This window comes from Flavobacterium sp. 2 (assembly GCF_049949195.1).
Lineage (GTDB): Bacteria > Bacteroidota > Bacteroidia > Flavobacteriales > Flavobacteriaceae > Flavobacterium.
Window position 1 is genome coordinate 1845486 of sequence record NZ_CP188206.1, and the last position, 230686, is coordinate 2076171.

The 230686-nt window shown below is 33.2% G+C and carries 203 protein-coding genes, 10 tRNA genes and 1 pseudogene (2 of these 214 only partly in view); 89 read left to right on the plus strand and 125 right to left on the minus strand.

Annotation, left to right across the window (positions count from 1 at the left end):
- The 18 genes from rpoC to ACNFIH_RS07920 form a co-directional block, all read right to left on the minus strand.
- Window positions 1-755, minus strand: the 5' end (the start) of a protein-coding gene (rpoC, locus tag ACNFIH_RS07835; protein WP_426486191.1) for a DNA-directed RNA polymerase subunit beta'. 3553 nt of this gene lie to the left of the window's left edge; the window shows 755 of its 4308 coding nt (coding positions 1-755); the start codon lies at window positions 753-755; its stop codon lies beyond the left edge, outside the window.
- Window positions 756-1014: 259 nt separating this feature from the next.
- On the minus strand, window positions 1015-4827 hold the full coding sequence (gene rpoB / locus ACNFIH_RS07840) for a DNA-directed RNA polymerase subunit beta (RefSeq protein ID WP_142450671.1): 3813 nt from the start codon (window positions 4825-4827) through the stop codon (window positions 1015-1017).
- A 266-nt stretch (window positions 4828-5093) separates the two neighbouring features.
- Complete coding sequence (gene rplL / locus ACNFIH_RS07845; protein ID WP_026730429.1) at window positions 5094-5465, minus strand: 50S ribosomal protein L7/L12; 372 nt, start codon at window positions 5463-5465, stop codon at window positions 5094-5096.
- A 93-nt stretch (window positions 5466-5558) separates the two neighbouring features.
- Entirely contained in the window at window positions 5559-6062 is a 504-nt protein-coding gene (rplJ, locus tag ACNFIH_RS07850; protein ID WP_115889624.1) for a 50S ribosomal protein L10, read from the minus strand.
- A 22-nt stretch (window positions 6063-6084) separates the two neighbouring features.
- Complete coding sequence (gene rplA, locus ACNFIH_RS07855; protein WP_012024013.1) at window positions 6085-6774, minus strand: 50S ribosomal protein L1; 690 nt, start codon at window positions 6772-6774, stop codon at window positions 6085-6087.
- 13 nt (window positions 6775-6787) lie between these two features.
- Entirely contained in the window at window positions 6788-7225 is a 438-nt protein-coding gene (gene rplK / locus ACNFIH_RS07860) for a 50S ribosomal protein L11 (RefSeq protein WP_008466923.1), read from the minus strand.
- 67 nt (window positions 7226-7292) lie between these two features.
- Window positions 7293-7844 (minus strand): transcription termination/antitermination protein NusG, encoded by a 552-nt coding sequence (gene nusG / locus ACNFIH_RS07865; RefSeq protein WP_031456759.1) that lies wholly within the window; start codon window positions 7842-7844, stop codon window positions 7293-7295.
- Window positions 7845-7854: 10 nt separating this feature from the next.
- The gene (gene secE / locus ACNFIH_RS07870) at window positions 7855-8052 is read right to left on the minus strand and encodes a preprotein translocase subunit SecE (protein ID WP_008466927.1); all 198 of its coding nucleotides are present in this window, start codon (window positions 8050-8052) and stop codon (window positions 7855-7857) included.
- An 18-nt stretch (window positions 8053-8070) separates the two neighbouring features.
- Window positions 8071-8141, minus strand: a tRNA-Trp gene (locus ACNFIH_RS07875).
- A 59-nt stretch (window positions 8142-8200) separates the two neighbouring features.
- On the minus strand, window positions 8201-9388 hold the full coding sequence (tuf, locus tag ACNFIH_RS07880) for an elongation factor Tu (protein ID WP_026730432.1): 1188 nt from the start codon (window positions 9386-9388) through the stop codon (window positions 8201-8203).
- A 55-nt stretch (window positions 9389-9443) separates the two neighbouring features.
- Window positions 9444-9515, minus strand: a tRNA-Thr gene (locus ACNFIH_RS07885).
- Window positions 9516-9594: 79 nt separating this feature from the next.
- A tRNA-Tyr gene (locus ACNFIH_RS07890) sits at window positions 9595-9675 on the minus strand.
- A gap of 61 nt (window positions 9676-9736) precedes the next feature.
- Window positions 9737-9810 (minus strand) — tRNA-Thr (locus ACNFIH_RS07895).
- A 91-nt stretch (window positions 9811-9901) separates the two neighbouring features.
- On the minus strand, window positions 9902-10204 hold the full coding sequence (gene hpf / locus ACNFIH_RS07900) for a ribosome hibernation-promoting factor, HPF/YfiA family (protein ID WP_035652108.1): 303 nt from the start codon (window positions 10202-10204) through the stop codon (window positions 9902-9904).
- A 35-nt stretch (window positions 10205-10239) separates the two neighbouring features.
- Window positions 10240-11133, minus strand: a complete 894-nt coding sequence (locus ACNFIH_RS07905; RefSeq protein WP_426486192.1) for a tyrosine-type recombinase/integrase — start codon at window positions 11131-11133, stop codon at window positions 10240-10242.
- Window positions 11134-11239: 106 nt separating this feature from the next.
- Window positions 11240-11434 (minus strand): 30S ribosomal protein S21, encoded by a 195-nt coding sequence (gene rpsU / locus ACNFIH_RS07910; RefSeq protein ID WP_026730435.1) that lies wholly within the window; start codon window positions 11432-11434, stop codon window positions 11240-11242.
- Window positions 11435-11518: 84 nt separating this feature from the next.
- Window positions 11519-12661 (minus strand): acyl-CoA dehydrogenase family protein, encoded by a 1143-nt coding sequence (locus tag ACNFIH_RS07915; protein WP_035651989.1) that lies wholly within the window; start codon window positions 12659-12661, stop codon window positions 11519-11521.
- A 13-nt stretch (window positions 12662-12674) separates the two neighbouring features.
- Window positions 12675-13565: a ComEA family DNA-binding protein gene (locus tag ACNFIH_RS07920; RefSeq protein WP_426486193.1), complete on the minus strand. Its 891-nt coding sequence runs from the start codon at window positions 13563-13565 to the stop codon at window positions 12675-12677.
- Between the two features lie 258 nt (window positions 13566-13823).
- Between ACNFIH_RS07920 and ACNFIH_RS07925 the strand changes: the two genes are divergently transcribed.
- On the plus strand, window positions 13824-15335 hold the full coding sequence (locus ACNFIH_RS07925) for an APC family permease (protein WP_426486194.1): 1512 nt from the start codon (window positions 13824-13826) through the stop codon (window positions 15333-15335).
- A gap of 75 nt (window positions 15336-15410) precedes the next feature.
- On the opposite strand, the gene ACNFIH_RS07930 is transcribed toward ACNFIH_RS07925, so the two are convergent.
- The 7 genes from ACNFIH_RS07930 to ACNFIH_RS07960 form a co-directional block, all read right to left on the minus strand.
- The gene (locus ACNFIH_RS07930) at window positions 15411-15638 is read right to left on the minus strand and encodes a PspC domain-containing protein (RefSeq protein ID WP_142450666.1); all 228 of its coding nucleotides are present in this window, start codon (window positions 15636-15638) and stop codon (window positions 15411-15413) included.
- A 42-nt stretch (window positions 15639-15680) separates the two neighbouring features.
- Window positions 15681-16952 (minus strand): DUF2851 family protein, encoded by a 1272-nt coding sequence (locus ACNFIH_RS07935; RefSeq protein WP_426486195.1) that lies wholly within the window; start codon window positions 16950-16952, stop codon window positions 15681-15683.
- 76 nt (window positions 16953-17028) lie between these two features.
- Window positions 17029-17511 carry a 3'-5' exonuclease gene (locus ACNFIH_RS07940; protein ID WP_426486196.1) on the minus strand — a complete coding sequence of 161 codons (483 nt, stop codon included), beginning with the start codon at window positions 17509-17511 and terminating at the stop codon, window positions 17029-17031.
- An 84-nt stretch (window positions 17512-17595) separates the two neighbouring features.
- Complete coding sequence (locus tag ACNFIH_RS07945; protein WP_035651974.1) at window positions 17596-18957, minus strand: pyridoxal-phosphate dependent enzyme; 1362 nt, start codon at window positions 18955-18957, stop codon at window positions 17596-17598.
- 50 nt (window positions 18958-19007) lie between these two features.
- A complete protein-coding gene (locus ACNFIH_RS07950; protein WP_426486197.1) occupies window positions 19008-20975 on the minus strand; it encodes a putative porin in 1968 nt (655 codons plus the stop codon).
- Between the two features lie 180 nt (window positions 20976-21155).
- Complete coding sequence (locus ACNFIH_RS07955; RefSeq protein WP_426486198.1) at window positions 21156-22736, minus strand: RagB/SusD family nutrient uptake outer membrane protein; 1581 nt, start codon at window positions 22734-22736, stop codon at window positions 21156-21158.
- 4 nt (window positions 22737-22740) lie between these two features.
- Window positions 22741-25845: a SusC/RagA family TonB-linked outer membrane protein gene (locus tag ACNFIH_RS07960; RefSeq protein ID WP_426486199.1), complete on the minus strand. Its 3105-nt coding sequence runs from the start codon at window positions 25843-25845 to the stop codon at window positions 22741-22743.
- A gap of 557 nt (window positions 25846-26402) precedes the next feature.
- Here ACNFIH_RS07960 and ACNFIH_RS07965 point away from each other — a divergent pair.
- Entirely contained in the window at window positions 26403-27068 is a 666-nt protein-coding gene (locus tag ACNFIH_RS07965) for a ribonuclease HII (protein WP_426486200.1), read from the plus strand.
- 33 nt (window positions 27069-27101) lie between these two features.
- Here ACNFIH_RS07965 and ACNFIH_RS07970 read toward each other — a convergent pair whose 3' ends face one another.
- The 6 genes from ACNFIH_RS07970 to ACNFIH_RS07995 form a co-directional block, all read right to left on the minus strand.
- On the minus strand, window positions 27102-27953 hold the full coding sequence (locus tag ACNFIH_RS07970; RefSeq protein WP_426486201.1) for a nuclear transport factor 2 family protein: 852 nt from the start codon (window positions 27951-27953) through the stop codon (window positions 27102-27104).
- Between the two features lie 174 nt (window positions 27954-28127).
- The gene (locus ACNFIH_RS07975) at window positions 28128-28865 is read right to left on the minus strand and encodes an SDR family oxidoreductase (RefSeq protein WP_426486202.1); all 738 of its coding nucleotides are present in this window, start codon (window positions 28863-28865) and stop codon (window positions 28128-28130) included.
- Between the two features lie 64 nt (window positions 28866-28929).
- The gene (locus ACNFIH_RS07980; RefSeq protein ID WP_426486203.1) at window positions 28930-29505 is read right to left on the minus strand and encodes a Crp/Fnr family transcriptional regulator; all 576 of its coding nucleotides are present in this window, start codon (window positions 29503-29505) and stop codon (window positions 28930-28932) included.
- Between the two features lie 20 nt (window positions 29506-29525).
- Window positions 29526-30224: a lipoyl(octanoyl) transferase LipB gene (lipB, locus tag ACNFIH_RS07985; protein WP_426486204.1), complete on the minus strand. Its 699-nt coding sequence runs from the start codon at window positions 30222-30224 to the stop codon at window positions 29526-29528.
- Window positions 30225-30229: 5 nt separating this feature from the next.
- Entirely contained in the window at window positions 30230-30982 is a 753-nt protein-coding gene (locus tag ACNFIH_RS07990; RefSeq protein WP_426486205.1) for a hypothetical protein, read from the minus strand.
- Between the two features lie 88 nt (window positions 30983-31070).
- Entirely contained in the window at window positions 31071-31802 is a 732-nt protein-coding gene (locus ACNFIH_RS07995) for a hypothetical protein (RefSeq protein WP_426486206.1), read from the minus strand.
- Between the two features lie 347 nt (window positions 31803-32149).
- Here ACNFIH_RS07995 and lysS point away from each other — a divergent pair, with 347 nt between their 5' ends.
- From lysS to ACNFIH_RS08010, 3 genes are all read left to right on the plus strand, one after another.
- Entirely contained in the window at window positions 32150-33853 is a 1704-nt protein-coding gene (gene lysS, locus ACNFIH_RS08000; RefSeq protein WP_426486207.1) for a lysine--tRNA ligase, read from the plus strand.
- 87 nt (window positions 33854-33940) lie between these two features.
- Window positions 33941-35278, plus strand: a complete 1338-nt coding sequence (locus ACNFIH_RS08005; RefSeq protein ID WP_426486208.1) for an AAA family ATPase — start codon at window positions 33941-33943, stop codon at window positions 35276-35278.
- Complete coding sequence (locus ACNFIH_RS08010; protein WP_426486209.1) at window positions 35275-35784, plus strand: hypothetical protein; 510 nt, start codon at window positions 35275-35277, stop codon at window positions 35782-35784. Before ACNFIH_RS08005 ends, ACNFIH_RS08010 begins: the two co-directional genes overlap by 4 nt.
- Before the next feature lie 39 nt (window positions 35785-35823).
- Here ACNFIH_RS08010 and ACNFIH_RS08015 read toward each other — a convergent pair whose 3' ends face one another.
- A complete protein-coding gene (locus tag ACNFIH_RS08015; protein WP_426486210.1) occupies window positions 35824-36420 on the minus strand; it encodes a hypothetical protein in 597 nt (198 codons plus the stop codon).
- A gap of 67 nt (window positions 36421-36487) precedes the next feature.
- The gene (locus ACNFIH_RS08020) at window positions 36488-37513 is read right to left on the minus strand and encodes a 2-hydroxyacid dehydrogenase (RefSeq protein WP_426486211.1); all 1026 of its coding nucleotides are present in this window, start codon (window positions 37511-37513) and stop codon (window positions 36488-36490) included.
- 192 nt (window positions 37514-37705) lie between these two features.
- On the opposite strand from ACNFIH_RS08020, the gene ACNFIH_RS08025 reads away from it, so the two are divergent.
- Window positions 37706-38146 carry a hypothetical protein gene (locus ACNFIH_RS08025; protein WP_426486212.1) on the plus strand — a complete coding sequence of 147 codons (441 nt, stop codon included), beginning with the start codon at window positions 37706-37708 and terminating at the stop codon, window positions 38144-38146.
- Window positions 38147-38202: 56 nt separating this feature from the next.
- Here the strand turns inward: ACNFIH_RS08025 and ACNFIH_RS08030 are convergent, their stop codons facing one another.
- From ACNFIH_RS08030 to ACNFIH_RS08050, 5 genes are all read right to left on the minus strand, one after another.
- The gene (locus tag ACNFIH_RS08030; RefSeq protein ID WP_426486213.1) at window positions 38203-40671 is read right to left on the minus strand and encodes a zinc-dependent metalloprotease; all 2469 of its coding nucleotides are present in this window, start codon (window positions 40669-40671) and stop codon (window positions 38203-38205) included.
- Between the two features lie 169 nt (window positions 40672-40840).
- A complete protein-coding gene (gene hemL / locus ACNFIH_RS08035) occupies window positions 40841-42127 on the minus strand; it encodes a glutamate-1-semialdehyde 2,1-aminomutase (protein WP_426486214.1) in 1287 nt (428 codons plus the stop codon).
- A 52-nt stretch (window positions 42128-42179) separates the two neighbouring features.
- Window positions 42180-43079: a glucosaminidase domain-containing protein gene (locus tag ACNFIH_RS08040; RefSeq protein ID WP_426486215.1), complete on the minus strand. Its 900-nt coding sequence runs from the start codon at window positions 43077-43079 to the stop codon at window positions 42180-42182.
- On the minus strand, window positions 43072-43980 hold the full coding sequence (locus ACNFIH_RS08045) for a 1-aminocyclopropane-1-carboxylate deaminase/D-cysteine desulfhydrase (RefSeq protein ID WP_426486216.1): 909 nt from the start codon (window positions 43978-43980) through the stop codon (window positions 43072-43074). Before ACNFIH_RS08045 ends, ACNFIH_RS08040 begins: the two co-directional genes overlap by 8 nt.
- On the minus strand, window positions 43977-44312 hold the full coding sequence (locus tag ACNFIH_RS08050; RefSeq protein ID WP_035651925.1) for a hypothetical protein: 336 nt from the start codon (window positions 44310-44312) through the stop codon (window positions 43977-43979). Before ACNFIH_RS08050 ends, ACNFIH_RS08045 begins: the two co-directional genes overlap by 4 nt.
- Window positions 44313-44425: 113 nt before the next feature.
- On the opposite strand from ACNFIH_RS08050, the gene ACNFIH_RS08055 reads away from it, so the two are divergent.
- The 4 genes from ACNFIH_RS08055 (at window position 44426) to ilvA (ending at window position 48940) form a co-directional block, all read left to right on the plus strand.
- Entirely contained in the window at window positions 44426-44611 is a 186-nt protein-coding gene (locus ACNFIH_RS08055; protein ID WP_035651923.1) for a DUF5522 domain-containing protein, read from the plus strand.
- 336 nt (window positions 44612-44947) lie between these two features.
- On the plus strand, window positions 44948-46924 hold the full coding sequence (locus ACNFIH_RS08060) for a urocanate hydratase (RefSeq protein WP_426486217.1): 1977 nt from the start codon (window positions 44948-44950) through the stop codon (window positions 46922-46924).
- Window positions 46925-46968: 44 nt separating this feature from the next.
- Complete coding sequence (locus ACNFIH_RS08065) at window positions 46969-47514, plus strand: DUF4136 domain-containing protein (RefSeq protein WP_035651920.1); 546 nt, start codon at window positions 46969-46971, stop codon at window positions 47512-47514.
- Window positions 47515-47695: 181 nt separating this feature from the next.
- A complete protein-coding gene (gene ilvA, locus ACNFIH_RS08070; RefSeq protein ID WP_426486218.1) occupies window positions 47696-48940 on the plus strand; it encodes a threonine ammonia-lyase IlvA in 1245 nt (414 codons plus the stop codon).
- 79 nt (window positions 48941-49019) lie between these two features.
- Here the strand turns inward: ilvA and ACNFIH_RS08075 are convergent, their stop codons facing one another.
- Window positions 49020-51428, minus strand: a complete 2409-nt coding sequence (locus tag ACNFIH_RS08075) for an RICIN domain-containing protein (protein WP_426486219.1) — start codon at window positions 51426-51428, stop codon at window positions 49020-49022.
- Window positions 51429-51815: 387 nt separating this feature from the next.
- Here ACNFIH_RS08075 and ACNFIH_RS08080 point away from each other — a divergent pair, with 387 nt between their 5' ends.
- The 3 genes from ACNFIH_RS08080 to ACNFIH_RS08090 all read left to right on the plus strand — a co-directional run bounded on the left by ACNFIH_RS08080 (window position 51816) and on the right by ACNFIH_RS08090 (window position 54668).
- Entirely contained in the window at window positions 51816-52226 is a 411-nt protein-coding gene (locus ACNFIH_RS08080) for a group III truncated hemoglobin (protein ID WP_426486220.1), read from the plus strand.
- 103 nt (window positions 52227-52329) lie between these two features.
- Window positions 52330-52773 (plus strand): hypothetical protein, encoded by a 444-nt coding sequence (locus ACNFIH_RS08085; protein WP_426486221.1) that lies wholly within the window; start codon window positions 52330-52332, stop codon window positions 52771-52773.
- Between the two features lie 137 nt (window positions 52774-52910).
- Window positions 52911-54668, plus strand: a complete 1758-nt coding sequence (locus tag ACNFIH_RS08090) for an aromatic amino acid hydroxylase (protein WP_426486222.1) — start codon at window positions 52911-52913, stop codon at window positions 54666-54668.
- 103 nt (window positions 54669-54771) lie between these two features.
- On the opposite strand, the gene ACNFIH_RS08095 is transcribed toward ACNFIH_RS08090, so the two are convergent.
- The 6 genes from ACNFIH_RS08095 to ACNFIH_RS08120 form a co-directional block, all read right to left on the minus strand.
- Window positions 54772-55407, minus strand: a complete 636-nt coding sequence (locus tag ACNFIH_RS08095; protein ID WP_426486223.1) for a DUF4230 domain-containing protein — start codon at window positions 55405-55407, stop codon at window positions 54772-54774.
- 221 nt (window positions 55408-55628) lie between these two features.
- Entirely contained in the window at window positions 55629-57923 is a 2295-nt protein-coding gene (locus ACNFIH_RS08100) for a BamA/TamA family outer membrane protein (RefSeq protein ID WP_426486224.1), read from the minus strand.
- Window positions 57924-57927: 4 nt separating this feature from the next.
- Entirely contained in the window at window positions 57928-63030 is a 5103-nt protein-coding gene (locus ACNFIH_RS08105; protein ID WP_426486225.1) for a translocation/assembly module TamB domain-containing protein, read from the minus strand.
- 268 nt (window positions 63031-63298) lie between these two features.
- Window positions 63299-64258 carry a GSCFA domain-containing protein gene (locus ACNFIH_RS08110; protein WP_426486226.1) on the minus strand — a complete coding sequence of 320 codons (960 nt, stop codon included), beginning with the start codon at window positions 64256-64258 and terminating at the stop codon, window positions 63299-63301.
- Between the two features lie 101 nt (window positions 64259-64359).
- Window positions 64360-65136 carry a hypothetical protein gene (locus tag ACNFIH_RS08115; RefSeq protein ID WP_426486227.1) on the minus strand — a complete coding sequence of 259 codons (777 nt, stop codon included), beginning with the start codon at window positions 65134-65136 and terminating at the stop codon, window positions 64360-64362.
- A 228-nt stretch (window positions 65137-65364) separates the two neighbouring features.
- The gene (locus tag ACNFIH_RS08120) at window positions 65365-65859 is read right to left on the minus strand and encodes a hypothetical protein (protein ID WP_426486228.1); all 495 of its coding nucleotides are present in this window, start codon (window positions 65857-65859) and stop codon (window positions 65365-65367) included.
- A 217-nt stretch (window positions 65860-66076) separates the two neighbouring features.
- On the opposite strand from ACNFIH_RS08120, the gene ACNFIH_RS08125 reads away from it, so the two are divergent.
- Together ACNFIH_RS08125 and ACNFIH_RS08130 are read left to right on the plus strand one after the other, a co-directional pair.
- Window positions 66077-66691, plus strand: a complete 615-nt coding sequence (locus ACNFIH_RS08125) for a M12 family metallopeptidase (protein ID WP_426486229.1) — start codon at window positions 66077-66079, stop codon at window positions 66689-66691.
- Window positions 66692-67117 (plus strand): hypothetical protein, encoded by a 426-nt coding sequence (locus ACNFIH_RS08130; RefSeq protein WP_426486230.1) that lies wholly within the window; start codon window positions 66692-66694, stop codon window positions 67115-67117.
- Window positions 67118-67168: 51 nt separating this feature from the next.
- Here the strand turns inward: ACNFIH_RS08130 and ACNFIH_RS08135 are convergent, their stop codons facing one another.
- Complete coding sequence (locus ACNFIH_RS08135) at window positions 67169-67897, minus strand: hypothetical protein (protein ID WP_426486231.1); 729 nt, start codon at window positions 67895-67897, stop codon at window positions 67169-67171.
- A gap of 369 nt (window positions 67898-68266) precedes the next feature.
- Here ACNFIH_RS08135 and ACNFIH_RS08140 point away from each other — a divergent pair, with 369 nt between their 5' ends.
- On the plus strand, window positions 68267-70012 hold the full coding sequence (locus tag ACNFIH_RS08140; RefSeq protein WP_035651893.1) for an ABC transporter ATP-binding protein: 1746 nt from the start codon (window positions 68267-68269) through the stop codon (window positions 70010-70012).
- 366 nt (window positions 70013-70378) lie between these two features.
- On the opposite strand, the gene alaS is transcribed toward ACNFIH_RS08140, so the two are convergent.
- The gene (gene alaS / locus ACNFIH_RS08145; protein ID WP_426486232.1) at window positions 70379-73018 is read right to left on the minus strand and encodes an alanine--tRNA ligase; all 2640 of its coding nucleotides are present in this window, start codon (window positions 73016-73018) and stop codon (window positions 70379-70381) included.
- 279 nt (window positions 73019-73297) lie between these two features.
- Between alaS and ACNFIH_RS08150 the strand changes: the two genes are divergently transcribed.
- From ACNFIH_RS08150 to ACNFIH_RS08185, 8 genes are all read left to right on the plus strand, one after another.
- Entirely contained in the window at window positions 73298-74275 is a 978-nt protein-coding gene (locus tag ACNFIH_RS08150; RefSeq protein WP_035651887.1) for a M23 family metallopeptidase, read from the plus strand.
- Window positions 74276-74321: 46 nt separating this feature from the next.
- Complete coding sequence (locus tag ACNFIH_RS08155; protein WP_142450626.1) at window positions 74322-74654, plus strand: MerR family transcriptional regulator; 333 nt, start codon at window positions 74322-74324, stop codon at window positions 74652-74654.
- A 34-nt stretch (window positions 74655-74688) separates the two neighbouring features.
- On the plus strand, window positions 74689-75273 hold the full coding sequence (locus ACNFIH_RS08160) for a LemA family protein (protein WP_035651882.1): 585 nt from the start codon (window positions 74689-74691) through the stop codon (window positions 75271-75273).
- A gap of 45 nt (window positions 75274-75318) precedes the next feature.
- The gene (locus ACNFIH_RS08165; protein WP_426486233.1) at window positions 75319-75756 is read left to right on the plus strand and encodes a TPM domain-containing protein; all 438 of its coding nucleotides are present in this window, start codon (window positions 75319-75321) and stop codon (window positions 75754-75756) included.
- A 3-nt stretch (window positions 75757-75759) separates the two neighbouring features.
- Window positions 75760-76575 (plus strand): TPM domain-containing protein, encoded by an 816-nt coding sequence (locus ACNFIH_RS08170; RefSeq protein ID WP_426486234.1) that lies wholly within the window; start codon window positions 75760-75762, stop codon window positions 76573-76575.
- Between the two features lie 78 nt (window positions 76576-76653).
- Window positions 76654-77067 (plus strand): RrF2 family transcriptional regulator, encoded by a 414-nt coding sequence (locus ACNFIH_RS08175; RefSeq protein ID WP_053470541.1) that lies wholly within the window; start codon window positions 76654-76656, stop codon window positions 77065-77067.
- A gap of 250 nt (window positions 77068-77317) precedes the next feature.
- Complete coding sequence (locus ACNFIH_RS08180) at window positions 77318-79864, plus strand: TonB-dependent receptor (RefSeq protein ID WP_426486235.1); 2547 nt, start codon at window positions 77318-77320, stop codon at window positions 79862-79864.
- A gap of 166 nt (window positions 79865-80030) precedes the next feature.
- Complete coding sequence (locus tag ACNFIH_RS08185; protein WP_426486236.1) at window positions 80031-80768, plus strand: DUF2490 domain-containing protein; 738 nt, start codon at window positions 80031-80033, stop codon at window positions 80766-80768.
- Between the two features lie 165 nt (window positions 80769-80933).
- On the opposite strand, the gene ACNFIH_RS08190 is transcribed toward ACNFIH_RS08185, so the two are convergent.
- The 3 genes from ACNFIH_RS08190 to era all read right to left on the minus strand — a co-directional run bounded on the left by ACNFIH_RS08190 (window position 80934) and on the right by era (window position 86331).
- The gene (locus ACNFIH_RS08190) at window positions 80934-83690 is read right to left on the minus strand and encodes an outer membrane beta-barrel protein (RefSeq protein ID WP_426486237.1); all 2757 of its coding nucleotides are present in this window, start codon (window positions 83688-83690) and stop codon (window positions 80934-80936) included.
- Between the two features lie 121 nt (window positions 83691-83811).
- Complete coding sequence (gene der / locus ACNFIH_RS08195) at window positions 83812-85119, minus strand: ribosome biogenesis GTPase Der (RefSeq protein ID WP_035651868.1); 1308 nt, start codon at window positions 85117-85119, stop codon at window positions 83812-83814.
- Window positions 85120-85449: 330 nt separating this feature from the next.
- Window positions 85450-86331, minus strand: a complete 882-nt coding sequence (era, locus tag ACNFIH_RS08200; RefSeq protein ID WP_035652098.1) for a GTPase Era — start codon at window positions 86329-86331, stop codon at window positions 85450-85452.
- 148 nt (window positions 86332-86479) lie between these two features.
- Between era and ACNFIH_RS08205 the strand changes: the two genes are divergently transcribed.
- Window positions 86480-86552 (plus strand) — tRNA-Met (locus ACNFIH_RS08205).
- A 57-nt stretch (window positions 86553-86609) separates the two neighbouring features.
- The gene (locus ACNFIH_RS08210) at window positions 86610-86864 is read left to right on the plus strand and encodes a GIY-YIG nuclease family protein (protein WP_426486238.1); all 255 of its coding nucleotides are present in this window, start codon (window positions 86610-86612) and stop codon (window positions 86862-86864) included.
- Window positions 86865-87121: 257 nt separating this feature from the next.
- Here the strand turns inward: ACNFIH_RS08210 and ACNFIH_RS08215 are convergent.
- From ACNFIH_RS08215 to ACNFIH_RS08285, 15 genes and pseudogenes are all read right to left on the minus strand, one after another.
- A pseudogene (locus ACNFIH_RS08215) lies at window positions 87122-87238 on the minus strand (IS1 family transposase); the annotation flags it as partial.
- Window positions 87237-87683: a hypothetical protein gene (locus ACNFIH_RS08220; protein ID WP_426486239.1), complete on the minus strand. Its 447-nt coding sequence runs from the start codon at window positions 87681-87683 to the stop codon at window positions 87237-87239. The pseudogene ACNFIH_RS08215 and the gene ACNFIH_RS08220, both read right to left, overlap by 2 nt.
- An 18-nt stretch (window positions 87684-87701) precedes the next feature.
- A complete protein-coding gene (locus tag ACNFIH_RS08225; protein WP_426486240.1) occupies window positions 87702-89216 on the minus strand; it encodes an RHS repeat domain-containing protein in 1515 nt (504 codons plus the stop codon).
- Between the two features lie 640 nt (window positions 89217-89856).
- Window positions 89857-90498 carry a hypothetical protein gene (locus tag ACNFIH_RS08230; RefSeq protein WP_426486241.1) on the minus strand — a complete coding sequence of 214 codons (642 nt, stop codon included), beginning with the start codon at window positions 90496-90498 and terminating at the stop codon, window positions 89857-89859.
- 333 nt (window positions 90499-90831) lie between these two features.
- Entirely contained in the window at window positions 90832-91629 is a 798-nt protein-coding gene (locus tag ACNFIH_RS08235) for an SDR family NAD(P)-dependent oxidoreductase (protein ID WP_142450603.1), read from the minus strand.
- 22 nt (window positions 91630-91651) lie between these two features.
- Window positions 91652-92455 (minus strand): helix-turn-helix domain-containing protein, encoded by an 804-nt coding sequence (locus ACNFIH_RS08240; RefSeq protein ID WP_426486242.1) that lies wholly within the window; start codon window positions 92453-92455, stop codon window positions 91652-91654.
- Window positions 92456-92765: 310 nt separating this feature from the next.
- The gene (locus ACNFIH_RS08245) at window positions 92766-93203 is read right to left on the minus strand and encodes a hypothetical protein (protein ID WP_426486243.1); all 438 of its coding nucleotides are present in this window, start codon (window positions 93201-93203) and stop codon (window positions 92766-92768) included.
- A 94-nt stretch (window positions 93204-93297) separates the two neighbouring features.
- Window positions 93298-94146, minus strand: coding sequence for a PQQ-binding-like beta-propeller repeat protein (locus tag ACNFIH_RS08250; protein WP_426486244.1), 849 nt, complete (start codon window positions 94144-94146; stop codon window positions 93298-93300).
- 328 nt (window positions 94147-94474) lie between these two features.
- Window positions 94475-95293 carry a DUF5694 domain-containing protein gene (locus tag ACNFIH_RS08255; protein ID WP_426486245.1) on the minus strand — a complete coding sequence of 273 codons (819 nt, stop codon included), beginning with the start codon at window positions 95291-95293 and terminating at the stop codon, window positions 94475-94477.
- Between the two features lie 275 nt (window positions 95294-95568).
- Complete coding sequence (locus tag ACNFIH_RS08260; RefSeq protein WP_426486246.1) at window positions 95569-96369, minus strand: SDR family NAD(P)-dependent oxidoreductase; 801 nt, start codon at window positions 96367-96369, stop codon at window positions 95569-95571.
- Between the two features lie 111 nt (window positions 96370-96480).
- Entirely contained in the window at window positions 96481-98493 is a 2013-nt protein-coding gene (locus ACNFIH_RS08265) for a M13 family metallopeptidase (RefSeq protein ID WP_426486247.1), read from the minus strand.
- A gap of 209 nt (window positions 98494-98702) precedes the next feature.
- Entirely contained in the window at window positions 98703-99350 is a 648-nt protein-coding gene (locus ACNFIH_RS08270; protein WP_426486248.1) for a hypothetical protein, read from the minus strand.
- A 47-nt stretch (window positions 99351-99397) separates the two neighbouring features.
- Entirely contained in the window at window positions 99398-99787 is a 390-nt protein-coding gene (locus tag ACNFIH_RS08275) for a hypothetical protein (RefSeq protein WP_426486249.1), read from the minus strand.
- 38 nt (window positions 99788-99825) lie between these two features.
- On the minus strand, window positions 99826-100284 hold the full coding sequence (locus tag ACNFIH_RS08280; RefSeq protein ID WP_426486250.1) for an SRPBCC domain-containing protein: 459 nt from the start codon (window positions 100282-100284) through the stop codon (window positions 99826-99828).
- A gap of 88 nt (window positions 100285-100372) precedes the next feature.
- On the minus strand, window positions 100373-100864 hold the full coding sequence (locus tag ACNFIH_RS08285) for a hypothetical protein (RefSeq protein WP_426486251.1): 492 nt from the start codon (window positions 100862-100864) through the stop codon (window positions 100373-100375).
- 461 nt (window positions 100865-101325) lie between these two features.
- Here ACNFIH_RS08285 and ACNFIH_RS08290 point away from each other — a divergent pair.
- Window positions 101326-101397, plus strand: a tRNA-Glu gene (locus tag ACNFIH_RS08290).
- A gap of 405 nt (window positions 101398-101802) precedes the next feature.
- The gene (locus tag ACNFIH_RS08295) at window positions 101803-102897 is read left to right on the plus strand and encodes an exopolyphosphatase (RefSeq protein ID WP_426486252.1); all 1095 of its coding nucleotides are present in this window, start codon (window positions 101803-101805) and stop codon (window positions 102895-102897) included.
- 113 nt (window positions 102898-103010) lie between these two features.
- On the opposite strand, the gene ACNFIH_RS08300 is transcribed toward ACNFIH_RS08295, so the two are convergent.
- Window positions 103011-104273 (minus strand): MutS-related protein, encoded by a 1263-nt coding sequence (locus ACNFIH_RS08300; protein ID WP_426486253.1) that lies wholly within the window; start codon window positions 104271-104273, stop codon window positions 103011-103013.
- Window positions 104274-104611: 338 nt separating this feature from the next.
- Between ACNFIH_RS08300 and ACNFIH_RS08305 the strand changes: the two genes are divergently transcribed.
- Window positions 104612-105163 (plus strand): DUF4494 domain-containing protein, encoded by a 552-nt coding sequence (locus tag ACNFIH_RS08305; RefSeq protein ID WP_426486254.1) that lies wholly within the window; start codon window positions 104612-104614, stop codon window positions 105161-105163.
- A 78-nt stretch (window positions 105164-105241) separates the two neighbouring features.
- On the opposite strand, the gene ACNFIH_RS08310 is transcribed toward ACNFIH_RS08305, so the two are convergent.
- Entirely contained in the window at window positions 105242-105661 is a 420-nt protein-coding gene (locus ACNFIH_RS08310; protein ID WP_426486255.1) for a hypothetical protein, read from the minus strand.
- A 230-nt stretch (window positions 105662-105891) separates the two neighbouring features.
- Between ACNFIH_RS08310 and ACNFIH_RS08315 the strand changes: the two genes are divergently transcribed.
- From ACNFIH_RS08315 to ACNFIH_RS08325, 3 genes are all read left to right on the plus strand, one after another.
- Window positions 105892-107418 carry an ArnT family glycosyltransferase gene (locus ACNFIH_RS08315; RefSeq protein WP_426486256.1) on the plus strand — a complete coding sequence of 509 codons (1527 nt, stop codon included), beginning with the start codon at window positions 105892-105894 and terminating at the stop codon, window positions 107416-107418.
- Window positions 107419-107943: a DUF4269 domain-containing protein gene (locus ACNFIH_RS08320; protein WP_426486257.1), complete on the plus strand. Its 525-nt coding sequence runs from the start codon at window positions 107419-107421 to the stop codon at window positions 107941-107943. It begins immediately after the preceding gene.
- 128 nt (window positions 107944-108071) lie between these two features.
- Window positions 108072-108144 (plus strand) — tRNA-Met (locus ACNFIH_RS08325).
- A gap of 113 nt (window positions 108145-108257) precedes the next feature.
- Here the strand turns inward: ACNFIH_RS08325 and ACNFIH_RS08330 are convergent.
- The gene (locus tag ACNFIH_RS08330; RefSeq protein ID WP_426486258.1) at window positions 108258-108704 is read right to left on the minus strand and encodes a hypothetical protein; all 447 of its coding nucleotides are present in this window, start codon (window positions 108702-108704) and stop codon (window positions 108258-108260) included.
- 543 nt (window positions 108705-109247) lie between these two features.
- Window positions 109248-109598 (minus strand): hypothetical protein, encoded by a 351-nt coding sequence (locus ACNFIH_RS08335; protein ID WP_426486259.1) that lies wholly within the window; start codon window positions 109596-109598, stop codon window positions 109248-109250.
- 215 nt (window positions 109599-109813) lie between these two features.
- Between ACNFIH_RS08335 and ACNFIH_RS08340 the strand changes: the two genes are divergently transcribed.
- The 3 genes from ACNFIH_RS08340 to ACNFIH_RS08350 all read left to right on the plus strand — a co-directional run bounded on the left by ACNFIH_RS08340 (window position 109814) and on the right by ACNFIH_RS08350 (window position 113292).
- Window positions 109814-111154, plus strand: a complete 1341-nt coding sequence (locus ACNFIH_RS08340; RefSeq protein WP_426486260.1) for a TlpA family protein disulfide reductase — start codon at window positions 109814-109816, stop codon at window positions 111152-111154.
- A 224-nt stretch (window positions 111155-111378) separates the two neighbouring features.
- On the plus strand, window positions 111379-112143 hold the full coding sequence (locus ACNFIH_RS08345) for a ThuA domain-containing protein (protein WP_426486261.1): 765 nt from the start codon (window positions 111379-111381) through the stop codon (window positions 112141-112143).
- Between the two features lie 69 nt (window positions 112144-112212).
- Window positions 112213-113292, plus strand: coding sequence for an acyltransferase family protein (locus tag ACNFIH_RS08350; RefSeq protein ID WP_426486262.1), 1080 nt, complete (start codon window positions 112213-112215; stop codon window positions 113290-113292).
- A gap of 79 nt (window positions 113293-113371) precedes the next feature.
- Here the strand turns inward: ACNFIH_RS08350 and ACNFIH_RS08355 are convergent, their stop codons facing one another.
- Together ACNFIH_RS08355 and ACNFIH_RS08360 are read right to left on the minus strand one after the other, a co-directional pair.
- The gene (locus ACNFIH_RS08355) at window positions 113372-113677 is read right to left on the minus strand and encodes a hypothetical protein (protein ID WP_142450584.1); all 306 of its coding nucleotides are present in this window, start codon (window positions 113675-113677) and stop codon (window positions 113372-113374) included.
- Window positions 113678-113910: 233 nt separating this feature from the next.
- A complete protein-coding gene (locus ACNFIH_RS08360; protein ID WP_426486263.1) occupies window positions 113911-114765 on the minus strand; it encodes a leucine-rich repeat domain-containing protein in 855 nt (284 codons plus the stop codon).
- 178 nt (window positions 114766-114943) lie between these two features.
- Here ACNFIH_RS08360 and ACNFIH_RS08365 point away from each other — a divergent pair, with 178 nt between their 5' ends.
- The gene (locus tag ACNFIH_RS08365; RefSeq protein ID WP_426486264.1) at window positions 114944-115432 is read left to right on the plus strand and encodes a DUF1761 domain-containing protein; all 489 of its coding nucleotides are present in this window, start codon (window positions 114944-114946) and stop codon (window positions 115430-115432) included.
- Between the two features lie 118 nt (window positions 115433-115550).
- Window positions 115551-116696 (plus strand): peptidogalycan biosysnthesis protein, encoded by a 1146-nt coding sequence (locus ACNFIH_RS08370; protein ID WP_426486265.1) that lies wholly within the window; start codon window positions 115551-115553, stop codon window positions 116694-116696.
- A gap of 14 nt (window positions 116697-116710) precedes the next feature.
- On the opposite strand, the gene ACNFIH_RS08375 is transcribed toward ACNFIH_RS08370, so the two are convergent.
- Window positions 116711-117580 (minus strand): diacylglycerol/lipid kinase family protein, encoded by an 870-nt coding sequence (locus tag ACNFIH_RS08375; RefSeq protein ID WP_426486266.1) that lies wholly within the window; start codon window positions 117578-117580, stop codon window positions 116711-116713.
- 62 nt (window positions 117581-117642) lie between these two features.
- Here ACNFIH_RS08375 and ACNFIH_RS08380 point away from each other — a divergent pair, with 62 nt between their 5' ends.
- Window positions 117643-118605: an App1 family protein gene (locus ACNFIH_RS08380; RefSeq protein ID WP_426486267.1), complete on the plus strand. Its 963-nt coding sequence runs from the start codon at window positions 117643-117645 to the stop codon at window positions 118603-118605.
- 242 nt (window positions 118606-118847) lie between these two features.
- Here ACNFIH_RS08380 and ACNFIH_RS08385 read toward each other — a convergent pair whose 3' ends face one another.
- Window positions 118848-120761, minus strand: a complete 1914-nt coding sequence (locus ACNFIH_RS08385) for an ABC-F family ATP-binding cassette domain-containing protein (protein ID WP_035651817.1) — start codon at window positions 120759-120761, stop codon at window positions 118848-118850.
- 336 nt (window positions 120762-121097) lie between these two features.
- Between ACNFIH_RS08385 and ACNFIH_RS08390 the strand changes: the two genes are divergently transcribed.
- Complete coding sequence (locus tag ACNFIH_RS08390) at window positions 121098-121481, plus strand: DUF983 domain-containing protein (protein ID WP_035651816.1); 384 nt, start codon at window positions 121098-121100, stop codon at window positions 121479-121481.
- On the opposite strand, the gene ACNFIH_RS08395 is transcribed toward ACNFIH_RS08390, so the two are convergent.
- The 8 genes from ACNFIH_RS08395 to topA form a co-directional block, all read right to left on the minus strand.
- Complete coding sequence (locus tag ACNFIH_RS08395; RefSeq protein WP_426486268.1) at window positions 121447-122535, minus strand: NAD(P)/FAD-dependent oxidoreductase; 1089 nt, start codon at window positions 122533-122535, stop codon at window positions 121447-121449. The two genes, ACNFIH_RS08390 and ACNFIH_RS08395, sit on opposite strands and share 35 nt — an antisense overlap.
- A gap of 76 nt (window positions 122536-122611) precedes the next feature.
- Entirely contained in the window at window positions 122612-123601 is a 990-nt protein-coding gene (gldN, locus tag ACNFIH_RS08400) for a gliding motility protein GldN (RefSeq protein WP_035652092.1), read from the minus strand.
- Window positions 123602-123768: 167 nt separating this feature from the next.
- On the minus strand, window positions 123769-124758 hold the full coding sequence (gene gldN, locus ACNFIH_RS08405; RefSeq protein WP_426486269.1) for a gliding motility protein GldN: 990 nt from the start codon (window positions 124756-124758) through the stop codon (window positions 123769-123771).
- 47 nt (window positions 124759-124805) lie between these two features.
- On the minus strand, window positions 124806-126344 hold the full coding sequence (gene gldM / locus ACNFIH_RS08410) for a gliding motility protein GldM (protein WP_426486270.1): 1539 nt from the start codon (window positions 126342-126344) through the stop codon (window positions 124806-124808).
- Window positions 126345-126396: 52 nt separating this feature from the next.
- Window positions 126397-127044, minus strand: coding sequence for a gliding motility protein GldL (gene gldL / locus ACNFIH_RS08415; RefSeq protein WP_426486271.1), 648 nt, complete (start codon window positions 127042-127044; stop codon window positions 126397-126399).
- Between the two features lie 57 nt (window positions 127045-127101).
- Window positions 127102-128505 (minus strand): gliding motility lipoprotein GldK, encoded by a 1404-nt coding sequence (gene gldK, locus ACNFIH_RS08420; RefSeq protein ID WP_426486272.1) that lies wholly within the window; start codon window positions 128503-128505, stop codon window positions 127102-127104.
- 262 nt (window positions 128506-128767) lie between these two features.
- Window positions 128768-129919, minus strand: a complete 1152-nt coding sequence (locus ACNFIH_RS08425; RefSeq protein WP_426486273.1) for a formimidoylglutamase — start codon at window positions 129917-129919, stop codon at window positions 128768-128770.
- A 14-nt stretch (window positions 129920-129933) separates the two neighbouring features.
- On the minus strand, window positions 129934-132450 hold the full coding sequence (topA, locus tag ACNFIH_RS08430; RefSeq protein WP_426486274.1) for a type I DNA topoisomerase: 2517 nt from the start codon (window positions 132448-132450) through the stop codon (window positions 129934-129936).
- Between the two features lie 326 nt (window positions 132451-132776).
- Between topA and miaB the strand changes: the two genes are divergently transcribed.
- From miaB to ACNFIH_RS08475, 9 genes are all read left to right on the plus strand, one after another.
- Window positions 132777-134222, plus strand: a complete 1446-nt coding sequence (gene miaB / locus ACNFIH_RS08435) for a tRNA (N6-isopentenyl adenosine(37)-C2)-methylthiotransferase MiaB (protein WP_035651803.1) — start codon at window positions 132777-132779, stop codon at window positions 134220-134222.
- A 92-nt stretch (window positions 134223-134314) separates the two neighbouring features.
- Window positions 134315-134836 carry a YcxB family protein gene (locus tag ACNFIH_RS08440; protein ID WP_426486275.1) on the plus strand — a complete coding sequence of 174 codons (522 nt, stop codon included), beginning with the start codon at window positions 134315-134317 and terminating at the stop codon, window positions 134834-134836.
- A gap of 56 nt (window positions 134837-134892) precedes the next feature.
- Window positions 134893-136149: a sigma-54 interaction domain-containing protein gene (locus tag ACNFIH_RS08445; RefSeq protein ID WP_426486276.1), complete on the plus strand. Its 1257-nt coding sequence runs from the start codon at window positions 134893-134895 to the stop codon at window positions 136147-136149.
- A 101-nt stretch (window positions 136150-136250) separates the two neighbouring features.
- On the plus strand, window positions 136251-136769 hold the full coding sequence (locus ACNFIH_RS08450) for an LptE family protein (protein ID WP_035651799.1): 519 nt from the start codon (window positions 136251-136253) through the stop codon (window positions 136767-136769).
- Between the two features lie 93 nt (window positions 136770-136862).
- A complete protein-coding gene (locus ACNFIH_RS08455) occupies window positions 136863-138260 on the plus strand; it encodes a tetratricopeptide repeat protein (RefSeq protein WP_426486277.1) in 1398 nt (465 codons plus the stop codon).
- 3 nt (window positions 138261-138263) lie between these two features.
- Window positions 138264-138599: a preprotein translocase subunit SecG gene (gene secG, locus ACNFIH_RS08460; protein ID WP_426486278.1), complete on the plus strand. Its 336-nt coding sequence runs from the start codon at window positions 138264-138266 to the stop codon at window positions 138597-138599.
- Window positions 138600-138740: 141 nt separating this feature from the next.
- Window positions 138741-139016, plus strand: a complete 276-nt coding sequence (locus ACNFIH_RS08465; protein WP_012023920.1) for a co-chaperone GroES — start codon at window positions 138741-138743, stop codon at window positions 139014-139016.
- Between the two features lie 84 nt (window positions 139017-139100).
- Window positions 139101-140729 carry a chaperonin GroEL gene (gene groL / locus ACNFIH_RS08470; RefSeq protein ID WP_035651793.1) on the plus strand — a complete coding sequence of 543 codons (1629 nt, stop codon included), beginning with the start codon at window positions 139101-139103 and terminating at the stop codon, window positions 140727-140729.
- Between the two features lie 332 nt (window positions 140730-141061).
- Window positions 141062-142264 (plus strand): ectonucleotide pyrophosphatase/phosphodiesterase, encoded by a 1203-nt coding sequence (locus tag ACNFIH_RS08475; protein ID WP_426486279.1) that lies wholly within the window; start codon window positions 141062-141064, stop codon window positions 142262-142264.
- A 164-nt stretch (window positions 142265-142428) separates the two neighbouring features.
- Here ACNFIH_RS08475 and ACNFIH_RS08480 read toward each other — a convergent pair whose 3' ends face one another.
- From ACNFIH_RS08480 to ACNFIH_RS08490, 3 genes are all read right to left on the minus strand, one after another.
- Window positions 142429-143958, minus strand: coding sequence for a SulP family inorganic anion transporter (locus ACNFIH_RS08480; RefSeq protein ID WP_426486280.1), 1530 nt, complete (start codon window positions 143956-143958; stop codon window positions 142429-142431).
- Window positions 143959-144018: 60 nt separating this feature from the next.
- Window positions 144019-144231, minus strand: a complete 213-nt coding sequence (locus ACNFIH_RS08485) for a hypothetical protein (protein ID WP_142450545.1) — start codon at window positions 144229-144231, stop codon at window positions 144019-144021.
- 147 nt (window positions 144232-144378) lie between these two features.
- Window positions 144379-144750, minus strand: a complete 372-nt coding sequence (locus tag ACNFIH_RS08490; protein WP_426486281.1) for a hypothetical protein — start codon at window positions 144748-144750, stop codon at window positions 144379-144381.
- An 85-nt stretch (window positions 144751-144835) separates the two neighbouring features.
- On the opposite strand from ACNFIH_RS08490, the gene ACNFIH_RS08495 reads away from it, so the two are divergent.
- From ACNFIH_RS08495 to ACNFIH_RS08515, 5 genes are all read left to right on the plus strand, one after another.
- A complete protein-coding gene (locus tag ACNFIH_RS08495) occupies window positions 144836-145051 on the plus strand; it encodes a hypothetical protein (RefSeq protein WP_426486282.1) in 216 nt (71 codons plus the stop codon).
- Between the two features lie 503 nt (window positions 145052-145554).
- Entirely contained in the window at window positions 145555-146802 is a 1248-nt protein-coding gene (locus ACNFIH_RS08500; protein ID WP_426486283.1) for a DUF3754 domain-containing protein, read from the plus strand.
- 4 nt (window positions 146803-146806) lie between these two features.
- A complete protein-coding gene (locus tag ACNFIH_RS08505) occupies window positions 146807-147322 on the plus strand; it encodes a DUF2199 domain-containing protein (protein ID WP_426486284.1) in 516 nt (171 codons plus the stop codon).
- Between the two features lie 46 nt (window positions 147323-147368).
- Window positions 147369-147833 carry a DUF962 domain-containing protein gene (locus tag ACNFIH_RS08510; protein ID WP_426486285.1) on the plus strand — a complete coding sequence of 155 codons (465 nt, stop codon included), beginning with the start codon at window positions 147369-147371 and terminating at the stop codon, window positions 147831-147833.
- A gap of 40 nt (window positions 147834-147873) precedes the next feature.
- Window positions 147874-148758 (plus strand): hypothetical protein, encoded by an 885-nt coding sequence (locus tag ACNFIH_RS08515; RefSeq protein ID WP_426486286.1) that lies wholly within the window; start codon window positions 147874-147876, stop codon window positions 148756-148758.
- Window positions 148759-148772: 14 nt separating this feature from the next.
- Here the strand turns inward: ACNFIH_RS08515 and ACNFIH_RS08520 are convergent, their stop codons facing one another.
- From ACNFIH_RS08520 to ACNFIH_RS08595, 16 genes are all read right to left on the minus strand, one after another.
- Window positions 148773-149567 carry a zinc-dependent peptidase gene (locus tag ACNFIH_RS08520; RefSeq protein WP_426486287.1) on the minus strand — a complete coding sequence of 265 codons (795 nt, stop codon included), beginning with the start codon at window positions 149565-149567 and terminating at the stop codon, window positions 148773-148775.
- A 427-nt stretch (window positions 149568-149994) separates the two neighbouring features.
- Window positions 149995-150068, minus strand: a tRNA-Arg gene (locus ACNFIH_RS08525).
- Window positions 150069-150130: 62 nt separating this feature from the next.
- Entirely contained in the window at window positions 150131-150580 is a 450-nt protein-coding gene (locus tag ACNFIH_RS08530) for a GatB/YqeY domain-containing protein (RefSeq protein WP_426486288.1), read from the minus strand.
- 203 nt (window positions 150581-150783) lie between these two features.
- Window positions 150784-152766, minus strand: coding sequence for a cell division protein FtsZ (ftsZ, locus tag ACNFIH_RS08535; RefSeq protein ID WP_426486289.1), 1983 nt, complete (start codon window positions 152764-152766; stop codon window positions 150784-150786).
- A gap of 94 nt (window positions 152767-152860) precedes the next feature.
- Window positions 152861-154282, minus strand: coding sequence for a cell division protein FtsA (gene ftsA, locus ACNFIH_RS08540; RefSeq protein WP_035651770.1), 1422 nt, complete (start codon window positions 154280-154282; stop codon window positions 152861-152863).
- A gap of 6 nt (window positions 154283-154288) precedes the next feature.
- Window positions 154289-155011, minus strand: a complete 723-nt coding sequence (locus ACNFIH_RS08545) for a cell division protein FtsQ/DivIB (RefSeq protein WP_426486290.1) — start codon at window positions 155009-155011, stop codon at window positions 154289-154291.
- Window positions 154998-156347 (minus strand): UDP-N-acetylmuramate--L-alanine ligase, encoded by a 1350-nt coding sequence (gene murC, locus ACNFIH_RS08550; protein WP_426486291.1) that lies wholly within the window; start codon window positions 156345-156347, stop codon window positions 154998-155000. Before murC ends, ACNFIH_RS08545 begins: the two co-directional genes overlap by 14 nt.
- 75 nt (window positions 156348-156422) lie before the next feature.
- The gene (gene murG, locus ACNFIH_RS08555) at window positions 156423-157511 is read right to left on the minus strand and encodes an undecaprenyldiphospho-muramoylpentapeptide beta-N-acetylglucosaminyltransferase (RefSeq protein WP_426486292.1); all 1089 of its coding nucleotides are present in this window, start codon (window positions 157509-157511) and stop codon (window positions 156423-156425) included.
- A gap of 45 nt (window positions 157512-157556) precedes the next feature.
- Window positions 157557-158867, minus strand: a complete 1311-nt coding sequence (locus ACNFIH_RS08560) for an FtsW/RodA/SpoVE family cell cycle protein (protein ID WP_035651763.1) — start codon at window positions 158865-158867, stop codon at window positions 157557-157559.
- 76 nt (window positions 158868-158943) lie between these two features.
- Complete coding sequence (gene murD, locus ACNFIH_RS08565; protein WP_035651762.1) at window positions 158944-160275, minus strand: UDP-N-acetylmuramoyl-L-alanine--D-glutamate ligase; 1332 nt, start codon at window positions 160273-160275, stop codon at window positions 158944-158946.
- Window positions 160276-161508 (minus strand): phospho-N-acetylmuramoyl-pentapeptide-transferase, encoded by a 1233-nt coding sequence (gene mraY / locus ACNFIH_RS08570; protein WP_426486293.1) that lies wholly within the window; start codon window positions 161506-161508, stop codon window positions 160276-160278. It lies immediately after the preceding gene.
- 79 nt (window positions 161509-161587) lie between these two features.
- Complete coding sequence (locus ACNFIH_RS08575) at window positions 161588-163051, minus strand: UDP-N-acetylmuramoyl-L-alanyl-D-glutamate--2,6-diaminopimelate ligase (RefSeq protein WP_426486294.1); 1464 nt, start codon at window positions 163049-163051, stop codon at window positions 161588-161590.
- On the minus strand, window positions 163048-165057 hold the full coding sequence (locus ACNFIH_RS08580; RefSeq protein WP_426486295.1) for a penicillin-binding protein: 2010 nt from the start codon (window positions 165055-165057) through the stop codon (window positions 163048-163050). The genes ACNFIH_RS08575 and ACNFIH_RS08580 overlap by 4 nt, the downstream gene beginning before the upstream one ends.
- Window positions 165048-165395 carry an FtsL-like putative cell division protein gene (locus ACNFIH_RS08585; protein WP_035651754.1) on the minus strand — a complete coding sequence of 116 codons (348 nt, stop codon included), beginning with the start codon at window positions 165393-165395 and terminating at the stop codon, window positions 165048-165050. The genes ACNFIH_RS08580 and ACNFIH_RS08585 overlap by 10 nt, the downstream gene beginning before the upstream one ends.
- Before the next feature lie 13 nt (window positions 165396-165408).
- The gene (gene rsmH / locus ACNFIH_RS08590; protein WP_426486296.1) at window positions 165409-166317 is read right to left on the minus strand and encodes a 16S rRNA (cytosine(1402)-N(4))-methyltransferase RsmH; all 909 of its coding nucleotides are present in this window, start codon (window positions 166315-166317) and stop codon (window positions 165409-165411) included.
- Window positions 166292-166765 carry a division/cell wall cluster transcriptional repressor MraZ gene (locus ACNFIH_RS08595; RefSeq protein ID WP_026730580.1) on the minus strand — a complete coding sequence of 158 codons (474 nt, stop codon included), beginning with the start codon at window positions 166763-166765 and terminating at the stop codon, window positions 166292-166294. The genes rsmH and ACNFIH_RS08595 overlap by 26 nt, the downstream gene beginning before the upstream one ends.
- A gap of 377 nt (window positions 166766-167142) precedes the next feature.
- Here ACNFIH_RS08595 and ACNFIH_RS08600 point away from each other — a divergent pair, with 377 nt between their 5' ends.
- From ACNFIH_RS08600 to ACNFIH_RS08610, 3 genes are all read left to right on the plus strand, one after another.
- Entirely contained in the window at window positions 167143-167907 is a 765-nt protein-coding gene (locus ACNFIH_RS08600) for an alpha/beta fold hydrolase (RefSeq protein ID WP_035651753.1), read from the plus strand.
- Between the two features lie 44 nt (window positions 167908-167951).
- Entirely contained in the window at window positions 167952-168572 is a 621-nt protein-coding gene (gene yihA, locus ACNFIH_RS08605; RefSeq protein WP_035651752.1) for a ribosome biogenesis GTP-binding protein YihA/YsxC, read from the plus strand.
- Between the two features lie 123 nt (window positions 168573-168695).
- Complete coding sequence (locus ACNFIH_RS08610; protein ID WP_426486297.1) at window positions 168696-169328, plus strand: hypothetical protein; 633 nt, start codon at window positions 168696-168698, stop codon at window positions 169326-169328.
- Window positions 169329-169405: 77 nt separating this feature from the next.
- On the opposite strand, the gene gldC is transcribed toward ACNFIH_RS08610, so the two are convergent.
- Window positions 169406-169741 (minus strand): gliding motility protein GldC, encoded by a 336-nt coding sequence (gene gldC / locus ACNFIH_RS08615; protein WP_035651749.1) that lies wholly within the window; start codon window positions 169739-169741, stop codon window positions 169406-169408.
- The gene (gldB, locus tag ACNFIH_RS08620; RefSeq protein WP_426486298.1) at window positions 169741-170697 is read right to left on the minus strand and encodes a gliding motility lipoprotein GldB; all 957 of its coding nucleotides are present in this window, start codon (window positions 170695-170697) and stop codon (window positions 169741-169743) included. The genes gldC and gldB overlap by 1 nt, the downstream gene beginning before the upstream one ends.
- A 99-nt stretch (window positions 170698-170796) precedes the next feature.
- On the opposite strand from gldB, the gene nadE reads away from it, so the two are divergent.
- Together nadE and ACNFIH_RS08630 are read left to right on the plus strand one after the other, a co-directional pair.
- Complete coding sequence (gene nadE, locus ACNFIH_RS08625; protein ID WP_426486299.1) at window positions 170797-171603, plus strand: NAD(+) synthase; 807 nt, start codon at window positions 170797-170799, stop codon at window positions 171601-171603.
- Between the two features lie 94 nt (window positions 171604-171697).
- Window positions 171698-172327, plus strand: a complete 630-nt coding sequence (locus tag ACNFIH_RS08630; protein ID WP_026730588.1) for a response regulator transcription factor — start codon at window positions 171698-171700, stop codon at window positions 172325-172327.
- Between the two features lie 84 nt (window positions 172328-172411).
- On the opposite strand, the gene dnaG is transcribed toward ACNFIH_RS08630, so the two are convergent.
- From dnaG to ACNFIH_RS08650, 4 genes are all read right to left on the minus strand, one after another.
- Window positions 172412-174481: a DNA primase gene (gene dnaG / locus ACNFIH_RS08635; RefSeq protein ID WP_426486300.1), complete on the minus strand. Its 2070-nt coding sequence runs from the start codon at window positions 174479-174481 to the stop codon at window positions 172412-172414.
- 129 nt (window positions 174482-174610) lie between these two features.
- Window positions 174611-175660, minus strand: a complete 1050-nt coding sequence (locus ACNFIH_RS08640) for a hypothetical protein (protein WP_426486301.1) — start codon at window positions 175658-175660, stop codon at window positions 174611-174613.
- A gap of 130 nt (window positions 175661-175790) precedes the next feature.
- Window positions 175791-176501: a hypothetical protein gene (locus tag ACNFIH_RS08645; protein WP_426486302.1), complete on the minus strand. Its 711-nt coding sequence runs from the start codon at window positions 176499-176501 to the stop codon at window positions 175791-175793.
- A complete protein-coding gene (locus ACNFIH_RS08650) occupies window positions 176488-177048 on the minus strand; it encodes an RNA polymerase sigma factor (protein WP_426486303.1) in 561 nt (186 codons plus the stop codon). The genes ACNFIH_RS08645 and ACNFIH_RS08650 overlap by 14 nt, the downstream gene beginning before the upstream one ends.
- A 307-nt stretch (window positions 177049-177355) precedes the next feature.
- Here ACNFIH_RS08650 and ACNFIH_RS08655 point away from each other — a divergent pair, with 307 nt between their 5' ends.
- Entirely contained in the window at window positions 177356-177865 is a 510-nt protein-coding gene (locus ACNFIH_RS08655; RefSeq protein ID WP_426486304.1) for a hypothetical protein, read from the plus strand.
- Window positions 177866-177990: 125 nt separating this feature from the next.
- Here the strand turns inward: ACNFIH_RS08655 and ACNFIH_RS08660 are convergent, their stop codons facing one another.
- Complete coding sequence (locus ACNFIH_RS08660) at window positions 177991-178968, minus strand: polyprenyl synthetase family protein (RefSeq protein WP_426486305.1); 978 nt, start codon at window positions 178966-178968, stop codon at window positions 177991-177993.
- A 156-nt stretch (window positions 178969-179124) separates the two neighbouring features.
- Between ACNFIH_RS08660 and ACNFIH_RS08665 the strand changes: the two genes are divergently transcribed.
- Window positions 179125-179985, plus strand: a complete 861-nt coding sequence (locus ACNFIH_RS08665) for a hypothetical protein (RefSeq protein WP_426486306.1) — start codon at window positions 179125-179127, stop codon at window positions 179983-179985.
- A 293-nt stretch (window positions 179986-180278) separates the two neighbouring features.
- Here the strand turns inward: ACNFIH_RS08665 and rlmN are convergent, their stop codons facing one another.
- Window positions 180279-181322 carry a 23S rRNA (adenine(2503)-C(2))-methyltransferase RlmN gene (rlmN, locus tag ACNFIH_RS08670; protein WP_426486307.1) on the minus strand — a complete coding sequence of 348 codons (1044 nt, stop codon included), beginning with the start codon at window positions 181320-181322 and terminating at the stop codon, window positions 180279-180281.
- 287 nt (window positions 181323-181609) lie between these two features.
- On the opposite strand from rlmN, the gene ACNFIH_RS08675 reads away from it, so the two are divergent.
- The 7 genes from ACNFIH_RS08675 (at window position 181610) to ACNFIH_RS08705 (ending at window position 187055) form a co-directional block, all read left to right on the plus strand.
- Window positions 181610-182179, plus strand: coding sequence for a YceI family protein (locus tag ACNFIH_RS08675; RefSeq protein WP_426486308.1), 570 nt, complete (start codon window positions 181610-181612; stop codon window positions 182177-182179).
- Window positions 182180-182184: 5 nt separating this feature from the next.
- On the plus strand, window positions 182185-183576 hold the full coding sequence (locus tag ACNFIH_RS08680) for a hypothetical protein (RefSeq protein WP_426486309.1): 1392 nt from the start codon (window positions 182185-182187) through the stop codon (window positions 183574-183576).
- 4 nt (window positions 183577-183580) lie between these two features.
- Window positions 183581-184132, plus strand: a complete 552-nt coding sequence (locus ACNFIH_RS08685; RefSeq protein ID WP_426486310.1) for a hypothetical protein — start codon at window positions 183581-183583, stop codon at window positions 184130-184132.
- 215 nt (window positions 184133-184347) lie between these two features.
- Window positions 184348-184941 (plus strand): YceI family protein, encoded by a 594-nt coding sequence (locus tag ACNFIH_RS08690; RefSeq protein ID WP_426486311.1) that lies wholly within the window; start codon window positions 184348-184350, stop codon window positions 184939-184941.
- 208 nt (window positions 184942-185149) lie between these two features.
- A complete protein-coding gene (locus ACNFIH_RS08695) occupies window positions 185150-185518 on the plus strand; it encodes a hypothetical protein (RefSeq protein ID WP_035651725.1) in 369 nt (122 codons plus the stop codon).
- A gap of 110 nt (window positions 185519-185628) precedes the next feature.
- Entirely contained in the window at window positions 185629-186270 is a 642-nt protein-coding gene (locus tag ACNFIH_RS08700) for an O-methyltransferase (protein WP_132989390.1), read from the plus strand.
- 62 nt (window positions 186271-186332) lie between these two features.
- Window positions 186333-187055: a phytanoyl-CoA dioxygenase family protein gene (locus ACNFIH_RS08705; protein ID WP_426486312.1), complete on the plus strand. Its 723-nt coding sequence runs from the start codon at window positions 186333-186335 to the stop codon at window positions 187053-187055.
- A gap of 179 nt (window positions 187056-187234) precedes the next feature.
- On the opposite strand, the gene ACNFIH_RS08710 is transcribed toward ACNFIH_RS08705, so the two are convergent.
- The 7 genes from ACNFIH_RS08710 to ACNFIH_RS08740 all read right to left on the minus strand — a co-directional run bounded on the left by ACNFIH_RS08710 (window position 187235) and on the right by ACNFIH_RS08740 (window position 193298).
- Window positions 187235-187798, minus strand: coding sequence for a phosphatase PAP2 family protein (locus ACNFIH_RS08710; RefSeq protein WP_035651718.1), 564 nt, complete (start codon window positions 187796-187798; stop codon window positions 187235-187237).
- Between the two features lies 1 nt (window position 187799).
- Window positions 187800-188147: a Sec-independent protein translocase subunit TatA/TatB gene (locus ACNFIH_RS08715; protein ID WP_026730602.1), complete on the minus strand. Its 348-nt coding sequence runs from the start codon at window positions 188145-188147 to the stop codon at window positions 187800-187802.
- Window positions 188148-188251: 104 nt separating this feature from the next.
- Window positions 188252-190498, minus strand: coding sequence for a M1 family metallopeptidase (locus ACNFIH_RS08720; protein WP_426486313.1), 2247 nt, complete (start codon window positions 190496-190498; stop codon window positions 188252-188254).
- A 66-nt stretch (window positions 190499-190564) separates the two neighbouring features.
- Complete coding sequence (locus ACNFIH_RS08725; RefSeq protein ID WP_426486314.1) at window positions 190565-191071, minus strand: DUF6702 family protein; 507 nt, start codon at window positions 191069-191071, stop codon at window positions 190565-190567.
- On the minus strand, window positions 191068-191823 hold the full coding sequence (locus tag ACNFIH_RS08730; RefSeq protein ID WP_426486315.1) for a hypothetical protein: 756 nt from the start codon (window positions 191821-191823) through the stop codon (window positions 191068-191070). Before ACNFIH_RS08730 ends, ACNFIH_RS08725 begins: the two co-directional genes overlap by 4 nt.
- Window positions 191813-192541: a carboxypeptidase-like regulatory domain-containing protein gene (locus tag ACNFIH_RS08735; protein WP_426486316.1), complete on the minus strand. Its 729-nt coding sequence runs from the start codon at window positions 192539-192541 to the stop codon at window positions 191813-191815. Before ACNFIH_RS08735 ends, ACNFIH_RS08730 begins: the two co-directional genes overlap by 11 nt.
- Window positions 192528-193298: a carboxypeptidase-like regulatory domain-containing protein gene (locus ACNFIH_RS08740; RefSeq protein WP_426486317.1), complete on the minus strand. Its 771-nt coding sequence runs from the start codon at window positions 193296-193298 to the stop codon at window positions 192528-192530. Before ACNFIH_RS08740 ends, ACNFIH_RS08735 begins: the two co-directional genes overlap by 14 nt.
- A gap of 164 nt (window positions 193299-193462) precedes the next feature.
- Between ACNFIH_RS08740 and pepE the strand changes: the two genes are divergently transcribed.
- Window positions 193463-194170: a dipeptidase PepE gene (gene pepE, locus ACNFIH_RS08745; RefSeq protein ID WP_426486318.1), complete on the plus strand. Its 708-nt coding sequence runs from the start codon at window positions 193463-193465 to the stop codon at window positions 194168-194170.
- Window positions 194171-194301: 131 nt separating this feature from the next.
- Here the strand turns inward: pepE and ACNFIH_RS08750 are convergent.
- Together ACNFIH_RS08750 and ACNFIH_RS08755 are read right to left on the minus strand one after the other, a co-directional pair.
- Window positions 194302-194374, minus strand: a tRNA-Gly gene (locus ACNFIH_RS08750).
- A gap of 71 nt (window positions 194375-194445) precedes the next feature.
- Window positions 194446-194518 (minus strand) — tRNA-Gly (locus ACNFIH_RS08755).
- A 135-nt stretch (window positions 194519-194653) separates the two neighbouring features.
- On the opposite strand from ACNFIH_RS08755, the gene ACNFIH_RS08760 reads away from it, so the two are divergent.
- Window positions 194654-195091 carry a GNAT family N-acetyltransferase gene (locus ACNFIH_RS08760; RefSeq protein WP_426486319.1) on the plus strand — a complete coding sequence of 146 codons (438 nt, stop codon included), beginning with the start codon at window positions 194654-194656 and terminating at the stop codon, window positions 195089-195091.
- 1 nt (window position 195092) lies between these two features.
- Window positions 195093-196685 carry a L,D-transpeptidase family protein gene (locus ACNFIH_RS08765; RefSeq protein ID WP_426486320.1) on the plus strand — a complete coding sequence of 531 codons (1593 nt, stop codon included), beginning with the start codon at window positions 195093-195095 and terminating at the stop codon, window positions 196683-196685.
- Here ACNFIH_RS08765 and ACNFIH_RS08770 read toward each other — a convergent pair.
- Entirely contained in the window at window positions 196674-197396 is a 723-nt protein-coding gene (locus tag ACNFIH_RS08770) for a murein L,D-transpeptidase catalytic domain family protein (protein ID WP_426486321.1), read from the minus strand. The genes ACNFIH_RS08765 and ACNFIH_RS08770 overlap by 12 nt on opposite strands.
- Before the next feature lie 321 nt (window positions 197397-197717).
- On the opposite strand from ACNFIH_RS08770, the gene ACNFIH_RS08775 reads away from it, so the two are divergent.
- Together ACNFIH_RS08775 and gpmI are read left to right on the plus strand one after the other, a co-directional pair.
- A complete protein-coding gene (locus tag ACNFIH_RS08775) occupies window positions 197718-200147 on the plus strand; it encodes a DUF5916 domain-containing protein (RefSeq protein WP_426486322.1) in 2430 nt (809 codons plus the stop codon).
- A gap of 139 nt (window positions 200148-200286) precedes the next feature.
- Complete coding sequence (gpmI, locus tag ACNFIH_RS08780; protein WP_426486323.1) at window positions 200287-201804, plus strand: 2,3-bisphosphoglycerate-independent phosphoglycerate mutase; 1518 nt, start codon at window positions 200287-200289, stop codon at window positions 201802-201804.
- A gap of 195 nt (window positions 201805-201999) precedes the next feature.
- On the opposite strand, the gene ACNFIH_RS08785 is transcribed toward gpmI, so the two are convergent.
- The gene (locus ACNFIH_RS08785) at window positions 202000-203253 is read right to left on the minus strand and encodes a DUF445 domain-containing protein (protein WP_426486324.1); all 1254 of its coding nucleotides are present in this window, start codon (window positions 203251-203253) and stop codon (window positions 202000-202002) included.
- 218 nt (window positions 203254-203471) lie between these two features.
- On the opposite strand from ACNFIH_RS08785, the gene map reads away from it, so the two are divergent.
- The 6 genes from map (at window position 203472) to pruA (ending at window position 211762) form a co-directional block, all read left to right on the plus strand.
- Entirely contained in the window at window positions 203472-204290 is an 819-nt protein-coding gene (gene map / locus ACNFIH_RS08790; protein ID WP_035651698.1) for a type I methionyl aminopeptidase, read from the plus strand.
- 24 nt (window positions 204291-204314) lie between these two features.
- Window positions 204315-205088, plus strand: coding sequence for a class I SAM-dependent methyltransferase (locus ACNFIH_RS08795; protein WP_426486325.1), 774 nt, complete (start codon window positions 204315-204317; stop codon window positions 205086-205088).
- 114 nt (window positions 205089-205202) lie between these two features.
- Window positions 205203-208106 (plus strand): SNF2-related protein, encoded by a 2904-nt coding sequence (locus ACNFIH_RS08800; protein WP_426486326.1) that lies wholly within the window; start codon window positions 205203-205205, stop codon window positions 208104-208106.
- A gap of 82 nt (window positions 208107-208188) precedes the next feature.
- Window positions 208189-209448 carry a DUF5103 domain-containing protein gene (locus tag ACNFIH_RS08805; RefSeq protein WP_426486327.1) on the plus strand — a complete coding sequence of 420 codons (1260 nt, stop codon included), beginning with the start codon at window positions 208189-208191 and terminating at the stop codon, window positions 209446-209448.
- Between the two features lie 79 nt (window positions 209449-209527).
- The gene (gene apaG / locus ACNFIH_RS08810; RefSeq protein ID WP_012023834.1) at window positions 209528-209914 is read left to right on the plus strand and encodes a Co2+/Mg2+ efflux protein ApaG; all 387 of its coding nucleotides are present in this window, start codon (window positions 209528-209530) and stop codon (window positions 209912-209914) included.
- 222 nt (window positions 209915-210136) lie between these two features.
- On the plus strand, window positions 210137-211762 hold the full coding sequence (pruA, locus tag ACNFIH_RS08815; RefSeq protein WP_426486328.1) for an L-glutamate gamma-semialdehyde dehydrogenase: 1626 nt from the start codon (window positions 210137-210139) through the stop codon (window positions 211760-211762).
- Window positions 211763-211848: 86 nt separating this feature from the next.
- Here the strand turns inward: pruA and ACNFIH_RS08820 are convergent, their stop codons facing one another.
- From ACNFIH_RS08820 to ACNFIH_RS08830, 3 genes are read right to left on the minus strand one after another with little or no spacing between them, the layout of a single operon-like run.
- Window positions 211849-213588 (minus strand): CocE/NonD family hydrolase, encoded by a 1740-nt coding sequence (locus ACNFIH_RS08820; RefSeq protein WP_426486329.1) that lies wholly within the window; start codon window positions 213586-213588, stop codon window positions 211849-211851.
- Window positions 213589-213600: 12 nt separating this feature from the next.
- Complete coding sequence (locus tag ACNFIH_RS08825; protein ID WP_426486330.1) at window positions 213601-214320, minus strand: LytR/AlgR family response regulator transcription factor; 720 nt, start codon at window positions 214318-214320, stop codon at window positions 213601-213603.
- Window positions 214317-215378: a sensor histidine kinase gene (locus ACNFIH_RS08830; protein WP_426486331.1), complete on the minus strand. Its 1062-nt coding sequence runs from the start codon at window positions 215376-215378 to the stop codon at window positions 214317-214319. The genes ACNFIH_RS08825 and ACNFIH_RS08830 overlap by 4 nt, the downstream gene beginning before the upstream one ends.
- Window positions 215379-215704: 326 nt before the next feature.
- Here ACNFIH_RS08830 and ACNFIH_RS08835 point away from each other — a divergent pair, with 326 nt between their 5' ends.
- Window positions 215705-216436 (plus strand): hypothetical protein, encoded by a 732-nt coding sequence (locus tag ACNFIH_RS08835; RefSeq protein ID WP_426486332.1) that lies wholly within the window; start codon window positions 215705-215707, stop codon window positions 216434-216436.
- Between the two features lie 81 nt (window positions 216437-216517).
- Here the strand turns inward: ACNFIH_RS08835 and rsmG are convergent, their stop codons facing one another.
- Window positions 216518-217147: a 16S rRNA (guanine(527)-N(7))-methyltransferase RsmG gene (rsmG, locus tag ACNFIH_RS08840; RefSeq protein ID WP_426486333.1), complete on the minus strand. Its 630-nt coding sequence runs from the start codon at window positions 217145-217147 to the stop codon at window positions 216518-216520.
- A 107-nt stretch (window positions 217148-217254) separates the two neighbouring features.
- Here rsmG and ACNFIH_RS08845 point away from each other — a divergent pair, with 107 nt between their 5' ends.
- The 9 genes from ACNFIH_RS08845 (at window position 217255) to ACNFIH_RS08885 (ending at window position 226118) form a co-directional block, all read left to right on the plus strand.
- Window positions 217255-218352 (plus strand): fatty acid desaturase family protein, encoded by a 1098-nt coding sequence (locus tag ACNFIH_RS08845; protein ID WP_426486334.1) that lies wholly within the window; start codon window positions 217255-217257, stop codon window positions 218350-218352.
- Between the two features lie 74 nt (window positions 218353-218426).
- Window positions 218427-219617 carry a pyridoxal phosphate-dependent aminotransferase gene (locus tag ACNFIH_RS08850; protein WP_426486335.1) on the plus strand — a complete coding sequence of 397 codons (1191 nt, stop codon included), beginning with the start codon at window positions 218427-218429 and terminating at the stop codon, window positions 219615-219617.
- A gap of 375 nt (window positions 219618-219992) precedes the next feature.
- Window positions 219993-220448 (plus strand): ferritin-like domain-containing protein, encoded by a 456-nt coding sequence (locus ACNFIH_RS08855; protein ID WP_426486336.1) that lies wholly within the window; start codon window positions 219993-219995, stop codon window positions 220446-220448.
- Window positions 220449-220576: 128 nt separating this feature from the next.
- Window positions 220577-221167: a hypothetical protein gene (locus ACNFIH_RS08860; protein ID WP_426486337.1), complete on the plus strand. Its 591-nt coding sequence runs from the start codon at window positions 220577-220579 to the stop codon at window positions 221165-221167.
- A 146-nt stretch (window positions 221168-221313) separates the two neighbouring features.
- Window positions 221314-223182 (plus strand): peptidase U32 family protein, encoded by a 1869-nt coding sequence (locus ACNFIH_RS08865; protein ID WP_426486338.1) that lies wholly within the window; start codon window positions 221314-221316, stop codon window positions 223180-223182.
- Between the two features lie 392 nt (window positions 223183-223574).
- Window positions 223575-224048: a hypothetical protein gene (locus tag ACNFIH_RS08870; RefSeq protein ID WP_426486339.1), complete on the plus strand. Its 474-nt coding sequence runs from the start codon at window positions 223575-223577 to the stop codon at window positions 224046-224048.
- A gap of 10 nt (window positions 224049-224058) precedes the next feature.
- Window positions 224059-225219, plus strand: coding sequence for a formate-dependent phosphoribosylglycinamide formyltransferase (gene purT, locus ACNFIH_RS08875; RefSeq protein ID WP_426486340.1), 1161 nt, complete (start codon window positions 224059-224061; stop codon window positions 225217-225219).
- Between the two features lie 3 nt (window positions 225220-225222).
- Window positions 225223-225543, plus strand: coding sequence for a DUF6370 family protein (locus ACNFIH_RS08880; RefSeq protein ID WP_426486341.1), 321 nt, complete (start codon window positions 225223-225225; stop codon window positions 225541-225543).
- Entirely contained in the window at window positions 225543-226118 is a 576-nt protein-coding gene (locus ACNFIH_RS08885; RefSeq protein WP_426486342.1) for a Crp/Fnr family transcriptional regulator, read from the plus strand. The genes ACNFIH_RS08880 and ACNFIH_RS08885 overlap by 1 nt, the downstream gene beginning before the upstream one ends.
- Before the next feature lie 106 nt (window positions 226119-226224).
- Here the strand turns inward: ACNFIH_RS08885 and aceA are convergent, their stop codons facing one another.
- Entirely contained in the window at window positions 226225-227505 is a 1281-nt protein-coding gene (aceA, locus tag ACNFIH_RS08890) for an isocitrate lyase (protein WP_426486343.1), read from the minus strand.
- Window positions 227506-227705: 200 nt separating this feature from the next.
- Window positions 227706-229307, minus strand: a complete 1602-nt coding sequence (aceB, locus tag ACNFIH_RS08895) for a malate synthase A (RefSeq protein WP_426486344.1) — start codon at window positions 229305-229307, stop codon at window positions 227706-227708.
- A 208-nt stretch (window positions 229308-229515) separates the two neighbouring features.
- Here aceB and ACNFIH_RS08900 point away from each other — a divergent pair, with 208 nt between their 5' ends.
- Window positions 229516-230686, plus strand: the 5' portion of a protein-coding gene (locus tag ACNFIH_RS08900) for a helix-turn-helix domain-containing protein (RefSeq protein ID WP_426486345.1). Its footprint extends 311 nt past the window's final position; only the first 1171 of its 1482 coding nucleotides appear in the window; it begins with the start codon at window positions 229516-229518; its stop codon lies beyond the right edge, outside the window.

Sequence of the window (230686 nt, forward strand, 5' to 3'; positions counted from 1 at the left end):
TTTTCGCGGTTTTCGTTAGACTCACGGAAAGACTCAACAACTTGTAATCTTTTTAAAGCTTCAGTTTTACGTTGTTTAGATGTTTCGTTGTTAGCGCTGTGTCTTAATTCATAAGATAAAGCATCTAAGTCAATACGAGCCAATAAATCCATAATACACTCTGCTCCCATTTTGGCAACAAATTTATTTGGATCTAAATCATCTAAATATTGGTTTTCCTGCGGAAGAGTATCTAAAATATTTAAGTATTCTTCTTCAGTTAAGAAATCTAATCTTTGTAATGATTCTCCATCAGCATTTTTAGCAATACCAGCTTGGATTACTACGTATCTTTCGTAGTAAATGATCATATCTAATTTCTTAGATGGAAGACCAAGGATATAACCAATTTTGTTTGGAAGAGAACGGAAGTACCAGATATGAGCAATTGGCACAACAAGGTTGATGTGTCCTACTCTATCACGACGTACTTTTTTCTCAGTAACTTCAACACCACAACGGTCACAGATGATACCTTTGTAACGAATTCTTTTATACTTACCACAAGCACATTCGAAATCTTTTACTGGTCCGAAGATTCTTTCGCAGAAAAGTCCATCACGCTCCGGCTTGTGAGTTCTATAGTTAATTGTTTCTGGCTTTAAAACCTCTCCTCTTGATTCTTTCAAGATAGATTCTGGTGAAGCCAATCCAATAGAAATTTTGTTAAATCTTTTTACTGGATTCTTATCTTTATTGTTTCTGTTATTCATCATAGTTTTTACTATTGATTTATTTGCAATTAAAAAATTGAATTTAGATTTATAATCTACTCTTAAAAAAATAAGAGTTAATCATTCAGCTACTACCTCGGGTTACTTCTCTAAACCTCAAATTCTTATTTGAAGCGCTAGTTATAAAATGCCTTGCATTGTTATAAAAAATCGGAACGGGTTACGGGTATAAATCTTTAAAAACTTATTATAAATGAGTAATCAGTCCCATTAAAAAATGAGACTGATTACAAAACTTTTATTATTCTTCCAAACGAAGATCTAAACCTAGACCTTTCAATTCGTGCATTAATACATTGAATGATTCAGGTAAACCTGGTTCTGGCATAGTTTCACCCTTAACGATAGCTTCGTAAGTTTTAGCTCTACCAATAACGTCATCAGACTTAACAGTTAAGATTTCACGTAAAGTACTAGAAGCTCCATAAGCCTCAAGTGCCCAAACCTCCATCTCTCCAAAACGCTGACCTCCAAATTGAGCCTTACCTCCAAGTGGTTGTTGCGTAATCAATGAGTATGGTCCGATAGAACGTGCGTGCATCTTATCATCAACCATGTGTCCTAATTTAAGCATGTAAATTACACCCACAGTCGCTTTTTGTGCAAAACGCTCTCCAGTTCCACCATCATAAAGATATGTATGTCCAAAACGTGGTACGTTAGCCTCATCAGTCAAAGCATTGATTTCGTCTAGAGAAGCACCGTCGAAAATTGGAGTAGCAAATTTTCTACCCAAGTTCATACCAGCCCATCCAAGAACGGTCTCATAAATCTGACCAATGTTCATACGTGAAGGTACCCCAAGTGGATTCAATACGATATCTACCGGTGTTCCATCTTCTAAGAAAGGCATATCTTCATGACGAACGATTCTAGCAACAATACCTTTGTTACCGTGACGTCCTGCCATTTTATCACCAACTTTTAACTTACGTTTTTTAGCGATATAGATTTTAGCCAATTTCAAGATTCCAGATGGTAATTCATCTCCAACTGTAATAGTGAATTTCTCTCTTCTTAAAGCTCCTTGCAAGTCGTTCAGCTTAATTTTATAGTTATGAATTAAATCATTAACCATTTTATTTGTAGCATCATCAGCAACCCATTGACCTTTGCTTAAGTGAGCGAAATCTTCTACTGCGTAAAGCATTTTTTGAGTATATTTTTTACCTTTTGGTAAAACTTCTTCACCCAAATCATTCATTACACCTTGAGATGTTTTTCCGTTAACGATCAAGAATAATTTCTCAACTAATCTGTCTTTTAATTCAACAAATTTAGTTTCGAATTCCATTTCTAAAGCGCCTAAAGCATCTTTATCCTGAGTACGTTTACGTTTATCTTTTACGGCTCTTGCAAATAATTTTTTGTCAAGAACTACACCATGTAAAGATGGAGAAGCTTTTAATGAAGCATCTTTTACATCACCTGCTTTATCTCCGAAGATTGCACGAAGCAATTTCTCCTCTGGAGTAGGATCAGATTCTCCTTTTGGTGTAATTTTTCCGATCAAAATGTCGCCAGGTTTAACCTCTGCTCCAATTCTGATCATACCGTTTTCATCTAAATCTTTAGTAGCCTCTTCAGAAACGTTAGGAATATCGTTTGTTAACTCTTCGTTTCCTAACTTAGTATCTCTAACCTCTAATGAATAATCATCAACGTGGATAGAAGTAAAAATATCATCACGAACTACTTTCTCAGAAATTACAATCGCATCCTCGAAGTTGTACCCTTTCCATGGCATGAACGCAACTTTTAAGTTTCTACCTAAAGCTAATTCTCCATTTTGAGTAGCATATCCTTCTGATAATACTTGTCCAGGAATAACTCTGTCACCTTTTCTTACGATTGGTTTCAAGTTAATACTTGTACCTTGATTGGTTTTTCTAAATTTAATTAGGTTGTATGTTTTCTCATCTGCATCAAAACTAACCATTCTTTCGTCTTCTGTACGATCGTATTTAATAGTAATGATATTAGCATCAACATATTCAACAGTACCATGCCCTTCAGCATTGATTAATACTCTTGAATCTGAAGCTACCTGACGCTCTAAACCTGTACCTACAATTGGAGCTTCAGGACGGATCAAAGGAACTGCCTGACGCATCATGTTTGATCCCATCAACGCACGGTTCGCATCATCATGCTCCAAGAAAGGAATCAAAGATGCAGAAATCGAAGCGATCTGGTTAGGAGCAACGTCTGTATAATGAACAACTGATGGCTCAACAACCGGGAAGTCACCTTCCTCACGAGCAATAACATTGCTTGCTGTAATTTTACCTGTAGCATCCATTTCAATGTTTGCCTGAGCAATCATTTTACCTTCTTCTTCTTCAGCACTTAAGTAAACTGGAGTACTTTCTAAATCAACTACACCATTTGTTACTTTACGGTATGGAGTTTCGATGAATCCCATTCCGTTAACTTTTGCATAAACACCAAGAGATGAAATCAAACCAATGTTTGGTCCCTCAGGAGTTTCAATCGGACATAAACGACCATAGTGAGTATAGTGAACGTCACGAACCTCGAAACCAGCTCTCTCTCTTGAAAGTCCACCTGGTCCAAGTGCAGAAAGTCTTCTTTTGTGTGTAATCTCAGCTAATGGATTCGTTTGGTCCATAAATTGAGATAACTGGTTAGTACCAAAGAAAGAGTTGATAACTGATGATAATGTTTTAGCATTGATCAAATCAATTGGTGTAAACACCTCGTTATCTCTAACGTTCATTCTCTCACGAATAGTTCTAGCCATACGTGCTAAACCAACACCGAATTGTTGAGACAATTGTTCACCAACTGTTCTAACACGACGGTTTGATAAGTGATCAATATCATCAATCTCTGCTTTAGAGTTGATCAATTCGATCAAATATTTAACGATTGTAATGATATCCTCTTTAGTAAGCACTTGCTTATCCATAGGGATATCTAAATCTAATTTTTTGTTCATTCTGTAACGACCAACTTCACCTAAGTTATAACGTTGATCAGAGAAGAACAATTTATCTATAATACCACGAGCAGTTTCCTCATCAGGCGGTTCAGCGTTACGCAACTGACGGTAAATGTGCTCTACAGCTTCTTTTTCAGAGTTTGTTGGATCTTTTTGTAACGTGTTGTGGATAATCGCATAATCTGCTTGGTTGTTATCCTCTTTGTGTAACAAAATAGATTTTACGTTAGAATCGATGATCTCTTCAACATTATCTTTGTCGATAATTGTATCACGATCAAGGATGATTTCGTTACGTTCGATAGAAACTACTTCTCCAGTATCTTCATCTACGAAATCCTCATGCCAAGTGTTCAAAACACGCGCAGCAAGTCTTCTTCCAATATATTTCTTAATACCCGTTTTAGAAACTTTAATTTCTTCTGCTAAGTCGAAAATTTCAAGGATATCCTTATCTCTTTCGAAACCGATAGCACGGAATAAAGTTGTTACAGGTAATTTTTTCTTTCTATCGATATACGCGTACATTACGCTGTTAATATCAGTAGAGAATTCTATCCAAGATCCTTTAAAAGGAATTACTCTCGCAGAATAAAGTTTAGTTCCATTTGCGTGGAATGACTGTCCAAAGAAAACCCCAGGAGAACGGTGTAATTGTGATACTACAACACGCTCGGCACCATTAATAACAAAAGTACCACTTGGAGTCATGTAAGGTATTGTTCCAAGATAAACATCTTGTACAATTGTTTCAAAATCTTCGTGTTCTGGATCTGTACAGTATAGTTTTAACCTGGCTTTTAAAGGCACACTATAAGTAAGACCTCTCTCTATACATTCTTGAATTGTATAACGTGGCGGATCAACAAAATAATCTAGGAATTCCAATACAAAGTTGTTTCTTGTATCTGTAATTGGGAAGTTTTCCATGAAGGTATTGTATAACCCTTCGTTGCCTCTTTCGTCAGATTTCGTTTCTAATTGGAAGAAATCTTTAAAAGATTTAACCTGAACATCCAAGAAATCCGGATAATCAGGAATGTTTTTAGTAGAGGCAAAATTCAATCTTTCAGTCTGATTTGTTATCATCAATGGACAAAATTTTGATTAAAAAAAAGTAATTTTTTTGTGTAAAAACACACTGCGTAGTTTATACTTTCTTTTTAAAATCAATACATCTTTAAAAATAAAACGATAAAATCAGGTTCCATTTTTTTTCTTCGTATTGATCAAAAACTCTTTCGTATATTAAACTATTTGATAATAAAATTTAATGTATTTTATTATACGAAAAATGGTTTAGGCCTTTGAGTGTTAACTCAGGACCTAAACCTAGTTCTTAAAACCGAGTTGAATTATTTTAATTCAACTACAGCTCCAGCTTCTTCTAATGCTTTCTTAAGACCTTCAGCCTCTTCTTTAGAAACACCTTCTTTAACGTTGCTTGGAGCACCGTCAACTACATCTTTAGCTTCTTTCAAACCTAAACCTGTAAGTTCTTTTACTAATTTCACAACTGCTAATTTAGAAGCACCAGCTTCTTTTAATACAACTGTAAATTCAGTTTGTGCTTCTTCAGCAGCACCTTCTCCACCACCAGCAGCAACTACTACAGCTGCAGCAGCAGGCTCGATACCATACTCGTCTTTTAATATTGTTGCTAATTCGTTAACTTCTTTAACTGTTAAGTTAACTAATTGTTCTGCGAATTGTTTCAAATCTGCCATTTTTTCTATCGTTTAAAATGATTTGTAAAAATATAATTTAATTATTGTGCGCTAATTTAAGCAACAAGGAAGCAAGCTTCCCTGCTTTGATTATTATGCTTCAGTTTCTTCTTCGCTACCTGCGAATTTGTTTTGTAAAGCAGAAATAATTCTTTGAGCTGGAGATTGTAATAATCCAATGATTTCTCCGATAAGCTCTTCTTTAGATTTAATTGTAGCTAATGCATCTAATTGGTTATCCCCAATATATACTTCAGAATTGATGTAAGCTCCTTTTAAAACTGGTTTATCAGATTTCTTACGGAAATCTTTGATAATTTTTCCAGGTGCGTTAGCAACATCAGAAATAAAGATAGCACTGTTACCAGTTAAAACTGTTGGTAAATCACCATAATCATTAGCAGAAGCTTCCATTGCTTTAGCAAGCAAAGTATTCTTAACTACTTCTAATTTGATACCAGCTTTAAAACAAGCTCTACGTAAGTTTGAAGTTGTCTCTGCGTTTAAACCAGAAATATCAGATACATAAATGATATTTGTACCAGCTAACTGCGCAGTTAAATTTTCAATCGCGATTGATTTTTCTTCTCTAGTCATACTAAAAATTTTTAACTACCAATTATACTGCTTTTGGGTCTAATGCAATAGCAGGACTCATTGTGCTTGTAAGGTGGATACCTTTAATGTATGTACCTTTAGCAGCAGTTGGTTTAAGTTTTATTAATGTTTGAATAATTTCGTGTGCGTTGTCAACAATTTGCTCAGCTCCAAAAGAAACTTTACCAATTCCTGCGTGAACGATACCAGTTTTATCAACTTTAAAGTCAATTTTACCAGCTTTAACCTCTTGAACAGCTTTTGCAACATCCATAGTTACAGTACCTGTTTTAGGGTTTGGCATTAAACCTCTAGGTCCTAAAATACGACCTAATGGACCTAATTTCCCCATAACAGCTGGCATAGTGATGATAACATCAACATCTGTCCAACCATCTTTAATTTTTTGAAGGTAATCGTCAAGACCAACGTGATCTGCTCCAGCTTCTCTTGCTTCAGCCTCTTTATCTGGAGTAACCAATGCTAATACTTTAACATCTTTTCCTGTTCCGTGAGGTAAAGTTACCACACCTCTTACCATTTGATTCGCTTTTCTAGGATCTACTCCTAAACGAACTGCGATATCAACAGACTCATCAAATTTTGCAGAAGCAACAACTTTCAATAATGCAGCAGCATCTTTTAGAGAGTATAATTTGTTCTTTTCAATTTTTGAAGCAGCCTCTTTTTGCTTTTTTGTTAATTTTGCCATGTCTTTTTCTTAATTAAAAAGGAGCATCTCCTGATACAGTTATACCCATAGATCTAGCTGTTCCAGCAACCATACTCATAGCTTTCTCAATTGTGAAAGCGTTTAAGTCTGGCATTTTGTCTTCAGCAATAGTTCTAATTTGTTCCCAAGTAACGCTAGCTACTTTTTTACGATTAGGCTCACCAGAACCAGATTTTAGCTTTGCAGCTTCCATTAACTGAACTGCTGCTGGAGGAGTCTTAACAACAAAATCAAATGATTTGTCTTTGTACACAGTGATTTGCACTGGACAAATTTTGCCAGGTTTATCCTGAGTTCTAGCATTAAATTGCTTACAGAACTCCATGATGTTAACCCCAGCAGCTCCTAAAGCAGGTCCAACCGGTGGCGACGGGTTCGCAGCACCTCCCTTAACTTGTAGTTTAACTACCTTACTAATTTCTTTAGCCATTTTTAAAAAATTTATCACTGTAATCAATGGAAGCGATTACAATGGTTTATTATAGTGTAACAAAAAATTATACTTTTTCAACTTGCATAAAACTTAATTCCAATGGAGTTTTTCTTCCGAAAATCTTAACCATAACCTCAAGTTTACGCTTTTCTTCATTGATTTTTTCAACCGTTCCGTTAAAGCCATTGAAAGGACCATCGATCACTTTCACAGTTTCTCCTAAACTGAAAGGAATTGCACGAGTATCAGTATTAACAGCTAACTCATCTACTTTTCCTAACATACGATTTACTTCAGACAACCTCAAAGGAACAGGTTCCCCACCTTTGATCTCTCCTAAAAAACCAATTACACTTGTAATAGACTTAATAATATGAGGTATCTCACCAACTAAGTTAGCTTCAATCATAACATATCCAGGGAAATAAACTTTATCCTTAGACATTTTTTTCCCTTCTTTTACAGTAACCACTTTTTCAGTAGGAACTAAAACTTGGGAAACATAATCCTCCATCCCTAGTCTGGCAATCTCAGTTTCGATATAAGCTTTGACTTTATTTTCTTGTCCGCTTACAGCTCTGACTACATACCATTTTTTCACATTATTATCTGCCATCACAAAAAAATTATCCTTTTAACCAGTTAAAAAATCCAGCCAAAGCTTTTGCAAAAAATTCGTCTACTCCCCATGTTGCCAAAGCGAACAGAATCGAAAATACAGCCACAACAATTGTCAATTTTTGAACCTCAGCCCATGCTGGCCAAGTAACATTTGACTTTAACTCCTCGAAAGCCTCTGATAAATAATTAGTAACTTTTGTCATTTGATATATTTTTTATTGCACGGGCGGAGGGATTCGAACCCCCATCAACGGTTTTGGAGACCGCTATTCTACCCTTGAACTACGCCCGTAATTAAAGCCAGTTGATTTCAATAAAGAAAATCAACTGGCTTTTTATTTATTTATAGAATTACTCTACGATTTCAGTAACCTGACCAGCACCAACTGTTCTACCACCTTCACGGATAGCGAAACGTAAACCTACGTTCATAGCGATTGGGCTTAATAAAGCAACTTCAATAGTTAAGTTATCACCTGGCATTACCATCTCTACACCTGCTGGTAAAGAAATAACTCCTGTTACGTCAGTTGTACGTACGTAGAACTGTGGACGGTAGTTATTGTGGAATGGAGTGTGACGTCCACCTTCTTCTTTTTTCAAGATATAAACCTCAGCTTTGAATTTAGCGTGTGGTTTTACTGAACCTGGCTTAATAATAACCATACCTCTTTTGATATCAGCTTTATCAATACCTCTTAACAATAAACCTACGTTATCTCCAGCTTCACCTCTGTCTAGGATTTTACGGAACATCTCAACTCCTGTAATAGTAGAAGTTAATTTTTCAGCTCCCATACCAATGATTTCAACAGGATCTCCAGTGTTAGCAACTCCAGTTTCGATACGACCTGTAGCAACAGTTCCACGACCTGTAATTGTAAATACGTCCTCAACTGGCATTAAGAATGGTTTAGCAACGTCACGTACTGGCTCTTCGATCCAAGCATCAACAGCTTCCATTAATTCAATAATTTTAGGTACCCAGTTTGGATCATTGTTTAATCCTCCTAATGCAGAACCTTGAACTACAGGACCATTATCTCCATCATATTCGTAGAAAGATAATAAATCTCTAATTTCCATTTCAACAAGCTCTAACAACTCAGCATCATCAACCATATCCACTTTGTTCATGAAAACAACGATTCTTGGAATACCAACCTGACGTCCTAAAAGGATGTGCTCACGAGTTTGTGGCATTGGACCATCTGTAGCAGCAACTACTAAGATAGCTCCGTCCATTTGAGCAGCACCAGTAACCATGTTCTTTACGTAATCCGCGTGACCTGGACAGTCAACGTGAGCGTAGTGACGGTTAGCTGTTTCATACTCTACGTGTGATGTATTAATAGTAATACCTCTTTCTTTCTCCTCTGGAGCGTTATCGATTTGATCAAAAGATTTTGCTTGACAGTAACCAGCATCAGACAATACTTTTGTAATTGCTGCAGTTAATGTAGTTTTTCCGTGATCCACGTGTCCAATTGTACCTATGTTTAAGTGCGGTTTGGAACGATTAAAATTCTCCTTTGCCATTTTACTTAATTTTTAATCTTAGTTATATATTAATTTTCAATTTCCTACTTACTTGAGCCAATGTCGGGATTTGAACCCGAGACCTCTTCCTTACCAAGGAAGCACTCTACCCCTGAGCTACACCGGCAGAGCCTTAATTTAGATTTAAGATTTTTCTTATTTTAATTTTTACAGTTTAAAAAAGAATTCAAAATCTATTTTTTTTGTGGGGAGAGCAGGATTCGAACCTGCGAAGTTCACACAGCAGATTTACAGTCTGCCCTCGTTGGCCGCTTGAGTATCTCCCCTAATTTTTAAAATTCCATTATTCTAAAGAACAAATTTCAAATCGCATTTGAAATATTTTTGAGCCGATAGAGGGACTCGAACCCACGACCTGCTGATTACAAATCAGCTGCTCTAGCCAGCTGAGCTACATCGGCGAATGCATTAAAAAAGTCCGCTATTTCTAACGGACTGCAAATGTAACTATTTTATCTTTGAATCAAAACATTTTTCAAAAAAAAATTTCAATTATATATGTGCTCTTATTTTTTCTTTCCTTTTTACCAATAAACGTTCTAACGATTCTGCCGAAAGCTCAACCGCTTCTTCAAATGTCTTGCATTGCTTTTTTACCAAAAAATCATCTCCCGGAACATTAATCTTTATCTCTACTGCCTTATTTTCCTTATCACTTGTTCTCTCCACTTTTAAAAAAACGTCTGACGACACTACTCGATCGTAATATTTTTCTAACTTATCCATTCTTTCTTGAATAAAATCCACCAATTTTCGGTCAACAGTAAAGTTAACTGCATGAACATCTACCTTCATAATACTAATTTTAGGGTTAAACATTTCAGAAATCATTATTTATTTCGAGGATGCGCATCATTATATGTCTTTTTGAGTTCCGCCAAACTATTATGAGTATACACTTGCGTAGACGCCAAACTCGAATGCCCTAATAATTCCTTAACTGAATTTAAATCTGCTCCATTATTCAATAAGTGAGTTGCAAAAGTATGCCGTAGCACATGCGGACTTTTTTTCACCTTTTCAGAGACCCTACTAAAGTAAGAATTTATTAATCGATACACAAAAGATTCACTCAATTTTAATCCTTTTTTTGAAATAAAAAAATAATCCTCATCTTGAATATCTTCAACCAAAGAACGCTCACTTAAATACAACTTTAATTCATCAGCAACAATAGGCAAAACCGGAATGATTCGCTCTTTATTCCTTTTCCCCAAAACCTTAATTACATTTGAAGACAAATCAACATTATACAACATCAAATGTATCAACTCCGCTCTTCGCATTCCAGTTGTATAAAACAAATCAACAATCAACTTATCCCTTACCTCTTCAAAACCAACCGGAGCCTCTATACTTTGAATCAAATCCCCCAGTTCTTTTTCAGAAAACGGTATCTGAACATTTTTCGGCGTTTTCAAAGCCTTGTGCTTCAACATTGGATTCACTTCAATTTGCTTCGATTTCAAAAGAAATTTATAAAACGACTTTAATGAAGCCATTTTTCTATTAACAGAAACATTTGCAACACCGTCATCAACCAAAGAAACAATCCAACTTCTGATTTGACTATAATTCGAATTTTCGATTCCATCTTGCTCGAAATGAAGCTTGTTAAATTCCTCAAAAAACGAAATATCATTTAGATAAGCATTAACAGTATGCAAAGAATATTTCTTCTCCAACTGAAGATAATCCCGAAAAGCATCTTTATTTAACTTCATTATAACCAATTTATCCATTCATACTTAATCCCAAAATTAAGCATAAAAAAACCGTTAGTGTCAAAATTTCGACAACTAACGGTAATTATTTTTAAAAAGCGTAATACTAACTTTCTAAGCTATCTTTCAAGCCTTGGATGTAAGCAGCTTTTTGAATTTGTGCTCTTTTGATAACAGAAGGCTTAATAAAAGCAGTACGCGCTCTTAATTGACGAACAGTTCCTGTTTTATCAAATTTTCTTTTATAGCGCTTTAATGCTCTATCGATATTTTCTCCGTCTTTAATTGGTATAATTAACATAATATAGACACCTCCTCTCGTTAAGGCTGCAAAGGTAAAAATTAATTATGAATTATCAATCATAAATTTTGAATTATTTTTTCTTTATTCTTTAAGCAAATTTCTAGAGATTACTAATTTTTGAATTTCAGTAGTTCCCTCTCCTATTGTACATAATTTCGAATCTCTATAAAACTTCTCTACAGGAAAATCTTTAGTATATCCGTACCCTCCATGAATTTGAACAGCTTCATTGGCAATTTTTACACAAGCCTCAGAAGCATACATTTTTGCCATCGCACCTAATGTTGTTACTGGTTTATGCTGTTGCTTTAAGTAAGCAGCCTTATGCAGCAACAATTCCGAAGCCTCAATCTCAGTAGCCATATCTGCTAATTTAAATGAGATTCCTTGAAAACTACTAATAGGCTGACCAAACTGATATCTTTCTTTGGAATATTTCAGAGCTGCATTATACGCTCCTTTTGCGATTCCTAAAGATAGAGCACCAATTGAAATTCGACCTCCGTCAAGTATTTTCATTGCCTGGACAAATCCCTGCCCAACTTCTCCAAGTCTGTTTGCATCGGGAACACGACAATTATCAAAAACCAGTTCTGCAGTTTCACTAGCGCGCATTCCTAATTTATTTTCTTTTTTTCCTGATGAAAATCCCGGCATTCCTTTTTCAAAAACAAATGCTGTCATTCCTTTTGAATCTCCTTTTTCACCAGTTCGAACCACAACTACTGCAATATCTCCAGAAATAGCATGAGTTATGAAATTTTTAGCTCCGTTCACCACCCAAAAATCACCATCTTTTACTGCCGTCGTATTCATACCACCGGCATCAGAACCAGTATTGTGTTCTGTTAATCCCCAAGCACCAATATGTTCAGCCGTGGCTAATTTAGGAAGCCATTTTTTCTTTTGCTCCTCATTTCCAAAAGTCAAAATATGATTTGTACATAATGAGTTATGAGCAGCAACAGACAATCCTATTGAAGGATCAACCTTTGAAATTTCTTCAATAACTGTAATATATTCATGATACCCTAATCCTGAACCTCCGTATTCTTCTGGCACTAAAACTCCCATAAAACCCATTTCTCCTAATTGTTTAAAGAGCGCTATAGGAAAAATTTGAGCTTCGTCCCACTCCATAATATTAGGTCTAATGTTTTTCTCTGCAAATTCTTTAATAGACTGAGCAATCATTGACTGCGTTTCATTATAATCAAAATTCATTTGTTGGCTTTTTTTAGAACTCCAAATATAAACTAATTATTTTTGCTTTTTCAACAGGAAAACCTTTAATTTTTATCAAATCCTCAATATTATTGAAATTTCCATTCATACTTCGATAAGTTATAATCTGCTTCGCCAAAGCATATTTAAAATATGGAAACTGCGATAATTCTTTTAAGGATGCGTCATTAATCGCTATTTTTTTCAAATTGCCTGGAATTACAACTTTAAAATGAGAGCTCAGCTCAGCAATTACTTCAGGCGATAATCCCCAGACATCATTCATTTGTTCCATCGAAACAAAACATCCTAAAATTTCTTTTTGCTTAAGAATCCTAGCCGATAAAGCTTCTCCAATACCATAAATTTTCATCAAATCTTCTTGAGATGCCTGATTTATATCCAAAACGATAATTTTTTCTTTTTTGAATTCTGTCTTTTGAGCATACTCTTTCTTTTCATTTTTAAAATTTGGTTTACTACGTGTCCAATCTGGAAACTTGAAAAAAGGAGAAATTACTCTTAGCAAAGAATCTGAAATTTTTGTTACGTTTTGAAATTCTTCGGCAGAGTTTACATATCTATTTTCTTTTCGAAATGCCAATAATCTATCAATTTCCGAAACTGACATTCCAAGTTTATAACCTTTATAATCTGAAATAAAATTTGGATTAAAAGAATACTGCATTGGCTTTTTCTCATTTTTAACCATCTTTAGAGAATCAATTTCAGATTGCAGTGACATCCATTGGTCTTTTTCAGGAAAAGATTTTTCGGTCATATTAAAATCTAAAGTAAAATATAAAACCTCTAGTATAATTATAATAACAAAAAGTCCAACTATGCCTGCACGTTGCTGATTTGTAAATTTGAAATAGGATATAAACGGCTTGTAATTTTTCATAGTTCTGGTTGCTGATATTAAAAAGAATTCAAAAATATTAATTTATTAAGAATTTTACTAAAATTTTATTTCTGCACTAAAATGTATTTTCTAAAATTTTAACCTAAAAAGATTGACAAATCGAAGGCTTTAAAGCTTGTTTTACATGACATTTATGAATATTTTAAACATTTTATAACTTAAAACTCTATAATTGTTTTTATTTTTTACAAAAAACAATACATTTGGCACTTAATAACAATAAACCAATATAATCATATGTCAATTTGGAGAGTTAAACCTATATCTGCTTTTGAAGCTGATATGAAAAAAAGTGATTTAAAAAGAGTTCTTACGAGATGGGGATTGACCTCATTAGGAATTGGGGCAATCATTGGTGGAGGAATTTTCACCTTAACGGGCATCGCTGCTCATGATTATGCCGGTCCAGCTTTGGCTCTATCGTTTGTTATTGCTGGTATAGGCTGTTTATTTGCTTCACTTTGTTATGCTGAATTTGCTTCGGTATTGCCTGTTGAAGGATCAGCATATGCATATGCTTACGGAACGATAGGTGAAATTTTTGCGTGGTTCATCGGCTGGAATTTAATTCTTGAATATATGATGGGAGCCACAACCGTCGCCGTCGCCTGGAGTGGTTATTTTGTAAAACTGATACATTTATTTGGAATAGAATTTCCTATTTGGCTTTGCAATGACCTAGCTACTGCAACAGAAAAAATCATTGAACACAATAAAGCTTTCCCTCAGGATTTAATCGACATTCCTACATTTGCATTTAACTTACCTGCGTTTGTAATTACATGGATTGTTACTGCGATTCTTATAAAAGGAATTAAAGAAGCTGCTAGTACAAACAACATTATCGTAATTGTTAAAATTGCAGTAGTACTTTTTGTAATTATCTGTGGTGCTTTTTACATTAATGTAGAAAACTGGCATCCATTTATTCCTACTGAAGTTCCGGCTTTAGATTCTCTTGGAAATGCTACTGGAAAAATGAATTTTGGATTTGGAGGTGTTTTAACTGCAGCAACAATTGTATTTTTTGCTTATATCGGTTTTGACGCAGTTTCAACTCAGGCTGGTGAAGCAATTAACCCTAAAAAAGATGTTCCTTTTGCTATTATCGCTTCATTAGTAATTTGTACAATTCTTTATATTCTTGTATCATTAGTATTAACTGGAATGGTACATTATGACCAGTTAGATAAAGCTGCACCAGTAGCTTCTGCTTTTAGTGAAAACGGATTAACATGGGCTGTATTTATTATCACAATTGCTGCAACTGCAGGTTTGACATCTGTAATGCTTGTTATGATGTTAGGACAAACTCGTATCTTCTTAGGTATGTCTAAAGATGGTTTATTACCTCCATTCTTCAGTAAATTACATACAACTTTCAAAACACCATATAAAAGTACTTTCTTAGTTGGAACGATCATTTCAGTCGTTGCGGCTCTTACACCAATTGAAAAAGTAAGTGAAATGTGTAGTATGGGAACATTATTAGCTTTCGGAATGGTTTGTGTGGCTGTAATGATCTTAAGATACAAAAAACCTGAATTAGAAAGACATTATAAAACTCCGGCTGTATACTTGGTAGGTACATTGGGAGTATCTTTTAACTTGTTCTTAATGACTCAAGTAAGACATGAAACATGGATTGCCTTTTTATGCTGGGGAACTTTAGGTATTATAGTTTACTTTGTTTACAGTAAAAAAAGAGCAAAACTTAACAATCTTGAAAGTGAAGCTGAAGAGATTTAATCTAAACTCTTGAAAAAATAAAAACCTGTTCATAATTGAACAGGTTTTTTTATGCTGAAAATTGAATAGTAAATTTTATAAATCAAATACTGATGTTCGTTTTGAACGAATTAAATCTTTCAATCTGATCCAAAAAGCAAGAGTCAAATAAACACCAAATCCTAAACCGGCAGTAACAAAAGAAATATAGATAAAGAACAATCTAACATTGGTTACTCGCATTCCAAGTTTATCTGCCAATCTTGATGAAACATGAAAACCGTACTTTTCAAAAAAGAATTTAAGTCTTAAAATTGCGGACATCTTTTAGTTTTAGATTTTAATTTTCACAAAAGTACAAATTATCTAATCACTTTTAAGCAATTCTAATCCTATTGCGCATTTTAAGCAAGCCTTATGATTGCAATATTCATTTTTGAGTTCCAATAAAGTCTGACTTTCAAATGCATTTTTTGATTTCACACCAAAAGACGCAAACTTCTCAATGATTGCATTTTTTTCAGACGAAACGTCGTTCATAAAATCTATTAAATTCTCGGCAATTGCTAATCCCATTATATTTGAATAGGTAAATTGGATTGGGATTATTGTATTGATAATTAGTAAATCTAAAAATGACTTTGACAATGCTTTAGATTTCTTTGGGCTTTCTTTATCAAACTGATAATGATTCTGCCAATATGAGCTTGCAGAAATACTAAACAGTTTATAGACATCTTTTACCGACTTTAAATCAATTACTTTTGAAAATAAGTTTTGATAACTGTAATAAAGACTTGCCAACTGAGAAAGTCTGATCGTAGGGAAATTATCTGGTCGATGTTTAAAAAACTGAACAGGATCTACATAAGTTCTATCTAAATTGTATTTATGAAGCAGAAAAAAATATCGAAACTTTAAATCTTTAAAATAAACATCTTCTTTTTCAGCATCTAACAAACCACAAAATCCAAAAAGCAAGGCTTCAATATTTTCTATTTCAAAACTTTCTTTTCTTAAAATAGAAAAAGGGATTGACTTCGACATTTGGAAAAAAGAATTACCATTTGTGTTAAGTCCAAAATTCCGGGCTAACATACAAAACAAAACAGCTTCCCAATCTTGATTTGTCTCTTCTAATAATTGAAAAACAAACTCCGATTTACGCTCTAATCGTTCAAAAAAAAGTCTTTCCTGCCAATTTTTAAAAATGAAATCATCTATTTCATTTAATTGTCTTTCACAAAAAATCCAACTTTTCACAGAAACAAGAGCATTATAATTTGCGATTATTTCCTTCGAAACATAATCTTTTAGAATCAAAACAGGAATTTCTGAATTATTTTCTCTGAAAATTTCAGTATCATGTTCCCAGACAACATGTAAAATTACATTCTCATAAGCAATATCTTTTTCATGATGATGTAAATACCAATCTGATGATTTTAAATGGATTTCGACATTTCCAGCCCATTTTTGTTCATCAATTTTAATTTGAGCATTAAAAAAGTCCGGACCGGAAAGTCCTAAATAATCACCCGTTCTAAAAATAGTAAGTTGCTCCTTTTGGGCAGTTTTTAAATTCAGAGTACTGAACTTTTTGAATTTCCAGAGATAATGAAGAAAATCCTCTTTCATTTTTAGATAATATAATAAGTTTCAAAATCTAAAAATAAAAAAATAAATTAATATTATTCTTACAAAAATTATATTTTTAGCGTAGCATATATAATTTTGCACATGCTCTTGCATCTGATAATGCTTCGTGATGATTTAATTTGATATTCATTTCACGGCAACAATCGCTAAGCTTTGTAGGTTTTATGCCTTTCGCTTTGTAAATTTTTACTGTGCACTCCCATTTTGATGCAATATTCAAATCTTCATAACTTAAGCCATTTGCCAACATCGACTTAATTAATACATTTCGATCAAAACTTTCATTGTGAGCTACCACCACTCTATTCTTTAATCTTTTTTCAATTTCCGGATAAACCTGTACAAATGATTTTGCATTAACCGTGTCACGCGGATAAATTCCATGAACCTGAATTGTAAATGGATTGTAAATATTGTTTGGCGGTTTTATTAAAGTAACAAACTCGTCGACTATTATACCATTTTGCACCGTCACGATTCCGACTGAGCAGGGATGAAAACTTGTCGCAGTTTCAAAATCTATTGCAGTAAAATTCATTTTCAAATAATTTTAAAAGGAAAATCCATAAATCCGATCGTTTCATATCAATCAGATTTATGGATAAATTCTATTTTATGTGTTCTATTTTATTGAACCAATAATATCATATTTTGTAATAATATGGTGCGAGCCGTTTCCTAAATCAACTAAAACTGCATCATTTTCTTTTGTAAAAAGTTTTGATACTTCTTCAATAGGAGTACCTAATTTCACAATAGGAAAAGGTTTTCCCATTACTTCCTTAATTGGTTTTTCGGCAACATTTTTATCAGCCACGTAACTTCTAAATAGGTCAGTTTCGTCAACAGATCCAACAAAACCATTAATATCTACAACTGGAATTTGAGAGATTTTATACTTACGCATACGGTCAATCGCATGCGAAACTAATTCCTCAGTTCTAACAACAATTAATTCTTTATCAATATGATCTTTGATAACATCTTCTGCTTTAGTAATGTTTTCTTCTAAGAATCCACGCTCACGCATCCAATCGTCGTTGAACATTTTTCCAACATAGCGGCTTCCTGAATCATGAAATAAAACCACTACAACATCATCTGGTTTAAAATGTTCTTTTAACTGAAGCAAGCCTTTTATACATGCTCCAGCTGAGTTTCCAACAAAAATACCTTCTTCCAAAGCAATTTTTCTAGTATAAACTGCTGCATCTTTATCAGTAACTTTTGTAAAGCCATCAATCAAAGAGAAATCGACATTTTTTGGTAAAATATCCTCTCCAATTCCTTCTGTAATATAAGAATAGATTTCATTTTCATCAAAAATACCGGTTTCATGATATTTCTTAAAAACAGAACCATAAGTATCTATTCCCCAAATTTTAATGTTCGGGTTTTTCTCTTTTAAGTATTTTCCAACTCCAGAAATTGTTCCTCCTGTTCCAACTCCTACTACGAAATGCGTGATTTTCCCATCAGTCTGTTTCCAGATTTCTGGTCCAGTTTGTTCGTAATGAGCCAATGAATTAGACATATTATCATACTGATTTACATACCAGGAATTTGGAGTTTCTTCAGCCAAACGCTTTGAAACCGAGTAATAAGAACGTGGATCAGTTGGCTCTACATCAGTTGGACAAACCACAACTTTTGCACCAACGGCACGCAATATATCCATTTTTTCTTTAGACTGTTTGTCTGAGATTACACAGATTAATTTATAACCTTTTACAATAGCAACAAGTGCCAATCCCATTCCAGTATTTCCAGAAGTTCCTTCAATAATTGTCCCTCCAGGTTTCAATCTGCCGTCTGCTTCAGCGTCTTCAATCATTTTAACGGCCATTCTATCTTTTACAGAATTTCCTGGATTAAAAGTTTCGACTTTTGCCAACACTAATGCATCAATTTCAGCAACAATTTTGTTGAGCTTTACAAGCGGCGTATTGCCTATTGTTTCTAAAATATTATTTGAAAAGTCCATTTTACTATAATTTAATATTTGGTTTTAAAAAAATAAATAAAGGCTTAATTTTATTCGAACCAGTTCCAAACCAAACCAAAACGGATTACAAAATCGCGATATGGATTATTAGGCGCCGAATAGTAATCGTTATTAGAAAAAGAAGAATTAAAATGTTCTGCTTTTAAGTAAAAACGAGTTTGACGAATTCTTGCATTCACAAAAAAGTCGAAAGTAGCATAATTACCAATCTCCTTTGTATTTTGAACGAAAAATTCTCCAACAACCGGATTGTAATCATTTCCGTAGTATTTCGTAAAATAATTAAATACAATTCCTGTTTGCATAAATAAAGCCTTCTTGAAAAAATAACTAGAATAATACAGTGTATTTCTGGTTACAAAATCGGGCACATTTACAATTAATTCTGACTGATCTACTTTTTGATACAAAAGTGTATTATCAAAACCAAATCGCCCAAATTTAAATTCTTTGTTAGCCTTTATAGAAAAATAATTAATTACATTTCCGTATTGCGCTGGATTTATAATTTGCGTATGAGCCAAAGCCTGAGCATCTGTAGAAACATCAGCAAAATATAAATGGTCTTTTAACACCGAATATTGAACTTCTGCATTTACCCACGGCGTGAAAACATTTGCTCCAAGCTGATTGATTTTTTCGTTTTTAAAACTATTAGACCAATTATACTCAATATAACTGCTTTGGTATAAATTATAATTATTATTTGGCAGTTTATTTATATTACGATATCTAAAATCAAATTGAAAATCTTTGTTTAAATTATATCTTAGTTTTGCATCTAAGTCCGAAAGCGATTGATTTGTAATTGATCTGGTATACAAAAAACGTCCGTTCCATTTATTCTTCTGATATTCATACTGTCCGCCCACATTGTTAATTTGCAAAAATAGATTGTCAGGAATAATATGCCCGTTCTCTCTTACAATGATTCTATTGTACTCATAATTTGATCTATAGTCATCAATAAAAAAATAGAATTTTCCTAAAAGCGAATTTTCATAGGCAAGCCCAGCTTTATTATATAACTTTTCAAAACGCGTGCGGTCATTAATATTACTTGTCACATATGATTCTCCAAAACGCTGAACTGGCGTAGTACCTACTGTAGAAAGAACAGTTGGCTGCTTGTATTCAAAGAACTTATATTCATAATTAAATTGATGAGTAACAAATAAATTATTATCACCTCCTTTAGGATTGATTCTGAATGCATGATCAAAAAAGAAACGATGTCCTTTTAATAAAGATTCCGCATCTGTTAAATATACCTGCAAACGCTGACGATTTTTAAAATCAGGATCATTACTTTCAAAATCTTCCGGTGTTGTAATTCCTCCATTTTCTTCATTTGTGACATCCTGATATGTCACGTGAGCATTCAAAATATATCGTTTATCTGTAGTGGCATAACTGGTTGTAAATCTAAAATTCCCAACACTTACTAATTGGCTAATATAATTTCCTTCTGAACGAAGTCCTCTGTAGGCAACTGAAAAATTCAGATTTTTAGAGGTGTTTAATGTAATAAATGAGTCAACATTTTGTCCTTTATTAATAGTAGTATTAAAGAACAGCTCTGTAAAAGGCGTTGCAGCAGAATAATATTTAATATCCGAAACCTGCATATAATCAAAATGTTTTCCTGAAAAACCAATTTCCGGATAAGGCGAAAAACTATTCAGACTATATTGTAAGGTATTATATGTCTGTCCGATATTTGAGAATTCTAAAAGACCGAAATTATCCTTGCGGAGATAATTTTGTCTGTATGCACTTTTCAATGTTAAAGATGTGTCAGCATAAGTAGTATCATGCTCTAAAGTGATAATCTGGTATTGCTCAATTTTAGCTATTAAAGATTTTTTCTTTTTTACAGTATCTGTAATACTTGAATATTTCGTGTTCATATCCAAATTATTTTTAGAAGTGTTTTTTTCTTGAGAAAACAATAAGGCGGGCATTATCATTAGATATAGAAAAAAGAGTATTCTCATTTGATAGCTTTATATTGAAATTATATTCGACAAAATTAGTCAAGCAAAGGTAAAAGATAAAAACGTATAAAAAAACAAATCAGTATGAATGAGGAGTTTTTATCACAATATATTCAAAATAGAAAAACCCCCAATCAAAAAATGATTGAGGGTTTTAAAAAAATCAAAATATTTATTTTCTTACCAACCAGTGTTTTGCTCTAAACCTGGGTTAGTATTCATTTCAATTTGTGGTATTGGCCATAAGAATCTTCTGTCTGAACCAGGAATTGCTGCTATAGGACGAGAACCTGTATAAGGAGTTCCTAATGTATAATCTGCTGGAACAGGAGGTAGATTGTCATATTTTGCTGGAATACCATCTATAGGCGCTATATCATCTCCTTGTAATCTATGAATATCTGTCCATCTGCGTCCTTCAACTAAGAATTCAATTCTTCTTTCTGCAAGAATAGCTTTAACCATTAAGCTTTGACTAGAAAGACCTGTAATTGTATACGCATCTACTGCAGGGTTTGCTAAAGATCTATTTCTTACTTGATTAAGTAATGTTAAAGCTACCGGTAAATTTGCTGGAGATAAACGTGCCTGAGCTTCAGCCATGTTTAATACTACTTCAGCATATCTAATAACTGGTGCCGCATCTGATAAGTCAGTGATATCTTTATACTTGTTAGTATATTTTCTTCCAGCTACCGTTACAATCATCACACCTTCTTCTCTTCTTTTATCAGTAACTGTCCAGTATGGATCTCTCCAGATAATTGGACTAATTGCTACAAGAGTTCTAGATTTAAAAATACTCGCTAATGCAGCATTAGTTTGAGGGTTAGATGTTGGTGAATGCTGTATTGAGAAAATTGACTCTGAATTATTCAAGTTAGCTGCAACAGATGCAAATGGAGCACTTGGCAAAGAAGTTAAGGTATACGCGCCTGTTAATTTATTTCCTTCAGCAATAACATTTGCCCAATCTCTTTTTTGCAAATAAAGTCTAGTTTTGAAAGCAATTGCAGCCCATTTTGAAGCTTTTGCAATACTTCCAGCAGGTCTAGCTGCCAAAGTAGCGCCATTACCAGTAGTAATCATAGCTTCAGCATCATTTAAATCAGCTAAAATTTTAGCATAACATTCAGCAACAGTATTTCTCTTTTTAGCAATTTCTGAAGCTATCTCTGCCTGTGTATTGATACCAACTTCTCTATAAGGAATACCAGGATGCGTAGCTCCTGCAGTATAATTATAAGGTCTAGCAAAGAATGTCAACAATTCAAGGTGAGTAATTGCTCTCAAAAATTTTGCTTGTCCAATGTAATCATCACCTACAGCTTTAGTAATTATACCTTTAGCTACAGCATCTAGTGTACCTTCAATCATTAAGTTACATCTGTTAATCAATCTGTAACCGTCAGACCAATAGTAAACGGCGTTAGGTGAAACAGCATCAATTTGCGCTTTGTATGTTAGTTCATAGAAAGTAGCCGTATTAACTAAATCCTCTCCTCTAACATCTCCTTGCTCAACAAAAGCAGCTCCCCAAACATAACCTCTACCTCCATTTGAAGTACCACTATTATAAGTACCAATAGCAGCGGCGTTGTAAACACCATTCATATAGGCCTCTATTAATCCAGGTGTAGAAAAAGCGTCTTTTTCACCAATATTATTGATTGGCTCTAAGTCCAATATTTTTTCTTCTGTACATGAATTCATTCCGAATGTTAAGACAGAAATCAGAAGTATTTTTACTAAATTTTTCATATTTTTATAAACTTACATTTATACCCATTGATATCACTTTAGAACGTGGTGTTGTATTAATGTCTACACCATTAGTTTCCATCTCTGGATTAATTCCTTTGTAATCACTAATTAACCAAATATTTTGGCCTTGAACAAAAAGTCTGAAAGAATCAACTTTAATTTTATCCAATAATGATTTTGGCAATGAATATCCTAAGCTAATATTATCAAGTGAAATAAAATCTCCATCTTCAACGAAACGAGAAGTTGCATTACCTGAAAAATTCACACCATTATTAGCTCCAGCATATAATCTTGGCGTCCATCCATCACCAGGATTGTCAACACTTTGCCATCTTCCTAAAATCTCTTTTCCATTGTTGTTAAAGTTTTGGTTCATCAATTCTCTTCTTGTATAGTTGAAAACTTTATTACCTCCACTAAATCTGAACATGAAACCAAAATCTAAGTTTTTGTAAGTCATGCTAGAAGAGATCGAACCGTAATAAGTAGGTAGTGTATTACCTAATATTATTTTATCAGCAGTTGTTAATGTTCCTGTTTTAGAAACATCAGCTGGATTAGCTGGATCGTACACTGAAAATGTTTGTCCTGGCAATAATGTTTGTACCATTGTTCCATCTGCTTTGTAATATACTGGATTACCATTTGCTTTATTTACACCATAGTATTTATATCCATATAAAGAATTTAATGATTCTCCTTGTCTTAAAATAAGGTTTGGTGAAATATTCGTATCAGATGAAGTACCTCCAACGATATCCTGACCAGCGTATAAACCTGTTACCTCATTTTGAGCCAATGTTAAGTTACCTGAAATATCCCATTTGAAATTAGCATTATCAAACGCTTTGAAACTTGCAGAAAACTCGTAACCATCACTTAACATACTACCAATATTTGAATTGATTGTATTGAAAGGAATACCTAAAGAAGGTGAAACTGGAGCAGCCAACACAATTCCATTGATATTATTTCTATAGTAATCAAATGTAACTGTTAATCTGTTTGCTAAGAAACCTAAATCAACACCAAAATCTGTTTTCGCACTAGTTTCCCATTGAAGGTTATCATTACCAAATTGAGAATATCCAATTCCATTTAAAACACCGTATGGCGAACTAATTGTAAGACCTTTACTAGGATAATTTGATCCACCTAAAATATCTGTATTTCCAACTTCTGAATAAGAACCTCTTAATTTCAATTCAGATAATACACCACTGATTGATTGCATGAAATTTTCTTTTGAAACTGTCCAACCAGCAGAAACCCCAGGGAAATTATTCCATCTTGTATCTTTTCCAAATTTAGAAAGACCATCTCGTCTAATAGATCCTTGAATAAAATACTTTTCTTTATAGTTATAATTTGCACGAGCTAAGTAAGAAATAATTCCATTTTCAGTAACCGATCCTCCTGAATCTTTAGTTGCATATGAATTTGTAACTAAGTTCTGATCGTAGAAATCACTTAATAAGTTTGATCCTGATCCATAGAAATACTGGTATCTTTGTTTTTGATATTCCGCTACAGCAGTAATACCAATGTTGTGATCTTCAGCAATTGTTTTCTTGTAGTTCACGATATTTTGCCAGTTCCATCTTAAATATTCTGTATGATCATTTAATAATGTTCCATTAGCATTACGTCCATCACCTTGAACAGGGTTTTGGTATCTAAAACCACCTGTGTTAGTATCATCTGCACTTACTTGTAATCTATAAGACAAATCAGATGTAAGTTTTGCATTAGCAAAAACGTTTGCTAAAGTTCTGTTTACAGTTGAAGTAAATATGTTTTTATTTAAAACGTAAACAATGTTAGTAATATTATCTCCTACTGGAGCTAAGTTATCCCATTGTCCTACAGTTGCAGCAGTCATATTGTATCCAGTAGGATTATTAGCATCATAAATTGGCGTATTAGGCAATTGTCTGATAGCATTAAAGATATTTCCTGAAAGTGCACTAGTGTTAGTAGACAATCCATTATATTCTGTTCTAACAACGTTTAAGTTTGTACCAATACTTAACCATTTATTGATTTCTTGATCGATATTTGCTCTTATAGAATATCTTTTCATATCATTAGAAAGGTTAATACCATCTTGATCTGTAACTCCTAATGATAAGAAGTATTTTGTCTTATCAGAACCTCCACTAAATGAAAGGTTAGTTGTCAATTGAGGAGCGTTTCTAAAGATTGCATCTTGCCAATCTGTATTATATGTAGTACCTGCGGCCCATGGACCAACTGCAGGCGTCAAGTTTGCTCTTTTTTCATTAGAAATCTTTATGAAATCTGGTGTTTCTAAAACGTCATATTTTTTAGCAACACTTGCAACACCCATAACTGAACTAAAGTTAACTTTCAAAGTTCCTTTTTTACCACTTTTTGTAGTAATCAAAATAACTCCATTTGCGGCACGAGAACCGTAAATTGCTGTTGCAGCACCATCTTTTAAAACTTCAAAAGATTCTATATCGGCAGGGTTAATATCACCCAAACCATTTGCAGCTGCTAAACCTCCAACATCACCAGTAACTATTGGCATTCCATCAACTACAATTAATGGCTCAGTAAGTCCAGAAATTGTAGAGACACCTCTTACTCTGATTTTAGGAGCAACACCAATGATACCAGTGTTAGTCAAAACTTGTACACCAGCTGCTCTACCAGCTAAAACCCCTTCAAAACTTGGTGTTACAAGGTTCGCAATATCAGCACCAGCAATTTTAGAAATAGAACCTGTAACTTCTTTTCTTTTCTGAACACCGTAACCTACTACGACAACCTCATTCATTAATTGTGCTTCAGATTCTAGCTCAACGTTTACTGTATTTGAAGTCCCTACAGTAACTTGTTTGTTGTTCATACCAACATATGAAAAAACCAAAACATCACCAGTCTTTGCTTTGATAGAATAACTTCCATCAAAATCAGTCTGAGTATTTGCTTTAGATCCTTTCACAAGAACATTTACTCCTGGAATAACACCTGTTTTATCAGATACCTTTCCAGTAACAGTTCTCTCCTGAGCAAAAGAAAACTGCATAGATAACGCTACAAGGAGCGTAAAAATCCATTTAAATTTTAATTTCATTTTAATTTATTTTGAATTAGTATGCGACAAACATCTTAATTATTTCTTAAAATAACAAACTATTTGTACTTAAATTTCCTTAAGATTATTAACAAAAGCTTAATCCAATCCCAGAAAATATAACTATTTCAAACTTTAAATACTATTTTTCCTTCAAAAATATCGAAAAATATAATTTTTTTGAGCTAAAAACGTTAACAGATTTTAACATTTAAGAAAATCAAATAGTTAAACTCATAAAAAACAGCAATATCTTTTATTAAGTTCTCTAAATCAGTAGAGTTTTTTAAACTTTTGATAAAAACAAGAGCAAAACATGGCAAAACATCCATTTTTTATAAGTTTTTTTAATAGTTGCCCTAAAAAAATTCAAAAAAAAAGTGCATCTAAGCAAAATTATTAAGAGAAAGTGTAAAAAACATGAAATATTATCTCTAAAAAGAACCCAAAAAATGACATAATTTATTCAATTTTTTATATCCCTTCTTCAATTTTTAATCGTCGCTAAGCCTTTTTATTTAATTTTTTATAATCTTTGCCATCCAAAAAGGTTAAAAATGCTCGAAAAGAATTTCTCAGGATTTATTTTAGAATCGGGAACCGATGAAGCCGGACGCGGATGTCTAGCCGGACCTGTCACAGCTGCTGCTATAATTTTGCCTGAAACTTTTGAAAATCAAATTTTAAATGATAGTAAACAACTGTCAGAAAAAACAAGAGCCCTTTTAAAACCTATTATTGAAAAGCAAGCACTCTGTTTTGCTGTCACACATTTATTTCCGGAAGAAATTGACGAAATAAACATCTTGAACGCCTCTATGAAAGGAATGCAGGAATGCATTTTAAAATTAAAACATGTTCCCGAATATATTATTGTTGATGGAAACCGAGCCTTAAATGCAAAACTGGGACTTAAAAACACTTTTGGCAAACAATTTTCTTCAACCGAAATTGAACTTCTAAAATCAATTCCAAATAAAAGTATTATTAAAGGTGATGCTAAATATTTAAGTATTGCAGCAGCGTCCGTTTTGGCAAAAACGTATCGCGACGAATATATGGATCAAATTCACGAAGAATTCCCAATGTACAATTGGAAACAAAATAAAGGTTATCCAACCAAGGAACATAGAGAAGCTATTAAAAAATACGGAACTACAAAATATCATCGAATGAGTTTCAGACTTTTGCCTGATCAACTGACTCTGGATTTTTTTGAATAAAAAAAAGCGACCTATATATTAAGATCGCTTTTTTTATTTCTTGCTTTTCAGGAATTCCGTAAATTGTTTGGTATCATAGTAAAATGGTCTGATCGCCGTAATTTTTCCGTTTTTCAAATCAAAATGTTCCGAAATTGGCATCGAAAGGTTTTTACCAGATTTTTTGGATTTGCAATTTATAGTGAAATAAATGATTACTTCATTTTTTGAAGCATCGCTAAAATATGTTGGTTCTTTCTCTATTTGCAAATCAAAAAACTCTGCAGATTTTGCAAACATTTTTGTCCATTCAGCAAAACCTACAAAAGTACCGCCGTAAGGAAGTCCCGTCGCCTGAGTGTAAACTGCTCCATCTTCAATTAAAGTTGCCATTGCATCAAAATCTCTTGTTTTAAAAAGACATTCATAATATTTTGCAACAACTTTAAGATTATCTGCTTCAAGATTTTTTAAAATATCCGTTTCAGACAAAGTTGCTGAATTGTCCCAAAAGCCGATTATTTTACTTATTTGCCCTTTTCCATTCAAGCGAGCAAAATCTCGGCCTGCCATAATAAGATTATTTTTAGAATCCAGAATTTTCCATTCCCAGGTTACATAATTATCTTTCACTATTTTTACTCCAGATGTCAATACAGCATCTGGAAATTTTTTATAAAATTCATTGATGACATTATTAAACGCCGTAGTTCCTTTTATTGAAGCAGAAGGATCTTCAAAAGTACTGTCTTCTAGCCAAATCGATTTAATCATTTTTAATCTGACGTCACTATTTTTCTCTTGCCATACCTTTTCATAAGCTGCAATTGGGTATAATTTATCTTTCTTTTGAGCAAGAAGACTGTTAAGTACAAACAGGAAACAGAATAAGTAAATTTTTCTCATAAGCAATCAAGTTATAGGTCATTTAAAAGTAAGTACTCAAATTTAGCACAAATACCTTAGACAATTACAATTGTCCTAATAATTTGCCATCCCTTCAAAATCTTAACTACTACGAAACGTTTTTTCATTTTTTCGAATATTTTTTTAGAAAAAAACAGCTTTCTAACTAAAAATTTAAAGGCTGTTTAGTTTTCTAAATGCAAGCCGAGGGCTTATTCTAAAAAGAAAATAAAGCAATTTCACTTTTCCAATTCTTATTTCTGTTTTGTTTTCAGATATTCTTTCAAGCATTTCCGAAACTGCTTTTTCTGCTGTTATTGCAATTTTAGGCGGATTGCCTTTATGCCATGGTGTATCAACCGCAGGAAGTAATACTTCAACAATCTTAATTTTTTCCTCTCTTAATTGATTTCTTAAAACCTGAGTAAAAGAATGCAAGCCAGCTTTTGCCGCATTATAAAAAGGATAAATTACCCGAGGAACATAAACCAATCCTGTAGTTATGTTTATAATTTTAGAATTCTGATTTTGAATTAAAAGCGGATACAGCAATTTTATAAAACGTATTGGTGCATGCAAATTGATGGAGAATTCATCGTTCATTTTTTCAATGGAAAAATGATCTTTGATAAAATCAATTTTGTTTGCAATGGCGGCATTATTAATCAGAATATTTACTTCGGCATGATTAATTCGCAAGAATTCTACAAAATTCACGCATTCTGAATCTTGCGATATATCACATTTATAAATAACTAAATCTGGCAACAGTTTTTTTACTTCTTGAAGTTTTTCAAAAGATCGTGCACAGGTTATTACTTTATTACCTTTTTTAATATACTGACGGCACATTTCAAGTCCTAAACCAGAGCTTCCGCCTGTAATTACAATAGTATTATTCGAGATTTCCATAATTCTTTTTTTAAAATTAGAAATCAAAAATAAATGTCGGACCAGAAATTTACATTAACCTATGTTAAGTCTTGATTTTTCTTTTTAGTCGGCTGAAAGATTCAGGCTGAATACCTAAATAAGAAGCTATAATTTGTTGTGAAATACGATTTTCAATATCAGGGAATTCGGCACTAAAAATCGCATACCTTTTTTCAGCATCTAAAAGCAGTAATTCTCTTTCACGTTTTTCTTTTATACAAAATACTTTTTCAAGAATTTGAACTAAAAATGCATTCCAAAAAGGATCTTTTTCTTTTAATTCAATCCAATTTGAATAATCAATTTCTAAAATTTCAGCATCTTCTAAAGCTTCAATAGAAAAATAGGATGGTGTATTATGAATCATAGCCGAATAAGAACTTATAAAATTCCCTTCGGCTATAATATTTTTAGTGAATTCGTTTCCGTTTTCGTGAGTATAAACATATCGAAATAAGCCATTTACAACAAAAGCCATTTTGCGAGGTACTTGTCCTTCACGAATAAAATAATTCGCTTTAGCTATTTTATGATGCTGAGCAATATTCAATAATTCTTGTAATTCTTTTTCTGGAAGATTTAAATGTCTTAAAAATGATTTTTTCTCGTCATTTTCCATACTTGAATTATTTTGAATTTTTAAATAAATTCTGCCTCAAACAGTTGAGTCAAATGTTTTAGAATTTTGGCTTTTACTTCGTCTTCATCGACTTTTTCAACACCAAGTTCTACGTGTAAAGAAGTTACGCCTTTTCCGCGAATTCCACACGGAATAATATTATCAAAATATCCTAAATCAACATTTACGTTTAAAGCAAATCCATGCATGGTTACCCAGCGTGAAGCACGAACGCCCATAGCGCAAATTTTACGTGCAAACGGAGTTCCAACACCCAGCCAAACACCCGTTTCACCTTCACTCCTGCCCGACTCTAAACCGTATTCTGCCAAGGTAAGAATCATTGCTTCTTCAAGGAAACGTAAATATTTATGAATGTCGGTAAAAAAGTTTTCTAAATCCAAAATAGGATAACCTACGATTTGTCCCGGTCCGTGATAGGTAATATCTCCTCCACGATTGATTTTATAAAAAGTCGCCCCTTTGGCCTCGAGCTGTTTTTCGTTTAATAATAGATTTTCCAAATCACCGCTTTTACCTAATGTATAAACATGCGGATGCTCAACAAATAACAAATAATTTGGTGTTGGCAAATCTAATTCTTCTCTTCTGTTTTTGATTTTTAAGTCGACAATAGCCGCGAAAAGTTCTTCCTGGTATTCCCAAGTCGATTTATAGTCTCTGTTTCCCAGATCCTGAAGTTGAATATTTTTGTTCATTTTGATTATTTTTCAAACTCAACATCAAAGTTAAGTTTGTCCGGATTCTCCATATAATCCGTGAAAGAGTATTGAATTGTAATTGATTTCCTGTCGTCGCTAAATAAAGCGCTCGGATTAGAAACTTTTTTAATCTTTTTTGGAAAGTGATATTTCACAATATAATTTGACGATGCAAAAATCATTTTAGACATATCTGCTGACGAATCATTTAGCTTTTCTGTTAATTTTTGCTGATCAATTGTAGCTTTTCTGGTAAATTTCTTTCCGTCATACGTATAATTTAATTTACTTTTATTGTCTCCAAAACCATTCCCAAGAGGATTTGCTGTTGCTCCTCCTTCTAATTTTTGTAGTGTACTTGCTGTCTGTAAAATATCCTGAAGTTCATTTACACTCTTAAAATCAGTTGATAAAGTCATTAAAAACTGCTTTTTTTCTGCGCTCATTTTTGTAGTAACTACGAAGTTTTCCAGTTTTTTCAGTTCTTTTTGCACTTCTGGAGATAATTTTGCGATGCTGTCTTTTTTCTCAGCAAGCAATTGTTTAAAAGTAAAAGTTGAATCTATGTCTTTTTTGGCATCAGCTCCCACTTGACTTCCAAGTTGATCGCCGGCCATTTGCATTAAAGAAGAACCGTCCATATCTACAGAAAATTTCCCGGTCCCGTTATCGTTGATATAAATATTTTCAGTAAAAGTACAGCTTGTTAGAGTTGCTAATAAAAAAGAAAAAAACAGAAGTTTATATAATTTCATAATGGTTTTATTTTTATCAAAGATACGAAGTCTATTTTTATTTTTAAGACTCTAAGTAACTAAGCTTCTAAGATGCTAAGTCTCTAGCTTATTGAAAGTCTTTTGGTTCTAAAACGACTTCTAAATTTGTTACTTGAGGGTTTTGAAGACAATCTGAAAGCTGAAACTCTATGGTTAATGATTTTTTATCTGAGCTGAGAATCGCTTTTTCATTTGAAACCGATTTTATTTTTCTCGGAAAATGATAATTTAAAATATACGACTCCACTAATTTATATTTCGAGTATATTTTTTTTCTCTCCTCCCATTCTTTTTTGTCTTTCTCAAAATTTTCCTGATCCATTATTTGCAAACTTCTTTTAAAAATAACGCCATCAAAACTGTATTTTATTTTATACTTTTTTCTATGTATCGGATAATTTTCTTTTAATGAATTTGCTAATCCGAGGCTTTCGTAAACATATGGCACTTCATCTATTTTTTTGAAATCGACCCATACTCTATTGAAATTTTCCATTTGAATTGGATCTACTTTGATATGCATTTTTACATTCGCATGTTCCGTAAACAAAGCTTGATCAGCCTTACTAAATCTCACAAAAGTTTCATGATACTTTGTAATATAATCTTGAAAAGTAAAAATTGTGTCTCTGAATTTTTCGTATCTAAGATCCTGCCTTCCTAATTGTTGAAAACTGTTCTCATCACGAAGATTATAATATTCAATTGTTCCACTTCCGTCTGAATTGAGATTGATGGTTTCAGTAATTTGGCAACTTGCAAAAGAAATTAAGATTAAAAAAACGGATATGTATTTCATTTTTTTGAAAAGATTTTAAGATTCTGAGTGACTAAGATACTAAGTTTTCTTTTAGTTTATTTCTTACAGATTTTTTGTTTGTAATTGCGTTAAGAATAAACATTCCAACTAAAAACATCTTTTGAAAACAAAAATTTCTAATCTAGCCCCGATAGAAGCGGTATCCTTTTTCTTCCGCCGTGGCGGAAGGAAAAGATACAAGCGAATAGCGGGACAAGAGCCAATAAAAAACCGTTTTATCTGCTTCTAATAAAAAACATTACTCTTTTCTAAAACTTTAGACTTTATGACTTTGCAACTTTGCGACTTAAAAACTATCTTTGCACACTTAAAAAACAGAGCACAAAATGGCATTATCAGAACAAGAAATCATTAGAAGAGAAAAACTTCAGAACTTACGCAACTTAGGAATCAATCCTTATCCGGCTAATCTTTTTCCTGTAAATCATACTTCGAAGCAGATAAAGGACACATTTGAGGAGGGTAAGAAGGTTATCGTTGCTGGACGTTTGATGAGTGTTCGTGATCAGGGTAAAGCTTGTTTTGCTGAATTACAAGACAGCGAAGGACGTATTCAATTGTACGTGAATCGTGATGTTTTATGTGAAGGTGATGATAAAACTTTATACAATCAGGTATTCAAAAAATTAACTGATTTAGGTGATTTTATTGGTATTGAAGGTGAATTGTTTACAACGCAAGTTGGTGCAAAATGTATTCGCGTGAGCGGATTTACTTTCTTGAGTAAAACATTGCGTCCGTTACCATTGCCAAAAGTTGATGAAGAAGGAAACATTCACGATGCTTTCAACGACGCTGAATTGCGTTACAGAATGCGTTATGTAGATTTAACTGTAAATCCACAGGTTAAAGAAACTTTCATCAAACGTACAAAGTTATTCAGCGCGATGCGTGGTTATTTTAATGACGCTGGATATTTGGAAGTTGACACTCCGGTTTTGCAATCAATTCCTGGTGGTGCTTCGGCGAGACCATTTATTACGCACCATAACTCGCTTGATATTCCGCTTTACATGCGTATTGCGAATGAGTTATATTTAAAAAGATTAATTGTTGGTGGATTTGAAGGTGTTTATGAGTTCTCTAGAAACTTCCGTAACGAAGGAATGGACAGAACACATAATCCTGAGTTTACCGCAATGGAAATATATGTAGCTTACAAAGACTACAACTGGATGATGGAATTTGCTGAAGGTTTATTGGAGCATTGTGCGATTGCAGTAAATGGTACAAGCGAAGTTACTTTTGGCGAACACAAAATCAACTTTAAAGCGCCTTATGCACGTGTTACGATGACAGATTCTATCAAACATTTTACTGGTTTTGATATATCAGGAAAAACAGAAGAAGAATTGTTTGAAGCAGCAAGAGGAATGGGAATCGAGGTTGACAAAACAATGGGTAAAGGAAAATTAATTGATGAGATTTTTGGCGCTAAATGCGAAGGAAATTATATTCAGCCAACTTTTATTACTGATTATCCTAAAGAAATGTCACCGCTTTGTAAAGAGCACCGTGATAATCCAGATTTGACGGAACGTTTTGAATTAATGGTTTGTGGTAAAGAAATTGCAAATGCTTATTCTGAATTAAATGACCCAATTGATCAAAGAGAACGTTTTGAAGATCAAATGCGTTTGGCAGCAAAAGGTGATGATGAAGCAAACGGAATTATCGATGAGGATTTCTTAAGAGCACTTGAATACGGTATGCCACCAACTTCCGGAATGGGGATTGGAATGGATCGTTTGATTATGTATTTGACAAACAACGCTTCTATTCAGGAAGTTCTATTGTTCCCGCAAATGCGTCCGGAGAAAAAATTAGCTCAGATTGAATTGTCTGACGAAGAAAAAATTATCATTACTTTGTTGAAAGGAAATGAAAATAAAATGGAATTAGGACAACTTAAAGTTACGGCTAACTTAAGCGGTAAAAAATGGGATGCGTCTATGAAAAACTTATCAAAACACGGTTTAACTAAAGTTGTCGTTGACGGCGAGTTTAAATTTGTTGAATTGGTGGGGTAAATTCTTTTAAAATCATACAAAATTAAAAAAGGAGCTTTTATTGAAGCTCCTTTTTCATATATAAATATTTTCCTTAATTTTGAAAACATGGAAAGAGCAAAACTTATTGTTAAAAATTTCGGACCCCTAAAAGATATTAATATTGAAGTTAGAGAAATGGTAACTTTTATTGGGGCACAGGCTTCTGGAAAAAGTACTTTGGCTAAATTAATTTCAATATTTGAAGATGATGATTTTAGAAGGAGCTCAAAAGCAACTTTTGAAACAGAATTACATAAATACAATATTTACTCCTACTTAAATGAAAACACTTTTATTGAATATAAAAATAGTGAAAGTGTATTTCCATTTACATTAAAATTTTCATCTAGTAAATTTGAAAAGCAAACAGCCCCTCATTCAATTGAGCTTTTCAAAGAAATAAAACCTAAAGATCATTTTATTACAAAAGATATAACGATTATAGCTTTTAAATTATCAATTTACTGGAGCATTGAGCATTGTGAATCTTATGATCCAAATTTTGAAACAAAAATTCTCAATCTTTTTCCAGAAAAGAAACAGAAGACTAAGTTTATAAGCTATTATTACAATCCAGAAAACAGAAAGTCTTTTAAAGGATATTTAGCAGATGAAATTTTAGATATTTTAAACAAAGAAAAAGAAACCGAGAGTTATTTTCAGCTTTACGAAACCTTAATTAATTGTTTTCCAAATATATTCTTATATGATTCAATCTATATACCTACAGAAAGAAATATTTTAGGAATTATCTCTACCAATATATTAGGATTAATAAACAATGATATCCAGATTCCAAAATACCTATTAAATAGCGGGCAAGAATATGAAAAAGCTGTTCAAACAATAAAAGAACTACCATTAGCTATTATCGATAAAAAATTCAAGTACAAGAGGGAAGGACAAACCTCATATATCTATCACAATGAAAATGAGAAAATAGATTTGTTAGAATCTGCATCAGGATTACAATCTATAATACCAATCTTATTACTTGTAGAATATTCGAAATCATTAAAAGAAAAATACAATTTCAATTTTGTGGTAGAAGAGCCTGAATTAAATTTATATCCAAAGGCACAACATGAATTAATTAAATATTTAGTTAAAAATTGTTTGTTCGACAGAAAAAATTTAATTCTTACAACTCATAGTCCATTTGTTTTAGCATCTATAAACAACTTATTACTTGCTTATGATAAAGGACAAACAAATCCAAAAGAAGTAAATAAAATTATAAAAAAAGAATCTTGGTTAAACCCTAAAAACTTTATTGCTTACGAATTGAAAAATGGAAAAGCGAAAAAGATTATGAATGATAAATTAGGACAGATTTCTGAAAATATGATTGATGGAGTTTCTGATAGTTTTGCAGATGAATTTAATAAATTATTAGATTTATGATTAATAAACTTCGAGAAGCATTTCCTCAAATCGAAGAAAATTGCATAACCGTCATTGCTAATAAACACGCATTTGTTTTTGAAGATCCGAAATTAAAAAAAGGTGTTTTTGTAGATGCTACTGAAAAGTATCATTTTCATATTCAAAACAATACAAAGTCATCATACAACTTCATTCAAAATGATGATTGTGTTATGAAAAGCATTAAAGGTGGGCAACGCGATTATGTTATCCTTAATGATAATTGTATTTATTTTACTGAAATAAAAGCAACAGACGAAAATTTATCAGTTCGACGAAAAAAAGGTATTGCACAATTAGAAAACACTATTAAATTTTATTTAAAGAAAATTGACTCAATTAATGTTGAAAGTAAAAATGCTATAATTTGTTTTGACAACCATAAAAGAATTGCACAACAAGCAAGCGTGTCATCAAAAAGAAAAGAATTCAAAGTTAAATATCAAATAGATCTTCACGAAGGAAATTACATTTCATTTGATTAATAAAAAAAGGAGCTAAATGGCTCCTTTTATATTTAAAGCTTAAAACGAATACTTCTCCATTTTTTTATCCGTAATATTCAAAACCTTAGTGCTTTCTTTTGGAGTTACACCTTTCCAAATTTCCTGAACAGAAGGATTTGATGGATATTTCCCATCTTTCATTCTTACAATATGAAACTCACGGTTGCTTTCTATTATTAAATCAGAAAAATTTTCAGTGGATGTATTCGCTATAAGAATTGGATAATCGGTTACTGAAAAGCGATTTATTAGACTTCCATCATTATTTAAAATATAACCAGAACAGCCGCCGCTTCCACAGAAATACGAATTTGAAAAGCCAACGAAATATTCGTTTTTATCATCATTGTTTAAATCAAAAGCTTGATAATAAAAAAATCGGTCTGCTTTTGTCATCGCAGGCAAATCTTTCTCCAGCAAAATATTTAACTGCTTTCTGATCAATTCAACTGCTTTATCATCTCTTGAAGGCGCATCGCTTAAATTAGCTGTTCCGCCAACAGTTTTTGACAAAGTATCCTGAACAATAGTTTTAATTATATTTTTTGATTCATTTTTATTTTGGCAGGAATAAAACGCCAGAATTCCGATTAAAATTAGAATTTTACTTTTCATAATCTGAAATTTTTAAAATCTACATTTTCCTTAACAGCTAATTAAATTACGAAAAATATTTGACAATTTAAACCAACAGTGCTGCTTTGTTTTCAATGTCATTTTTCTCCAAAAGCGATTTTATATTATTAAAAGTCACTAAAGCAATTTGCGTCAAAGCCTCATTGGTAAAAAATGCCTGATGCGCCGTTACCAAAACATTCGGAAAACTCATTAATCGCTGAATGGCATCATCCTGTATAATATCGGCTGATAAATCTCTGAAAAACAGTTTTTCTTCCTGTTCGTAAACATCAATTCCTAAATAACCAATCTTTCCTTCTTTTAAACCTTCAATAACAGATGAAGTTTCAATTAATCCGCCACGGCTGGTATTAATTATCATAACACTTTCTTTCATAAAAGAAATTGACGTGTTATTAATTACGTGCTTCGTCTGATCGTTTAACGGGCAATGAAGCGAGATAATGTCACTTGATCTAAAAATCTCTTCTAAAGCAACAAACGAAACTCCATCTTTAATCATTTCATCATTTTCGACAATATCATATGCCAAAACTTTACAGCCAAAACCTAACGCAATTTTAGCGAATGCTTTACCGATATTTCCCGTTCCAATAATTCCGATTGTTTTTCCGAACAAGTCAAAACCTAACAAGCCGTTTAGGGAAAAGTTTTGTTCACGAACTCGGTTATAAGCTTTATGAGTTTTTCTGTTTAAGGTCAAAATCATGGCCATTGCGTGTTCGGCTACAGCCTGCGGTGAATAAGCCGGAACACGACAGACTTTTATGCTGTATTTTTTAGCCGCTTCTAAATCGACATTGTTAAAACCAGCGCATCTCAAAGCAATAATTTTTACGTTTTTTTCGGCCAATTGTTTGATTACGGCTTCGTTTACAATATCATTTACAAAAACACATACAATGCTGGCATTTTCGATTAAAACAGCAGTCTGAAGATTTAGCTGTGTTTCAAAATAATCCAGCTCAAAACCAAAATCGCTATTGTATTTATTGAAAAAAACTTTATCATAAGGCTGGGTTGAGAAAAAAGCTATTTTATTATTTAATGGAGTATTTGAGCTCATCATAATCATGTTCTAAGTTCATAAACATCTTAATACTTTAAAAATAAGCAATTATTTCGATACTATTGCTCTTCTTGTTAACGTTTTAATGAATTACAAATCAATATGTTAAATAAAATGCAAATCTATTAGAGAAAATTAAACCTAATGAATTTGATGAAGTCTAATCGATATAACAATTAAAAAAACTTAATCATGAAAAAACTATTTATCGCCGCTATGTTATTTGTTGGAGTAGCATCTTTTGCACAAGATATGGATCAAAAGCCAGCACGTGACCAAAGAGAAAGAATGACGCCTGAACAGCGTAATGAAAAACAGCTGAAAAAATTAACTTCTGAATTAAACTTAGATGCTAATCAGCAAGCTCAGGTAAAACAGCTTTTAGCCGACCGAAGCGCTAAAGCAGAAAAACTAAGAGAAGCTCGTCAAGCAAATAAAGAAAATGGAACTAAACTAACTGCTGCTGAAAGAGAAACCTTTAAAAAAGACATGTTAGCTGAAAGAGACGCAAACGACGCTAAAATGAAATCGATTCTGAATGCTGATCAATACACTAAATGGAAAAAAATTCAGGAGGAAAACAAAGACAAGGCAAGAGAAAAAATGAGAGAATACAAAGATGAAAGCAACTAATTTACTTTCATAAAAAAAGAGGCTTTAAAAGCCTCTTTTTTGTTTTTATATTATAATTATTTAATTGGATTTAAAATCAAATCAATTCGTTTGATGCAATCCTCATAATGGTATTTTGTCTCTGTATTTACTGCTGTCGCTTTCGCCGTTACAAGTGATTTTTTCAAAGTATTTAATTCTCCTCTAACCAAAGCTCTAAGATCAGATTGTGCAGCATTATAATAGGTTGTAGATCGGTCATTAGGTTTAATTTCTTCTGTCATTAAGCTACCCATTCTATCAATATAAGCTCTTTGCAGATTTCTGCGATAAATAGTAACATTCGTTGTTGATGCAGCTTCTTTCCAAATTCCTTTTCGAAGATCTTTGAAGAAATCCAAAGCTTTATAAGTATCTGCACCAAGAATTTCATTATCCATTAATCTTCCAATACGAGGCAGGCTCAGTAAATTGTTCAAATGTCGAACCTGAATATTTCTGAAAGTCTCCGTATAACCTGCATATCCTGTATTTTTTAATGTATTGATATTGACAATCCAAGTTGGCGATGCAAAAGCATTTGTTTGAAGCCAGTTCATTGCTTCAATTTGTTTTGCTTTTGGAACAACTTCATACACATTTCCGGTCTGATTTGGATTTTTCGTATTTTCATAAACACCTCCGACATTTGTTACAACATGCCCGACATATCTTCCCCAAACATCTAACATTTCTTTGTATAACTCGCTTAAATCTTCATAATCATTTGTCACTTTACTGGTCCATTCACTCAAATGATTTGCCACATATTCCAGATTTTTCATTCCGTATGTACTGGCTTTCATTGAATTATTTCCTATATCTTCTGTTTGAGAAGAAGGATCAAACGAACTGCTCTGCTTTCCGAATTTATAAATTGGATTTCCTGCTTTGTCTAAAATCCATTTATCTAAAGTTGCTTTTTCATCTTGAGGAGATTTCGCATTCGGAATTACTCTGTAACCCCAATTAAGCGCATAATGATCATAAGCACCCATTTTTCGAATAAAACGAATATTTTGATCTCCAGGCTGCGCAATATAATTATAGCGCGCATAATCCATTATACTTGGAGAAATACCATTTTCCTGTGTGAAAGCTCCGTTTCTGTAACTTTCACAATCATATGATGAACTTGCTCCCATATTGTGCGGAAATCCTAATGCATGTCCTACTTCGTGTGCAATTACCATTCGCATCATTTCCCCCATTTCTTCATCACTTGTCTGCAAAGTTCTTGCCGATGGATTTGCTGCTCCAGTTTCAAGCAAATAACGGTTTCTGTATGAACGTAAATGATTGTGATACCAAATAACATCACTTTCAATAATTTCGCCTGTTCTAGGATCCGAAACACTTGGTCCAACTGCATTTCTAGTCGTGCTTGCAACATATCGAATCACAGAATAACGGACATCCTCCGGGCTAAAATCTGGGTCTTCTTCTTTTGTCGGTGCATCTTTTGCAATAATGGCATTTTTAAATCCGGCAGTTTCAAAAGGTTTTTGCCATTCTTCAATTCCCTGCTTGATGTATTTTTTCAATTTTTCAGGAGTGGCAGGATCTAAATAATATACAATTGGTTTTATTGGTTCAACCAATTCTCCTCTTGCATAAGCTTCCGGATCTTTTGGTTCTAATCTCCAACGTCTGATATAAGTTTTTAAATCTGATTTCAATTCGTTGCTGCCATAATCATATTGACTAACAGTGAAAAAGCCAACTCGCGGATCTGCCAATCTAGGCTGCATTGGAACTTCTGGTAATAAAATCATCGATTGATTCATCTGAATGCTGATCGATTCTGTATCCTCCAACATTGATGGTTTTGAAGCATTATAAGTCATATCCTGAATAACTTCAATATTCATTGGAAAACTTTTAATTTTATTGATAAAACTTCTAGAATCATCAAGACCTTTTACTTTGTATGTTTCGCGCATTTCTGCCGAAATTCCGCTGATTGCTTTCACATCTGTACTGTAAAATTTGGTTACATCAATTACAGTATTAGCCGAATCTTTGCTGAAAGCTACAATATCAAAAGCAAATAATGTTGGCTCATAATTGTTTGATTTAACTGAAATGCTGATAGGCAAAGCATCATTTGCAACCGAATTATATGATTTTGATTTGATCAGAATCTTATCTTGAAAACGTTGCCAAACAATCAATTGCTCATTAGTTTCAGATCCAGCATTTACATAACCTCCTCCTAAATTCGAAGGTAGTTTTGCTAATCTGCTTACCAAGAGCATATCTTTATCTAAATATTTATTCGGAATTTCGAAGTAGTATTTTTTATCCACTTTGTGAACCGTAAAAAGTCCTTCATCAGAAACAGCATCTTTTGTAATTACTTTGCTGTATTCTTTAATTGTTGATTCCGGTTTCTTTTCTGGCGGAGCAGTTTGAGTTTCGTCTTTTTTCTTTTTCGATTGGGCAAATTGGTTTGTTGGAAATAGCGCAAATGCCGCTATTGTAGATAAAATGAAAAATTTCTTCATTTATTGCAGGTTTAATGGTTATTTGATAAACAAAAATAATTTTTGATTACAATAACACAAGACAATACATCTTCATTAACTTTTTATTAACTACAAAATAAGTATTATAATAATAAAAAAAAGGTTCAGCTGATAAAACTGAACCTTTGAGAAATATTTTTTATTTGATTTAAAATGTTTTCGAAACTTTGTCGATTGCATTAATTGTAAAATCTAAATCTTCATACGTCAAAGCATCGGTAATAAACCAAGTTTCATATGCAGATGGTGCAATATAAACACCTTCCTGTAACAATCCGTGGAAGAATTTTTTAAACGTTTCATTATCTCCTTTTGCAGCAGTTTGAAAATCGGTTACAGGATTTGCATCAAAGTGAACAGAAATCATAGAACCTACTCTATTGATGGTAAAAACAACATTATTTGCTTTCAAAACTCTGTCGATTCCTGCTTCTAAATACGCTGTTTTTTCTTCTAAACGGGTAAAAATTTCGCGGTCATTATTTAAAGCCTGCAACATCGCTAATCCCGCTGCCATTGCAAGCGGATTTCCAGATAATGTTCCTGCCTGATAAACTGGTCCAAGAGGCGCTAAATAATTCATGATTTCTTCACGTGCAGCAAAAGCTCCAACCGGAAGTCCTCCTCCAATTACTTTTCCGAAAGTTACAATATCCGCATTGACATTATACAATTCCTGAACACCACCACGAGCTAAACGAAAACCTGTCATAACCTCATCAAAAATCAATAAGATTCCGTTTGCGGTACACAATTCTCTTAAACCTTCTAAGAAACCTTTTGCAGGCGGAATACATCCCATATTTCCTGCAACTGCTTCGATAATAATCGCTGCAATTTCGCTTTTATTAGCTTCGATTAACGTTTTTACGTTTTCTAAATCATTGTATTTCGCCAACAAAGTATCTTTCGCAGTTCCTTCTGTCACGCCTGGACTATTTGGAGATCCAAAAGTTACTGCTCCACTTCCGGCTTGAATCAAAAATGAATCAGAATGTCCGTGGTAACAGCCTGCAAATTTGATAATTTTATCTCTTTTTGTAAAGCCACGAGCCAAACGAATCGCACTCATACAAGCTTCTGTACCTGAATTTACAAAACGAATTTTATCAATATTCGGAACCATAGAAACGGCTAAAGCTGCGATTTCTGTTTCCAATTCTGTTGGCATTCCAAACGAAGTTCCCAGTTTTGCTTTTTCGATTACCGCATCAACAACTGGTTGATAAGCGTGGCCTAAAACCATTGGTCCCCAAGAGTTGATATAATCTATTAATTTATTTCCGTCTTCATCATACAAATAAGCACCTTTGGCACTTTTTACAAAAATTGGAGTTCCGCCAACTGCTTTAAATGCTCTAACTGGTGAATTTACTCCTCCCGGAATTACTTTTTCTGCTTCAGCAAAAAGCTGACTACTTCTTTTATATAACATTTTTTATTATAGATTTCTTGATAATTTTTAATTATTAATTATCAATTCATAATTACTTCACTTTAAGTCTCTGTCCAATTGAAATCGCATTATCAGTGAGATTGTTTTTTTGTTTTAAATCATCGACCAATAAATTGAATTTTTTTGAAATTGAATATAGCGTATCTCCTTTTTGAACTTCGTATAAATTCGGGTCGTTTGAATCTAAATTTATCTTTGGATCAGAATTCACATCATAAGATGATTTTCTTGGTGGGGCCGTTTTATTGATTGCAACATAATTTTTTCCCGTAATCTGACAATCATATTGATGCAAATTATAACGTTCAATATAGCTTATCAATTTGTCCGGATAATTTGGATCTGTTGCATAACCACAAGCTCTCAGTCCTTTTGCCCAAGCTTTGTAATCGTCTTTTTCATAAGTAAACAAAGATTCATATCTCTTTTTTCCAACTAAAAACAAAGCGTGATCGCGATACGATTCTGAGGCTTCTTTATATTTTCTGAAACATTCTTGTTCTGCATCGTCATCATGGCGAACACTTTCTCCAAGCCAATCTTTATGACATTTAATTCCGAAATGATTATTGGCATCGACCGCCAAATCTCCTTTTCCTGCACCCGATTCTAATATACCCTGCGCCAAAATAATACTGGCAGGAATACCATACTTTTGCATATTTCCCATTGCAATATCTTTATACTGCAAAATATAAGAATTAACTAAATCGCTGGTTACAACTGTTTTTGAAGTCGATTGAATAACTTCAGTTGTATTATTTGTAGAAGGATAATTTTTACCGATTGGCTTGGCAGGATTACTTCTTTTAACTGAAGCTGTTCTGGCTTGAACTGCTGCCGCTTTTTTAGTCGTCGCGATGGCAGGCTTGCTAGATGAGCAGCTTGCTAAGGCTAATATTACGAGAAGTAATACAATTTTTTTAATCATTGGTTATGAGTATTGGTAATTTTTTCTGCTTCAACTTTATATTCATTCCATCAATTCCCTGTAATCCACCTGTGTGAATAAGTAAAATTTTTGAATGTGCAGGAAAATAATTTTTGCTGATTAAATCTATAACGCCAAAAACCATCTTTCCTGTATAAATTGGATCTAAGGGCACTTTTGTTTCTTCAAAAAAAGCATTTATAAATTCGATTAATTCTAAATTTATTTTGCCATAACCTCCAAAATGATAGTCAGAAATTAAATCCCAGTTATCTTTTTTTGCAAAAATACGAATTTCATCCTTTAAAAAGTCACCTTTTAGCGCCGGAAACCCTAAAATTTTCTGATTTTCCTTAGAACTATTTATTAATCCTGAAATGGTTCCACCGGTTCCTACAGCGCAACAGACATAATCAAATCCTGAATCTTCGTCTGTCAAAATCTCTTCGCAACCTTTCACAGCGAGTTCATTTGTGCCGCCTTCGGGAACCAAATAAAAACCACCAAACTTATCTTTTAACTTTTCTAAAAATGAAATTTCACTTTTTAAACGATACTCTTCTCTTGAGACAAATTCAAATTGCATTCCGTTTTCCTGAGCGAATTTCAAAGTTGGATTTTCTTCTATTTTATCAAAAAGTTCATCACCTCGAATAATTCCGATCGTTTTAAATCCTTGTTCTTTTCCAGCAAAGGCAACCGCTGCAATATGATTCGAAAATGCACCTCCAAAAGTCAGTAAAGTATCTTTTTTTTCGGCTTTTGCCTGAAGCAAATTGTATTTTAATTTTCGGAATTTATTCCCCGAAATAAAAGGATGAATAAGATCTTCCCGTTTTATTGTCAACGAAATATCATTCGGAAAATCAATGGAAATATGTTGATTGAAATTTGAATTCATTTTAATTTGATGTAATGTAAAAACTGAAAAAATGATCGGTTTTTCAAATATTTTAAGTCATTTTCTTTGGCGTAAGCTTCTCTTTCAAAACTGATATTGCGATACGCTAAAGCCCCATTTTTATATTGAATTAAACGAATTAGATATTCTAAAAAATACCAGATAAAAAACGGAATTACTAAAAGTTCTAATTGCTGTCTTAAATGGATTTTTTCATGATTTACGAAAACGCCATTCGTTTTATCAAAATCATATTTCACCAAAACAAACGGAAAAACAGCCATTCCTCGATATCCTTTCGGAATTAAATATTTGGCAACAATCAGAAACATTGGCTGTAAAATTTATAAATTTGTAGCTATAAAATTATTTGATTTCATTAAAATCTCAATCAAATACTTATTTTTGATTTTTGAATAATGAAACAAAAACCCGAAGCAGATTTATGAAAGAGCAAAGTAATGAAAATAAATTAATCGAAGGTGAAGATTTTTACTATACGCCCGAAGGTTACAAATGCTTTACTGAAAAACACCACTTAAAACGTGGTTACTGCTGCAAAAGCGGTTGTCGTCATTGTCCGTACGGATTTGATAAAAGAACTGGAGAAATCAGAAAGAGGGCTAATTAGTCAATTTGAAAATGTGTCAATCAAATAATTCTAAAATCTAAAATCAACAATCTAAAATATCATATGGATATCCATTCACGAAAATTCAGGATTAAAATCCACAAGTCTTATCATAGGTCGGATATCCGTTATCCTTAGTTTTTTAATTAGAAAATGTGCCAATTTGAAAATTAGATAATTTAAACAAACTCTAAATCTCAAATTCCAATTGCATCAATTAAATGCTGGTCGCATTTGAACCCAGAATTAAAAAAACAAAAAATTAATCTGTTGTTAATCTAACTAAAATACCTTAGCGTCTTAGAACCTTAGCAACTCAGCATCTCTAAAAAAAAAATGACTTTCAAAGAACAAATACAACAAGGAATTCCAAATATATTACCTCAAAAGGCAGCGTATGATCCTGCTATTAATCATGCTCCGAAACGAAAAGAAATTCTTTCGGCAGAAGAAAAAAAACTGGCTCTTAAAAATGCATTGCGTTATTTTGAACCTCAGCATCATGCCGAATTAATTCCTGAATTTTCAGAAGAATTAGAAAAATACGGACGTATTTATATGTATCGTCTTCGTCCGGATTACAGAATGTACGCGAGACCTATTGACGAATATCCAGGAAAATCTTTGCAAGCAAAAGCGATCATGCACATGATTCAAAACAATCTGGATTATGCTGTGGCGCAACATCCGCATGAGTTGATTACTTATGGAGGAAACGGAGCTGTTTTTCAGAATTGGGCACAATATTTATTGACAATGCAATATTTGTCTGAAATGACAGATGAGCAGACTTTAACGATGTACTCAGGTCATCCGATGGGATTATTTCCTTCGCATTCAGAAGCTCCAAGAGTTGTCGTAACAAATGGAATGGTGATTCCAAATTACTCTAAGCCTGACGATTGGGAAAAAATGAATGCTTTGGGCGTTTCACAATACGGACAAATGACCGCCGGAAGTTATATGTACATTGGCCCACAAGGAATTGTACACGGAACTACGATTACGGTTTTGAACGGTTTCAGAAAAACAAAACAAAATCCTGAAGGAAGTTTATTTGTAACTTCTGGATTGGGTGGAATGTCGGGCGCGCAGCCAAAAGCTGGAAATATTGCAGGTTGTATTACGGTCTGCGCCGAAGTAAATCCGAAAATCACTAAAATTCGTCACGAACAGGGATGGATTAATGAAATTGTAACTTCAACTGAAGAATTGGTTGCCAGAGTAGCTTTGGCGAAAGCTAATAAAGAAACGGTTTCAATTGCTTATTTAGGAAATGTAGTTGACGTTTGGGAATGTTTCGATAAAGAAAATATCAAAATTGATTTAGGTTCAGATCAGACTTCGCTTCATAATCCTTGGGCTGGAGGTTATTATCCAGTCGGAATTTCTTTCGAAGAAGCCAATGAAATGATGGCAAATAATCCTGATTTATTTAAAGAAAAAGTTCAGGAATCATTGCGCAGACAAGCGAAAGCAATTAACAAACACACTGCAAAAGGAACTTACTTTTTTGATTACGGAAATGCCTTTTTATTAGAAGCTTCCCGTGCAGGCGCTGATGTTATGGCGGAAAATAAAATTGATTTCAGATATCCAAGCTACGTTCAGGATATTATGGGACCAATGTGTTTTGATTACGGTTTTGGACCTTTCCGTTGGGTTTGTACTTCCGGAAAACCTGAAGATTTGCAAAAAACAGACGCTATTGCTTCACAGATTTTAGAAGAAATGGCAAAAACAGCTCCAAATGAAATTCAGCAACAAATGCAGGATAATATTAAATGGATTAAAGGCGCACAGGAAAACAAACTCGTTGTAGGCTCTCAAGCTAGAATTCTTTATGCCGATGCTGAAGGAAGAATCAAAATTGCTGAAGCATTCAACCAAGCAATTGCAAAAGGTGAAATTGGAGCAGTTGTTTTAGGACGCGATCATCATGACGTTTCGGGAACCGATTCACCTTACAGAGAAACTTCAAATATTTACGATGGATCTCGTTTTACAGCCGATATGGCAATCCATAACGTAATTGGAGACAGCTTTAGAGGAGCAACCTGGGTATCGATTCACAATGGCGGTGGAGTTGGCTGGGGAGAGGTTATAAATGGCGGATTTGGTATGGTTCTTGATGGTTCTAAAGAAGCTTCAAAACGTTTAGCATCAATGCTTTTTTGGGATGTTAACAACGGAATTTCAAGAAGAAGCTGGGCTCGAAATGACGAAGCTATTTTTGCCATAAAAAGAGCCATGCAAGTTGAGCCTTTACTAAAAGTAACTTTACCTAATATTGTTGACGAAAGTCTGCTTTAAACAAAAGTTACTCATAAAACAGAGAACATTAAATTTCTAATAACATGAAAACATTCAAATTAATTCCGATTTTTTTGCTTTTGATACTTGCTGCGTCGTGCGACACGGTTAGTGCTTACTCTGACTACGATAAAACCGTAGATTTTACGCCTTATAAAACTTATGCTTATTTTAAGCCCGGAATTGATAAGGTCGAAATATCTGATTTGGATAAAAAAAGAATTCTTCATGCAATTGACGATCAAATGCAAGCTAAAGGTTTTACCAAAAGCGAAAATCCTGATATCCTAATAAACATTTTTACCAAAGCCAAAGAACAAGTTGATGTAAATCAATTTTACGCTGGATACGGTTATGGATGGGGTTACGGCTGGGGATGGGGATACAGCCCTTACATGTACGGAGGAACATCAGTTTCTAGATACACCGAAGGAACTTTGTTCATTGATTTTATTGATGCTAAAAAGAAAGAAATGATCTGGCAAGGCCAAGGCATTGGTACTTTATACAAAAACATTGATAAAAAAGATGCCCGAATTACTGAATTTGTAACCAAAATTTTAGCACAGTATCCGCCAGTAAAAAAATAATTAATTACTTTTGCTTTTCAATCAGCTAAAAAATGACAAATTTTAATAACATTATTATCGCTATTATCAGCATTATTGCAATTCAGCAGTAATGGCGAGGTGTTATATAAATAAGTAAAATATATTTTATAAAAACCTCCCAAAACGGGAGGTTTTTTATTTTAAGAAAAAAACACATATTATGGATTTATTTAATGAAATACTTAATGCAAAAAAGCAACTTGAAGATGTAGTTGCCGCGACTCCGCTTACGCAAAATTTGAATCTTTCAGACGAATTCAAATCGACGATTTTATTAAAACGAGAAGATTTACAAATTGTTCGTTCGTATAAAATCAGAGGTGCTTACAATAAGATTTCTTCATTAAACGAAAAAGAAAAATCAAACGGAATTGTTTGTGCCAGTGCAGGAAATCATGCTCAGGGCGTTGCTTATTCTTGTAATCTTCTTAAAATAAACGGTAAAATTTATATGCCGAAAACCACTCCGAAACAAAAAGTAAAACAAGTTCAATTATTCGGAAAATCATTTGTTGAAATTGTTTTGACCGGAGATACTTTTGATGATGCTTACGCTTCGGCAACTGCAGATGCCATCAAAAATCACAAAACATTTATTCATCCTTTTGATGATGAAAAAGTAATTGCCGGACAAGGAACAGTTGGCTTGGAAATTCTGGAAAGTTTTAAAGAACCAATCGATTATGTTTTTGTTCCAATTGGCGGTGGCGGATTAGCTTCTGGCCTATCTGAAGTTTTTAAACATTTAAGTCCGAACACAAAAATCATCGGCGTTGAGCCAAAAGGAGCTCCTTCGATGAAAACTTCAATAGAAGAAAATAAAAATACAGCTTTAAAAACAATCGACAAATTTGTTGACGGTGCCGCTGTAAAGCAAGTTGGCGATAAAACTTTTGAAATCTGTCGTTATAATTTAGAAGATATTATTCTGGTTCCCGAAGGAAAAGTTTGTACCACAATTTTGCGATTGTACAATGAAGAAGCCATGGTTGTAGAACCTGCGGGCGCTTTGACAATTGCAGCTTTGGATTTTTATAAAGACAAAATAAAAGGCAAAAATGTAGTTTGCATTGTCAGCGGAAGCAATAACGACATTGAAAGAACTGCAGAAATAAAAGAACGTTCGTTACTTTACGAAGGTCTGATGCATTATTTTATGATTCAGTTTCCACAGCGTCCTGGAGCATTGAAAGAATTCGTAAACAATATTTTAGGTCCAGACGATGATATCACCTATTTTCAATTTGCAAAGAAAAACAGCCGTGAAGTTGGTTCAGTAGTTGTTGGTTTGGAGTTAAAAAACAAAAACGATATTATGCCAATTAAATTAAAAATGACTCAAAACGGCTTTGAATTTCAATATTTGAATGATAATCAGGATTTATTCACGCAATTGATTGGATAAAAATAAAAGGCTGTCTATTAACCGTAGACAGCCTTTAAAATCAAATATAAAATTACTAATTGAATTCTAGATTTGTAATTTATTGTTTCAACACTTTCTTAGAGTACGATCCTGTGTTGTCATTTACCCGCACTACATAAATGCCCTTTGGCAATCTTGAAATTTCAATTTTAGACTGGCGTCCTTCAAAATTTACGCTTTTCTTCAACACATTTTGACCTTCAAGCGAGTATACTTCAACCTCAGCACTTCCTTTATGATTGGTATCAATTTTTAAATAATCATTTGACGAATTAATAAAAATCACCATATCATTTGGATTTTCTTCTTCTGCCGAAACTGTTGGCGCCAAAGCTTTTTTTGCCGTAGATTCTACCTGAACAAATTGCCATTGCTGATTTAGTCCCCCTGTATAATCCCAAACCTGGATATTAGCTCCATTTGCTGTCGAAACATTTTCAACATCAAGAGACTTTCCGGTATTTACATTGGTAATTTTATAATATCCGCCACTAAGGCTTGCAACTGTCCACTTAAATTCATTAGAATTAACAAAAGTTCTTTGCTGTACTTTTAGTCCATTTGCAGTTCCGTTATTTTCAACTGCGAGATACATTCCCGTTGATTTTACAATAATGTAATAATTGCCGCTTCCGTCTGAAACAAATTTCCATCTTTGGTTGCTTCCTCCGCCGCTGGTAACATCGTACTGCTGAATTCTCCCGCCACTTGTTGTAGAATTATCGGCAACATCTAAACCTTTGTTACTGTTTCTTGAAATAATATTATAATACCCCGGAAATCCAGTAGTTGTAGCATTTACAGTAATTGTGCTTGTCGCGGTTTTTGCTCCGTCTACCGTTGTAACTGTAATCGTTGCAGTTCCTGCCGCAACTCCTGTAACTAATCCGCTTGAGTTTACAGTTGCCACCGAAGTGTTACTTGAACTCCAGTTTACGGCTGTATTTGTCGCATTACTTGGCGAAACTGTTGCTGTTAACTGTTGCGTTTGTCCTGCCGTAATTGTTGCAGAAGTTGGATTTACACTAACTCCCGTTACAGCAACCGAACCTCCCGTTCCCCAAGTAAAAGTAACAGCTGAAGACCCAGGAACTGTATAATTAAATGCTGATGATCCGGAAACTACTTTTATAGTATTTGATGATCCGGAAGTATTATAAAGTACTAGAGCAATAGATCCATCAGGGTTTTTAAATCCAACTGATAAAATACTTCCGCTTGTGCTAGAAGAATTAATTCTTACTGCACCCGGTTTCACATATTTAGAAATTTGACCAATAATATAATACGCTACATTTTTAGTATAGCTTGTACTATTATTTACTGTAATCGCTCCTAAACAAGTATTACATCCGCCCGGAGTACGTGGGCCTAAACTTGAATTATTAGCGGCATTCCATTCTAAAACTGTTTTCGACCAGTTGTTTGTACTACCAATAACAACGTTTTGCATGTGCCATCCAAAATCTCCAGCGAAACTTCCTCCAGAACCTGTATATTGTTCAGTAAAATAAACGTTTTTATTAGTCTGCGTTTTTACAGTTGACATAGCAGAGATATTTCCTAAATACAAGTGAAATGCTGCACCATCTACATAACTACTGTTGTTCAAAACATCAATTGGATACGCTGTATTGTCACAATTGTGATCGAAAGCTATAATTTTAACACCGCCATATCCAGCTGCAGCCAATTGAGGTCCAAGTTGTTGATTGATAAAATTCTTTTGCTCTGTAGAATTCATCAGCATACTTGGCTCGTTGTTTGGATTTTCAGGTTCGTTTTGTGGCGTGATGGCCCAAATCGAGATTCCCTGCGCCTGCATAGCCTGAATGTATTTTACAAAATATTTGGCGTAAGCTGCATAATATTGTGTTTGTAAACTTCCGCCAACCCAAGAACCGTTGGTTTTCATCCATCGTGGTGCTGTCCAAGGAGTTGCCAATATTTTAATATTCGGATTGATCAACTGAATCTTTTTGATAATCGGAATCAAATAAGTCAAATCCGGACCGTTTAAACTGAAGTTATTCATATTGGTATCTCCCGAAGTTTCATTATAACTATAAGAAGAGCTGCTCAAATCTGATGCCGCAATACTAATACGAATCACACTTGCGTTTAATCCTGTTGTTGGATTATACAAATCATTCAATAACTGATTTTGCTGTGTTGCTGCCATTCCGCTTATCACTTCGGCGCTACCTTCTGTAAGTGTATAACCAAAACCATCCATTGTTTGATAGGTTGTTCCTGCATTAACTGTAACTGTAGATGGATTTGTTCCTGAGTTTGTTCCGAAACTTACAGTTGCCTGCTGTTGAAGTAATTTTGTCTGATCGCCTGATGTTATAAAAGGCGTAACCGTCTGAGCATTTGTTTTTGTAATACATAAAAGCATTATTATAATGACTTGTGTCATAAAAGCTTTTACCCGATTTGTAGGTTTTTGAGTAGTTTTGTGCATTTTTTTGTGGTTTTTGAGGTTTGTTGATAGTTAAATTTTTCTCATTTTATTATGATTATTTTTATTAAAACGCATCAAAAATATATCAATTTTAACGAAATCGATATAATTGAAACTTTACAAATACACATCATTTGTAAAATTTACCTTAACAAAAACTTATCTAATTAAAATTCAAAACACTGAATATCAAATAATTAATTAAAAATAAAACACAAAAAATCTTACTTTTTATTTTACTACATCTACAATATTTCAAGAACAGGTATTTTACAACCTAAATTTGATTGTTTTTAGCGTTGAAGAACCACTTGTTAAATGACAAATATCATGGATTAGGCAAGAAGTTATATCGTATTTTTGCAATTCATTTTAGAAAGAAAAACAATGAATGCCCTTAAAGATATTTCGACTTTAGAAGATATTAAACAAATGGTGAACAGCTTTTATGACAATGTTAGAAAAGACGATCTCATTGGTCCAATATTTAATGACAAATTACAAGATCGCTGGGAACCTCATTTGCAAAAAATGTACGGTTTTTGGCAAACCATTTTATTTGATGTCCGTGCCTATTCTGGAACTCCGTTTCCTCCTCACAAACAATTACCAGTCGATAAAACTCATTTTGATCGTTGGATCGAAATTTTCAATACTACAATCGATTCCCAATTTGCAGGTCCGTTGACAGAAGAAGCTAAAATGCGCGCTACAAACATGGCTTTTATGTTCAATCATAAAATTGAATATTTCAGAAATGCTGAAAATGAATTGAGAAATTCGAGCAAGAAATCCTAAAAGTAAATTTCAAAATTTAGACGATGTTGTTATTTTTTAAATAAATTTGGTTCAGCACAAACCCTATCTTAACCAAAGTAAAAACCTACTAAAAGTTTTTCGAATGAAAAAAATAATGCTCTTCTTTATAATTTGTTTCTCTTTTTTGAATACAATTCAAGCTCAAACGGCTCCAACATCAAATTTATACAAAGGAACTGTTGACGGAAAAACACCAATAACAGTTTACATCAAAACAGAAGAAAATCCATGCACAGCTGATTTAATGTACACTTCGATGTACCGTTACAACAAATCCAAAAACTGGATTCAACTGAATATTACTCAAAACAGAAAAGCTGAAAATGAATTTATCATGGTAGAACATGGTTTCAGCGGCGTATTAATTTTGAAGAAAATCGAAAATACTTTTTCAGGATTATGGATAAGTCCCGACACTAAAAAACAATTAAAAGTTGAATTGAAAGAAGTTTCGATGACAAAAAAAGAGTTGGCTGACTTTGAAAAAACAATGGAAAAAGTCAATTACGAGAATAACGACTGTTAAAATCCATTTTCTTGCTAAGCTCTAAAAAACTATAAAAACGCAATAAAACCCACTTTCGAATAAAAATTTTGTGATGAATATCAAAAATTAGTAGTCTAAATTCGTAATTTTACATTCTAATCTACAACGTTTTCGAAATGAATGCATCTATAGAAACAAATCCATTATTAGAGCGATTGCCTAAACATTTAAAGCAATTTATTAAACCTCAGGATTATAGCGATTACACACCTATTAATCAAGCGGTTTGGCGCTATGTAATGCGTAAAAATGTAGATTATCTTTCAAAAGTTGCACATCACTCCTATTTAGAGGGATTGAAGAAAACCGGAATCGAAATTGATTCTATTCCGAGTATGTACGGAATGAACCGTATTCTGACAGAAATTGGATGGGCTGCGGTTGCCGTTGACGGATTTATTCCGCCAAATGCTTTTATGGAATTTCAGGCTTATAATGTTTTGGTTATTGCTTCAGATATCCGACAATTAGAACATATTGAATATACACCAGCTCCGGATATTATTCACGAAGGTGCCGGCCACGCTCCTATTATTGCTAATCCTGAATATGCTGAATATTTAAGACGTTTTGGCGAAATTGGATGCAAAGCAATTTCTTCTCATAAAGATTATCAAATGTATGAAGCGATTCGTCTGCTTTCGATTTTGAAAGAAGCCGAAGATACTCCACAGGAAAAAATTGACGAAGCTGAAAAAGCTGTCGCCGATTTACAAAACAATATGGGCGAATTGTCTGAAATGGCGCAAATTCGAAATTTACATTGGTGGACAGTTGAATACGGATTAATTGGAACTGTCGAAAATCCAAAAATATACGGCGCCGGATTACTTTCTTCTATTGGTGAAAGTGCCCACTGTATGACGGATAATGTGAAGAAAATCCCTTATGATATTTCGGCAGCAAATCAGAATTTTGATATTACGCAATTACAACCTCAATTATATGTAACCCCAACTTTCTCTTATTTGAGTTTGATTTTGGAAGAATTTGCAAATAAAATGGCTTTACGTACCGGAGGATTATCTGGAATTCAAAAATTGATTCAGTCCAACGCTTTAGGAACAATCGAATTAAGTACTGGTTTACAAATTTCTGGCGTTTTCACGAATGTAATTGAAGAAGAAGGAAAACCGGTTTACATTCAGACCACTGGAAAAACAGCTTTGGCATACCGCGAAAAAGAATTAGTCGGTCACGGAACTTTAACGCATCCACACGGATTTGGAAGTCCGATTGGAAAACTGAAAGGCTTCAATTTAGCAATTGAAGATATGAGTCCGAAGGATTTACAAGCTTACAGTATTGTTGAAAACGAAACCGTAAAACTGGAATTTGAAGGCAATATTATTGTTGAAGGTGAAATTATCACTGGTTCACGAAACTTACACGGCGAAATTATTTTAATCAGTTTTAAAAATTGTACAGTAACTCATGGCGAAACAATTTTGTTTCAGCCTGATTGGGGAAATTACGATATGGCAATTGGTAAAAAAGTGGTGTCTGCTTTTTCCGGTCCAGCCGATGTGAATAGTTTTGACTTAATCAATATTGTTCCGACAACTAAAACGATAAAAGCAAAACATACTAACGAACGCGATGAATTAGAGATTCTATACGCTACTGTTCGAAACATCAGAAACAATAAAGATTCTAAAACTGAATTAAAATCTGTTTTTGAAAAATTAAAAAACAATCATTCAAACGATTGGTTATTATCTGTTGAAATTGCAGAGCTTTTAAAAGATTCTGATGATAAACAATTACTTCAAGAAGTCTTAGTTCACCTTGATCAATTGAAAGAAAAACGTCCTGAAGTGGCGCATTTAATTTCTGGCGGATTGGATTTGATTTTTGATAAGGTAACTGCTTAAAATATAGCACACAGATTATTTTAATCTCGCAAAGACGCAGAGTCGCAAAGTAAACTTATTAAATAAAAACTTTGCGACTCTGCGTCTTTGCGAGATTCTTTTTTTACAACTTTGAATTCAAATCCTGTGTTAACTCCGTTTCTGACTCAATAGTTTTTCCGTTATATTCCAGTTTCCACCCCATTGAATTTGTCATAATCAAGATTTTAGACAATTCGCTTATTAAACGATTTTGGGCATTTGTTTTTAGAGTAGAATTTTCAATTTTCTTTGCCAGATTCGCTTTTACTGATTTATTGATTTTATTGTAATCATCTCCCGTAAACGGATTCAGTTTACTTTGCTCAACATCATAAAACTGAATATCCGGATTGATGGTAATTTCTTCTTTTGGAATATTTAAAATTGTAATCGTTTTGTTTTTTTCATCTATATCATATTTCATTTTATGCAAATCGTAGGCAACGGTCACATTTGCATTTACAACCACAAGCGCTTTCTTCTCAAAAGAAATCATGTCCATGAAATATTTCTGCTGATTTTTATACGTGATAACTTCTGAAAAATGTCCTTCGGTGACAACCAATTTCCCAACATTAAGAATCTGTTGCTGAATTAAATTGGTATTATATTGAATATCAGAATCGTCATCTTTTTTGAATTGGCAATATTTAAAAGCCAGAACAATGAGTAAAACGATAACACTAATACCAATAATTCTTTTGATCAAGTTTTGCATTCCTCTAAAATATTTTAGACCAATTTACTTCTTTTTTTTAGTTTTTTTCGCCACGAATTCACGAATTTTCGCAAATCTCTTTGTCTATTAATTTTTACAATTTCACAAATTAAAATTCGAATAATTCAACTTAAAACATTTCAGAAAATCAAATATAATTTGTGAATTGCTTCGCCTGTTCGCTATCGCTCGAGTCGTGGCGGAAAAGACACGTTAAAAACTTAAAACGGATATCCGATAGCAATATTCAAAATCAGGTTTTCTTTTCGCCAAGGTCCACTTCCAAAATCAATATCTTTAATTACCCATCTTTGGCCGTCTGGCAAATAAGGTTTTCGGAGCGGAAAGGCCAAATCGGTTCTTAGAATAAAGAAAGACACATCAAATCGTAAACCTACACCCGCGCCTACTGCGATTTCTTTCATAAAATCTTTAGAAAATTCGGCACCAGGCTTATTTGGATCGGCGTTGACCAACCAAATATTTCCTGCATCAATAAAGGCCGCTCCTTTTACAATACTAAAAAGCTTCGCTCTGTATTCGGTACTGAATTCTAATTTCAAATCTCCTGATTGATCTGGCAGATAATCATTTGTTGTTGCTGTGTTTACATAACTTCCGGGCCCAATTGATCTTGCTCTAAAAGCTCTGATACTATTTGTTCCTCCAACTACAAATTGTTTGGAGGTTGGCAAAACACTAGAATTCCCATACGGAATTCCGGCTCCAACGATAATTCGGCTGGCTAATTCACTTTCTTTCCCCAATTTTAAATAATGCCTGAAATCTCCCCTAATTTTTGCATATTGGCTAAACGGAACATCAAAAACCTTAATAGTATCGTTTTTTTTGACATTTGCGCTAGTAATTAACCCCGTTACATTTCCAGCCAAATCCAATTCTCCGCTAAAATAAAACGTATTCTTTTTACGCTTCTGCATCGTATTCGTGTATGTATAAGTGTAAGTTGGTCCAAAAATCAATTGTTTCTCTATTACTTTTGCCAAAGATGAATCTGCTTTAATATCATCGCGATATTCCTGTGTTACATGATTCGGACTTACATATGTAATATCCATTACATTCAATTGATGTTCTTTTCGGGCATTTTCTTTCCATAAATAACCAAAAGAAGTTTTAAACGAATTCAAAGCATACAATTGGGTTCTGTTTTGATACTCATAGCGAAGTGTCGCTTTGGTTCTTGGAACATATTCACTCGATCCATCAATATGAAATGGCGTTATAAATCTTGGCCAGGTCAAACTCGTTTCAGTTCCTAATTTATAGATATTCTTGCCTTTATTCACTCCCGCAAGCTGAAAATCGGCACCGCCAAAAACAGAAACCGTCAGCAATTCTGCTCCGCGAAATAAATTTCGATTGTTCCAATTAACATTAATTTCTGTCCCCGTATAACTCGCTGAATTTGTTTTCCCTAAAACCTCAACGCGAATGAATTTCTTTGGCAAAAGCGTTAAATAATAATAGGAATCCAACGCATTTTTTATACTATCTGATGTTCTAAATTCATTTTTCACAAAACTGAAAGTTCCCAGATTTACAAATCGATTTAAAGTTAAATTGTGATCTTTTCTGTTGTATAAATCTCCTTTTTTGAAATAAATTGTTCGGTCAAAAACCCTTGGTTTAAAAGTATTTGCCGTATCGATAATGGTAAAATCTTTGTACTGAACAATATCTTCTGGTTTGTATTTTACACTATCTTTTGAAATAGAGAAATTTGGATAAACAATGATCTTATCAATTTTATAAGCCGTCAACGCTTTTGGTGGCGCATCGTCTTTTATTACCAATCTTATTTTTACTTCGTGATCGCCTTTACTGCTGTCTACTTTGGCCAAAATATAATCGGGGTTAAAATAGTAATAACCTTTTTCTTTTAACCGCGCATCAATTCGTTCTCTTTCGGCTTTTATAACATCCAAATCATACGGATTTCCAACTTTCAATAAACTTCTTCGGCTTGATCTTCCAATGATTCTTGACATTGCCAGTGAATCATCTGGGAAAGTCACGCTTTTGATTATATATTGTTTTTTGGGAACAACAATATATTCAGCCGTAACTCTTTTATTTCGAACGGTCGAATCGGCACTGACACGGGTTTTGAAATACCCTTTGTTTTCGGTAAAATTTCTTAAAACAGAAGCATTATAATCTAAATCGACTTTACTAAAAAGCACAGGTTCCTCGCCCACTTTTGTGCGAAGCCAATATCTAAATCCTTTGTCTTTTTTGGGCTGACCCGCAATATTATAAACCCATAATTTCGGGCGAAGACCTAAAAATTGTTTATTAGGTTTTGGGCGAAGCAAATCTTCAAGCTGGTTTTCTAAAGCTTTTCGGTCTTTCTTTTTAATAATTGAATCTTTCACCTTTACTGAAGCTCCAGTATAAAGCAAATCGCCTTCGGGCAAATATTTAGTATTACTGCATCCAAAAACAAAAAATAAGGACAGCGTAATAAAATATTTTATATATCTGTTTTTCATATTCTTATGTTTTTATATCAGTGCCTTTAATTTGATTATCTTCTTCCTTTTTCTCTTTTTCTTTCGCTTCTTTATCCTTTTGTTTTTGTCGTTCTTTACGCAGTTTTTCTTCTCTAATCATTTCCTTTTCTGCTTCACTGCGATGAAAAAGTTCACGGAATTTATTGTAACTCATCGTAATAATAAAAGCAATCCCGGTCTCGATGACCTGACCTTCAACTGCCACCTGATATTCGTTTTTTCGGTACGCACGAAGCATATAACGACCATCTTTCGTCAGCTGATAATCTAAAGCAACGTCACCTGCAATATTGGTACTTTGTTCATTAGCGCGTTCCTGACCTTCGACTGCAAAACTGCTTCCTACGGTAACTTTCAATCGATCATCTAAAAGCTTTTTAGAAACACCAACATTCAAATCGGTTCTGTTTTCCATCGTTCCTGTCGTGTAATCTTCGGTTGATTCTAAATCAAATTCCAATTGAACACCGCTGATCAATTCACCAGCAAAATCATTTAATTGCTGTGACAAAATCTTACTCACACTTTGTCTCGCCAAAGATTCGGCACTTGTACCGCCACTTTCACTCGCAAACGGATTTTCGCCAATAAATCTGTTTAATAATAAAAGCGCAAAAACTTGTTTGTTCATTTCAGCCGGTTCTTGACGCAACTGCTCCAATTTTGTACGAGACAACTCTACAATATTAGAAGAAACCCCATAATTACCCTCTGGAAGTACAATGTCAAAAGTGATTTCCGGCTTTAACAATTCGCCATTCATTTTTAGATGTGTCTCAAAAGGTATTTTTTGTTTATAAGTGTTTTTTTCTGCCTGAGTTTTATCACCTAACTGATTTCCAAGCAAATCTATAGGTGCCGTTTCTACTTTATAAATTGCCGTAATATTCAAACTTGCCATTGTCGGCTCTCCATTCCAGGTAATCGAACTTCCTTTCTGAATATTAAATTTTCTTCGGATCATGTTGAAATTCATTTCATATGCTCCATCTGTGAATTCATATTTACCCGTTAAAGTTGTTTTTCCCGAAGGATCAATTCCGCCTGTCAACTGCGCTTCACCTTTTAAATTCAGATAATCGCCATTTCCTTTATCGATAATTAAAGTCAATTCTGCTTCTTTATCAATTGAAATATCGACGCTGACATCCATTCCAATTAATTCGGATTGATTCAGCTTTTTCTCCATTTCAGCAGTCTGTCTCAAATATTGATTGTCTTCGTCAACAAATTCTACAATTCCTTCTCTGTCAGCAATCGAAGGATCTGATTGTGGCAAAACGACCGTAAACTTAGTTTCTTTATTGACTTTAATATTTCCGCCAATAACAGGATTTTCAAGCGTTCCTTTAACGTTTAATTTGGTGTCTAAAAACAAATCTCCGTAGAACAAATCATTGTCGGGAGCTTTAGAATGTATCGCTCTGAAATCGTCTGCCACAATTGTTAAACCAAAATTATATTTCTTGAAATCTGGTGACTGAATAGTTCCGTCAACCGATAATTCATTGTCATTTTCATCATGAAGCGTAAACTTATCAAAAGTGATTATGCCGTTATCAAAAGCGATTTTTTCCTGATCAATTTTAAAATAGGAATTCAGCTGTGTAACTCTAAAAGCCGAATCATTAAAATTAAGTTCACCATTAATTTTAGGCGCATCAGTCGTGCCTTGAATTTTAAAATTTCCTGATAAATAACCTGTTCCTTCAGAAATATTATCCATGCTGAAACCCTGAATGCTTTTTATATTCAGTTTGTTTATCGCTACATCAAAATCAAAAGTTCCTGCGTCAATCACATAATCTCCTGAAAGATTTACATCGTTTCCTTCATCGCTCAATTGTACATTTGCAGTGAGAATATTGGCTGTTTTATTATCCACTTTTATTTCTAAATCGCCAACTTTATCGCCTTTAAAAGTAAAATCATCAATTTTTAAATCTGATGTAAAAGTGGGTTTTGTCATTACGTTTTCGACAACCGCATTTCCATTAATCAAACCTTGCATGAGCAATTTGTCTTTTTTGACAATGTTCATGATAGTTTCAATTTTGAAGTTTACAAAATCAACCTGAATTGGTGCATTATTTTGAGTGCCTTGCGATTGAATTTTCAATTCATTCTCGTCATTTTCAAGGAAAAATTTATTGATGTAAAGTTGATTTTTCCCAAATTCAATCGCATTTTCCGGATCGATTTTCCATTTGTCATAATTCAAAACGAAGTTTTCAGCATCAATTTTGAAGATATTTTTAGAATCTTCAGCTTTGAATTCACCACCAACAAAATATTGCTGTTTGTCTTTTGCATCTTTTATTTCGAGTGCATAATCCAGAATATTATTTTCGGCTTTTCCTGATAAACTTGTAAATGGAATTTTCAATGAACCGCTTTCAATTGTCGCAACAGAAATAGCATATTCTAAAGCATTTTCTTTGGCTTCAATATTAATTTTTCCATCAGCAATCGTATTATCTGCGTAAACAATTCTTGGGATTGTTCCTTTTATTTCTAAAGAATCGGTTACATTATTATATTTTCCGGTAATTTTAATTGGCTCTAAACCTGTCAGTTTTGGAATTAATTTAAACAAAATCGGGTCGTTATCAACCGTTAATGTAAAAGCCAATCTTTGTTCATCAGATTCTCCATTTACTTTCGGATTTTTCAAATCAATATATTTTGACAATGATTTTTTTATCGCCGATGTCAAAGTCGTCAATTTGTATTTCCCGTCAACTTCTGCTTTTAAAAACTGAGACGAAATTTTGATATTATTTCGCGTATTATCTGAAAACGCAATGACACGAACCGAATCTAAAACAATTGGTTCCTTGTCCTGCAAAATTTGAATGTTTGAAAGAAACACTTTTCCGTTCAGAAAATCGGGATTGCTGTTGGCGATATCAGCATCGACATTTCCGCGAAGTTTCATTGGTCCGGCGTGAAGATTCAGTTTTTCTAAATCGGCTATATCTAAATTCAATTTTAGTTTTATTGCCGGATATTTCTCTTTTGTATTTCCGCTGGCAACCAAATCAAAATTCAAATTCGGATCTTTCATTCCAGATTTTACTGCGAATGATCCGTTTTCGATATTTCCTTTTAATGCTAGATTTTTGTACGTATATTTATTAAAAACCGCTTTTTGAACCAATCCATCCACTACTGCATTTGCCGTTTTTGGATCTAAACCTGTTCCTTTGACTTTCGCTTTAAGCGTAATTTTTCCGATTGAATCATTTTTGATTAATCTTCCCAAATTGAAATCCAATAAATAAACCGTGGCATCGTATTTCTCTCTTTTTTTGATGCGCTGATCAAATAACGCATCGACTTTTGCATTTCCGAAACTACTGTTTAAAGCCAGATTTGTTTTGAAATTCTGCACCGAGCCTTTAAATTTTCCCTGCAAACTAAGTTGTTGTGGAATTTGAATATTGGTCGGGATTGTTCCTTTTGGCACAAATGTATAAATGTCTTTTGAAGTACTCGAAAGCTTTTTGATATTCAAATCGTAATAGGCTTTTTGAGCATCAGGCAAGCCTTTTATCTTCCCCGAAAGGGAAACTTTTGTGGTTCCGATTCCACTCATTTCAAATAACGGAATATCCAAATCTTTTACTTTTCCGCTCAAACGTGTATTGATTGCTAAAACAGCATTTGGATTAGTTTTAAACGGATTAGTATTTCGTAAATCGGGCGCGAACAACAAAATGTCTTTGAAACCAATTTTTGAATTCTTTACATTAGCTTCAATCGAAAGGTTTACAAGATCTTTTTGAAGTGCTTTTAGCGATTTGTATTCAACTTTAATTTTATCCTGAAGAAGCGTTTGCGGTGTTTTTAAGTATAAATTATTCAGATATGCATTTTTTGGTCCGTAGAAAAAGTCGGTTTTTAAAGCCTGAATATTTAAACCGCTTTTTTCATTTACTGCCAACGATTTAATATTTCCTGAAATCGTATCATTTGCGTAATACAATTTTTCAGCCTGAAAATTGAATTTATTCAAATCCAAATGACTGTAATCTAAACCTTTTGCAATAGGTTTTGACTGCATATCATCAAATTTGAATGCAACATTTTCAATATCAACTTTATTTAGTTTTGCTTTCCAACCCGCTTGTCTTATCGCTGTTGTATCTAAATCTGGCGCATCAATTTGTTTGTCTTTTGCACCTAATCTTAAATTTCCGCTAAGATTTTTAAGTTCGAAAGTATCGAAATCTAAAAGCTGTTTGTTTAAATCAATTTCGTTGAAAGATAAATTTAGATTTCCGAGTTTTATTCCCGAATCTAATTTGGAATCTTTATTATCGTAAGCAACATCAATTTTTGACAAACTGATTTTTCCGAGTTTTAATTTGAAATCTGGTCGCTTGGAGATTGTATCGACTGTTTTTACCGAAACCTCTGCAATTTTCTCTACAACATCTTGATTTAAAACTAATTTAAGTCCATCAAGATCGATGTTCGGAATATCGAAATTCATTTTATCCAAATCAAATTCCTTGAATTTAGTATCAAAATGAGTCAGCTTTACGCGAATATCATTTTTAGAGAAATCATCTTTAAAATTGAATTTGATATTATCTAAATTGACTTTTACAACTGAAATTTTAAAAGGTTTTGCATTTGGATCTTCAACTTTTGGTTCTTTTGATTCGAATGCTTTTATAATGTAATCAAAATTGAAAACGCCGTCTTTGTTTCGGGAAATGTTAGCTGTCATATTTTCTAAGGAAACCGAATTGATTTCGAGTTCACTGCTAACCAGTTTAAAAAGATCAACATCGAGTTCTAAACGCTTTCCTGCTAAAAGTGTATCCTTTTTTTGATCTTCAAAATAAAAACCTTCAAGTACTACATCTTTTGGGAATTTGATCGAAATATGATCTAAAGAAACTTTGGTTTTAATTTTTTTATGAAGGTAAGAAACCGCTTTGTCCTTAACAAAATTCTGAACTGAAGGAACCTGAATCAAAATGATTAAAAGCAATAAAAGTGCAACTATTGAAGTCATGCACCAAAGCAGTACACGAAGTGTTTTTTTTAGAAAATGAATTGATTTCTTATTCATACGTCAGCAAAACACGATTAGATTAAAGTTGCAGTTTTATAAGGCTGTAATTATACAGTCTACAAAATTGTGGATTTTAAACCTTAACAATTTACACAATTATCTGCAATTATTCTAAAATTTCACTGTCAAATAGTTAATTTTCAGTTCTTACTTTAGCCAAAGACTGAATAAAACTTTGCGCCTTTGCGTCTTTGCGAGACTAAAAAAAGCCTGTTTAAATAGCTTAGAAATAATCTCGCAAAGACGCAAAAGCGCAAAGAAAATTTTAGAATTTGATTTGTGGAAGTTTTTCTCCTAAGAGATTAATTTTCTTTTGAAGATTGGCTAAGAATTTTTGATGTTGTTCAGATTCTGGATTGAAGCTTCTATGGCGCAAGCTTTTCTGGATTTCATCAACTTCCTGCATTACCGAAATGCTTTCCTGAGCAATGTAATTTTCACTGAAAAGCTTCCAGATATAATCAATTGCTATTTGATTTGGATGAAGCATATCTTCGGTATAAAAACGATAATCACGAAGTTCATCCATCATGATTTCGTAGGAAGGAAAATAGTTATGAGTTATGAGTTTTGAATTATGAGTTTTTAAAACTTGGTGAAGCGCTGTGAATAAATGGGATTTGCTTAATTGATTTTCTATAAATCCGTCTTTAATGTGACGAACTGGCGAAACTGTGAAAATGAAATTTATGTTCGCATTTAAATTTTGAATTAAATCAATTGTGTTTTGAATGCTTTTTTGAATTACATCTGCCGACAATAATTCTTTTGAGAATTTTTTTTGAGGCACTTTATGGCAATTCGCTACAATTTCTTCGCTATCGAGATTTCTGTAGATCCATGAAGTTCCGTATGTAATGATAATATGCGACGCTTCTTTTAATTGTTTATTGGTTTCTGTAATTGCTTTATTCAAAGTTTCAAGCAATTCTTGTCGGTCGGAATTACTTAAATCGGAATGCACTTCATAAGAATGCCAACGCTCGTTATAAAAAAAAACATCTTTTTCCTGATAGAAATCCAACTCACAAACTCTTCTAAATAATTTCTCAATCGAAACCGAATTAAAAATAATTCCAAACGGATTTGTTTCATTTTGAAACTTAAAATAATCGAATTTCTCAGCAATATTTTCTGCAAAACAAGAACCAAAAGAAAGTATTTTCGAATTATAATCGATTGGTGAATTACTTTTTGAAATTGGAATTTGGGTTCTGAATTGCATCTTTTATTAGTTTAAAACAAATTTCGGTTATTTTTTACAAACAAAAAACCCAAATAAATCACTGAATGAAATATTTGGGTTTGACTATTTTTTATTTTCTACTAATAAAAATATTGTGTAGAACCTTTTATATTGCCATCCTTGTCAAAATGTTTTGCTCCTGTCGGGAAATTTTTTCCATCATAGCTATAGGTTGAACTGTTAATTTTAGGCAAATCTGAAGAAGTGGTCGACGTTTCCTTTACTTTATTAAAATTAGAATATCCCAAATCAAAATTACCTAATAAAGCCTCTACTCCTTTAACATTTTTGAAAGGGTTATTTGCCGTATCATATTCATAAACTATCGTTGTTGCTTGAGCACCAATTATCTCATCCTTAACAATTTTTCCATCTTCAAGAGTTAATCTTCCTTGAACTGGATTAGTTTCAGCATTATTATCTTCGTCAACATCTACAGTTTTGTAAGTAACCGTTTCATTACCAAATCTAATTCCTGTAGAATAATATGTTTTTTTGATATTTTTTTTACCGTTTATAAATTCAGTCTGTAAAATAGTTTTTAAAGAAACATCATTATACGTAAGTTCAGTCAAAACTAGAGCTTGCCCATCAGTTGTTGATTTCAGAACTGAAGCTATCATACCCTCCCTATTATAACTGTAATCCATATAATATGTTTCACCTGTATTATTATTTTTTACAGTTTCTCTGTCTTTTCTAGTACCATCATAAGTAAAATCAGTGGTGAATGAATTACCATTTTTATCTACTTCAATAATTTTTTTGACAAATACTGAAGATTCCTTTGAATCATCAGATGAACAAGAACTCAGAACTAGAACTAAAGCCGAAAAAAGAGATAAAATTTTCTTCATTTATTTATTATTTTGATTACTATTTCTTACAAAGAAAGAGAAATAAAAAATAGAAATCAAGTAAAAAAACTTATTTTAATACTAAAAAACTGTACTATTGCTGCCTAAAATGGTATTTGGGTTTTGAATTACATGAGAATTGTTTTCTGTAAATTTTGGTTATTTTTTACAAACAAAAAACCAAATACTTTTGTACTTGGTTTTTACAGATTTATTTTCTTTTAAAAATTAATATACATACTCAACTATTTCAGTTATCCTTTCAGCATAATCATAAGTTGTTTTCTTTATTGGATAACCATTTTTATTGTATTCGTATTCCATTTTAAACCAATATGGCTCAAAAGCTATATTTGATAATGGTCCTTGTTTATGAGTTACCTTAAATCGCTTTATATTATTATTTGAAGACAAGCTCATTTCAGAATCCAAACTAAACTGATCGAGCAGTAAATTCAAACCTCTAATATTTTTAAAGGCATTATTATTTGTATCGTATTCATATTTAATAGTACTGATAACATCATAATTATCTCCCCAATCAGATTCTGAATTTGCGATATTTCCATTAATGATAGTAATCAAATCTTTTTCTGATTTTTTTGATTCTTTTCCAGTGGTATTGTCAAAATTGTAAACTTGTTTAGTTATTGAACCATTATTGTTATAGCTATAATCGTATCTTAATTTTTCTCCGTTTAAAAATTTAGTAACCGTTTTCAAACTATCATTTTTGTAACTATAATTTGTGGATAAGACACAATTAAAATACCACGTATTGTCTCACTTTATTTTGTGTTGAAAATTGTGCTTAATCCAAAGCCTTATAATTGTGAAAAAATTAAAAATTTTATTAACCAGTTTAGTATTATCATCTTGTAGCTCTGATATAAGTGATACTTATTCTGAAACGTTTTCACAGGAAAATGAGGATATCGTTATGTGTACATTTGATCTAAGAGAAGGACAAAATGATCTCACATTAAAGTCTAATGCAGCAATTATTGACCCGCGTTGGGAAATTGGCCAAATCATAAAAATTAAATTCTTGGACGGCACTAATTCGCAACATGAAATAGTAAAAAAATATGCTTCGGAATGGTTAAAATATGCAAATCTAAAATTTGAATATGTTCCTAAAGATCAAGATGCTCATATTAAAATTGCTATTAATATAGGCACTCCTGGAACTTGGTCTCAACTAGGATCAATCGGAATGTATCCGAGTCCGCTTTTTGCTAATGTCCAAAATACACCAACAATGCGTTTAGGTTCCATTAGTGATAATGAAAGTTCCAGAAGAACTATATTACATGAATTTGGTCATGCATTAGGTTTAGTTCATGAAACAACTAATCCTCCCGCTACTATTAAATGGGATTTATCAAAAGTGTATAAATACTATTATGACCTTATGGATTGGTCAAAAGAAAAAGTAGATCAATCAGTTATTAATAAAGCAAATTCAACAAATTACTCTGAATATGACCCTCTTTCTATAATGCATTATTATGTACCCGCATCTCTTACAACAGATGGTATTGCAGTAAATTAAATGAGTGAATTATCATATATTGATAAAAAATCAATTAATACATGGTATCCTTATCCTATAATTTCAAGTATAGAATCAGGAAGAAGTTTAAATGCACTTCCGTTGAAAGATCGTATAAAATCACCTAACGGCAGATATGTACTAGAATTTATTCCTGGTATTTTACGCATAAATGATTTAACTAAAAATACAATTATTTGGGAAGTTGGAAATAGTTTTTATATAATAAAATCATCTTGTGTTTTTGATTCGAATGGAAATATTACTTTAAAAGGAAGTGCTTTAAATTCTCCTTCCATGAAGATTCTCTGGAATAGCAATACTGCTGGATTTCCTGGCTCAAAATTGCAGTTACAAGATGATGGCGATCTTCAATTAACTTATAATGGAGTTGTAAAATGGTCGTCAAAAAGCGGAAAAATATAAACAAAAAAAGCCAGATAAAATCTGGCTTTTATAATTAAAATTGTCTGGTTATTAATAGAAATACTCCGAAGTACCTAAACTGTCAGATCCTTTATCAACTTCTTTAGTTGGGTATCCTTGGTCATTATAAGTAAAAGTGCTATTTGTCCACAAATCTCCTTCTGATGTATCTGTCAAAATATTAAATTTTACTCCATTTCCTTCTCCATCAACAAATGCAATTTTATCCATTCCTAAAATATTTTTCGTAGGGTTATTTTTATTGTCATAAGTATATTTATGATTTTCCCAACTTGCTGAACTAACTATTTCACTAACTTCTCCGTTTACAAATTTAATTGTATTACTTGTTCCTTTGTTTGTTTGAGTTATACCGTCACCTGAATACGATTGAGCTGTTACAGTTCCATCAGCATTATAAGTATAAACTTCCTTGTGTCCCCAATCCATATTTGGTTCTACTCTTACAAAAGTTGTTAATTTACCTTCTGCATTATATGAAAAATTATTTATTTGGTCGATTGTTCCATCAGGGTTTTTAAACTCTATTTTGGTAATTAAATCTCCTGTATAAGTATAATAAAGACTTACATCACCTGAATCATCTATCGCACTTACTATTTTATTACCATCATACCTATAACTGATAGTGTATTTATCACCATCAGGAGTTGTAATAACGGTTTTTTTAAGTAAACCAGAATTTGAAGACGAATCATCACTAGAACATGAAGTTAATAATAGAGTCAAAGCTCCGAAAAGACATAGGATTTTTTTCATTTTGATTTGGATAAATTTGTTAATGAAACAAACATAGCGCAATCCAAAATCAAAGCCTTACGGGTTTCCATAATCAGAACAAAAAATACAATTAACCTTTTTTAACACACTAAAAACAAATACTATACACAAGAAATCACTTCTGTAGAAATTTAACTACAAAACAAAATACTGTAATAAAAATAGTTGTTTTCTTATTTTTATATTTATTCAAAAGTTTAAAAATACTTCCTAAAATTTCAAACATATAATACTATAAAAACACATATAATTTAACCATAAAAAAAATTACATTTTAAATAACACAAATCAACTTTACAAACGCAAACAATTGCTTACTTTTGCATCTTCCACTTTTCTAAAAATCATATGAAATTATTATATTCTTATATAATCAGACACAAAATGCTTTTGTTTTTTGCGCTGATTATGGCTTCGATAAACATTTGTTTCAGTTTATCAGATTCAATTATTACCGGTAAATTAATGCAGGATTGCGGTGTCGGGCTCCATAAATATGATGGAAACGCAACTGGTTTTATCAAATCATTGTCATTTTGGTTAGGGCTTTCGCTTGGCGCCGCGATGATTTCCCGAATTACTAAAAACTTTCAGGACTATTTCACCAACGTTGTCATTCAGCGAACTGGTGCTCAAATGTATACTGATGGAATTAAAAAATCCTTGGATTTGCCATACGCCGAATTCGAAGATCAACGAAGCGGTGAAACATTAAGTAAACTGACTAAAGTTCGTTCTGATTCTGAAAAACTGATTACACTTTCGATTTCGTTAATCTTTCAAACCATTATCGGATTCATATTCGTAATTGTTTATGTTGCCCGAATCGATTATCGTATTTCAATTATCTTTTTAATTACGGCGCCAATTATTGCTTTGGTAAGTTCTTATTTAGGAAAAAAGATAAAAGTAGTTTCTAAAAAAATTGTAAACCAGACAAATGCTTTGGCTGGCTCAACAACCGAAAGTTTGCGAAACATTGAGCTTGTAAAAAGTCTTGGTTTGACTTATCAAGAGGAAAAACGTCTTAACTTAAATACTTTTAAGATTTTACATCTCGAATTAGAGAAAGTTCGTTATATCAGAAGTTTGAGTTTTATTCAGGGAACAACGGTTCACTTTTTAAGAACTTGTGTAGTGTTTACATTGTATTACTTTTTGTTTGGAGGTAAAATTATTGTGGGTGATTTATTGACGATGGTATTTTTTACTTTCTTCATTTTTGGTCCGTTGCAAGAACTTGGAAACTTTATTATTGCGGTTAATGAAACGAAAGTTTCAATGGAGAATTTTAGAACACTGCTAAATGCTCCAAAAGAATTTCGTCCTAAAAGTCCAAAACATGTAGGTGCCATTCAATCACTTTTATTTTCAAATGTTAGTTTCAAACATAAAACGGCAAAATTTAAAGCCGTAGAAGATATCAATTTTGAAATTAAACAAGGACAAACTGTTGCATTCGTAGGTCCGTCTGGATCTGGAAAAACAACTTTAGTAAAATTATTGGTTGGATTATACACGCCTGCTGAAGGCCAGGTTTTTTACAATGATATCGATTCAGCCGAAATTGATTTACTAGATTTAAGAAAGCAGTTAGGTTTTGTAACACAGGATGCTCAATTATTCTCTGGAACAATTCGCGAAAATTTATTGTTTGTTAAACCAAATGCAACCGACGAAGATTTATACGACGCCTTAAAAAGGGCAAGCTGTGAAAAACTTCTAAAACGTGCTGAAGATGGTTTGAACACCACAATTGGTGAAGGCGGAATTAAAGTTTCAGGTGGAGAAAAACAGCGTTTGTCTATTGCCAGAGCTATTTTAAGAAATCCGAATTTATTGATTTTTGACGAAGCAACTTCTGCTTTGGATTCTATTACTGAAGAAGAAATTAATGCAACTATTAGAAATATTTCAGATAAAAACAGAATCACAGTTTTAATCGCGCACCGTTTATCAACTGTAATGCATGCTGACAGAATTTTTGTCTTGGAACAAGGTAAAATTATTGAGCAAGGTAAACATGATGATTTGATTGCTGAAAAAGGATTGTATTACGCTATGTGGCGCCAGCAGATTGGTGAGCGTAAGTAAGTTGCTAAGATGCTAAAGAATTAAGGTTCTAAGTTTTTTTTATTAAAACAACAATTAGCGCTATTTGTCATTTCGACTGAAAGGAGAAAACACTATCAATACAAAACCCGACAAGTTTTAAAAACCTGTCGGGTTTTATTGTCTTTTATTTTATTTAAACTGGACTAAAGTCCAGCTCTACAATATAGCTTGTTCCTTCGGAACTGTAAAAGAGCCTTGGGCTCGATTTATTTTGTAGGGCCGGACTTCAGTCCGGTTTAACATATGAAATTGTAATCAATAGTAAACCCGACAGGTTTTTAAAATCTGTCGGGTTTATTTTTGAATATTCTATACTTAGCTTCTTAGGAACTAGTATCTTAGAATCTATTTTACAAAACCCAACGCTTGAGCAAGTGCCTCAGCAATTCCGTCAACATTTTTACCTCCTGCAGTTGCGAAGAAAGGTTGCCCTCCTCCTCCACCTTGAATGTATTTCCCTAATTCACGAACCACTTGTCCTGCATTTAGGTTTTTGGCTGCTACAATTTCTTTAGAGATATAACAAGTTAACATCGGTTTTCCTTCATGAGCAGTTGCGAAAACTACAAATAAGTTGTTGTAAGAACCACCTAATTCGTAAGCTAAATCTTTTGCTCCTTCTGGGTTTAAATCTACTTGTTTTGCCAAGAATTGAACGCCGTTGATTTCTTGTAATTCTTTAGCTAAATCAGCTTTCATATTTTTAGCTTTATCTTTCAATAAAGCTTCCACTTGTTTTTTCAATTGAGCATTTTCATCTTGCAATACCTGAATCGCTTTTACAGGATCCTGAGCATTTTTAAGCACTTCTTTAATTTCATTAAAAGAAATCGCCTGAGACTCAAAATACTCTTTTGCTGCCTCGCTTGTAATCGCTTCAATTCTTCTGATTCCGGCTGCAACAGCTCCTTCTGAAACAATTTTAAAATGCCAGATATCTGATGTATTTGCAACGTGTGTTCCTCCGCATAATTCTACAGAATCACCAAATTTAATTGTACGAACTAAATCGCCGTATTTTTCTCCAAATAAAGCAATTGCTCCATCTTCAAGCGCTTGTTCTTTCGGAATGGCTCTTTTTTCAATTAATGGCAAACTCTCACGAATTCTTGCATTTACAAAGTTCTCTACTTCTAGCAATTCTTCATCTGTAACTTTAGAGAAATGAGAAAAGTCAAAACGAAGTGAAGCATTACGAACCATCGAACCTTTTTGTTCAATATGAGTTCCTAAAATCTTACGCAAACCTTGGTGCAATAAATGCGTAGCCGAGTGATTTGAAGAAGTTTTAGCTCTTTGAATTGCATCAACAACAGCATTAAAAGTTCCCGTAATATTTTCCGGAAGCGATTTTGCTAAATGAATAGTTTGATTATTTTCTTTTTTAGTATCTATAATATAGATAATATCCCCATTTTGAGCTTCCAGATATCCTTTATCTCCAGTTTGTCCTCCGCTTTCTCCGTAAAATGGTGTAGCATTGAAAACTAATTGAAAAATTTCTCCATCTTTTACACTTTCTACTCTTCTGTATTTCGTGATCTTAACTTGCTGAGATAATCTGTCATAACCAACAAATTCCTGAATATCATCTTCAACAATTACATTCCAGTCACCAGCAGTTACTTTTGATGCTGCACGTGATCTTTCTTTTTGCAATTGTAATTGTTCCTGGAATCCTTTTTCGTCTAATTTCAATCCTTTTTCTGAAAGAATCAAAGCTGTTAAATCAATTGGGAAACCGTATGTATCATACAATTCGAAAGCCTTTTTACCATCGATTGTGTCTCCTGCATTATTTAAAATTACAGCATCCAAAAGAATTAATCCCTGATCTAATGTTCTTAAGAAAGAGTTTTCTTCTTCACGAATCACATTTGAGCAAAGTGCTTTCTGCGTTCTGATTTCCGGGAAAGAATCTCCCATTTGCTCGCTTAAAGTTTCCACTAATTTGAAAATAAATGGCTCTTTTGTTCCTAAGAAAGTAAATCCGTAACGAATAGCACGACGTAAAATTCTACGAATTACATATCCTGCTCCCGTGTTAGATGGCAACTGACCGTCAGCAATAGCAAATGCTACCGCACGAACGTGATCTGCAACTACACGAATAGCAATATTCATTTTATTTTGTTCTTCACTAATGCCTGTTACGTCATTAGTGGTATATTTTGCTCCTGTAATGGTTTCGATTTCTCTAATCAAAGGCATGAAAACATCTGTATCATAGTTTGATGTTTTTCCTTGTAAAGCCATACACAAACGCTCAAATCCCATTCCGGTATCTACGTGTTGTGCAGGAAGTTTTTCCAAAGAACCATCCGCTTTACGGTTGAATTCCATGAATACGTTATTCCAGATTTCAACTACTTGTGGATGATCATTATTAACTAAACTTTTTCCAGAAACTAATGCTTTTTCTTCTTCAGAACGTAAATCAACGTGAATTTCAGAACAAGGTCCGCATGGTCCCTGATCACCCATTTCCCAGAAATTATCTTTTTTATTTCCAAGAATAATTCGGTCTTCATCAATTAATGTTTTCCAGATATCCCAAGCTTCTTGATCAAACGGAACGTTATCTTCTTTACTTCCTTCAAAAACAGAAACATAAAGATTTTCTTTTGGGATTTTATACACTTCTGTTAATAATTCCCAAGCCCAGTTGATAGCCTCTTTTTTGAAATAATCTCCAAAAGACCAGTTTCCAAGCATTTCAAACATAGTGTGGTGGTACGTATCAATACCAACTTCTTCAAGATCGTTATGTTTTCCTGAAACACGAAGACATTTTTGCGTATCGGCTATTCTTGGACTTTTTGGAGTTCCGTTACCTAAGAAAAATTCTTTAAACTGGGCCATTCCCGAGTTATTGAACATAAGGGTTGGATCGTCTTTAAGAACAATAGGAGCTGAAGGAACAATAGTATGTCCTTTACTCTCAAAAAAATCTAAAAATTGTTTACGTACGTCTTGTGATTTCATATTTTAATTAGAAAAATGTGTCTGTTTAATGTGTCAATTTGAAAATTAGATAATTAGCTAATTTATTCATTTGATGATGCGTTAAGTTTTTTATAATGTAATTAAAAAACTTCATAATTTAAACAATAAATTACCTATTTTGCGCATTATCTTAATGATAAAATAGCCCCAATATCTAATCATTAATCTTCGTAAAAAAAGTATCGAAAAACTGAAACATTTAGCAGTTTCTTTCGACTAACTCATTTTACAAGGTGCAAAAATAGCGTATTTTAAAATATGGCGAAAGTAAAATATTATTACGACTCAGAAAATCTGGCTTATACAAAAATAAAAACCAGAAAAAGAATAAAAATAGGTTACGCATTATTGTTTTTAGTGGCTTCAGCGTTGTTTGGTTTTTTAGTTTTTGTTCTTTTAATTAACACGCCTTATTTCGAAACTCCAAAAGATCGTTTACAGGCACGTGAAATTGAAAATTTAAAACTTCAATATTCCATTTTAAATAAAAAACTAGACGAAATTGATGATGCTGCAGACGCATTAGAAGAACGTGACAATAACATTTATCGTGTATATTTTAACAAAGCTGAAATTCCAGATTCGATTCGGAAAGCAGGATTTAGAAGTTCTGACAGGTACAAAACGCTAGAAGGATATAATAATTCTCAACTAGTTTTAAATACTACGAAAAGAATTGATAAACTTTCGAAGCAACTGGCCATTCAGTCGAAATCTTTAGATGAAATTTTAAAATTAGCTGGAGCCAAAGAAAATTTATTATTAGCCATTCCTGCCATTCAACCCGTTCGAAATGAAAATTTAAAACGTGTTGCTTCGGGTTTTGGATATCGTCTTGATCCTTTCACGAAAGTGAGGAAAATGCACAACGGAATGGATTTCACTGCAAACACAGGAGCTCCCGTATATGCAACCGGAGACGGCGTAGTAAGCAGAGCTGACAATACAGCTTCTGGATATGGAAATCATGTTGTAATTCGGCACGGATTTGGATACGAAAGTCTTTATGCACATTTAAGTAAATACAATTGCAGACCAGGCCAACACGTTAAACGAGGCGACATTATTGGTTATGTGGGAAGTACCGGAAGATCTGAAGGCCCGCATTGTCATTATGAAGTGCACAAAGATGGAAAAGTCGTAAACCCGCTGAATTTTTATTACGGAAATATTTCAGCTGCCGAATATGTAGCAATTTCACAAATGGCGAACCAGGAAAATCAATCATTAGATTAATACTTTAAAAAGTGTTATTTTTGAAATAAATTAGAAATACAAAAACATGCATATTGAACTTTCAAAAGATAAAAGATATTACAGTATTGGCGAAGTTGCCAAGGCTTTTAATGTCAATGCATCATTGATACGATTCTGGGACAGCGAATTTGATATTCTGAAACCAAAAAAGAATGCCAAAGGAAACCGAATGTTTACTCCGGAAGATATTACAAACCTGCAGCTGATTTATCATTTGGTAAAAGAAAGAGGTTTTACACTTGACGGTGCTAAAACGCATTTAAAAGAGGGTCAGAAGAAAACATTAGATAAATTCGAAATAATACGTAAATTAGAGACCATAAAAACACAATTGAACGACATCAAAAACGAATTGTAATTAAAAATAGAAATAAACTTAAATCAAAACAAATATGAAAAAGTGGTTAATCCCTGTAGGAATTCTTATCGCATTTATTGCTATTATCGCATTTTGGTCAATTGGAATTAAAAACACTGCCTTACAGCACAGTCAAGCTGTAAATAAAGAATGGGGTAACGTACAAACAGCCTACCAAAGAAGAAATGACCTTATTGGAAATTTAGTAAACACGGTTAAAGGTGCTGCTGATTTTGAAAAATCAACTTTAACAGCAGTAATCGAAGCTCGTGCAAAAGCAACTTCTGTAACTATTGATCCAAGTAATGTGACTCCAGAGCAATTGGCACAATTCAACCAGGCTCAAAGTGGTGTAACTTCATCATTATCAAAATTATTGGTTTCTGTAGAACAATATCCAACTTTGAAAGCAAACGAGAATTTCTTAAAATTGCAAGACGAATTAGCAAGTACAGAAAATCAGATTTTAACGGCTAGAACTCGTTTTAACGAATCTGTACAAACTTATAACGGATATGTTTTAAAAATTCCAAACAACTGGTTCTTGAGCGAATACAAAGAAAAACCATACTTCGAAGCTTCTACCGGAGCAGACAAACCAGTTGAAGTAAAATTCTAAAATCTACAATCTATCCCGATAGCTATCGGGACTAAAATCATTTCCATGTCACAAGTAGAAGATTTTTTATCCAAAGAAGATGAACAAGAAATTATTGAAGCTATTCGCGTAGCCGAGAAAAATACTTCTGGCGAAATTAGAGTTCATATAGAAAAAACAACTTCTAAAGCTCATTTTGATCGGGCTTTAGAAGTTTTTCATGAATTACGAATGGATGAAACCAAACTAAAAAATGGCGTATTGCTCTATTTTGCAGTTGAAGACAAAAATTTTGTAATTTGTGGAGACAAAGGAATTAATGATTTGGTTTCAGATGATTTTTGGGATTGTACCAAAGATGTAATGACCAATCATTTTAAATCTGGAAATTTTAAACAAGGAATTGTCGACGGAATTACCAATGCCGGAGAACAATTAAAAAAATATTTTCCGTGGTCAGAAGACGACACAAACGAATTATCTAACGAAATCTCAAAAGGATAAATAATGAAAAATTCCAATAATACAATCTCAAATTCCAATAGAATTTTTCAGTTTACTTTTTTGTTTATCGCGTTTTTTATTTGCAATACTATTTTTGCACAATTTGACATTCCTAAAAAACCTGATTTCCAGACTTCGGTTTATGATTATGCCAATGTTTTAAGTGCTTCTGAAAAAACACAATTAGAAGAAAAACTAGTTCGCTATTCTGATTCAACTTCCACTCAAATTGTTGTCATTACTATTGAAAGCTTAAAAGGCGAAGATATTGGAATTCTTACTCCAAAATGGGCTCAGGAATGGGGAATTGGACAAGCAAAAGAAGATAACGGGGTTTTGATTTTATTGGCTAAAGCCGAAAGAAGAATCTGGATTTCTCCTGGTTATGGATTAGAAGATCGTTTAACAGCAGGAATTGGAGGAGAAATTACCCGAAACATTATTATCCCTGAATTTAAAGCAGGAAGTTATTATCGCGGACTTGATAAAGGTGCCGATGCGCTTTTTGATGTTTTTAAAGGCAAATATAAAGGCGAACGCAAGCAATCTAAAGGAAAAGACTTTCCTATATTTCCATTTATCGTCATTGTGGTAATAGTATTAATTTTACTTTCCCGCAATAAAAGAGGCGGTGGAGGAAATTCTGGAAATAGCGGCGGAGGTCCCAGCCTACTTGATGTTATTATTCTGAGTAATCTTGGAAGAAGTGGCGGCGGCGGTTTTGGAGGCTTCGGTGGTGGATCATCTGGCGGCGGCGGTTTCGGCGGAGGCTTTGGCGGAGGTGGATTCTCTGGTGGAGGTTCAGGCGGAAGCTGGTAATTTATTTTGTTTCTAATTTCAAGTTTCAGGTTTACTAAATTATTTTAGTTAAATTTACAATTCATAATTCAATCATAGATGTTATCACATAAAGCAAAATACGCCCTTAAGGCCTTACTTTATTTAGCTGAACAAGACGAAAATCACATTTCTAGAACTATAGAAATTGCTGATGGCGCTAACATTCCTAAAAAGTTTTTAGAACAAATTTTATTGGATCTAAAACGAGGACGTTTTGTAAGCAGTAAGCAAGGAAAATTTGGCGGATATTATTTGATAAAATCTAAAAATGACATCACTTTGGCAGAAATTCACCGATTATTTGACGGTGCAATTGCGCTTTTGCCATGCGCTTCTTTAAATTTTTACGAGCCTTGTTCTGATTGTAAAACCGAGTCTGAATGCAGTCTGCGTCACGGTTTAATGCTTATCAGAGACAAAACTTTGAAGGCTATGGAAGGCATCACAATTGCCTCATTAGTAAATAAATAAAAAAATATTCCCTAAACCCTATCGATTTAATAGAATTTGTATATATTTGCCAAAAATAATTAACAAACCAATTACAAATTTTTAACTCATGAAAGAACATTTCAGTTTATTAGGCGTAACCAAAAGTCTTTTGCAAACAAATTCCAATAGTCAGTTCAAAACTGCAAAAAGCATTTCCTGTATGATGTGTATGTGTTGATAAAAAAAATTTTATTATAAACTCTACTAATCATATATACTTAATATAAAAATGAAAAATTCGATTAAAAATATACTTACAATATTATCTGTTTTAACTTTTTCAATCTCATTTGCACAAAAAATAGAAGGTGTAGTTAAAACAACTGAAAATACTCCATTAGAAGCTGCAAATGTTGTAATTAAAGGAACTACAATAAATACAATTACTGACGCTTCAGGAAAATTTACTATCGATACTAAAGGAAAACTTCCAGTAACACTTTTAATTCAATATGTTGGTTATAAAACTACCGAGTTAGAAATCGATGATTTGCCTGCAACTCCATTACAAATTGTTTTAAATGAAGAAAACGCTCTTGTTGAAGTTGTTGTTTCTTCACGACGCAGAATCGAAAAAGTTCAGGATGTGCCAATTGCAATTTCTGTAATTACAGGAAAACAAGCAGAACAAACAGGTGCTTTTAATGTTAACCGTATTAAAGAACTTGTTCCTTCAGTACAACTTTATTCTTCAAATCCAAGAAATACAGGAATCAACATTCGTAGTTTAGGTTCTCCATTCGGATTAACAAATGACGGAATCGATCCAGGAGTTGGTTTTTATGTTGACGGTGTTTATTATGCACGTCCTGCTGCAACAACTTTAGACTTTATTGATGTGGAGCAAATTGAGGTGTTACGTGGACCACAAGGATCATTATTTGGAAAAAATACAACTTCAGGTGCTTTCAATATTACTACCAGAAAACCAAGTTTTTCTACAGGAGCAGATTTTGAAGTAAGTTATGGAAACTACAACTTTTTACAAGCTAAAGCATCGGTTACTGGAGCTTTAGGTAAAAAAGTTGCTGGAAGAATCTCTTTTTCAGGAACACAAAGAGATGGATTAATTGACAACGTAGCAACTGGAAGACCAACAAATACATTAAACAATCAAGGTATTAGAGGTCAATTGCTTTGGACTCCATCTGTAAATACTAATATTATTTTAGCAGCAGATATTACAACACAGCGTCCTGATGGATATGCACAGGTTGTAGCTGGTGTTGCTCCTACTCAAAGAGCCGCTTACCGCCAATTTGATGCTATTATCAAAGATTTAAATTATCAATTACCAAGTTTAAATGCTTTCGATCGTAAAATTGATCAAGATACACCATGGCGTTCAAATCAGGACATGGGAGGTATTTCACTTAACATTGACACAAAAGTTGGACCAGGAACATTAACTTCGACTACTGCTTGGAGGTTCTGGAACTGGGATCCATCAAATGACAGGGATTTTACAGGATTGCAAGTATTAGCAAAATCTCAAAACCCAACAAGACAAACTCAGATAACTCAAGAGGTTCGTTATGCAGGTCAATTAACTTCTAAAGTTAGTGGTGTTGCGGGAGTATTCTTTATTGATCAAACTTCTCAAACAGATGGTACAGAAGAATCTGGAAATGCACAATGGAGATTCGCACAAAGTTCTACTAGTCCATTATGGAAAACTCCAGGTCTTTTTGAAGGTTACGGAATCAAAACTGATGCTAGAATCAGAGCTTCAAGTGCAGCAGTATTTGGACAAATTGACTGGGCAATTACAGAGCGTTTACATGTTTTACCAGGTTTAAGATATAACTTTGATAAAAAAGATGCTCATTACAGCCGTTTAACTTACGGAGGTTTACAAACAAATGATCCTGCGTTGATCGCTTTGAAAAAATCAGTTTACTCTGATCAGGCTTTTGACTCAAGTACAGACAATACCGATTTCTCTGGAAACTTAACATTGACTTATAAAGTTACAGACAAAATCAATGCTTATGCAACTTATGCGAAAAGCTACAAACCAGTTGGTGTAAACGTTGCTGGACTTCCTACAGATTCTAAAGGAAATCCGTTATTAGATCTTGCTGTAATCAAACCTGAAAAAGTAAATCATTATGAAGTTGGAGTAAAAACTTCTCCATTTAAAAATTCGATTTTCAACTTGACGTTCTTCAATACAGATATTAAAGATTTCCAAACAAACGTTCAGGCTGCTGAATTAGGAGTAAACCGTGGATACCTTGCTAATGCAGACAAAGTACGTGTAAGAGGTGCAGAATTAGATGCAAGTTTCGTATTTAGCTCACATTTAACAGTAAATGCTGCTGCAACTTATACTGACGGAAAATATGTGAAATTTACAAATGCGCCGCTTCCACTAGAAGAAACTGGTGCACCGGTATCTTTCAAAGATGTTTCTGGAACTGATTTGCCAGGAGCTTCAAGATGGGCAGGATCATTAGGCGGAGAGCTTTCAGACAATGCAACATTCTTTGGAAATAGAGGAAAAATATTTGTTGCGGTTGATTCTTATGCACGTTCTGAATTCTCTTCAAGCCCTTCGGCTTCAAAATATTTAGTTGTACCAGGATATGCTATTTTCAATGCACGTTTAGGTTTCCGTGCTTCTCAAGGACTATCTGTTCACTTCTGGGGACGCAACTTATTTAATAAAGATTATTATGAGCAGTTATTACCTGCTGGTGGTAATGCAGGGCAATATGCAGGAGTCATTGGTGATCAAAGAACTTACGGAGTTACTTTAAAATATTCTCTATAAGCGATTAAGTTAGTTTGCTTAAATTATTAGAGCGAGGCAAGTTTAAAAAAACTTGCCTCGTTTTTTTATGCTTTGAAATCACAAAATAGTATTGAAACCAAATTTTAATCTGCACTGAATCAACTCTGCTTTCTATATATTCGCAGCCTGAATTTATGGAGATTAGATGAAGTTTTTTAAATTACTGTTCCTACTTGGCTTAATTGGCACAAATTTATCAGCGCAAAATGAAAAGAGAACCGACCAGCAGACTTTAGCCTGGATTCGTTATTATAACATTTTGCCTTTATCCGAAAAATGGGCACTTCATTCTGAATTTGATAATCGGGCTTTTTTAAATCCGGTTCATGAAAATCTTTTTGTTATCCGGGTTCAGGGTCGATACCGAGCAAGCAAACTTGTCGATTTAGGCGGCGGACTTGCTTTTTTTAATGTAAATACCCAAAATCCCAATATTGATCCTGATTTTTCAATTCCAGAATATCGAATTCAGCAAGATATTACTTTGATTAATGATATTGGAAAAATCACTTTTCACAATCGATTTCAGCTTGAAGAACGTTTTATCGAAAAAGCTTCAAGAACAGAATTTCTAGCTGATTTCTCTTTTGCCTTAAGATTCCGATATAGATTGCAGTCGACTTTTGATCTTTGGAAAAAAGAAAACAGAAGCTTAAAAGGCACCATTTCTGACGAAGTTATGTTCAATTTCGGAAAAGACAATAAGCTGAATACATTCGATCAAAACAGATTTTACGTAGCACTTCGCTATCATTTTAATCCAAATATCGGACTAGAATTGGGTTATCTAAAAAACTTCCAAAGACGCGCCAGTGGTGTAGATTTTTATGACAGGGATATTATTCGTTTTACTGTTTATCATCGAATAGAAAAGAGGTTCTAAGGTACTAAGGCTTTATATGAAGTGATAAAAAAAGCGTATAAATCAAACTTTATTTGATTTATACGCTTTTTCAAAACCTCAGCGCCTTAGTACCTTAGAACCTTAGCATCTTAAAAAAAGCCTTAAAGAGACGCGCCAACACACGTCTCTTCAGAAAGACAAAACCTACTCCTCTCTTTCTCGGCCTCTTCTCTTACCCTTTTCATTTCCTGCAAAATTTCCAATTTTGTAGGCCAATGAAAACATGATATATCTTTTTAAAACGGTATTTTCTTCATCTCTGATTGATGTTGCAGAAATCGTTCTGGTAGCACTTAGATTTTGATTCAAAACATCATACACTTTCACTTTTGCATAAAGTTTTTTATCCAAAAATCCGTAAGACAAACTCGTGTTCCATAAATAGAAGTCCTTTTTGAAATCACTCGAAATATTAGAATTATAAGTGTATCCAAAGTCATTACCGAAAATCAATTTACCTGGCCAGTAACTCGTTGTTTGTAAATTAATTCGGTGTACAACATTTGAAGTTGCATCGCGCGTGTAGTTTTCATATTTTGTTTCATTGTATGACAAACTATATGATGGCGCAATTACAAGCAATTCTCCATATTCATATGACAAATATACTTTTGGCGTTACTGCAGTACCTTTTGCATTGTACATAACTCCATTTGTAAAGCCTTTATCAAAATTATATGTTCCGTTCAACTGTAAACCATATCTAAACGTATTTGCATCTTTTTTGATTGACTGATTCCAGTTTCCACCAACAGTAAAAGTGTACGTATCTGATATATTCACATACGTTGTCGTTCTTTTTCCGCTGTCATCATAAAATGAAGTAGAAGAAATATCATTAGAATAATAATCTCCTCTTGCATACACGCTGTAACCAGAACGTGTTCGGAAATCAAAATTTCTGAAACTAAAATTTGCACTGCTTTTTTCTATTGGCGTCAAATTCGGATTTCCTATAATCGTATTCAACGGATTGCTCAAATTTGCAACAGGCAATAAAAAGCTCGAAGCCGGAAGCGCATTCGAATAATCGTATTTAAAAGTCATATTCTTTGAACGACTGAACTTATATCGAAATTGAGCCGTCGCATATGGTAAAGCATATTTCTGATTCAAATCGGTAGGTTTTCCCAAATAAAAAGCATGATTATCATAATCAATAATCGAGGTTTTTGTATCCAGATTTATCGTGTATTTGTTCTTTTGAAGCGTAATTCCAACTTTTGGGCTCACCGAATTTTGTTTCGACGTTGTATAAGTCGTTAAAGACTCATTTACTTGAGAATACGATTGTGTATCAGCATCATAATCAAATGTTTTTTGATCTTTTATTTCGTTTTGCCAATCAAAATCAGAACCAAATCTGATTCTTAAAGAATCTGTAATCGGTTCCGTATATTCAATATCTAACGAATAAGCATCATTGACATTATCATTTCTTGTCGTCTGATTTCGTTTATCATTTGGTTTATTATCCTGATAAAAAATTGTTTCTGAAACATTCAATGCATCCGTAATAGCATCTGTATTATTATTATCAAAAACGAAACTCAGATTACGATTTTTCTTCTCAAATGCTTTATTGAAATTTAAAGTATTGGCAAAATTAGTCGTTGTATTTTCTCGGCGAGAAACCGCTGTACTTTCGTTTAATGCTTGGCCATTTTCATCTTGAGAAGAACTTGATGAATCTGAATCACTATCAACTCGTGTTTGATTGAATTTTGGAGTAAAAACAATTCGCGTACTCGGATCAAGTTTGTATTCAAACTCAAAATTGGCTTTATTTCCGGTATTTTCAGTTCTCGTTTTGGCATCTGATTCCGTCAAAATATTTCCTGTCGGCAAAAAGCTCAATTGATTCGCTTTGCTGTCATTGTTAGTTATATTATTTGAAAAATTATAACTACCTGAAGCCTGAAAATCCTTAAACCATTCATCAGAATAATTAATTCCAGCCAAATTTGACTGAATAATTCCTTTACCACTTGTAGTACTTCCTTGATTGGCATTATTATTTCGTCCACCTCCCATATTGTCAAAAACATCATCCATTGAAAAACCGGTCGAATTGATATTATTAGAAGAAGCCAAAACGCTAATTTTCTGATTATTATTGAAGAAATTCATAATTAGACTACTTTCATAACGATCATCAGAACCGTAACCAGCAAGCGCTTTTCCAAAGAAACCTTTGTTTTTCTTTTCGTCAATCGTGAAGTTAATAGAGGAATTATCTGAACTTGATTCCTGTTTTGCCAGTTCTTCTTTCTTGGTTTTAAAATCTGAAACCTGAACTTTTTTAATGATTTCGGCCGGCATATTTTTCAATAACATCTGCCCGTCTTTATCAAAAAATGCTTTTCCGTTGACTAAAAACTGAGTGACTTCCCGCCCATTTACAGTAACTTTTCCGTCATTATCAACATCAACGCCGGGCAACTGTTTTAATAAATTTTCGACATTGGCATCTGGCCTTACTTTAAACGCCGAAGCATTAAATTCTAAAGTATCTTTTTTAACGGCAACTGGTGGCGCTTCAGTTTTAATGACAACATTTTCCAAAGCATTAATATTTTCGGCCAAATACAATTTCCCGAAATCCTTGCTTTCAACAAGTTCTTTCTGTTCTTCAACAAAAGTCTGATATCCCATATAATTGACTTTCAAGAAAACAGGTTTGTTGATTTTTTTTGTATTTATTCTGAAAACTCCGTTTTTATCAGTAGTAGCATATTCGATTACGGCAGAATCTTTAACGGTTGTAAAATATACGGTCGCCATTTCAAGCGGAACCTGTGTGTTAAGATCAACAACAGTTCCTTTAATGATAATATCATTTTGCGCATTGGCAGCGACACAAAAAAGAAAAAATAATAAATAAGAAAAATACCTGGTCATAATTGGTTGGTTAGAACTATTAAGACCTGAAAGCAACTTAAAGGTTTAATTATAAATATAACATTTACTGCGTATTTTGTTTAGAAGCAAAAAAAATCCCCTTTTTACAGGGGATTCAGTTTTATTTTTCTCTGATATAAATATCAATCGGCACTCCGGCAAAGTCCCAATTTTCTCTAATTTTATTTTCAAGATATCTTTTATATGGTTCTTTAACATATTGTGGCATATTGGCAAAAAACACAAACTGTGGTGTTGCAGTTGGCAATTGCATACAATATTTAATTTTCACATATTTACCTTTTGTCGCTGGCGGCGGATATGCCTCAATAACTTTCAACATATATTCGTTGAATTTTGAAGTAGCGATTCTTTGTTTTCTGTTTTCAAAAACCTGAACTGTAGCTTCCAATGCTTTCAATAAACGTTGTTTTGTCAATGCCGAAACGAATAAAATTGGCACATCTGTAAAAGGCATTAATTCTTTTTTGATTTTCTCTTCGTAATCACGAGTTGACATGGTATCTTTTTCTACCAAATCCCATTTGTTTACCAAGATTACAACACCTTTTCGGTTTTTCTCAGCAAGCCAGAAAATACTTTGATCCTGACCTTCAAATCCGCGGGTTGCATCGATAACCAATATACAAATATCTGCATGCTCAATTGCTCTAACAGAACGCATTACAGAATAAAATTCTAAATCTTCTTTAACTTTTGCTTTACGACGGATTCCCGCAGTATCAACTAAATTAAATTCAAAACCAAAACGGTCAAATTTTGTATCAATTGCATCACGAGTTGTTCCTGCAATATCAGTTACAATATATCTATCTTGGCCAATCAAAGCATTAATAAAACTAGATTTTCCTGCATTTGGGCGTCCTACAACTGCAAAACGAGGCAAATCTTCCTTAACCTCAACAACTGGTTTCTCTGGAAACGCATCAATTAAAGCATCTAATAAATCTCCAGTTCCACTTCCTGAAATACTTGCGAAAGTGTAATAATCTCCTAAACCAAGATTATAAAATTCAATCGCATCTTTTTCACGCATTGCGTTATCTACTTTATTTACAGCCAATAAAACCGGTTTTGTTACTTTACGCAACAATTTAGCCACCGTTTCATCCATTGGTGTAATTCCTTCTTCAACATCAACAACAAAAATAATAACATCGGCTTCGTCGATAGCAAGCTCCACTTGTTTACGGATTTCACCTTCAAATACGTCATCAGATCCGCGAACGTATCCACCCGTATCAATAACAGAAAACTCTTTTCCGTTCCACTCGCTTTTACCATAGTTTCTATCACGGGTAACCCCAGATACTGAATCTACAATAGCTTCTCTTCTTTGTATCAGCCTATTAAAAAGGGTCGATTTCCCCACATTAGGTCTTCCTACTATCGCAACAATGTTATTCATTTTTTTGAATTTTAGATCTCAGATTTACAATTTCAGATTTCGTTTTTGACTAAATCACAATAAATTATAAACCAAAAATGCTTTATTTAAATTTTTTGCAAAGGTAGTTAAAAAAGTGACTAAGTCGCTATCCCGATAGCTATCGGGACTAAATACCTAAGTTTTTATCTTTTTCAGGAGCTATTTCCTGCTATCCGTTTCAATCTTTTATGCCGCTAAAGAAGCGCCACAAAAGGATTTCCACTTCTATCAGGGCTAGGGCATCTCCGTTTCAAGAATATTTTCGTTTTTACGATTAAACAAATCAACGATTAACCGATTCAACAAAAACTACTGATTATACCCGAATCGTTTCAACATATTGGCATTGCTTCTCCAGTTTTTATTCACTTTTACGTAAAGCTCAATGTGAATTTGTTTTCCGAAGAATTTCTCTAAATCAGCACGGGCATCGGTTCCGACTTTCTTCAAAGCTGCACCTTTATGACCAATAATAATTCCTTTTTGTGTATCACGTTCCACCATAATTACCGAACGAATTCTGATAATTTTTTCGTCTTCGTGAAATTCTTCTGTCACGATTTCAACCGCATACGGAATTTCTTTACTGTAATTCAATAAGATTTTCTCACGGATTGTTTCGTTAACAAAGAAACGTTCTGGTTTATCTGTTAATTGATCTTTTGGATAATAAGCTGGTGATTCTGGAAGTAATTCGATAATTCTTCCGAAAACTTCTGGAACATTGAAATTCTGCAAAGCAGAAATTGGGAAAATTTCAGCGTTTGGTACTTTTTCTTTCCAAAAAGCTACTTGCTCTTCTAATTGTTCTTGGTGCGAGTTATCAATTTTATTTAAAAGAAGTAAAACCGGAATTTTAGCATGAATGATTTTATTAAAAAAAGCTTCATCTTTTAAATCCTGCTCGCCTATTTCGACCATGTAAACTAAAATATCAGCATCTTCAAAAGCCGATTTTACGAAATTCATCATCGATTCCTGCATTTCATACGCCGGTTTTATAATTCCAGGAGTATCTGATAATACAAGTTGAAAATCTTCGCCATTTACAATTCCAAGAATTCTATGACGTGTAGTTTGTGCTTTTGATGTAATGATGGACAATCGTTCTCCAACGAAAGCGTTCATTAGTGTCGATTTCCCAACATTTGGATTCCCGATGATGTTTACAAAACCTGCTTTATGTGACATTTGCATAATATTTAATTTTACTGCGTACAGTTCGACCTATCGGTCTCGAGTGCAAAGGTAGTCATATCAACTCAATACAGAAAATAAAACATTTTTTAAAGTTTTCGTTGGATTTCTCAAAAATCGGCGTATCTTTGCACCCGAACATCGCGGGATAGAGCAGTAGGCAGCTCGTCGGGCTCATAACCCGAAGGTCACAGGTTCGAGTCCTGTTCCCGCTACTAAGTAAAAACACCACTTCAACAAGTGGTGTTTTTTTGTTTATAACATTTTGTATTATGGAAGAATTTGTAGTTTACATTCTTTATTCTGAAAAATTCAATAAAAATTACACAGGTTATACTTCTAATCTAATTGAGAGATTCAAATCTCACAATCTTCTTGGAACAAAAGGGTACACTTTAAAATTTAGACCTTGGAAAGTGATTCATGTCGAATTTTTCAATTCAAAATCTGAGGTAATGAAAAGAGAAAAATATTTAAAAACAGGAATTGGAAGAGAATTTATTAAAAATCTAATTCTTAACATTTAGCTCTTCGGGCTTATATCCGCCGCGGCGGACACAGGTTCGAGTCCTGTTCCCGCTACTAGTAAAAACTAAAAGCCTGAAAAATCTAGATTTCTCAAGCTTTTTTTATGGTTCGAAAAATCTTGTTCCATTTATTAAAAATAAAAACCTCTAGTATTTTCAGGGAAAATTGGTTCGAGTCCCATTAAGTCAAACAAAAGACTCAAATCCAATTAAACTCATATCCAAAAGTAAATTTTTAAAACAGCAATAAAAACTACTCAACTTTTACTGAAGCAGATTGTTCTGCGGTTTAGTCTTTTTAAATGAGTTCTGAGTGTCAAATTTTTTCTTTCAACACGATTTGTTCCGAAACGTTTAACAGAATGCAGTTTTTTATATCAATCCCTTTTCTTTAAAATAATTTTCTAAATCTTTTTTAAAATTTACCAAATCGAAGTCTTTAAATTTAGATTTCATCGTGTCTATAATTTCCAATGATTTTAAAATTTCTTGTACCAAATATTTTTTTGCTTCGTGCTCGGAAGCTATTTTAATTATTTCAAAATCTAATTTTAAATCAAATTCCAAATATTTTTCAATATCATACTCAAAACCTTCACTTTTTACATGTTTTTTATCTTTTGTATACCTTGGTCTTCTTGGTTTAAAAAAAGCTTCAAGGCTAGAACTAACACAAATAATTCCTACAAATATATTCTGTAGACTATCTCCATATTCTTTTTTACTAAAATAATATTTTAAATCGTTCGAAAAATCAGTTAAAAAATTTGTTTCTTTTACAATGTCTGCTGAAGTATATTGAACTAATGCTAGTTTCATATTTAATTTTAATTTTAATTATCTAAAAATTGGATTTCCTGGAGGTCTTTCACCATGCAAAAAATAATACCCATAAATATAATATTTTTCTTGAATCAATATTTCCATTTGATTTCCTCCAGGTGGAAGTGGATTCATTTTTAATCCTTTTTCTTCAAGTCCACTCTGCGAATACCTAGCAAATCCTTTAGTAGTTTGACCGTACTTCCATACATCACCAACATTAAGCAAAATCGTGCCTCCAGTGTTTAAATTCGGATAATAATCATTTTTTGTTGCTACTAATTCATAAACAAACCCCGGAGGTCCTAAAGTTCTTTGCTTTATTCCTTCAATTTCACGAGTCATTTTATCAATATAATCACCTGAATAAAGATAAGCTCCAGCTACGCCACCCGCTATTCCATATCCTACCCATTTAGGCCAGGCAGCATCTGTTGGATCAGGGATTGATCCATCCAAAGCTATCCATGACAATGTACCTTCTGCCAAGGTAGTTAATGTACCTTCTGTCAAGGTAATTCCTGTACCTTCTGCCCATGTAATTCCAGCTGCCGTTGCAGGTAAAGCTCCCGTAATTCCTAAAAGTGAATTATCAGTTTTTGGACTAACCGCGGGTGCATTTTGGATAATACCAGGAATATGATTTTTCGAATCATCATAACCCCAATCAGTAGTTACAGTTGTGCTAAAACTAATTCCTGCATTATTGGATGCGGCATTCCAATCTCCAGTTTTAGAATACTCAGCATACGTAGCACCAAAATGTGCAACTCCCGCCCCAATTAATACAACCCCAAGCCCCGTTCCAACTCCAGTGGCAGACAAAACTGTTCCAGCGGCTATTGCGACTCCTGCAATTATATCATTCCAATTAATTTTAAACTCCCCACTAGGATCTGTGTATTTTAGAGGGTTATTTAGTACATACCCATAACGATTGAAGTTTTGAGTATTACTAGAATCTTGTACGTAATTGTCTGGTTGCAGGAAACGGTGCAGCTTAGGGTCATACAAACGTCCGTTCATGTGTATGAGGCCAACACTTTGCAAATGTTCATGCCCTGTATAGCCTCTATCAAGAATAGTAAGACCGTTTAATATGTTACCAGAACCATCCTGTACTTTTACAATCGCACCCCAGGCATCAAACTGCCTTTTTTCTAATATGGCTCCCGTCTCATTGGTTATAGCCAAGATACTGCCTTGATAATCCCTATGCAAATATAGAGTTTGTTCTTGTATAGCTCCTATACTGTTATATGTTTTTTTGTATACAACCGGCGCAGAGTATCCATCACCAGCTATATAATTTACGAACTCGATCGCTCCTGTCTGGGTATTCTCTTTAATCTCCATAGAGCCATCGGCACTATAATGCTTGCGGTAGATTCGGGTTTCTTTAAGTCCTAATCCCCCATAAAACATAATACTACGATTGTTGCTGGCATTGTAAACAAAGCTTATTTTGTCTTTACCATCTTCCACTATTTCTACAGGACTTTTAAAAGCATTATAGCTAACCGTCTGCAAGGGTTTGTTTTGATAATCCGATAAGGCCGAAGCAGTTAGAGTTATCGAGGTGTTTTGGTATTTTTTATTTGAATTGGCATAATTATAAGTTCCTACTGTATTAGATTTAATACGGCCATCGTCTTCATAGGTCTGATTTTCTTGCACACCTTGTGCATTAGGGTATTGTGTAAGTCGGTCCTGGCTATCATAATCGAAATTTTCTGTAACATTTCCAAAAAGACTGTTTTTACGCCACTTAAGGTTGCCTCGCTGCGTGTCAAAATTGGTACCTAATTCCATAATGGTGGTCATGCCTAGAGTGTGCTTCATATTAGTTACATAACCGTAACCGTCATATATGTTATCGATAGCTATTCCATTACCAAGTACCGCTTTGGTCAGTTGTCCTTGAGCATTTACCTCAGTCGTTTCCCAAAAAGTTTTTGTCTTTTGTCCATTTTTTATTTCGTATATTTTATATAAAAAGCCATTTTTATACTCATTTTGAGTAGCAGATAGACTGGTTTTTCCGTTTAAAGATGCCGTTTTGGTTTCTTTTTCAACCCTGCCCCTCGCTAGCGCGAGCGTCTCGCTCGTGAACGCAAAGTATATTCACGAGCGAGACGCTCGCACTAGCAGAGGAGATCAAAATTATAATTTAGTTTAGCCAATATTCCAATTTCATTTCTGAGTAATAAGGTCCATAAGAAATTTGGACTTCTCTATTTCCTGCTTTCGGAATTAAAAATGAGACTTTCATTTTTCCAATTCTATTATCAATCAAGGTCAAAATTTTCACATATTCTTCGGATACCACTCCTTCTTTTTGAGCCATTTTCAATATTTTCCTTGATTTTCTTATTGTTCTTTGGGTAGGTGAACATCCAAATACCACTTTATATTTCCGTGGGTTAATGGAGTCTAAAGTCTTTTTATTGAGAGCCGATTCTATAAAATCTTCATAATCGTTGAAACTTGACCCTATTTCTTGAGCGTCATTTTCATAAGAAAATATATGATTATTATCGAAAAGAAAATCTTCATAGATTCCATATTTTCTTTCCGAAAAATTATATCCCTCAACTATTAAAATTGTTGAACTTGTTGTATCAATTCGCTTTTGAGTTTGGTAATCTTCTCTTTTTGAAATCAATAAATTAAAATACTTAATTTGCTCTGGTTTTAGTTCCCTCTTTATTGAGTCGAAAGTTTTAATTGTAATTTCATTCCAATTCTCTTTTTTTTGTGCAAAAGACAGAATCGAAGTCAATAATATTAATATTGGGACAATTTTTCTCATATGGCTATAACATTTATATGATTTGCTTGATAGAATGCTCTTTAAAAAAGATTAAGCAAATGTCTCTCGCTTTACGCTTTTCCAAAAAATATATTCAAAAAATGTGCCTTTCATAAAGCCTCTGACTTTAAACAAAACCTCTTGGCAATTTTTATAATATCTAATCCTAACAGCATAAAGATATTACTATAAAAGTCAGAGACTTTTGAGGAGTATTTTATTTTATTCATGTTAAAAAAATTGCGCAAAGTCAGAGACATTTGCGCAGCTTTTCAAAACAAACATTTCCCATATCGGAACCCACTGTGTTATTAGACTATTTAAAAGAATATTTTACAAACATTTAATAGTACCGCCATCTACCCTAATGGTAGCTCCACTAATGTAATTAGCATAAGTACTACACAGATATGCAACTGCTCCGGCAATTTCCTCTGGTTCTCCAAACCTTCCGGTATCATTTGGAATGAGCTGCTGAACTGCCTTAGATTTTATCTCCTCTAAATCGGTCCCCCAGTTAAACTTAGGCGCAGCATTCACAAGCCAATCTTCAACCATAGGATTTATGATTGCCCCAGGAGACACTACATTTGAAGTTATTCCGGTTTCTTGCAGTGTTCTCGCAAGTGAGATTGAAAGATTATGCCTTGCAGCAAGTGTCGCGTTATAATGTGGTTGCTCTTTAATAGGCTGTATAGCAAGACCTCCGCCTATATGAATAACACGTCCCCAACCTAATGTTTTCATTTGTGGTACTATACGCTGAATCATTCTCACATAAGAAACGACATTGTTGTTATAAATTTCAGCCCAATCAATTGCAGTTGCTTCACCCCAGGATTTATGCGATGTCACACCCGCATTATTAATTAAAATATCAATCTGACCATTTTTAAGCGCAGCCGAAGCAACCTCATCAGCTCCGTTATCAGTACTGAGATCACCTAAAGCTATTTCTGCCATTCCTCCATTGTTAATAATTTCCTGACACACAACCTTAGCACGATCTTCATTTCTGCCATGAACTATAACAGTCGCACCTTCATTTGCCAGCATTTTAACTATTGACTCTCCCAATCCCGAACTCGAACCGGTTACAAGCGCTCTTTTTCCTTTTAATTTTAAATCCATTTTTATCTATAATTAACTATTCTTATTTTTTTTGTAAAGGTGAAATACCAAATTCTTTTTTATACGCATAAGAGAAATGAGACATATTAACAAAACCTATTTCTAAATAAATCTCACTTGGACGCTGCCGGCAATTTTCTATTAAATATTTTGCCTCATAAAGCCGTTTTTTAGTAAGCCATCTGCTTGGAGTAATCCTAAACAATCTTGCAAAATCTCTTTTGAAACCTGACAAACTGCGTCCTGTGAGAAAAGCAAATTTTTCTAATGGTACATTATACCTGTAATGACCATTCATAAATCCTTCTAAATCCAATTTTCCAGGATCGCTAAATTCAAATAGCATTTCCTTAATTTCCGAATCAATATCTGCAAGTATTAAAACCAGCTCCTTAATTTTAATTCGTAAAATTTCTGGATCAGTATCTCCTCTTTGAGCATATTCATTAAATGCAACTACAGATTTTGCCAACATACTATTGGCCTTAATAGCCTTAACACCTTCACCGTGAAATCTCTCTGACTTGAAACCGATTTCTTTCGAAATCTCCATAAGCGTATTTTGGTCAAAATGAACTGCTATAGACTTGAATCCATCAGATTCAGTATGTTTAATTGATTTTGCTAATTGATTTCTTCTAAAGAAGCGGTAATCACCAGCCGTAAAAGTATATTTCTTGCATCCTATCCATACATCATGTCTGCCACTTATGATATAACTAAAGATGTGATCAGACACAAAGGCCTCGCCTTCAACATTATCTCCAAAATAGAGGTTTTGTATTAGCTTTGGTTCTGAAAGAGTTTGAACTTTTTTTGATTCCATTTTCTTTGCATTTTTATCTGATACAAATTTCTTAAATAAATCAATCCACAAGTTTGTTCAAACGTCCAAACTTATTTGTTGTCGCTAAAAAAACTATCGCATAATATTAATTACTAAATAATAAGATATTTGAATACTTTCTGCTACTAAAACAAAAAGCTTCAGATTTCTCTGAAGCTTTTTTTGTTTATACCTTTCTGATTCTCTTTGCGGGCACAGATTGCAAATCTGCGCTAACGTTGTCTACATATCGGAGCGATCGGGTTTAAATATTTGAATGCTTCCCGCTACTAAAACAAAGCTGCCCAAATTATTTTTCTCTGTAAATTTCAAATCCGCCACTTGCAACTTCTTCTATATATTCTTCTTCTGTTATTTTTTGCTCATAAATAACCATTTCCCAGGTTCCTGAAAATTTTTTTTCTATTTCGTCATAAAATCCAAGATACTCGATGTTAGGATGACTCAAATTTTTATCAACTAAAATTTTACCATTTTCATCTTTGTAGTAATAATATGGATAATTTACTATAAAACTAATTTTATCATTTTCAATAAACCCTTTTACTAGAATCGGTTCTGTAATGATATTTTCGGATTCTGAATCTATTGTTGTTCCCATAAATGAATTACCATTAAAAGTTAAGTTCATTTTAAATGAGACTACTATGTAACTATCAATAACATCATAACCTTCTAAGTATGAAAAAGAACCTTTCCAAATTTGTTCATTATCGATGATTATCATATTTTTTTCTTTTTTGCTATTTTTTATAATGAATTATTTCCCCACTAGCGCGAGCGTCTCGCTCGTGTTAGCAAATGCAAGTTTTCGGCGTATTCTATTTAAGCACCCAAATTTCGCTTCCGCCTGTTGGAAAATAAATTTTATTATTATCGACAATTGGCGTCGAAATTCCATAATGAAATGTCTGAATGAAATTTATTTTTCCTGTTACATTATTTACTGAATATAAATTACGGTCCTTAGTCCCAAAATATATATTCTCTTTAAAATGTATAATATTACTTTCTGCGTAATCGTTTTTTAAGTTTAATAACCAATTTATTTTTCCGTTTTCAGCATTTATTGAAAAGACCTTGTTGTCATATGTACTTAAAATTACATTATCATCCACAACGCAAGGCTCATAATATAAATCACAATTTAAAGATTCTGACCAAATTTGATCTCCGCTCTTATAATCCAACATCAAAATCTTTCCTTTTTTGAAATCTTTGTCAAGACAAACTAGAAGCCCTTTTCGTGTTTTAATTTGACTTATATTTTTAAAATTTTCATATTTATTTTCCCAGATAATCCTACCATTTTCGCTATTAATTGCCAAAAGTTTTGCACTAAGTTCGGACAGTCCTAAATATATAGTCTTTTTAAAAAAAGCAGGTTTATTGGTTTCTGTAATATTTGAATCTTTAGGCAAATGCCAAATTATTTTACCTTCTGTTTTATTTAGTTTACTAAACCCATTTCCTTGAACAGAACCATAAATAAATTCATCATTTTCAGCTAAGTCCTTTCTTAAATTTATTTCACCATTAATTTTCCATTTTAATTTTCCTGTCGGGTCAAAACAACATAGATCACTTCCATATTCTTGCAAAAGTAAATTTGAGTCAGAGATTAATGGTTTATGAAATGGATTGTAGTCACTTATAAATTTTAAATACACTTTCGCATCTTCTAAATTTATCGAGTAGAAAGTTCTATTATCATTTCCGAAATACAACTTCTTGTTTTTCGCAACCAATGTTGTTGGTACCCAATCAAATTGTTTATTTCTCCAGAGTAATTTTACATACTTCTGATTATCATCAAATGAAGTTTCATTGCTCTTTTTACAGCCGAAAAGACAAACTAAAAAAATGAATATTATAAATTTTGTTATTTTCATTCGTGTTACGATTTCTTCCAAAATACCTACTAACTTGTTTATATGTCTGACGATCCCCCGCTATCACGAGCGTCTCGCTCGTGAACTCAAGTGGTTGACAGCAGTTTTATTTTAATACGCTACTTACCTCAACAATTTCAAAATCATCATTGTTTTGTAACAGGTGTTTTAAAATAGGAATATGTCCTTGTCCAAATATTAGAATAACATATTTGTCATTTGCATTTATCTGATTTGTTATATTAGCATAAATAGCAAGATTTCTTAAATACCAATCTGATACATATTCTGCTCCTGCAAAATTTTTACCTGCTCCAATTTTTGCTATAAATTTTAGATAAATTGATAAATTTCTTTTTAATTCGTCAGGTTTATTTATGTATTTTAAAACTTCGGTTATCGTACCTTTTTTCAACTGATTATCAAAATCACTTATCATTGCATTTGCCTGAGTTCCTAAATCTTTTAGCAAATAAAGTTGATTGTTTTCTTTTGCGGTTGCAGCCATTAAACTATCATGTACCAATCCATAGAATTTGTCAACACAGTTTATTTGATTTAATTTTAATTTTTTACCTAACCTAAAACCAATTTGTTCTCTTTCTGAAACTGTAAGTTTATAATGACCTGTTAAATATAAATTATACAAACTATCGCTAGAACGTTGATTTTCAATTGGTCTTTCAATCATCATTTTAGTCGCCTTTGTTTGAGATAGAACATTAGTCAAATCTTCTAATTCAGTTTGTCGCTTAGCGCTTAAAAAATCGTCCGTTTTTAGCTCAAATTTATCTGTATGCGGGTTTTCAAAATGAATTGTCCCGATTAATAAAATTTTCGTTTTATGTCTAGACTCTTGTCCAAAAGTTGTTGTAACTAATAAAATCGTAATTAAAAATGTAGAAATTGTTTTAATGAAAGTCATTTTTTAAATTTATTTTTTATCGTTCGTGTTTTCCCAAATTGTTCCCAACTTATTTGTATGTAAAAAAAACACGCAAAGCGACCCAATTTCACATACAATTAGCATTCCGTTAGTAAAAATAAATCATTAATACTACTCTTCTTTACGGCTTTCCTCATTATTCAAGATAAGTTGTCTTTTCTTTTTATCTGCCAAAAATGCTAGCGTCTCGTTCGTGAACATAAGGCATGTTCATGAACGAGACGCTAACGTTAATCAATATTAATTTAATCTTTTTATGAATCGGGTTTTGGACCTTTTGAAATTATAAATCTTACTATTCCAGGAAACCAATTTTGGAGCCACACCACTACTTTGCCATGTCCAGTAAAAACATAATTCCGCTTTCGTTTTAAAACAGCTTTTACCATCACTTTTGCTGCTTTATCGGTTGGCCAGATTAAATTTGACGGACGTGGATCTGGTTGTTCTGGATGCCAAACTCCGTCATTATCAATTCTTGCAATTTCTGAAGCCACAAATCCGGGATGCAACGTAGTACAACTCACACCTGTTCCCATTAATTCAACTTGCATAGTCAGACCAATAGAGTGCACAGCAGCTTTTGAAGCACCATAAGCACCAATGTTTGGATTAGGAAGATACGCAGCTACACTGCCTACCAAACCAATCCTTCCATTATTTTTCTTTAAATAGGGCAATGCATATTTAATCGTTAAAGCTAAGCCAATAACATTTCCTTGTAATTGTCTGTTCCAATCTTTGGCTGTTAGTTTTTCTACACTTCCAAAAACACCAAAACCTGCATTTGCAACTACAACATCCATTCGCCCCCATGTTTCAATGATTTGTTGGACAGCAGTTTCAATAGCAGTTTCTTCCATTATATCACAAGGAATTACCAATGCTTCACCACCGGAAAGCCTAATTTCATCTGCCACTTTATCCAATAATTCTTTACGTCTGGAAGAAAGAACAACTTTATATCCTAATCGTGCCCACTCAAAAGCCATTGCTTTGCCAATACCTGATGAAGCACCAGTTATCCATACTACATTTTCTTGGACATTTGTCATTTTAAGCTTTTTTAGGTAGCAACATTGTTTTTCAAGTTATTTTCGGAATTATCAAATCATCCCCAATTCAAAACCAAATTTCTATTAAGCCAATTGCCTAAATCCATACTATTACCAAATCGTTATCCTATCCTTCTTCGGTAAAAACATTTTATCTCCTTGTTTTACATTAAATGCATCATAAAAAGGCGTAGTATTCATTAGCGGACCATTAACACGCCAATTTGGTGGAGAATGTGGGTTATTATTAATCCACAAACGCAGAAATTCGTCTTTCATTTTTACTCGCCATATTTTAGCTATAGAAATAAAGAAGCGTTGGTCTGGAGTAAATCCGTCGATTTTTGTGTTTCCTTTTCCTTGTTCGGTCATTTTAAAAGCATCATAGGCAACTGCTATTCCAGCAATATCTGCCGTATTTTCGCCAACTGTCATTGCACCATTAATATGTAGATCGCCTAAAACAGTATAAGTACTATACAAATTGATAACCTGTTGTATTCTTGACTTAAACTGTGCATAATCTTCTTTTGTCCACCAGTTTTTCAAGTTTCCATCTTTGTCATATTGAGCACCTTGATCATCAAAAGTATGAGTTATTTCGTGACCTATAACCATTCCTATTCCACCATAATTAAGTGCATCATCTGCATTATTATCAAAATATGGGGCTTGTAAAATACCTGCAGGAAAAACAATTTCATTTGCAGTAGGGTTATTATATGCGGTAACTGTCGGAACTGTAGTAAACCATTCTGATTTATCGACTGGTTTGCCCAATTTTGCTAATTGAAATTGATACGCAGCTTTAGAAGCCGAAATAATATTCTCAAAATAAGTGTTTCTAGCTACATTCACATTGCTGTAGTCTCTCCATTTATCTGGATATCCTATTTTCTTAGTAATAGCGAACAATTTTTCTTTCGCTTTTTGTTTCGTGATTGGACTCATCCATTCCAATTTATCAATTCTTTTGCCATACGCTTTTTGCAAATTATTCACGAGAACTAACATGCGTTTTTTGGCATCTTCTGAAAAATATTTCTTTACATACAATTCACCCAGCGCTTCGCCTAAGTAACTATCAATGACATTAGCCATTTTTTCGCCGCGTGATTTTTGAACAGCCTGACCAGAAAGCACTTTAGTATATTCAAATGAAGCATCGACAAAAGGTTTACTTAAATCATCAGCATATCTTTCTATAGAGTTTGCTTTCAAGTAAATTTTCCAATTATTAAGCGGAATGGTTTTTAAGAGCTTATTAAGAGCATCATAATAAGCAGGCTGGCATACATTAATAGAATCGGTTTTAGCACCTAAATTATTTAAAAAAGCAGTCCAATCGATATTAGGGTGTCTTTTTACAAGATCTGTCACCGCTATTTTATTATAATTTGCTTGTACATCTCGAAGTTCAACTTTTGTTTTATGCGAAGTCGCGAGTTGCTTGTCAATACCATAAACCAAATCAGCATTCTTTTTAGCATCCTGGGCGTTGCTGCCAGTTTGCTGAAATAATGTAATAAGGTATTTTTTGTATGCTTCCTGTATGGCAACAGTCGACGAATCTGATTTGAAATAGTAGTCCCTATCTGGCAAACCTATACCGGTTTGATAGATTTGGGCAATATTCATTTTGCTATTCTTATCATCAGGTGAGACTCCAAAACTTATAACCGAAGGATTGTACACTTTTACTTGATCAACAACAAAGTTCATTAAGGACGGTAAATCACTAATTGCGTCAATTTTGGCAAGTAAGGGTTTGATAGGTGTATAACCGCGTTTGTCAATGGTTACAGTATCCATACCTGATGCATAAAAATCTCCTACCTTCTGCGCTATACTTCCTGCCGGATTTGTGCTTTTGGAAATACTGTCCAATATCCCTTGCAGACGCATTCGTTGTGGGAAATTCATAAACATATAAGCACCAACTCCGGATTGAGATGCAGGTATTGATACAGAATCGTACCATTTACCATTTACATATTTAAAAAAGTCATTACCAGGTGTCAATGTGGAATCTATTCCAGTGATGGCAACATTTTTTTTCTCTTGATGTTTTGAACATGATGCAAAAGCTAAGAATGCACTGAAGAGCACTAAGGTTTTTTTCATAATTTAAATGATTTCTATTAAAATGAACTGAAAGACGTTTGAAAGCAAAGTTAATTTTAGCAGAACAATATACGAATTCAGTTTTTAATTCTGAAGTTTTTGTGAGAATTACTACTTATAAAAAACAGAATTATAGACAGTTATTTATCTTTAAATGTAGTGATTCAGTATACATTTTGAAGTTACATCGGTTTTTACAAGTTCGTTATTTATACTTTTTGTTCTCCCGATTTAATTGTTATAAAATCATCATACTGGGTAAAATACTCTAGTCCCAAAACTAATAGTATCGAGCTTGCATTATAGACCTTCTGCATTATGATGGCTGAACTCAAATAACCAAACCCAAATAGGAAAAAGAAACAGTAAAAAGTCAACAAGCAAATAATACAGCAAAATTTAAGTAAATGAAGTTTTGACTTTAGGATCAATACAGTAATAATAAATAAACCGATTAATGTTAAAACGATCGATATTGTTCCCAGATCGTGTAAGGGTGTTGCAATTAAGAAAATAAATAATATGTTGGCAACTCCTATAAATTTTAAAATTTTAGCCCATTGTCTTAAAGCTATTTTTTTTGACATATGGATAAAAAAAACGCCATAACCAACCGATTGGAATGCCATTCCGATAATGGCCCAAATCCTGCCGGGATTTTCCGCCCCATTTATCGCTTTTGCAGCGAACAAATTACTTATGAAATTTTTTGACCAGCTAAATCCAATAGAATTTTTGTCAAGCAATGACCCGCCTGGATACAATAAGGATGCTATTACGATCAAAATCACAGAAATGACCAAACACATCAAAACCGAATGTTTCTGAACGATTTGCTTAATTGTTAAACTTTCCATTAAATTAATTGCTTAAATTCATTGTAGCAGCTGTGATGGACAGTATCTTATTTTTTTTCAAACTCCTTTTTAGCTTCTTTTCTTGACTTCTCAAATACATCAACGCCAAATTTCTCCAAAACTAGCTTTTTCATTGTTTCTTTATAACATTTTATTGAACCAGTAATAACGCAGCCCTTTTTTACAAATTTTATATTGTATTTTTCAAGCATGTAATTGTCATAAAATTTATAAAATTCTTCTTCGGATTCAAATGAAACAGTAAGTCCTGTTATAAATATATTATACTTACCATTATTAAAATCTGTTTGTGCTTTCTCCGTTCCATTTTCGCATGTTGCTTCATACCAAAAAAGATTGTCATCAACTTTTTGCTTTTCCTGAGAAAGTCCAATTAAGCAACTTAGAAAAAATATCAATATCAAAATTTGCTTCATAAAGATAGTTACCAAAATCTGTTTTATCTGTTCATTTTTTATTGTTCTGAAACTTCTTTTAATTTATCCATTGCTTTTGGATAATTGTCATTAAAGTAGTCCAAATATTCATCAATAACATCAATATCAACTATTACGGTTGTGATGCCGTTATTTTCCTGAAAGGTATAATTTTCATGTCCACCGGCCCATTTTTCTACCTGTTCACCTGTGGTTACTTCGGTATCTCCATCCAAAAATCCGTAATGACGAATGGAAACAAAATCGGCAGGTTTGTGTTCTGCAATTTCTGAAACCATCCCCCCTTTTTTGCCATTTTCATCTAATCCTACAAAAAGAATTTTGCTTCCTTTGTCCCAACTACCCTCATAAGTAGAAGTAGGATTAAAAGTTGCTGTCCAATATTCGTAAGTGGCTTTGTCTTTTAAGCCAAGCATCGTTTCATATACCTTTTGAGCTGATGCTTTAATTTCTTTTTTAAATTGTAATTTTTGCATTGCTTTCTTTGTTTTAAAATTTTCAAATCAGTTTATATCTGTTGTTATGAACATTTTGAGCATGCACAACATTTCCTAAAACACTAATTTACAACAATTTATTATGCTTTAATATTTCAGTTATACTTTCATTAAAAGGCAGTCGTATAATTTTTCTCCACTTTATCAATGTAGATTGATCGAGTTGATTTTCAATATCACTTATTAAAATCTCCTTTTTTCCAATGTAAAACTCATCAAAATATTCTTTTTTGTCCAATGTCTTTACATACTTGTCTTTTGTTATTAATTGAACATTCAGGGATTTGATGTTTTTCCATTCTACACAGTGAGAAAAGTACAAACTGTTTTTCAATATACCTCTCTTGTTTACTGTAACTACTGTTGAAAAATAATTCATTAAACTCATTGCTAAAATAGTCCCTGACGTATATAAAAAAATCAACAATTTCCTTAATATACCTTCTCCAAATCCAACATTAAAAGCGCACCAACCTACAAAAAACACAAACATTAAAGGTCCGCCCAAATTCCAAGTATTTTTAAATGTCAAGTTTTTAATTGTAAACTCTTTGTTCATTTTTTGATATAAAATTATATTTCGAATTAATCAATGGTTTCTGAAAATCTATTTCACACCAAATGTTCACGTAAATTTAATCTTTATTTCCAGATGCAAATAAATCAATTGAACTTGTGGAGCATTTAGCATTGTAAAACCTCTTTTTGTTTACAAACAAGATGATCATTCTAACATAAGGGAATTACAAAATCAAGAGAATATTCTTTCAAAACAAAAAATCACGTATAAAACTTTTATTTTTTTTAAATTTTTATTTTAAGAAAAAGAACTTCTTTATTTCATTCTCTACATAAAACAATCAATTACGAATCAAACAAATAAGTCTTAATCACACAAATTACTTCAGGCTTTTCTGCTTCTAAATTTGATGTTTTCAAAATAATTTCAAAAAGTTTTTTCAAAAAACTGTTTGCGTATTCCAAAATTATTTGCACTTTTGCACCCGCAATAGCAAAACAGGTCCGTTCGTCTATCGGTTAGGACGCCAGGTTTTCATCCTGGTAAGGGGGGTTCGATTCCCCCACGGACTACTTAGCAAGGCAAAAGCTTCAGAGAAATCTGAAGCTTTTTTTGTTTTAGATCGTTTGGGAAAAATATTAGCAGATTTTATCCGTTAACAATTGTATCAAAAATTGGCGATAAGAATCTAGAAATTTATGACATTCTCTGAAAAAAAATATCAAACTCAATAATCCTTCAAAAAGTAACAATAAAAAAACATGTAAGTTCTTTTTTCTTCAAACAAATTATCGGATTTTTGCAAAAATTAATTAAAACCCAAATACCATAATCCTAACAACCTATAATAAACTCGTTCGATTTTTAAATGACGTATAACGCAAAAAATCCAGAGTACACTTTCTTTACAATTTACACAATCAAATCAATATCGTACATCATTATTCACAACTATATTACAACAACAATTAAATCCAATGATTAAAAAAAACAAACCCCAAATTTTATTTTTTATTCTTTTAAATTTATTTTTTTCTCTAAACGCATTTTCTCAAAAAAGTGTTTACGCTGGAATTGAAATCGGAAGAAGAGCAATAAAAGTTTCTGTTGTCGATGTAAACAACATCAGAAAAGCCGACTATAAAATTCTTTATTTTGCAACAGACAGACTTGATTTTGCTGCACATATTGCCGAAAAAGGCGAACTTCCTCAAGAAGACATCAACAAAATTGGTATTACAGTTGTCGATCAATTAAAAAAAATAAAAACTGATTTTAAACTTCTTGAAGAAAACATCTTTATAGTAGCAGCTCCCGTTTTTGCACAAGCACGTAATATTGATCTTTTAAAAACCAAAATTAATACGCTAACTAATAAAAATCTTGACGTTTTAAACGTTAACGAAGAAGCAAAAACACTTGTTAAAGGTGCAATGCCTCCAGTTGATTTTGCTAATGCATTCTTACTTGATATTGGCGCTCAAACTACTAAAGGCGGCTATATTGATGAGCTTGAGGACGACAAATTAGAATTTATTCCTTTAGAACTTGATTTTGGAACAATGACGCTTACTGACGCAGTAAAAAAGACAGTTGTCAATCCAAATCAGGCAAATGACATGGCTACTTATCAGGAAAAAGCATTTGACTTTAATCCAGTTTTGCGTAAAAAAGTAAAAGCATTACTAGATGCAAATCCTCCCTTGGCTAAAAAAAATAAAATCTATTTGTCTGGCGGTGCTGTTTGGGCTTTTGCAACGTTATACTACAATGACGAAATAAAAGATCATTATATTCCTTTAACTTTAGAAGATGTTGTCAATTATGATGCTATTCTGAAAAACAATTTTGTGAAGTTTACCAACCAGGCAAAAACCAATAAAGAAGTTGCCAGAGTTTTAAGCACTTATGACCAGCAATATCTTATTTCAGCTAATAATATATTACAGACTTGCCTTGAAAGTATTCCAAATTTACAATCGAAAAAAGTACTTTTTGTAAAAGAAGGACAAGTAATCTGGTTGATCTCTTACATCGCAGATCGCTCTAAAAAAGTAAATACTAATTTTTAAGTTATTATTTTAAATAAAAAAAAGCTTCAGAGAAATCTGGAGCTTTTTTTTATTTAAGATGAAAAAAAGCTTCAGAGAAATCTGGAGCTTTTTTTTATTTAAGATGAAAAAAACTAATTAACCTGTAAAAGCTTATTCAGCCCTTCTCTTTCAAACAAAATCCTTCCCACTTTAATATCCGACCATCCTTTTTTTAGTTTATAAGTAAATGTTGGAATGTTATCTATCAGCTCGCAGTCGAGATAATAAGTCGAAACGGTATCATTAGTCAGATTTTTTAATTCTTGAATATGCGTCGAAATTAAAAAATACGAATTCGAATAAATACTGACACCATTTATGGTTCGGGTACAAATTTCTAATGCATCTTCAACATTCGTTCCACTAAAAAGCTCATCAAAAACAACAAAACATCTTTTGCCGTCAGCCGCTTTCAAGACAACATCTTTGACATTAATTACTTCTGTCATAAAATGACTATAGCCATTCAAGATATCATCGCGTTTATTTATTCCAATTGAAAAATCAGTACAAAATGGAATTTCTGCCGAAGAAGCCGGAATACCAAAACCCAAATTCCCTAAATAAAGACACAAACTTACCGATTTAAGAAAAGTAGATTTTCCAGACATATTTGGCCCATTTAACACAATTACATTCTTAAATGCCTTAAAACTGTTTTTGATAGGATTTTCGACTAATGGATGGTAAAAATCATTAATATTCAGCGTGTTTTCTGTAAGAACCGGAAAAACAAATTCACGTTTTATGATTGCTTTACTAATCGACAAATACGATTCAAACAAAAATAAATCGTCCCAAAATTTTTCGATTTTTCCTTCTTCCTGCAATGCAGAAATTTTAGCTGTTATTTTTTTGAGATGCTTGCTCTTTAATTGCTTTTCCCTAATTATATATTCGTATTTACTCAATTCAAAAAAAGAAAGAAAAGACAAAATCCTATTCAAATCTTTTCTGTATGATTCAGGAAAATGAATAAGATTTAATCTTGTAAAACAAGTTGACTCTAGTCGATAAAAAAATAGTATTAATAAATGGATTTTATTGTGCGTAAGAATTTCATCAGCAGTTGGACCAAAAAACAGAAAGCGTTTCCAGTTGATTTCTTCTTCCCTAAAATTATTTAGAAAAAAATGAACTTCATTTAAATACAAAACAGTATAAGAGTACTTTTCCAAAACCTCATTATTCAAAGCAAATCCTTTAAGAATATTTTGCCTCTCAACAATTTGACTTTCGGTCGTTAAAGGCGTTTCTAATAAATAAAGAATCCTTTTTTTAGTGAAGCTATTCAGTGAAAAATCAAAAATAGGCAATACTTCTTCTTTTATGTTTAAATCCTGAATATTGTTCATACGCTTAAATTATCCTTAATAAATACATTAGGCTGATAACTAAATTTTGTTTAATCTAAAGTAGTAAAATTCTTCGAAAAAACATCATTCAAAATCTATTAAATTTAAAAAATTTAAAAATTTTTAACAAATAAAACACACCATATTCATTAATAACCGATGAAATACATGTTTTAAACATTTGTAATTAAAAAATCAAAGAGAATCAATAAACAACAAAACATTAAACAAAAATTAACAAATCAATAGTTGTTTTAAATTGTGAATATCTATTTGAGAATTTGAAACATATTTTCTCTTTAAAATCTATCTTTGACATCCTTAAAAATTACAAGAAAATGAGCGCAACTTGGTACGAATGCAAAGTAAAATATAGAAAAACAGATGAAACTGGAGGACAAAAAGTTTTAACCGAACCTTATTTGGTTGATGCTTTATCTTATACAGAAGCTGAAAAAAGAATGACCGAAGAAATGGTCGCTTACACTAGTGAAGAATTCAAAATCACAGCTATCAAAGTGGCAAATTATGCCGAAATTCATCCTTTTGAAAATGCAGACAGATGGTTTAAATCTAAAATCACTTTAATTGCTTATGATGAAGAAAGTGGCAAGGAAAGAAAAACAAGCATGTACATGCTTATTCAGGCAAATGATGTTCGCGAAGCTTTTGACAATACACTTCACGTAATGAAAAATACAATGGGAGAATATTCTATTCCAGCCATTTCAGAAACAGCAATTATGGATGTTTTCCCTTATTTCAGCGGTGAAGAAGGTGAAACAGAAATGCTGGAAAGATTCAATACACTGAAAGCTTCTAAGCCTGTAACTGCCGAAGTTCAGGATACAAATGAATTTGATCCTGCTTATTTAGAAGAAAGTCTTTAAATGCAAGACATTTTCTAATAAATGAAAATAAAAAAAGCAAAATAGAAATCTATTTTGCTTTTTTTATTTTACACTATTTTAATAAAGCATTTTTGCCAATGGCGTCACTGCCGAAGCTGATTTTGGCAATAAAGATGTAAGTGCATCAAATTGTGTTGGGCTTATGCTTTTCTTCATTTTAGCTATAAAAGATTCTCTACTGGCTGTCATTTTAGAAGTATAACCCGCCTTATCTGTAGCCATTGTAGGCAAAATGTTCTTCTTTTTATTTAAAGTTTCATTTACCAATGAATTCACAATCGGCTTTTGTGCCTCAGTTAATTTCAATTTTGGAGACAATACACCCATAACCTGATTCGAGATACTGGCAACATCAAAAGCAGGAACTGCTGTTGTCGATGCCTTACTCGCCGCTTTTGTAATTTCTCCTACACTTTGCGCATTTACAAATGAAATTGTCCCTAAAAGGACAGCCGCAATCAATAATTTCTTTTTCATGGTTTTTTCTTTTAAAGTTATTGCTGGGTATTAAAGGTAATAAAAATGTCAATTCAGCTGACACTAAACAACCATAAACATCTAAATATCTGACATTTACAACCCACTATTGTAAAATATTCTGAATATTCAAAAATCAAAATAAATCCTATCTTAGCTACAGAATTACGCGTTGATTTAAAACCACTTAGACAATCAAAGCCAAACAAACCTAAAAAACCAAAATCTACATGACCAAAAAGACATTTATTTTAATTGGGTTTATCATTTTAAAATTTGCACTGCAGTATATTTTGCTGAGTCCGGAATATGATCTGCAGCGTGATGAATATCTGCATCTGGATCAGGCGCATCATTTGGCTTGGGGATATTTATCGGTTCCTCCTGTAACTTCCTGGTTTTCGTATATCATTTATCAGCTCGGAAATACTGTTTTTTGGGTCAAGTTCTTCCCTGCCCTTTTTGGCGTTTTGACACTTTTAGTTGTCTGGAAAACAATTGAGGTTTTAAAAGGAAATTTATTTGCTTTGATTTTAGCTTCAACTTGCATTTTATTGTCATCGCTTTTACGATTAAACATGCTTTTTCAGCCAAATTCGGTAGACATTTTATGCTGGACCGCTTTTTATTTTGCAGTTATTCAATACATCAAAAGTGAAAAAGTAAAATGGCTTTACGCAGGCGCCATCATTTTTGCTTTTGGCTTTCTGAATAAATACAATATTCTTTTTCTTTTAATCGGACTTTTACCAGCACTTTTGCTTTCAAAACAAAGAAAAATTGTTGCTAACAAAAATCTTTATTTTGCTCTGATTTTGGGATTAATTTTAATTCTTCCGAATCTTTTATGGCAGTATAACAATCATTTTCCGATTGTGCATCACATGAAAGAATTGGCAGAAACACAGCTGGTAAATGTTGATCGGGCCGGATTTTTAAAAGAACAATTATTGTTTTTCATTGGCGGATTTATCGTTATTCTTTCCTCCTTTTATGCACTGCTTTTTTATAAACCTTTTGCAAATTATCGATTCTTTTTTCTTTCGATTGTCTTTACTCTTTTAGTTTTTATTTATTTCAAAGCTAAAGCGTATTATGCAATTGGTCTTTATCCAATTTACATTGCATTTGGCGCCGTTTTTTTAGGCGAAATTTCAAAAACAGGATGGAAACGATTCTTACAGCCCGTTTTAATCCTGATTCCGCTTTTGCTTTTTATTCCAATTTACAAAGTCGCTTTTCCTAATAAAACACCACAGGAAATAGTTGCAAAACCTGAAAAATACAAAAAATTTGGAATGCTTCGCTGGGAAGACGGAAAAGATCATGAATTGCCTCAGGATTTTGCTGATATGTTGGGCTGGAAAGAACTGGCCCGAAAAACCGATTCGATTTATGCTTTGTTTCCAAAATCAGAAAACACCTTGGTACTTTGCGACAATTACGGTCAGGCAGGAGCAATAAATTATTACACAAAAAACGGAATTAAATCCGTTTCTTTCAATGCCGATTATGTCAATTGGTTTAATTTAAACATCTATTACACAAACCTAATTAGAATAAAAGAATTTGAAGAAAACAGCACTGAGTTTGCAGAAACAAGTCCGTTTTTTGAAAAAGCTGCAATTGGCGGAGAAATAACAAACAAATTTGCCCGTGAATATAAAACGACAATTTTTGTTTTTACTAAAGCTAAAATCAATATCAACAAAAGATTAGAGCAGGAAATTAAAGAAGAGAAAAATTACGACAAATAAATGATCGACTTCAGCACAATTGAATATTTAAAATCTGGAAATGAAAGACAAATTCTGGCTTATGAAACTTTGGTGAGAAACAAGACCTTAGAAGTTTTGGTTGAATTTGACCCAATTCTTGTTGGCACAATTCCAATAAATATTGACATTGAAAACAGCGATCTTGATATTATTTGTTTTTGGCAGAATAAGGATCATTTTGTCAAAAAAGTCACTTCTCTTTTTAAAAATAAATCCGATTTTAAAATCAGAAAAACTATAATAAATGAGAAAGAATCTGTAATTGGAAATTTCAAACTAGATAATTTTGAGATTGAAATATTCGGACAAAATATTCCAACCAAAAATCAAAACGGCTACAAACACATGATTATAGAACACCAAATTCTGGAATCACGAGATGAAAATTTTCGACAAGAAATTATAAAACTGAAACAAAACGGATACAAAACTGAGCCTGCTTTTGCCAAATTATTAGGTTTAAAAAGTGATCCCTATTTAGAATTACTGAATTATAAAATCTAATTGCAAAACTAAAACAATCGCAATTCACTACACAACAAACAGTTACAAATTAAATTTATTAATATAAAAATATTTCACTAATTCCTTTGAAAAACTGTATTTAGTGCTTATCTTTGCACCCGAAACATCGCGGGATAGAGCAGTAGGCAGCTCGTCGGGCTCATAACCCGAAGGTCACAGGTTCGAGTCCTGTTCCCGCTACTAAGACAAAAGCTTCAGAGAAATCTGGAGCTTTTTTTGTTTATTTAGTTTTGTTCAGATTATTTTCATTTAGCTCTCGAGCAGGACGTTGGCGCAAATGGGAGTATAATATTTTATACTTGCTTAAACAATTCTATCAAGGCATTTTTTGTAGCAAGATGATGTGCGGTGTTTTCAGATGTTTTCCAATCCCCATCGACAACTGAAAATTTTAAAACAACATTGTTGTTATTGCTAATTGTGGATAAAACTTCGATAAATCTTAATATCACCGGTTTAATATATTCCTCAAAGTATTTCGGAAGTTTTTCTTCTTTAACTTCCCATTCATATGTATAACTATTAACAGGAGTATTACATTTACTATGTAAACCTTGAATATATTCTATTTTTTCGTTATCTCTTTCAATATCTAATTTTATTTTTACTTTACCATATCTACCTGCTCCCATTCTATAAATTTCATTTTCTCCATATAATGGAAGCTTAGACAAATCTATTTCTTTCAAAAGATTGTCTAAAATTTGATGATAACTACTTCCTAATATTATTTCGCTCATTTTTAAAATTTAAATTTTATTATAACATTATAAGATGTGGTTTTAACAACTTAACCAACAAGCAATAAAATGACATTATTTTTATATCAAAGTTTAATTTTCTAAAAGCGAATATAAGGAATGTCTTCTTACTATGTTTATGCAGATAAAATTTCATTAAAATAATAAACAAAATGGTTAGATATTTGAATGCTTCCCGCTACTAAGACAAAAGCTTCAGAGAAATCTGGAGCTTTTTTTTGTTTTTATACCTTTCTGATTCTCTTTGCCGGCACAGATTGCAAATCTGCGCTAACGTTGTCTATGTATCTGAGCGAAAGATTTTTATCTATCATATAGTAACTTTTCCAGTTTCTCATAATCGCCACTTTGCCCAAATTCTTCTGTGTTTGATTTTGTTCCTAAAATTATGCTGTCTCCGCAACCAAAACAAATTTTTGCTATACCAACAATTTTTGATTTTTTCTTAAAAATTAGGATGTCTCTATAAACATAAATACAACTAGATTCGAGAACTTGGTCATGTTTCTTTTCAGTAAAAATCTAGTCTATTTCTTCAAATTTTTTTGAGTTCACGCTAGTTTTTTCGTAACCAATAGTTTCCAATTTATCTAAAAATCCGACTTCATTTATACTTTTCGGAATCTTGCCAACAATAACACCAAAGCGAAATGAATCTTTTTCGGATTTTCCATAATTATCATAAAGTTCGGCGATTTTCTCTTCTTTAAAATCGTTTTTGTAATGAATTATTTCGTCGTAATTAAAATATTTTTCACTTATTATTCTTGATTTTTCATAAGTTATTAATTCTCCCGTCGGTTTAACTTTTTGATTACTCTTGGAATTAAAACCAAGCAATAAAATGGATAATAATAAGACTGTATTTTTCATTTATACGATACGTTCTAAAACTGTTTGCTAACTTGTTTATATGCCTGACGATCTACACAAGGCCATCAAAATTTGAGTAATATGAGTGGCAAATTTCAAACATTATTTATTTCCAAATATATAGCTTTTCAATACTACAAAATCCATTCTCAAAAAATAATTCCTTATTTTTAACAAGATTTCGTTTAATATTTTAACTATCTATCCACCAAAAAATGAAAAAAGCCCTTCTTTTATTACTAATCATAGCCTCCTACTCTTTTACGACTTCTGAAGAGATCGTAACTGTTTCTGGCAAAATCAAAAATACCGAAAATGGAACAATCAAAATTAAAGGAGAATTATTTGATAAAGAAATCAAGCTAAAACCAGACGGCAGTTTTTCAGAAAACCTACCATTACAATATGATGGCATTTATAAAATTGAAACTACTAAAAATAGCATTCCTGTATATTTAGCTAAAGATTCTAAATTAGTACTATCTACTGATGATGCAAACTTAAATTCAACTTTAAAATTTACTGGCAAAGGAAGTGTAGAAAATCAATATCTTGCTAAAAAACAGCTTATAACTTCAGCAATTTCAGATGAAGAACTTTATAAACTTAACGAAAATGAGTTTCTGAAAAAACTTCAGGAAATAAAAAATTCGATTAACACTTTATACCTCAAAACAAAATTCACTGATGCTGATTTCAAAGTAAAAGAAGCCAGAAGTATTCATTATCTAGAGCAAAAACATTTGTTTTTTTATAAAGCATTTGCAAGTGCAAGAGGTGATAAAGTTTCTGAAAAGTACCCAAAATTTGATCAAACAATCGATATGGACAATGACTCTGATTTTTTATTTTCAAATGAATATCAAGGAATTGTGCTATACAAATTCTATGAAAATATTAAAGGAGATGGTGGTGTTGATTTTGTAACAGCTAAAAATGCAATTCCAGAAATTAAAGCTCTTAAAAGTCAAAGCATAAAAAATCATTTAATTGAAAATTCAGCAAACGATATAAATATAAAAAATCTTAAATACGCTAAAATATATCAGGAATTTTTATCTATTACAAACGACCCAATTATTAAACAAACGCTAACTGCCAATTATAACGCAACAAATGCATTACAACCCGGTAATCCATCTCCAAAGTTTGATTATGAAAATCAAAAAGGAGGAAAAACTAGCTTAGAAAACTTAAAAGGAAAATATATTTATATTGATCTTTGGGCAACTTGGTGCAGTCCATGCCGTGAACAGTTCCCATTTCTTCAGAAAGTGGAAGAACAGTATAAAGGAAAGAATATTGAATTTGTCGCTATTTCTTTAGATGCGATAAAGGATCACTCAAAATGGAGCAAATTTGTTTCAGAAAAACAATTAAGCGGCATTCAATTATTGGCAGATAAGGAATTTGAATCAAAATTCATAAAAGATTATGGTATTCATGAAATCCCGATATTTATCCTTCTTGATCCTAATGGCAATATTGTTTCAGCACGTGCTCCAAAACCTTCTGACCCTAAACTTATTGATTTATTGAACAGTTTAAAAATATAATATCAAATTTCTAAACAATAAAAAAAACTGCGCAATTCTGAAAATTTCAGAATTACGCAGTTTTTCATTTTAGTATTTCCAAAAGCAGAATTACAACGCTTTTCTAGATTGCAACAAAAGATTTGTAGCTGTTTCAAAAACATCTGAAAGTCTCTCATGAAGCGAAATACCTTCTTAAAGAATAAATTATTTTTTCTATCTTCCCAAAATAAAATTCAAGCGAAATGACCTTTCTTTCTTCAATAAAAAAATCGGTTTTATCCATTTTAATTCTACTGACAAGTTTTTTTCTATTTTCTTTTTATCCGAAAAGCACCGAACAAATCAATTTTAAAAAAGAAAAAAAAGTCCTGATTTTCTCAAAAACAAACGGTTTCAGGCATGAAAGCATTGCTGCAGGAATTGCCGCCATCAAAAAATTAGGAACCGAAAATCATTTTATTGTAGATGCTACAGAAGATTCTCTTGCAATTAATTCAAAAAATTTAAAACAATATCAGGTCATTATATTTCTTAGCGCTTCGGGACATGTTTTGGGAGAAGAACAGAAATTGGCTTTGCAAAAATTCATTGAAAAAGGAAACGGTTTTGTAGGGATTCATTCCGCCACAAACTGCGAGCCAGACTGGCCTTGGTACACTAAAATGATCGGCGGAATTTTTGATGGTCATCCAGAGCCGCAAAATGCAAAACTTGTAATTGTGAATAACGAGCATCCGTCAACCAAACATCTTCCTGCGATTTGGGAAAGAAAAGACGAATGGTACAATTTCAAATATACAAATCCCGACGTAAATGTGCTCATAAAAATTGATGAATCATCTTATAAGGGCGGCAAACATGGTGATAATCATCCTTTGGCATGGTATCACGATTATGATGGTGGAAGAGCATTTTATACAGCCTTAGGTCATAGTCCTGAAAGCTACAGCGATCCGCTTTTTGTACAGCATTTGCTTGGAGGCATCAACTATGCATTTGGCAATTAAATACTTCGAAAAAGAAAGCAAATATCAAACAATTCATCAAAATCCAACTCCTATACAAACAATATTTACATGACCAATTTTGACACAATTAAACCTAAACAACATTTTAAAGTTCTTGACGGACTAAGAGGTGTTGCTGCGATAGCCGTTGTAATTTATCACTTTTTAGAAATAGCAATTTCCGATTACAGCAAGAATTTATTTGCTCACAGTTTTCTTGCTGTCGATTTTTTCTTTTGTCTTTCGGGTTTTGTGATTGCTTACGCTTATGATGACCGAATAGCAAAAATTGGTGTTTTCGAATTCTTCAAATTACGCCTTATTAGATTACATCCGCTTGTTATTTTAGGATCAATTCTGGGTTTGATTGGATATTTTGTTTTACCATATGGAGACATTGCAAACAGGAGTATTTCTGAAGTTTTACTCTTATTTATATGTTCATTGTTATTAATTCCGCTTCCAATAATGAAAGAACGTTATTATAATAATTTTGGATTAAACGCTCCGGCTTGGTCTTTGTTTTGGGAATATATTGCCAATATTTTTTACTCCATATTCTTATATCGTTTATCTCGTAAAATGATTCTTTTGCTAACTTGTATTGCAGGAATTGCTTTAGCTTATGTTGCTTATCATGCAAAAGGCATTTCAGGCGGTTGGGGAGGCGACACTTTTTGGCATGGCGCTGCACGGATTTCATACTGTTTTCTGGCCGGAATGACCGTTTACAGATTCAAATGGATTATCCCTTCAAAAATTGGGTTTTTAGGACTCTCATTACTTTTATTCCCTACATTTATATATCCATTCAACCAGGAATTCAATTTCATTACAGAACCTCTTATTGTTTTGTTTTATTTTCCGTTTATAATTGCTTTGGGAGCTGGCGCCGGAACTTTAAAAAATACAGAAAAAGTTTGTGTCTTTTCAGGAAACATATCTTATCCGCTATATATGACACATTATTTCGCAATGTGGATATTTGCAACGTACAATCAAACATATAAGTTTACTGGCGTGACATTATATACAGTCGTTTCTATTGGAACACTGCTTTTAATTGGATTCGCTTATCTTGTTATGACCTATATAGATATTCCGATTCGGAAATATTTGACAGGAAAAAACAAAATGCAAAAAGCTTAATTTTTCTTTAAGCTAGACTTCTTTACAAAAAAAGACCGTTCAAAATGAACGGTCTTTATATTTTTATTAAGCACGAAACTTAAGCTCTGAACAAAGCATATTTATTATAATTGAACAAAACTTTGTCATAAGGAACATACAGTGAAACAATTTTTTCTGAAGATGCATCAAATTGGATTCCGTGATGTTTTCTGAACAAATAAATTTCTTTCAGGCAATTAGAAAGACTTTGGTGGATTTCAGTTGTAAAAGTTGGAACTTTTTTATCTCCCACCAAAAGATCAATTTGATAATTTGAACTACTTTTTGATAAGTTGTTCCCAATGATTCTCAGTGTAAATGTTGTTTTTTTTCCGTATTCTTCGCCTTGATATTGCAGTGTCATAATTTTAACATTAAAGGTTAATTATTTTTCTCTTTCGGGCTTCAGCCAAAACAGCCGAATCTAATTTTAAAATTAAAGAAAAAAACTAAAAGTTTTTTAAATATTTTCACAAAATTAAAGCAATAATCCTGAAATAGGAAATAAAAAAAACCGTAACGAATTACGGTTTTCAACAATTAACTAAATATATTTAATCAACTTTTTTCAGAGTAAAATTCATTCCATAAGCACGATTAATTTTCGGTAATATTTTTTTGTCTTTCAGCATTTATTTCTAATAAAAACGGATTCCCATTTTCATCAAACATTGTCATATTTAAAGCATCTAATAAAGCTATTTTTTTTGAAACTCCTCCTTTGAATTTGTTGTAAGAAAGATTCATTTCAGAAAGTTTATTCAGTTTTCCAAGTCCATCCGGAATTTCTCCTTCAAAACTGTTGTCAAATAAACTCAGATTCTCCAAAGCTCTAAAATTCACGATTTCTCTGCTCAAATTTCCTGATAATTTATTGCCATTTAAAAGCAATACTTTTAAGGTCGAAATTTTATAAATCGAACTTGGCAGTGAACCTTGAATTTCATTATTAAACAATGCAAGAACTTCTAATTCTTTTAATTTTCCAAGATCAGCAGGTAATTCTCCAGAAATTTTATTTTTAAAAAGCTCCAGGTCTTTCAGTTTTTGCAAATCGCAGATTTCTGCCGGAATTGTTCCTGAAAATTTATTATCAGAAACATTCAAAACTTCAAGTTCTTTGAGATTATGAATGTTGTTTGGCAAATTTCCTTCTAATTTATTCTTCTGAAAATTTACCTGAACCAAATTTATCAGATCAAAAAATTCTGCAGGCAATTCTCCTTGCAAATTATTGTCGGACAAATCTAACGCTATTACTTTTCCATTTTCGGTACGAACTCCATACCACGTTGACACAGAGAGAGATAGATCCCATTTCACTTTCCATTGTGGACCATTTGTGGCATGGTATAATTTTATCAGGGCCTCTTTTTCTTTATCTGAAACAGTATCTGCAAAAGAATTGATAGAAAAAGCGAGTGCTATAAAAAAAGTAATTAAGCTTTTCATAACAGATTTGGGGTTTGTTACGCTTACAAAATTAGACATTTCATAGACATAATACATCAGATGTCGATAAAGTGTTAATAAGTAAATAATTAACAGCTTTTTTACTACTTAATACAAAAATGCTACGTTTACATTTTTTTGACTACATTTGATTCAACTAATCTAAAAACCTCATATTATGGGAATTAACTTTATTGCACTATTGGCAGCTGCTGTTGTTACTTTAGTAACTGGATTTATTTGGTATCATCCAAAAGTATTCGGAACAATCTGGATGAGAGAAAATAATTTCACTCAAGAGCAATTAAGAACTGGAAATATGCTAAAAATCTTCGGATTAACGTATGTTTTTTCTTTAATGATTACTGTGATTTTAATGGCTTTGACTATTCATCAATCAGGCGCAGTTGGAATGGTAGGCGGACCACCAAAGTTAGCTGAAGCAAAACCATCATTCGCCGCATTCATGGCAGATTACGGAACGGCATACAGAACTTTTAAGCACGGTGCACTTCACGGCTTTATGTCTGGATTATTTTTTGCTTTACCAATTGTGGGAATCAATGGTTTATTTGAAAGAAAATCCTGGAAATATATTTTAATACATGCAGGTTATTGGATGCTGACACTTATGCTCATGGGCGGAATTATCTGTGCATATGCATAATCAAAATATACAAAAACCCGTTTGAAACCAAAACTCAAACGGGTTTTTCTTAATAATAACTTAAAGGAAGTAAGTTATTGCAAATATTATCTAATTTTGAAGAAATTAGCGCACACTTTTGAATACAACTTATTCTTTTCAAATCTACAATCGCACGTCGTTACTCCCTTTAGAATGGAACTCGCTTGCTGCAGAAAACATTTTTTTGACACGGGAATATCTCGAAGTACTGGAAAATTCTTGTCCGGTAAATATGATTTGTCATTTTATTGGAATTTTTAAAGATGAAAAGCTAGAAGGAATTGCTTTGACTCAATTTTTGTTTGCTGAAAAACTTGAATCTTTTGGCGAACGTGATCAATGTTTAAAAACATCTGTGCGCAATTTTGCTTTCAAAAATTTTGCTTCACATGTATTGTTCGTTGGCAATAATATGCTTACGGGACAAAATGCTTTTGTTTTTTCTAAAAATACAGAAATCCCAAAAGCTGTAAAAACACTTCATAAAGCTATAAATCAGCTTAAAAAAGATTTACGATCTTCTGGTAAAAAAGTTCACATTACTAGTATAAAAGATTTTACTTCAGAGGAAATTAAGCCACTTCAAGCCGAATTCAAAAATAATTATACGTTTTCGACACAACCCAATATGATTTTTGAAATCAATGAAAATTGGAAAACCGAACAAGATTATATCGACGCTTTATCAAAAAAATACAGAGATCAATACAAGCGCGCACGCAAAAAATCAGAAGGAATTATAAAAAAGAAAATGTCTTTGTCTGATATCAAACAGTATGAAGATGTTATTTATGATTTGTATTTTCATGTGGCAAAAAACGCTCCGTTCAATACTTTTTTTCTAGCTAGAAATCATTTTAGTTTTTTCAAAGAAATCATGAAAGATAACTTTTTATTTTATGGTTATTTTTTAGATGAAAAACTTATTGGATTCAACACATTAATAAAGAATGGAAATGTAATGGATACTTATTTTCTGGGTTATGATGAAAATCTGCAACGCGAAAAAATGTTATATCTAAACATGCTTTACGATATGATTGCCTATTCAATCAATCAGGGCTTCAAAACAATTGTATTTGCCAGAACCGCGCTCGAAATCAAAAGCTCTGTTGGCGCAAAACCTTTAAAAATGTATGGTTTAATTACACACAGCAATGCATTGATTAATCATAATATTGCCAAATTATTCCAGTATTTGGAACCAAAAACTGAATGGCAGGAACGAAATCCTTTTAAATAAAAATCATTTCTTTTTTAAGGCACAGCCATTTTCATTTGTTTGTGCAGAATGTAAATTTCTAAATTGGTCTGTGCACCGCAATATTCACCATCAATTTGAAAATTTACCGGATAATCTGTTTCTATCGTGGCTTTGTCTGTTGAAATAATGACAATATCTTCAGAATCAATTGGCATATTTCCGGTGATGATTTTTCCAATTAAAAGCAGATCTAAACTTTTTAAAATGACCAATTCAAACTTTCCGTCGTTCATAGCTCCATTCGGATTAATGATTACGCCTGTGCCATATTTCTGTGAATTGGCAATAACAATCATTCTCGCTACATGATTTACCGTTTCATTATTGGCTGAAATCGTAGCTACAAATGGTTCTTCAGATTCTGTTAAAGTTGTAAAAGCCTGTAATGCATATCCCCAAAAACCGCGAATATCACTTTGTTCGTAGTTTTTAACCAAATTGGCATTCAATCCTAAATCGCTTAAATGAATGCTTTTTTTTCCGTTGATACAAATCATATCCATTTCGATATAATGATTCAAGAAAGCTATTTTTAAGTTTTCTTCTATTTCAACAGGTAAATTCAAATCGACCGATAATCCGTTTGCTGATCCAGCCGGTAAAATCCCGATAATGATATCGTAATTTTCCATTGCTTCTGCCACCATTTTGATTGTGCCGTCGCCGCCTGCAACAATGATTCGCTCAGGAAGAAGTTCATTATAAATCAACTGAATTTTATTTAAATCATTTTTTCCGGTTGTTTCATACACTTCAAGATTAAAATGATTGATAGTCGCAAATTCCTGAACAGTCTCGATTAAATCAGTTTTATCAAGGTCGCCAGAAATGGGATTTACAACGAATAGAATGTTCTTTTTCAAAATTTTATCTTTAAAAATCAATTAAATTAAGTAATTTACAGTTACATAAATATACGTAATAAATGAAACCAATCTTACAATTATATCGAGGTTATGCCAATGAAGAAGAATTAATTGTAATGGGGCATGTTTTTAAAAGAACGTATGATTATGACTTTCAGAAGAAAAATTTAAAAAATGCAAAATCCATAATCAATCAATTTCGGATAAAAACGCTTCAGAATTTTGATGTTTATCTGAAATATGGAAACCAGGAAATCCACACTAAAACATTAGACGACGGACATTTTAAGTTTTGTATTCCGCTTGAAAATGAAACGCATTTTGGATGGATGAATTACGATGTAAGCATTAAATACAATTCTGAAACGATTATTTCAAAAGGAAGCTTCATACGCCCACATACAGGGAAATTAGGAATTATTTCTGATATTGATGACACTTTTTTGATTTCGCATACGCAGAATATCTTCAGGAAAATTTACATTTTGTTATTTAAGAATGTTAACGACCGAAAAGTCTTTAAAGATGTTGTAGCGCATTACCAAGCTTTAAGTTCAGCAGGAAGAAAGAATAAAGAGGAAGTCAATGCCTTTTTTTATATTTCGAGCAGTGAATGGAATTTGTATCGTTTTATCGTACAATTTACCAAAATCCATCATTTGCCAAGAGCTGTTATTTTATTAAAAGACATTAAAAGGGGAATTACCGATTTTTTCATGAGCGGACGCGGCAATCATGATCATAAATTTGATAAAATAAAACATGTTTTAGAATTTTACCCCAACTTGAAATATATTTTATTAGGAGATGATTCACAGCATGATCCTGTTTTATATGAAAGAATCTGCAAAATATTTCCCGTTACAGTTATTGCCGTTTACATTCGACAAACAGGAAAGAAACAGAAAGAAGAAGTCAAAAAAATCATGAAGAATTTAGAAACTCTGGATGTTTCTGTTTGTTATTTTAAAGAAAGCAGCCAGGCAATTGAACACTCAAAATCAATTGGAATTATTAAATAGTTTTGTTTCAAGTTTCAAGTTTCAAGTTTCAGGTTTTGAACTGAATGAATATTTAACCGCAAAGCACGCTAAGTTTTTTGATTTGCGAGGTTTCATAAAACGCAAAGTTCGCAAAGCTTTATTAATAAATAGCTTTGCGAACTTTGCGCGTTGTAAATGCAAACTATAAAAAACTTAGCGTGCTTTGCGGTTAAATTTACGCGTCAAGATTACAACTTGAAACCTGAAACTTAAAACTTTTCTTAAACATTAAAATTATCAATCTCTTCCTGAACGATTTCCCAATCTAGAAGTAATTGCTCTAAATCAGCTTTCTTTTTGTTGTATGCTGTAAAAAACGACGCGTCTTCAATGTGTTTATCATAATTAGTTTCCAACATTTTATCGTTATGCTGAATATCTTTTTCTAATTGCTGAATCTGGCTTTCGATTTTGCTTAGCCTGTTTTGAAGCGCTTTTCCTTTTTTCTGATCTTCGTATGAAGTTTTGGTATTTTCTTTTACTGGCGCAGCTTTAACAACATCTTTTTTCTCTACTTCACGCATATTCTCAAGATTGCGCTGCTCTAAGAAATAGTTGATGTCGCCTAAATATTCTTTGATTTTTTGATCTTTGAATTCGTAAACAATATTCGACATTCCCTGAAGGAAATCCCTGTCGTGAGAAACCAATAATAATGTTCCGCCAAATTTTTGAAGTGCCGCTTTTAAAACGTTTTTAGATTTGATATCTAAGTGGTTTGTTGGCTCATCCATCAGCAAAACGTTAATTGGTTGCAACAATAACTTACATAACGCCAAACGGTTTCGCTCGCCTCCAGAAAGTACTTTTACTTTTTTCTCAACATCATCACCACGGAATAAAAACGAACCTAACATATCACGAACCTTCATACGGTTTGTGTCGGTTGCGGCATCTTCCATAGTTTGCAGCAGAGTAATTTCTCCATCTAAATATTCTGCTTGATTTTGAGCAAAATATCCTAATTGAACATTATGTCCTAATTTGATATTTCCTTGGTATTCAAACTCGTTTACAAGCGCTTTGATGAAAGTCGATTTACCTTGTCCGTTTTGACCCACAAAAGCGATTTTACTTCCTCTTTCAACAAGCAAACTAATATCTTTTAGAATCGTTTTGTCTCCGTAAGCCTTTGTAACGTTTTCAGCTTCGATTACTACTTTTCCAGGTTCTTTTGAAACTGGAAACGAAATATTCATTACTGAATTGTCGTCTTCGTCAACTTCGATTCTTTCTACTTTATCTAATTTTTTAATCAACGATTGCGCCATTGAAGCTTTTGAAGCTTTTGCACGGAATTTCTCGATTAATTTTTCGGTTTCTTCAATTTTTTTCTGCTGATTCTTCTGCGTAGCTAATTGCTTTTCACGAATTTCATGACGCAATTCTAAATACTGCGAATAAGGCTTATTAAAGTCGTATGCTTTCCCTAACGAAATTTCGATTGTTCTATTAGTAACATTGTCCAAAAACATTTTATCGTGCGATACAATAACCACAACGCCCGGATAACTGCGAAGGAAGTTCTCTAACCAAATGATACTCTCGATATCTAAGTGATTGGTAGGCTCATCCAGTAATAAAACGTCATTTGATTGCAATAAAAGCTTTGCAAGTTCGATACGCATTCTCCATCCTCCAGAAAATGTTTCTGTCTGATTATTGAAAACTTCTCTTTTGAAACCAAGACCTAAAAGAATTTTTTCAGTATCTCCGACATAATTATAACCACCAAGAAGTTCAAAGCGATGTGTGTAATCGGATAAATCTTCAATAATTTGTCCGTATTCTTCGCTTTCATAATCGGTTCTTGTAACCAATTGATGATTGATCTCTTCTAATTTTTTCTCTACAACTTTAATTTCTGTAAATGCTTCATATGCTTCTTCAAGTACTGTTCTTCCTTGTTCGAAATCAATATCCTGACGTAAAAATCCCATTCGGATATCTTTTTCCTGAGAAATAACTCCTGAATCAGGTTTAAAATCGCCGGCCAACATTTTAAGCATTGTCGATTTACCTGCTCCGTTTTTACCAACAAGACCAACGCGGTCGCCGGCGCCTAAACGAAAAGTAACTTCTTCAAATAAATAAGTTCCACCAAAAGAAACAGAAAGATTGTGTATATTAAGCATAATGTATTGCTGAAAAACTAGAAATTAAAATCATTGCAAATAAGCCAATTGCCTTTGCAATTTTGAAAGTGCAAAAGTATAACTTTTAATTGAAAGTTTTGGGACTGAAAAGAACTGCTTAATCAATATTTCTGAATTTCAGTTAATTTGGATATTTCGAATAAAAAAGAGACCACAAATTATTAGAAATTTTAGTTTCATTTTTATTGGCAATTGTATTGAAACAAAGTTAAAACTCAAATAAAATAGTATCTTTGTAAGATAACTTCATTTAAAAATATTCTTCTTTTAGAAATCAATTTCTTTGATTTCAGAATAAAAAAAACAGGCATAACAATGTTTAAAAAAGGATCTAAAATAAACAGTATTTTCAGTGGAAGCTGCCCAAGATGTCAAAATGAAAGCATGTATGAGGACAAAAATCCATTACATTTGACCAAAGTTCTAAAAATGAATGAAAATTGCAGTCACTGCGGTTTAAAATATCAAATTGAACCTTCCTTTTTTTATGGCGCGATGTATGTAAGTTATGGTCTAAATGTGGCTGTCGGGATTGCAGCTTTTATAGTTTCATTTGTTTTTTTTGGAAGTACTGTTGAACAATCATTCATTGCAATAGTAGTTACTTTAATTGTATTATTTCCTTTTGTTTTAAGACTTTCCAGAAATTTATATATCAATATGTTTATTTCTTACGACCCGAAGGCTGGTCAGAAGTAAGGGTTCGTAAATATCTTTTATGAAATCGTTTAATATCAGCTTCCTTATCTAAAGGAACATGATTTTCAATATGATCGTATAAAGCTTGTGCCATTGCAGGTCCAAGCATTACTCCTCGGGTACCCAAACCGTTAAGAATATGCAATGACTTATGAACTTCATGTGTCCCAAGCAAAGGTCTTCTGTCTGCAACTGTTGGACGAACTCCGCCAAAATGTTTTACAATTTCAAAATCGCAAGTTATAATTTCTTTTATTTTTTCCAAAAGTTCCTGTTTGCCTTCTTCTGTAGGTGCATCAGTTTTATCAAACCAATTGTAAGTAGCTCCCACTTTGAACAAATTCTCTCCTAAAGGCAAAATAAAGACACTTGTATTAACGATCAGATCTAAATTTAAATCGGGTGCTTTTATAATAAACAGTTCGCCCTTGGTACCATCTAAAGGCAAATAATTAAAAAATGGATTTTTGTGCATTCCAAAGCCTTCTGCAAAAATGATATGTCTGGCCTGAATATTTTTATACTGAATTCCAGAATCCAAAAATTCAATATTGCTGCTATCGAAAGATTCTTCTAAAAGCAAATTGTTTTCAAGAAGATATTTATGGTAGTGCTCTAAGAGTAATGCAGTATCAACATAGCCCGTGTGCAGTACTTCTCCGTAATCATATGGCGACTCGATTCCATTGAATTTTCTAGTAATTAGTTTACAAGATAAAAAAGGAGCCAAGTTTATCTTATCTGAAGCTGCAAACCAGTTATTTTGCTCTTCTATTGAAAAGAACTTTCGTAAGATTGGCATTTTATAGTTGAATTTCTGCTTCAATTTGTCTTCTACACGATTATAAAAATCGTTCATCAAAACCAATTGTTCCTGAGAATTCCATACCTCACTAAAACGCTTTAAAATTACCGGATTGTATAGCCCACCCGCAACTCTGGAAGAATGTTGCGACTTATCATCAATAAGTAAAATAGTTTTATTGTTTTTAAGGGCCACTTCGGCAAAAGAAATTCCGGCCAATCCAGATCCGACAATTAGATAATCAAGCATTGTGTAATGTATAGATAAAATAAAAACTCTTACCACAAAGATAGTAAGAGTTTGTCTTATAAGTTAACTTGGTTGTTTAGTAATTCCACATATCCTCTTCAAAATTGCGTATCTTTTCTTTTACTCTTTCAGATTCCAGCAGTTGATTTTGTGCATTATCTTTCATGTAATCTTTTATTTCACGATCACCATACATATTTTCCTCTTTGTAAATAATTGCATTAAAACGTCTGGAATTTAAAATCTGGTCAAACGAAATTGATGCTGCAGAGTTTGTATCGTTAAAAGCTTTTGCTTCATGTAATACCGTTCGGGCATCGGGAAAGAAAACCCAAAATAACTCAATATAATCTTTCTCGTCACTGTTCATGGTATAAACATCTGGAGTAACCGGGCAAATACCAATTAAGCGATACTTCAATTCTCCTTGACGTTTATCAAAATACCAATATCCTTTGATTTTATATTGTGTAACATCTTGAGCAGTTAAATCCTGTTTTAAAATATACTCTGCCGGAACTGTACGTGTAGGTCCAACTGTCTCTTCTTTGTAGCTCACGTTTTTCTTCTTGCCAGTACCAGTAACCACTTTTTTCTTTACAACATGCGACCTATAATCATCCGGATTTTGATTGATTAGTTCTCTACCTGCATCTGTAGTATCTACACGAGATAATGAACCCTGAATATCTTTCATGGTTTTTTTTGTATTAAAATAACTATCAGAATAAACTTCTGTTATTTTACCATTTCTGATAGCTTTTGTCAAAACATCATAAAGAGAACGTCTATCAGCGCCAATGTTCGCAGTGTCCACAGGAAAATAGTACGGAAAATTAATTTTTTCATTTAAATCAATAATTTCCCATGTCATTTTCCCCATCAAAATATCTCTGTCTTCAACGTAGCCATATGCTAAAGGTTTATCGTTATCTGCGATAAGTTGAGCGGGTGTCTTAATCCCAATTTGGGAAACGGTTTTAGCATTAAGCAAATTAGATTGTGCAATAGAAACAAAACTTCCTGCAACAAAAAAAATAACGATCAAAAAATTTCTCACTTTCATCATAATTAATAGTATAAGAAACCAAACGTAACATTTTACAAAATATTATAAATTTTCTTACAAAATTAAAATCATAAAGATTTTATTGTCCATCAAAAAAGTTCCAGGCAAAAAAAAACTCTTACTACAAAGGTAGTAAGAGTTTTTATATAATGCTATGTTTCAACTTAGTAGTTCCACATATCTTGTTCGAAATTACGAATCTTTTCTTTTACTCTTTCAGATTCTAATAATTGGTTTTGAGCGTTATCTTTCATATAATCACTAATCGCTCTGTCTCCATAAAGGTTTTCCTCTTTGTAAACAACCGCATTAAAACGTCTAGAATTTAAGATCTGATCGAATGAAATTGGCAATGCAGAGTTATTATCATTAAAGGCTTTTGCTTCATGCAAAGCATCTCTTGAATTTGGGAAGAAAACCCAAAATAACTCAATATAATCCTTTTCATCACTATTCATCGTGTAAACGTCTGGAGTTACAGGACAAATTCCTAGTAAACGATATTTCAATTCACTTTGACGCTTGTCAAAATACCAATATCCTTTGATTTTGTATTGTGTAACGTCCTGAGCAGTTAAATCTTGTTTTAAGATATACTCAGCAGGTACTGTTCTTGAAGCTGGTACTGTTTCATCAACATAAGTAACAACTTTCTTTTTACCAGTTCCAGTTACAACTTTTTTCTTCACAACACGTGATCTATAGTCGTCTGGATTTTGGTTGATAAGTTCTCTACCAGCATCAGTTGTATCAATACGAGATAATGATCCTTCGATGTCTTTCATTGACTTTTTAGTATTAAAATAACTATCAGTATAAACTTCAGTTATCTTACCTTTTTTGATAGCTTTTGTTAAAACGTCATACAATGAACGTCTATCAGCACCAATGTTAGCTGTATCTATAGGAAAATATAAAGGAAAATTGATTTTTTCATTCAAATCGATAATCTCCCAAGTTGTTTTTCCCATCAAAATATCTCTATCATCAACATAACCGTAAGCTAAAGGCTTATCATTATCTGAGATAAGTTGCGCAGGAGTTTTAAGTCCTATTTGAGCAGGTGTTTTCGCGTTAAGCAAATTCGATTGCGCATTAGAAGCAAAACCTCCAGCAATAGAAACAATGGCTATTAAAAAATTTCTTACTTTCATCGTGGTATCATTATAAGATATTGAACGTAGTATAAACTACTACTTTATTATTGTATTTCGAAAATTACTGGAGCAGTTCTTGGCAATAAATAACTTCCAGCTCCAACAAGTTTAGTTTTAATTTCAGAAATAGTAACCTGATCCCCTCTACCAGCTCTTGCAAGAACTGATTTACATTGAGCATTTAATTTGTTTCCTGTAACAACAACTGTAGGCTGTCCAGCAATTTTCAAGTTAAATCCAACAACATCTAAACCAACTTCGAAATCAAAATCCATTAATTTTGCTCCGATTGTAGCAACTTCTAGGTTAGATTTAGGTCCTTTAACAACACCATAATCACCTCTAATTGTACCTGTTGGTCCAGGAATACCTTTAATTCTGAATGTTTTCTTATCTGAAACTTTGTCTCCATTTGGTAATGTACCAGTAACTGAAATTGTTGTCTCAGTACCTGTACCTGGGCTCATGTTATATTTACCTGGTTTACCAGCTGAACTTAATCCAGGAGCACTAGCAACAACTTTATTGTCAGCAACACCAGCGAATGATACAGAGATTGGGTTAACAACACCTCTATATACTACATTCATTTTGTCTGCAGAAATTGTAGCAGAGTTTGGTCTTGGAACTACAACATACTTTCCAGCGAATTTAAGTGGAATGTTTTTTCCATCTTCTAAGAAAGTAAATTGTCCATTGATGTTTTGTTCTCCTACTCCACCAGCAGTTAATGAGATAACAGCCTGTCCGTTTACGATTTGTCCTGGACCTTGGAAAGAAGTTGGTTTAGTGTTTTCGTCATAACGACCTAAAACTACCTTACCTGTAACTTTTTCACCTTGGAAGTAAGCATTTTTATCTAAAACTACAATTGCTTGGTAATTGCTATAAGAAGCAGCAGCAACCGCAGCTTTTCCTAAAGCAGCACTGTAAACATCAGATTCAGCTTTTTGAACGTCATTTTGCCAAGCAGAAAGTTTAGCTAATGAAGCAACCGCAGGAAAACCTTTAAAGTGGTAAGCTAAATATTTATCTTTTAAACCTTCTTTATTTTTAACATCAGAAACATCAAATTTCTTTTCAATCTCAGCTAAGATTGCAGCATATTTTTTGTCTGACAAAGCAGCTTTCATGTCTGCTTTATATTTTTCAATTTTAGAAATGATTTCATTTCCTTTTTTAGTGTATCCTTCACCTGTAAACCAGTTGTCGATATTATCACCTTTGTCCATTGCCTCGTATGGCAATTTTCCTGTTTCTTTATCAGTTTCAAAACCTTTTAAAACATCACCTTTCAAAGAACCGATGTATGCATAAAATTCTTTTGAAGTTGACTCAACCTTATGAGCCGTTACCGCTGCTGTAGCAAATTCTCCTTTTGCTTCAGATGCTTTTTGGTCTAACGACATCAACAAACCTGCATTTGATGTTTCTGAAGACGTGTTAGCACTTTCAAATTTTTCATTCATTAATCCAAAAGCAGATAAAACTTCTTTGGACATGTTCATTGCTAACATCGCGATGAAAACCAGATACATCAGGTTAATCATCTTCTGTCTAGGGGTTAATTTTCCTCCTGCCATTTTTTTCTAATTAGTTCTTATTAATAATTTTAATATAATAGTTAAAAACTAATTATCCTTTGTTACTCATTGCAGAAAGCATTCCACCGTAAACGCTGTTTAAAGAAGCGATATTAGCAGTCATAGATTGCATTTGCTCTTTTAATTTAGCAGCATTATCAGCGATTTCACTATTAGCTTGTGCGTTTCTTGAAGCACTTTCTAATTGTACTTTATATAAACTGTTTAATGATTCCATTTGTGCAGCAGCCATAGACATTTCTTCAGCATATTTCTTTTGTCCTGCAATTGAATCAACTGTTGGAGAGATTGCTTTAGCAGCACCTTCGAAATTTTTGATTGAGTTCCCTAAGCTTGACATTAATTCACCATCAATTTTAGCTTCTTTTAATAATGAATCTAATTTTTGAGATAGTAATCCTTGAGCATCAGTTGGAGTTTCAGCTTTAGCTTCTTTTTTTCTAGCTTGTCCGTTAGCTAATTCTGGGTAAACAAGAGTCCAATCTAACTCATCATCAACTGGTTCGAAAGCAGAAAGTGCAAAGATTAACGCTTCTGTAACTAATCCAACAGAAAGCATCAATGTTCCTGTCAATGGCCCAATTTCAAAGTGAGTAATTTTGAATAAAGCTCCAATAATTACTACTGCCGCTCCCATACCATAAGCGAAATTCATTGCTTTTTTACTTAATAATGCCATAATACTTTTTTTTTAGGTTTTAAAATAGATTTGTTGGTTATTGAATTTAATTATAATTTACTTTCTTTTTTTACTGCTTCCAGTTACTTGAGTTCCCATGTAATCTTGTACAGTTCTGAATCCAATATAACTTCTAGCTGAATCAGCATATTCGTGATCACGAGTACTTACCTGTAGGAAGTAAGCAACATCTTTCCAAGATCCTCCACGAACTACTTTTCTTTGATTATTTCCATCAATAACATTTGGGTTCATTGTAGAAACATATTCGTATGCATTTGGGTTGTAAGCTGAATCCGTCCATTCTGAAACGTTTCCTGCCATATTATATAAACCATAACCATTTACCTCATAAGACTTAGCTTCAACTGTGTACAACGCTTCATCAGCAGCATAATCTCCTCTGCTTGGTTTGAAGTTTGCCATGAAACAACCTCTATCACTCTTAGTGTAAGGACCTCCCCATGGGTAAGTTGCTGATTCCAGACCTCCTCTTGCAGCATACTCCCATTCAGCCTCTGTTGGCAATCTGAAAGCATTTACTAAGTCACGTCCTTTTTTCTTAGATTTAATATAACTGTTTTTGTTTAAAGTTCTCCAAGCACAGAAAGCTTTTGCTTGTTTCCAAGTAACACCTACTACAGGATAATCACCGTAAGCTTTATGCCAGAAGTAATCATTATGCATTGGCTCATTATATGAATAAGCGAAATCTTTAATCCAAACTGTAGTATCAGGATAAACACTTACTTGTTCTGTTTTAACGAAATCTTTTCTTTTTCCTACTTTAGCTTTTGCTGCAGCCTGAATATCCATCCAAGAATAACGGAATTTCAATTTATTTACATCAATTGTTCTTAAACCATTGTAAGATTCTTCAATTGGCAAATACATAGAATCCATTACTTCAGTGTAATACTCATCTGGATAAGCTTTTGTATCTTTAATTAACTTTACTTTTTTGTTTAATTTTCTACCAGCATATGGATCATCTTTTGTTCCTACGCTATAGTAGTTATCATACATATATTTATCATAAGCCGTCATTTTATCTGGCTCAGAATCATTAAATGCATAATCAGCAATACTGCCACCTTTTTTTCCTTTAGCGTCACCTGTAGCTTTTTGACCAGTTTCATCTGCCAAAATTGCTAAACGAACTCTCATTGTAGAGTCTTTTACCCACTCCACAAACTGACGATACTCGCTATTAGTGATCTCAGTTTCATCCATATAGAACGAACGAACTGTTACCGTTTTAGTTGGAGCATCTTCCACATTAGCTAAGTCAGCATCAGATTTACCCATAATAAAAGATCCGCCTGGAACCAAAGTCATTCCATAAGGTTTTTCAGGATGCCATTTCCCTCCTGTAACACCAACTAATTCACCTTTGTCACCTGACTTACCACAGCCAATTACTAGTGTTAACATTGCTGCAAATGCAATAAACTTCTTCATATAAATTTGGATTATCTATTCATTATTAAAAGTCCGTAAACGTATTTATTATTTATCTAAAAAACAATACTACTTGCGAATTTTATTTTACCGTTCAAAAATAATGTTAAATAAAATAAAAAAAAAATATTTCATCGATAAACTAACGTAAAAAATCGACCAAAAACATCAAATTTTATAATATGTAATCTACTTCTTATTAATATTTCTTAAATAATTTTTTAAAATTTTAAAAAATTAAGATTTTAATTGAAATTTTCTTCTACAAAGCATTTTTTCGCTGTGCTTTCCACCATCTTTCTGGCAATTCTTGATTGCAGGCGCATAAATATTCGTCGTATGAACACGGTAATAACGTATTTCTTTTCAATTTATTGCTGCCATTTGAAACAAATGGAATTTCGATCCACCAACGATCTGTTTTATCACTTTTGTAAAAAATAAGTTCCTCTTCTTCTAAAGGAACAATATATTTCAAATAATTTGTTCGACTTCCAAATGGATATTCTTTTGAACGATAGTGATATCCCTCAATAAAATACCAAACTATTTGTGCAATCAATACAGCTTCATGCACCGTACTATTATGATTAAAAATTCCGAATGCGGAAACTTTATCACTGATTCCTGAATATCTTGCTAAAGAACAAATCTCTTTTCCATTAAAACCATTTGGCTCAAATGAAACCAAATTTCCTGATTCTGAAGACTTTACAGAACTTAAATCAATACTAACCAAATCTGCATCTCTGAAAACAGGTTCAGCCAATGCAATATTAGTTGAAATTTCTCCTAATCTATAAGCATCAAAAAATAGTTTTTCGATCAAATCAATTTCTTCCTGAGAATTGTAATAGGTTTGATATCCTATATTACAATAATTAAACAAGTTATTTGGCTCATCTATAATGATTTTCGTCAAATATGAATTAGCCGAAACTGATTCATTTTCTTTACCAAAATCAAATCGGTTGTCTACCGAAACCAAATTTACCATTTGCTCCAAATCATCATAAGCGCGATACAAAGCATACGTCAAATCCTGAGAACCTCCTAGGACTATAGGAATGATTTTATTTTTAATTAAAGAAGCCACAACTTTTTTAAGTGCAAAATAAGTATCATCAACTGAGTCTCCAGCTAGGATATCACCTAGATCTGCAATAGATGCATCCCAATTGCCAGGAAACATAGCATACAGCTTCTTACGAATTGCAGTCAGGTTAACTTCATTTACCATATTAATGTTTCGTCTATCCTCCAAAACACCTATTATGGCAATATTTATTTTACTTAAATCAGGAAATTGATCGTGGGTATGCAAAACTATTTTACTACCCAATTCTTGAGAAGACAACGAATTGATAAAATTTACAATTCCGTCGTTAACTGGTTCTAGAAAATCAAATTCCATTTATAGTACTTAAATTATTTCTTTTTAGCTGCCGCTTTTTTAGCCGGAGCTTTCTTTACTGTTGTTGTTTTTTTTGCCGGAGCTTTTTTAGTCGGAGTTTTTGCTGCAATCATTTCCTGAACCTGAGCCAATGTCAATTTTGTTGCATCAACATCTTTACTTAGTTCGATTTTGATTTTGCCTTTTGTAATAACAGATCGGCCCCAGCGTGCTTTTTCAACCAAAATTCCTTCTTCTTCCCAATTGTGAAGCACTTTATCAATATTCTTCTGCAATTTATCTTCAATCAATTCCTCAACATCAGCCTGAGATAAATTATCAAAATTGTATTTTTTGCTCACATTTACAAAAAGGCCATTCCATTTGATAAACGGACCAAAACGTCCCACACCTTTTTGAACTGCTTCTCCTTTATATACAGCAATTGGCGCATCAGCTAGTGCCTTCTCATCAATTAATTCCTGAGCTCTTTCTTTTGAAACACCTAAAGGATCCTCCCCTCTCGGCAACGAAATAAAGACACTTCCGTGACGTACATAAGGACCATAACGACCATTACTCACTTCAACTTCTTCTCCTTTATATTCACCTAAACTTTTAGGAAGCAAAAATAAATTTAAAGCTTCTTCAAGAGTAATGTTTCCAATATTTTGATCAGCCATTAAGCTGGCAAACTTTTTATCTTCGTCGTCTGCTTCTCCAATTTGAGCCATCGGTCCAAATTTTCCTAAACGAACAGAAACTTGTCTTCCGTCAGCATCCTTTCCAAGAATTCTTTCACCACTTTCACGTTCAGCATTTGCCTCAACTTCTTTTACATTTGGGTGAAACTGATTGTAGAAATCCTGCATCATTTTTGCCCAATCGATATTCCCTTCGGCAATTTCATCGAAATCCTGTTCAACTTTTGCAGTAAAATTGTAATCTAAAATATTTCCGAAGTTTTTAACCAAGAAATCAGTTACAATAGTTCCAATATCAGTTGGAACTAATTTTCCTTTATCAGAACCGGTATTTTCTTTTAACAACTTCTCTCCTACTTTACTGTTTTGCAAAGTAAGTTGTGTATAATTACGCTCCTGACCTTCCAAAGTTCCTTTTTCAACATAATTTCTGTTGATGATTGTTGAAATGGTTGGTGCATAAGTAGAAGGACGTCCAATTCCAAGTTCCTCAAGTTTTTTAACTAAAGAAGCTTCAGTGTATCTTGCAGGCGGTCTTGAATATCGTTCTGTGGCTGTAATATAGTTATTAGCCAATTTTTCGTTTACTTTTAAAGCAGGAAGCATTCCTTCTTGCTCTTCCTCATCATCATCATGTCCCTCCAGGTAAACTTTCAAGAAACCTTCGAAAAGCAATACTTCACCAGAAGCTGTAAAAACTTCATTGTGGCTATCTGCTTCAATTTTTACGTTTGTTCTTTCAAGCTGCGCGTCGCTCATTTGCGAAGCTAAAGTTCTTTTCCAGATCAAATCATACAAACGAGCCTGATCACGATCGATATTTACTGAATGGCGTGACATATCAGTAGGACGAATTGCTTCGTGCGCTTCTTGTGCTCCTTTGCTTTTGTTTGCAAAAGTTCTCGGTTTTGAGAATTCTTTTCCGTAAGATTTTATGATTTCAGCTTCAGCGGCATCCATTGCATCTTTTGAAAGATTCACCGAATCCGTTCTCATATAAGTAATAAGTCCGGCTTCGTATAAACGCTGCGCTAACTGCATTGTGATTCCAACTGGCAAGTATAATTTTCTTGCTGCTTCCTGTTGCAACGTAGATGTTGTAAAAGGTGCTGTTGGTGATTTTTTTGTAGGTTTAGTTTCTAAATCGGCTACCTTATATTTAGAACCGATGTTTTTATTTAAAAAATCTTCGGCTTCTTTTTTAGTATTAAAGTTTTTTGGAAGTTTTGCTTTGAAAACTTTTCCAGCTTCGTTTACAAATTCTGCAACAATTGAGTAAGTTGCAACTGCATTAAAGCTTTGAATTTCGCGCTCTCTTTCTACAATCAAACGAACAGAAACAGATTGTACACGTCCGGCAGAAAGTCCTCCTTTGATTTTTCTCCATAAAACCGGAGATAATTCGTAACCTACTAAACGATCCAGAACACGACGTGCCTGTTGTGCGTTTACTAAATTATAATCAATTTCTCTTGGATTTTCAATTGCTTTAAGAATCGCAGATTTTGTAATCTCATGAAAAACAATTCGTTTAGTTTTTTTTGTATCCAGTTTTAATTCTTCCGCCAAGTGCCATGAAATAGCCTCTCCCTCGCGGTCTTCATCGGATGCTAACCAAACCGTTTCGGCATTCTTAGATAGTGTTTTAAGTTTACTTACCAAGGCTTTTTTATCCGGAGAAACTTCATATTTAGGTTTAAAACCATTCTCTACATCTACTCCTATTTCCTTTGATGGTAAGTCGGCTATGTGACCATAACTTGACTCCACCTGAAAATCGCTTCCGAGAAATTTCTCGATCGTTTTCGCCTTTGCAGGTGACTCCACTATAACTAAATTCTTTGCCATTGCTCTTATTTTCTGCAACAAAAGTATCTATTTTTTTTAAATATTAACCTTATCAGTGCATTTTTGAGTTATTTTAATATTATGTTTCTCAAAATTGCAGATTTATCTGTAATCCTACCTATTATATATATAGGTATAAATTTTAAATGATTATGACCGAGAAATGTGCTTTTTAATTTAGATTTCTTATTCAGGATTTTAGATCGAAATGAAATCAGAATCCAAATCCGCACTCTAAAATCTATAAATTAAATTTGTTAATTCTTTCCCTGCCATCTTGTCATATTAATCTCAATTAACCTATCTTTGCACTTTGAATTTTTACAATGGAAAAGATTATTGAAGAAAGCAAACAGGGCGAAAGTCTTGTTTTAGAAAATAAACCTGAGAATACTAAAAAACTATTTATAGAAAGCTACGGATGTGCGATGAATTTTTCGGACAGTGAAGTCGTAGCTTCCATTTTATCTGACGGAGGATATAACACTACTTCTGTTTTAGAAGAAGCTGATTTGGTTTTGGTAAATACTTGTTCAATTAGAGATAAGGCCGAACAAACGATTCGTAAACGTCTGGAAAAATACAACGCTGTGAAACGCACAAATCCTAAAATGAAAGTAGGCGTTTTGGGTTGTATGGCTGAGCGTTTGAAAAGTCAGTTTTTGGAAGAAGAAAAAATAGTCGACCTTGTTGTTGGTCCTGATGCTTATAAAGATCTTCCTAATTTATTAGCAGAAGTTGAAGAAGGACGCGACGCTATTAATGTAATTTTATCCAAAGAAGAAACTTACGGAGACATTTCGCCAGTTCGTTTGATGAGTAACGGAATTACCGCTTTGGTTTCTATAACTCGTGGTTGCGATAATATGTGTACGTTTTGCGTTGTTCCTTTTACACGCGGACGTGAGCGTAGTCGTGAACCTCAAAGTATCATGAATGAAATCAAAGATCTTTGGGAGAAAGGTTTTAAAGAAATTACACTTTTAGGACAAAACGTTGACAGTTATCTTTGGTACGGCGGCGGATTGAAAAAAGATTTTGTAAACGCTTCTGAAATGCAAAAAGCAACTGCTGTCGATTTTGATCAATTGCTGGAAATGGTTGCGGTTGGTTTTCCAAAAATGCGAATCAGATTCTCAACTTCAAATCCGCAGGATATGCACGAAAGCATATTGCATGTTATTGCGAAATATCCAAATATCTGCAAACACATTCACTTGCCTGTTCAATCTGGAAGTAACCGAATTTTAAAAGAAATGAATCGTCTGCATTCTCGTGAAGAATATATGGCTTTGATTGATAAGATTAGAGCAATTGTTCCAGATGCTTCGATTTCGCAAGATATGATTGCAGGTTTCCCAACAGAAACTGAAGAAGATCACCAAGACACTATGAGTTTAATGGAATATGTAAAATATAATTTCGGTTATATGTATTCGTATTCTGAACGTCCTGGAACTTTGGCCGGAAGAAAAATGAAAGATGATGTTGAAGAAGAAACCAAAGCAAGAAGATTGCAGGAAATTGTCGATTTACAACAAAAACACGCTTGGTTTAGAAGTGAAGAATTTGTTGGAAAAACAGTTGAAGTTTTAGTCGAAAAAGTTTCTAAAAAGTCTAAAGACGAATTTTCAGGAAGAAACTCTCAAAGTATAACGGTAGTTTTCCCGAAAGAGAATTACAAAATTGGAGATTTCGTAAATGTAAAAATCACAAGCTGTACTTCAGGAACCTTAAAAGGTGAAGCAGTTGGATTGAGTGAAATGAATTAAAATTGTTTGAAGTTTCAGGTTTCAAGTTTCAGGTTATTTCTGTAACTTCAAACTTGGAACAAAATTATAAGCCAAGTTAAAAAAAGACAAGAATGGATAAAGAAATAATTTTAAAACCTAGCTTCAATGTTAGTAGTTCAATGAAAGGAACTTATTATATATTATACAAACCATTACATATCTTTATTTTCTTCTTTTTATTAGCTGCGGCAATTTTTAGCTTAAGTGATTATTTTTTTAACATACTAGACAATAAGGACGAAACTAAACATGATTTCCCATTTTTTGCTTTAATTATTATTTTGATTCCTTTTTTTATCTATTTATTAACTTATAAAGCTGTAAAAAAAGAAATAAACCACAATCCTCGTATAAAAGAAGATATAAAGTATATTTTTAATATTGAATATTTTCAAGAAAAAGGAGAAACATTTGAAGTAAAACATTTTTGGAAAAACATCGTCAAAATTGTTGAGAAAAAAGATATGTTTTTATTCTATTTAAACAAAAACAGAGCAATTCTTTTACAAAAAACAGACTTAAAAGGAAACCAATACGATGAATTAAAACAACTTTTTAATTCAATCAATATAAAAAAGAGTTTAAAAAGTTAAGTTTCAGAAGACAAACCTGAAACCTGAAACAAACAAAAACTTGAAACAAAATCGATATGGAAACAGTTCAAGCAATAAAACAACGATTTGAGATTATTGGAAATGATCCAAAATTAAATCGCGCCATTGAAAAAGCCATTCAGGTTGCTCCAACTGATATTTCGGTTATGGTAACTGGGGAAAGTGGTGTTGGTAAAGAAAATATTCCTAGAATTATACATTCGCTTTCACATAGAAAGCATGGAAAATATATTGCCGTAAACTGTGGAGCGATTCCGGAAGGAACTATTGACAGTGAACTTTTTGGTCACGAAAAAGGAGCCTTTACCGGTGCAACAAGTACACGTGAAGGTTATTTTGAAGTGGCAGACGGCGGAACAATTTTTCTTGATGAAGTTGGTGAATTGCCATTAACAACTCAGGTAAGATTACTTCGTGTTTTGGAAAATGGCGAATTCATAAAAGTAGGTTCATCTCAGGTTCAGAAAACGAATGTGAGAATTGTGGCTGCAACAAACGTGAATTTATTTAATGCCATCGAAAAAGGAAAATTCCGCGAAGATTTGTATTATCGTTTAACAACAGTAGAAATTACTTTGCCTCCTTTGCGCGAGCGTAATGATGATATTCATTTATTATTCAGAAAATTTGTTGCGGATTTTGCTCATAAATACAAAATGCCGCCTTTAAGATTAGATGACGATGCGGTTCAGCTTTTGCAAAAATTCAGATGGAGCGGAAATATTCGCCAACTCCGAAATGTTGCGGAACAAATTTCTGTTTTAGAAACGAATCGCGATATTAGCCTTGCAACTTTGCAATCGTATTTACCTGCTGAAGGAAGCAACTTACCTTCTGTAATTAGTGACAGTAAAAAAGAAAGTGATTTCAGTACAGAAAGAGACATATTATATAAGGTACTTTTTGATATGAAAAGTGATCTTAATGATTTGAAAAAACTGACATTGGAACTAATGAAAAATGGTTCTTCAAAAGTACAGGATATCAATCCAAATTTAATTCAGAAAATATACGGGAATCAAGAAAACGACAGCGAAATTGATTTTGAAGAAGAACCAAGAACAGCAGTTATGACACCTGCAAACCGTGAGGACAATTATCAAATGCAGGATGATAATTATTTATTTGCCGAAACCATTGAGGAGGAAGAAATTTTACGTTTGGAACAAAAGGAAATCGAAATGATCAAGAAATCATTAGAAAAAAACAAAGGAAAACGTAAAGCTGCTGCCGATGAATTGGGGATTTCTGAAAGAACATTATATCGAAAAATCAAACAATTCGATTTATAAAAATAATTAAATTACAATTTCAAATTCCAAAATCCAATTACCTATATTTGGACACAATTGGAATTTGGATCTTATAACATTGGACTTTTCTAATAATCATTATGAAAAAAATATATTCTTTATTTGCCTTATTAAGCTTGTTTTTATTAAGCGGATGCAATGTTTACAACTTTACAGGAACAGGAACTATTGATGCCAAAACGTTTCAGGTAAATTTTTTCCAAAATAATGCCGATTTAATTGAGCCTGGAATCGATAGACAATTTACATTGGCATTACAAGATTTGATTATGAATCAAACCAACCTGAATTTAGTAAGCAACAGTGGAGATTTAGTATATGAAGGAGAAATTGTAGATTACAGAATAAGTCCGATGACAGCAACAGCTGTTGCAGCAGATGGTAGCGTAGGGGCTGCACAAAACCGTTTAACAATTCGTGTAAATGTTCGTTTTACAAACAAGAAAAACGAAAAGGATGATTTCGAGAAACAATTTGAATTTTATAATGACTTTGCAGGAACAGATTTACCAACAGGAACTGTTTTAAACAATGCAATTCAGACTATTTTTGAAAGAATCACTCAAGATATTTTCAATGAGTCATTGGCCAAATGGTAGTAATGTTTATTTGTTGAATCGTTTAACAGTTTAATCGATTTAACAGTTAAACAAATAAACGATTAAACAATAAAAAACGATTAAACAATAAAAATGAACGTAACCGATTATACATACCTAATAAACAAACCTGATACCGTTACAGAAAAACAGGCTGAAACATTAGGAAGTGTTTTGAATGAATTTCCGTATTTTCAAAGTGCACGCGCATTGCGATTAAAAGGTCTTTACAAACAAAACAGCTTTAAGTATAATTATGCTCTAAAAGTAACGGCCGCACATACTACCGATCGTTCGGTTTTGTTTGATTTTATTACTTCAGAAGAATTTACTCCTATTCAGGGCGAATATTACAATCGAAAACTAAGAGATCTTTTGAATATTACGGTTTTTGATGTTGAAATTATCTCGGCCGAAGAAAAAAAGAAACTTGCTGAAATTCGAATAGATCCTATTGAAAAATCTATTTTGGATTCTATTAAAGAAGCAACAACTGTAACTTTTGAAGAATCAGAAAAAACGGAAGAAAAACCAATTGAACCTGTTTTTGAAGAAGAAATAATTCAATCTGAATTCCAAGAACCAACAGTTGAACTTTCTGTTAAAGAAGAAACACCTATTATTAAGGAACCAAGCCGAACTTTTCTGGAAGACAGATTAGAAGATGAAATTCCGAATATACATATTGATCCGATTGAAAAATCAGTATTCAATGCTATTAAGGAAGCTGAGAATGTAATTTTTGAAGAAGTTAAAACACCGGAAGAATCCGTTTCAATTGAAATTCCGGAAACAATAATTACTACGGAAGAAACTATAACTTCGGAAAACCCTGATACAATTGAGATTCCGGAAACAATATTGATTCCTGAAGAGACAATAACTATTGCAGAACCAGAAAAAATCGAAATACCAGAAACGGTAATCGAAGCTGAGGAAACCAAAATACTTCCAGATCCAATAAAAATTGAAATTTCTGAAGCAGTAAAAACTGCAGAAGAGAATTTAGAAATCGGAAAACCACTGGATTTTTCAGGAAATGAAAAACACTCATTTCAGGAATGGTTGCAATTAGCTAGAACAGAACCTATTGACAGAACCATAGACGCACCAATGGAAGAAAATCTAACCGAAAATGCGATTGAAAAAGCAGAACAAACATTAGGAACAGTCGCTACAGAAGAAAAAATAGAAGACGAAAAAAAGAAAAAAGCGGAAATAATCGACCGTTTTATTGAAGCAAACCCAAAAATTTCTCCAATAAAGCAAACTGCAATAACAGCAGCGGCACAGCTTGACATCAATAAAGACGAGAGTTCTTATCTAATGACAGAGACTTTAGCCCGAGTATATTTGGAACAAAAAAAATATACAAAAGCAATTCAAGCATATGAAATATTAATTTTGAAATATCCAGAAAAAATTACTTTCTTTGCAGACCGCATATCGGATATAAAGATTTTACAACAAAATAACAATAACAATAATTAAGTAATGAGCACATTTTCAATTTTTTTAGTTTTAATCACAATAGTTTGTTTTCTATTGATCGTCGTAATTATGGTACAAAACCCTAAAGGAGGCGGATTATCTTCTACTATCAGCGGAACACAAATGTTAGGCGGTGTACAAAAAACAACTGACTTTTTAGATAAAAGTACTTGGACATTAGCGACTGTTTTGATTGTTTTAATTTTACTTTCAAGCTTAAGCTTTACAGGATCATTAAACGATACAGGATCTAAAATTATTGAAAAAACAGAAGCTCCTGCAACTACGCCAGCAGCTCCAGTTCAAGGAACTCCTGCACCAGCAGCACCAGCAAAATAATAATTTTGATATAAATTAAAATGCCAGCCTGTCAAAGCTGGCATTTTTTTTAAGAAATAATGTCAGTTTTTATAGCATGGCACAATTTCTGAAAGTTCATAGAACATTAAAAAACGTAATAACTTATAATAATATAAAATCATGGCATTAAACATTAAACCCCTTTCAGACCGCGTACTTATTGAGCCTGTTGCAGCTGAAACTAAAACTGCCTCAGGTATTTTTATTCCAGATACTGCCAAAGAAAAACCGCAAAAAGGAACTGTAGTTGCAGTAGGAAACGGATCTAAAGATCATACTATGACTGTAAAAGTTGGCGATACTGTTCTTTATGGCAAATATGCAGGAACAGAATTAAAATTAGAAGGAACTGATTATTTGATTATGCGTGAGGATGATATCCTAGCAATTATCTAAAAAACATATTGTATTAAGTTAAGGACTATTAAGAATTAAGAACTTCATTAACTTGAAACAACTCAAACTTTAAACAAAATTAAAATGGCAAAAGATATAAAATTTGATATTGAAGCACGTGACGGATTAAAACGTGGTGTTGATGCATTAGCAAATGCTGTAAAAGTAACGCTTGGACCAAAAGGTCGTAACGTAATCATCGGAAAATCATTTGGTGGACCTACCGTTACTAAAGATGGTGTTTCTGTTGCAAAAGAAATCGAATTAAAAGACCCATTAGAAAATATGGGCGCACAAATGGTAAAAGAAGTTGCTTCTAAAACCAATGATTTAGCGGGTGACGGGACAACAACTGCTACAGTTTTGGCTCAGGCTATCGTAAAAGAAGGTCTTAAAAACGTTGCTGCAGGTGCAAATCCAATGGACTTGAAACGTGGTATTGACAAAGCTGTTGAAACTATCGTTGCTGACTTAGCAAAACAAGCTAAAGTTGTTGGAAGCGATTCTGACAAAATTCAGCAAATTGCTTCTATCTCTGCTAACAACGACGAAGTTATTGGTGAATTAATCGCTACAGCTTTCGCTAAAGTTGGAAAAGAAGGCGTTATCACTGTTGAAGAAGCTAAAGGAACTGACACTTTCGTTGACGTTGTTGAAGGAATGCAGTTCGACAGAGGATATCTTTCTCCTTACTTCGTAACAAATCCAGAGAAAATGGAAGTTGAATTAGACTCTCCATACATCTTATTATACGACAAAAAAGTATCTTCTTTAAAAGAATTACTTCCAGTTTTAGAGCCAGTTGCTCAATCAGGAAAACCATTATTGATTATTGCTGAAGACGTAGACGGAGAAGCTCTTTCTACATTAGTAGTAAACAAATTAAGAGGGGCTCTTAAAATTGCTGCTGTAAAAGCTCCAGGTTTTGGAGACAGAAGAAAAGCAATGTTAGAAGATATCGCAATCTTAACTGGCGGAACTGTAATTTCTGAAGAAAGAGGTTATACTTTAGAAAATACAACTATCGAAATGTTAGGAAACGCAAAAAGAGTTTCTATTGACAAAGACAATACAACTATCGTAAGTGGTGCTGGTGAAGCTGATATCATCAAAAACAGAGTAAACCAAATTAAAGGTCAGATGGAGACTACTACATCTGATTACGATAAAGAAAAATTACAGGAGCGTTTGGCTAAATTAGCTGGTGGTGTTGCTGTTCTTTACGTTGGTGCAGCTTCTGAAGTTGAAATGAAAGAGAAAAAAGATAGAGTTGACGATGCTTTACACGCAACTCGTGCGGCTGTAGAAGAAGGAATTGTAGCTGGTGGTGGTGTTGCTTTATTAAGAGCTAAACTTGCTTTAGCAGACTTAAAAGCAGACAACGCTGATGAAGCTACTGGAATCCAAATCGTTTCTCGCGCTGTTGAAGCTCCATTAAGAACTATCGTTGAAAATGCTGGTCTTGAAGGCTCTGTTGTTGTAGCTAAAGTTGCTGAAGGTTCAGGAGATTTTGGATACAATGCTAAAACTGACGAATATGTAGATATGCTTAAAGCTGGAATTATCGATCCTAAAAAAGTTACTCGTGTTGCATTAGAAAATGCTGCATCTGTTTCTGGAATGATCCTAACTACAGAATGTGCATTAATTGATATTAAAGAAGAAAGCGCTGGCGGAATGCCAATGGGTGGCGGAATGCCAGGAATGATGTAATCGTTCTTTTCTTAAAACTTAAAACGCCAGATTAATGTCTGGCGTTTTTTGTTCGCCACGAATTCACGAATTTTATTTTTTCTAAACTTTATGGATTTTTTTTAGCCTTAGATTACACAAATTAAAAGGATTTCAATCTGTGAGAATCTTTTTTAATCTGTGATAAAATTCTTTCACATAAAGCATTCGTTTAATTAATGATAATGATTTTCAAAGACAAAGATTTGAAAAATAAAATTCGTGAATTCGTGGCTATCACCTTTATTTAACATTCTCTTTTTCTTTAAAAAATCTGTTATCTCTACCTTTGCAGTTCTATTTAAAATTGCAAAATGAGAAAATTCACAACTCAGCTTCTATCTTTTACATTCTTACTTCTTACTACTTTTTCACAAGCCCAAACCAATAAAGATACTTACATCGTTTTAGTTTCAATGGATGGATTTCGCTGGGATTATCAAAAACAATTCAATCTTCCAAATCTGAAGCAAATTGAAAAAGAAGGCGTTCATGCAAAATCCATGAAACCATCTTATCCGAGCAAAACTTTCCCAAATCATTATTCTATCGTTACAGGCCTTTATCCGGATCATCACGGAATTATTAATAATGTTTTTTATGATTCAGCTCTGAATGAATCTTTTTCATTATCATCTGATGCAAAAAATGATTCTAGATTTTATGGCGGAAATCCGATTTGGAATTTAGCGGAACAACAAGGCGTAAAAACGGCTTCTTTCTTTTGGCCTGGTTCTGATATTGATAATAGGAATCCAAGTATTTATAAAAAATACGACAATAAAACCCCATACGAAGCTAGAATTGATACTGTTATGAAATGGTTACAACTTCCTGAGAAACAAAGACCACATTTGATTACTTTATATTTTGACGAACCAGATCATACGGGACATAATTTTGGTCCGCTTTCGCCAGAAAATAAAAAAATGGTCATTAAAATGGATTCAATTATGGGAGAAATATCCCGAAAACTGGATCAATTGCCAATCGGAAAACAAATCAATTTGATCATTGTTTCTGACCATGGAATGGCCGATATAAGCAACGATAAAAAAGTTGCGGTTCTGGATTATCTAAAACCAGAGTGGCTAGGTTATAAAGATGTAATTAATCCAATTATGAGTTTGCAGGCAAAAGCTGGATTTCAGGATTCGATTGCAAATGCTTTAAAAAAAGTTCCTCATATTCATTTTTGGAAATCAACTGAAGTCCCAAAAAGACTGCATTACGGAACCAATCCGCGTGTTCATGATTTTGTTATTGAAGCTGATAAAGGCTGGAGTTTGGTCTCAAAAGAAAGCCAAAACATAAAAGGCGGAACACATGGTTATGACAATACTGAAAAAGATATGCACGCCATTTTTTATGCAAAAGGGCCAGCTTTTAAAGTAAACAAGAAAGTAAAAACATTCCAGAATGTTTCCGTTTATCCTTTAATAGCGCATATTTTAGGATTGCAAATTGGCGAAATTGACGGAAAACTGAGTGATGTAAAATCAGCTTTAGTTAATTAGACAATATGCCTATTTGATAATTTAAAATATTATTAAATAATAATAACCCTGACAGGTCTTGAAAACCTGTCGGGTTTGTTATTATATTCTGCATACATAAGACACTCTGCAATGCATCTCTATCGAAAACCGAAACGGATAAATTAATTTACTATCAAAAATTATTAAGACACAACTTTATAAGTTGGATCTTCAATCACATTTACATTTATCACCGCATCAGCGTTTTTAAGTAATTGACGGCAGTCTGCACTTAAATGCTGTAGTTCTATAGTTTTATTCACTTGATTATATTTTTTAGTCAAATTGTTCAGCGCTTCAATTGCCGACATATCTGAAACCCGACTCTCCTTAAAATCAATAATCACATGATTTGGGTCATTTTGAATATCAAATTTTTCCATAAAAGCAGTTATCGATCCAAAAAATAACGGGCCATAAATCTCGTAATGTTTTATTCCGTTTTCATCAATATAATTTCTGGCACGGATTCTTTTGGCGCTTTCCCAGGCAAAAACTAAAGCCGAAATAATTACGCCAATCAAGACAGCCAAAGCCAGATTATGAAGCACAATTGTAATTACAGCAACCAAAATCCCCACAAAAATATCGTGTCTTGGCATTTTGTTGATAATCCTGAAACTTGCCCATTCAAAAGTGGTAATGGCCACCATCATCATTACACCAACTAATGCAGCCATTGGCAATTTCCCAATTACTGGTGCGCCAAAAAGTATAATAATCAAAATAGTCAACGCGGCAATAATTCCCGAAAGTCGGGCACGTGAACCTGCGCCAAGATTTACCAAAGTTTGTGCAATCATTGGACAACCTCCCATGCCGTAGAAGAAACCATTTAATATGTTTGAACTTCCTTGTGCAATACATTCACGATTGCTGTTTCCACGGGTTCCGGTGATTTCATCCACTAAATTAAGCGTCAGTAAACCTTCCGTCAAACCAACTGCCGCAACAATAACCGAATACGGAAATATGATTTTAAAAGTCTCAAACGAAAGCGGAATATTCGGAATATGGAAAGGAGGAAATCCGCCTTGAACAGAAGCAATATCTTCAACCGTTTTGGTTTCTATATTAAAAACAATCACCAATGCAAAAACCACCATAATAGCAACCAAAGAAGCCGGAACCGTTTTTGTGATTTTAGGAAAAACCAAAACAATAGCAATTGTCAGCGCAACTAATCCTAGCATAATATAAAGAGGCGTTCCCTCAAGCCAGGAAACCTGACCGTTGATAATGGTTTTAAACTGTTCCAGTTGCGACATAAAAATCACTACCGCCAAACCGTTTACAAAACCAAACATCACAGGCTGTGGCACTAGCCGAATAAATTTTCCAAGCTTAAAAAGTCCAACACAAATTTGAACGACACCGCCCAATGCGACAGCAGCAAAAACATATTCAATTCCATGCGATTTCATTAAGGCAATCAAAACAATTACAGTTGCTCCCGCCCCACCCGAAATCATTCCAGGTCTTCCGCCAAAAATAGCCGTTACCAACCCGGCAATAAAAGCCGCATACAAACCAACCAAAGGCGGAAATCCAGCCAAAATAGCAAATGACAGTGACTCTGGAATCATGGTCATGGCGACAGTTAAACCTGCTAAAATTTCGTTTTTGTAATTGACTTTTTGTGTAAAATCGAAGAGTTGGAAAGCTTTTTTCATAGAACACAAATGTAAAAAATAATACCTAGAAGAGACCCAAGCTTTTCCATTCTCTACATTCTATTCTAACCTCACACAAGTATAACCCAAACAATGCACATAATCAATTATATTATCACATTCAAGATCAACACCTTCAACCCTTAATATCTTATCGCAATCCTCCAGATCAAAATTGATTTTGTAATCTGGAAACTGAGTCTGAATAACAGCAATAACATAATTTTTATCTGCCTCTTTCTGAACATTTGTTTTAAAAACTTCCACTACCATAACCGTCTAGATTTGAGTAATTTAAAGTTAAATAAAAACTTTCAAAATTGAAATTTTTATTTAAGTAAATTCTCCTACTTTTTATTATGAAGAAATAGATTTTGAACAGAAAACAATATTCAGTATAGTTTTAGCTATAAAATAGGATTACTCTTCCTTTCTACTATAAACAGCCATTTTATCCTCTAAATACATAATTTCCTTTTTAAGGCTTTCGATAGTTTCTTTTCGGGAATCGGCGAGGTCTTTATAATGTGACGAAAAATCGTAATCTGAAGATTCTGATTGTAAATTTGCTGTTCGGCGCAACATAGGACCTTCATTTCTTATCAACCATTCGCAGCTATATTGTGGATATATTTCAACAATCTTTGAAATCCATTTTGCTTGTATGTCACTTTTTTTGGCAATAGCGCGAGATAGAACGCCTTTGCTTGCACCAATTTTTTCTTCTAGCTTTGTTATTCCAATCCCTTCATTGTCAGCCAAACACTTAATATTATCTAGAATACTACTCATTTATGTAAGAAATTATTTTCAAATTATTTGATTTTGTTGAAAATTATCACCTATATTTGTTTCACGATTTAAAACAAATTAGACAATGGACAAAAGTAAGACAAAAAACTATAATTCCTACAATTCTACGATACTAGAGGCTTTGTTTTTAAAATATGGAGTCTCAAAATATTATATTCGTCAATGCGTGAAAGGCGCTGTACAAGGAATCAAAGCGGATAATATCAAAAAAGACTATTTAACAATGGAAAAAGCTCACGGAGATATTGTTTCTCATCTTATAAAAAAATCATTAGAGTAAACTTCAAAAGACATTATATAAATAAGTTAAAAGAATTCTATTTTCTAATTTAAAGATAGAAATGAATGGTTATTTGAGACTAAATCCCTGAAGCTTACGCAACGGGGATTTATTTTTTCATTTTCCAGCTGAATGGAAAATGTATTATAAACTAATAATTCATACACATTCACTAAAACAGGTATAAATACCTATAGCCATTATTTTATTTATTGTTAAAATTGTGATGAATAATTTTTAATGCTATAAGAAATTAAAATACATTTTCCGCAAGGAAGGTGGGGGTAAATTTTGTCACTTTTTTTTGAAACAAAGTGGGATTTGAAATCGCTGGAACCGATTTCGAAATCTCACTTTTTTACTTTTAGAATTTCTGCGAAATCAGCAAAACGCGAACTTTGAAGTTAAAATACTGTTACTAACCAAAAAACTTTTTCGAAATCGGATTTCAGGCAGTATTTTTGCGTTCTTTAAACGCCACGTATAAAAGCCCAAAAATCGACATGACCCTAGAACATTATATTCCGTTCAATAAAGAATTCTTATTAGAGCAGCAAATGAATGCTTTCTCTGAAGATCAGGAAAAAATAGCTGACTTTAAGAAATTGTTTGATATAATCGAGCATTACTATCATTACGAATCTTTTAATCTGAACAGGAATTTAAAGCAGAATTACGCTTTATTTGATCCCGATTTGAGCAAAAAAGAACGCAAACAATTTATTGGCAAAAGTGATTTTTCGGTTTTCAAAGAAACACTTCTTACTGTTTTAGAACGTGGAAATTACTATAGAATTGATCAGAAAGCGTTAGACGAGGCATTCAACGATTCGGATTTGATTGGATTAAATCTTTCTATAGACTTTAATGCTTTTAAAGATTTTGAACTTTACGCGCGCGGGCATCATAAAGCAAAAGAAAAAGTCAAAAAATATTTCTTCTGGAAAAAAGAAATCGAAATTGAATATTATGATCGTGTTTTAGTTTATTTAAATTACAGCGATGAAGATTTTCTAAATAAAAAGAAAGTCAAATTAGGCAAAATGCCAATTGATCCGGGTTCAATAGCACTGAAAATCTTTAAACGTGTTCCGAAAAACGATCTTGAAACGATTTTCCCAAATGCAATTCCGAAAATGTCTGTCAAAGATAAAATGCTGCTTTGGGTTCCAGGGATTTTTGGTGGAATTTCGCTATTAAGTGCCAAAGTTATTCCAGCTTTAATCAACATGTATAATGCGTATGAAACGGGCGAAACCATTGACTTATTGAACAGCAAAACTTCCCTAAATCAGGGATTAATTGCTCTAGGAATTTTGTCTGCCTATTGTTTCCGCCAATACAATAATTTCATAAATAAAAAAATCCGATATTCTAAAATGCTTTCTGATAGTTTGTATTTCAAGAATCTCGGAAACAACAGTGGCGCATTTTATTCGCTTTTGAATTCATCTGAAGAAGAAGTAATGAAAGAAACTATTTTGGCTTATTCGTTTTTACATAAAAGCGACAAACCATTAAGCGCAGAAGAACTCGACTCTCAAATAGAATCCTGGTTTAAAACTCAATTAAAAACCGATTTGGATTTTGATGTAAACGATGCTTTATTAAAATTAAAAAGCATTGGTCTTGGAGTAGAAAATAATGGAAAGTGGGAAGTTATTCCGGTTAAAGAAGCGCTTATCACAATTGATGAACTTTGGGATAATGTTTTTCAATACAATCAGAACGTAAGTTTATTAAAAAACTAAAAAAATGTATACCTACAAATGTTCCTGCTGCGGAGAAATTTTTAATCAAATGCCTTTGTGTTTTGGAAACGAATTCCCTGCTTATTATTTTACTATTCCGCCAAAAGAAAGAGAAAAACGAATTGAATATGGAGGAAGTTGGTGCTATATAGACGAAGAATTTTTTTTCCATCAAGGGAGATTGACAATTCCGATAACTGATTATCATGAAAATTTGGTTTTTAATGTATGGACTACGATAAGTGAAGATAATTTCTGCTTACGAATGGATTTATGGGAAGATCCAAACCGAGTAAATCAAGAACCTTATTTTGGTTGGATGCAAACCAATGTACCTACTTACGGTGAAACTTTATCTTTAAAATCGATTGCAATTGAACAAGGCTTAGATTTAATTCCTGAAATAAGAATGATTGAAGAAAATCATCCTTTGACGATAGACCAAGAAAACGGAATTACATTAGAAAAAGCCATTTCTATTGTCGATGAAATAATGAAAATACAACACGGTAAAACCTAAAAGAAATTTCATTAGATTTACGCATCTAACCTTAAAACCACAAAAAATGAGAACATTAGATCAATGGTTTGCTGAATATGCCGTAAGTCATCAAAACCCTAAAAACAAAGCGATACATTACATTTGCGTTCCCGCAATTTTCTTTTCGATTGTTGGTTTATTAATGAGTATTCCGAGTGGAATTATCGCTAATACTTTAAAACTGAATGCGCCAATTATTGAAAACTGGGCTTTTATAGTTTTACTTTTTGTTCTTGTCTTTTACATTCGATTATCGATTGCAATGGCGGTTAAAATTGCTGTTTTTTCTGCAATTTGCCTAATTGTAAATTATTATATCAGTCAGTTTGTACCTTTGTGGATGTTCTCCATTGGTGTTTTTGTCATCGCTTGGATTGGGCAATTTTACGGACACAATATTGAAGGCAAAAAACCTTCTTTCTTAAAAGATCTTCAGTTTTTATTAATTGGTCCGGCTTGGGTTGTCGAGAATATTTTTTCGAAGAAATAAAAGCAAAAACTTCCCTAGATTTACTAAAACTGTTTTTAAAATGAGATTATTTTTACTTTTCCTTTTTCCGATATTTTTCTCCATTTCCAATGAAAATCCTATAGATTGGAAAACGAATATGACATTAGATCAAGGCGATTTTTATTTACTAAAAAGCTACGAATTAAAAGGGAAAGTAAAATCGGCCAAGCTTTTTATGGATAGGTATGAAAGCAATGAAAAAAACATCGACTTGAATAACACTTCGGCAGTTTTATCTAATTATAAAGGGAAATTGCATAGTCAATACTTTTTTAATGTGAATAGACTTTTAACCAAAGAAATTATTTTTCAAATTCCCGAAGGAAGAATTTTTGGTGAAAGTGATTACACTTATGACAAAAACCAGAATCTTATTCAAATACGAGACAAAAACAGAGGTTTTGGAAGAAGATTTAAATATGACACACAAAACCGACGAATTGAAAAATCATATTTTTCTGGAAATGAAACCTTTGAAATTCATTCGTTTTATTACAATGTAGAAAATCCATCAGAGCTATTAAAAACACTAAAATCGAAAGCCCGAGAACATTATGTTTGTTTTGTTCAATACGACGAAACTAATCGACAAATTGCAATAAAAAAACATTTTTTGGATCCTGCAGTGCAATTTCATCAAGAAGATTCTATAAAATACACAAAAGATAGCTACTTTTCTGAAACGCTATCACGATCAAAAAAAGATGGTTACTCTAATATTTTTAAAGCCAGATATACTTATGATGAAAACAACAATATTATAAGCCATGTAAAAGACGACCACAAAGAATATAAGGACACTTATGTTTTTGACAAAAAAGGAAATTGGATTTTAAAAATAGAAACAAATGACCGGGATAATTATGTATCTGTATGGAAAAGAGAAATCATTTATTATCCCTAAACTTATTCTACATCTCAATTTTCAGTATAATTTATCATTAATTTGACACGTTCAAACAATTCTGGAAATTCTTTTTTAAAGATTTCCGGAGTTTCAAAAAAATGCTCTAAAATAACGGCCAAAAACTCAAATTTATTGGTATAGGCATAATCTCTAAAATAATTCCTTTCTTTAAGCTTATTCGTTAAATATTGGTCATCAAAATACTTTTCGATTTCGGTAAATTCATCAAAGAAAATCACAGCTCCGGGATCTGAACTTTTTCTGGAATAAAAATGCAAAACATGAGTAAATTCATGCAACCCAAGATTAATATTGTCTTTTGTTTCGTGTCCGCTCAAAAAATCCTCCCATGAAAAAACAACGGCTTTCATCCGCGGATTATATTCTCCTTTGTGATATGCCTGACCAATTGTAGAATAATAAGATGTTGGGTAAATAATAATATTTTCAAATAATTCAAGCAGGTAATTTCGCATTCCGAAAGTCAGCATTACGTAAGTTCCTGCAATGATTAATTTCATCTCCTGAGTGACTTCGATTTCTTTTCCTTCAAAATTGTAATGATCAATAAAATTCCCTACCCGATGTTCAAAATACCTTTTCTTTTTATCCGATAAATTAAAATAATACGGGAACTCGCGTCCTAAAATGGTCTTATCTCTCGGATCAATTTGTTTTAAAATTGGGTACCAAAATAAAAATAAGGGTTTATTGAACATCAACAGATAAATGGGTTCAATGATTCTGAATACAATTACTGCCAATACTAAAGCAATCAAGATTCCGATAAAGAAGAAAACAAACATATTTTAAATTTGATTTGGGATAGAAGAACTTATTGTCCTCTACTTTGCTAAAATAGGAAAACGGAATTAAAATATTTTATTATATTAGCTTTATAACCAGAAAAGAATTACTAATCATAATCAAACATAAATATGGAAAATAAAAGCGCATTACGATTTACTTTTTCGATTATCGCAATCATTTTAGGCGTAGTATTGTTTAAGCAATTTGACTTTGAAACACTAAAATTTGAGAAGCCTGCTTTGGCGGTTGTTTATATTGTTGTCTTTTTATTTTCGGTTTTTGTACTGATTAAGAATTGCAAGAAGAAAACTGAGAAGTAATTAACAGTTATTTATTTACGCTTGAGATTTCCCTACAAATATTGGACAACTTCATAATAAAAAAGCGCTAACCTTATAATATTAAAGTTTGCGCTTTTTATAGTGACCCCGGAGGGGTTCGAACCCCCAACCCTCAGAGCCGAAATCTGATATTCTATCCAGTTGAACTACGAGGTCAATTTTATTTTAGATTTATGATTTTAGTCCCGATAGCTATCGGGACTAAAATCATAAATTATTTAAGAAAGTAATTTCTTCACAATTGTAGAAATGGTTTTTCCTTCAGCAGTTCCGCCTAATTGAGCAGATGCTAATCCCATAACTTTACCCATTGAAGCAATTCCAGAAGCTCCAGTTTCAGCAATAATTTTTGCAATTACAGCTTCTACTTCTTCTTCGCTTAATTGAGCTGGTAAAAACTTCTCAATTACTGCCACCTGAGCTAATTCTGGTTCAGCTAAATCTGGACGGTTTTGTTCTGTAAAGATTCTTGCACTTTCTTTACGAGTTTTTACTAATCTCTGAAGTAATTTAATTTCATCCTCTTCTGACAAATCTTCTTTAGATCCTGAAGCTGTTGAAGCTAATAATAATTCCGATTTAATTGCTCTTAATGATTCTAACGCTACTGTATCTTTTGCTTTCATGGCAGTTTTAATTTCTTCCATGATTTGTGTCTGTAAACTCATCTTTTATTTTATTTGAATAAGCAACGCTTACTAATTGATATGTTAATTTGGAATTTGTTCTCGACTTCGCTCGAACTGATAATAAGATTCACTTTAAAAACCTATTTAGGAAGTCAAATTTCTAAATTCTGTGCGAAGATAAAAAAAATAACCCGAAAATTAAATCGAATTTTCGGGCTATCCTAATATTAAGATTTTAAAAACTAATCTACATTGTCATGCAAAAATGAATTATTTGAACGCAATTGCAAATCGTTGTTACTGTCTGTTCCAACTGAAATTCTCGAATTGGTGTTACTTGACTGAGAATTCGACAAATCGATTCCTAATCTTTTGTAAGCTGGCTCTTTTTCCAACTCATCAATTCTAGAAACATTATTATGGAATTTATAATTAAATTCTTTTAGTTTCTTTCTTCTTTCTTCGGCACGTAAACGCAATGTCTCTTCAATTGTCAATTCCATTGGAGAAACTTCTGCAGTTGTTGTAAAATCAGGCTGGCTTGCAAAATCAACTCTTGGCTTCAAAGTAATGTTTAATTCTTCTGGAACTACATCTTCAACCACTTTTTCAATTGGTTTTGAAGCTGTCAATTCATTTTCCACTTCCATATATTCTTCTAACGAATATTTGATGATACCGTTATCAGAAAGTTCAGTTACCGGAACAAATGAAACCGGATCGTTTACTTTAATATTGCGAGTTTCGTTTGTTAACTCAAACATGATTTTAGTTTCCTGCTCAGCAACTGGTTCTTTTTTAACTTCTGGTTCACTTCTAAAAAGAGGCAAATCAAATGAGAAAGTCGTTTGTTCTTCTTTTTCAAAAGTTCTTTGCTGTACTGGCTTTACTTCTTGGTAAGCTGGCACTTCTGGTGCAGAAATTTTAAAATCGATATCTGTAATTGGAGAAACGATTTCAAAAGTCACATCAAGATTTTTAATAAACTCAGACATCACTACCAATTCTTCCTGATTGATTGTTGGCGGCGTAACTGGAGCAACTGGAGTTTGAGCTACGGGAGCAACCGTATCTTCCATTAAATCAAAAACAACTTTATCCTCAGATTTTGCAGTAGGTGTTTCAGCATTCAAATCAAAAGAAGTAAGTGGTCTATTTGTTAAATTATGAACACTTCTTTGCTCATCTTCTAACGTGTGAATAATTTTCTTTGGCTCTGTATTAACGATTTCGTTTTGTTGTTCAACATCAAAACCAGTAGCAATAATAGTTACAGCAATAGCTTCACCAAGAGCTTCGTCTTCACCAACTCCCATAATAATATTGGCGTTGTAACCTGCCTCAGCCTGAATATGATCGTTGATCTCTCCGATTTCATCAAGCGTTATTTCATTAGATCCAGAAACGATAAGCAACAATACGTTTTTGGCTCCTGTAATTTTATTATCGTTTAACAACGGAGAATCCAATGCCGATACAATCGCATCTTTTGCTCTGTTTTCACCTTCTGACACCGCAGATCCCATAATAGCCGTTCCGCTGTTTGCCAAAACTGTTTTAGCATCGCGTAAATCGATATTTTGAGTATAGTGGTGCGTAATTACTTCAGCAATACCTCTAGAGGCAGTTGCCAAAACTTCATCTGCTTTAGAGAATCCAGCTTTGAAACCTAAATTTCCGTAAACTTCTCTTAATTTATTATTGTTAATTACGATCAAAGAGTCAACTTGCTTACGTAATTTTTCGATTCCTAAAAGCGCTTGCTCCTGACGTACTTTCCCTTCAAACTGAAACGGAATTGTCACGATACCCACTGTTAAGATTTCTCTTTCTTTTGCTAATTGCGCGATAACCGGAGCAGCACCTGTACCAGTACCACCACCCATACCAGCGGTAATAAATACCATCTTGGTACCACGGTCTAACATTTTTTCGATATCGGCAATACTTTCAATAGCAGACTGCTGTCCAACGTCAGGATTTGCACCTGCTCCAAGACCTTCTGTCAAATTCATACCTAACTGAATTTTGTTAGGCACCGAACTGTTCTGCAGTGCTTGTGAATCGGTATTACAAACGATGAAATCAACGCCTTTAATACCTTGTTTAAACATATGGTTGATAGCATTGCTACCTCCTCCACCTACACCTATTACTTTGATTACATTTGATTGGTTTTTTGGCAAATCAAATGAAATGCTTCCAAATTCTGAGTTGCTCATCATCTTTTTGGTTTTTTAATTCTTATTTAGTACATTTTTTACTTCTTGACTTGGGGCAAAAAGTAATCCTTTTCTCTTTTCTCTATTCGGCTTATATTTATTCAGCGTTGTCTAAAAAATCTTTGATTTTATCGACGTATCTGTCAAAAAATGATCTCCTAATTTTGGTTTCTGTAGATTCTGCTTCTACTTTATTTGTTCTTGTTTCTCTTGGTTCTTCAATAGTTTCTACTCTTTCAACGTAATTTTCTTCTACTTCGTATCGCTGCTGTACTGGTGGCTGTTGCTGAACTGGAGCATTTCTGTAAACAACCTTTGGTTGCTCATTTACAATTTCCATTCGAACAGCACTTTGAGTACTGTTTTCGATACTGTTCATTACTAAACCAACAGCTGTTGCAAACAATGGGCTAGAAATTTCTTCGCTTGAATTTCCGGCTAAATGCTCATTTGGATATCCAATTCTTGTATCCATTCCGGTAATATACTCTACTAATTGTTTAATATGTTTTAGCTGAGCGCCACCACCTGTAAGAACAATTCCTGCAATCAATTTTTTGCGAGGATCTTCGTGTCCGTAAGCTTTAATTTCAGCAAAAACCTGCTCTATAATTTCCACCACACGTGCGTGAATAATTTTTGAAAGGTTTTTAAGCGAAATCTCTTTTGGTTCTCTTCCTCTTAAACCAGGAATAGAAACAATTTCGTTGTCTTTATTTTCTCCCGGCCAAGCTGATCCGAATTTTATTTTTAAAAGTTCAGCCTGTTTTTCGATAATTGAACAGCCTTCTTTAATATCATCTGTAATTACGTTTCCTCCAAAAGGAATTACTGCTGTATGACGAATAATTCCATCTTTAAAAATGGCCAAATCCGTAGTTCCGCCTCCAATATCAATTAACGCAACACCCGCTTCTTTCTCTTCCTGACTTAAAACTGCATCTGCCGAAGCTAATGGTTCCAAAGTCAATCCTGAAAGCTCAATTCCTGAACTCTGAATACATCTTCCAACATTTCTGATTGAAGATGCCTGACCAACTACAACGTGAAAACTAGATTCTAATCTTCCACCGTACATTCCGATTGGTTCTTTAATCTCAGATTGTCCGTCAATTTTAAATTCTTGTGGCAAAACGTGAATAATTTCTTCACCCGGCAACATAGCCAGTTTATTTACCTGATCAATCAAAAGCTGAATATCTTTTTCGCCAATAACTTCCTCTGGATTATTACGGCTGATGTAATCTGTATGTTGAATACTTCTGATGTGCTGTCCGGCAATGCCCACAACAACATCTTTAATTTTATAACCTGAATTGTTTTCTGCTTCAAGTATTGCTTGCTGAATTGACTGAATAGTTTGCGTGATGTTGTTTACAACTCCTCTTGCAACCCCCAGACTTTTGGATTTTCCAATACCCAAAATTTCCAATTTGCCATACTCGTTCTTCTTGCCTATCATGGCAACTATTTTTGTCGTTCCAATATCTAGACCTACTGCAATGTTATCTTTTTCCATTTTCTATTATTTTGTGCAAACTACTTGTTCCGTAAACCTAAGGTCAATCTTATTGTATTTGTATAACGAACTATCTAAAACTGCTTTTTGAAAAAACGCTTTATAGTTTCTAAATTTTTTATCAACATTCATCGTTCTGCCAAAATCTATGACATAATCAAAGTTTCGATTAAACATTTTTAGGCTGCCATTAGGCATAATTTGTATTGCAATGATGTTTTTTTTCAAAAACGCATCGTCATAAATTGTGCGAAATAAAGCAGCTAAATCTTCGTTATTTTTTTCATTTATTGCCCCCGAAACAAGAGGAACTCGCGCTGTAAAATTGTCTGACAAGGGCATTTTATTTCCCTCATAGTCAATATAAAAAGAACGATCACCATCGTAAACTCGCGCTACTGGTGTCTTCTGTTTTACTACCGCTTTTAGAACGCCGTCGATACTTACAAAAACGTCTGACTTCTCAATCATCGCTTGCGTATCAAGGGTTTTTTCTATCTTATTCAAATCTAGTTCATCTTTTCTAATACTGGAAGCGTCTCTTTTATTTTCTATCAACAATTTATTAACCGTTTCTGCTTTCACAAAAAGCGCATTTTCTCCTACAAAAACGACCATAGATTTCTTCAATTTTCTATCTCCATTTCGATGTTGCGCGAAGGAATATAGAAAAAGAACTAGTCCGAAAATAAGTACTAATCTAATATTTGTCCAATTAAATATTTTCATTTAATATTTGTTTAATTGACGGTACCATTTCTCCAATATCACCTGCTCCTATTGTTACAATTATTGGCGCATCACTAGCTTTTATTTTTGCCAATAAATCCTCTTTTGCAACAATTTGTTTGTTCGAATTTGTCATCTTGCCCAACAGCCATTCTGAAGTCACTCCTTCCATTGGAAGTTCTCTTGCCGGATAAATGTCCATTAAAAATACTTCGTCAAATTTTGACAAACTTTCTGCGAATCCATCCACAAAATCTTTTGTTCTGCTGAATAAATGCGGCTGGAAAATCGCCAGAACTTTCTTTCCTGGATACAATTCTCTAACTGCCTGATGAACAGCATTAATTTCTGTTGGATGATGCGCATAATCATCTATATAAACTAACTTATCCGATTTAATCTGATAAGAAAAACGTCTTCTGATCCCTCTGAATGAAGCAATGGCTTTTGCAATAGCGTCGGTCGGGGTGCCGTACGTTTTAGCCATCGCAATAGCCATCAGTCCATTCATTAAATTGTGTTTTCCAGGCAATCCAAAATGAAGATCTTTTATGATTTCTGATGGTGTCTGAACATCAAAAACATAACTTCCATCTTCAATTCGAACATTGTAAGCCTTATAAACTGCATCTTCATTTATAGCGCACTGAACGCCTTCCAACGGCAATTCTTTCGTTATAAAAAGATTGTTTTTATCTTCTACTTTTGAAGCAAATTCTCTAAAAGAATCCTCAATAGCATCACTTGTTCCATAAATATCCAAATGATCTGCATCCATTGAAGTTATGCAGGCAATATTTGGATGCAAATGTAAGAACGATCTATCAAATTCATCAGCCTCAACAACTGTTACCGTTTTTCCGGTTCCAATTAAATTTGAATTATAGTTTTCTACAATTCCGCCCACAAATGCTGTAACATCAGCACCGCTTTCATATAAAATATGCCCCAGAATACTTGACGTTGTTGTTTTTCCGTGCGTTCCTGCCACTGCGAAACTAAAAGTGTCTTTGGTAATAATTCCTAAAACCTCGGCACGCTTTTTAATTTCGAAATTTCTTTCTATAAAATAATTCCACTCTGAATGTGATTTTGGAACAGCAGGCGTAAAAATCACCAATGTATTTTCTACAAAATAATCAGTCGGAATTAGATTAATATTATCTTCAAAATGAATATCTATACCACTTTCAATTAATTCACTTGTTAGCATTGACGGCGTTTTATCGTAACCTGAAACCTGTTTTCCGATATATTTGAAATAGCGGGCCAGTGCACTCATTCCGATGCCTCCAATACCAATAAAATAAACGTTTTGTATTTGATTTAAATTCATAATTGAGTCTTAATGTCTTAAAGTCGAAAGTTTTTAAAGTCGTTTAACTCTATATCTTCAGCTTTTATATTTTTCTTATTTAATTAACTTCACAATCTCCGCTACAATATCTTGTGTAGCTTTTGGCATTGCCAGTTTTTTTATGTTCGAACTTAATTGTTTTTGTTTTCCTTCATCTTTCAGAAGCGCTTCAAAAACAATACTGAATTCATTATCCAATTCTGATTCTTTCAATAAAATAGCACCTTTAGAATCAACAATTGCCTGTGCATTTTTAGTTTGATGATCTTCAGCAACATTTGGTGACGGAATAAAAATTACTGGTTTCCCAACAATACATAATTCTGAAACCGATGATGCTCCAGCTCGTGAAATAATCACATCGGCCGCTGCGTAAACAAAATCCATTCTTTCAATAAAATCAACCACTTTTACATTTGGCTGATTGTATTTTTTATAATCTTCAAAATATAATTTTCCGCATTGCCAGATTACCTGAACGTCCTGCGAAAGAAAATTTTGTAATTCTTTTTCAATTAACTGATTGATTCTTCTGGCGCCTAAACTTCCGCCTAAAACCAATAATGTTTTTTTATTCGGATCTAAACCATAAAACGCAATTGCTTCGTCGCGTTTGCTTTCAATATCAATCAAATCCTGACGAACCGGATTTCCTGTCAACACAATTTTTTCTTTTGGAAAAAAACGTTCTAAATTTTGATAAGCAACACAAATTGCATTTGCTTTTTTGCTTAATAATTTATTTGTTATACCTGGAAAAGAATTCTGTTCCTGAATAACAGTTGGAATTCCTGCTCCGCCTGCCGCTTGCAATAACGGTCCACTCGCAAAACCTCCTGTTCCAATTACTACATTTGGCTTAAACTTTTTAATGATTCTTCTTGACTCTAATAAACTCGAAGCCAATTTCAAAGGAAACATCATATTTTGCAAGGTCAATTTTCTTTGCAGACCCGCTATCCAAAGCCCTTTTATTTCGTAACCAGCCTGAGGCACTTTCTGCATTTCCATTTTATCTTTGGCACCTACAAAAAGAAATTCTGCATCAGGAAATTGTAATTTTAATTCATTTGCAATCGCAATTGCAGGATAAATGTGTCCTCCTGTTCCTCCTCCGCTAAGTATGAATTTATACTTTGTCATCTTTCTAAAAATTACAACTTTTTAAAAAATCTTTATATTTTAATTTTATCTATTTAAAACTGCATTCATCGGATTTCTTGAATTATCTTCGATTGAATACATTGCCTCTTCTTCATATACTTCATCAGCAGGCAAATCCTCTTCTGCTAATTCTTTGTCAATTAATCTTTGCAGCGCTTCTTTTCGTCGTTCTTTCTCTATTTTTTCTTCAGCAATTTCTTCTTCCTTTTTTGTAACGCTGATGATAATTCCGAGGCCTAAACAGGTCATCCAGATCGAACTTCCTCCTGAACTTATCAGTGGCAATGTTTGTCCTGTAACCGGCAACAATTCAACCGCAACTGCCATATTGATCATCGCCTGAAATATCATTGGAAATCCAAGTCCGACGACGACTAATTTTCCAAATAATGTATTTGCTTTGTGCGATGCTATAACAAATCGAAACAAAAGCAATAAATACAAAATCAATATTGCAACTCCTCCCACTAATCCATATTCTTCAACAATAATGGCATAAATAAAATCGGAAGAAGATTGTGGCAAAAAGTTTTTCTGAACGCTTTTCCCCGGGCCTAAACCGCCTAATTTTCCAGACGCAATTGCTATTTTAGCTTTTTCAATCTGATAATCATCTTCATCAGGTTTATCTGTTGTAAAATTCATAATACGACTTTCCCAGGTTGAAACCCTGCTGAAAAATCTTGAATCCGGAAAAGCTTTTGCTACCAAAAGAAAGAACATCAGCATGGCAATCCCAGAACCGATAATAATCCCAATATGTTTTAATGGATATTTTCCAATGAACGTTAGCATTAAAACCATCGCAAAAATCAATGCTGTGGTCGAGAAATTCGCAGGCAAAATTAATGCCAACGTAATAAACACCGGAATCCAAAGTTGTATAAACGACACTTGGAAAGGCTCATTTTCTTCTTTCTTTTTTGACAAATATCGCGCTACAAAAATAAACAGAACGATAGAAGCCAAAGTCGAAGTCTGAAATGTAATTCCGATAAACGGCACCTGAATCCAACGACTCGCGTTTGCTCCTGCAATAACAGTTCCTTTCAATAATGTATAAAGCAATAAGAACCAAACTATTGGTAAAGCAATTTTTGAAATCGCTCTGAAATAATGATATGGCACTTTATGCACCCAATAAATAATTAGGAATCCAATACAAATGTGAGCCAAATGTTTCACCAAATACCCCAAAGTATTCCCAGTTCCATGACCAATATACGCTAAATTACTACTAGCACTAAAAACAGGCATAAACGAAAACAGTGCTAATAAAGCCACGAATGACCATATTACCCTATCTCCTTTTAGTTTATTTACCAGTTCTTTCATTTTAATTTTGTTTCAGGTTTTCATTGTTTCAAGTTTCAAATTTCTCCTAACGTGAAACTTGAAACTTAAAACCATTTTACAGATTGTGAACCGCTTGTTTGAATTGCTTTCCTCTGTCTTCGTAATTTTCGAATAAATCGAAACTTGCGCAAGCTGGCGACAACAAAACAGCATCACCTTTTTCTGTTAATCTTTGAGCAGTTTTAACTGCATCATTCATATTGTTCACTTCAACCATAATGTCAACAACATTTCCAAAAGCATCAATAATTTTACGATTATCGATTCCTAAACAGATAATTGCTTTTACTTTTTCGCGTACCAATGACATTAATTCGTTGTAATCATTTCCTTTATCAACACCTCCAACGATCCAAACCGTTGGAACATTCATACTATCTAAAGCAAAGAAAGTTGCGTTCACATTTGTTGCTTTTGAATCGTTGATATACTGTACATTCTGAATTTTTAGTACTTTTTCTAAACGATGTTCAACACCTTGAAAATTAGATAAACTTTCGCGAATTGTTGCATTTCTAATTTGCATCAATTTTGCTACAGAGCTTGCTGCCATTGCATTTTTCATATTATGTTTTCCTTCTAACGCAATGTGTTCCGTGTCCATTGTAAACTCTTCTTGGTTGATCTTTATTTCCATTTTGTTGTTATTTATAGAAGCCCCTTCGTCAAATGATTTGGTCAATGAAAAAGGAATTAATTTTGCTTTTGTTTTGTTATTTTTTAACCATTCTGCGCTTGCCTCATCGTCTGCATCATAAATGAGATAATCACTTTCGGTTTGGTTCATCGTTATTCGAAATTTCGAATTGATATAATTTTCATATTTATATTCATATCGATCTAAATGATCCGGACTAATATTCGTTATTATCGCGATATCAGGTCGGTAATCTATTATTCCGTCTAACTGAAAACTGCTTAATTCTAGGACGTATGCATCAAATTTATTTTCGGCTACCTGCCAGGCAAAACTCTTTCCTATATTACCTCCTAAACCAACATTCAATCCAGCTGATTTTAACAAATGATACGTCAACATTGTTGTGGTTGTCTTACCATTACTTCCTGTGATTCCAATTGTAAGGGCTTCTGTAAAAGGCTTTGCAAATTCAATCTCCGAAATCACTTTTACTCCAGCCGCAATCAGCTTTTTCACGATTGGTGATTTCTCAGGAATTCCCGGGCTTTTCATTACCACATCGGCATTCAGAATTAAATCTTCTGTGTGCTGTTCTTCTTCCCAGGCTATTTTATTAATTATAAGAACTTCTTTATAGCTTTCTTTTATCTTTCCGAAATCAGACACAAAAACATCGTATCCTTTTTTCTTTCCAAGGATAGCAGTACCTACACCGCTCTCTCCTCCTCCTAAAACTACCAGCCTCATCTATCTTAACTTTAAAGTAACGATTGATAAAATGGCTAACATAATTGCAACAATCCAGAAACGAGTCACAATTTTACTTTCGTGATATCCTTTTTTCTGATAGTGATGATGCAGTGGCGACATCAGGAAAATTCTTCGTCCTTCGCCGTAACGTTTTTTAGTAAATTTGAAATAACTCACCTGTAAAACCACTGAAAAATTCTCCACTAAAAAGATTCCACATAATAACGGAATCAATAATTCTTTACGAACGGCAATTGCCAAAACAGCAATAATTCCACCAATAGTTAAACTTCCTGTATCTCCCATAAAAACAGATGCCGGATAAGAATTGTACCAAAGAAATCCGATCAAAGCACCAACAAATGCAGATATAAAAACTGTCATTTCCCCCGAATTAGGAATGTACATTATATTCAGATAATTAGAGAAAATGATATTTCCCGAAACGAATGTAAATATCCCGAGTGCGAGTACTGAAACTGCGGAAGTTCCGGCGGCTAGACCATCAATTCCATCAGTTAAATTTGCTCCGTTAGAAACCGCTGTGATAATAAAAATCACAACCGGAATAAAAATCAACCAAGCCCATTTTTCATATCCATCGCCTGTCCAAGCTAATAATTCAGCATAATCAAATTCGTTGTTTTTTACAAAAGGAATTGTAGTAGCAGTTGATTTTTCTTCAACAGGAGCCGGCAAAACAATGGTTGTATTTTGCGATGCTTTAAAAACATCTGTTCTTCCTGTATCTGTACGAACTGTAACTGCTGGATTAAAATAAAGAACTGCACCTACGATTACTCCCAAACCAACTTGACCAATTACTTTGAAAATTCCTTTAAGACCTTCTTTATCTTTTTTGAATATTTTGATATAATCATCAATAAAACCAATTGTTCCCATCCAAAGTGTAGTCACAATAAGCAATACGATATAAATATTATGCAAACGAGCGAATAACAAAACAGGCACAAGAGTTGCAAAAATGATAATCAGACCTCCCATTGTAGGTGTTCCCGCTTTTTCATTTTGCCCTTGAAGACCTAGCTCACGAACTGTTTCACCAACTTGCTGATTACGCAAAAAGTTGATAATACGTTTTCCGTAAATCGTGGATAAAAGCAACGAAAGCATTAAAGCCAAAGCCGATCTAAAAGTGATATACTGAAAAACTCCTGTTCCAGGTATATCTAATGTTTTGTCAAAATATTCAAATAAATAGTATAACATATTTTTCTATTTTTTAAATTCTAATTTTGAAAATCCAAATTCCAATTATGTAGTGGTATTTGAACTTAAAAATTTATTATTATTTGTTTAGTTGCTCCAAGATTTCTTTTACAGTTTCCATATCATCAAAATGATGGCGAACACCATTTATTTCTTGATACGTCTCATGTCCCTTCCCTGCAATAAGAATAATATCATTTGGCTGAGCCAATTGACAAGCTGTTTTTATAGCCTGTTTTCTGTCCGTAATTCTTAATATTCTTTTGTAATTATGAGGTTCAACTCCTTTTTCCATTTCGTCTAAAATCACTTCAGGATCTTCGTTTCTTGGATTGTCAGAAGTTAAAATTGCTTTGTCACTTAAATCCGAAGCAATTTTTGCCATAATTGGTCTTTTTGTTTTATCTCTGTTTCCGCCGCAACCAACAACTGTAATCAATTGTTCATTTTTGGTACGAATGTCATTAATCGTTTTTAATACATTCTCCAATGCATCTGGCGTATGAGCGTAATCAACAACTGCTGTTATATTTCCTGCCGAAACAATATATTGAAAACGTCCCGAAACACTTTCTAAATCAGACAGTAAGCGCAACGCTTCAAGACTATCCATTCCTAGTTCGATTGCCGTTCCGTAAATCGCTAATACATTATATGCATTAAAAGTTCCGATTAGCTTTACCCAAACTTCATTATCGTTTACTTTTAACAGTAAACCAGATAATTGGCTCTCTAAAATTGTTGCTTTAAAATCTGCATATGATTTTAATGCATATGTAAACTTTCTAGCTACTGTGTTTTGTAGCATTACAGTTCCGTTTTTATCATCAATATTTGATAAAGCGAAAGCTGTTTTTGGTAATGAATCAAAAAACGATTTTTTTACATCTCTGTATTCTGCAAAAGTTGGATGATAATCCAAATGATCATGAGAAAGGTTCGTAAAAATTCCGCCTACAAAATGCAATGCTTCCGTACGTTTTTGATGAATTCCGTGTGAACTTACTTCCATAAAACAATGTGTCACGCCAGCTTCGATCATTTCATTTAAAAAATGATTAATCGTAATAGAATCAGGTGTTGTGTGCGTTGCAGGATATTCAGTTTCATCAACCATAATTTTTACAGTTGATAACAATCCAACTTTAAAACCTGCTTTTTTAAACAACTGAAACAACAATGATGCAATCGTTGTTTTCCCGTTTGTTCCGGTTACGCCAACTAATTTTAGTTTTTCAGATGGATCTCCAAAATAATTAGCTGCCATGAAAGCCAAAGCTGTATTGGTATCTTTTACCTGTATATATGAAATTCCTTTTTCAATATTTTGAGGAAGCGTATCGCAAATAATAGCTGTTGCTCCTAGCTGAATTGCTTTTTCAATATAATCGTGCCCATCAGAAAGTGAACCGCGAATGGCCACAAAAACATCATCTGCTTCAACTTTACGTGAATCAAATTCAATTTTTTGAATACCAATTTCTGTCGAACCTGTTACTGATTCGATAGCTACTTTGTATAATATGTCTTTAAGTATTTTCACGATAATTCTAATACTATAATTGCGTTTTTACTAATATTTTGACCAGCCTGAATCGATTGATTCTTTACTTTTCCAACTCCATTTACTTTAACTTTCAAACCTAAATTTTCCAATAAAGCAATTGCATCCATTCCCGGCATTCCTTTTAAATTTGGAATTACATTTGTTTTTGTATTTGATTCCTTCTCAAATTTTGCGTAACTGATTTCTTGTTTTGGAATTTTAGAATCCAGCTGTTTTATTTTATTTGTTGAAGGCGCATCTGTAAATATTTTTTGAGCGATTCTTTTAAAAACCGGTCCGGCAACGTCAGCTCCATAATAATTATTTTTAGCTGTATTTGGTTTATGAACCACTACAATACAAGAATATTTTGGATGATCTGCTGGAAAATATCCCACAAAAGAAGACGCATAATACAATGCCGATTTTCCTTCTTTTCCTCCATAATTCATCTGAGCCGTTCCTGTTTTTCCAGCCATCGAAAAATCTTTCGAATACAATTTAGAACCTGTTCCTTTTTTGACCACGTTCTGTAAAACAGCTTTTAATTTTTTAATTGTTTCCTGTGAACAAACCTTTGGATTAATTACTTCTACATCGAATTTCTTAATTGTTTTGTTCCATTCTTTAATTTCGGATACAAATTGCGGTCTTACCATTACACCATTATTCGCAACTGAATTATAAAATGCCAATGTTTGCATTGGTGTAACTGAAACTGAATATCCAAAAGCCATCCATGGAAGCGAAATTCCCGACCAGCTTTTACCTCCCGGATGTGGAATAATTGGTCTACCTTCTCCTTTAAAATGCAATCCTAACGGTTTATCCAAACCAAAATTTCTGATATGATCTACAAATTTTGATGGATTGCTTTTATAATTATCATAAACCGCCTGAACCATTACCGTGTTTGACGAAAGTTCAAAGCCGCGAGCTAAAGAAACTTTTCCGTAACCACCATTATGTGAATCGCGTACAGATCTTCCATAATATTTTACAATACCATTGTGACTGTCATAAACCGTACTTGTATCAGCTACTTTATCTTCTAAAATTGCCATTAAATCAACCAATTTAAAAGTTGATCCTGGTTCGTGAGACTCTGCTACAGCATAATTTGTCGTTTCAGTATACGATCCGTCTTCACCTCTTCCTAGATTCGAAATTGCTTTTACATGTCCCGTTTCTGTTTCCATTACAACAACACAACCGTGATCCGCTTCGTAATCCTGAAGTTGTTTCAATAAAGCGTGATGTGCAATATCCTGAATAAATACGTCTATTGTTGAAATCACATCATAACCATCAATCGGATCTACTTCATTTACATCACGAATTGGTTTCCATTGCCCTTTTGCAATTTTTTGCTTTAAGATTTTTCCATCTTTTCCGTTCAAATAACTTTTAAAAGCCCATTCGATTCCTTTTCCAACTTCAATTCCGGTAGCAGGATCAATTCGGTCGTAACCAATAGTTCTTTCAGCAATTTGTCCAATTGGATGTTTTCTAACTGTTTCTTGTTCAACTATAATCCCACCTTTAAAAGCGCCTAAATTGAATAACGGAAAACCTTTAATTTTTACATATTCAGTATAACTCAACTTTCTAGCAATCAAATAATAGCGATTTTTATTTGCTCTCGCTCTTCTTAATTCCTGTTCATAGTAACCTGCTGGCCTATCCAAAACTGTAGCTAACGAATCTGATAAAGCTTTTACATGCTTTTCAAAAGTTTCAGTTTTTGGTGCTTTTGCATCAAATCGAATTTCATAATTTGGGATTGATGTTGCCAGTAAACTTCCATCAGCCGAATAAATATTTCCTTTGTTAGCCGGAATGATAAAATTTCTAACTGTGCGCTGTTTTGCTAATTGTCTGTAATGATCTCCGTCAACCCATTGAATATTGGTTAATTTAACGACAATAGCAATTGCCATCACAAAGATGAAAACTGCTACGAGGTAAATTCTGTAGGATATATGTTTATCGTCTACTGCCATATTCTTTTAAAGAAACTTTTTTCTTCTTCTTTTTTAACTTCTATTTTTATTGGAGGAACCGTTGATGGAAAAATCTGTTTTTCAAGCATTTTATCCGAAATCGTTGATTCCATTTTTAATTTCATTAATTCTGAACGTCGGTCCACAAATTCTGAACGTAATTCTTTTACTTCATTATTCAGTTTTGCAATTTCAAAAACCTTTTGTTCGTATCGCTGTGTATTTGCAATCATCAAAATGGCAAGCAAAATGATAAAAACAATGAAACGCCAGTTTTTAATTGCGTCATCATTGATTAGAAATCTTGCTTTTAATATGCCAAATACTCCACTTTTCATTTCTACCTATATATTATATCTTTTCAGCAATCCTTAATTTTGCACTTCTTGCTCTGTTATTGATTTTGATTTCAGCATCGTCAGGAACAATCAATTTTCCGATAGTTTTAAACGGAACTGAAAAGTTTCCATAAAAATCACGCTCTGGCTCTCCTTCAAACATTCCATTTTTGATGAATCTTTTTACCAGTCTGTCTTCTAAAGAATGATAAGAGATTACAGAAAATCTTCCGCCCGGATTCAAAATCTCCAATGATTGCTCAATAAACTCTTTTAAAACATCCATTTCCTGATTTACTTCAATTCGAATTGCCTGATAAATCTGAGCCAATACTTTATTTCGAACTTTCTCAGGTAAATATTTCTTCAAAACTTCCTTTAGCTCATCTGTTGTTTTGATTGGATAATCTCTTCTCGCTTCAACAATTGTTCTGGCTAAGGCTGGTGCGTTTTTCAACTCCCCATAATCAAAAAAAACACGACGTAAATCCTGTTCTTCATATTCGTTAACCACCCGATAAGCACTCAAATCATTTTTTTGACTCATCCGCATATCTAGATCGGCATCAAATCTTGTAGAAAAACCTCTTTCAGGAACATCAAACTGATGTGATGAAACTCCTAAATCTGCCAAGATTCCATCAACTCCTCTTACACCATGAAAACGCAAGAACCTTTTTATAAATCTGAAATTCTCATTAATTAAGGTAAACCTTTCATCTGGCAGTGCATTTGCAAGTGCATCTTCGTCTTGATCAAAAGCAAACAATTTTCCATTTGGTCCTAAGCGTCTCAAAATTTCTTTTGAATGGCCGCCGCCTCCAAAGGTTACATCCACATATACACCATCAGGTTTAATATTTAAACCATCAACTGTTGGATGAAGCAAAACCGGATTATGATATTCCATTGTCGTCGTCATTAATATTTCCCATTACCTCCTCGGCTAAATCAGCAAAATCCATATCTTCGCCGCTTATTGATTTTTCGTATAAATCTTTATCCCAAATTTCCACAATATTAACCGCAGAAGAAAAAACAACATCTTTAGAAATACTTGAAAAAGCAACCAAATCTTTCGGCACTAGCAATCTCCCTAATGCATCAATCTCTACCATTTTAACACCAGCAGTAAATCTTCGAATGAAATCATTGTTTTTTTTCACAAAGCGATTAAGCTTGTTGATTTTTTGCATCATCAAATTCCATTCTTCCATTGGGTACAATTCTAAACACGGCTGAAAAACGGAACGTTTCAAAACGAAACCGTCCTGAAGCGAAGAAGCCAATTGCTTTTTCAAAGGTGCAGGCATCATTAGCCTTCCTTTAGCATCAACTTTACACTCATATGTTCCAACAATTGTGTTCAAAAAAATCAATTAAGATGTTATAGGACAAAAATATAAAAAAAAATACCACATTTTACCACAATATACCACTTTGTTAATAAGTTTAACCACTTTTCTACCACCTTCATTAAACAATAGACAATCAATACGTTAACTTATTATTAGCGTTTTCTTAATAACGCTAATCATTCAAAAAAAATAAGCACTAATTTTCTTAAAAAAATGCTTTTTCTCTTGATTTCTTAACATTTCAAGCTTTTAGCTAAAAACACCATAAATTCTGATTTCTAAGCACTTAGATATTCTACAAAAATTATCTAGTTAAAAATCATCAGCAAAAATTCATTTTTATTTATTTAACCCTATATTTGTCCAAATTGAAATTGGCATAAGATTAAATGGACAAACACTACAAAAAAGAAGGCAAATACAGCTATTTTGAAGCTGGAGAAGGAACTCCTATCGTAATTTTGCATGGGTTAATGGGAGGCCTTAGTAATTTTGATGGTGTAGCACAATATTTCCCATCAAAAGGATATAAAGTTGTTATCCCGGATTTGCCAATCTACACGCAAAGCATTCTAAAAACTAATGTGAAAAGTTTTGCCAAATACGTAAAAGACTTTATTACTTTTAAAGGTTTTGACAAGGTTATTCTTCTTGGAAATTCTCTTGGAGGACATATCGCTTTATACCACACAAAGCTTTATCCTGAAAAAGTTGCCGGACTTGTAATAACCGGAAGCTCTGGTCTTTACGAAAGTGCAATGGGCGACAGTTATCCAAGAAGAGGTGATTATGAATACATCAAAAAGAAAGCTGAAGATGTATTTTATGACCCAAAAATTGCAACTCCTGAACTTATTGATGAAGTTTACGCAACTGCAAATGACCGTATTAAGCTCATTAAAACTTTAACGATTGCCAAAAGTGCAATTCGTCATAATATGGCTAAAGATTTGCCAAAAATGACAGTGGAAACCTGTATTATTTGGGGTAAAAACGATTCTGTAACACCTCCAAATGTTGCTGAAGAATTTGATAAATTATTGCCTAATTCAACTTTGTATTGGATTGACAAATGTGGACACGCCGCTATGATGGAACATCCTGATGAATTCAACGAGATTCTTGAAAAATGGCTTACTGAGCAGAAATTTTAGCATTTGACTTTCAATTTTTAAAGAAAGTCTAAAAACAAAAAAACATGAAAATTACTTCTGCCGAATTTATTGTCAGCAATTCTGACGCCTCTAAATGCCCGGCTGAATTTTTACCGGAATACGCATTTATCGGCCGATCAAACGTGGGTAAATCCTCATTGATCAACATGATTACTAATCATAAAAATTTAGCAAAAACATCAGGAAGACCTGGAAAAACACAATTAATAAATCACTTTAAAATCAACAACAATTGGTTTTTAGTCGATTTGCCAGGTTATGGTTATGCTAAAGTTTCTAAAAAAACCAAATCTGTTTTCCAGCAATTTATTACGGATTATTTTGAAAACAGAGAACAGCTTGTATGCGCTTTTGTTTTGATTGACATTCGTCATGAAGCTCAAAATATTGACATTGAATTTATGTCGTATATGGGGGAAAGCGAAATTCCGTTTTGCATTATTTTCACCAAAGCCGATAAAATCAGCAGAGTAAAAATTGACTCACATATTGCTGCGTACAAAAAACAAATGTACGCTAACAATTGGGCCGAAATGCCTCATTATTTCGTTACCTCATCGACAGAATCAATTGGAAAAGAAGAGCTTTTGACTTATATAGACGAAGTAAATCAGGAAGTTTTTAAAAACAACTCAGGGTTTTAAACTCCAATAGAAAGAGAAAATAATCAACAAAAAAATCCCAAATTTCAATTTTAAAAGTTTGGAATTTGGGATTTTTTTATTGGAATTTCTTTTCCTACTTTTGAACGAATTAACTTATCATTCATGAAAGAAAACAAACTTATTTGTAGCATAATTTTACTTTTCCTCCTTTTTTCCTCTTGTAGTACGCCAGCATTTCTTTTTTTAACACCTAAACAAACCGGGGTCGATTTTACTTCTGGAAAATGGCTTTTAAACGAAATAGACGCACCTAAAAATTCCAAAGACCACTTGACAGCTGAATCCATGAAATTCTTTAGAAAAAACCTTGGAGAACGCATATCATACATTCACGATGTAAATGGATTACTTCTTCCTCGAAAAATCCCTTTGAATCCCAATAAAACAAAACTAAAAGAACTTAAAGAAGGTACAGGATTTGACTTTTTTATCAATATTTCCACAAAAAAGAATAAAAGCGACTTCGCTACAATCGAACTATATCAGAGCGATAGTGAAACAGGAAAAAATGAAGCTTCGGTAATTGTAGAAATTTACGATTTAAATCTGCAACAAATAATTTATTCCCAAAATGTAGTGGGCATCACAAGAAAAGAAGCTTCGGAGTCAGTGTGGCAAACTGAAAAATCAGATAAGCTTATAGACAATATCGCATTTTACAAAAACTCCAACCAATTGATGACAAAAGCTTTGAAAAAAATTTTAAAAGACATCGATAAAAAATCAATCAAATAAGTTCCAAATACGCAATAAAAAAATCCCAAATTCCAATTACAAAATTTGGAATTTGGGATTTTATTTTTGAATTCTAATTACTTAGTAAGTTCCAATTTTTCTGCAAAGTAATCACAAAAATCTTTCATTGTATCCGACATCTTTTCGTCGTCAGTCGCACGTTTGAAAGTATCTGCCATTGCAACTAATGTCTGGTGAAAAAAGATTTTCATTTCATCAACCGGCATCTCTTTTGTCCAAAGATCAATACGCATAGTTTCTTTTGCTTTGCTGTCCCAGATAGACAACATAATTGCTTTTGCTTCTTCAGCCTGCACACCACCGTCCTGCGCACTCCAAGTTAATTTTTCCGGAACGCGGTTTTCGTCTAATTCTATATTGAATTTAATTTCTGAATTTATTGTATTTGACATTATTTCTTAGGTTTATATTTTGACTTCTCGAAAATTTCTTTCGAATTAACTTTTAATAATTCCGGCAAAGTTACGTTGTTATTTTTCATATACGAACGCACAATCTGCCATCCAATCCATGCGCCCACTCTTCCTGGCGAATCATTGTCGATTTCTAAATAAAATTTAGAAAACGGAGCTGGAGCAATAAATCGGGTAGTAAGTTTTGGATCGTCACTGTATAGCATTTCTTTTTCCATAAAATAACGCCACATATAAGCTTCGTTTTCTTCGCACCATTTTATTTGTTCTGGCGTATATCCAATTTTATCCGCATCAGTGTATTCAGGTAAAAGCAAATCTTTTGCATACAACTGTTTTCCTTCAAAAATCATTTGAGAAACTAAATTTCTATCCGGAAAAGCAGGAGTATTTCGATATGTAAAACTCGATACTACATCTGGCATGATTTGTTTTTCTTCAAAATTCTGTTTTAGATAATTCGGGAATTCATAAAACTTATGTTCTTTTCCTAAATATAGTTCCAGAGCGACAATAACCAAACTGTCAGCATAAATTGCTTTGGCCGTATAATCCATTTCTCCAATTACAGTAATTACCTTTGGCGTTTTGGTTTTAGGAAAATAATATTTTACATGTTGAAAAAGCGAATTGAATTCCTGACGTACTGGCTCAAAATTGGAATATTTCTTCTGCACTTCGCTGTACACTTCTCGCCAAATTGGTTCCTGCATTTTTTGAAGCCAGACAGCATCATTATTTCCTGCAGGAAAAAAATACGGATATTGCTTTTTTAATTTCCCAAGATCTTCTGGTTTAGCTTCAAAAAACGCCTTATCAAAACGTTCTACTTTAATGTCAACCGGAATTTCCTCAACTTCTTTTTCGACTTTGCTTTTTTGCTCACAGGACAAAAAAAACACGCATAGAAGCAACGTAAAGCGATATAACTTCATTTTATTTTAATTAGATTTGTGTTGCATAAATTTAAATAAATCCATACTTAAAAATATTTGTGCAAATATACATCCCTGTATCTTAAAACTTGAACTATTATGGCTAAAAAAAGTACTATTCAAACAGAAAAAGTAAATATCCACATTGTAGAGTGGCTAAAAAATTATGCTGAACGCGCAAAAGTAAATGGTTTTGTAATTGGAATTTCTGGCGGAGTTGATTCTGCTGTCACCTCAACTTTATGTGCTCAGACCGGTTTACAAGTTTTATGTGTTGAAATGCCAATTCATCAAGCCGAAAGTCAAGTTTCAAGAGGAAGAGAACATATTGAGCAATTAAAAAAACGTTTCCCTAATGTTTCAAGCGTAGAAACCGATTTAACGGCCACTTTTGAAGCTTTTAAGACATCGGTTCCAAAAACTGATGACGAAGCAAAGGTTAATCTTTCTTTAGCTAATACACGCGCTCGTATTCGAATGACTTCTTTATATTATTTAGCAGGAATTCATGGTCTTCTTGTTGCCGGAACAGGAAACAAAGTAGAAGATTTTGGAGTAGGATTTTATACAAAATATGGAGACGGAGGTGTCGATTTGAGTCCGATTGCTGATTTAATGAAATCAGATGTTTATGCTTTAGGAGAATTTTTAGCAATTCCGCAATCAATTTTAACAGCAGCTCCAACAGATGGATTATTTGGTGATAATCGTACCGATGAAGATCAATTAGGTGCAAGTTACGATGAACTTGAATGGGCAATGTTAGCCGCGGAGTCAGGAAAAACGGCAGTTGACTTTGACGGGAGAGAAAAATCTGTCTTCGAAATTTATAAACGATTAAACACCAGCAACAAGCACAAAATGGATGCAATTCCGGTATGTTTAATACCAAAAACGTTAAAATAAAACTTTTTAACATTTGTCAGCTATAAACTACAGAATTTATTTATTAATTTTACCGTTCCAAAAACATGATAACAATTCTAAAAAGGTAAAAATTATGATTAAAGTATGTCTAGCAGACAATCATCCTGTGACGCACTTTGGCGTTAAGTCTTATTTCAAAGACCACGATCAAATTTCAATTGTTGCCAACGTAGGCAATTTTTCAATGGTTAGAGACATTCTTCAGACGAAGGAGATCGACATCCTAATTCTAGATCTAGAGTTAGAAGGTCTTTCAAGCATCTTTGAAGTTAAATCGATCCTGAAAAACTTCCCAAAAACAAAAATTGTAATTTTTAGTGACCTCGCTGAACAAATGTATGCTCCAAACGCAATTAAAGCAGGAGTTTCAGGGTATGTACACAAAACAGAAAAACTTGAAACATTAGGTCTTTCTATTATTAAAGTACATGAAGGAAAAATTATTATCAATGAAACAGTTCGCAAAAACATGGCCCTTATTGCTAAACAAAGCAAGAGCGAACGTTTGTACAGAAAACTTTCTAATCGCGAGATTGAAGTTTTACGTTACTTAAGTGACGGAAAGAAAAACAATGAAATTTCTAAAATCTTAAATCTGAACGAAAAAACGATCAGTACTTACAAATTAAGATTATTGACTAAATTAAACGTAACTAATTTAGTTGACTTAGTAAACAAAGCTAAGACTTTAGAAATTATTTAAATTAATGGTTGATTTGCTTCGGCAAAACCATCAGTCATAAAAAAAAGCTCTATATTGTTTATCGATATAGAGCTTTTTGAATTTTTAGTGATAAGGAACTACTACCCTACCGAGTTTCTTCGAAAAATTATTGAGCAGTTTAGAATAATCCACCACCATTGACAAAACTTCTGAATTATCTTCCTGCGGATCTGTCATCAATGAATTCTTCAAATCATGAATAATTTTTGAAACCAAATACCAACGCAGTGAAAATATTGTATCTGAAACATTTTGTTCGATGGTTACGTTTTTATGTTTCGGAAAAATATTCTGTCCTTCCCAATCGTGAATAACTACTTTTTCATCTTCCATCAAAATATTTGTCACTTCCTGCGCAAATTCTGGAGGTAAATGCATCAAATATTTATCTAAACTGAATGTTTCGTTTTGGTTATAAAAATCAATTAAACCACTGAAGATATTTTGAAACAATGAATTTGATAACTCTATCTCATCTTCCTGCAGACTTAAATATATTTTTTCGAATACTTTATATTCTCTTTTTTCAGAAACTTCTTTTATATTTCCTTCTTCATCGGCTTTTAGGAAAACATCTTCGAAATTTTCAACAACACTTCCATACAAAAGAAGAATTTCAATAACTTTTCTTTCGAATTCATATAAAATATCTACTTTTTGTTCCTGTACCGCTGAATAACCCTGATCTCCTGGATAATCATAACCTTCTGGCGGTCCAGTTCTAGGATCTTCTGGATCTCCTCCTGAGAATGTACCTGCCTGTGGAGGCTGATTTCTATGAACTTCAAAAGGTTTTTGTTCCTGTTTTTGTTTTTTGTTAGCTTCGGCAATATCTTTTTGAATTAACTGTGCCAAAGTACTTACCAAAACCTGCTCCGAAATATCCATAATTCGGGCACATTCCTGAACATATACTTCACGTTGAATACGATCTGGAATTTTCGAAATACTGACAACCATATCCCGAATTAAATCGGCTTTTTTTATTGGATCATTTTTAGCTTCGTTCATTAAAATCGAAGCCTTAAACTGTATAAAGTCTTTACTGTTGTTTTCTAAATAAGCGACTAATTCATCATGCGAATTTTTTCGGGCAAAACTGTCTGGATCTTCTCCATCAGGAAAAGAACAAACTCTTACGTTCATTCCTTCTTCAAGAATCAAATCGATTCCTCGAATAGATGCACGCAATCCGGCAGCATCACCATCAAAAAGTACAGTAATATTTCTCGTCAAACGATTAATCAAGCGAATCTGATCTGGCGTTAAAGCGGTTCCAGATGAAGCCACAACATTTTCAATTCCGGCTTGACTAAACTGAATAACATCGGTATAACCTTCAACCAAATAGCAATTATTTTGTTTAGCTATAGATTGTTTAGCATGATAAATTCCGTAAAGCACTTTACTTTTATGGTAAATATCACTTTCTGGCGAATTCAAATATTTTGCCGCTTTTTTATCATTCGTCAAAATACGTCCACCAAAACCTAAAACTCGGCCGGACATACTTTGAATTGGAAACATTACACGACCTTTAAATCGGTCAAACGGTCGATCTTCTCTTGGAATTGTTAAACCTGTACTTTCTAAAAATTCTAATTTATATCCTTTCCCTAATGCTTCTTTGGTCAAAGCATCCCAGGTTTCAGGAGAATATCCTAAATTAAATTTTTTAATGGTTTCAGTTGTAAATCCTCTTTCTTTAAAATAAGATAAACCAATTGCTTTTCCTTCTTCAGAATTTAATAAAATGTCCTGAAAATATTTGGCTGCAAATTCAGAAACCAAATACATACTTTCACGAATATCAGTATTTGCTTTTTCGGCTTCAGATTGCTCGGTTTCTTCAATTTCGATATTGTATTTTTTGGCTAAATACCGAATGGCTTCCGGATAAGTAAACTGCGAATGTTCCATAAGGAATTTAACAGAATTCCCGCCTTTTCCTGTACTGAAATCTTTCCAGATTCCTTTTGCGGGCGAAACCATGAACGAAGGAGAGCGCTCATCTGAGAACGGACTCAAACCTTTAAAGTTACTTCCTGCACGCTTCAAATTTACGAAATCGCCAATAACCTCCTCTACTCGAGCAGTTTCAAAAACAGTGTCAATTGTATTTTGTGAAATCAAAACGTAAATTTATTTTTTAAAGTTGAAAGCCTGTAAAAGTACATAAATCCATCCTGAAATTTATTTTAAAACTAAAAAAAGTGCCTCTCGCGAAGCACTTTTTCTACTAACTAAACTTAAACTCTAAACTTAATTAAAATCAAATCGAAGTCCCATCGAAATATTGTTTTCCTTAACTAAATTGTCCTGAAACAACGAATTCAAATCGTATTTTACATATAAGCTTAATTCTCTGTAACCAATGTAAGAACTCACGCCGTAAATGAAATTATTTACATTGTATTCTCCTTTTATGGTGCTTTTATATTTTAAATCGTCTTCTTCAAATTTTAAAATCTGTTTTGATTTTACATTAATTCCGGCGTAACCTCCAACTCCAAAACGGAAGCTTTTATGGGTTTTAAAATACGTTTTTCCATCTTTTACTGTCGGTCTTGTAAAATCAAATTCTAAATGCGCAGGAAGCACTAAATACACATTTCTAAAACGTGATTCAGTCAAATTTACGGCATTCGTTTCAAGATTTGTCTGATTGCCATTTACTACAAAATAGCGATTGTCTGTCGGACGAATATTATTGTACATCAATGAAAGTCCGTATTTAGCGTGCAGCAAATTATCGTTTTTCATTAATCTTGAATTATACGTAAAACCCCATTCGTAAAAATGTGAACCTATAAAACTGTAATTAGAATCCTGATATTTACCATCAATCATCGTATTATTTAAGCCAAGTGCAAAAACAAATTGAGATGTGGTTCTTCTTTCGCCTCGAATAGAATCTTTACGTTTATTATTATTCCAGTCATTTTTATCCCAATAAATAACGATTTTGCCTTTTTTTGTCGAATCCTGTTCTTTCAGTTTTCCGTCTACTTTTTGCTGTACAAGATCGTTCAGTTCATTTTGTGCCAAAGTCACTTTTTCTTCGATAATTACCGCTCTAGCTTCTGCCAATTCTTTTTTGCGTTTATCGGCTTGTTCCTGAGTTATTTTTCCTTCAGACAATTGAACGTTTACAGCTTCAACTTCCTGTTTTAAAGTTTCTTTTTCTTCTTTGGTAACTTTCTCGATTTTATTGGCAATTTTCTTAGCTTTCGATTCAAAAGTCTCTTGCCCCATAACCTTGCTTACAAATAAGAAAATTAAAATTACGAGATGAATGGTAAAATTTTTCATGATTGATTTTTTAATTGATTGTGATTGATGATGATTATTTAATTGTGAATTGTTAATGGTAAATTGTAAATTCTTGCTTCTTGCTTCTTGCCTCTTGTTTCTTGTTTCTTGTTTCTTTCCCCTCAGTTCGTTACTCCTGCTGATTTCTGTTTGCCAAAGCCACTTTTACAGTCTGATAGTTTTTATTGACTTTTGTAATTACTTTTTCTCGAAACGATTGTTCTAATTCGCCGTCGACTTGATTCAGCAAATCATTGGCATTAACTTTAATTTTTGCTTTTGGCTTAGCCGAATTTTCCGCAACAATTGTTTTTTCGGCCGAATCCAGTAATTGATCTACGTTTTCTTTTTTAGGGCTTTCAGCAATTATTGTTTGATTATTAATTGATTGTTTTTCTTGATTTTTTTTGATGATGATTGAATACTCCGCTATTTGATTTGATTCATTTTTATTGATTTTATTTGTTTTTTGATTACTGTTTTTTTCTTCCTTATTTAAGATTTCTTCTGAAGGTTTTTCCGAAACTGCAATTTCTATTTTAGAAGAATCGATGTCGTTTAAAATTGGCTTTTCAACTGAATCTTTTGCAGCTTCTTTTGCAACGACAGTATTTTTTGGAGTTTCAACTGCATTTTCTTTTTGATTAAAAAAGAAAGTTCCAACCAATAAAAATCCCACAACACTCGCTGCGATATAAAGCCATTTTTTGCTTTTTTTAGGTTTCTTTTCTTCAGCAACACTCAACATCGCGTCTAATCTGTCCCATGCTTTGTTGCTTGGTTCAATTTCACGTTTGTTTAGTTTTTCACGGAAATCCTTTTCAAAATTATTCGGTTCCATTATCTTGTTTTTTTAAAATAGTAATTTGTGTTTGCAGCATTTTTCTAGCGTGCGATAATTGCGATTTTGATGTTCCTTCATTAATTCCTAACATCTTGGCAATTTCATTGTGTTTATAACCTTCGATTGCATATAAATTGAAAACCATTTTATAGCCATCAGGCAAGGCATCGATTAAAAACTGAATCTGTTCTACAGTAAACTGGCTGTCGATTTCGTTGAAACTTTCCTCCACAAAAAATTTATCTTCGGCAAATTTTACTTTTTTCTGAACTCTTAAATAAGAAATGCATTCGTTAACCATTATTCGGCGGATCCAGCCTTCAAAACTTCCTTTGTGTTCAAAGTTTTTCAAATTCGTAAACACTTTCATAAAAGCCGTTATCATTACATCTTCTGCCAATTGAATGTCCTTTATATATTGTCGGCAGACGCTTAACATTTTCGAAGAATATTTACCATAAATCTGTTGCTGCGCCTGACGATTGTTTTCGACAGCCAGCTTTATGATTTTCGTTTCTTCTTGATGTAACGGAATAATTTTCATTAATAAGCTTTCGGTTTTGGTTTTAGAAACAGACTTCTATTAGCATAGACGATTGTCGATTTAAAATGGTTGCATGAGGGTAAAAAAAAAATCAAAATTTAAATTTCAAATTCCAAAAATTGCGGCGAATCTTTAAATTTTATTCCATGTAAACTTAAATAAAATTCTTCTGAATATGTGTAAACATGCATGGTCTCAGCTTAAAAGCGTTATTTCAACAATTATTTAAATTAATACCCATTTACGTATTAAATCTATTATATTTACGTTCGAAAATTTACCAAAAAACAACCTAAATCTAATTAAAATGGCGAGTTTAAAAGACAAAATTGGAGGAATTGTAATCCTTATCGTGGCAATTGCGTGTTGCAAGCAATGTACATCTGAATACATTAAAGGCGGCGATAACAAAGCTATTTCCAACTATGAAAAAATGATTTTTGACAAATCTACTGCGGAAGCTGAATTGTATCCTGAATACAAAGAGGTTACAGTCAAAATTGCCCATGTGCCAATTAAAACTTATGAATTCAGGTATCATTTTGAAGTTGATGGAAATAAATATGAAGGAGAACATACTTTTAGTACTGATTTGCCAAAATCAAATACTTTAAAAATTTACTATTTAAAAGATGATCCAAACTTCAACTTGCAGGATCCACAAGCCAAATTAGACTTAGAAAAAGAAAAAAACACCTCAAATAGCAGTTTATATTGGGCAATTGGATGGGGAGTATTTGCTTTATTGTTGCTTTTAGGACTTATTGATGAATTCAAGAAAAAACCAGAACCTGAAATAGCAGAACCAGCAGAATAAAATTTACTTTTTAATAAATAAAAAAACCTCTTTTAAAATTTAAAAGAGGTTTTTTTATTTTATAGCTCGAAAAATTAACATCAATTATCTAATTGACAAATTTTCTGATTATCTAATTATAGAAATTATTTCTTTCTCTCAATAACATAATTCACCATCAAAGTCAGCGCCTCTTTATACTCAGAATCTTCGAAGTTTTGAAGCAGCGAAAGCGCTTCTTGCTGGAATTCAACCATTTTATTTTCGGCATAAGCCAAACCATTATTATTTTTTACAAAGGCGATAACTTCTTTTACGCGCTTTTTGTCTTTGTTGTGGTTTTTAATGGAATTTATCAGCCACTTTTTTTCTTGTGGCGTGCAAGTATTTAAAACGTGAATTAAAGGTAAAGTCATTTTTTGCTCTTTAATATCGATTCCTGTTGGTTTTCCGATGGCTTCTTCGCTATAATCAAACAAGTCATCTTTTATTTGAAATGCCATTCCGATAAGCTCTCCAAATTTACGCATGTTTTCAACCTGAGCATCATCTTCAATTACAGCTTTCGCGCCAAGCGCACAACAAGCTGCAATAAGTGTCGCCGTTTTTTTTCGGATAATTTCGTAATAAACATCTTCGGTAATATCAAGTCTTCGGGCTTTTTCGATTTGAAGCAATTCACCTTCGCTCATTTCACGAACGGCTACAGAAATGATTCGCAATAAATCAAAATCGCCATTATCAATAGAAAGCAATAAACCTTTTGAAAGTAAATAATCTCCAACCAAAACGGCAATTTTGTTTTTCCAAAGCGCATTAATAGAGAAAAATCCACGACGGCGATTACTGTCGTCTACAACATCATCATGAACCAAAGTTGCGGTATGAATCAATTCGATTACAGATGCTCCGCGATACGTTCTTTCGTTTACAACACCTCCAGAAACCATTTTTGCGGTCAAGAAAACAAACATTGGGCGCATCTGCTTTCCTTTTCGATTTACGATATAATACGTAATTCGGTTCAGCAGTGCAACCTTTGAAGTCATCGATTCATGAAACTTTTTTTCGAAAAGTTCCATTTCGTTAAAAATAGGCTGTTTTATTTGGGAAGTAATATTCATTTCGATTTCAAATATACTATTTTAAATAAAAAAACGTTGTGTATTTTATGTTAGTATATCAACAATTTGCTTACTAATATAAATTCACCACCAAAAAACATTCTAGTTAAAGCCTAATTTGAGTTCATTAATTAAAATCACGAAAACTAATTTATTATGAAAACAAAAATTTTCTTTATTGGAACATTAGCAGCTTTATCTTTTTTTGTCAGCTGTAACTCTGATGAAAAAACAAACGACGGATCATCTGCAGCAATTACAAAAGATGAAATCATCACAAATTCAAAAATTGATGCCTCAATTGATGATGTAACAAATATTGCCGAAGATCAATTTAGCGCACAACAAAACGTAACTGCAAAACCAAGCGGACCGGTAAAAAATTTCCTTCCGAGTTGTGCTACGATTACAACAGTCTTAACAAACAATACCTGGACAAGAACTGTCGATTTTGGCGTTGAAGGCTGCACACTTGAAAACGGAAATACAGTAAAAGGAAAAATGGTTATTTCTTTTTCTAATGATTTTTCGACTTCAACACAAACCATTAGTTATACTTTTGATGGATTTTATCACAATGGCAAAAAACTTCAAGGAAGCAAAAGCATAGTGCGAACTGTAAAAACAACCGATTTGCTTGCAACAGCACATCCGGTTTTTACGGCCTCAATCGATATGACAATAACTTTTGATGATGGCGGCGTTTATACTCGAAAAGGAACACTGGTTAAAGAACAAGTGGAAGGTTTTGATACTTGGTTCAACTGGGATGACAATGCTTATTTAGTAACTGGAAGCGGAACAACAACTTTCCCTAACGGAGATACTTTCTCTGCTGAAATTACTACTCCATTGCAATTTAAAGCATCGTGCAAAAAATCTATTCCTGTAAAAGGAGTTTTATCTATAACTAAAAACGGAGCTACCGCTGTTATTGATTATGGCGATGGAACATGTAATACACTTGCAACAATTACAAAAGATGGCGTAACAGAAGAAGTTGATTTGAAAAAATAATCCTTTTTGCCCAAAGAAAAAGCATTAAAAACAAGATCGATCTCGTTTTTAATGCTTTTTTGTTTTTATCAATATATAAATGTGTAGTCCTTACGGGACATATCTGCATTGTGTAGATTCTTTCTACCAATATATTGCTCCTAACGGAGCATATTTATTTTGATTATCTCGGAGAAATTCTATGAGATATTTTTTTACCAATATTATTTACAGAATATATATTCCGCTAGGAATAAAATATCGGTAGAAAGCAAATGCGTTATATAATAATATGTCCCATAGGGACTAAACCATTACGCCTCTTTATTTGCCAATTGCCCACAGGCGGCATCAATATCTTTTCCTCGGCTGCGTCTTACTTTCACCACAACTCCAATATTCTCTAAAGCTTTTATGTAAGCCATAATTGATTCTTCTGAAGCTTGTTGAAATTCTCCATCATCAATTGGGTTATATTCAATCAAATTGACTTTGCAAGGAACATATTTACAGAATTTCACTAAAGCATCAATAGAAGCTTTATCGTCGTTGATTCCTTTCCAGACAACATATTCGTAGGATATTTTACTTTTTGTTTTTCTGTACCAATATTCTAATGCTTCACGCAAATCTTTTAAAGGGAAATTTTTGCTGAAAGGCATAATCTTCGCACGGATTTCATCAATTGCGGAGTGCAATGAAACCGCCAATTTGAATTTCACTTCATCATCGGCCATTTTTTTGATCATTTTCGGAATTCCTGAAGTCGAAACCATAATACGTTTTGGCGACATTCCTAAACCTTCAGATGATGTAACCATATCGATTGCTTTAATGACATTGTTGTAATTCATCAAAGGTTCTCCCATTCCCATAAAAACAATATTCGAAAGCGGATGATTATAATACAAACGACTTTCTTTATCAATTGCCAAAATCTGATCGTAGATTTCTCCAGGTTCCAGATTTCGCATACGTTTTAATCTCGCAGTAGCGCAGAAATTACAATCTAAACTACAACCCACCTGACTCGAAACACATGCCGTTGTTCTGGTTTCGGTCGGAATCAAAACTGATTCTACCACTAAACCATCATGCAAACGTACAGCATTTTTAACTGTTCCGTCACTGCTACGCTGCATTGTATCAACCTTAATATGATTGATTACAAAATTTTCTTCAAGCATTGAACGTGTTGTTTTGGCAACATTGGTCATGTCTTCAAAACTATGCGCCCCTTTACTCCACAACCATTCATAAACTTGATTTCCGCGAAAAGCTTTGTCGTTATTAGCAACAAAAAAATCTCGCAATTGCTCTTTTGATAAGGCTCTTATATCTTTTTTCTCCATTTGCATACTGCAAAGTTAAGTATTTGTTCATTTCTAAAAGAATAAAGAAAGAACCAATCTGTAAAAATGAAAAAATTAACATACCTAAACAAGTTAAAACCAATGATTCTGTCTAAACAGTTATAGGATTCCCCAAAAACATAAGCAATGAAAACGTTGTAGTTATAAATACTGTTTTAATAAAATTTTAACAATGATTTTTGTCATAAAAAAACTACAAAAACTAAGATATATTTGACCCAAGATTAGTAAATGCGCATAGTACTACACTACAAACATAAAATCAATACAAAATGAAAACAGTAAAATTAAAATTAATATTATCACTGATAACATTCTTAGGAATTACATCATTTGTGGTTGCACAAAAATCATACAATTTAGACTCTAAATCTGCTTTTTCGGTTTCAGGTACCTCAACGCTGCATGATTGGGAAATGAAATCAGGTTCTGGAACCGGATTAGCAAACTTAACAATAGCCAATTCAAAGCTCACTGAAATCGAATCGCTGTCTGTTACGCTTTTAGCAGAAAACCTAAAAAGCGAGAAAAAAAACATGGACAAAATAGCGTATGAAACTTTGAAAACAGACAAAAACAAAAACATTAAATATGTTTTAAAATCTGCCGAAAAAGTAAACGAAACGACTTGGGAACTAACAGGAACTTATACAATTGCCGGAGTCAGCAAAGTCTACAAAACCACAGCAAAAACAACTGTTACAAAAGATGGATTAAATCTTCAGGGATCAAACAGAATCACTTTTACTGATTTTGGAATGAAATCTCCAACCGCATTGCTTGGAACAATTAAAACCGGACAAGATTTAACCATAAAATTCAATTTAAACTTTAATTTATAACCGCCATGAAGAAGATTTATGCCGTATTTATTACGTTAGCAAGTACATTTGCTATTAACGCACAGGTTAGTTTTGGTCATATTCAAAATCAAATTCCGAGAGATCAAAAAGGAATTAATCAATTTGATGTTAAAAAAGATACTGTTGCTTTCAAAGGATTAAGTGTTGATATGGGTGCCGCGTTTGCACTTCAATTTCAAGCTGTAAATTCGTTCAACTACCAGCAAAACCTTCCTACCGCGCCAAACTACAGACTGAACAATCTAGAGAATAATTTCAATTTACCAAATGCCAACTTTACAATTGGAGCACAATTATATGATGGTGTCCGTGTAAATTTAGATGTTTACTTGGCTTCTAGACACCACAACGAGACTTGGGTAAAAGGAGGCTATTTGCAAATTGACAAATTAGACTTCATTAAAAAAGATTTCCTTGGCGATTTCATGAAGTACACTACTATCAAAATTGGTCAAATGGAGAACAACTATGGTGACGCGCACTTTAGAAGATCTGATAACGGAAATGCCTTTATGAATCCGTTCGTAGGAAACAACATAATGGACGCCTTTATTACCGAAATGGGAGCCGAAGTTTATTACAACAGATCTGGTTTTGTAAGTATGATTGGAGTCACCAACTCTAAATTGAACCAAAACGTTCAAGAAATTGTGCCTGCAACGCCTACTGCTGCAAAACCAGATTCAAACACGACGATAAGCCCCTCAATTCTTGCAAAATTAGGTTGGGACAAGCAAATCAATGAAGACCTAAGAATTAGATTAACAGGTTCTTATTATCACACAGCAAATTCTAGCGGTAATTTATACGCATCAGACAGAGCCGGTAGCCGTTTCTATGGAGTAATGAGCCACTCTGAGTATAATATTATTAATCCCGCAACTGGAGCAACTGTAAGCACTGTTGCAAACAACTTTGATCCAACAGCAAATAAAGACACGGGCAGATTTAATCCTAATTATGGAAACTGGGCAACATCCTATATGGTAAACCCTTTTATCAAATATAAAGGTCTTGAATTTTTTGGAACATTAGAATTTACTTCTGGAGGTGACTATAAAGGAACAGATGACAGTAGAAAAGTAAATCAATATGTTGGAGATTTGGTTTATCGTTTTGGTCAAGGAGAAAGATTTTATGTTGGTGGAAAGTATAATTTAGTTGATGGAAAACTCTCGAATGTAAATGCAGAAACCATTCAAATAAATCGATTTGAAGCTGCTGCGGGTTGGTTTATGACTAAAAATGTCCTGGCAAAATTAGAGTATGTAGATCAAAACTATAAAAACTTCTCTCAATTTAATGGAGCAACTCCAAACGATCTTTTTGGTGGTAGCTTTAAAGGACTAATGTTCGAAGCTGTAATCTTGTTTTGACAAAATGCTTAATAGATTTATTTTTTTAATTACGGGTTTAGTAGTTTTCTTTTCTTTAGGAAGTGCTAAACCCTCTTCTTTAACAGATGACACAGCTATATTAATAAACAAAATAAAAATAGAAATTACCGGAATATCAACTGTAGGCAAATATAATTGCTCAAATACTTTTTCAATAAGAGATACGATTTATATAAATTCAAACAAAAAAAACACTTTTAATACTGCAATTAAAATGTCAAGTTTCGATTGTGGCAATAAAATAATGACAAAAGACCTTCAAGGTACCGTTAAAGCACAAAAATTCCCTAATAGCATCGTTTGCATTACAGATGTAAAATCAAACGGTAAAAATTACAAATGTAAACTCAATTTTATTGTAACAGACAAATCATTAAAATACAATGACTTTATTTTATACAATTCTGACAATAAGATTCAAGGAACGCTTAATCTTAAATTTTCTGATCTTGAATTAGTGCCACCTGTAAAAATGGGCGGTCTAATAAAGGTTAAAGATGATATTGTGATAAATTTTATTCTTTACAAAAATTAAAAAAATTCAAACAAGACAGTATGCAAGAACTTATACTAAAGAGAAGACAAATGTTTTTCCTTTAGTATAAGTTTTTAATAAAATCTCAACCATGATTTTTATCAGCTCTTGCGCAATTTGTTCGCAATAAATTTGACTCAAGAAAAAGATAGCATTTATAATCAAACCCAAACTGAATTATAAACTATCAAGATTTAACTAAATACCACATACAAATGAAAACGATCAAATCAATTTTATTAGCCGTAGTTATTACATTATCAATACAAGTAAACGCTCAAAAAAGATATTCTTTGACAAAATCAACTTTTGAAGTTTCAGGAACCTCTAACATACACGATTGGGTAATGCGATCTTCAGAGGGAACCGGCAGTGCGATTTTAACTATTACCGATTCAAAATTAACAGACATCAAAAACTTATCTATAACATTACCAGCCGAAAGCATAAAAAGCAGCAAAACGAGCATGGACGATGTTGCTTACGAAACTCTGGATAAGAAAACACATAAAAACATCAAATATGTATTAAAATCTGCTGATAAGGTAAATGAAACAACATGGATTTTAATTGGGACTTTTACTATTGCAGGTGTTAGCAAAGATTTTAAAACTCAGGCAAAAGTAATGACCAATGATAACGATACTTTTGTACTTCAAGGATCAAACCGAATGAATTTTACGGATTTTGAAATGACTCCTCCATCAGCAGCCCTTGGTGTTGTAAGAGCTGGGAAAGAAATTACAGTTCTTTTTAATATCACATTAACTGATTTTGCAAGAAATGAAAATGTTTTGGTTATAAAATAGATTACATCACAGTCAGCAAAAAAAAATACTTAAAAAAATCTTAAACTAAATTGTTTGGGTTCCTAACAGAAAAATTTGGCACAGGAATTGTCTTGCACCTAAAAGAAATATAATCTTACAAAGCGCGCAACAATTTTAAAATTTGTATTTTTATTATTTCAACGATATAACCTTTTATTTTTTAATAAACCTAAAAAGACAATTCATTATGAAAAAACAAATTTTAAGCTTAGCTGTTGTTGCTTTATTAGCTTTCGCTGTACAATCATGCGGTGACAAAAAAGAACCAAAACCTGCAGATGAAGAATTAACTCTAGGAAACAAAGTTGATTCATTGACAACAGATATTGAAGAAGTAAAAGACAGCGCAGTAAGCAAAACTGAAAGTGCCGCTCAGGATGTTAAAGACGCTACAAAAAAAGCAGCAGATGATGTTGAAACTGCAACCAAAAAAGCAGCCGACGATGTAAAAGATGCCACTAAAAAAGGCGCTCAAAAAGTTGAAAATGCAGCAAAAGCAGCAAAAGACGGAACTGTAAAAACAGCAAAAGAAGTAAATGAAGCATTGAAAAAATAATTTCATTTAAAATTGAATTCAAAACCATTCGCCAAAACGAATGGTTTTTTTTTGCCCAAAAAAGAGTTATTATTTTTGTATTTTTGCATCAAATTTATAAGACTCTACAAATGCATTTTATTTCACAAGAACTTGAAGATTATATCGAACAGCATTCAGAAAACGAACCGGCTTTATTAGCAAAACTTAATAAAGAAACGTATCAAAAAATACTTTTGCCGAGAATGCTGAGCGGGCATTTTCAAGGGCGTGTTTTAAGCATGCTTTCTAAACTGATTCGTCCTGTGAATATTCTTGAAATTGGGACTTATACAGGTTATGCAGCTTTATGTTTATGCGAAGGAATGCAGGAAAATGGGCAACTTCACACGATTGACATTAAGGAAGAATTAGTTGATTTTCAGAGAAAATATTTTGATGCCTCGCCTTGGGGAAATCAAATTTTCCAACATTTGGGTGAAGCGATTGATATTATTCCGACTTTGGATGTAAAGTTTGATTTGGTTTTTATTGATGCCGATAAAGAAAATTATCTGAATTATTGGGAAATGATTGTTCCGAAAATGAATAAAGGTGGAATTATTTTATCTGATAATGTTTTGTGGAGCGGTAAAATTCTGGAACCAGTTCATCCAAATGATGTCAGTACAAAAGTTCTTTTAGAATACAATCAATTATTAAAAGATGATCCACGCGTTGAAACGGTTTTATTGCCTATTCGTGATGGGTTAACAGTAAGCAGAGTACTTTAAAAAAGATTCTAAGATACTGAGACACTAAGTTTTTCTTTTTACATTTTTTAAAATCTATTTAGATGAAGTATTCAAACGAAGTAGAAAATGAGGGTTACTCAATAATAAATAATGTTTTTACAGAAAATGAAATTGAAAATCTAATTTCATTGATTGAAAATAAAACAGAAAACAATCCTAAAAATGATACTTTCAGGAAATCTCAGGATTTATTTGCTATTAGACAATTTCATAAAGAAATTCCTGAAACATTGCCTTATATTTTTAACCAAAATTTGCAGAACATTATCGACACAATCTTTGGAAAAGGATACTTCATAACCAAATCCATTTATTTTGACAAACCTGAAAAATCAAATTGGTTTGTTGCTTATCATCAGGATTTGACAATTTCAGTTGATAAGAAAATTGATGTTGAAAATTTCGAAAATTGGACATTAAAGCAAAATCAATTTGCAGTACAACCTCCTACAGAAATTTTAGAAAACAATTTCACCATCAGAATTCATATTGACAAAACAACAAAAGACAATGGCGCTTTAAAAGTCATCAATAATTCTCATTCAAAAGGAATTTTGAGAATTGAAAATCTTGATCTCAAAAAAGAGAAAGAAACTATTTGCGAAGTTGAAAAAGGTGGTATTATGATTATGAAACCGCTATTGTTTCATGCCTCAAACAAAACCACAAATAATGAAAGACGAAGAGTCATTCATATCGAATTCAGTAAGCAAGAACTCCCTAATGGATTAGAATGGAGTGAGAAAACAATTCTTCAAAATTAATTCTCCATAAAACGAGTCCTAGCCCAGATTGAAGTGAAAAGCCCGGAACTAAAAAAAATAATTTTTCTTACCAAAAAACAGCGACCAACGGAAGCTCGTTTTATAGTTTAGAAAAATATTTTGTTTAGTATCCCGATAGCTATCGGGATGAAACGGAAAGCTGGAATAAGCTCCTAAAACTATCCTGGAAAATATTGTGGTTTCAATTTTCTGTACACCAAATAAATTAGTGATCCAAAAAGAGCTCCGAAGAAATATCCAGCCAAAATATCACCTGGATAATGCAATCCTAAATAAATACGGCTGTAAGCAAAAATTAACGGCCATAAAAAGATAAATCCTAAATACTTGAAACGGCTTTTTAAAACCAAAAATAAAAAAGTTGCAACGGCCATAGTATTTGCAGCGTGTCCAGAGAAAAAACTATAGGATTGTCTAACCTGAACAATACGAATAATCGATTTTAATTCAGGATTATTACATGGGCGCAAGCGTTCAAAAGTATGTTTGAATAAATTACAAGTCTGATCTGTAAAAGCAATCAAAACGGCTATAAAAAGCAATAAATACAAGGTTTGTTTTCCTCCTATTTTTTTATAAATAAGATAAAACATCAATAGAAAAATAGGAGTCCAATACAATTGCTGTGTAATAATCAGCCAAAGTTTATCGTATGTTTCAGAACCTAAACCATTCAGATACACAAAGAGGTTTGTATCCAGTTCTTGTATTTTTTCAAGCATATTACATTTGACGTTTTATAGGTCCCGAAAGTGAATCAATATCTTCTTTTACTTTATCAATTTCTGTGGCAGTATCTCCTAAAAGATTTCCTGAATCTCCTATGATATTGGATTTTGCCTCATTGATCTGAGCATTGATATTACCTGTTATACTATTAAGCGATTTGGTGTCAAGACCATTTGCCTCGGCTCCTTTTTGAATCTCGCTTTTAATATCATTAGTTGCATTTTTTAATTGCGCCATAGCTTTTCCCATTGTACGGGCAATTTCTGGCACTTTATCTGAACCAAAAAGCATTAGCACTATAAACAGTATGAAAACTAATTCTCCTCCTCCTATACCGAACATATCTTTTATTTTTACGTGGTCACAAAGATATTAAATTTTGCCGCGTAGAGTTTTAAAATTTACTTAAAAAAAAGACTCTTTTCAGAGTCTTTTTCGTTTTATTCTTAATCAAATTTTGATTTTTCTTCTGTTTTTGGCCAAGCATTGTTGGTTACATCAATATCAGCAGTCATTAATTTTGGATCAATCTGGATACTTTTGATTGCTTTTGAAGTCGCATAAACTTTTTTAGCTGTATCATTATTTTTTCTCCAAATTTGCGCTGGATATTGATAATTATCTTTTGAACCATCCTCGTAAGTAATCTCTACTAAGATTGGCATAATCATTCCTCCTGGCTTATTGAATTCTACTTCGTAGAAATATTTCGGAGATTTTAAACCTGCTTTTTCTTCTGCTGTAAAAGACTGATTTACGTAATCAGATAATAATTTTACGTCATCAACTTTTAATGCTTTTTTGCTAGATGCATTAACCCCTGCATTATCTCCAGAAACTAAGTAAACAAAAGGTCCTTTGTCTAAACCAAAACGTCCTTTTCTAACTTTAACATCTTTCAAATCAGCAGTTGGAGTTTCAGAAACATAATATTGTTTTACGTCTTTAATTCCAATATCTACGAAATCAGTTGAGTAAAACCATCCTCTGAAAAACCAATCCAAATCAACAGCTGAAGCATCTTCCATTGTTCTGAAGAAATCTTCTGGAGTTGGGTGTTTGAATTTCCATCTGTTTGCGTATGTTCTGAAAGCGTAATCAAACAATTCTCTTCCCATAACTACTTCTCTTAAAATATTAAGACCTGTAGCTGGTTTTCCGTAAGCGTTATTTCCAAATTGAGCAATTGTTTCAGAGTTTGACATAATTGGCTCTAAAAACTTTTGGTCACCACTCATGTACGGAACAATATTTTTAGCTGGTCCGCGTCTTGAAGGGAAAGTTGGATCTAATTCTTGTTCTGCTAAATATTCTAAGAACGAGTTTAAACCTTCATCCATCCAAGTCCATTGACGCTCGTCAGAGTTTACAATCATTGGGAAGAAAGTGTGTCCTACTTCGTGAATAACAACACCAATCATTCCGTTTTTCACCTCTTTGCTTGTTACTCCATTTTCATCAGGACGACCAAAATTCCAGCAAATCATTGGATATTCCATACCTTGATCTTCTGCCGAAACAGAAACTGCTTTTGGATAAGGGTAATCAAATGTGTGAGATGAATAGCTTTTTAAAGTATGAGCAACTGTCATTGTTGAAGTTTCTCCCCAAAGCGGATTTGCTTCTTTTGGATAAACAGATTCGGCCATAACAATTTTACCGCCTAATTTTACCGCCATTGCATCGTAGATGAATTTTCTTGAAGATGCAATTCCGAAATCACGTACGTTTTTAGCACTGAATTTCCAAGTTTTTTTCTTTTCAGAAAAACCTTTTTCAGCTGCTTCAGCTTCAGCCTGAGTTACAATTACAACAGGTTTGTCAAAAGATTTTTGAGCCTGCTCGTAACGTTTAACTTGCTCAGCAGTGAAAACTTCACTTCTGTTCATTAATTCCCCTGTTGCATCAATTACGTGATCTGCAGGAACTGTAATGTTTACATCGAAGTTTCCGAAAGGAAGAGCAAACTCTCCACTTCCCCAGAACTGCATGTTCTGCCATCCTTCAACATCATTATAAACTGCCATTCTAGGATAGAACTGTGCAATTACATATAATTTGTTTCCGTCTTTTTCGAATAATTCATAACCAGAACGTCCACCTTCTTTTCTATAATTATTAACGTTGTACCACCATTTTATAGCTAAAGAGATTTTTTCACCCGGTTTTAGAGGAGTAGCCAAGTTAATACGCATCATCGTTTCGTTGATGGTGTAAGACATCGGATTTCCTTTAGCATCTTTTACCTGCTCAATATTAAAACCACGCTCTAAATCTTTTTTAAGATATTTATTTGCAAAACCTTCAAGCGGCAAAACCTGATTAAGTTTTTCTCCTTCTGCTAAAGAAGTTTGTCCGTTTGCTCTTGCCTGATTTTGATCCAGCTGAATCCATAAATATTCTAAACTGTCTGGTGAATTATTAGAATAAGTAATAACCTCAGAACCTGTTATTTTCGAATTTTTATCGTCTAGTTCGATATCAATTTTATAATCTGCCTGCTGTTGGTAATACGCTGGTCCTGGTGCTCCAGATGCCGTACGAAACATATTTGGAGTTGCCAGCAAATCATACATTTGGCTGAACTTATTTGTATCGTACTTTCCTTGCTGTCTTGGAGCTGCTGGAGTATTTGCTTTTTCCTGAGCAACTAGCATTGCAGGAAAAAGTAATAATAATGAAAGTTTTTTCATAAAAGTTTAATGGTAATTTTATCAGGGTGTGAAAATAACAATTAAAATGATAATTTCAACTTTCCATTAATACTTTAACACTTCTTTCCTTGAAGATTCTGTAAAAAGAACACTCTTTTTAGTACCGAATGCTGAAATATGTGTAATGTTTTGTTGCTCAGCGTTCCAATCCACTAAAATAGTGTTTTGAATTTCAAGCGTTTTGAATTTATCAATATCTTTTATTCTGGAATAACAAACCAAAACATCTCCGAATTCTACTTCTTTAGATAAAAAGGTTATTGCCTTTGGCTGACCATTTACCTTTATAATAAAGTTTTCAGCTAAATATTTTTTCAAAAGTTCAACATCTTCCGGAGTTTCTTTTTCCGTACCGATGAATGTTTTTTTATGGTATTTTTTTTCTATTCCATTATTCAAATCATCTGCAAAAATGCGGGAAGTGATTTGAATCATTTTTTTTTCAGAGGCGTAATTCACCTGAAAAACACCCATATAAAACTTATGAAATGCAAATGCGGAAAGCGATAAAAACAATATCCCAATTAAAGGATAAATTAATCTATTTTTCATTTTTGAACAACGTTCGATTTTTTAAATTCTTTATTCTTGTTGATTAAAAAGTCAATCAATTCAAATTTTTGATCAGGATTAACATGCCTTTTAGATTCTGGATCATTAGAACAATACATTAAAAACAAATCTATTTCGTCTTCTTTTAACTCTAAGGTTTTAGTAAAAAAATCAGGTTTGAAATTATCTTTGGTATAAGCAACAAAAGCAATATCTGATATTTCCTCTTCTTTTACATCGTCTTTTTTCCTCAAAAGTTTTTTGACATCTTTAAAGATTCTAACAAAATCAGTTCCGTATTTAATAGTCTGATCAGAATACATTGCCGTATTTTTCGCAGTCGACTGTTTGTCATCTTCAAACTGCATATCCACAATTGCCTGTGACCCTACTCCCAACGATTTAACTTTTAATTCTTTATGAACAACAACTTCTTTCAATTGGTTGTTTACCAAATCTAATGGCACAACAAAAAGAATTTGAGCACAATCTTTTTCAGTCAGCACAATTTTTTTTGACTGAAAAGCCATTCCGGTAAACACTAAAGTGTCTTTTGGTCTTGCCAGAATATCAAACAATCCTCCAGCGCCTATAAACGTTCTAGTGTTCGCATTAATATTCATTACATGACCACTTTCTATTGATAATGATGTATTTACCACTTGTCCATGAAGTGGTATCCTGGCCGTATTTTGCCCCAATGCAATTTGACAAAACAAGCAAACAACGAATACTGATAAACTATTTTTCATTTTCGAGGATAATTAAATATTTTCTGGCTAAATCTGTGATTAAAAACATACTCATTGTTTTGTTCTTTGTATTCAAAGATACGGCAAATTGAGCATCATCCACACAAAATAATTGAAATCCTTTGATGTCATCGACAGGAATTTTCAATCTTTCCGTATAATAATTCTCTTCAAAAAGATATTCTAATTTTCTGAAAAGCATTTCTTTTTTCTCCACAACCACTTCTTTTTTAAGCATTGCAGTACGTCCAGAAATTTTATTCAATATTTTGTCAATTGAGGTCGAAGTGGCTGTGTAAACCTTTCTCTCTGCAGGCGTGTACGTTTTTTGTCCATAAGGAACAATTCCAAGGTTTTCAGTAGTAATAGAGGGATTTTCATTTACAACAACCTCCTTCAACTCAATTTCTTTAGCCGACATTTTGATCTGAAGTTTATCCAGAGCCAAATCTTCGGCAGTAACTCTATGTTTAAGCGGATCTAAATTTACAGATGAAAAAACAAGCACATCGCCTTCCTTAACAGCAATAGAAAACATTCCGTTTACATCTGAAATTGTCGAAACCTGTGTTGTATTATTGATAATATTCACACCATCAACAGAAGTTGATTGTTCAAAAATTTGCCCGAGCATTTCTTTTCTGACCAAATTTTGCCCAAAACCAAACTGAATCAAAAACAAAAAGAAGATTATATGTAAAGTATTATTTGATTTCACTTGCAATCATTTCTTTATATTTAGTAGCCAATTCTGCTAGCAAAAATTCGGTTGATGTTTTATTTTTTGAATTTAAAATAACAGTAAACTTATCATTCTCAACTGCGTAATATTCAAACCCTTTTACGTATTCCAAAGGAATTTTCAATCGGTCAACAAAATGCTCTAAACTGAACATTCGTTCCAAAAGCTTCATAAAAGCCTCTTTTTTCTCCACTTCGGCTTCTTTTTTAAGCATTGCTGTCCTTCCTGAGAAAAAATTCAGCAATGGATCTGCCGAAATAGACCCTCCTGCCATACCATTACTACTGTTCGCTTCAGGACTTAAAGCTGTTGCCGTATGCAATCTTCTTTCAGCCTGAGTATATGTTTTTTGTCCGTACGGTACAATCCCTAATGACTCCGCATTTATTCCATTATAATTTCTGACCACAACTTCTTGTAATTGATGCATAACCATACTCAATCTAACAGTAAAATTAATGTCAGAAAAATTATCCGCAGTTAATAAAATTCTCTTTTCTTTAAATTGAATCGATGAAAAAACCAGCGTATCACCTGCATTTGCCAAAATCGAAAAACTCCCCAAAGCATCAGTCACAGTCATTACTTCAGTCTGAGCATTAACCACGTAGACACCCTCCAGATCAGAATTGCCGGAAGCGATTTTTCCGCTGATTAAAGTTCGTTCCTGAACTTGCGAGCTAACATTTTGCCCCCAAACAACAAGTAAAAAACAAGCAATTTTATTTATCAAAATAATGAAAATTTAAAATTATTCTTAAAGCCGTAAAAATATCTTAATGTATTCCAAATTTAGTATTAAGGACTTGGTAAAAATATGTTAATTAAACTTCAGCAATCGTCATCAAACTCAGAGTTTTTAATATCTTTAGCATACAGAATCTGATTTTAAAAATTATGAAAAGCGTTATTATTGCCAGCACTTCTACTCTCCATGAAGGCAGTTACTTAGAGTATTTATTACCGACATTACAATCTCATTTTAAAAATTGCAAAAATCTTTTATTTATTCCGTATGCTCGTCCTAGCGGGATTTCGCATGACGATTATACTCAAAAAGTTTCTGAAGCTTTTGCAAAAATCAATATTACCGTAAAAGGAATTCACGAATTTGAAGATACTCAAGCAGCTATTAAAAATGCAGAAGGAATTTTTACAGGCGGAGGCAACACTTTTTTATTGGTAACACAATTATACAGACACAACATCATGCAACTTCTTGCTGAAACCGTTAAAAACGGAACGCCATATTTAGGGACAAGTGCCGGAAGCAACATTTGCGGTCTTTCAATGCAGACTACAAATGACATGCCTATTATTTACCCACCAAGTTTCCAGACTTTAGGATTAATTCCATTCAACTTAAATCCGCATTATTTAGATCCAGATTTACAATCAAAACATATGGGAGAAACGCGCGAAACCAGAATTAAAGAATTTCATGCTTTCAATTCGATTCCCGTTTTAGGTTTAAGAGAAGGAAGCTGGCTGGAAGTAAAAGGAGAAAAAATCACTTTAAAAGGAAATCTTACGGCGCGTTTATTCAAACAAAACGAGACCCCGATCGAATTAGAAACTGAAAGCGACTTAAGCACTTTGAAATAATTTTTCCACCATATAAATTATATAAGTTCATTCAATAAAGCTTCTGCAAAAAACTTACTTATATAACTTATATGGTATTAAATAAGAAATAAAAACAAAAAAGCCTCAAACAATGTTTGAGGCTTTTGAAGAGCGAAAGACGAGGCTCGAACTCGCGACAACCAGCTTGGAAGGCTGGAGCTCTACCAACTGAGCTACTTTCGCATTAACAGGGTGCAAATATAAATAATTTTAATTTCTAAAAAAATAAAAATCTAAAAATTATTTATTTTTAGAGCGAAAGACGAGGCTCGAACTCGCGACAACCAGCTTGGAAGGCTGGAGCTCTACCAACTGAGCTACTTTCGCATTGGTGGTGCAAATATAAAAAGAAAGTTAAGTTCAAAACAAGCTTTTGGGCAAAAAAATTCAATAAAAAACAACAATAATTTATAACCCATTTAAAATTAAAAAGTTATAAATTGAAAAAAATTAAAAAAAATCATGAGTATTATTAAAGAAATCCCATCAAAAGAAACTTATATCGTTCGTCAACCTGTTTTAAGAGCAGGAAAACCTATCGAAAGCTGTATCTTTGAAGGAGATGATTTAGAAACAACACATCATTTTGGTTTATTTGAAAACAAAAATTTAACAGGAATAATTTCATTATTTTCACAAATCAATCCTATATTTGCCGAAAAAAATCAAGCCCAAATTCGCGGGATGGCTGTTTTAGAAACGCATCAAAAAAAGGGTTTTGGAGAAGCTTTAGTTCAACATTGCGAAGCTTACTGTAATGAAAACAAAGTTGATGTGATTTGGTTTAATGCAAGAACCGCTGCCGTTGGCTTTTATAAAAAAATGAATTATCAGACTCTGGGTGAGGCATTTGATATTAAAGATGTTGGCGAACACTATTTGATGTATAAAAAATTATAAAATGAAGAAACTTTACTTTTTTTTGGCAATATGCATATTTATCGGTTGTAAAAAAGAAGAGCCGAAAATTATTCCTATTGTTAAAAAAAAGGCTCCGGCAATTATTCTTACAGACGAAAGATCAGTCGAAATTGATACGGCAATAATTGGTTCATATAAAAGTGAAACACTTAAACAATTTTATAGTTCATCTGAAAATAAAACAGTTTGGGGAAATCTAAAAAAAAGAACTTATGTTTTATCACAATTGCAAAATTCAGATAAATTAGGCTTAGAACCAGAAGATTACAAAGCTGAACAATTGCAAAAATTTGAAAAAAGGATTAGCTCGCTAAGTGATAAAGACTTGGCAACTTATGATATTTTACTGACTTATAATTTTGAAAAATATCTAAATCATCTTTTCAAGGGAAAGTTAGATCCTAAAAAATTATACACAGATTGGGATTTGGACGAAAAAACTCTTGACGTAAATGATGTTCTCATTAAAGCTTTCAACAAAAATAAATTAGATAGCATTGTAGACAACATTCAGCCGAAATCAGAAACTTATAAAGAATTGCTTAAAGCGCTAGAAATCATTGATACTTTTCCCGATGACAATATCGAAAAAATAACTACTGATTCTTTGACAAAAAAAATAAGTTTAAACGAGAGCAACGCTGCGCTAATCAACATCAAAAAAAGATTGCTTTTTTGGGGAGACATGACTGGAAAAGACAGTTTGAGTACCATTTACAACAAAAAAACATTTGAGTCAATTAAAAAATTCCAAGAACGACACGGCTTAGCTTCTGACGGAGTTATTGGCCAGGGAACAATCAGAGAACTCAATTATTCCAAAGAAAAAAGAAAACAACAAATCATTGCCAATTTAGAACGTTGGAGATGGTTTACAACCGATTTTGCCGAAAATTATTTCATAATCAACATTCCGGATTATAGCTTAAATGTTGTTGAAGTTCAAGATACTACTTTAGTTAGAAATATTGTTGTTGGAACCAGCAAAAGAAAAACACCTATTATTACCTCAACATTAAGGACAGTCGTTTTTAACCCAACCTGGACAGTTCCGCCAACTATTTTAAAAGAAGATGTTGTCCCTGCAATGAAGCGTAATCGTAATTATTTAGCCAATAAAAACATTACTATATATGATACTTCAGGAAATGTTGTTGAGCCAAATTCCTGGAACGAAAACAAACCTAACAATTATCGATACGTGCAAAGTCCCGGCTACACTAATTCATTGGGCGTTATGAAAATTTTATTTCCAAATCATCATAGTGTTTATTTGCATGATACGAATCATCGCAACTATTTTGGCAGAAGCAACCGTTCTTTAAGTTCCGGATGTGTTCGAATAGAAAATCCGTTAGAACTGGCGGAACATATTTTAAACGATACAGTACGATTTTCAAAAGTAAAAATTGACACTATAATTGCTTCTAAAAAAACAATGAGTTTCAAGATCACAAAAAAATATGCTTTATATCAATGGTACTGGACAGCTTGGAGCAAAAAAAATCAGCTCATTTTCAGAGCTGATATTTATAATCTGGATTCGGACTTGTATGCTAAATTAAGAGATTAGCTTTTCTTCCATCGAGAAACTTCTTGATGGATGATAAATATACAAACACGATTTACCTTTTATTGTTTCAATTATTTCGTCTCTCAATTCAAAAGGAATAGCAGGACAGCCTTGGCTTCTGCCTAATCTTTTGTGATTTCTTATAAAAGATTCTGATACATAATCAGCACCATGCATTACCACTCCTCTTTCGCGAGCATTGCTATTAAATCCTCTTTCTAATCCATCTAGGCGAAGCGAAGCTCCATGTTTTCCCTGATAAATTTCGCCTGTGGCATAAAAACCAAGACTGCTTTTATAAGACGAATTGTTATTTGAAAATGAAGAAGCAAATTCTTCTCCTGTATTTCTTCCGTGGGCTACCAACGACTGAAATAGAATAGTATTAGTCGACAAATCAATCACCCAAAGGCGTTTACTATTTGATGACATACTAAAATCAATCAGCGTTAAAATGTCTTTTTGAACCACTCCTCTTTCTTTTAAAAGGTAAAATCCTTTCAAAGCTTCAGAAAAAGTTTTAAGTTCTGGCAACTGAAAATGGTTTGCGTTTAAATTGTCATACACATTTTCAATTTTAGCATCAACTGTAAGTTTTGCAACTTTAGCAATACTTTTTGTTGCTGTAGTTTTAATTTCGGGAGTGCTTTTTGAATCTTTACCAAAAGACAACAGGAAAAACACAAACAAGGGATAAATTTTGTAAATCATTGAATTTCTTTAGGTTAATACTTAAATTTGGGTAGGGCAAAAATATAAAAAAATTAAAGCGTTTGAAACTCAACACAGTGAATCCGTGCTTTTTTGCTGAAATTTTAACAGAATAATAGTAAAAAATTTGCATTTTAGTCGAAAAACTGATTTTTTTGTAAGATATTTACCACTTGAAAAATCTAAATGTTTTTGATCCTTTTCTTAAAGAAAATACAATTAAACATTATTTTTGACGCTTAAAACTGTAACAATTGAAACAAATCGAAGTCTATTAGTGCAGTAATATCATTTTGATCAGCCATTTTCCTTTAAAATTTCATGAAAAAATTAGTTTTCTTAAGTATTCTTTTATCCACTTTTTGGAGTTATAGCCAGAAGAAAATCCTTCAGGCTCAATCAACTGTGGAATCTATTTCGATTGATGGGAAATTAGATGAAGCGGCTTGGGAAAATACGCCAATTGCAACTAATTTTATCATGTTTGAGCCGGATAACGGCAAGCCAATTCCCGAAGGAAAAAAAACGGAGATTAAAGTTCTTTATAATAATGATGCTATTTATATAGGCGCCATAATGTATGACGATGAGCCAAATAAAATTTTAAAAGAAATATCACAGCGCGATAATTTTGGAACTGCCGATATTTTTGGCGTTTTTGTAAATGGCTTTAATGACGGACAGCAAAATTTTGAATTTTTCGTATCAGCTGCCGACGTTCAGGGCGATTGTATTATGACAGACGCAATTGGAGAGGATTATTCCTGGGATGCTGTCTGGCTGAGCAAAGCCCGTATTACAGACAAAGGCTGGATTGTCGAAATTAAACTTCCGTATGCGGCGCTTCGTTTTTCTGCAGAAAATAAGCAAACTTGGGGAATCAACTTTTTTAGAGAAGTAAAACGTGAACGCAAAAAATATACCTGGAATTTAATTGATACCAAAATTGGAACTTTTACCCAACAAAATGGAGAGTTGGCCGGAATTGAAAACATCAAACCTCCTACTCGATTGTTCTTTTTGCCCTATGCATCTTATTATTTAAACGCAGCTGACGGCCAAAAAACGTACGGTCAAATGAAAGGTGGAATGGATATCAAATACGGAATTAATGATGCTTTTACACTTGATGCCATTTTGATTCCAGATTTTGGACAAACAAAATACGACGATCGAATTCTGAATCTTAGTCCGTTTGAACAGCAATTTAACGAGAATCGTGCTTTTTTTACAGAAGGAACCGATTTGTTCAAAAAAGGAAATATCTTTTATTCTCGAAGAATCGGAGGAAGTCCATCCATTGATCCCGATTTAAATGATAATGAAAAAATCATTGAAAATGTTCAAAACGTTAATCTTATTAATGCTTTGAAAGTTTCAGGAAGAACTAAAGGAGGATTAGGAATTGGGGTTTTAAATGCCGTTACCGAAAAAACATACGCAACAATAAAAGATACGATTTCAAACGCAACAAGAACTGCAATTGTTGAACCTTTGACTAATTATAATGTTTTGGTTCTTGATCAGCGTTTTCGAAAAAACTCATCCGTTACTTTTATCAATACAAATGTTACCCGAAATACCCATTACAGAGATGCGAACGTAACCGGTCTGGCTTGGGATTTAAACACAAAAGCAAATACCTACAGTTTATACGGTAATGCAAAATACAGCCATATCAATATGGAAGAAGATAAAAATGGTATTTATACAACCATTGGTTTTGCTGAAACAAGCGGAAAATATCGTTACAGCGTTGGTTCTGATTTTGTGACGAAAGGCTACGATCCTAATGATCTTGGAATCAACTTTTACACTAATTATTATAATTTTTATGGAAATGCCAATTATAGAATTCTAAATCCAACGAAGCTTTTCAATAGTTTTAGAGTCAACTATAATATGTATGCCGAATTCAATAAAGAATCTGGGCTAATTCAAGACAACAGCATTAATGCGAATGTAAATTTGACTACTGTAAAAAATAATTATTACGGAGGAGGATTTACCATTTATCCTTTAGAATCTCATGATTATTACGAGCCAAGAGCTGACAACAGATATGTTATTATTCCGAGAAAAATTGAGGCTTGGGGAAGTGTTTCGACTAATTATAATAAAAAATTTGCACTGGACCTTAATCCGTCTATAGTATTTGCCGACGAACCTGGAAGAATGGCGTATGGAGTTGATGTAGGTCCGAGATATCGTTTTAATGACAAATTATTGTTGACCTATTATTTCAGCTTTTTCAGAAAAAACAATAATAAAGGATATATTGACAACGTAGATGGAGATGACAATGAAAGTACGCCAGACAATATTGTTTTTGCTAATCGAAATGTAGTTACTTATTCTAATACACTTGGTGGAAAATACGCCTTAAACAGTACAATGACTTTTAATTTATCGGTTAGACAATATTGGTCATATGCCGAAAATTTAGATATTTTACAATTGGAGCAAGATGGCACTTTAACTCCTTATCCTGAATATACTGATAACAAAAATTCAAGTTTTTATTCTTGGAATACTGATCTATCCTATTCATGGTGGTTTGCTCCCGGAAGTCAGGTTTCTGTGTTATATCGCAATAATGCCGACAATTTTGAACGCATTATCGACAAGCAATTCAAAGATAACGTGACAGCCTTGCTAAATAATGACGCTTTAAAACATGTTTTTTCAGTAAGTGTCAAATACTTTATTGACTATAATGCTGTCAAAAATAAGCTCAGAAAAAGAGCTTAGCGTGAATTAATTTTAAAAAAAAAGTCCTTCTTTAATTAAATTATTATTTTTTAATACGCTTCATTTTATTAAATATAAATGTATCGCGGTCTTCTTGCAAAGTATAGAAATGACTTATCTTTGTAGAAAACAAAAAGTAATGAACAAGAAAGTTATCCTTATGATTTTAGATGGTTGGGGAAAATCCCCTGACCCTAAAGTATCTGCAATAGACAATGCAAATGTTCCTTTTATAAACAGTCTTTACAAAAATTACCCAAGTGCTCAATTAAGAACTGACGGATTAAATGTTGGTTTACCTGAAGGACAAATGGGAAACAGTGAAGTTGGCCACATGAATCTTGGTGCCGGAAGAATTGTATATCAGGATTTAGCCAAAATAAATTTAGCTGTAGCACACAAAACACTTGCGAAAGAACAAGTTTTAATTGATGCTTTTACTTATGCTAAAGAAAACAATAAAAAAGTACACTTTTTAGGATTAGTTTCTGACGGAGGTGTTCACTCTCATACTTCTCACTTACGCGGTTTAATTGATGCTTCACAAGAATATGGTTTAGATCAGGTTTATGTTCACGCTTTTACAGACGGACGTGATGTTGACCCAAAATCTGGAGCAAAATACATTCATGATTTGGATGAATATATTAAAGATACTCCGGTAAAAATCGCTTCAATCGTTGGTCGTTACTATGCAATGGATCGCGACAAACGTTGGGAACGTGTAAAATTAGCTTACGATTTAGTTGTAAACGGAGTTGGAACTCCATCTAAAAATGCTGTTGCAAGTGTTCTTGCGAGCTACGAAAAAGATGTTACTGACGAATTTATTGAGCCAGTGGTTATTGTTGACGAAACTGAAAAACCTCTTGCTACAATTGTTGAAGGCGATGTTGTAATTTTCTTCAACTTTAGAACAGACAGAGGACGTGAACTTACCGAAGCGCTTTCGCAACAGGATTTCCACGAACAAAATATGCACAAACTAAACCTATATTATGTAACATTGACAAACTACGACGAAACGTACCAAAACGTAAAAGTGGTTTACAACAAAGATAATATTACAGAAACACTTGGTGAAGTTTTAGAAAAAGCGGGTAAAAAACAAATCAGAATTGCTGAGACTGAGAAATATCCTCACGTGACATTTTTCTTTTCCGGCGGAAGAGAAACTCCTTTTGAAGGCGAATCAAGAATCTTGAGAAATTCTCCAAAAGTAGCTACTTACGATTTACAACCTGAAATGAGCGCTTACGAATTGGCGGATGCTCTTGTTCCTGAACTAAACAAAGGTGAAGTTGATTTTGTTTGTTTAAACTTCGCAAACGGAGACATGGTGGGACACACCGGAATTATGGAAGCTGCAATTAAAGCTTGTGAAGCGGTTGACGCTTGCGCTAAAAAAGTGATTGACGCTGCTCTTGCAAACAATTACACTACAATTGTAATTGCCGATCACGGAAACTGCGAAACAATGATCAACCCTGACGGAAGCCCAAATACAGCGCACACAACAAACCCAGTGCCGATTATTTTAGTTGACAAAGAATTGAAAAATATCCAAAATGGTGTTTTAGGTGATATCGCTCCAACAATTTTAGAATTGATGGGTGTGCAACAACCAAATGCAATGACTTGTCATTCATTATTATAGAAAATATTTTTCCTTATCAAAAAAGAGGCAAATTATAAAATTTGCCTCTTTTTTGTTTTGCCTCTTTTTTGTCATTTCGACGAAGGAGAAATCTTCGCGAGAAACTCTACAAAGATTGGCTCCTGATTGTGGAGCTACTTGTGAAGATTTCTCCTTCGTCGAAATGACAAAAACTGTGTATAATTCTAGGAAATCTTAGATAATAAAATAGTGGTAAAGCTGTTCAACACCATAAATCACAAGCCCGATAACACCACCAACCAAAGTTCCATTGATTCTGATGTATTGAAGATCCTTGCCGATTTCTAATTCCAGTTTTTCAGAAACTTCTTTTCCGTCCCAGCTTTTTACAGTTGATGAAATTAAATCTCCTATTACTTTTTTATTGCTTAAAAGAACCGACAATAAATCATTTTTAATGAAATTATTGATTTTGTCAATCATGATTGGATCTTCTTTAATTCCGTTTCCGAAAGTCTGAATTAAATTTGAAATGCTGTTTTTTATTGACGAATCATCGCCTTTATCTAAATCATTGGTTATTGAAAGTTTTATTTCATCCCAAATGCCGTTGATGTAATCCTGAACTTCTTTTTTCCCAACAAATCCCAAAATCATATCGTTGATTTTAACTCTCATTTCTTCGGAGTTTTTCACCTTTTCCAGAAAGTTAAAAATATACTCATCAATCTTTAAACGCACCGCACTTTCAGGTTTTTTGGCTTCATTTAAGAAATCCTGCAAACCATTAAAAACTCCTTCTGTAATACTTTTGTCAGCAAGACCAAAACTTAGTAACGGTGTTGAAGCTTTTACTTTTTGCCTGATTAAATCTTTATTGTTAGTCAATTCACTGCTCATCACCTCAAGAAGATTCGTCAGCATTTGATTTTTTAATTCTCCTTTTTGCAAAGGTTCTAAAGCAACTGCAACCCAATTTCCAAAATTAATCCCTTCCATTTTTTCTCTGAACTGCACTTGGATAAACCGCTTGACATCTTCATCTTTTATCGTTCTTAAAATGCCGGGAATGATATTTACCGCCACTACATTGGCTATTTTATTTGCATTTTCTTCTTGCGAAAGCCAGTCTGAAGCTTTGGTTGCAAAATTGAATTCGTCTAGTTTTATTTCTAATTTTTCCCGATTCAGAAATTCTTCCGAAACAAAATTTCCCAAATTCTCCCCAATTTCATTTTTCTTGGTCGGAATAATAGCGGTATGCCAAATCGGAATTCCCATCGGATGACGAAAAAGCGCTACGACAGCAAACCAATCGGCAATTCCTCCTACCATTGCCGCTTCACTAAAAGCCTGCAACATCGGAATTTTAAAATAAATCGCAATTATAAAAAGAAGCACAGCAAAACCTAAAAGCGACAAAGCTGTTGCTTTCATTTTTTTTAATGCTTTTACTTTTGCTATATCCTGATCCGTCGAAATTTCCATGATTATTGACATTTTACTACTAATTTATGGCTTTTTTCTGAGATAATTACTCGTTCTTGTACTTTAAACAGCCACGAATTCACGAATTTCTTTTAAAAATTAATTATTGATTTGTGTAATATGCTTTTTAAAAATTTTGTTTTGAGATAATTCGTGAATTCGTGGCGAAAAATTTTAATTAAAAATTGTACTTTTGCGAACTGAAAAATGGAAAAAATATGATTATCCAAAAAACTAGAGAGGAAATCGAATTAATGCGCGAAAGTGCTTTGATCGTATCTAAAACATTAGGAATGATTGCTTCTGAAATTAAAGAAGGAGTTACTACATTATATCTTGACAAATTAGCCGAAGAATTTATTCGTGATCACGGTGCAGTTCCAAGTTTTCTTGGATTGTACGATTTCCCGAATTCGCTTTGCATGAGTCCAAATGCTCAGGTTGTTCACGGTATTCCTAATAATACGCCTCTAAAAAGCGGTGATGTTATTTCTGTGGATTGTGGTGCTTTCAAAAATGGATATCACGGCGATCACGCATACAGTTTCGAAATCGGAGAAGTTGCGCCAGAAGTGAAAAAGCTTCTTCAGGTAACTAAAGAATCTCTATACGTAGGAATTAGAGAATTTAAAGCAGGAAATCGCGTTGAAGATGTTGGAAATGCGATTCAAAAATATACTGAAGCTCACGGTTACGGAGTGGTTCGTGAATTGGTTGGACATGGTGTTGGGCAAAAAATGCACGAAGAACCAGAAATGCCAAACTACGGAAAACGTGGACGCGGAAAGCTTTTTGTTGAAGGAATGGTTGTAGCAATTGAGCCAATGATCAACATGGGAACCAAAAATATTAAACAACTTAAAGACGGCTGGACAATTTTGACTGCTGATGGAAAACCTAGTGCGCATTTTGAGCATGACGTTGCCTTAGTTGATGGAAAACCTGAATTATTATCGACTTTTCAATACATCTACAAAGCTTTAGGAATCGAAAGCAATGAAGAAGATGAATTCAGAAAAGTGCCATTGGTTCTATAATAAAAACAACCCGAATCTATTCTTGTGAAAAAATTATTTAAACTTGTACTTAATACAATCCCGCGTCCATTATTAATTCGTTTGAGTTATGTGGCACGACCAATTTTAGCATTATCTTTAAAAGGAAGTAAATATACTGATCCTATCGACGGAAAAAGTTTTAGAGCTTTTCTTCCTTATGGATATGGAAAACAACGTAATAATGTGCTTTCACCAAGCACGCTTTCTTTAGAGAGACACCGTTTGCTTTGGTTGTATTTAAACGATCAGACTGATTTTTTTACAGCACCTAAAAAAGTATTGCATTTTGCTCCTGAACAAGCTTTTTATAAAAGATTCCGTAAGCAAAAAAACTTAGATTACACTACAACCGATTTACTTTCGCCTTTGGCAGATGTAAAAGCAGATATTTGTAATTTGCCTTTCAAAGACAACGAATATGACGTTATTTTATGTAATCACGTTTTAGAGCATATTCCAGACGACACAAAAGCAATGCAGGAATTATATCGTGTTTTAAAACCAGGCGGAATGGCGATTTTACAGATTCCACAGGATTTATCTCGCGAAGTTACTTTTGCAGATGACTCGATTACAGATCAAAAAGAGCGTGCTAAAATTTTCGGACAATACGACCATGTTCGTGTTTACGGACGCGATTATTTCGATAAATTAAGAAGTATTGGTTTTATTGTAATTGAAGAAGATTACACTAACAAAATTGCACCAGAATTAGTTGAAAAATACTGTTTGGCAAAAGGAGAGATTATTCCGCTTTGCTTTAAACAGGAAAACTAATTTTTTCACCATATAAGTTCATTTACAAAGAGTTTTCAAATTATTGATATTTTGAAAACTCTTTATTTTTTTAGCCCAATTCCCAAAATACAAGCCTAACCAAATCCCTAAACCTTGGAACCTACAAAATCATTTCAGTTCTGTTTTGACATCAGTTTTGAAAAAAATCTGAATGCTTATATCCCAACAGCATACATCGTTGAAAATACCAGCGAAATCAAATATCTGAACAAAAAAGCAACAAAAGCTATAATTGAAAGTTTCGGAATTGATTTCGAAAATTTAGATCCCAATTCAAAAAGAATTCTAAACATTTGCGAATCTTTAAAACCCGAATTTATTTTCAAAAAATTCGGAGCAAAAATCAAATCAGCTAAAACGATTGCCGATTTGCAGAAAGATTCCAAAATTGATTTTGCCATTCGCCAACATTTAAAAATTAATTTAAGTCCGTTTTACGATCTGATTGTAAAGGAGCAATTCCCTTTATCCATCAATTTAGGACCAGAAAAAGATTTTTATCGTTCAAGAGTCAGCGTAGATCCTCTGGATTTTGAGCCTCAAATTCAATTCGACAAACACGCTGAAGGCATCACTTACACTCTTTCATTAAAAGAAAATGAAAATACTTTTTTGCCAATGAACAAAAGTGCTGACATTCTTTTAGATGAACCCGGCTGGTTAATTATTGATAAAAAACTAGGGCAGTTAAAAGAATTAAATGCTAAAAAACTGACTCCATTTTTAAAGAAAAAATCAATTGAAATTCCTTCAAAATTGGTTGATGATTATTTTAAAAATTTCATTCCGGAAATTGCTAAAAAAATCGACATTGACGCCAATGGTTTTGAAATCGAGCTTCGCGATCAAATCGTTTCCTGCACGATTCAGCCTGTTTTTGATTTCTTTAAAAACTGTTACTATCTCAATCTTTATTTTGATTATAACGGATATGTTTTTGACGGAAGCAAAATCAAAAAGACACATTCATTTGTTGATTTTAGTGTAGCAAACGAGCCGAGAATAATTCAGTTTAAACGAAGCTCAGATGAAAATTCATATACCGATAAATTACTCGAAATTGGTTTAGAAAAAATTAAAAACGAATTATTCGGATTGAAATCAGATACTGAAACTTCTGATCCTTACTTTAATATTCAACTCATTATTGATCATAAAGAAAAACTGGAAAACTTAGGTTTTACTATTCAAAATTTAAAACTTGAAAGTAAAGAAATCATTACGGAAAGCAATACGATTTCGATTGCAAAAGAAACAAAAGCAGATTGGTTCGACATCAAAATCATCATTACAATTGGTAATTATAAAATCAATTTCAGTGAAATTATTCCGAATATAAAAAGCAAAGAAAGACTTTTCCAATTGCCTGACGGAAACTATTTTTTGATTCCGTTAGAATGGTTCAGCAAATATGGTTCTTTGGCAAAATTGGCCAAAACAGAAAACGGAGTGTTGCTTTTGCGCAAAAGCAATTTCACGGCTCTAGACGGAATTTCAGAAATTGACAATGATTTAGACCAAATTCATCAAGCTGAATTTACAGCTTCAGATTTAATAAAAGCAACTTTAAGACCTTATCAAGTTGATGGAGTAAAATGGCTTTTAAAGCATTTTAATTCGAATATGGGAGCATGTCTTGCTGATGATATGGGACTTGGAAAAACATTACAGACTTTGTCGGTTTTGGTTTCTGTGCAGGAACAATTAGGTTTTACAACCAAAACAACCAATTTTGATTTGTTTGCAAACGAAACTACTATTGAAAGAGAGCCATTAAAAGCTTTGATTGTTCTTCCTTCTTCATTGGTTTTTAACTGGTTTAATGAAGCTGGAAAATTCACACCGCACTTTTCGAAAATGCAATATGTTGGTAATGACAGAAAATTATTAGCGAGCAGAATAGATTCAACCGATTTAATTTTTACAAGTTACAGTATTGTTCATCGTGATATTTCTATTTTAGAAAAATACGATTTTCGTTATTTGATTTTGGACGAAAGTCAATACATCAAAAACAAAAATTCCAAGATTTTTAAAGCTATCAATAAAATTAGTACTGGGCACAAAATCGCCTTGAGTGGTACGCCGATAGAAAATTCGCTTGACGATTTATGGTCGCAAATGCAGTTTATTAATCCGGATATTTTAGGCAGTTATGCTTTTTTCATGGAAAATTTCAAAAATCCGATTGAGAAAAAACAGAATGAAGAAGTTTTAAGCGAATTAAAAAACCTCATCAATCCTTATATTTTAAGAAGAACGAAAGAACAGGTTTTAAAAGATTTGCCAGAATTGACGGAGCAGATTTACTATTGTGATATGGATCCTGAACAGGAAAAATTATACGAAAAAGAAAAATCTAAAGCTCGTAATTTCTTGCTTAAAACTGACTCTAGTCCAGATAAAATCAGCATTATCAATACTTTGATGAAGTTAAGACAATTGAGTAATCATCCAAAAATGGTTGATCAGGAATCTGAAATTGATTCAGGAAAATATATTGCTGTTACCAATTATCTTGAAAATTTAGTCAAAGCGAAACAAAAAGTAATCATCTTCAGTTCGTTTGTTACGAATTTGAGTTTTTATACCGATTGGTGCAAAGAACATAAAATAGAATTTTGCGAAATTACAGGAGAAACTCCAGCAAGTAAAAGAGAACAAGAAGTAAAACGTTTTCAGGAAAAAGAAAATCCGTTGTTGTTTTTTATTTCGCTTAAAGCGGGAGGCGTCGGGTTAAATATTACCAAAGCTTCGTATGTTTTATTTTTAGATCCTTGGTGGAATCCTTTTGCAGAAAAACAAGGTATTGGACGAGCGCACAGAATCGGGCAAATGAATAAAGTCAATGTGATTCGTTTTATTTCGAAAAACACAGTTGAAGAAAAAATCATCAAACTGCAGGAAAACAAAAAATTATTATCTGATTCTCTTTTAGAAGAAAGTTATATTAATGATGAAATTGAAGGCAATTTAGAATATATTTTGGGTTCATAACAAATTGTTTCAAAAACCAATAAATTGGCATCTTATTACGTTTAATAAAATTCTTATATTTACAATCTTACAACGTAATACGATGCCAAAATTTTTATTTCAAAGCCTTCTGTTGCTCTTTATTTTTACTTCAGCGAAAGCCCAGGAAGTACAAAATGAAATAGATCCTCCTTATAACATAAAAACGGCTTCATTTGTCCAAAATGATAGTAATGTTGTTCCGATTTTTGAATTAGGATCTGTATTTTCATTTCAATTTGATGATTTATTTGGCAACGAAGCGAATTATTATTTTGAAGTGGTGCATTGTGATTACAATTGGATTCCGACCGACATTCCAAAAACAGATTATATTCGAGGTTTTGACAATCAAAGAATTACTGATTATTCAAATTCATTTAATACACTTCAGGGTTACTCGCATTACACATTAACTTTTCCGAATCAATTTACAACGCAGCTTAGAATCTCAGGTAATTATATGCTGAAAATTCTCAATGAAGATCGGGAAGTTGTTTTTTCTAGAAAATTTGTTCTTTATGAAAATCATTCAACAGTTGCCTGTTTAGTAAAACGAACAAGAAACCTCAGCAATATTGATTTTAAGCAAAATCTTGAATTTACGATATTGTCAAATGATATTGTTTTTCAGACACCTTTGCAAAACATAAAAGTACTTTTGTTGCAAAACGGAGATTTTAAAACCAGCATTAAAAATGTCCCACCACAATATACCATTGGAAATCAAATGGTATACAAATATGATAAAGAAACACAATTTTGGGGTGGAAATGAATTTTTATATTTTGAAAACAAAGACATTCGCGCAGCCAGTAATAATGTTGCCAGAATGGGCTCAAATAATGATGTTTACAGTTCTTATTTATACACCAATCATGCAAGAGGCAACCAAATTTATACGGTTTATGAAGATGTAAACGGAAATTTTGTTGTGAAAAACATCAACGGATTTAAACAGGAAATCGAGGCCGATTATGCCTGGGTTTATTTTAGTCTTTCTGCTCCGGCTTTTCAATTAAACAAAGACATTTATATTGCCGGAATGTTTAACAACTACAGCCTTTCACCAGAATATAAAATGGATTATAATTCAGATAAAGGAATTTTTGAAAAAGCGGTTATGATCAAACAAGGTTTTACCAATTATCAATACAGAACTGTAGATAAAAAAGGCAATATTGATTATGAAAATGCTGTTGATGGAAATTTTTATCAGACTGAAAATGAATATACCATCTTGGTTTATTATAAAGAAAGTTCTGATCGTTATCAAAGAGTGATCGGAAAAGGAAACGGAAACTCAATAAACATCGTTAATTAAAACAATGTTAACGTTTTCACTTCAATCATTTTTTTTCGTAGATTTGCAACTATAACGTACACATATATACTACTTTAGTATGGTTTCTCAGATTACAAGAGGCATAAAAATATCAGTTTTAACTAGTTTTGAAGGAACTTACTTCAAAAACTACAAGATTCATTTTGCTTTTAGTTATGTAGTTACGATTGAAAACCACAGTAAAGACTCTGTACAATTAACTTCGCGTCATTGGGAAATTTTTGATTCTTTAAACGACTTAGATATTGTAGACGGTGAAGGCGTAATTGGAAAAAAACCGGTTTTAAAACCAGGTGAAAACCACACTTACAGCTCTGGTTGTTTATTGTCATCTCCTTATGGCGCTATGAAAGGTCATTTTAATATGATTAATTTCACTACAACTAAAACATTCAAAGTTATTGTTCCTACTTTTAGAATGTGCGCTCCTTTTGCATTGAACTAATTTAAGGTTCGTTTCTGTTTTTTTTATTTTTCAAAATTCAAGTAAACATTTTTTTTGTCTAAATCTTTTTGATTTTAAGCAATTAAATATTGATTATTTTAGAAACTAAATCATTCCCTTATTAAAATTCAACTTTTTAATATTGTATTGTGATAAATTCAGATTATCATTTGTACTTTTGTAAAAAATTAAACAAATCGTAATTTTAAAATAATTTATCCCATGTTAAAAGGATTCTTTCATGTACCAAAAGCGGTAAACGAGCCTGTAAAAGGATACGCACCGAACTCCCCAGAAAAAGCAGCAGTTCAGGCAGCTTATACCACAATGTGGAATTCTCAAATCGACGTTCCATTACACATTGGAAGTGAAGAAATTAGAACTGGAAACACAAGAAATATTACAGCTCCTCATGATCACAAACACGTAGTTGGAAAGTATCATTTAGCTGAAAAACAACATATCGAAAAAGCAATTGCAAACGCTCTTGAATCAAGAAAAGCGTGGGCAAATATGGCATGGGAACAACGTGCTGCTATTTTCTTAAAAGCTGCTGAATTAATCGCAGGACCATACAGAGCTCGTATTAACGCAGCAACAATGATTGGTCAGTCTAAAAATATTCATCAAGCAGAAATCGATGCTTCTTGCGAGTTAATCGACTTTTTACGTTACAATGTTGAGTTTATGACTCAAATCTACAACGATCAGCCAAAATCAGATTCTTCTGTTTGGAACCGTGTAGAATACAGACCTCTTGAAGGTTTTGTTTACGCTATTACTCCATTCAACTTTACTGCAATCGCTGCTAACCTTCCTGCAAGTGCTGCTATGATGGGTAACGTTGTGATTTGGAAACCAAGTGACAGCCAAGTATTTTCAACAAAAATCATTTTGGATGTTTTCAAAGAAGCTGGAGTTCCTGATGGCGTTATCAATGTAGTTTTTGGAGATGCTTTAATGATTACAGATACTGTTTTAGCTAGCCGCGATTTCGCTGGAGTTCACTTTACAGGATCAACTCATGTATTTAAAGATATCTGGGCTAAAATCGGAGCAAACATTCACAATTACAAAACTTACCCAAGAATCGTTGGTGAAACTGGAGGTAAAGATTTTATCATCGCTCACCCAAGCGCAAACGTAAAACAAGTAGTTACAGGAATTACTCGTGGAGCATTTGAATTCCAGGGACAAAAATGTTCTGCAGCTTCTAGAGCTTATATTCCTCAAAGTTTATGGCCAGCTGTTAAAGAGCAATTAATTGCTGATGTAAAATCTATGAAAATGGGTTCTCCAGAAGATTTTGGAAACTTTATTACAGCAGTTATTCACGAAGGTTCTTTTGATAAATTAGCTAGTTATATTGACCAAGCTAAAAAAGATGCTGACGCAGAAATCATCGTTGGTGGAAATTACGATAAATCTGTTGGATACTTTATTGAGCCAACAGTTATTGTAACTACAAACCCAAAATATACTACAATGGAAACTGAGTTGTTCGGACCAGTTATTACGATTTATGTTTACGAAGATGCTAAATGGGAAGAAACTTTAGAATTAGTTGATACTACTTCTGAGTACGCTTTAACTGGAGCAGTTTTCAGCCAGGATCGTTATGCTATTGAATTGGCTACAACGAAATTACAAAACTCAGCTGGTAACTTCTATATCAACGATAAACCAACTGGAGCTGTTGTAGGAATGCAACCGTTTGGTGGAGCAAGAGCTTCTGGAACTAACGATAAAGCAGGTTCTGCATTGAACTTATTGCGTTGGGCTTCTCCAAGAACTATCAAAGAAACTTTTGTAACTCCTGAAGATTACAGATATCCTTTCTTAGGTTAATTTTTAGTTTCAAGTTTCAGGTTTCAAGTTTGAAATCTGTCAATATAAAAAAGCCGAATCTTTTCATTAAGATTCGGCTTTTGCTTTTATTTCAAAATTGGAATTTTCACAAAACTATCATTGTACCATTTTATTTTTAATGGTTCTTTAGCGTCTTTGATGCTTTCTTCGGTGACTACTTTTCCAGTTCCGTAATTTATTTCTGAAAACGGGTTTTTATTTACATTTAATGTGATTAATAATCTACTTCCTTTACTTAATTGTTTGCTTACTAAGTGTGTGTTTGAAAAAGGAATCGTTTCTATAGTATCAGGTTTTAATAGATTTCTTTTCGTAATATCTTTAGCATAACTGGCTCGGCCAATAAAATATGCCAAATGAAAATAGGTTCCATCAGGCATTACCTCGTACAAAGTCACGCCGATATCCATATCTTTTTTATTAACACTTGCTTTGATTTCTCCTAAAAATGAACCATTAATTAATAGAGGTTCTTTTATAGGATCGCTTATAAAAACATATCCGTTTGTTGTATCCACTTGCTCATTAATAATTGGATCTGGGTAATAAAAGTTGTTGCTATTCAATCTATCAGCAAAATCAACTTCTTGTGGCAAATATCTTTTTTTAGCAGGTTTCTTGCTATTCAATGAATAAAAATCACCCGATTTGTCATTGCTCAAATAAAATGTTAGAAAGCCGTTATTCATTTTATCTATAGACGGAGCACTTCTCCATTCATTAACTCCCATCACTTGGTAATTAACTCTATCTTTTAAAATTTCTGGTTTGGGTTTATTTTTAAAAATATAATCAAACCATTGATAAGTTATTTTGTTTGTATTGATTAAAGCATCTGCATCAACTTTATAACCATTCAGTACAGCAGTTCCTCCTTTTTGCGCTCCAAAATGACTATACGGACCTATAATTAAATAAGAATCAGCTTTAGGATTATATTTATGAAGTTCTCTTAAATAATATAAACTCGAATTCTGAGAATCATTGTAATAGCCATCGATTGCCAAAATAGGAATATTTATTTGAGCGAAATCTTTTTTATACGGTCCCATTTTCTGCCAATATTCGTCAAAAGAAGGATGTTGAATCCATCGTTGAAAAAGCCTATTCGGAATTCCATCAATACTATCGAGTTTTTTATAAGCTACCCCTGTTTCCCACCATTTAAACTGCATTTTTCTAAAACGCTGTCTATCATTTCCTGCCACTGTATCCAGATATTTGTTATTTCCAACGTAAAATGACCATTCGTAATTTGGGTTTATAAATACATTGTTTTCCATTGGCAAACCCATTCCTGCTTTATTAGCAACATAAGGAACTATCGTTTTAAGTGCCGGATGCATTTTTTTACAAGCTGCCCATTGTGTTAATCCATTATAACTTCCGCCATACATTCCTACTCTTCCATCGCACCATTCTTGCTTACTGATCCAGTCGATAACATCATAAGCATCATTACTATCATTTTCATAAGGAAATATTTCGCTGAGACTAAAGCGCTTTCCTCTTGAATAAGCAATTACGCCAACATAATCATTGTCTGCAGCAGCTTTTAAAGATTTTAAATCTCTTCCTTCTGAAACATAAATAGTAAATTGAAGTATAACGGGTTTTGGAATCGTAATTCCTTTTTTTCGCACCACAATTGCCGATATAAAAGCGCCATCTCTGGTCTTGATCATCACACTATCTTGAATATTGTATGCGCTTTTTAAATCTTCTGATTTTATTTTATTTGTTTGTTGTGAGAATGCATTTGATATCAGTAAAATAAGAAATATAAAATTTAAAGTAGTTTTCATATAATCGTTCTATTAAATTCCGTTGCTGTTTTTAAATTTTACCGATTGACGTTTTGAAACTTTTAATAGTTCTCCGGTTTTTAGTTTTATTTCCAGTCCGCCATCAATTGTCTTCTGTACATCTTGAATGTATTTAATATTTACAATTTCGGTTCTGTTAATTCTAAAAAAGACATTCTCATCCAACATTTCTTCCCATTGACGAAGAGATCGCCTTTGCATTGCTTTTTTATCCTGAAAAAAAAGTCTGGTGTAATTTTCCAGCGATTCAATCAAATAAATTTCATCTAAATGAATTAAAAATCGCTTTTCTCCATCTTTAATAAAAATTCTTCGGTTTTGTTCTGCCGAATCATTTACAAAAGATTTTGCACTTAAAGTGTTTCTTATTTTTTCGATCGCTTTCGAAAAACGTTCTTCTCTTATCGGTTTCATTAAATAATCTAAAGCATTTACTTCAAATGCTTGTACAGCATATTGATTATAGGCTGTAATAAAAAGTACCGCCGGCACATGATTTAAAGATTCTAATAAATCGAACCCAGACTTTTCAGGCATCTCAATATCCAAAAAAATCAAATCAGGCATTTTTGTTTCGATCAAATCCTTTGCATCATCAGCATTTTCAGCCTCACCGATAAGAATAAAATCTTCATATGATTTTAAAGCTTGTTTGATTTCTTCTCTAGATAAACGTTCGTCATCTATTATTATAACTTTTATCTTTTTCATTTTGATGGAATTAAAATTGTTGCCAAAACTGTTTCATTATCCATTTCTTTAATTTCAAAAAAAGCGTTTCCATTATATTGTAACAGCAATCGCTCATTCAGGTTTTTTATCCCAATACCTGAATCTTTTATTTCCTTGCTGAGTTTGCCTGAATTTTGAACCGTAATTTTCATAAAATTGTTTTCAAGCTCAACTTTGATCACTATAAATCCGCCGTTTTTTCTTTTTTCAATTCCATGTTTTACGGCATTTTCAACCAATGTCTGAATACTAAAAGGCAGAATTAAATGGGTCAATTCATCTTCATTTGTTTCGATTTTGATTTGCAAGCGATCTTCAAAACGTATTTTTTCTAATTCGAGATAATCCTTAACGAGATTTATTTCGTCACGTAAAGGAATTACTTTTCCAATATTGCTATTTAAAGAATTCCGTAATAACTCAGACAAAAGATCAATTGCTCTTCTGGCCGCATGTGGATTTTCTAAAACCAGAAATTTTATATTATTCAAGGAATTAAAAAAGAAATGCGGATTAAGCTGTGCACTCAGATTATTCAGTTGTGTTTCTTTTATTATAAGTGATAATCGGGCATTTTCTTTTACGGTTTGCAATTCAAGTCTTGAATAGTGATAAAGATGATAGGCCAATACCCAAATAGACATCAATCTCGTTCCTGTAATGAATATTTGCAACTGTATCGATTTAAAAAATAGTATAAATGGCAAAGAATTGCTTTTTAGAATAAAGAGACGAACCAGATATAATTTACCGGCAATTAAAACCGTATATATCACTGAAAGTAGTAAAACGCCGATAATCATTTTTGGAATTAATGTTTTTAGATTTAATTTATTCCATCCCTTTTTTAAAACAAAATTCCTGTAAAGATGCGTCAGCAGAATACCAATTGAAACATCCAGTATCAAATCTGCAATACCAATTTTCCATATAAAATTACCGCTAAAAAAAGCCTGAAATCCCCAATACAAAGAAGCTGTGCTCCATCCTATAATCTGAATTTTCCAGTAAGCCGATATTGTTTTTGTTATTTTCAAAGTATAAAGATATTAGTGCTGAAGTAAAGGTATTTCTCTATTACAGACTGAACAAATAAAAGTACATGAAAGAAAAATAATAGGTGACGAATGAGATTTATTCTTGATTGTAATAAAATATGCGAGTCTAAATTGGCGAAAACAAAAAAAATGAGTCTTACATTTTAACATCATACAATTTGTAATCTTTTTCTTATTTAATTAAAAATCAGCCAAATAAAAAAGCAAAAAAACTTATTCTATCATTTTTAAAACTTCTTATTCCATTTAAAAAAACAGCTCCCTTATAAATTTGCTAAAAAAAAACAAAACTTATATAACAACATATGAGAAACTTAAACAACTTGCCGGAAATAATTCTAAAATCAAAAAGTGTTGGGCACCCTATCGATTTTAAATGGAATAATAAAAAGATGGAAATGTTTTTAGATCCATTAGAAGGAAATGAAGAATTAGAAAACATACTGTCCAAAATTAGCCATAAAGCCTGTATGGGATTAACAGCAGCTTTATTAGAATGGGTTTCGTGGCGTTTTACTGGATATTCGACATCAACAAATGACATTCAAAAACGTATCGAAGCACTTTGGTGTTCAATCCATAATAGCCATGAAACAGATCCTTTAGTTTTTGACACAGATCTAAATGTTTCTGATACTGGCTCAGTAAACGGACCTTTATGGGTTGCGCTTATGAATGTCCGAATGATAGATGTAAGATACAGAAAAGGTTCTTATTTCCTGCAAAGTGAACTTATAGGATTAGTGCTTCTTGCACGTTATATTACTCCAAAGAAAAGGTTTTTCGATAAATGGTTTAATGAAACAATTATAGCTTTAACAAACTCATATCCTTGTGCATATAACGATAAGGATGCTGATCAAAATGATGAAGATATATACGATTCATCTGTTGAAACAGTTATTTGCCGAGAATTCTTCTTTGATTCAAAATTTAATTACACGCCTGCAGCCTGCGAAATAGCTTTGAATAATTTCATCAAAGATTTAGATCATAAAGCTAATCCGTTTTTACATTTATCTAAAAAAGCGTCTTAATTTTGCTTACTATTAATTCAAAAAATAACCCGGAAGAATTTTATTAATTCTATCCGGGTTATGTATTTTAGATCTTTGAATTTATGGTTTAAACTTCAAAGGCAGATGCACTACTTTTTTGGTTTCAAAAAATTCATCTTCAAAATAATCTGCCAAATCATATAAAGTCGCATTTGGGAAATCTTTTAATTCTTCATTTAAATCACCGCCTTTCAAATACAAAATTCCGTTTTTCAAAGTATGCTTGTGTTGTTTTTTGATTTTATCATGTATCCAGGAAACAAAATCAGGCATGTTCGTTACAGCACGGCTTACAATAAAATCAAAATCACCTTTTACCAATTCGGCGCGTTTTTGTTCCGCTTTTACATTTTTCAATTCTAATGCATCAGCAACTCCCTGAACTACTTTTATTTTTTTTGCAATAACATCAATCAAATAAAAACGAGTTTCAGGAAAAAGAATCGCTAACGGAATTCCCGGAAAACCTCCGCCTGTTCCAACATCCAAAACCGTTGTTCCTGGCTCAAATTTCATGATTTTAGCAATTCCTAACGAATGCAAAATGTGTTTTGTATATAATGAATCAATGTCTTTGCGTGAAATCACATTGATTTTTTCATTCCAATCGTGGTATAAAAAGTCTAATTGTTGAAATTGTTTGATTTGAATATCGGTCAAATCAGGAAAATATTTCAATATCTCATCCATTGTTCTAAATTTTTAACAAAAGTACTACTTTACGATTGAAATATTTAACTCAATTTTGCAAATTGAGAATTTATAATAATTACCTTTGAAACCTATTTAAAATAATTATGAATAACCCTGCACCTACATTTGCAAGACAAGATAATCTGAAGTTTTTCAGAACGCTTAACTCTCGCGTAAACAATTACTTCAAAGAAAATAATATCCAGAAAACTGGAAATTGGAAACTGCATTTAAAAGCTGTTATTCTTTTTGCGGTCTTTTTAACACCTTATTTTTTAATCCTTACGCTTAACATGCCTTTTTGGGTAATGTTATTATTATCTATCGTAATGGGTATAGGAATGGCCGGCGTTGGAATGAACGTAATGCACGATGGGAACCATGGTTCTTATTCAAACAAAAGCTGGATAAACAAATTAATGGGTGGAACTATTTATGTTCTGGCCGGAAATGTTTACAATTGGCAAGTTCAGCACAATGTATTGCACCACACTTACACTAATATTCCTGGACATGATGAAGATCTTGATGCAGGAAGAATTATCCGTTTTACAGAACATGCAGAATGGCATAGTTTTCACCGTTTTCAGCATTATTATTCTGTTTTCTTGTACGGATTACTGACTTTCAATTGGGCAATTACAACCGATTTTAAGCAAATGCGTAATTACCTAAAAAGAAAATTATCTTACGGAGAACCAAAAAGCCCAAAAATCCTTTGGACAACTCTTATTATCACAAAAATCATTTACGCATCAATCTGGATTGTATTGCCAATCGTAATTGGAATTACATGGTGGAAAGTGGTTCTTGGATTTTTTGTAATGCACTATACAACAGGATTAATCTTAAGTATTGTATTTCAATTAGCACACGTTGTTGATCATACTACTAATCCAGAGCCGAATGAATTGGGCGAAATGGACAACACCTGGGCTATTCACCAATTATATACCACAACTAATTTTGCTCCAAAAAATGCAATTGTAAACTGGTACACAGGTGGATTAAATCATCAAATCGAACATCATATTTTTCCACATATTAGTCACATTCATTATGGCAAAATTGCAAAAATCGTAAAAGAAACTGCAAAAGAGTGCAACTTGCCATATTACGAATACAAAACAATGCGAAGCGCTATTGTAGCTCACTTCAAGCATTTGCGTGACTTAGGAATGAAGCCAGAATTATCAGTTTAAAAACTAAAAAAAATCTATTAATAATTAACCTTCCTTAATAAGCGCATCAAATTAAGGACATCAAAAATTTTATAATGAATCATATTCTTTCGGACAGAATCAACAATCTTGCTACTTCACAGACATTAGCAATGGCTGCATTGGCACGCGAATTAAAAGCACAAGGAAAAGACATTATCAGTTTAAGTTTAGGCGAACCTGATTTCAATACGCCAGACTTCATTAAAGAAGCAGTAATAAAAGCAGTAAACGAAAATTATAGCACTTATTCTCCAGTAGAAGGTTACCTTGAATTGAGAGAAGCAATCTGCAGAAAATTCAAAAGAGACAATAATTTAGAGTACAAACCAACTCAAATCGTAGTTTCTACAGGAGCAAAACAATCTTTATACAACATTGCGCAAGTAATGTTAAACGACGGTGACGAAGTTATTTTACCAGCACCATACTGGGTTTCTTATTTCGAAATTGTAAAACTTTCTGGCGGAGTTCCGGTTGAAGTTCCAACTTCTGTTGAAACAGATTTCAAAATCACTCCAGAACAATTAGAAGCTGCAATCACACCAAAAACAAAAATGATGTGGTTCTCTTCTCCATGTAACCCATCTGGGTCTGTTTACAGCAGAGAAGAATTAACAGCATTGGCAAAAGTTCTAGAAAAACACCCAAATATTTACGTAGTTGCTGACGAAATTTACGAGCACATCAATTTCTCAGGAACTTTCTGCAGTATCGGTTCAATTCCTGGAATGTTAGACAGAACAATCACTGTAAACGGAGTTGCAAAAGCTTTCGCAATGACAGGATACAGAATTGGATATATTGGAGCACCGGAATTTATCGCAAAAGCATGTACAAAAATTCAAGGACAAGTAACATCTGGAGCAAACTCTGTGGCACAGTGCGCTACAATTACAGCTGTAGATGCAGATCCAAGTGTATTAAATCACATGGTTCAGGCTTTCCACGGACGTAGAGATTTAGTAGTTGGATTATTAAAAGAAATTCCAGGCGTAAAAATCAACGTTCCAGAAGGTGCTTTCTACGTATTCCCAGACGTTTCTTCTTTCTTCGGAAAAACTTTAAAAGGACACGAAATTAAAGATGCAAACGATGTTTCAATGTATCTTTTAGCTGAGGCAAATGTTGCGACTGTAACAGGAGACGCTTTCGGAAATCCAAACTGTATTCGTTTCTCTTACGCAACTAGCAACGATATTTTAACAGAAGCATTACGCAGAATCAAAGAAGCTTTGACTGCATAATAATATAATAAGTTTTATTAAAAACGGCTTAAGGTTCAAAAGTTTCATCACTTTTATACTTTAAGCTGTTTTTTTTATGATATTATTTGGGGCGTGCCCCGCCGAAAAAGGCGGGTCGGGCTATTCGTTTCAAGTCCTCGCACTTCCTTCGTCAGGCTGTGGGCTTTCCACTGCTATCCCTCACGCAAAACGGTAAACGAGAAAATTCATTTTCAAAAGAAAAAATCTAAAAAATCTGCCAAATCTGCGAGAGCAAAAAAAACACTTTCAAAATTCCCATTCCACAATATTGTAAAACAGCAGTTATAATCCTGTAAAACATAACGCTTTAGAAATCATCAACTTTGTAATGTATTAATTAAAAAACTATTAGTCATGACAAATACAGATGTAAACACAGATGAAACCGTAAAAACCTTAAATGGATTAATTTCAATTCTTGAAGACGGAAAACTAGGATATACAAACGCCGCCGAACATGTAGAAAATCTAGCCATGAAAGCCGATTTCCTAGATTACGCACGCGAACGTGCTCTTTTTATTGTAGAACTACAAGACGAAATCAACAAACTAGGTAAATCAACAGATACTTCTGGCGGTGGACCATTGGGAGCCTTACATAGAACTTGGATTGATATTAAATCATCATTTACCGGGGGCGACACTAAAGCAATTATTAACGCTTGCGTTACGGGTGAAGAAGCGGCAATCGAAAAATACAAAGCAGCACTCGAAGAAAATCATCTTGAACACAATCAGGTTTACATTGTTTCGAAACAATTAAACAGTATTCAAAACACTTTATCGCAAATTAAAATGAGAGCACTTTAATATCATTGAAGTTTTTTATTTTAGAAAAACTGCTTAGTTTAAATAACTGGGCAGTTTTTTTGTTTTTGTTAAAACTAAAAAATAAATCTTATTTTAGTCGCAACCAATTTCTAACCAAAACTATTTTTATGACCTTAACTTTACGTTATTTCGGTGCTATTATTTTGGCATCATTATTTTCATCTTATTCTCAAGCACAAACAACAGGTAAATTCATTAAAGCATCAATAGGTTATGGATCAAGTGCTTCTTATTATATCGAAGATTATGGAAGCCAAGACGAAGTAGATGTTATGGGAGGCGGTCTTTATCTTCAAGGCGAATATGTTATAGGACTAAAGTCATGGCTTAGCATAAGACCTTACGCCATTGCGATTTTTGAATCTGTTGATAAAGATCAAAATATACAAAATCAACCTCAATATAAAGTAACAACTAATGCTTTTTTGATGGGAGGAAAAATTCGTATTTGTGCTCCAATTCCATGGGTTGCTCCATTTATCGAAGGTGGTATTGGAACTTCTATAGGCAAATTCGAAACCTTTACACCAAACGTTAATTTTAATAAAAGCACCATTTTAATGCATATTCCTTTTAGTGTTGGGTTAGCCATCGGGAGAAAAAATAGTCTAGAAATTGGCATTTCTGGTTACTTTCATCCAGCCGCAAAACAGTCAACAGCAATATTTGCTGTTGGATATACTTTTCCGATTGATTAATATAAGTTTATATTTTTCGCTTATCATCATTCCATATTAAGTTAACAATTTCAAAAAAATCGCTTCATCACTAGCAAACTCGAATAATTTATTAGACCTTTGCACACTTTTTTTCGGGAATACCACAAAAGTCTAAAGTTTTAGAAATGAAGAAGAAAATCGAAATATTAGCTCCTGCTAGAGATTTAATTGGAGGAATCGCAGCCATAAACAGTGGTGCCGATGCTGTATATATTGGTGCGCCGCAATTTGGTGCACGTTCTAATGCCAACAACTCTATTGAAGATGTTGCCGAATTAGTAAAATACGCACACTTATTTAATGCTCAGGTTTTTGTTGTTATGAATACCATTTTGTACGACAACGAATTAGAAACTTGTCGCGCAATGATTTGGGAATTATACGATATTGGTGTTGATGCCTTGATTATTCAGGATATGGCGATTATGGAAATGGAGCTTCCTCCTATCGTACTTCACGCCAGCACTCAAGCCAATAATCGTGATGCCGATAAAATTAAATTCCTTAAAGATGCCGGAATCAAACGTGTCGTTTTGGCGCGCGAATTAAACCTGCATCAAATAAAAACGATTTATGACGAAGCTGATGTTGAATTAGAATTTTTCGTAACCGGAGCTTTATGTGTTTCTTTCAGTGGAAACTGTTATATGAGTGTGGCAAACGGAGAACGCAGCGCGAACCGAGGTTCTTGTGCGCAAAACTGCCGTTTACCTTATAACTTAATCGACGGAAACGGAGAAACTTTAATCAAAAACAGTCACTTGCTTTCGATTAAAGATTTAGATGTTTCAGATCAAATTCCAAATTTAATTGAAGCCGGAATCGTTTCTTTTAAAATCGAAGGAAGATTAAAAGATGTAGCTTACGTAAAAAACAACGTGTCTTATCTTCGTCAAAAATTAGACAGTTATTTAGAAGGAAGCGATAAATACACGAAAGCTTCTTCTGGAAAATGTACGTATACTTTTGACTCTACTTTAAATAGAACTTTCAACCGTGGTTATACGGATTATTTCGTTAACGAAAGACACAGCTCGATTGGTTCTTGGGAAAGCCCAAAATCAAAAGGGCAATATATTGGTAAATTAATCAGAACTGTTGGAAATGCTTACGAAATCGAGAACGGCGAATTATTAAACAATGGTGACGGACTTTGCTTCATCAACGAAAATAACGAAGCGGACGGAATCTACGTAAACAAAGCCGAAAACGGAAAAGTATATCCAAACGTTTTAAAAGAAATAAAAGACGGGACTTTCATTTACCGAAACAATGATATCGCTTTCATCAAAATTGTTGAAAGAGAAGACAGTGCGATCCGTAAAATCGGAACTACTTTATTGCTTACCGAAAACGAAAACGGTTTTGAGTTAATCGCAACCGACGAAGACGGAAACGTAAGTACAGTTATTTTAGAGCACTCAAAAGAACAGACAAAAACTGGCGAGTCAATCGAAGAAAACATCAAAGTTCAATTAGCAAAAACAGGTTTTACACCTTACAGTGCTGACGAAATCAACATTATGTTTTCTCAAAACTGGTTTCTTCCGATTTCAAAAATCAATGAAATGAGAAGAACGGTTTACGAGCAATTATCAGAAATTCGTTTGGCAAATTACAAACGCGAAGAACACCAATTGGTAAAAACGTCACATCCGTATCCTGAAACCAAACTAGATTTCATGTACAATGTTTCAAATAAAACCGCTCGTAAATTCTACGAACGCCACGGTGTTACCGAAATCGAAAAAGCATTCGAATTACAATGGGATCCAGGAAAATCTCGTGTAATGACAACCAAATATTGCATCAAATACGAATTAAAAAAATGCCCGATACACCAAAAAGACATAGTTGGTGTTAAGGTAAAAGAGCCATTAGTACTAAAACAGGGAGAATTGGAATACAAACTAAAATTCAACTGCAAACCCTGCGAAATGGAAATCTGGGAAAAAGATGCTGAATTTGAGATTGAAGAAGATCATTTTCATTAACATACAAACCGATACTTTTTAAAAGAAGTATCGGTTTTTTATTTTGGGCGTGTTTCACCGCGGCGAACCGGGCTATCCGTTACAAGTCCTCGCACTTCCTTCGTCAGGCTGTGGGCTTTCCACTTCTATCCCTCACGCAAACGTGTTAATAAGATCTTTTACGATTATATTTTTCCACAATCTTGTCATTCCGAGGAACGAGGAATCTCCGCGAGTAACTCCGTTCCAATAAGCCAATCTTTGTAGAGCTGCTTGCGGAGATTCCTCGTTCCTCGGAATGACAAACTATTTATTTAAAAATTAAATTCCAATTAAATAAATCTGCCGAATCTGCAAAATCTGCGTGAGAATAAATTCCATTTTATTTATCTTTACTCTTTAAATAAATTTAAATGGAAACAAACAAAGACATTCAAAAATATGCAATTATAGCTGGATTTTTGGTGTGTTCAATTTTTCCTTTATCCATCTTCTCTTTTAACTTTTTAGTTTATCCATTAGAATTTATCGCAGATTTTGGCACTAATGGAAGCCTTATCTTTTGGGGGATAATTTTTCCTCTTTTTATAGTTTTTATTTTCGGACAATCTGGAAAAAACATAAGTTCTTCTTTATCTCAAGACACTAAATATGAAGCTTGCTCACAATTCACTTTTGAAGTAAGTTTAAAAATAATTCTAGCTCTTTTTATAATTTATATTATTGGATTATTACTGAATGGAATATCCTTTGTTTTGCTTTCAGAATTTTATTTTCAGATTTTATTTTCATTGATGATGATTTTAATTTTATCTGTTATATTAATTGTGTCAACGCTTTTCAGTAGTATTATAATTGTAAAACAAAGCTTAAAAACCAAACTTTAAATCAAACAAAATGAAAATACTACTCCTAGGTTCAGGCGAATTAGGCAAAGAATTTGTCATTGCCGCACAACGAATCGGACAAACCATAATTGCAGTTGACAGTTACGAAAATGCACCAGCTATGCAAGTTGCACACGGTTTTGAAGTCATCAATATGCTCGACGGCGAAGCGCTTGACCGAATCGTAGCCAAACACAAACCCGATTTTATTGTTCCTGAAATAGAAGCCATTCGTACCGAACGTTTTTACGATTACGAAAAACAAGGCATCACTGTTGTTCCTTCAGCGAAAGCGGCAAACTTTACCATGAATCGTAAAGCAATCCGTGATTTAGCCTCGAAAGAACTTGGACTAAGAACTGCTAAATATCAATACGCAACTTCAGCCGAAGAATTACAAAAAGCCGTTCAGGAAGTTGGAATTCCGTGCGTAGTAAAACCTTTAATGTCTTCGTCTGGAAAAGGACAATCGACTATAAAAACAGAAAGTGATATCGAAAAAGCTTGGCAATATGCCGTTGCAGGTTCGCGTGGCGATGTTATCGAAGTCATTGTAGAAGCTTTTGTCAATTTTGATTCAGAAATTACACTTTTAACGATTACTCAAAATAACAATCCAACTTTATTTTGTGCTCCAATTGGCCACAGACAAGAACGCGGCGATTATCAGGAAAGCTGGCAACCGGCTTTGGTTTCAGAAAAAGACTTGTACGAAGCGCAGGATATGGCCGAAAAAATTACCGAAGCACTTGGAGGTGCCGGACTTTTTGGTGTTGAGTTTTTCCTAACAAAAGAAGGCGTTTATTTCTCTGAACTTTCTCCGCGCCCGCATGATACCGGAATGGTAACTTTAGCCGGAACACAGAATTTCAACGAATTCGAATTGCATTTAAGAGCTATTTTAAGTCTTCCAATTTTCGAAATTACTTTAGAAAAAGCTGGAGCAAGTGCCGTAATTTTAGCATCAGAAGATTCTGCAAATCCAACTTTTACCGGAATCGAAAAAGTAGCCGCTTTACCAAAAACCGATTTCAGAATTTTTGGAAAACCAACTTCAAGACCATATCGCCGAATGGGAGTTGTTTTAAGTCATGATACACTTTCAACTCCAATTAATGAAGTAACAGAACGCGCCAAAGAAACCGCAAAATTAATAACTGTAAATTCTTAAAAAATGAAAAAACTTATATTCGCGCTTTTCCTGTTTATCGGAATTGCAACTCAGGCTCAGTCTAAAAAAGTAATTGACAAACCAACAATTGTAGAAGCTTCTTGTGGAGAATGCCAATTCGGAATGAAAGGCAAAAGCTGTGATTTAGCCGTTCGTATTGACGGAAAATCATATTTCGTTGATGGAACAAAAATCGATCAGCATGGAGACGCGCACGCAAAAGACGGTTTCTGTAACGCGATTCGAAAAGCTTCTGTTACAGGTTCTATTGTAAAGGATCGTTTTGTGGCAACTTCGTTTACCTTAATAGAGGAGAAAAAATAATGGCATTAATCCTTGAAAATATTGCCAAACACGTTTCTCTAACACCAGAGGAACAAGCTATTTTTTTATCTAAACTAGAAACGCATACTTATAAAGCCAAAACAATTTTATTGAATGCCGGTGAAGTCTGCAAACATTCTTATTTCGTAAACTCCGGAATTTTAAGAAGTTTCAATATCAACGATAATATTGTAGAACATGTTTTATCTTTTGCTTGCGAAGGCTGGTGGATAAGCGACATGTACAGCTATTTTTCAGAAAAACCGGGGCAGCTTTTTATTGAAGTTCTAGAAGAAGCCGAAGTTGTTTCTTTATCCAAAGAAAACCAAGCACAATTGTATCTTGAAATTCCAAAACTGGAACGTTTTTTCAGAATCTTAATTGAAAACTCTTTAGTAGCAAATCAACAAAGGTTAATGGACAATTTAAGCTTGCCTGCAGAAGAAAGATTTGAAAAATTCACAAAAAAATATGGAACATTGGTACACAAAGTCCCTCAAAAACAAATCGCTTCTTTCATTGGTGTAACGCCTGAATTCTTCAGCAAAATGAAAGCAAGGCTTTTGAAAAAGTAAAATTAAACCATTAAGATATTAAGATTCATTAAGCCAGACTTAATCTTTCTTATTTTTAAGGATATAAAGCTTAACTTTCTTAATATCTTAATGGTAAAAAAAAGAATTAAAATTGCTCAACCTCAGTAGAATGTTTCATTGCTGTTATTGAAGATCTTCCTATCATTACTGTATTTTGAACCGCATCAAAATAAGAAGTACCAACAAAAGCCTGATGTTTTACTGCTCTGAATCCGTTTTTTTGTAAAGCGAATTCGCGTTCCTGCAATTCAGAATATCCTGCCATTCCGCGTTCTTTATACGCTTTTGACAATTCAAACATACTGGTATTCAAAGCATGGAATCCTGCCAAAGTGATGAATTGAAATTTATATCCCATTGCCGCTAAATCTTCTCTGAACGTTTCCATTTCAGCAACACTTAATTTTGCTGCCCAATTAAAAGATGGAGAACAATTGTAAGCCAGCATTTTATCCGGGAATTCTTTTTTCATAGCCGTTGCAAACTTTCTTGCAAATTCTAAATCCGGATTACTGGTTTCCATCCAAATTAAATCGGCGTAAGGCGCATAGCTCAAACCTCTTGCTATTCCCTGCTCAATTCCATTTTTTACGTAGAAGAAACCTTCAGCAGTTTTTTCGCCTGTTAAAAACTTTCTATCTCTTGGATCTGCGTCGCTCGTTAATAAATTAGCTGCTTCTGCATCTGTTCTGGCAACGATTAAAGTCGAAACACCCATAACATCTGCAGCTAAACGTGCAGCAATTAATTTATTGATTGCTTCCTGAGTCGGAACCAAAACCTTTCCGCCCAAGTGTCCGCATTTTTTAGCAGAACTCAACTGATCCTCAAAATGAACTCCTGAAGCTCCAGCTTCAATCATAGACTTCATTAATTCGAAAGCATTTAAATTACCACCAAAACCTGCTTCGGCGTCCGCTACAATTGGCACCAAGTAATCTTTTTTATCTTCAATTTTATTTACAGTCTGAATTTGATCAGCACGTAACAACGCATTATTAATTTTTTTTACCACCATCGGAACGCTGTTTACCGGATAAAGTGATTGATCCGGATACATTTCACCCGCCAGATTCGCATCAGCAGCAACCTGCCATCCGCTTAAATAAATTGCTTCTAAACCCGCATCGACTTCCTGAATCGCTTGATTTCCAGTCAACGCTCCCAAACCAGCTACATAATCCTGACTTTTTAACTTTCTCCATAATTTTTGCGCTCCCATTTTGGCGATAGAGTGCTCAATATGATAAGAACCCTGAAGTTCAACTACTTCACTCGCAGTGTAAGGGCGCTCAACACCTTTCCATCTTGGGTTCGTTATCCAATCGTTAATCAATTCCTGAATTCTGTCTTCTGTTGTTTTCATAAATAGTTTAAGTTAAAGTGGTTAGTTAAGTAAAGTTTTCAGTCGCAGTTATCAGTAATCAGTTTTAACTGGACTTAAATAAATAGTATTCAGAAGATCTGCGTAGATCTTTTCATTCATATTATATCTGCATGATCTGCTAAATCTGCATGAAAAAATTATTAGCCCGCAGATCTCGCAGATTCAGCGGATTTTTTTTCTTATAAATATTTGTAACACGGAATAGTCAAGAAGTCAACAAACTCAGTATTTACAACTAATCTTTCCAATACTTTTTCAGCAAGCGGAAATTGTTGTTTTTCGTGATTTTCCTCGCCTAATTCCTCTTTTATTTTTCTGAATTCGTCCAAAGCCAATTCGTGATAATATGCCAGATCTAATTTTCGTCCATTATCTAAAAGCACTTTATTCTGAAGCCATTGCCATAATTGCGATCTCGAAATTTCAGCCGTTGCGGCGTCTTCCATTAAATTATGCAATGCGGCAGCGCCTTGTCCATTCAGCCATGAAGCCAGATATAGAACTCCAACATTGATATTTTTTCGAACACCGTTTTCAGTGATGATTCCAATTGGTGGTTCAATCAAATCAGCTTCTGTAATTTTTCGATGTTCTCTTTTTATGTGAATTTGATTTGGAGTTGGCATTCCTTTATCAAAAATTTCTTTTGCCAATAAAACCAAATCGGGATGTGCTACCCACGTTCCGTCGTGACCGTTTCTAACTTCACGTTCTTTATCGGTTTTTACTTTTGCGAAAGCGACAGCATTGGCTTCTTCATTATTTCGAATCGGAATTTGAGCTGCCATTCCGCCAATCGCATGAATACCTCTTTTGTGACATCTTTGAATAACTAAATTTGAATAGGCATTCATAAAAGGCGACGTCATATTTACCTGATCGCGATCTGGAACGATGAACTTTGGATTTTTTCTGAACTTTTTGATGTATGAGAAAATATAATCCCAGCGTCCGCAATTCAAGCCCACGATATGTTCTTTCAATTCATAAATGATTTCATCCAATTGAAAACTTGCTGTAATCGTTTCAATTAAAACCGTCACTTTTATCGTTCCGCGTTTTAGTTTTAAATAATCCTCAGTAAAATCAATTACATTGTTCCACCAGCGTGCTTCCAAATAATGTTCTAGTTTCGGAATGTAGAAATAGGGTCCTGAATTATTTTCTAAAAGACGTTTATGATTATGAAAAACATACAATCCAAAATCTACCAAAGAACCAGAAACTTCATTTCCTTCAATTAAAAGATGCTTTTCCGGCAAATGCAAACCTCTCGGACGTACAATTAGCGTTGCGATTTTTTCATTTAAATGATAGGATTTTTGTTTTACCAAATCGGTATAGGTAATGGTTTTGTTAACCGCATCAATCAAATTCACTTGCCCATCCATTAGATTTTGCCAGGTTGGCGAAGTGCTGTCTTCAAAATCGGCCATAAAAGTTTTTGCTCCCGAATTCAAAGCGTTGATTATCATTTTGCGATCAACTGGCCCGGTAATCTCCACTCTTCGATCTAATAAATCTTTTGGGATTTCACCAGCTGTCCAATTGCCTTCTCTCACACTTTTAGTTTCTGGAATAAAAACCGGCATGATTCCCTGATCAAAAGTGACTTGTTTTTGTTCTCGCTGCAAAAGCAATAGTTTTCGCTGTGATTCGAATTTTCTATGCAATTCAGTTATAAAAGCAACTGCCTCTTCTGTCCAGATTTTTGGATAACGAAGCTTCTTTTCGGCTAAAAATTCCATCGCCGTCTCGGTAATTTCTAATTGGTTTTTCATAGCTGTGGTTTTATTTTTTTATTAGAAAAAATTCTCATCATTTATTCATCGTCTATTCATTTCAGAATATCAAAATCGTAACAATTTGATTTTTAATAATTTCTACATGACAATATTATAAAAAAGTTTTTTACAAAACAAGCGAACGTTCGCTAAAAATGAAAAATAATTTTTTGGCGATTATTTTTAGATTAACTATATTTGGTTCATGGATATCGAAAAAGACTATATAAAGCTGATCTTCGGACTAAAATTGAAGCAAGTCCGTACGCAAAAAAATCTGTCACTTTTTGGCTTGGCCAAATTGACAAATCTTTCAAAATCGTATTTAAACGAGATTGAAAAAGGAAAAAAATATCCTAAAACAGACAAAATTTTATTGCTCTGCGAACATTTGGATGTGACTTACGACCAAATGGTGTCTTTAAAACTCGATAACAACCTCGCTCCGATTGGCGAAATCTTAAAATCCGGAATTTTAAAAGAGATTCCACTTGAACTTTTCGGAATTCAGGAAGCCGATTTAATTGATATTATTGCGAATGCTCCGGCCAAAGTCAATGCGTTTATTAGTACTATTATCGAAATTGCGCAGCATTACAACCTAAGCCGTGAAAGTTTCTTTTTGGCCGCTTTACGTTCGTATCAGGAAGCACACAGTAATTACTTTGAAGATTTAGAAGAAAAGGTAATTTCGTTTTCGAAGTCGTTTCAGATTAATCTGGATTCTAAAATTAGTATTGAAGAATTGGAAGCAATTTTAAAAGAAGAATACGAATACAACATTAAAGAAATTGCTTTTGCAGATCAGGAAGCTTTAGATGATTTACGTTCGATTTATGTTCCAAAAAGCAAAACTTTATTGTTATCTACAGAACTTGACCCTCCGCAAAAAGCTTTTATTTTAGCTAAAGAAATTGCTTATAATTATTTAAAAATCTCCGATCGTTTACTGACTTTCAGCTGGATTAAGTTTGAAAATTTCGATCAGGTTTTGAATAATTTTTACGCTTCTTATTTTGCGGGTGCTTTACTATTGCCTAGAAAATTGGTTGTAGATAAAATCAATTCTTTTTTGGAAAATGAAAATCCGAAACCGGAAGAATTTGTTCAATTAATTGAAAGTTTCGAAGTTTCGCCTGAATCATTTTATCAACGATTAACGAATTTATTACCGAAAGATTTTCAGCTGAAAAACTTATTCTTTTTAAGATTATCCCATAAAATAGGTTCTGATTTTTATCAGATAAATAAAGAATTGCACATTACACATCAGCAAGAACCACATGCCAACGAAACCAACGAACATTATTGCAGAAGATGGGTTTCGGTTAAAACGATTGACGAAGCCATCAAACAAAATAAATCACATTTCTTTG

Excerpts from the sequence above, each read along its gene's own strand:
- rpoB (WP_142450671.1), bottom strand. The coding sequence starts at position 4,827 with ATGATAACAAATCAGACTGAAAGATTGAATTTTGCCTCTACTAAAAAC.
- rplL (WP_026730429.1), bottom strand. The coding sequence starts at position 5,465 with ATGGCAGATTTGAAACAATTCGCAGAACAATTAGTTAACTTAACAGTT.
- rplJ (WP_115889624.1), bottom strand. The coding sequence starts at position 6,062 with ATGACTAGAGAAGAAAAATCAATCGCGATTGAAAATTTAACTGCGCAG.
- rplA (WP_012024013.1), bottom strand. The coding sequence starts at position 6,774 with ATGGCAAAATTAACAAAAAAGCAAAAAGAGGCTGCTTCAAAAATTGAA.
- rplK (WP_008466923.1), bottom strand. The coding sequence starts at position 7,225 with ATGGCTAAAGAAATTAGTAAGGTAGTTAAACTACAAGTTAAGGGAGGT.
- nusG (WP_031456759.1), bottom strand. The coding sequence starts at position 7,844 with ATGGCAGATAATAATGTGAAAAAATGGTATGTAGTCAGAGCTGTAAGC.
- secE (WP_008466927.1), bottom strand. The coding sequence starts at position 8,052 with ATGACAAAAGTTACTAATTATTTATCAGAGGCTTTCGAGGAGTTAAAG.
- tuf (WP_026730432.1), bottom strand. The coding sequence starts at position 9,388 with ATGGCAAAGGAGAATTTTAATCGTTCCAAACCGCACTTAAACATAGGT.
- hpf (WP_035652108.1), bottom strand. The coding sequence starts at position 10,204 with ATGAAGGTAGATGTTCATGCAGTTAACTTTACTGTTGACCGAAAATTG.
- ACNFIH_RS07905 (WP_426486192.1), bottom strand. The coding sequence starts at position 11,133 with ATGAAGTTAAATAAAGATGCTTTTCGGGATTATCTTCAGTTGGAGAAG.
- rpsU (WP_026730435.1), bottom strand. The coding sequence starts at position 11,434 with ATGTTAATTATACCAATTAAAGACGGAGAAAATATCGATAGAGCATTA.
- ACNFIH_RS07915 (WP_035651989.1), bottom strand. The coding sequence starts at position 12,661 with ATGAATTTTGATTATAATGAAACGCAGTCAATGATTGCTCAGTCTATT.
- ACNFIH_RS07920 (WP_426486193.1), bottom strand. The coding sequence starts at position 13,565 with ATGAAAAATTACAAGCCGTTTATATCCTATTTCAAATTTACAAATCAG.
- ACNFIH_RS07925 (WP_426486194.1), top strand. The coding sequence starts at position 13,824 with ATGTCAATTTGGAGAGTTAAACCTATATCTGCTTTTGAAGCTGATATG.
- ACNFIH_RS07930 (WP_142450666.1), bottom strand. The coding sequence starts at position 15,638 with ATGTCCGCAATTTTAAGACTTAAATTCTTTTTTGAAAAGTACGGTTTT.
- ACNFIH_RS07935 (WP_426486195.1), bottom strand. The coding sequence starts at position 16,952 with ATGAAAGAGGATTTTCTTCATTATCTCTGGAAATTCAAAAAGTTCAGT.
- ACNFIH_RS07940 (WP_426486196.1), bottom strand. The coding sequence starts at position 17,511 with ATGAATTTTACTGCAATAGATTTTGAAACTGCGACAAGTTTTCATCCC.
- ACNFIH_RS07945 (WP_035651974.1), bottom strand. The coding sequence starts at position 18,957 with ATGGACTTTTCAAATAATATTTTAGAAACAATAGGCAATACGCCGCTT.
- ACNFIH_RS07950 (WP_426486197.1), bottom strand. The coding sequence starts at position 20,975 with ATGAGAATACTCTTTTTTCTATATCTAATGATAATGCCCGCCTTATTG.
- ACNFIH_RS07955 (WP_426486198.1), bottom strand. The coding sequence starts at position 22,736 with ATGAAAAATTTAGTAAAAATACTTCTGATTTCTGTCTTAACATTCGGA.
- ACNFIH_RS07960 (WP_426486199.1), bottom strand. The coding sequence starts at position 25,845 with ATGAAATTAAAATTTAAATGGATTTTTACGCTCCTTGTAGCGTTATCT.
- ACNFIH_RS07965 (WP_426486200.1), top strand. The coding sequence starts at position 26,403 with ATGCTCGAAAAGAATTTCTCAGGATTTATTTTAGAATCGGGAACCGAT.
- ACNFIH_RS07970 (WP_426486201.1), bottom strand. The coding sequence starts at position 27,953 with ATGAGAAAAATTTACTTATTCTGTTTCCTGTTTGTACTTAACAGTCTT.
- ACNFIH_RS07975 (WP_426486202.1), bottom strand. The coding sequence starts at position 28,865 with ATGGAAATCTCGAATAATACTATTGTAATTACAGGCGGAAGCTCTGGT.
- ACNFIH_RS07980 (WP_426486203.1), bottom strand. The coding sequence starts at position 29,505 with ATGGAAAATGACGAGAAAAAATCATTTTTAAGACATTTAAATCTTCCA.
- lipB (WP_426486204.1), bottom strand. The coding sequence starts at position 30,224 with ATGAACAAAAATATTCAACTTCAGGATCTGGGAAACAGAGACTATAAA.
- ACNFIH_RS07990 (WP_426486205.1), bottom strand. The coding sequence starts at position 30,982 with ATGAAATTATATAAACTTCTGTTTTTTTCTTTTTTATTAGCAACTCTA.
- ACNFIH_RS07995 (WP_426486206.1), bottom strand. The coding sequence starts at position 31,802 with ATGAAATACATATCCGTTTTTTTAATCTTAATTTCTTTTGCAAGTTGC.
- lysS (WP_426486207.1), top strand. The coding sequence starts at position 32,150 with ATGGCATTATCAGAACAAGAAATCATTAGAAGAGAAAAACTTCAGAAC.
- ACNFIH_RS08005 (WP_426486208.1), top strand. The coding sequence starts at position 33,941 with ATGGAAAGAGCAAAACTTATTGTTAAAAATTTCGGACCCCTAAAAGAT.
- ACNFIH_RS08010 (WP_426486209.1), top strand. The coding sequence starts at position 35,275 with ATGATTAATAAACTTCGAGAAGCATTTCCTCAAATCGAAGAAAATTGC.
- ACNFIH_RS08015 (WP_426486210.1), bottom strand. The coding sequence starts at position 36,420 with ATGAAAAGTAAAATTCTAATTTTAATCGGAATTCTGGCGTTTTATTCC.
- ACNFIH_RS08020 (WP_426486211.1), bottom strand. The coding sequence starts at position 37,513 with ATGATGAGCTCAAATACTCCATTAAATAATAAAATAGCTTTTTTCTCA.
- ACNFIH_RS08025 (WP_426486212.1), top strand. The coding sequence starts at position 37,706 with ATGAAAAAACTATTTATCGCCGCTATGTTATTTGTTGGAGTAGCATCT.
- ACNFIH_RS08030 (WP_426486213.1), bottom strand. The coding sequence starts at position 40,671 with ATGAAGAAATTTTTCATTTTATCTACAATAGCGGCATTTGCGCTATTT.
- hemL (WP_426486214.1), bottom strand. The coding sequence starts at position 42,127 with ATGTTATATAAAAGAAGTAGTCAGCTTTTTGCTGAAGCAGAAAAAGTA.
- ACNFIH_RS08040 (WP_426486215.1), bottom strand. The coding sequence starts at position 43,079 with ATGATTAAAAAAATTGTATTACTTCTCGTAATATTAGCCTTAGCAAGC.
- ACNFIH_RS08045 (WP_426486216.1), bottom strand. The coding sequence starts at position 43,980 with ATGAATTCAAATTTCAATCAACATATTTCCATTGATTTTCCGAATGAT.
- ACNFIH_RS08050 (WP_035651925.1), bottom strand. The coding sequence starts at position 44,312 with ATGTTTCTGATTGTTGCCAAATATTTAATTCCGAAAGGATATCGAGGA.
- ACNFIH_RS08055 (WP_035651923.1), top strand. The coding sequence starts at position 44,426 with ATGAAAGAGCAAAGTAATGAAAATAAATTAATCGAAGGTGAAGATTTT.
- ACNFIH_RS08060 (WP_426486217.1), top strand. The coding sequence starts at position 44,948 with ATGACTTTCAAAGAACAAATACAACAAGGAATTCCAAATATATTACCT.
- ACNFIH_RS08065 (WP_035651920.1), top strand. The coding sequence starts at position 46,969 with ATGAAAACATTCAAATTAATTCCGATTTTTTTGCTTTTGATACTTGCT.
- ilvA (WP_426486218.1), top strand. The coding sequence starts at position 47,696 with ATGGATTTATTTAATGAAATACTTAATGCAAAAAAGCAACTTGAAGAT.
- ACNFIH_RS08075 (WP_426486219.1), bottom strand. The coding sequence starts at position 51,428 with ATGCACAAAACTACTCAAAAACCTACAAATCGGGTAAAAGCTTTTATG.
- ACNFIH_RS08080 (WP_426486220.1), top strand. The coding sequence starts at position 51,816 with ATGAATGCCCTTAAAGATATTTCGACTTTAGAAGATATTAAACAAATG.
- ACNFIH_RS08085 (WP_426486221.1), top strand. The coding sequence starts at position 52,330 with ATGAAAAAAATAATGCTCTTCTTTATAATTTGTTTCTCTTTTTTGAAT.
- ACNFIH_RS08090 (WP_426486222.1), top strand. The coding sequence starts at position 52,911 with ATGAATGCATCTATAGAAACAAATCCATTATTAGAGCGATTGCCTAAA.
- ACNFIH_RS08095 (WP_426486223.1), bottom strand. The coding sequence starts at position 55,407 with ATGCAAAACTTGATCAAAAGAATTATTGGTATTAGTGTTATCGTTTTA.
- ACNFIH_RS08100 (WP_426486224.1), bottom strand. The coding sequence starts at position 57,923 with ATGAAAAACAGATATATAAAATATTTTATTACGCTGTCCTTATTTTTT.
- ACNFIH_RS08105 (WP_426486225.1), bottom strand. The coding sequence starts at position 63,030 with ATGAATAAGAAATCAATTCATTTTCTAAAAAAAACACTTCGTGTACTG.
- ACNFIH_RS08110 (WP_426486226.1), bottom strand. The coding sequence starts at position 64,258 with ATGCAATTCAGAACCCAAATTCCAATTTCAAAAAGTAATTCACCAATC.
- ACNFIH_RS08115 (WP_426486227.1), bottom strand. The coding sequence starts at position 65,136 with ATGAAGAAAATTTTATCTCTTTTTTCGGCTTTAGTTCTAGTTCTGAGT.
- ACNFIH_RS08125 (WP_426486229.1), top strand. The coding sequence starts at position 66,077 with ATGTGTACATTTGATCTAAGAGAAGGACAAAATGATCTCACATTAAAG.
- ACNFIH_RS08130 (WP_426486230.1), top strand. The coding sequence starts at position 66,692 with ATGAGTGAATTATCATATATTGATAAAAAATCAATTAATACATGGTAT.
- ACNFIH_RS08135 (WP_426486231.1), bottom strand. The coding sequence starts at position 67,897 with ATGAAAAAAATCCTATGTCTTTTCGGAGCTTTGACTCTATTATTAACT.
- ACNFIH_RS08140 (WP_035651893.1), top strand. The coding sequence starts at position 68,267 with ATGAAATTATTATATTCTTATATAATCAGACACAAAATGCTTTTGTTT.
- alaS (WP_426486232.1), bottom strand. The coding sequence starts at position 73,018 with ATGAAATCACAAGACGTACGTAAACAATTTTTAGATTTTTTTGAGAGT.
- ACNFIH_RS08150 (WP_035651887.1), top strand. The coding sequence starts at position 73,298 with ATGGCGAAAGTAAAATATTATTACGACTCAGAAAATCTGGCTTATACA.
- ACNFIH_RS08155 (WP_142450626.1), top strand. The coding sequence starts at position 74,322 with ATGCATATTGAACTTTCAAAAGATAAAAGATATTACAGTATTGGCGAA.
- ACNFIH_RS08160 (WP_035651882.1), top strand. The coding sequence starts at position 74,689 with ATGAAAAAGTGGTTAATCCCTGTAGGAATTCTTATCGCATTTATTGCT.
- ACNFIH_RS08165 (WP_426486233.1), top strand. The coding sequence starts at position 75,319 with ATGTCACAAGTAGAAGATTTTTTATCCAAAGAAGATGAACAAGAAATT.
- ACNFIH_RS08170 (WP_426486234.1), top strand. The coding sequence starts at position 75,760 with ATGAAAAATTCCAATAATACAATCTCAAATTCCAATAGAATTTTTCAG.
- ACNFIH_RS08175 (WP_053470541.1), top strand. The coding sequence starts at position 76,654 with ATGTTATCACATAAAGCAAAATACGCCCTTAAGGCCTTACTTTATTTA.
- ACNFIH_RS08180 (WP_426486235.1), top strand. The coding sequence starts at position 77,318 with ATGAAAAATTCGATTAAAAATATACTTACAATATTATCTGTTTTAACT.
- ACNFIH_RS08185 (WP_426486236.1), top strand. The coding sequence starts at position 80,031 with ATGAAGTTTTTTAAATTACTGTTCCTACTTGGCTTAATTGGCACAAAT.
- ACNFIH_RS08190 (WP_426486237.1), bottom strand. The coding sequence starts at position 83,690 with ATGACCAGGTATTTTTCTTATTTATTATTTTTTCTTTTTTGTGTCGCT.
- der (WP_035651868.1), bottom strand. The coding sequence starts at position 85,119 with ATGAATAACATTGTTGCGATAGTAGGAAGACCTAATGTGGGGAAATCG.
- era (WP_035652098.1), bottom strand. The coding sequence starts at position 86,331 with ATGTCACATAAAGCAGGTTTTGTAAACATCATCGGGAATCCAAATGTT.
- ACNFIH_RS08210 (WP_426486238.1), top strand. The coding sequence starts at position 86,610 with ATGGAAGAATTTGTAGTTTACATTCTTTATTCTGAAAAATTCAATAAA.
- ACNFIH_RS08220 (WP_426486239.1), bottom strand. The coding sequence starts at position 87,683 with ATGAAACTAGCATTAGTTCAATATACTTCAGCAGACATTGTAAAAGAA.
- ACNFIH_RS08230 (WP_426486241.1), bottom strand. The coding sequence starts at position 90,498 with ATGAGAAAAATTGTCCCAATATTAATATTATTGACTTCGATTCTGTCT.
- ACNFIH_RS08235 (WP_142450603.1), bottom strand. The coding sequence starts at position 91,629 with ATGGATTTAAAATTAAAAGGAAAAAGAGCGCTTGTAACCGGTTCGAGT.
- ACNFIH_RS08240 (WP_426486242.1), bottom strand. The coding sequence starts at position 92,455 with ATGGAATCAAAAAAAGTTCAAACTCTTTCAGAACCAAAGCTAATACAA.
- ACNFIH_RS08245 (WP_426486243.1), bottom strand. The coding sequence starts at position 93,203 with ATGATAATCATCGATAATGAACAAATTTGGAAAGGTTCTTTTTCATAC.
- ACNFIH_RS08255 (WP_426486245.1), bottom strand. The coding sequence starts at position 95,293 with ATGACTTTCATTAAAACAATTTCTACATTTTTAATTACGATTTTATTA.
- ACNFIH_RS08260 (WP_426486246.1), bottom strand. The coding sequence starts at position 96,369 with ATGACAAATGTCCAAGAAAATGTAGTATGGATAACTGGTGCTTCATCA.
- ACNFIH_RS08265 (WP_426486247.1), bottom strand. The coding sequence starts at position 98,493 with ATGAAAAAAACCTTAGTGCTCTTCAGTGCATTCTTAGCTTTTGCATCA.
- ACNFIH_RS08270 (WP_426486248.1), bottom strand. The coding sequence starts at position 99,350 with ATGGAAAGTTTAACAATTAAGCAAATCGTTCAGAAACATTCGGTTTTG.
- ACNFIH_RS08275 (WP_426486249.1), bottom strand. The coding sequence starts at position 99,787 with ATGAAGCAAATTTTGATATTGATATTTTTTCTAAGTTGCTTAATTGGA.
- ACNFIH_RS08280 (WP_426486250.1), bottom strand. The coding sequence starts at position 100,284 with ATGCAAAAATTACAATTTAAAAAAGAAATTAAAGCATCAGCTCAAAAG.
- ACNFIH_RS08285 (WP_426486251.1), bottom strand. The coding sequence starts at position 100,864 with ATGAACAAAGAGTTTACAATTAAAAACTTGACATTTAAAAATACTTGG.
- ACNFIH_RS08295 (WP_426486252.1), top strand. The coding sequence starts at position 101,803 with ATGATTAAAAAAAACAAACCCCAAATTTTATTTTTTATTCTTTTAAAT.
- ACNFIH_RS08300 (WP_426486253.1), bottom strand. The coding sequence starts at position 104,273 with ATGAACAATATTCAGGATTTAAACATAAAAGAAGAAGTATTGCCTATT.
- ACNFIH_RS08305 (WP_426486254.1), top strand. The coding sequence starts at position 104,612 with ATGAGCGCAACTTGGTACGAATGCAAAGTAAAATATAGAAAAACAGAT.
- ACNFIH_RS08310 (WP_426486255.1), bottom strand. The coding sequence starts at position 105,661 with ATGAAAAAGAAATTATTGATTGCGGCTGTCCTTTTAGGGACAATTTCA.
- ACNFIH_RS08315 (WP_426486256.1), top strand. The coding sequence starts at position 105,892 with ATGACCAAAAAGACATTTATTTTAATTGGGTTTATCATTTTAAAATTT.
- ACNFIH_RS08320 (WP_426486257.1), top strand. The coding sequence starts at position 107,419 with ATGATCGACTTCAGCACAATTGAATATTTAAAATCTGGAAATGAAAGA.
- ACNFIH_RS08330 (WP_426486258.1), bottom strand. The coding sequence starts at position 108,704 with ATGAGCGAAATAATATTAGGAAGTAGTTATCATCAAATTTTAGACAAT.
- ACNFIH_RS08335 (WP_426486259.1), bottom strand. The coding sequence starts at position 109,598 with ATGAAAAATACAGTCTTATTATTATCCATTTTATTGCTTGGTTTTAAT.
- ACNFIH_RS08340 (WP_426486260.1), top strand. The coding sequence starts at position 109,814 with ATGAAAAAAGCCCTTCTTTTATTACTAATCATAGCCTCCTACTCTTTT.
- ACNFIH_RS08345 (WP_426486261.1), top strand. The coding sequence starts at position 111,379 with ATGACCTTTCTTTCTTCAATAAAAAAATCGGTTTTATCCATTTTAATT.
- ACNFIH_RS08350 (WP_426486262.1), top strand. The coding sequence starts at position 112,213 with ATGACCAATTTTGACACAATTAAACCTAAACAACATTTTAAAGTTCTT.
- ACNFIH_RS08355 (WP_142450584.1), bottom strand. The coding sequence starts at position 113,677 with ATGACACTGCAATATCAAGGCGAAGAATACGGAAAAAAAACAACATTT.
- ACNFIH_RS08360 (WP_426486263.1), bottom strand. The coding sequence starts at position 114,765 with ATGAAAAGCTTAATTACTTTTTTTATAGCACTCGCTTTTTCTATCAAT.
- ACNFIH_RS08365 (WP_426486264.1), top strand. The coding sequence starts at position 114,944 with ATGGGAATTAACTTTATTGCACTATTGGCAGCTGCTGTTGTTACTTTA.
- ACNFIH_RS08380 (WP_426486267.1), top strand. The coding sequence starts at position 117,643 with ATGAAACCAATCTTACAATTATATCGAGGTTATGCCAATGAAGAAGAA.
- ACNFIH_RS08385 (WP_035651817.1), bottom strand. The coding sequence starts at position 120,761 with ATGCTTAATATACACAATCTTTCTGTTTCTTTTGGTGGAACTTATTTA.
- ACNFIH_RS08390 (WP_035651816.1), top strand. The coding sequence starts at position 121,098 with ATGTTTAAAAAAGGATCTAAAATAAACAGTATTTTCAGTGGAAGCTGC.
- ACNFIH_RS08395 (WP_426486268.1), bottom strand. The coding sequence starts at position 122,535 with ATGCTTGATTATCTAATTGTCGGATCTGGATTGGCCGGAATTTCTTTT.
- gldN (WP_035652092.1), bottom strand. The coding sequence starts at position 123,601 with ATGAAAGTGAGAAATTTTTTGATCGTTATTTTTTTTGTTGCAGGAAGT.
- gldN (WP_426486269.1), bottom strand. The coding sequence starts at position 124,758 with ATGAAAGTAAGAAATTTTTTAATAGCCATTGTTTCTATTGCTGGAGGT.
- gldM (WP_426486270.1), bottom strand. The coding sequence starts at position 126,344 with ATGGCAGGAGGAAAATTAACCCCTAGACAGAAGATGATTAACCTGATG.
- gldL (WP_426486271.1), bottom strand. The coding sequence starts at position 127,044 with ATGGCATTATTAAGTAAAAAAGCAATGAATTTCGCTTATGGTATGGGA.
- gldK (WP_426486272.1), bottom strand. The coding sequence starts at position 128,505 with ATGAAGAAGTTTATTGCATTTGCAGCAATGTTAACACTAGTAATTGGC.
- ACNFIH_RS08425 (WP_426486273.1), bottom strand. The coding sequence starts at position 129,919 with ATGGAATTTGATTTTCTAGAACCAGTTAACGACGGAATTGTAAATTTT.
- topA (WP_426486274.1), bottom strand. The coding sequence starts at position 132,450 with ATGGCAAAGAATTTAGTTATAGTGGAGTCACCTGCAAAGGCGAAAACG.
- miaB (WP_035651803.1), top strand. The coding sequence starts at position 132,777 with ATGGAAAAGATTATTGAAGAAAGCAAACAGGGCGAAAGTCTTGTTTTA.
- ACNFIH_RS08440 (WP_426486275.1), top strand. The coding sequence starts at position 134,315 with ATGGATAAAGAAATAATTTTAAAACCTAGCTTCAATGTTAGTAGTTCA.
- ACNFIH_RS08445 (WP_426486276.1), top strand. The coding sequence starts at position 134,893 with ATGGAAACAGTTCAAGCAATAAAACAACGATTTGAGATTATTGGAAAT.
- ACNFIH_RS08450 (WP_035651799.1), top strand. The coding sequence starts at position 136,251 with ATGAAAAAAATATATTCTTTATTTGCCTTATTAAGCTTGTTTTTATTA.
- ACNFIH_RS08455 (WP_426486277.1), top strand. The coding sequence starts at position 136,863 with ATGAACGTAACCGATTATACATACCTAATAAACAAACCTGATACCGTT.
- secG (WP_426486278.1), top strand. The coding sequence starts at position 138,264 with ATGAGCACATTTTCAATTTTTTTAGTTTTAATCACAATAGTTTGTTTT.
- ACNFIH_RS08465 (WP_012023920.1), top strand. The coding sequence starts at position 138,741 with ATGGCATTAAACATTAAACCCCTTTCAGACCGCGTACTTATTGAGCCT.
- groL (WP_035651793.1), top strand. The coding sequence starts at position 139,101 with ATGGCAAAAGATATAAAATTTGATATTGAAGCACGTGACGGATTAAAA.
- ACNFIH_RS08475 (WP_426486279.1), top strand. The coding sequence starts at position 141,062 with ATGAGAAAATTCACAACTCAGCTTCTATCTTTTACATTCTTACTTCTT.
- ACNFIH_RS08480 (WP_426486280.1), bottom strand. The coding sequence starts at position 143,958 with ATGAAAAAAGCTTTCCAACTCTTCGATTTTACACAAAAAGTCAATTAC.
- ACNFIH_RS08485 (WP_142450545.1), bottom strand. The coding sequence starts at position 144,231 with ATGGTAGTGGAAGTTTTTAAAACAAATGTTCAGAAAGAGGCAGATAAA.
- ACNFIH_RS08490 (WP_426486281.1), bottom strand. The coding sequence starts at position 144,750 with ATGAGTAGTATTCTAGATAATATTAAGTGTTTGGCTGACAATGAAGGG.
- ACNFIH_RS08495 (WP_426486282.1), top strand. The coding sequence starts at position 144,836 with ATGGACAAAAGTAAGACAAAAAACTATAATTCCTACAATTCTACGATA.
- ACNFIH_RS08500 (WP_426486283.1), top strand. The coding sequence starts at position 145,555 with ATGACCCTAGAACATTATATTCCGTTCAATAAAGAATTCTTATTAGAG.
- ACNFIH_RS08505 (WP_426486284.1), top strand. The coding sequence starts at position 146,807 with ATGTATACCTACAAATGTTCCTGCTGCGGAGAAATTTTTAATCAAATG.
- ACNFIH_RS08510 (WP_426486285.1), top strand. The coding sequence starts at position 147,369 with ATGAGAACATTAGATCAATGGTTTGCTGAATATGCCGTAAGTCATCAA.
- ACNFIH_RS08515 (WP_426486286.1), top strand. The coding sequence starts at position 147,874 with ATGAGATTATTTTTACTTTTCCTTTTTCCGATATTTTTCTCCATTTCC.
- ACNFIH_RS08520 (WP_426486287.1), bottom strand. The coding sequence starts at position 149,567 with ATGTTTGTTTTCTTCTTTATCGGAATCTTGATTGCTTTAGTATTGGCA.
- ACNFIH_RS08530 (WP_426486288.1), bottom strand. The coding sequence starts at position 150,580 with ATGAGTTTACAGACACAAATCATGGAAGAAATTAAAACTGCCATGAAA.
- ftsZ (WP_426486289.1), bottom strand. The coding sequence starts at position 152,766 with ATGATGAGCAACTCAGAATTTGGAAGCATTTCATTTGATTTGCCAAAA.
- ftsA (WP_035651770.1), bottom strand. The coding sequence starts at position 154,282 with ATGGAAAAAGATAACATTGCAGTAGGTCTAGATATTGGAACGACAAAA.
- ACNFIH_RS08545 (WP_426486290.1), bottom strand. The coding sequence starts at position 155,011 with ATGAAAATATTTAATTGGACAAATATTAGATTAGTACTTATTTTCGGA.
- murC (WP_426486291.1), bottom strand. The coding sequence starts at position 156,347 with ATGAATTTAAATCAAATACAAAACGTTTATTTTATTGGTATTGGAGGC.
- murG (WP_426486292.1), bottom strand. The coding sequence starts at position 157,511 with ATGACAAAGTATAAATTCATACTTAGCGGAGGAGGAACAGGAGGACAC.
- ACNFIH_RS08560 (WP_035651763.1), bottom strand. The coding sequence starts at position 158,867 with ATGAAAGAACTGGTAAATAAACTAAAAGGAGATAGGGTAATATGGTCA.
- murD (WP_035651762.1), bottom strand. The coding sequence starts at position 160,275 with ATGAGGCTGGTAGTTTTAGGAGGAGGAGAGAGCGGTGTAGGTACTGCT.
- mraY (WP_426486293.1), bottom strand. The coding sequence starts at position 161,508 with ATGTTATACTATTTATTTGAATATTTTGACAAAACATTAGATATACCT.
- ACNFIH_RS08580 (WP_426486295.1), bottom strand. The coding sequence starts at position 165,057 with ATGGCAGTAGACGATAAACATATATCCTACAGAATTTACCTCGTAGCA.
- ACNFIH_RS08585 (WP_035651754.1), bottom strand. The coding sequence starts at position 165,395 with ATGAAAAGTGGAGTATTTGGCATATTAAAAGCAAGATTTCTAATCAAT.
- rsmH (WP_426486296.1), bottom strand. The coding sequence starts at position 166,317 with ATGACGACGACAATGGAATATCATAATCCGGTTTTGCTTCATCCAACA.
- ACNFIH_RS08600 (WP_035651753.1), top strand. The coding sequence starts at position 167,143 with ATGGACAAACACTACAAAAAAGAAGGCAAATACAGCTATTTTGAAGCT.
- yihA (WP_035651752.1), top strand. The coding sequence starts at position 167,952 with ATGAAAATTACTTCTGCCGAATTTATTGTCAGCAATTCTGACGCCTCT.
- ACNFIH_RS08610 (WP_426486297.1), top strand. The coding sequence starts at position 168,696 with ATGAAAGAAAACAAACTTATTTGTAGCATAATTTTACTTTTCCTCCTT.
- gldC (WP_035651749.1), bottom strand. The coding sequence starts at position 169,741 with ATGTCAAATACAATAAATTCAGAAATTAAATTCAATATAGAATTAGAC.
- gldB (WP_426486298.1), bottom strand. The coding sequence starts at position 170,697 with ATGAAGTTATATCGCTTTACGTTGCTTCTATGCGTGTTTTTTTTGTCC.
- nadE (WP_426486299.1), top strand. The coding sequence starts at position 170,797 with ATGGCTAAAAAAAGTACTATTCAAACAGAAAAAGTAAATATCCACATT.
- ACNFIH_RS08630 (WP_026730588.1), top strand. The coding sequence starts at position 171,698 with ATGATTAAAGTATGTCTAGCAGACAATCATCCTGTGACGCACTTTGGC.
- ACNFIH_RS08640 (WP_426486301.1), bottom strand. The coding sequence starts at position 175,660 with ATGAAAAATTTTACCATTCATCTCGTAATTTTAATTTTCTTATTTGTA.
- ACNFIH_RS08645 (WP_426486302.1), bottom strand. The coding sequence starts at position 176,501 with ATGGAACCGAATAATTTTGAAAAGGATTTCCGTGAAAAACTAAACAAA.
- ACNFIH_RS08650 (WP_426486303.1), bottom strand. The coding sequence starts at position 177,048 with ATGAAAATTATTCCGTTACATCAAGAAGAAACGAAAATCATAAAGCTG.
- ACNFIH_RS08655 (WP_426486304.1), top strand. The coding sequence starts at position 177,356 with ATGGCGAGTTTAAAAGACAAAATTGGAGGAATTGTAATCCTTATCGTG.
- ACNFIH_RS08660 (WP_426486305.1), bottom strand. The coding sequence starts at position 178,968 with ATGAATATTACTTCCCAAATAAAACAGCCTATTTTTAACGAAATGGAA.
- ACNFIH_RS08665 (WP_426486306.1), top strand. The coding sequence starts at position 179,125 with ATGAAAACAAAAATTTTCTTTATTGGAACATTAGCAGCTTTATCTTTT.
- rlmN (WP_426486307.1), bottom strand. The coding sequence starts at position 181,322 with ATGCAAATGGAGAAAAAAGATATAAGAGCCTTATCAAAAGAGCAATTG.
- ACNFIH_RS08675 (WP_426486308.1), top strand. The coding sequence starts at position 181,610 with ATGAAAACAGTAAAATTAAAATTAATATTATCACTGATAACATTCTTA.
- ACNFIH_RS08680 (WP_426486309.1), top strand. The coding sequence starts at position 182,185 with ATGAAGAAGATTTATGCCGTATTTATTACGTTAGCAAGTACATTTGCT.
- ACNFIH_RS08685 (WP_426486310.1), top strand. The coding sequence starts at position 183,581 with ATGCTTAATAGATTTATTTTTTTAATTACGGGTTTAGTAGTTTTCTTT.
- ACNFIH_RS08690 (WP_426486311.1), top strand. The coding sequence starts at position 184,348 with ATGAAAACGATCAAATCAATTTTATTAGCCGTAGTTATTACATTATCA.
- ACNFIH_RS08695 (WP_035651725.1), top strand. The coding sequence starts at position 185,150 with ATGAAAAAACAAATTTTAAGCTTAGCTGTTGTTGCTTTATTAGCTTTC.
- ACNFIH_RS08700 (WP_132989390.1), top strand. The coding sequence starts at position 185,629 with ATGCATTTTATTTCACAAGAACTTGAAGATTATATCGAACAGCATTCA.
- ACNFIH_RS08705 (WP_426486312.1), top strand. The coding sequence starts at position 186,333 with ATGAAGTATTCAAACGAAGTAGAAAATGAGGGTTACTCAATAATAAAT.
- ACNFIH_RS08710 (WP_035651718.1), bottom strand. The coding sequence starts at position 187,798 with ATGCTTGAAAAAATACAAGAACTGGATACAAACCTCTTTGTGTATCTG.
- ACNFIH_RS08715 (WP_026730602.1), bottom strand. The coding sequence starts at position 188,147 with ATGTTCGGTATAGGAGGAGGAGAATTAGTTTTCATACTGTTTATAGTG.
- ACNFIH_RS08720 (WP_426486313.1), bottom strand. The coding sequence starts at position 190,498 with ATGAAAAAACTTTCATTATTATTACTTTTTCCTGCAATGCTAGTTGCT.
- ACNFIH_RS08725 (WP_426486314.1), bottom strand. The coding sequence starts at position 191,071 with ATGAAAAATAGATTAATTTATCCTTTAATTGGGATATTGTTTTTATCG.
- ACNFIH_RS08730 (WP_426486315.1), bottom strand. The coding sequence starts at position 191,823 with ATGAAAAATAGTTTATCAGTATTCGTTGTTTGCTTGTTTTGTCAAATT.
- pepE (WP_426486318.1), top strand. The coding sequence starts at position 193,463 with ATGAAAAGCGTTATTATTGCCAGCACTTCTACTCTCCATGAAGGCAGT.
- ACNFIH_RS08760 (WP_426486319.1), top strand. The coding sequence starts at position 194,654 with ATGAGTATTATTAAAGAAATCCCATCAAAAGAAACTTATATCGTTCGT.
- ACNFIH_RS08765 (WP_426486320.1), top strand. The coding sequence starts at position 195,093 with ATGAAGAAACTTTACTTTTTTTTGGCAATATGCATATTTATCGGTTGT.
- ACNFIH_RS08770 (WP_426486321.1), bottom strand. The coding sequence starts at position 197,396 with ATGATTTACAAAATTTATCCCTTGTTTGTGTTTTTCCTGTTGTCTTTT.
- ACNFIH_RS08775 (WP_426486322.1), top strand. The coding sequence starts at position 197,718 with ATGAAAAAATTAGTTTTCTTAAGTATTCTTTTATCCACTTTTTGGAGT.
- gpmI (WP_426486323.1), top strand. The coding sequence starts at position 200,287 with ATGAACAAGAAAGTTATCCTTATGATTTTAGATGGTTGGGGAAAATCC.
- ACNFIH_RS08785 (WP_426486324.1), bottom strand. The coding sequence starts at position 203,253 with ATGGAAATTTCGACGGATCAGGATATAGCAAAAGTAAAAGCATTAAAA.
- map (WP_035651698.1), top strand. The coding sequence starts at position 203,472 with ATGATTATCCAAAAAACTAGAGAGGAAATCGAATTAATGCGCGAAAGT.
- ACNFIH_RS08805 (WP_426486327.1), top strand. The coding sequence starts at position 208,189 with ATGCCAAAATTTTTATTTCAAAGCCTTCTGTTGCTCTTTATTTTTACT.
- apaG (WP_012023834.1), top strand. The coding sequence starts at position 209,528 with ATGGTTTCTCAGATTACAAGAGGCATAAAAATATCAGTTTTAACTAGT.
- pruA (WP_426486328.1), top strand. The coding sequence starts at position 210,137 with ATGTTAAAAGGATTCTTTCATGTACCAAAAGCGGTAAACGAGCCTGTA.
- ACNFIH_RS08820 (WP_426486329.1), bottom strand. The coding sequence starts at position 213,588 with ATGAAAACTACTTTAAATTTTATATTTCTTATTTTACTGATATCAAAT.
- ACNFIH_RS08825 (WP_426486330.1), bottom strand. The coding sequence starts at position 214,320 with ATGAAAAAGATAAAAGTTATAATAATAGATGACGAACGTTTATCTAGA.
- ACNFIH_RS08835 (WP_426486332.1), top strand. The coding sequence starts at position 215,705 with ATGAGAAACTTAAACAACTTGCCGGAAATAATTCTAAAATCAAAAAGT.
- rsmG (WP_426486333.1), bottom strand. The coding sequence starts at position 217,147 with ATGGATGAGATATTGAAATATTTTCCTGATTTGACCGATATTCAAATC.
- ACNFIH_RS08845 (WP_426486334.1), top strand. The coding sequence starts at position 217,255 with ATGAATAACCCTGCACCTACATTTGCAAGACAAGATAATCTGAAGTTT.
- ACNFIH_RS08850 (WP_426486335.1), top strand. The coding sequence starts at position 218,427 with ATGAATCATATTCTTTCGGACAGAATCAACAATCTTGCTACTTCACAG.
- ACNFIH_RS08855 (WP_426486336.1), top strand. The coding sequence starts at position 219,993 with ATGACAAATACAGATGTAAACACAGATGAAACCGTAAAAACCTTAAAT.
- ACNFIH_RS08860 (WP_426486337.1), top strand. The coding sequence starts at position 220,577 with ATGACCTTAACTTTACGTTATTTCGGTGCTATTATTTTGGCATCATTA.
- ACNFIH_RS08865 (WP_426486338.1), top strand. The coding sequence starts at position 221,314 with ATGAAGAAGAAAATCGAAATATTAGCTCCTGCTAGAGATTTAATTGGA.
- ACNFIH_RS08870 (WP_426486339.1), top strand. The coding sequence starts at position 223,575 with ATGGAAACAAACAAAGACATTCAAAAATATGCAATTATAGCTGGATTT.
- purT (WP_426486340.1), top strand. The coding sequence starts at position 224,059 with ATGAAAATACTACTCCTAGGTTCAGGCGAATTAGGCAAAGAATTTGTC.
- ACNFIH_RS08880 (WP_426486341.1), top strand. The coding sequence starts at position 225,223 with ATGAAAAAACTTATATTCGCGCTTTTCCTGTTTATCGGAATTGCAACT.
- ACNFIH_RS08885 (WP_426486342.1), top strand. The coding sequence starts at position 225,543 with ATGGCATTAATCCTTGAAAATATTGCCAAACACGTTTCTCTAACACCA.
- aceA (WP_426486343.1), bottom strand. The coding sequence starts at position 227,505 with ATGAAAACAACAGAAGACAGAATTCAGGAATTGATTAACGATTGGATA.
- aceB (WP_426486344.1), bottom strand. The coding sequence starts at position 229,307 with ATGAAAAACCAATTAGAAATTACCGAGACGGCGATGGAATTTTTAGCC.